Genomic DNA, 228250 nt, shown 5'->3' with positions numbered 1-228250 from the left:
ACCGTCATGCGATACGGAGGGGCGGCGTTCCTGCTATGGTACGGGTGGCGCAGCGCCAGATCGGCCTGGATCGGAGGGCAGGCTCTGGAGGCGGAAGAGGGTACGCAGAAGGCCTTGCTGCCCACCGTGCTGACCTTGCTTGCGCTGACCTGGCTCAATCCGCATGTGTATCTTGATACGGTTGTGCTGATCGGGTCGATCTCGGCGCAATATGATGATCGCCTGTTGTTTGGGGCCGGTGCGGTTCTGGCAAGCCTGAGCTTCTTTTTCGCGCTTGGCTATGGCGCACGGTTGTTGGCGCCACTGTTCGCGCGGCCTGCCAGCTGGCGCATCCTCGATGCGTTGATCGCCCTGACCATGTGGGCCATCGCGCTTGGATTGCTGCTGGTCTGAGAGATCCGACGGGGGGATGAAGCGCCCATCCCCCCATCGAGGGGGGAGCGGGCGCTGCCCGGCGTGCCGCCGGGGGATCCAGTGGTGAGAGTCTGGGCTTTATCGGGTCGACGCCTCTTGCGGTGAGGCGCAAAACACGGTGTCTATGGCGCATGGTCACCCGCACACCCCAACGCCCCGTTGCCGGCATCTTCTGGATGCTTGTCACGGGGCTGTGCTTTATCGCCGTTACGGCCTTGGTGAAGTATCTGGGCACGCGGGTTCCACCTGCGGAATCAGCCTTCCTGCGGTATCTGATGGGGTTGGTGTTTCTTATCCCGGTCATGGGTGTGCTGCGGGGTGCGCGGCTGACGTCACGCCAGTGGAGACTTTTTGGCCTGCGAGGGGCCATGCACGGCATAGGCGTCATCCTGTGGTTCTATGCGATGGCGCGCATTCCAATCGCAGACGTGACGGCGATGAACTACATGGCACCGATCTACGTCACGATTGGCGCCGCCCTCTTTCTGGGCGAGCGGTTGGCACTCCGGCGCATCGCGGCGATCCTTGCGGCGCTTTGTGGTGCGCTCCTGATCCTGCGGCCCGGCTTTCGCGAGATCAGCAGCGGCCATCTGGCCATGATCGGCACGGCGATTGCCTTCGGCGGGTCCTATCTGACCGCCAAGGTGATGGCGGATGAGGTCAAGCCTGCTGTCGTTGTTGGGATGCTCTCGATCTTTGTGACCCTCACACTTGCGCCCTTTGCGTTGGCCAATTGGGTGACCCCAACCTTGGCGGAGCTTGCCGTGCTGTTCCTCGTGGCCTGTGTGGCAACGGCGGGTCACTACTCGATGACGCTGGCCTTCGCGGCAGCGCCTTTGACGGTCACTCAGCCGGTGACCTTTGCCCAGCTTGTCTGGGCGGTGCTGCTGGGTACCCTTGTCTTTGACGAAGCGGTCGACATCTGGGTTGTTTTGGGTGGGCTCGTGATCATGGGGTCGGTGGTCTTCATCACTCTGCGTGAGGCCGCATTGAAACGGGGCGAGACCACGCCGCCGGTCCATGCGACAAAGGGGTAGCTTTTGTTGATTGACTGATCAATAAAAAAACCGCTATCAGATGCGACACCACATACGAGAGGGGAGTCGCATGCCCAAACTTGGAATGGAGCCAATCCGGCGCAGCGCGCTTGTCGAAGCCACGATTGCCGAACTGGCTTCGAAAGGCTCGCTTGATGTGACCGTAGGCCAGATTGCCAAACGTGCGGGCATGTCCACGGCCTTGGCGCACCACTACTTTGGCGGGAAGGATCAGATTTTTCTCGCCGCGATGCGGCAGATCCTGCGCGATTTCGGGGCGGAGGTGCGCCGTGATCTGGCCGCCGCCGACAGCCCGAAGGCCCGTGCGGTTGCCATCATCGAGGCCAGCTTTTCGCCCACCTGCTTCTCGCCCAAGACCGTCAGCGCCTGGATGACCCTCTATGCCCAGGCCCAGACCAACGCCGAGATGCTGCGGCTGCTGCGCCTCTACCAGAGGCGCCTGAAATCCAACCTCTGCCACGCGCTGCGCCCGCTGATCACAGCACCCGAAGCGCAAGCCGAACTGCTCGCCGCCCTGATTGATGGCCTCTACCTGCGCGCGGCCCTCTCGTGCTCGCAAAGTCCTGATGACGCACGGCAAAAGACCCTCGATATGCTGGCCCTCATGCTGGAGCAACGCGCATGAGACGCCCCAACATCCTGATCCTGATGGTCGATCAGCTGAACGGCACGCTTTTCCCGGACGGCCCGGCAGAGTGGCTGCACGCGCCCAACCTCAAGGCGCTCGCCGCACGCTCGACCCGCTTCCGCAACGCCTATACGGCCTCGCCGCTCTGCGCGCCGGGGCGGGCCGCCTTCATGTCCGGCCAACTGCCCTCCGCCACCGGCGTCTATGACAACGCGGCGGAGTTCCCGTCGTCTGTGCCCACCTACGCTCACCACCTGCGCCGCGCAGGCTACCAGACCTGCCTCTCGGGCAAGATGCACTTCGTGGGCCCGGACCAACTGCACGGGTTCGAAGAGCGCCTCACGACCGACATCTACCCGGCTGACTTCGGCTGGACGCCAGACTACCGCAAACCGGGCGAACGCATCGACTGGTGGTATCACAACATGGGGTCCGTGACGGGTGCAGGCGTCGCGGAAATCACCAACCAGATGGAGTATGACGACGAGGTTGCCTTCAACGCCACGCGTAAGCTCTATGACTTGTCGCGCGGGGCGGATGAGCGCCCATGGTGCCTGACCGTCAGCTTCACCCACCCACACGACCCTTATGTCGCGCGCAAGAAATACTGGGATCTCTACGAGGAGTGCACCCACCTGCTGCCCGAGGTGCCCGCCATCCCCTACGCAGACCAAGATCCCCATAGCCAACGCATCTTCGACGCCAACGACTGGCGCAGCTTCGACATCAGTGAAGAGAACATCCGCCGCTCCCGTCGCGCCTATTTTGCAAATATCAGCTACCTGGACGACAAGATCGGAGAGGTTTTGCAAACTCTGGAGGACACCCGGCAAGAAGCGATCATCCTCTTTGTCTCTGATCACGGCGATATGCTGGGCGAGCGCGGGCTGTGGTTCAAAATGTCCTTCTTCGAAGGCTCCTCCCGCGTGCCGCTGATGATCTCAGCACCGCAGATGGACCCAGGTTTGCAAACCACGCCCGTGTCGAACATCGACGTCTGCCCAACGCTATGCGATCTGGCAGGGGTCTCGATGGAGGAGATCGCCCTCTGGACCACTGGCCAATCGCTGGTGCCCATGGGGCAGGGGGGTGAACGCACCGAGCCTGTCGCCATGGAATACGCCGCTGAAGCCTCCTATGCACCCATGGTCTCACTGCGCTACGGCAATTGGAAGTACAACCGCTGCGCGCTGGATCCGGATCAGCTCTTCGACCTCGACGCAGACCCCCATGAGCTGACCAACCTCGCAAAGCACCCGGCTCATCAAGGCACGCTGACCCAGCTCAAAGCCAAATCTGAGACGCGCTGGGATCTCGCCGCCTTCGACGCCGACGTGCGCCACAGCCAGGCCCGCCGCTGGGTCGTCTACGACGCGCTGCGCCAGGGCGGCCACTACCCGTGGGACTACCAGCCCCTGCGCGCCGCCTCCGAGCAATACATGCGCAACCACATGGATCTCAACGTGCTCGAAGACAGCAAACGCTTTCCTCGAGGCGAGTAACCCTTTCATTGTTCTTCAAATATGCCCGCCGGAGGCGATCATGACCTGTCCAACCCAGCCCACCGCCAGCCATTTCATCAATGGCGCCTACATCGAAGACACCGCAGGCGCGCCCATTGAGGTGATCTACCCCGCAACCGGCGAGACCATCGCCACCGTGCATGCGGCGACCCCCGCCCTGATCGAACAGGCCATTGCAGGCGCGCGCGCCGCGCAACCCACCTGGGCCGCGATGACCGGCACTGAGCGGGGCCGCATCCTGCGCCGCGCCGCCGACATCCTGCGGGAAAGGAACCACGAATTGTCGGTGCTGGAGACCTATGACACCGGCAAACCCTATCAGGAAACCAGCGTGGCTGACGCCACCAGCGGAGCCGACGCGCTGGAATACTTCGGGGGCATGGCGGCGACGCTCACCGGCGAACACATCCAACTTGGCGAAGACTGGGTCTACACCCGCCGCGAGCCGCTGGGGCTCTGCGTCGGCATTGGCGCCTGGAACTACCCCATCCAGATCGCCTGCTGGAAAGGCGCCCCGGCGCTGGCCTGCGGCAACACGATGATCTTCAAACCCTCCGAGACCACGCCGCTCTGCGCGCTGAAGGTCGCTGAAATCCTGCACGAAGCAGGCCTGCCCGCTGGCGTCTTTAACGTGCTGCAGGGCCTGGGCGAGGTGGGTGCGGCGCTGGTGACCGATCCGCGCGTCGACAAGGTCTCGCTGACCGGGTCGGTGCCCACAGGGCGCAAAGTCTATGCCGCTGCAGCCCAAGGTATGAAACACGTCACCATGGAGCTGGGCGGCAAATCCCCACTGATCATCTTCGACGATGCTGACATCGAAAACGCCGTCAGCGGCGCGATCCTGGGGAACTTCTACTCCTCCGGGCAGGTCTGCTCGAACGGCACGCGGGTCTTTGTGCACAAGGCCATCAAGGAAGCTTTCCTCGACCGTCTGGGCGCCCGGCTATCGAGCGCGGTGATCGGCGATCCGATGGACCCCAACACAAGCTTTGGCCCAATGGTTTCCGAGCGGCAAATGACTATCGTTCTGGACTATATCGAAAAAGGCAAAGCCGAATGCGCGCGGCTGGTCTGCGGCGGCGCGCGGCTGGACCGGGAGGGGTTCTACATCCCGCCCACCGTCTTTGCCGATGTGACCGATGACATGGTCATCGCCCGCGAAGAGATCTTTGGCCCGGTCATGGCCGTGCTGGATTTCGAGGACGAGGCGGATGTGATGGCCCGCGCAAATGACACCGAGTTTGGCCTGGCCGCCGGGGTCTTCACCCGTGACCTGGCGCGCGCGCACCGCGTCGCTGCCGGGTTCGAGGCGGGCGCATGCTTTATCAACAGCTACAATGACGCGCCGGTCGAGGCGCCCTTTGGCGGGGTCAAAGCCTCCGGCGTGGGGCGCGAAAACTCCAAGGCAGCCGTCGAACACTACAGCCAGGTCAAATCGGTCTATGTGCGCATGGGCGACCTTGAGGCGCCGTTTTGACCAACAGGACCTGATCCAAAGGCGCGCTGACGCGCACGCCATTTATTTGGCGCGTGCCGCGCGGCGCTTTTCCAGTGAGTGAGAGTGAACATGCAAGCGGATTTCGTGATTGTGGGCGCGGGCAGCGCGGGCTGTGCGATGGCCTACCGGCTGAGCGAGGCGGGGGCGTCGGTGATCGTGATCGAGCACGGCGGCACGGATGTGGGGCCGTTCATCCAGATGCCGGCTGCGCTGTCCTACCCGATGAATATGAAGCGCTATGACTGGGGTTTTACCTCCGAGCCTGAGCCGCGTTTGAACAACCGCCGTCTGGCCTGCCCGCGTGGCAAGGTGCTGGGCGGCTCGTCCAGCATCAACGGGATGGTCTATGTGCGCGGCCACGCGATGGATTTCGACCATTGGGCAAAGCAGGGGGCAGATGGCTGGGCCTATGCGGATGTGCTGCCCTACTACAAGCGGATGGAAAATTGGCATGACAATGGGCATGGCGGCGACCCGTCCTGGCGCGGCAGCGATGGCCCGCTGCATGTGAGCCGGGGACCCCGGCAAAACCCGCTCTATCACGCCTTTGTCGAGGCGGGGCGGCAGGCGGGCTATCAGACCACCGATGACTACAACGGCGAACAGCAGGAAGGCTTTGGCCCGATGGAGCAGACCGTCTGGCAAGGGCGCCGCTGGTCCGCTGCCAACGCCTATCTGCGCCCGGCCATGAAGCGTGTCAATTGCACCGTCGTGAACGGGCTGGCGCAGCGTGTGGTGATCGAGGAGGGTCGTGCCACAGGGGTCGAGATACGGCGCGGCGGGACCGTCGAGGTGATCCGTGCCAACCGCGAAGTGGTGCTCGCCGCCTCCTCAATCAACTCACCGAAGCTGCTGATGTTGTCCGGCATTGGTCCGGCAGCGCATTTGGCAGAGCACGGGATTGAGGTGGTCGCGGACCGCCCGGGCGTTGGCCAGAACCTGCAGGACCATCTGGAACTCTACCTGCAGATGGCCGCCAGCCAGCCGATCACGCTCTACAAGCATTGGAACCTGGTCTCCAAGGCGGTGATTGGCGCGCAATGGCTTGTCTTCAAAAAGGGTTTTGGCGCGTCCAACCAATTCGAAAGCGCAGGCTTCATTCGCTCCCAACCCGGAGTGGCTTACCCCGACATCCAGTTCCACTTCCTGCCGCTGGCCGTGCGCTATGACGGCAAGGTCGCGGCAGAGGGCCATGGGTTTCAGGCGCATGTGGGGCCGATGCGGTCACCTTCGCGCGGGGCGGTCACGCTGGCCTCGGCGGATCCGGCGCAGGCGCCCAAGATCTTTTTCAACTACATGTCGACCGAAGAGGATTGGGTTGATTTCCGCCGCTGTATCCGCTTGACGCGCGAGATCTTTGCGCAGGAGGCGTTCAAGTCCTTCGTCAAGCGCGAGATCCAGCCGGGTGCGGCGCTGCAATCCGACGACGACCTCGACGGCTTCATCGCCGAGCATGCCGAGAGCGCCTATCACCCCTGCGGTACCTGTCGCATGGGGCGCCCCGATGATGCGAGGGCCGTAGTCGACCCTGAGGCACGGGTGATCGGTGTCGATGGTTTGCGCGTGGCGGACAGCAGCATCTTCCCACGCATCACCAATGGCAATCTCAACGCCCCCTCGATCATGGTCGGAGAGAAAGTCTCGGACCATCTTTTGGGTCGTGCGCCGCTGGCTCGCGCCAACGATGAAACCTGGGTGCATCCGAACTGGCAGATTGCTCAGCGTTAGGATTTTGTTAACCGAAGTTAACGAAATCACTTGTCACAGGCCTGCCCGCACGTCATGCCCGATGCATGCGTGTATTTATGGTGTGTTTTTTTGTGGCCAGCCTTTGTGGTGCAGCCGCAACCTCTGCCGGTGAGGTGATCTCCGGCAAGCTCCGGGTGATTGACGGGGACAGTCTCGCCATTGGAGACGTGCAGATCCGTCTTTTCGGGATCGACGCGCCGGAGGTGAAACAAACCTGTCGGACGGAACAGGGCGTCACCTGGGAGTGTGGTGTCTGGGTTGGCCAGCAGGTCACCACGCGCTATGCCGGACAAGTGGCGCGGTGTACCACAGTGACCACCGATCGCTATGGGAGGACGGTCGCGCGCTGTGACGTGGATGGTGTCGACATCTCCGAAGAGCTGGTGCTGGATGGGCTGGCTTTTGCCTACCGGTCCTATTCCCACGACTATGTCCTGGCGGAAAAGAGCGCTGCGGTGCGCGACGCCGGATTGCATGCTCACCGGGTGCAGGACCCGTCGCAGTTTCGCCAGACCCGGGCGGCAGGGCGCTTTCCGCCTGATCCCGCCTGCCGGATCAAAGGCAACATCTCAGCCAAAGGCGTCCGGATCTACCACCTGCCGGGGCAGCGCGACTATGACCGCACGGGCATTCGACCGGAAACAGCGGAGCGGTGGTTTTGCACCGCTGCGGAGGCGCGGGCCGCAGGGTGGCGCGCCGCGAAACGCTAGGGCGTCGAACTGCACTGCTGGTGGATGTGGGCAGGGTTACCCAATCTGATAGGGCAGCACATCGCGTTGGTCCGGATCGACTTTCAGCTTGCGCTCCAGCGGAGGAACGGCGCGTTGGTGGCACTGCGCGCGTTCGCAAATCCGGCAGGAGATCCCGATAGGCTCAAACGCGCCATCGCGGCTGAGGTCGAGACCATCGGCATAAACCAGATCTTTCGCGTGGCGCACCTCGCACCCGAGCGCAATGGCATAGCGGCGCACCGGCGCGCCAAACCGACCCGCAGGTTTCGAGACATCGCGCGCCAGATTGATATAGCGCACGCCATCGGGCGTTTCTGCGAGCTGGCGCAGAAATTGGCCGGGCAATTCGAAGGCTCGGTGTACGTTCCAGAGCGGGCAGGCCCCGCCGAACCGCGCGAACTGTAGCCGTGTTGCGGAATGCCGTTTGGTGATGGTGCCCGCCTGATCGACCCGCACAAAGAAAAACGGGATGCCTTTGGCACCTGGACGCTGCAGGGTCGAGAGCCGGTGCGCCACCTGTTCGATGGAGGCCCCGAAATGCCCAGCCAGCGCCTCCACATCATGGCGGCAGGCGCGCGCCTCCTTCTGAAAGGCGGCATAGGGCATCAGGGCGGCCCCGGCGAAGTAGTTTGCCAACCCGATCTTGGCGATAGCCCGCGCTTCGGCGGATTGAAACCGGGCGAGGTCAAGCGTCGCCTCCAGCAGCGCGTTCTGTTTCACGAGCGCCACTTGCAACAGCAGCTGGAAGGTCTGGCTTTCGGGCGGCGCCCGGCGCGACAGGGTCAGCACGCCTTTGTCTGCGTCGAAACTGCGCAGCTTGTCCGTATCCTTGAAACTGACTGTGACGTCGGAGTTCCCCAGCGTCGAGACGGCCGCGACGCGGATGTTGCGATGCCCGCCTTGCTTGGTCGCGAAGTGCTCTGCCGCGCGGTCGACCGCATCTATGTAATTGTCGCAATAGTGAAAGAAATCGCGCACCTCTTCCCAGGGGCTGGGCGTTGTACGCGCATCTTCTCGACCCAGAGCTTCATCAAGCGAAGCTAAACGTTCCTGCATCTGACGGTAGTTGCGGTGCAATTCCAGAAATGCCCGGGCAAAGGCAGGTGCATTGGAGGCCGCAAGTCGCAAATCTGCAAGTGGCGGCAGCGCATCAGCAAAGAGCGGATCGGCCAGCGCCTCGCGCATATCGCTGACCAGGCGCTCCCCGTCGCCAGTGCTGAGCTCGGTCACGTCCAGGCCAAATTCCTGCGCCAGCGCCAGCACCACCGTGGTCGAAACCGGCCGGTTGTTGTTCTCCATCTGGTTCAGATAGGGCAGCGAGACCCCAAGCTTGGCCGCAAAATCCTTTTGCGTATGACCCAGCCGCGTGCGCAGCTCGCGCAGCTTCGCCCCGGCATAGAGTTTCTGTGTGGCCATCCCCGTGTCCTTGCGTGGTTTGCAACTTTGCAGACACGCAGATCGTATCTTTGCAAACTGCCCCCGGCAAGGTGCCCGATTTTTGGTTAACGGGTACCTAACGGGAGGGCGTGGCAGGCTGAAAAAATCACGCGATACGCCGCTCGCGGCGATAGACCAGGAGGATCGAGACCACAGCGGCGCTTGAGGTGGCGAGCATGATGGCCAGCAGGGGCATCGCGCCGGTCTCGGGGCTGAGGGACGCACCGGCCAGAATGCTCAGCGCGGCACCGCCACCAATCATGATGGCACCGCCCAGGCCGGAGGCGGATCCTGCCAGATGCGGCCGCACCGACAGCATGCCCGCCGTGGCATTCGGAATAACCAGCCCGTTGCCCAAGCCAACAAAGGTCATCAGGCCAAAGAAACTGAGGGCGGAGCCTTGCCCGACCAGAAAAATCAGCAGCGACAGCAGCACACCGAACGCGTTGATCAGGCTGCCGGTCAGCACCAACCGGATGATTCCGATGCGGCTGGCCAGCAGGCCTGTCAGGAAATTCCCAAAGAAGTAACCCACCGCAGGCGCACCGAAGTAGACGCCAACCCAGAAGGGCGACATGCCGAAGATTTCGGAGCCCACAAACGGCCCGCCACCCAGATAAGCAAAGAATGCGCCTGAGCAGAAACCCGCAGTCAGCGAATAGCCCCAAAATCGCGGCGACATCAGCAGCTCCGGATATTCTGAAAACTGCCGGTTGAGGGATTTGCCGCTTTGCACCGCCGTCTCTCCCTGATCGGACCAGGCCAGCCAGAGCGTGAAGGCGCCCATCAGAAACAGCGCCCAGAAGCTGCCGCGCCAGCCAAAGGAGGCATCGAGCGCGCCGCCAATCGACGGGCTGATCATCGGGACAACCGCCATGCCCATGGTGACATAGCCGATCATGGATGCGGCCTGATCCTGCTCGTACATGTCACGCACAGCGGCGCGGCTCAGCACCATGGCGACAGCGACAACGGCCTGGATCATGCGGAAGACAAGGAAGATTTCAGCTGTGGGAGCAAAGATGCAGCCAAGGGTCGCGATCAGGAAAATCACCAGCCCCCAGAGCACAACAGGCCTGCGGCCGTAGCGATCCGAGATTGGCCCGATCAGCACTTGCAGACCGGCGCTGATGCCCAGATACAGCCCAACCGACAATTGCATGCGGCTATAGTCCGACTGAAAGTATTCCGTCATGTTGTTCAGGCTGGGCAGGAACATGTTCATGGCCATCGCCGACAGCCCGGCCAGCAGAATCAGCGTGGCGACATGCGGAGGGGTGGAGCGATCGAGAAAGCGAACGACGGGTGGGGAGTTCATGCACAGACCCTAGGAGCGACTTGATTTGTTGTCCACGCATAGCAGCTATGCTTTCATCCGAGATTTTCAGATTTGCAATTTGCAAAAATATACCTGCATAGAGTTTGCAAATTAACGAGAAACCACTTCGATCCGCTGGAAACATTGCTATGGTGCGCCGAACCAATCAGGGGGCGTCATGAAGGACATATTGGACCAGTTGGAAGAGCGCCGGGAGACGGCGCGACTGGGTGGCGGTCAACGGCGGATTGACGCCCAGCATGGCCGTGGCAAGCTGACCGCACGCGAGCGCGTTGATCTGCTGCTGGACGAGGGCAGTTTCGAGGAGTTCGACATGTTTGTCGCCCACCGCTGCACCGACTTCGGCATGGAACAGGAAAAGCCCGCAGGCGATGGCGTTGTAACCGGTTGGGGCACGATCAACGGGCGCCTCGTCTATGTCTTCAGTCAGGATTTCACCGTGCTTGGCGGCTCGGTCTCCGAGACCCATGCAAAGAAGATCTGCAAGATCATGGATTTGGCCGTTCAGAACGGCGCACCGGTTATTGGCATCAACGATTCCGGTGGTGCGCGTATTCAGGAAGGTGTGGATTCGCTGGCCGGCTACGGCGAGGTCTTTCAGCGCAATATCATGGCTTCTGGCGTGGTGCCGCAGATCAGCGTGATCATGGGCCCCTGCGCGGGCGGGGCGGTCTACTCCCCCGCGATGACGGACTTCATCTTCATGGTGAAAGACAGCTCTTACATGTTTGTGACGGGCCCCGATGTGGTCAAAACCGTCACCAACGAACATGTCACCGCAGAAGAACTCGGCGGGGCGGGCACCCATACCAAGAAATCCTCAGTGGCGGATGCCGCGTTTGAAAATGATGTCGAGGCGCTGGCCGAGGTGCGGCGTCTGGTCGACTTCCTGCCCGCCAACAACCGCGAGCGCCCGCCGGTGCGCCCGTTCTTTGACGAGCCGGACCGCATCGAGACATCACTTGATACGCTGGTGCCGGAAAATCCGAACACGCCTTACGACATGAAGGAGTTGATCCTGAAGCTGGCGGATGAGGGCGACTTCTACGAAATCCAGGAGGATTTCGCGCGCAACATCATCACCGGCTTCATCAGGCTTGAAGGGCGCACAGTCGGCGTGGTGGCGAACCAGCCGATGGTTCTGGCCGGGTGCCTCGACATTGACAGCTCGCGCAAGGCGGCTCGCTTTGTGCGCTTTTGCGATGCGTTTGAGATCCCGATTCTGACGCTGATAGACGTGCCCGGCTTCCTGCCCGGGACCAGCCAGGAATATGGCGGTGTGATCAAACACGGCGCCAAGCTGCTCTTTGCCTATGGCGAGGCGACGGTGCCGACCGTTTCGGTGATCACGCGCAAGGCCTACGGTGGAGCCTATGTGGTGATGTCGTCCAAACACCTGCGGGCGGATTTTAACTATGCCTGGCCCACGGCGGAGATCGCGGTGATGGGCGCCAAGGGCGCGACCGAGATCATCCATCGCGCCGATCTCGGTGATGCGGAGAAGATCGCGCAGCACACCGCGGACTACGAAGACCGGTTCGCAAACCCTTTTGTGGCCTCCGAACGTGGGTTTGTGGACGAAGTGATCATGCCGCGCACCACGCGCAAGCGCATTGCGCGGGCCTTTGCATCGCTGCGCAACAAGCAAGTCCAGATGCCGTGGAAAAAGCACGACAACATTCCGCTGTAGAGGGCGGCGTCATGCGGGGTTTTGAGATGACATCTGCAAGATTGCAGGGCAGGGCGGCATGAGCGTTGCCCCGGCCATTGCCTTTGCGGCGGCGGGTGCGGTGCCGGTGTTTGAGGTGCCCTCCGGCCAGCCTGTCACGCTTTATGAGGTGCTGACCGACAGGGTGGGTGAGGAAAGCTGGCTGCGGTTTCGCTTTCTGGCCCCGGAGATCGCGCGCGACGGCGGCAGTGTCAGCTTTGCCGATGCTGAGCCTGATCTGGAGCATCTCTGCACCGCCGTGGCGCTGCCTTACATGGCGGACTATGGGCTTGCCGCTGATATCGTGGCCGTGACCCTGCTGGATCGCGATGTCCCTTTTGGCAGCACGGACCCGGATGCCACTCAATTCATTGACATTTTTCGCGTCAGTTCTGGCGTCTGCGTCTGGGAGGGGCTTTGATGCTGAGACTTGATCATCGGCAATACGGACCGTTTCGGCGGAAAGCCGCGGTCCAGACGGCGGCGTCTGGCGGATCGGCGCTGTGGGCGTTTCTTTTGCCGGAGCGTTTTCATATGGTGCGATCGAGCAGCCCATCGGGCTGTCTCGCCCCAAAAGGGAAGGGCGTCCCATTCAGGCGCCTGGTCCCTCAATATTGTGACAGGAGATACAGATGTCCAAGAGCATCAAACTGCTGGCAGCGCTGGGTTTTGTTGCCTTCGTCGCCGCATGTGCCAACGAGCAGGAAGAATATGTCGTGGTTGAGCCTGAACCGATCACGACGGAACCGGTGCAAACCGGCAAGTTCTAAATCCTTCACATCGGGGCTGGCGTGGCTCGCCCCGATGTGTCGGCCCCGCGCGCGATGGGGATGGCTATGCTGAAACATCGCGGATTTCCCGGCAGGCTGCCGGGCACGGATTACCATTTCACCCTTCGCAGATTTAATCCGCGCGGTGTCACTCCGCTGACGCGGCGTGAGCGCTTCAAGGATCGCAAGCCAGCCGACCGCCGCGCGGATGCGGCGTTCTTTCAGGCGCTTTGGGCGCATTTCGGAACAGAGCCTTTCGTGCGCGGCAATCTGGATGCGGGCCGCCTGTCGTGGCTCTTCGGGCGGGAGGTGCTGCCCGCCACGGACCCGTTCGACCCGGCGGATTATGACGCGGTGCTGGTGATCAATGAGGCGGTCGCCCGCCAGTCCTTCCCAGAGGCTTTTGAGGGCGGATCGGCATGATTTCGCCGGAATTCCCTCTCAACTGGCAATCTCTGGCTCATGGCCGAGATTCTCGTTCAAAAACACTGGAAAATTCAACCAGTGCGAGTATTGTCGTTGATACAGCCACGCGCGAATATCCCCGCACCGTGTCTGTGTACACTATTCGTACCCCTTCCCCTGGCGGGCAGTGTGACATGTTTTTGTCCTCACTGCCCGCCTTTTTCATGGGGCGCTCACCGGCATGGAATAAACGAGGCGCGCCCTGCGTTTGCAGGGTGTTCGCAGTGACTTTAAGAGGACATGAACCATGCCAGTTAAACAGATCATTCTCACGCTTGCCGCCTGTGCGGGGCTTGCTGCTTGCGGCGAAACACTTGGCGAGCAGGCGGTTGGTGGCGCGGCCATCGGCGCGGGCACCGCAGTTGTCACCGGTGGCGGTGCGTTGCGCGGGGCGGCCATCGGCGCAGGCGCCAATGTGGCCTACTGCCAGATCTACCCCAGCAAGTGCAACTGATCCCGCACTCGTAACACATCCCTCTGACACCATCGCCGCGCGTGCCCGTCACGCGCGGCGTTTTGCGTTCTGCGCACTGACTTCCTTACGCATTTCCAAAAGGACACCCCATGTTCAATAAGATCCTGATCGCCAACCGCGGCGAGATTGCCTGCCGCGTTATCAAGACCGCCCGTAAGATGGGGATCAAGACGGTGGCGATCTATTCGGATGCCGACAAGCAGGCGCTACATGTGCAGATGGCGGATGAGGCGGTGCATATCGGCCCGCCGCCCGCCAACCAGTCTTACATCGTGATTGACAAGGTCATGGAGGCGATCACATCGTCCGGTGCGCAGGCCGTGCACCCGGGCTATGGCTTCCTGTCGGAGAATGCGAAATTCGCCGAAGCGCTGGAGGCCGCAGGCGTGGCCTTCATCGGCCCGCCGAAAGGCGCCATTGAGGCGATGGGCGACAAGATCACCTCCAAGAAGATCGCGCAGGAGGCCGGTGTCTCCACCGTGCCGGGCTACATGGGGCTGATTGAGGACGCCGAAGAGGCTGTGAAGATCTCGGGTGAGGTTGGCTACCCGGTGATGATCAAGGCCTCGGCGGGTGGTGGCGGCAAGGGCATGCGCATCGCCTGGAACGATGACGAGGCGCGCGAGGGCTTCCAGTCGTCCAAGAACGAGGCGGCGAACTCCTTTGGGGATGACCGGATTTTCATTGAGAAATTTGTCACCCAGCCGCGCCATATCGAAATTCAGGTGCTGTGTGACAGCCATGGCAACGGCATCTATCTGGGCGAGCGGGAATGCTCGATCCAGCGCCGCAATCAGAAGGTGGTCGAAGAGGCGCCAAGCCCCTTCCTGGATGAAGCCACGCGCAGGGCGATGGGTGAGCAGGCGGTGGCGCTCGCACAGGCCGTGGGCTATGCCAGCGCGGGCACGGTGGAGTTCATCGTCGACGGCGAAAAGAACTTTTATTTTCTGGAGATGAACACCCGTCTTCAAGTGGAACATCCGGTGACCGAGTTGATCACGGGTGTTGATCTGGTGGAACAGATGATCCGTGTGGCCAACGGTGAAAAGCTCAGCATCACGCAGGACGACGTGACCCTCACCGGCTGGGCGATCGAGAACCGGCTTTATGCTGAAGACCCTTATCGCGGCTTCCTGCCGTCGATTGGCCGCCTGACACGCTACCGCCCGCCGATGGAAGTCGCCGCGGGGCCATTGTTGGAAAATGACAAGTGGCAGGGCGAGGCGCCTTCAGGTCCGGCGGCGGTGCGCAATGACACCGGCGTCTATGAAGGCGGCGAGATCAGCATGTATTACGACCCGATGATCGCCAAGCTTTGCACCTGGGCGCCAACGCGGGGGGAGGCCATTGAGGCGATGCGGGTGGCGCTGGACAGCTTCGAGGTGGAAGGCATCGGGCACAACCTGCCGTTCCTCTCGGCGGTGATGGATCATCCGAAGTTTGTCTCGGGCGATATGACCACCGCCTTCATCGCTGAGGAATACCCCGATGGCTTCGAAGGCGTTGAATTGCCGGAGGCAGAACTGATGCGCATCGCCGCGGCCTGTTCCGCCATGCACCGCGTCGCCGAGATCCGCCGTGCGCGCGTCTCGGGCCGCATGGACAATCACGAACGCAAAGTGGGTGCCGATTGGAACGTGCGCCTGCAGGGGCAGTCTTATGACGTTGTGGTGGATGCGGATCAGGACGGCTCGACGGTTCGGTTCGAAGACGGCACCGATCTGCGCGTGAGCGGCAGTTGGACGCCGGGCGATCAGCTGGCCGAGATGACCGTCAATGATGCGCCTTTGGTGCTGAAAGTCGGCAAGATCAGCGGCGGCTTCCGCATCCGCACGCGGGGCGCCGAGATCAAGGTGCATGTGCGCACGCCGCGGCAGGCGGAACTGGCGCGCAAAATGCCGGAGAAATTGCCGCCCGACACCTCCAAGATGCTGCTCTGCCCGATGCCGGGTCTGGTGGTGAAAATGGACGTGGCCGTGGGCGACGAAGTGCAGGACGGGCAAGCGCTGTGCACCATCGAGGCGATGAAGATGGAGAACATCCTGCGCGCGGAGCGCAAGGGGGTCGTGTCGAAAATCAACGCAGCCGCAGGCGACAGTCTGGCTGTGGATGATATCATCATGGAGTTCGAATAAGACAATGCGCGTGGGCGCGAGGGATAGGTCGGCTTATCGCGTGATGGCGCGATCCTTGCGCTCGCGGATTTCGCGCTGGCGCATGGGCATCTTGTCGATGCTGCGGCTGATCTCACGCACATCCCAGGGGAAGGGCTTGCGCAGTTTGACTGCGCCGTCCTTGCCCATCAGCACCAGCATGAATCCGCGCGGGCGCAGCTTTCTGCGCAACTCGGAGCCTGCATCAGGGTCGGTATCGGTGATCACCACAACATCCCGTTCGATCAATTCGGCAGGTCGTTCTTCCAACAAGCGCATCTGCTCGACAAAGGCGGGGTTGTCCGCGCTGTCGGAAAACACAACCACGGGCCGGTTTTTCCACTTAAATTGGTTCAAATCGGCGTCTTCCATGGTCACGAACAGCTCTGGCTCGGGCAAGGCTTCAGCTGTCTGGGCGGCTGTGCCATTGGCAAAAAAGCACGCCAGAACAAGGGGTAATATCGGTTTCATCGCGCCTCCTGTGTGGTCCAATATAGGCCCGTTGCGCGGATATGCGATGGGCAATGCGCGCTTATTTACCATTAAATCCACAGCAAGGGATTGGGTGTAGTGTTTGACTTATCCCCAACCTTCTGGCCGTGCGGGGCGGCCGCCGCAAAAGCAACGGATCACGTCATGGACGTTCTCCTTCACGTAGGTGCGCATCGCACCGGAACAAAGAGCTTTCAGGATTATATGCGCCGCCACGCAAAGCCGTTGGCGGCCGTTGATGTTGCCTATTGCGGCCCTGCGCGCGGGGCCCGGGCAGCAACGGAGGGGCGTGTTGCGTTGCAGGTGGGCGCGGCCCGTTCGCGTGGGATAAGTACGCTTGTCCTGAGCGATGAAGCGATGATCGGAACAGTGGCGGAGAATATCGCCGCCGCGGCCCTTTATCCGCAGATCAGCGCACATATAGCGGCGGCTGTGAGTGCTCTTGACGAGCAAATCGCTGGAGTCCTGTTCTGCCCGCGCAGCCTTGACTACTATTGGGGATCAGCCTTGGCCGATGCCGTGGCGCAGGGACATGAGGTGCCGGACCGCGCGGTTTTGAAAGCCATCGCGGCATCGGAGCGCAGCTGGCGCGATGTCATTACTGATCTTGCTCAGGCGCTGCCCGGCGTTCCGATCCGTGTGCTGCCGTTTGAGGCCTTTGCCGGGCGACCCGAGGCTTTCTTGCAGGCGGGCACAGGTGTGTCCGCACCGCTGGACAGGGATCGCCGATGGCTGAACCGCGCGCCAAACCTGCCGGAACTGCGGCGCGGACTGGCGCACAGGAGCGCTGATGGCAGCGCTTTGCCCTTTGGCATGGGGCGTTGGAACCCGTTCACGCCGGAGGAAACAGCCGCGCTGAGAGAGCGGTATGCAGATGACATGATGTGGCTGGTGGCGGGCGCTGACGGCCTTGCCACGCTGACAGAGGATGGCGCACCGATAAGAGCAGGACAAACACTGCCGACCGGTGCGCAAACAAAAGGACATGGTGATGAGCACGAAGAGAGACAGATGGCGCGACCTGGCTGAGGCTGAGCTGCGGGGCAAACCGCTCGACGCGCTGACGTGGAAGACCCTCGAAGGTATCGAGGTTCAGCCGCTATACACCGCTGAGGATGTGGAGGGCCTGCCGCATTTGGGCACCATTCCCGGCGAGGCGCCCTACACGCGCGGTGTGAAGGCGACGATGTATGCCGGTCGCCCCTGGACCATCCGCCAATACGCCGGGTTTTCGACCGCCGAAGAAAGCAACGCCTTCTATCGCCGCGCCTTGGCTGCTGGCCAGCAGGGCGTATCCGTCGCCTTCGACCTTGCCACGCACCGCGGCTATGACAGTGATCATCCGCGGGTTGAGGGGGACGTGGGCAAGGCGGGTGTGGCCATCGACAGCGTCGAGGATATGAAAATCCTCTTTGACGGCATCCCGCTCGACAAGGTCTCCGTCTCGATGACGATGAATGGTGCCGTGATCCCGATCCTGGCGAATTTCATTGTGGCGGGGGAAGAGCAGGGGCACGACAAATCGCTGCTCTCCGGCACCATTCAGAACGACATTCTGAAAGAGTTCATGGTGCGGAACACCTATGTGTATCCGCCTGATCCATCCATGCGAATCATCGCAGATATCATTGAGTATACAAGTGATTATATGCCGAAGTTCAACTCGATTTCGATCTCCGGCTATCACATGCAGGAGGCGGGCGCGCACCTTGTGCAAGAGCTGGCCTTTACGCTGGCGGACGGGCGCGAATACGTGCGGGCCGCCATCGCGCGCGGCATGGACGTGGACAGGTTCGCCGGGCGCCTGTCGTTCTTCTTTGCCATCGGCATGAACTTTTTCATGGAGGCGGCGAAATTACGCGCGGCGCGCCTGCTGTGGGCACGGATTATGGAAGAATTCGCGCCGAAGAACCCAAAGTCCTCCATGTTGCGCACCCATTGCCAGACCTCCGGCGTGAGCCTGCAGGAGCACGATCCCTACAACAACGTGATCCGCACCGCCTATGAGGCCATGAGCGCGGTGCTGGGTGGCACACAGTCACTGCACACCAATGCGCTGGACGAGGCGATTGCGCTCCCGACTGAGAATTCCAGTCGAATTGCGCGCAATACGCAATTGATTTTGCAGGAAGAAACCGGCGTGACCAATGTTGTCGATCCGCTGGCGGGCTCTTATTACGTCGAGAAGCTGACCGCTGATCTGGCCGAAGCTGCCTGGGCGTTGATCGAAGAGGTCGAAGAGATGGGCGGCATGACCAAGGCGGTGGCCTCGGGCATGCCGAAACTGCGGATCGAGGAAGCCGCCGCCCAACGGCAGGCGGGGATCGACCGGGGCACCGAGGTGATCGTGGGCGTGAACAAATACCGCCGCGACAGCGAAGATCTGATCGACATCTTGGATATCGACAACGCCGCCGTGCGCAGTAGCCAGATCGCCCGGCTGGAGCGGATCCGCGCGGAGCGGGATGAGGCGGCCTGCGCCGCAGCGCTCGACGAGGTCACCCGGCGGGCGGCGGAGGGTGGCAACCTGCTCGAAGCGGCAGTCGAAGCGGCGCGGGCACGTGCGTCAGTGGGAGAGATCAGCATGGCAATGGAAAAGACCTTTGGCCGCCACCGCGCGGAAGTGAAAACCCTCGCTGGAGTCTACGGCGCGGCTTATGAAGGCGATGAAGGCTTTGCCGCCATCCAGAAATCGGTGGAGGCATTCGCCGAAGCCGAGGGCCGCCGCCCGCGCATGCTCGTGGTCAAGATGGGGCAGGACGGGCATGACCGGGGCGCCAAGGTGATCGCCACCGCCTTTGCCGACATCGGCTTTGACGTGGACGTGGGCCCGCTGTTCCAGACGCCTGTCGAGGCCGCGCAGGACGCGGTCGACAACGACGTGCATGTGATCGGCATCAGCAGCCAGGCGGCGGGGCACAAGACGCTGGCGCCGCAGCTTGTGACAGCGCTGAAAGAGGCCGGAGCCGAAGACATTCTGGTGATCTGCGGTGGTGTGATTCCGCAGCAGGACTACCAGTTCCTCTACGATGCGGGGGTGAAGGCGATTTTTGGGCCGGGCACCAACATCCCCAAGGCCGCGCAGGATATTCTGAGCCTGATCCGCGAGGCGCGGAGCTAACCGGTGGCTCTGCAGCTCGATCATCTCGCCATCGCGGGACAGTCGCTTGCCGCAGCGCAGGCCCATGTGGAAGAGGCGCTTGGCGTGGCGCTGCAGCCCGGCGGCGAACATGCGGTATTTCACACGCACAACGCCCTGCTGGGGCTGGAGGATGGCCTCTATCTGGAGGCCATCGCGATCAACCCCGATGCGCCGCAGCCCACCCGACCCCGGTGGTTCGATCTGGACCGTTTCCACGGCCCCGCGCGGCTCACAAACTGGATCTGCCAAAGCGATGACATCGTCACGGACATCGCCGCTTTACCGGAAGGGCTGGGTGAGCCGGTTGCCTTGCAGCGCGGCGATCTGCGGTGGCGCATGGCGGTGCCTGCCGATGGTCGGCTGCCCTTTGACAGTTGCGCGCCTGCGCTGATCCAATGGGACACGGCGCGACATCCGGCGGGGATGCTGGCGCCGTCCGGCGTTCAACTGCGCCGCCTGACGATCCGTCATCCGGAGGCGGAGGCATTGAAGGCGATACTTGCGGTTCATCTGACGGATGATCGCCTGCGGTATGAGACCGGACCTGCGGCCCTATGGGCGGAATTGGACACACCGTACGGCCCCCGCGAGCTGTCTTCATGATCCGCGCGGCGACACTGGGGGATGCGCCCGCCATCGCCGGGCTGTGGAACGCGATGATCCGCGAGACGCTGTCGACCTTCACCACAATCGAGAAATCGACCGCCGAGCTGGAGGTGCTGATTGCGGAGCGATCAGGATCTGTCTTCGTTGCAACCGAGGGATCAGGTGTGGTGGGCTTTGTCACCTTCGGTCCTTTTCGCGGCGGACCGGGCTATACCGCCACGGTAGAGCATACGGTGATCGTTGCGGCGGACGCGCAGGCCAGCGGGATGGGGCGCGCCTTGATGCACGCGGCCGAGGACGCCGCACGACAACAGGGCAAACACGTGATGGTGGCGGCGATAAGCGAGACCAACACCGCTGCTCAGGCCTTCCACGCAAGGCTTGGCTACACCGAGGTCGCGCGGATGCCGGAGGTGGGGCGCAAGGCCGGGCGGTGGCTGGATCTTGTGCTGATGCAGAAAATCCTCTGACGCGACGCTTCGCCTCCTGACACTGCCGGGGGCAACGGCTAAGCTAGGGCCCATGTCCATCTGGTCCCGTATCTCCGACGCCCTCGCGGCCCTTGCTGCAGGCGAGAGCCTGGCCGCGGTCTTTGACCGGCTGCGCAGCCCGCCGGAACGCTCTGTCGCCTTTACCATTGCGGTGATTGCGCTGGGGGCCAAGATGGCCAAGGCTGACGGGCAGGTGACCCGAGATGAGGTCACCGCCTTCAAGGAGGTCTTTCATATCGCTGCGCAGGATGAGCAGGGCGCGGCGCGGGTTTTCAACCTCGCACGGCAGGATGTGGCGGGCTATGAAGACTACGCCACCCGCATCCGTGATATGTTTTCGGAACAGCCCGGCATTTTGCACGATCTGCTGGAGGGGCTCTTTCATATCGCCATGGCGGACGGGTTCTATCACCCGAATGAAGATGCGTTTCTGGAGCGTGTGGCGGAGATCTTCAGCGTGCCACAAGCGGAATTCAAGCGGTTGCGCATGCGCTTTGCACCTGACGCGCAGCAAGATCCATATACGGTGCTGGGCGTGGCACCCGACGCGCCGCTCGACGAGGTCCGCCGCGTCTGGCGCAGGCTGGTGCGCCAGAACCACCCCGACGCGTTGATGGCGCGCGGGTTGCCGCCCGAAGCCATGCAACTGGCCGAGAAACGCATGGCCGACATCAACCGGGCCTGGGATGAGATTGCCGGTGCCGAGGTCTGATGCGGCTGGCGACCTACAATGTGGCCTGGTTCAACGCGCTTTTTGACGATGACAACAATCTGCTGATGGATGGCGGTTGGTCGGCGCGCCACAACATCACCCGGGCGCAGCAGACAGAGGCGCTTGGTCTTGTTTTTCAGCGGCTTGAGGCCGATGCGGTGCTGGTGGTGGAGGCCCCGGATTCCAGCGGCAGACGGCACACGGTGGCGGCGCTGGAGCAGTTTGCGGAGCGCTTCGGCCTGCGGGCACGGTCCGCCGTCATGGGGTTTGTGAACGAGACGCAGCAGGAGCTGGCGCTGCTCTATGATCCCGACGCGCTGAGCGCCCGCCATGCACCCCGACCCGGCGATGCCACGGTGCCGCGCTTCGATGGCACCTTCGAGATCGATCTGGATGTGGATGCCACCCGTGATCAGGTGCGGTTTTCCAAGCCGCCGCTGGAGCTTGAGCTGGAGACCGCTGCAGGCACAAGATTTCACCTGATTGGCGCGCATCTGAAGTCAAAGGCGCCGCATGGTGCGCGCAACGCCGCCCACGCGATGAAGCTGGCGATTGCCAACCGACGCAAGCAACTGGCGCAGGCGATCTGGCTGCGCGCGCGGATCGACCAGTTGCTGGCGGAGGATCGTTCGCTTGTCGTGCTGGGCGATCTCAATGACGGGCCGGGGCTGGATGAGTTCGAGGGGCTTTTTGGCAGATCCTCCATTGAGATTGTCATGGATGGCGCGGGGGGCGCGCTGTTCGACCCGCATGCGCGACAGGCGCTGACGGCGCGGCTGGGTGCGGCACCCACCTCTGCGCGGTTCTGGATCAAACAGGAGAAGCGGTTCCTGCAGGCGCTGCTCGACTATGTGATGGTCACGCCCGACCTCAAGGACCGTGCCGCGGCCTGGCGCATTTGGCATCCGCTGGATGACCCGGACTGTTGGGCGGACGCGGCCCTGCGCGAGGCGCTGGTGACGGCGTCTGATCATTTTCCGGTGACGCTTGATCTCGATATCTGATCTCGAAAAGCCGCGCGGGGCGACCTATATTTTCCTCATGAGACAGCTTTTGATGGGATTGGTGATCTGTGCTGCTGCGGCAGCACCTCTGTCGGCTGAGGAGGATGCGCCGCCCTCACCGATGGAGCGGGGCATGCAGCAGTTTCTCGAAGGGCTGTTGCAGGACATGGAGCCGGCCTTTGACAGCATGCGCGGGTTTATGCAGCAAATGGGGCCCGCGCTGATGGATCTGATGGATCAGGTCGAGGATTGGTCCGCCTATGAGGCGCCGGAGATCCTGCCCAACGGCGACATCATCATCCGGCGCAAACCTGAGCAGGAGACCCCGCCTGACGAGGACATGCCGCCTCAGATCGATCTCTGAGCAGTGCGGCGCATCTTCTTGATCTGAACCTGCGCGCCAAGAGATCCCGCCAGTGACATCAGCCGCGCTTCGGCCACCTCTCCAAAAAGCGGGACCATATCCGGCGTGAGCATCAGGTGCAGTTCTTTCTTCTTGGGAAACCAGCGCAGCGTGCCACGCTCGGCATCCTGGGTCATCCAGAGCATGGCGCCAAAGCGCATGGCCTTGCCGACGATTTCGGCCTCAAGCTGGTATTTTTCGTCGATAAGGTCATAGAGGCCGTCAAAGCGTGTGCCTTGCCGCTTGTTGGAATAGCGGTGCAGCAGGGCCAGCCCGAGATAGATCCGCTCTGAATGCTTCAGCCCGCCGAGGTTGGCGCGCGTGGCGTTGTCAAAGCAGGTCTCGGCCCGGTAGTCGGGATGCGCGCGCCAGCTCACGTCATGCAAGAGGCACGCCGCCTTGATCAGCCGCCGCCGCGGTGCGGGCACCGCACGAAACAGTGGATGGATAAAGCCGTAAAGCAGTTTGCCAAACCCCGGCATGCGCGCGTCCTTGGCTTCGGCAAAGCGGCAGGCCTCGATCAACGGATCGCGGTCGCGCAGGCGCTGCGGCATCTGTTCATAAAGCATGCCTTCGCGAATGCCGTAGCTGGAGATGGCGATGTCCTTGGGCTTGAACGTCTTCACCAGACGGCTGAGCACTTCGGCTGCCAGCGGCACAAGGCTCATTCGGGCCGAAGAAATGCCGCAGGCGGCGCGCAGCTCTTCCAGGTCCGCCTCGGCGATGAATTTGGCCGTGGCGCTGACGCTGCGCGCGGTCATGCGGTATTCGTGCAGAACATGCAGCGGGTAGTCGCGCCGGTGCATGTCAATGCGCGCAATCGCCCGCCATGAGCCGCCAACGAGGAACAGCCGGTCACGCTGCGCGCCCATCTTCTCCTTCAGGTTCAGCATCGTATCCTTGATGTGGGCCTTGCGGGCACGCTTGCCGCCCTTGATGCCCTGCAGTTTCAGCGGCCCCAGCGACGAGGTGACCCGCCGTCCGACGCGCCCGTCGGAAATCTCCGCCAGTTCCATAGACGAGCCGCCGATGTCGCAGACCAGCCCGTAAGAGCCAGGCCAGCCCAGCAGCACACCCTGCGCGGAGAGCCGCGCTTCCTCTTCGCCATCGATCACCCAGATGCGCAGCCCCGTCTCGCGCAGCACCTCTTCACGGAAGGCTGGCCCATCAGCAGCATCGCGCACAGCAGCGGTGGCCACCACAGTCAGCTCCGGCAGGCCCATACCCTGCGCCAGATGCTGGAACCGGCGCAGCGCGCTCAACGCGCGCACCCGACCTTCGGGGTTCAGCTGCCCGCTCTCAGACAGGCCCGCGCCGAGGGCGCACATGATCTTTTCGTTGTAGAAATAAGCGGGTGAGCGTGCCGCGCCGTCAAACACCACCAGCCGCACGGAGTTGGAGCCCACATCCACAACGCCCACCCGCGCCAGCGCCCGGGCGCTTGGGTCTTGAAACAGCGGACGGCCAAAGAGGCCGGCATCGGGATGATCAGGGGGCAGGCCGTCTGTCACGTCCGGCAGGTCGGTGGCTTGGTTCATTGCGGCGTCCGAAGTATGTTGGCGTCACCCTGTGCAATAATGGGCTATGGGTCAACAGAGCTGTCAGCGCAAGGTGGTCCGATCTGTCAGATCAATCTTCGGTGTGTGTCAGCTTCGGCACATCCGACGCGCCTGCTGAGCCGCGCCCCGAAAGCGACGGGTTTTCCATGAAAAACCGGTGGCAATTGAAGGCAAAAGCGCCTTCCGGCAAGGCTGGGCGCTCGAAACTGCCATCCGGCCCCATGACCCAGCTTTGCGCGACATCTGCCAGATTGGCCGCCATGATCTGGCTGACGATCTGGGCCTTTACGGTGTCGTTCTCGATCTCCACCAGCGTCTCGACCCGGCGGTTGAGGTTCCGGCCCATCCAGTCGGCGGAGGAGATGAACACCCGCGCTTTCTTATGTGGCAGCCCGTGGCCATTACCGAAGCAGACGATGCGCGAATGCTCCAGAAAGCGCCCAACGATGGATTTCACGCGGATGTTCTCGCTCAGCCCCTTGATGCCGGGCCGCAGCCCGCAGATGCCCCGGATCACGAGGCTGATCTTCACCCCCGCCTGGCTCGCGGCATAGAGCGCGTCGATGACCTCGCTGTCGATCAGCGAATTCATCTTGGCCCAGATCTCAGCCGGTTTGCCCGCCTGCGCGTGTTTGGCTTCCGCCGCGATCAGCTCCAGCAGGCGCGGTTTCAGCGTGGTGGGGGAGATGGCAAGGTTGTCGAGCGTGTCAGGCTGCGCATAGCCGGAGAGGTAGTTGAACACCTTGGTGGCATCGCGCCCAAGCCGCGCGTCACATGTAAAGAGCGACAGGTCCGTATAGATGCGCGCGGTGATCGGGTGATAATTGCCCGTGCCATAGTGCGTATAGGTCACCAGTTGGTTGCCTTCGCGGCGCACCACGGTGGAGATCTTGGCGTGGGTCTTGAGGTCGAGAAAGCCGTAGACCACATGCGCGCCTGCCCGTTCCAGCCGCCGCGACTGGCGGATGTTGGCGGCCTCGTCAAAACGCGCTTTCAGCTCCACCAGGGCGGTGACGGACTTGCCATCCTCCGCCGCCTCGCACAGCGCCTCGACAATCGGGCTGTCGCGCGAGGTGCGGTAAAGCGTCTGTTTGATCGCCACGACCTTGGGGTCGCGTGCCGCCTGTTGCAGGAAACGCACCACCATGTCGAATGTCTCGTAGGGGTGGTGCAGCAGCATGTCCTTGGAACGGATGGCCGAGAACATGTCGCCATCGTGGTCCATGACGCGTTCCGGCACACGTGGAGTGAACATCGGCCAAAGCAGATCGGGTCGTGCGTCCAGCACCAGCTCCTTCAAAGCCGCTGCACCGATCATACCGTTGATTTCAATGACTTCTTCCTGCCCGACACCCAGCTCATCCATGATCACGGATTTCAGCGCTTCGGGCGCGCCGGAAGAATGGGTCAGCCGCACCACCTCGCCGCGCCGCCGCCGTTTCAGCGCCACTTCGAACTCGCGCACCAGGTCTTCGGCCTCTTCCTCGACCTCCAGGTCGCTGTCGCGCAACACGCGGAATTCGAAATGCGCCTTGAGCTTGTAGCCCGGGAAAAGCCCGCCGATGTTCAGCACCAAGAGCTCCTCCATCGGCAGGAAACGGTGATGCCCCTCGGGCGCGGGCAGGGCCACAAAGCGGTCGATCTGCGCCGGGATTGGCAGCAGCGCCTGCAACGGGCGTTTGTCCGAAACACGCTCCAGCTGAAGCGCCAGCGCATAGCCGGTGTTCGGGATGAAGGGGAAGGGATGCGCGGGATCGATGGCCAGCGGCGACAGCACCGCGAAAACCTGCGTCAGGAATACCTCCTCCAGATAGGCCAGGTCTTTCTTGCTCAGGTCCGGCGCGCGCAGGACGGAGATGTTCTCCGCCTCCATTTCCTTGAACAGAGTGACCAGCACCCGTTGCTGCGTCTCCAGCAGGTTGCGGGCGTTTTCGTCAATCAGCCGCAGCTGCTCTGCCGGGGTCAACCCGTCAGCGGCCGGTGTGGTGTTGCCTGCATGGGCCAGCTCGCGCAGGCCCGCCACACGCACCGTATAGAACTCATCCAGATTTGCCGAGGAGATCGACAGGAACCGCAGCCGCTCCAGCAAGGGCACGCGCGGGTTCTCCGCCTCCTGCACGACACGCCAGTTGAAGCCCAGCCAGCTCAGCTCCCGGTTAAAGAAGCGGCCCGGGCCGTCGGCTTCGAAGTCAGGCAGATCGGTCGCAGCGGGAAAATCGGCAATGAGGAAGTTGGTTTGTGTCATGACGGGCTTTTGCGGGCTCCTTGTAACTTGTCTGTGACAGTTATCGCGCGCGGGTGTCATCCTTGTCCAGAATCTCACCCGCAAGTGTCCGAGAAACTGGGCGTTTTTGTGCCAGAGAGGCGTCATCGAGGCGCTGGACGATGTCTTGCGCGGCAGCAAAAGACCGATCCATGCGGCGCAGCAGGTAGGGGATCAGGTCGGCCTTAGGCGTCAGTTGTCGGTCGGCAAAGAGCTTGGCCAGAACGGCGGCCAACAGCGTGTCGTCTGGCGGGTCAAGCGGGGCCGCAGGCGCCGCTGCGATCCGGCTGGCGAGATCGGGCAGCACAATGCCCCAGTCGCGCACGGCACTGCGCCCCGTCAGCAGCAGCGCATGGCCATTGGCCAGAACCAGATTGTGCAAATGAAAGAGCGTGTGCTCGGCCGCGCTGTTCCCGGCGACCTGCGGGACATCCTCCACCGCAACAGAGCTTTGCGCCAGGTCCGGCACATCAGCCTCGGCCAGTGCTGTGGCCGCGATAATCCGCGCGCCATGCCGCTTGGCCCAGACATGGGCGAGGTGGGTCTTGCCCGCGCCATCCTGCCCGGTGAGCACGAGTTTGTCGGCCCCGCCGCCCTCAATCAGGGCCACAGCAATGGCGTTGGAGGGGGCGACCAGAAAGTCGGCCCTGTCAAGCGCGGGAACGCTTGGCAGCTCAAAGCCCAGCTGTTCGGCCATGTCAGCCCTCGCCTTGCCCGGACTGCCCGCGATACAGCAGTGACCGTTTGTACTGGTCGACGGCAAACCGTGCGATGACGCCGATGGCCGCCGCCACCGGCACCGCGACCAGCATGCCGACAAAGCCGAAAGCTGCGCCAAAGACCGACAGTGCGAGGATCAGCCAGACCGGGTGCAGCCCAACCGAGTCGCCCACCAGTTTGGGCGTGAGAATGTTGCCCTCAACCACCTGACCCACCACAAAGATGCCCGCCACCAGCCCGATGGAGACCCAATCACCCCAGAACTGGAAAAGTGCGAGACCAATGGCGAGTACCCCGCCAATCAGTGCGCCGAGATAGGGAATGAAAGTGACCAACCCCGCAACGAATCCGACCACCAGACCGAATTGCAGCCCCACGATCATCAGCGCAATCGCGTAGTAGGTCCCGAGGATCAGGCACACGGTGCCCATCCCACGAATGAAGGACGCGAGCGTCGCGTCGATCTCCCGCGCCAGCTGGCGGATGGTGCCCGCGTGGTCGCGGGGCAAAAGCTCATCGATGCGGGCGACCATGTTGTCCCAGTCGAGCAGCAGGTACACCGAGACCACGGGCACGATCACCAGCAGCACCACGACATTGAGCAGCGAGGCCACCGAGGTCAGCGCCGTGTTCAAAAGCTCCGCGCCCCGGCTCTGAATTGTCTCACCCAGCGAGCTGATCGATTGCCGCAGCGCCGAGCCTTCATCGAGCAGCGACGGGAAGCGCTCGGTCAGGAAGGTGGTGATGCTGCGCGCATAGTCGGGCGCCACATTGACGAGCTGCAGCGCTTGTTGTGTCAAAGTCGGGATCACGAGCAGCGCCATCATCACAAAGATCAGGATGCCCACGATGGTGATCAGCCCGGTGGCGGCAATGCGGCTGAGGCCCATGTTCTCCAACCGGTCGGCGACGGGATCCAGGAAATAGGCGATGGCGCCGCCCAGCACGAAAGGCAAAAGCACATGCCCCAGCGCCCAGAGCAGCACGCAGAAGACGACGGCTGCGATGCCCCAATAAAGCAATTGTTTGTGGACAGGCAGGGCCATGCGGGATGCTCCGGTTGCGTGTATCCTTTCACATCGCCCATGCGCGCGGGGCATTCAAGGGGGAAGGCTACGTGGTCACAGTGGTCGCACGGCAGAAGGCCCCGCCGAAGACGGGGCCTCTGTCGGGGTTTGGGCTGCTTAGTGGCAGGCAGGGCGCGTGCCCGGCAGCAACACCTTGTCGACCACGTGTATCACGCCATTGTCCGCTTCGATATTGGCGATGATCACATTGGCGCTTTCACCTGTGCCATCGGCAATCGAGACACCCTCGGCGCCCTTGCTGATGCACAGCCGCTCCGAAGCCAGCACCGGCTTGAAGTAATTGGCGCCAGTGGGGATCATCTCTGCCGTCAGTTTGCGGTCATCCACGTGATAGAGCAGCACGTCTGTGAGCTGGCCTTTGTTTTCAGGCTGCAGCAGCGTCTCGACCGTGCCGTCCGGCAGGGCGGCGAAGGCGTCGTTCACCGGTGCGTAGACGGTGAAGGGGCCGGGGCCTTGCAGCGTCTCGACCAGCCCGGCGGCGGAGACTGCGGCCACGAGGGTAGAGAAGCGCTCATCGCCCGAGGCGATTTCAACGATATCAGCCGCCTGAGCGGCGGAGCCGAGGGTCAGAGCTGTGGCGGCGATGGCTGCGAGTTTGCGGAACTGTGTCATGGATTAAATCTCCTTCAAATGTGGTCACGCCTTGGTGACATGTGGGAGGTACGGCGCGATTTCCCCGGCAGATCAGGCCGCTCGCGCGCTTGTGAGATTTGTGTAATATTTGCACACGTCACCATTGAGCGGCCAAAACCAGCAATCCTGTCCCGGGGTTTCGCGATTGCGAGCCCCCCCGCTTTGGCCTATCAGGGCGAGGCTGAGATGAGAGAGGACACCCCATGCGCCTGACCCGCTATTTCCTGCCTGTGCTGCGTGAAAACCCCGCCGAGGCGCAGATCGTGTCGCACCGGTTGATGCTGCGCGCGGGCATGATCAAGCAGAATGCGGCGGGCATCTACTCCTGGCTACCGCTGGGCTTCAAGGTGCTGCGCAAGCTCGAAAACATCGTGCATGAAGAGCAGGTGCGTGCGGGTCACATCCCGATGCTGATGCCCACGCTGCAATCCGCCGATCTCTGGCGCGAAAGCGGGCGCTATGATGCCTACGGGCCCGAGATGCTGCGCATTCGCGACCGGCAGGACCGCGACATGCTCTACGGCCCCACCAATGAAGAGATGATCACTGACATCTTCCGCAGCCATGTGGGCAGCTACAAGGATTTGCCGCTGACGCTTTACCACATCCAGTGGAAGTTCCGCGACGAGATGCGCCCGCGCTTTGGTGTGATGCGGGGGCGCGAGTTCTTTATGAAGGACGGCTATAACTTTGACCTTACGAAAGAAGACGCGCTGCACGCCTACAACCGTCATCTGGTCAGCTACCTGCGCACCTATGAGCGCATGGGGCTGCAGGCGATCCCGATGCGTGCGGATTCCGGCCCTATCGGTGGTGATGACACGCATGAATTCCTCGTGCTGGCCGAGACAGGCGAGTCGGAGGTTTTCTACGACAGCGCGGTGACCGATTTGACCTTTGGCGACCGTGAGATCGACTATGACAGCGTCGAGCAATGCGCCGCGATCATGGAAGAGTTCACCACCAAATACGCCCGCACCGATGAAACCCACGACCCGGCGCTGTTCGATCAGATCCCGGAGGCGCGCAGGCGCACCGCGCGTGGCATCGAAGTGGGGCAGATTTTCTACTTCGGCACCAAATACTCCGACGCGATGGGCGCGACGGTGCAAGGCCCCGACGGCAAGCCGACGCCTGTGCATATGGGCAGCCACGGCATTGGCGTCAGCCGTCTTGTGGGGGCCATCATCGAGGCCAGCCATGACGACAAGGGCATCATCTGGCCCGAAGGTGTCACGCCCTATCACTGTGGGATCGTGAACCTGAAACAGGGCGATGCGGAGGCGGATGCCGCCTGTGACGCGCTCTATCAGAGCCTCACGGCGCTGGGGCTTGAGCCGCTTTATGACGACCGCGACGAGCGGGCAGGCGGGAAATTCGCCACCATGGATCTGATTGGTCTGCCCTGGCGCATTACCGTGGGGCCACGTGGGCTTAAGAACGGCGTGGTGGAGCTGACCAGCCGCCGCACCGGTGACAGCCAGGAGCTGCCGCCCGAGGAGGCTGTGAAAAAGATCGCCGAGATCTACGGCGATATGCACAGCAGCGAGCACGTGCAGATGATGGGCACCCGGTCGTTCCACACCTATATCTGAGGCTTTGCGCAGGGCTGCCGCTCTGGTAATCTGCATGTGCCGCCGGGGGGCGAGCAGGAGCGAGGCAAATGATCCTTCGTGCCATCACGCTGGCCGCCGGGCTGACCGGAGCCTTTGGCGCCGCGCAATTTCCGGCATTTTCCCAGCAGTATCTGCAACGCCTTGGCGGGGCTGTGGATGCGCTGGAGGAGGTTGTGGCCGATTTCGATGCCTCCGCTGCGGCAGAGGGGCTGAGCCGGGCAGAGGCCCTGCGACAAATGCAAGGCGCGGAGTTTATCGAACGGCGCCGTGCCGACATGCAGCGCACCTTTGAGCGCCACGCGGCATTAACTGCGGATTTGGAGGTCCTGTCCGGGCAGGGGCCCTTCATGCGCGCCTATCACGCCGCGCGTCTGACGGATGTGGATGTGGCCCGGCGCGCCTGGCAGGTCTTTGAGCCGGCTCTGCCGCTGACGCTCTCGGCCGCGATCTTTGCCACTGTGGGCTTCGTCTTGGGCACGCTGATCTGTCGCGGGCTGCTGGCCGCGCTGCGCTGGCCTTTGCGCAGGCGCGCGCTGTCGGCTTGACCCTCCGGGGGCAAAGCCTCAGGTTGCGCGCAACTCAATGAACGGATTTTCGATGGCCGCCTCCCCTCCACCCTTTGCCCCTTTTGAATGGATGATCGCCTGGCGCTATCTGCGCGCCCGCCGCGCTGAGGGTGGCGTCAGTGTCATGACCTGGATCAGCTTTCTCGGGATCACTCTCGCGGTCTTTGCCCTGATCGCCACGCTGGCTGTGCGCTCAGGATTTCGGGCGGAGTTCGTGGATACCATCCTGGGCTCAAACGCGCATGTGACCGTCTATTCCATCGGAACGGTTGCTGAGAACGGGCAGGTGGACCGGTCGATTGCCGAGTATGACGACCTCGCTGCGCGTCTGGCGGAGGTGCCGGGTGTCACGCGTGCAGCCCCGCTTGTGCGCGGTCAGGTGATGGCCGCGTTCCAGGGCAGAAACGCAGGTCTGGAGGTCTACGGCATCGCCCCGGACGATCTGCAAACTCTGCCGCGCATCGCCAATCCCGAGACAGCGCGGGGTGATATCACCAGCTTCCCGCAGGGCATCGCCCTGGGCTCAGGCGTCGCGCGGGAACTTGGCGTGGGCATCGGCGACCGGGTCAAGCTGATCTCGCCAGACGGGGTCAAGACGGCCTTTGGCACCTCGCCCCGGGTGAACGCGTATGAGGTCACCTATATCTTCACCGCCGGGCGCTATGACATTGATCGCACGCGTGCCTATCTTCCTTTTGAGGAGACTCAAATATACTTTAATAGAGAGGGTTTGGCGGACGAAATTGAAGTGATGGTTGAGCGTCCGGAGCAGGTGAATCAGCTGGTGCCTGCGCTCTTTGCCGCCGCCGGAGGCACAGCGCAGGTCTGGACCTGGCAGGACGCCTCAGGCGGGTTCCTGCGGGCGCTGGAAGTGGAGGACAATGTGATGTTCATCATCCTCTCCATCCTCGTTCTGATTGCTGCGATGAACATCGTCTCGGGTCTCATCATGCTGGTCAAAAACAAGGGGCGCGACATTGGCATCCTGCGCACCATCGGTCTGAGCCAAGGCTCGATCCTGCGGGTGTTCTTCATTTGCGGTGCTTTCACCGGGTTTCTGGGCACGCTTTGCGGGGTCATCCTCGGGTCGCTCTTCGCGCTTTATATCGATCCGATTTTCTCCTTCGTGAACCTGGTCATGGGGGGCGGTGTCTGGGATCCGTCGATCCGGGGCATCTATGCGTTGCCAGCGGAGCTGCACCTGAATGACGTGCTCTCGGCGGTGGCGCTGTCGCTGGGGCTCTCCTTCATCGTCACGCTGTTCCCGGCCCGCCGCGCGGCGCGGATGAACCCGGTTGAGGCGCTGCGCTATGAGTGACGCAACCCTAATGCTGTCGGGCATCGAGAAATCCTACAATCGCGGCACGCCTGGGGAGGTCTCGGTTCTGCGCGGCGTTGATCTCAGCGTGCAGCGGGGGGAGGTTGTGGCCCTGGTGGCGCCATCGGGGGCGGGCAAGTCGACGCTGCTGCATATCGCAGGGCTGTTGGACGTGGCGGATACGGGCCGCGTCGAGATTGCGGGTCAGGATCTGACCGATCTGTCCGACACCCGACGCACCGCGACGCGGCGCGCGGATGTCGGGTTCATCTACCAGTTCCACCACCTCTTGCCGGAGTTTTCGGCCCTGGAGAACATCGTGCTGCCGCAGCTCGCACATGGCGTGCCGCGCGCGCAGGCGCAGACCCGGGCGCAGGATCTGCTGGACCGGGTCGGCATCGCCGCCCGTGCAGATCACCGTCCCGCAGCGCTCTCCGGTGGGGAGCAACAGCGTGTTGCCTTCTGTCGCGCGCTGGCCAACGAACCCAAGCTGCTGCTGGCGGATGAGCCGACGGGCAATCTGGATCCGGAAACCTCCGACCAGGTCTTTGCGGCGCTGATGGATCTGGTGCGGGGCACTGGCCTGTCGGCGCTGATCGCCACGCACAACATGGAGCTTGCCGCCCGTATGGATCGGCAAATCCGGCTGGAGGCGGGGCAACTCATCCCTCTGGGGGGAGCACAACGTCCCGCTTGACGCGCGCGGTCCCTTTCGCCCAGTTTGGAGCAAGGCGAAGGTAGGGAGCCGGGATGGGGCATCACCAACTGAATGAGATCGAAGCGCTGACCAAAAAGGCGCTTTTGGCGCATGGAGCGTCGACCTTTGCGGCGGCTGAGGTTGCCCGCGCCGTGCGGCAGGCGGAAGGCCGGGGCAACAAGATTTGCGGTCTCTACTACGTGGAAAGTTACTGCCAGCAATTGCAAAGCGGGCGGGTGAACGGAACGGTGGATCCGGTTGTGTCCAGCCCGCGCCCGGCCAGTATCCGTGTCGATGCAGGATACGGCTTTGCGCAGCCCGCCTTTGCGCTGGGGCTGGTGCCGGCGCTGGATGCGGCGCGTCGGTTTGGTACCGCCACGCTGGCGGTTGCGCATGCCCATACCTGCACATCCCTGGGCTATTTCACCGAACAGATCGCGCGGGCCGGGTTCATTGCCATCGGGTTCACCAACGCCTCGCCCATTGTGGCGGCGCCGGGAGGCAAGACGCGGGTCATTGGCACCAACCCGATCGCCTTTTCCGTGCCGGACGGGCAGGGCGGCATTGCCATGCAGTTCGATCAATCCACGACCACGGTTGCTCTGGGCAAGATCACGATGGCCAAGGCGCTTGGCGAGCAGATCCCGCTGGGCTGGGCCCTGGATGCGGCAGGTGAGCCCACCACCGACCCAAGTGCGGCGCTGAGCGGATCGCTGGTGTCGACGGGAGGCTACAAGGGCTGGGGGTTTGGCCTGATGGCTGAGATTCTGGCGGCAGGCATGACCGGCTCTGTTCTGTCGCGCAATGTGAAACCGCTCAAGGCGCCGGACGGGCCGCATCACGACCTTGGCCAGTTCTACATTGTGATGGACCCGACCACCTCGCCCGAGTTTGCCGCGCGGGTGGCGGCCCTGGCGGAGGCAGTTGCGGCGGACGAGGGCGCACGCATGCCCGGCCAGTCGCTTCAGGATATCGACCCGGTTTCGGTGGCAGAGGACACCTGGGATCGGTTGGTGGAACTGTCCCTGGGGCCTGCGAAACTGGATACAGCGCCGGGGTGATGGCTGGGATTGCGCAACGTCGCGCGTGTCGCGCTAGACCTTCTGGGTGACAAATACGCCTGCCGCCATCAGTCCGATACCGAGGGCGCGGGTTGCGTCAATTGGCGTAACACGTGCGCCAAAGAGGCCGAAGTGGTCGATCAACGCGGTGCTGATCAACTGCCCCAGCAAGACGAAGAACACCGCGTTGCCCACGCCGAAATGGGGGGCCACATAGGTGATGGAGAGCACGTAGAAGGCGATCAGAACACCGGCCAAAAGCAGGTGACGCGGCGCAGCAACCACTTTGCCAAGAGCCTGTGGCCCGGTGACGAACATCACCGTCGCGGCGGTGAGAAACGCCATGACGAAGAGCACCGTGGCCGCCGCCGATGGGGAGCCGATGCGGACCCCAAGGGCCGCATTCAGCGCCGCAAGCACCGGAATTCCAAGTCCTGCCAGCAACATGATCAGGGCGTAATGGGCCATTCATACATCTCCTTTAAGCTGAGGGGACCATGGCTGCGCGCGGGCGCGTGGGCAAGGCCGATTGCGCCCCGGCCAGAAGCGGGCGCCTGGTGAGGCGGGTCTGGATGCGCGTGCCTTTGATCTTTCTGTGTGTCTGCATGATGCTCACCGCTTGCGGCGGGAACGACCGAGCGCCAAGCGGCGCTGAACTCTACGCGCAAAACTGCGCGATCTGCCATGGTGGTGATGCCAGAGGCGGTGGCGGTGGCGGCGTGGAAGGGTTTGGCCGGACGCCGCCTGATCTGACGGGGCTTGCAGCGCGGAATGGCGGGGTTTTCCCGGCTGAGAGGGTAGCGGCCCTGCTTGAGGGATATGCGGTCGGCGGCCAGACGCTGCGGCCGATGGCGGGGTTCAGCGCGCTGCAGAGCGAGGAGCGTCAGCGGGTGCGCGTGGATGGGGTGCGGCTGCGCATGACTCCGCCGCTGGCGAAGTTGCTGGCCTATCTGAACGACCTGCAACAGCGCTAAGGTCAGGCTTGCGCTTCTGTGCTTGGGGCGCAGCGCGGATGCTCTAGCTGCAGATGCCCTCAATCTCGACGCCGTTCCAGGGCAGGCCGACGTCATACTCGCGCGCGGCCGGCAGGGGTTTGACCGGCATCGCCTCAGAAATCAAAGCATGCAGGCGCGCGGTGCGGGAAGCACCGGGGTCCAGTGCGCGACAGCAGACATATTCCTCCATAATGGTGCCTTGCTGCTCAAAGCCGTAGTCCCCAAATCGCGCCTCCGTCTCAAGATCAAAGAGGTAGGGGTCACGCGTGCCCCCGTGTTCAAAGGCCGCGCGCAGCGGGGTGTAGCCTGTCTCCCGCCGGTTCTGCCATTGCCAGACATGCACCATCTCATGCGCAAAGAGCATGGCCGCCACGAGGCTGATCTGGTCGGGATAGTCGGGCAGGTAATCCTCCACATACCAGTCCTTGTCAAAGAGGATGCGGTTCCACAGGGCCACAGCCGCGGGTTTGGAGGTCACGATCTCATCCGTCGCGGGGGGCAGAATGCGCTCCCGGCAGGTGGTCCGGGGCCGGGGCTTGCGGCGGAAGGTGACGGCGCGCGTCGGCGCGCCATCGACCAGACGCACGCGCGAGATATCCAGCGTATCGCCGTGGATGGTTTGGGCAAAGGCCGTCTCATTTGGGGTCAGCGGACGCCCGCAGGCTGAGACAATCATCAAAAGGATCAGAGCAAATCGCATGCCTCAGCAGGGCCTGAAAAACGCTTTTTGATCAAGCCCCTGTTGTGCGGTTGCAACGAAAAGTGACGGCGGGTGAAGCCGCCCGGCGTGTTACAGCGCCGTCCCGGCAGGGTGATCAGACGTGACGGCGACAGGGGTTTTTATGTCAGACTTTGCATCCCACCTGACATTCAGATCGCAGAGGTGATCAGCCTCCGCGGCACACACCGCACCCCCTGCCGGGTGCCAGGAAAGGAGTGCCAGAATGGCCAAAGTTATCATCCCCACCGTCCTCGGATACGCCTCTATGATGGGGGTTTGGGTTGTTGTGCAATCGGTTCATACGGTTGTGATGTAAGGCCCGGTGTAGACCATTGGAGCGGGCGGGCTGCGCCGTCTCAGGGCGGGGCACGCACATGGGGCGTTGTGATCAGCGCCTCGGGCCGGGTTTCGATTATCCGGCCCCGCTCCAGCATCAGCGCCCGATCGGCACGCGCCACCGTGCTGGGCCGACGGGTGATCACGATCATGGTCATCCGAGCGCGCAGCGCCTCCTCCGCCACCGCGTCAAGCGCGGATGCGGTTTCGTTCAGGATCAGCAGGCGTGGCTATTTCGGCAGCGCGTGGGCCGCTAACGCTCGCCTCCTGACACGGCTTTGCCGCGCTCACCCACCATGCTCTCCAGCCCGTCACGGCGCTGAATGTAGAGATGCAGCGTGGTGCGCGGTGCCTCCAGCCGCTGTGCGGCCACGCTGCGCCAGGCTTTTCGGTGCGGGGCTGGACAAAAGCGGTGTTGGGCGTGACGGGCACTTTGCAAAGCTCGGCGAAGCCGCCCTCCGCTGTGGCGGGTTCCAGCCGTGACGTTCCGGCAGAGCAGGGCAGTCGCTGGGATGGATCACAATGACCAGCAGCTTGCGCGCTGGTCGAGATGTGGCGCGATGAACACGCGGCGCGGCTCTCGCACCAACCGCAGATCGGTGTGATAGGGTGTCCGGCCCTTGGGGACAGGGCCGGTAGCACGAAGCGGTCGATCATCAGATCGCGCAGGTCGGACACTCTGGGCCTCGCAGTCTGTGACGGGAGACACAGGCCTCAGCGTTGCCAATGCCTGATGCTTGCGGAGCCAAAGATGAACGTAAGATAAATCCCCGATGAAAGCGTTCTGAATACAGTATTAAAATCAATATCTTGGTTTGAATTTTGGTGCGCGCTCTCCCATCTTTGTGAGCATGTGGTCCCTTGGCTGATCCTCCGGCTCAGGGGCTGTGCACAAGCTGCGGCCCAGATGGGGCCACCCTGCAAGGAGATGAAAATGAAATACTTCAAGCGTATCAAATCAGACATTGATCCGACGCCCTTCCTCGATGAGATCAAGGGTGTCTCTGGCGCGTGGGACCTGGCAACAGGTCGGCAGGACAAGATCGCTGTCCAGCGCGAGGCCAAGGCGATACCGCTGCGGGGCTTGCGCAAGTCGGCGATCAACGGGCGCGCCCGGCGGGATGTGCATGAGAGCCGCTGGACAACCGGATCCAAGACCTTCCCCGTGGCCCGCGCCTTTCTGGAGCAGTTTGCCGAAGAACAGGACAGCATTCTGGGCCGTGCCAAGATCGTCAGTCTGCCTGCGGGCAAGCGGGTCTATCCGCATATCGACCGTGGCGATTACTATCGTGTGCGCAATCGCTATCATCTGGTACTGGCCTCGGCGCTTGGGTCCTGGATGAAGGCCGCTGATGAAGAGGTGCGGATGGGGCAGGGCGAGCTGTGGTGGTTCGACAATGACCAGATGCATGAGGCCAACAACGATGGCGATCAGGATCGTATCCACATGATCTTTGACATGCTGCCCACAGAGCGCGCGCAGGAGGTCTTTGGCCACGCGGCCTGAAACCCGCCAGACAAGGAGATCCCCCATGCGTGCCCATGCTCTCCAGATGGTTCCGAAACGCTTGCCGTACCGACTTGTGTTTTGGCCAGCGACGTCGCGCAGCGTGCTGCCCTGCTGGCTGGCGCTGCCGGAGCATCCGGTGCCGGGCCAGCCACCGCTGGTCGCTGTGCACGGCATCCGGCGCGGCGCCGAACAGCAGGCCGCCCTCTTTGCGGAGCGTGCTGCCGCACAAGGCCGGGTGGTGATTGCGCCGATCTTCGACAAGGCAAGCTGGCTGGGTTATCAGCAGGCGGTCTTGTGCGGGCGGGCCGACCTGGCCCTGCTCGATCTGCTGTTGTCGCTCAGGGTCGCCGGCGTGGTCACGACCGAGCGGTTTGACCTCTTCGGGTTTTCCGGTGGGGCGCAGTTTGCTCATCGCTTTGCGATGCTGCACCCGGATCGGCTGCGCCGTCTCAGCGTGGCGTCACCGGGGTGGTACACCTTTCCGGATACGGCGTGCTACCCCTATGGTCTCTGGCCGCGTCCCGATCACACCGACGGCTGGGGGCATCGGCTGGCGGCCAATCTGCACCGGTTCCTGACGCTGCCCATCACGGTCAGCGTCGGTGCCTGTGATAGCCGGCGCGACCGCAACACCCGCAGCGGGCCGCAGATTGACGCGCAGCAAGGGCCGCACCGTCTGGCCCGCGCCCGGTCGTGGGCGCAGGCCCTGCGCCGCGCGGCGTGCGAGCTGCGTATTCAGCCGGATATCGCGCTGCACGTGCTGCCTGGCTGTGGCCATCACTTTGAGACGTGCATGCGCCTCGGCGGGCTGGACCGCATCGTGTTGCCAAAGGCCGGGTCAGGACAATCGCGCGTTCCGACCCCGCACACTCGGGGGGCAAGGGCATGAGCCCGCTGCCGAAAATCACCGCTGAGGGGCGGGGGCGCAAGATTGTCGTGCTGGTGGCCCTGGCGCTGGGGCAGGCCACGGCCACTGGCATCGCCGCCTTTGCAACCCGCGACATCTTCGCGGCCATTCACGCGCAGGACCCGGCGCTTCCGGTTCTGGCTCTTACAGCCGTTGCACTGGCCGGGTGTGCCATTGCCGCGTTCCGGTTTTTCGAGCGCATGACAGCCGAGAAGGTCGGGCAGGCCTTTGCTGCGGCCCTGCGGATCAAGCTCTTTCGGCATATGGCGCGGGTGTCGGCGCGGGACCTCGCCACCCGGCGTAATGGCGCGTTGGCGCTGCGGTTTGTCGGTGACCTGACGGCGGTGCGCGCCTGGGTCAGCCTGGGGCTTGCGCGGATGATTTCCGCGCTTGTGGTGCTGCCGGTGGCGACGGCTGTGCTGTTTTACATGAACCCCGAGATTGGGTTGGCCGTCGCTGTGCCGATTGTGCTGGGGCTGGCGGTCTCAACCGTGCTGGGCCCGCGCTTGGGCCCCGCACACAGACGGCTACGCGCGCGCCGGGCCCGTCTGGCCGCGGACATGAGTGAGCGAATTCCGCACGCGCCCGAGTTGCGGCTGCTTGGCCGGATGCAGATCGAGACCAACCGTCTGCGGCACCGCACCGAGAAGCTGGTGGATGCAGCCCTCTTGCGGGCACGTGGTGCGGCGTTGCTGCGGGCCATCCCCGATGCGGTCTCCGGGCTGGCGGCGGCGAGCGTCTTTGCAGTGGCTTTGCATCGCGGATTGCCCGGTGCGGAAGCGGCCGGTGCGCTGGCCGCCGTCGGTTTGATGATCCAGCCGATGCGTGATCTCGCAGGCGTCTGGGATCGCCACCGCGCCTGGATCAACGCGCGGGAGAAATGCCTCAAACTGCTCCGCGTGCCCAAACTTGAGATCACCCGCGCTGCAGATACGGCCCTGCCAGAGGCCCCACCAAGCGTCATATTCTCGGACGTCAGCGCCGGGGCGTTGTCGGGCATCAATGTGACCGCGCTGCCAGGGCAGAAGATTGGGATTGTCGGCGCCAATGGGGCGGGCAAATCGACCTTGCTGAGCCTTGCGGCCGGTCTGGAGCTGCCGGAGACAGGTGAGGTCTTGATAGGGGATATGTCGCCCACAGCACTTTCGCCGCGCGAGCGGCGTGAGACCGTTGCCCTCATTGGTGCACGCTCTCCCGTGCTGAAGGGGTCATTGCGGCGCGCTCTGACCATGGGGGTGCAGGGCCGGCCTGAAGACACGGAGATTATCGACATGGCAGAGGCCTTTGGCCTGCAAAAGGTGCTTACGCGCCTCGGTGGGCTGGAGGGAACCGTGGCGGAGGCTGGGCGCAATCTCTCCGCCGGTGAGCTGCGCCGCGTGTTGCTGACCCGTGCGGCCTTGTCCCGGCCGCGTCTTCTGCTGCTGGATGAGCCGGATGATGCGCTTGACCAAGAGGGCGCGCGGCTGGTGCAAAAGCTGGTCACGCTTTGCGATGCGACCACGCTGTTGATCAGCCACAACCCGAGGATTGCTCGGCAGATGGACGTTCTGTGGGTGATCGATGCGGGGCAAATCGTCGACACCGGCAAGCCCGGTGATCTTCTGGTCTCACCTGATCTCAGCCGTTGAGGTCAGGTGGCGGCGCGCTGTCGGGTCCATATCCCCAGCCCGACAGCGCGCCCTTTTCTTGGTTCAAAACATGTGCCTCAGCCGAACCGGTAACCTGCACCACGCACGGTTGTGATCAGGCTGCCGTAAGGGCCAAGCTTCTTGCGCAGGCGCCCGATGTAGACATCGACCACATTGGTCATCGGATCTTCATGGGTGCCCCAGACCGCGCTCAGGATGCGCTCGCGGCTGAGCGCCTTGTTGCGGCTTTTCATCAGCACCGCGATCAGGTCGCGCTCCTTTGCGGAGAGCTCCACCGGAACGCCGTCAACCGTCAGCACCATGGCAGAGCAGTCATAGACCAGCCCTTCACACCGCATCAGGGTCGCGTCCGCATCACTGGCATAGCCCGTGGCGCGCCGGTGCAGCGCCTGCAGCCGCGCGATCAGCTCGTCAAAATCGAAGGGCTTGGGCAGGTAGTCATCCGCGCCGAGGCGCAGGCCAGCCACCCGCTCATCGGCGGAATCGAGCGCTGTCAGCATCAGCACCGGCGTTGTGTTGTTGCGGGCCCGCATGGTCTGGCACACTTGCTGGCCGCTAATCCCCGGTAGCATCAGATCCAGCAGGATCACGTCAAAGTCCCGGTCCTGAAGAATGTCCAGCGCGGTCTCGCCATCGCTTGCGTGCTCTACCGCCCAGCCTTCGGCCTTCAGACCCCGCCGAATGAAATCGGCAACCCGCAGCTCGTCTTCAATCAGCAGGATATTCATGATCAATGCGCCTTTCCAACGTCCCTGGCGGGGGTTTTTCACCCGCACTGATAGGACAAACGGATCGGCCTGTGTCTTATTCCCGAGCGCGTGGTCTGATCGTCAGTTTTTTGCAGAGTTCAGGATTGCGCCACCACGCGCAAGGGGGGCACCATCGGCAGCTCCATGATGCACGAAAGTCCGCCGCCCGGACGGTCTTTCAGCAGCGCACTGCCGCCGTGTGCGCGCGCGATGGACCGGACAACCGGAAGCCCGAGACCGGCGCCATCCTCATAGCGGTCAGCGGCGTTTGAACCGCGGAAGAAGCGTTCAAAGGCCTTCTCTTTCTCCGCGTCGGGCAGCCCGGGGCCGTTGTCTTCCACGCTGATGCGAAAACCGGTGGCGGTGCGCAGCAGGCGCACAACCACATCGGGGCCGCCGTAGCGGCGCGCATTCTGGATCATCGCGGCAATGCACTGGCGAATGCGTGCGGCATCCAGCGACATCTGCGGATCCTCCTCATCTGCAAGAACGGGAATGTCCCGGTCAAAGACTTCGACAGTGGTTTTCAGCAGCTCTGCCAGATCCACGCGTTCCAGCTTCAACCGGCTCTTGCCGGATTCCTCGCGCGAGATGAACAGCAGATCATCCACCAGCAGATTGGTGTGCCGCGCGGTCTCGCGCGTGCGCCGCAGCGCCTCGCGGTATTCTTCGGGCGTCTTATCCTCTCCGCGCAGGGCCACGTCGCTTTCGCCCTGAATGATGGTCAGCGGCGTGCGCAGCTCATGGCTGACATCCGCCAGCATCTGACGGCGCGCGTTCTCGGCCACACGCGACTTTTGCAACAGACTTTCCAGCGCGGCGGTTCGGGTGCGCACGGCCTCTTCAAGCTCGGAGTTCTGGGTGGTCAGCGACTGGGTTCGTGCTTCCACCATGGCTGCCATCGTGTCCATGACGCCGCCGATCTCCGCAATCTCATGGCGGCCGCGCACCTGCATCCGATGATCGAAATGACCTTCTGCCAGCGCGTTGACCCCCTGCATCAGCCGTCCCATGGGCCGGATGATCTGGGTGGTGTAGATCCACAGCGCGCCAGTCACGACTCCAAGCGCCAGGATCACCAGCAGCAGCGTGACAACGTTCGCTGTTTTCAGATGGCGTGCGGCGGCGGCGCGGGTCTCTTCCACCTCCTCCAGTTCTTCGGCCAGGGCTGCGTTGATCATCAGGTGGAATTCGCGGTCAATCTCGTCATCCAGCATGGTCGACATATCCGCCCAATTGCGCCCAAACTGCTCGGCACCGGTCTCCTTCCGGACCGCTTCAAAGCGGGTGATCAGCCCTTCGATCTTGCGCTCAATCCGCGACAGCAGCTGCAGCTCGCTGATCTCCTCCTCGCCTACCAGGTCGATCTCCTGCCCGATCAGAGCGCGGATGTCGCGCACGTTGGCCCGGATCAGCCGGATCAGCTCCGCCTCTCCGGCGCCCTTGTCCCGGTCGCCGATGAGCATCGCGTCGCCGTATTGCTTGAAGAGCTGATAGGTGTTGCCGCTCAGCTGCAGATGCGCCTCGTAGGACTTATGCGCCAGATTGATCCGTGCGTTGAAATAGGCGGCCTGCTGTGCGCTCCAATAGGCGAGGGCTGCGCCGCTGAGCGCGATGATCAGCATCAGGGCGGCAAGGCCACGCAGCAGGTTGGAAATGCGCATAGGGTCAACTCCAGAAGGGTGCACCGCCGGGCGGCTGAGAGATCATGCCGTGGTTCATCGCAGATTCCCGGCGCTGCTGCCACAGGCCTACGGGTCAGCCCGAAACAGCACAACACGGGCCGCATGCTCTATGCGGCCCGTGTTGCAATATTGAGGCAGCTACATTCAAGCGGCGGTCATGCTTTCGAGTGCAGCCGGGGGCCTGGTGGGGGTGCTGCGGGTCTGCCGCAGCACTGGCCCGGCCACAGCCATCACCGCCTCAGGCGTGCAGAGATCTTCGCGCGACAATTGCGGAACGCCGGTCGCCATCCGCGCCTCCATCATCGCCAGCGGCGATTGCGTCAGCTTGCCGGAGATGGCAAACGGCCTCAGCCCGTAGTCCGCCAGCACCCGCATACCCCCGACAGCCCCCAACGCATCCGGCGTGGCAAAGAGGATCGCATCCATACGATCGCGAATGCGCGATCCGGCCAGAATCTCCTGAGTTTCCTGCTGGAAGACGCCGTCGGCAATCTCCACAACGACGATGTCAGCGCCATTGGCCCCGGCAGTGCCCACGAGGGTTTCGAACCCCTGTTCGACACGATCTATCGGCATCCGGTAGGTGGTGGGCATACCGGCGTCGGTGAAGTCCATGGCGCTGACGCCCGCGTCCTCAAAGGCGTTGAAGTCGCCGAAAGCCCCAGTGCCGGTGGCCTTGATACCCGCAACGCTGAAGCCTGCCCGCGACAGACCATGCGCAAGGCTCACCGCAGCCGTGGTCTTGCCCGCGTTCATCGAGGCGCCGAAGACACCGATGACGGTCACATGCTCGGGGATCGCCTTTGCCTGCAGGCTGTAGCGCGCAATGTTGATAACCTCGCCATCGCGGTCGGTCAGCAGCGCGATGGGGCGCAGCCTGGTGGGCTCCAGCATACGGGCATGGGCGTGCTCCATCGTGCCGACAACGCCGCCACCGGCCAGCAGATCTGCCCCTTCGGAGGTGATGCGCGCAGCCCCTTCAAACTGATCCGGCGCATAGCGGTCGCCAATGCACAGCACCACCTTGTCGCCGAGATAGCTGGTGGAGGCCCGGCCACGGGCCAGCTGAATTTTCTGGTGCTGGTTGATCTCGATGATCTCGCATAGAACCAGATCGCCCGCGACCCCATGTTCGACAGCCGGGTTCAGGCCCGCCACATCATCGTGGTCCACCCGCCGGGTGGTGAAGGCCCATTTGGCGTTCAGATGCAGCAGGGTCACGTCGGGTTTTGCAGTGTGCAGGGTCATGTCATTTTCCTTTGTCTTGGTGCGTCTGATCCTCAATCTAGGCAGCTTGGATATCGGTATCCTGTTGATCGGATGAACGATCCCGTAAAGGAAAATGAACTGTAGATGAACGGCGTAAGTCGTTTTCAAAAAAAGAAAAATCCCGCCCAAACTGGCGGGATTTTCAGATGCGTCAGATCTGTTGAAAAGGATCAGCGCAGCGATTGCAGCGCCTCTGCCTCAGCCTGCAGATCCAGCGGTGGGCCCGCCTCATTCGCTGCCAGATAGGCGTCGAGAATTTCAAGTGAGGAGGCGGGTGCGTAGCCAGTTTCGGTCGCGGCGGCGCTCGCAACCGCCATCTGCACATCCCACCCACCGCTGCGGTGACAGGCCACCGAGACGACGGTTAGCCCATCCGTGCGGTCCAGCTCAAACTCACGGCACAGGGCCTGGCTGCCGTCCATGAAGGTGGCCACGGGTGCAATCCGGCTGCCATCCTGCAAAAGCAGGTCATCGCCAGACGCAACCGTATGCAGCGCGTCGATAATCTGCGGGTCCGTCAGCGTTGCGATCTGCAGACCGACGCCTCCGGTCTCTCCGGTCGGAGCGAGGCTGAGCCCCGCCCCCAGACCAACAGCCAGCGCCAGCGTTGCGGCAAGAGGCAGCTTCCACAGCGGCGGTGCGGCAGGCGCGGCGCGCTTGTCTGGAAAGGCGACAACCGTCTCGCCGGTTGGCGCGTCTGGCGTCTGGCCGGCTGCAGCCAAGGCCTGCACCTGAGCGACCAGATGCTCCGGCACAGGCTCGGCCAGCATTGGTTCCAGCGCTTCTTTCGACAACATGCGCGTGTCGACAAAAAGCGCCAATCGCTCCGCCAGATCGGACTCCGCCGCGAGCGCCAGATCCAGATCGGTGGCGCGGTCTTCGGCCAGTTCGCCGTCGGCATAAGCCATCAGCTCTTCATCAGTGAATTCAGGATGTTGCATCTCAGCTGTCTCCTTGACTGCCTGAAGAACGGGCCGGTTTGGGGTTTATTCCCAGTTTTTTTGCAATGGCCAGTCGGGCGCGCGACAGCCGGCTCATCACCGTCCCGATGGGGGTGCCCAACACCTCGGAGGCTTCCTTGTAGCTCAGCTCTTCCGCACAGATAAGGAGAATGACATCGCGTTGCTCTTCGGGCAGCGTATCAATCGCCTGTTTTGCGGCGGTCAGCATCAGACTGGTCTCCGTCACCTGGGTGCCGTCAACGGTCTTGGCCTCGGGGGCGTCGTCAATGTCAATCTGCGTCCCTCGGGTCTTGGTGCGGCGGGTCATGTCGATCCAGGCGTTGCGCAGTATGCGAAACAGCCAGGCATCGAGCCGCGTGTCCGGAGTGAACTGGTGCCGCGCTGCAAAGGCCCGCTCCACCGTGATCTGCACCAAGTCATCCGCCGTATCCGGCGACCGGCAAAGCGAGATCGCGAACCGCCTCAGGTTGGGCAGGAAGGCGATGATGTCGTCTGCAAACTGGTCTGACATCTCTGTGTGAGCACTTTCGCAAAACGGGGTGGAATAGACGGCGGGCTGCCTGCGTTACCAATATGGCAATCCCCCGCCGAGGCGCAACAACACGTCGCAATCTGGCCAGGGATCGTGCAAAATGTAGCTGAACTGGAGGGTCACCTGTGCAAGGTCTGCCGTTTCATATCATTCTGTCCCTGATGATGGTTCTGGCGGTGCCAGCCGCCTGGCCGGAAGGCCCGTTTGTCACCGCTGCCTGGGCCGACGACGACGATGGGGACAGTGACAGCGATAGCGACAGTGATAGTGACCGCGATGACGATGATGATGATGATGACGACGATGATGATGGCCGGGGCAACGGGCGCGGGCCCCGATCAGGCGGCGAGGGCAGCTTTCTGGATCGGCTCTTTGGCCGCCCGTCACCGGCCCCTGCCGCGCCCGCACCGCAGCCGCAACCCCTTGCCACACGGGCAGCGAATGAGATCGTGGTCCTCGATCTTTCGGCTGCGGATCTGGCGGCACTGACGGCAGCGGGATACGAGGTTCTGGGCGAAGTGCAGATTGCCGCAGCGGGCAGCACCCTGCGTCGTTTGCGGGTCCCGACGGGCACGACGCTGGAAACGGCCTTGGCCAATATTCGGCAGTTGCCCTCGGGACAGGCGGCGGATTTCAATCATTTCTATCGCAGCAATCAGGGGATCGTACCGGCCTGCACCGGCCTGCATTGCGCCTTCTTCGACCAGGTCGGCTGGGTCCCGCCAGTGGCGGAGCAGGGTGCCTGCCACCAGATCACCGCCCGCATCGGGCTGATCGATACCGGGATCAACCCGGAGCACGAAGCGTTCGACGGCGGGCGCCTGACGGTTCTTGAGATCGACGGGCAGGAGCGCACACCATCCGGCGCGCAGCATGGCACGGCCGTGGCCGCCATCCTGATCGGGTCGCGGACAGGGCGGGCGCATGGGCTGCTGCCACAGGCGGATCTGCTGGCCGTGGATGCCTTTCACCGCGCGGGCCGGGATGAGCGCAGCGATGTGTTCAGCCTGGTGCAGGCGATGGACCGGCTGGCCGAGGCCGAGGTCAATATCATCAACATGAGCCTGGCGGGTCCGCATAACGTGCTGCTGGAGCAGATGGTGGAGCGGTTGACCGAGGAACGGATCCTGATCGTGGCTGCGGCTGGCAATGACGGGCCGCGCGCGGCGCCAGTCTTTCCGGGCGGCTACGCGCCGGTGCTGACGGTCACGGCGGTGGATGGCTCAGGGCGGATCTACCGGCGGGCGGGGCGCGGGCCGCATGTGGATCTGGCAGCCCCCGGCGTCGAGGTCTGGACCGCTGCCTCCATTCGCGGGGTGCGGACCAAGACCGGGACGTCCTTTGCCGCCCCCTTCGTGACAGCGGCGGCGGCCATGCTGATGTCGGCGCGGCCCGAGCTGGCAGCAGCTGAGGTCAAAGCTTTCCTGCAAGACACTGCGCTCGATCTGGGCGAGGCCGGGCCAGATGACGTCTTTGGGGCCGGGCTGGTGCAGTTTGCACCCATCTGTGCGGCACCGGCCAACAGCGCGCCCGCGCTTCTGGACTGACCTTTTCGCCACATCATCACCACGCGGTTTTGTGCCCATATGTCAGTTTTGTGACATCATGGGCGGAATAACCACGGCGCGCCCACGTTCTCCTTCCCATGCGCCCCACAGTTGGAAGGACACGCCATGATCAGCCCCTCATTGCCCCTAAAGTGTTTCCCCGCCAACGTCTTCCATAGATCTGAGTTGCTGGCCGGGCCGATTGCGCTGGCTGTGGCGTCGTGCCTGCTTTGGCTACCGGAGTCCCTTGACGCGCAGGAGCGCCACGCGCTGACCGTGACCGCGCTGGCCGTCATCGGCTGGACCATGACGCGGCTGCCGGATGCGCTCGTCGCCTTGGCCGCAGCGCTTGCCCTTGTGCTGACCGGCACGCTGCACGAGCAGCAGCTCTTTGCTGCGCTGGGGCGCGAGTTGGTGTGGTTGCTGATGGCGGCCTTCGTGATTGCATCGGTGCTGAAATCCAGCGGGCTGATGGAGCATCTGGTGGCCCGTGCCCTGACCCGCGTGCGCAGCTTTGCGGCGCTCAGCTACGTATTGACTGTCCTGATTGCGGCCACAGCATTTTTCATCCCTTCTACCTCCGGGCGCGCAGCCCTTCTGCTGCCAGTGTTTCTGGCCCTGGCGGCACAGCTGCCCGACCCACGTCTGCGGCGCCCTCTCGCTCTGCTGTTCCCCACGGTGATCTTGCTGTCCGCCGGAGGCTCCTTGCTGGGCGCAGGCGCGCATCTGATCGCGGTTGACGCCATTGCCAGCGCAGGTGGACCCAGGATCGGCTATCTGGAGTGGCTGATGCTGGGGCTGCCGGTGTCGCTGGTGTGTTGCCTGCTGGCCACGGCGCTGATCTTGTGGCTCTTCGTGCCTGCGGACCTGCACAACATGCCGATGGTGCTGCGCCAACCCGGGGCCCCGCTTACCACCCGCCAGAGACGCCTCGCGCTGATGCTCGTGGCGCTTTTGGCGTTGTGGACGACGACCAGCCTGCACGGGATGTCCATCGTCGTGATCACCCTGGCAGGGGCGTTACTGTTGCTGTCGCGCCCCTTCACCGACCGCAAGACCAAGGAGGTTTTCCGCGACGTCGATGTGGAACTGATCCTCTATCTCACGGCCACAATTGTGATTGCCGAGGCGATGATCACAAGCGGCGCGGATCGGTGGCTCGCAGAGGGCATGCTCGCCGTGCTGCCGGAAGACTTGGCGCGCAGCCAGGCGGTGGCTGTTGGTTTTATGGCTGGCGTCGCGGTCCTCTCACATCTGGTGATCACTTCGCGCAGCGCCCGGGCGGCGGTGTTGATCCCCGCCGTGGCCTTGCCGATTGCTGCCTTCGGGCACGATCCGGCGCTGATTGTGCTGGTTGCGGTCATGGGCACCGGCTTCTGCCAGACAATGATGGCCAGCGCCAAACCGGTCGCGATCTATGGCGCTCTCGATATGCCGACCTTCTCGCAGCGCGATCTCGTCCGTCTCGCTGTACCGCTGATGCCTGCGGTTGTGGTGCCGCTTTTCTGCGTTGCGATCACGCTTTGGCCCATGCAACTGCAACGCCCGACCGACCCCGCGTTTGCCGTCATACAGAAGGTTGAACTCTCGGAGCCGGTGCCTCGTGCCGTTCTGCGCCCGGTCGCACGCCCGGCCCTAACCGGGCAACGTGGTGCTGCACTTTCCCAGTCGTCGGACCGCGATCAGCCACGCGTGATCCGCTGGCTGGGGGCGGAAATTGACGCGGCTGGACAAGATGCGCAACGCGGGTTGCACAGGCTGACCGACGTGCTCGGCCTGCGCTGAAAAGTGCTCCGGAAGCAGGAGAAATAACCTGTCGCGCGGAATAAAAATATCTCCCCGCCGTTCTTCTTTTAGACGCAAATTCAAGGAGATAGAGAAATGACTTTCACCATTCTGATAGCACCCTCCGGCTTCAAGGAGTCCCTGTCCGTCGATGACGTGACCCAAGCCATCAGCGCGGGCGTGCGCGCGGCACTGCCCTCGGCAGAGGTGCTGGAGGCACCGATGGTCGATGGCGGCGAAGGCTTCACTCAAGCGCTTGTGAACGCCACCGGCGGGCACCTGCACGAGGCGACGGTGACGGGGCCAGTAGGCCAGCCGGTGTCGTCCTTTTTTGGCATCATGGGCGGGTCCTGGCGCCGAACCGCGGTGTTGGAGATGGCCGCCGCTGCGGGCCTGAGCCTTGTGCCAAAATCCATGCGCGATCCGGGACGCACGACAAGCTATGGCGTGGGCGAGTTGATCTTGCGCGCTCTCGATCATGGCGCAGACCGGATCCTTGTGGGCTGCGGTGACAGCGGTATCAACGATGGCGGCGCGGGCATGGCGCAGGCGCTTGGCGCGCGCCTGCTGGACGCCGAGGGCCAGGAGATCGGCTTCGGCGGATACGAACTGAAACGTCTTGCAGATATCGACACCAGCGAGCTGGATCCGCGGTTGGCCCATGTCTCGATTGACGTGGCCGTAAACTGGCACAACGTTCTGCTCGGCCCCAAAGGGGTTGCCCGTGTTTTTGGCCCGCAGAAAGGCGCGAGCCCGGAGCAGGTCGCGGAGCTGGAGGCGGGCCTTGAACGCTATGCCGCCCTGATCCACCGGCAGATGGGCTTGCGGCTGGGTAAGGCGAACGGCTCCGGTGCCTCGGGAGGGTTGGGCACCGGGCTGGTTGCCTTTGCCGGGGCCACGCTGCACCCGCGCTTTGACATCGTGATGCAATATCTGAACTTTGATCAGATGCTCGAGCAGGCCGATCTGGTGATCACCGCCGAAGGGTCGCTCGACGGGCAGTCACCCTATGGCAAGGTGCCCTGCGAAGTGGCCCGTCGCGCGCAGGAGCGCGGCATCCAGACCATTGCGCTGGCTGGAACCATCGGCAAAGGCGTGCGCGAGACACTGGACAACGGGATCGATGCCTTCGCCTCCATCATCAAGCGGCCCTGTTCGCTGGATGAGGCCATCGACAAGGGCGAAAAGCTGCTGCGCCGTGCAGCTGAGGACGCCATGCGCATGATGATTGTGGGCTGGCGGCTGGCAGATCGCCCGGCGGTGGCTCAGGGCGCGCGCAGGTGATCCTGCAGGGCCGCAGCAAAGCGGGTGATCTCCGGCCCTGACCGGCTTGGATCGCGGTAGAGCGACAGGCCAATGCTTTTCAGCGCTGGCAGCCCCAGACGCGGCCCCAGATTGCAGAGCGGCGGGCCGACCGCCACAGCGGGCATCACCGTCACGGCCAGACCGGCCAGTACAAAGGCCCGCACCCCAATCGGGTGCGGGCTGAGATGTGCAAGATAACCTGTGCGGCCCGCGCCATCCAAGGCTTCAAAGGCATAGCTACGCAAGTCGCGACCGTCGGTGAGAAAGACCAGCGGCACATCCTGCGTGTCCGGCAGATCGACCTCCTCAATGCCTGCCCAGACCAGCGCGTTGGATTCGACGAATTCGCGCCCGGGGCGGCGCCCCTGATCCATCATGAAAGCAAGGTCGATCTCGCCCGCATCCAGCAAGGCGAGCAAGGCATCACTGCGCTCACATTGAATATGGATTTGCACGTCCGGCGTCTGCGCGGCAAAGCTGCGCAGCGCCTGCGTGACCACCGACATCGCCAGTGTCACGGTTGTGCCCAGTCTGATCCGGTGCAACGTACGCGCCCCGCGCAGGGCCTTCACCGCCTCATCCGAAAGGCCGAGGATCCGACGGGCATAAACCACAAAGGCCTCACCCTCAGGCGTCAGCGACATGGGCTTGCCGCGTCCGCGATCAAAGAGGGCGCAGCCCAGCTCCTGCTCCAGCTTGCGGATATGGGCGCTGATTGCGGATTGAACGGTGTTCCGCCTGCCTGCCACGGTCGAGAAATTCAGGGTCTCGGCGGCAGCGACAAAGCTTTCGAGGGCGTTGAGATCGCGCATGTATCGTAGAATACGATTTATTTGATCTTTTTAAACCGTTTTCATGATTTATTGCGCCTTGTTATATCGCGCCCATGGATCTGACATCTTCCTTCTACATCGTATCCGCGCTTGCGGTGGTGATCACGGGCATCTCCAAAAGCGGGTTTGGCGGCGGGCTTGGGGTTATGTCGGTGCCCCTGATGAGCCTCTACATCGCGCCACAGGTGGCGGTGGCGATCCTCATGCCGGTGCTGCTGGCCATGGATCTGATCATCGTCTGGCAGTATCGTCACCGTTGGAACCGAGCAGTTGTGCGGATGCTGCTGCCCGGTGCGGGGGCGGGGCTGATCCTGGGTGCGATCTCCTTTCACTGGATGAGCGCCGATCTCATCCGGTTTGCCGTCGGCGTGCTGGCACTGGTCTTTGTGGCGCAATTCCTGTTGGCGCAGACCCGTGGGCGCGGGGTGGGGGCGTCGTCCGGCGCCACCATCCTTGCGCTGGGGGCCTTGTCGGGGTTCGCCAGCTTTGTCGCCCATGCGGGCGGGCCGCCGGTGAAAGGCATCCTGCTGCGGCAGAACATGCAGAAATCGGTCTTTGTCGGGACCAACACCATGTTCTTCTTTGCCATGAACGCCATCAAGACGGTGAGCTATGCCGGGATGGGGCAGTTCTCGACGGAAAGCCTGCAGGTGAGCCTGCTTCTTGCACCGATGCTGGTGGTGGGAATTGGCCTTGGCCTGATCCTGCACCGCGTCATTGCACAGACCATATTCACGCGTCTGGTCTACGGGTTTTTGTTTCTGGCGGGGGTCAAACTGCTCTACGACAGCGGCGGTGCAATCCTGACGTTCGGGAGGCTGTCCTGAGCGTCTAGCGGCGTCCAAAGGGGCGGGAGTGACGTTTCTCGGCCACACCCACGCCAGACTGCGGCTGCGGCATGGGGTATCCATTCTTCCGCTCGTAAGTCTCTGTTTTGATTGATTTCACAGCTGATGTCGCTTGCGCTGATCTGCCCTAAGAACCCCAGAGGGTTTCTTGTCGACTGCAGAGTGCGGGCACCGAATGATCTGCTCGCTTGACGCGAAAAGGGAGGCTGTGTCACCCTTTGCTTATTATTTGAGCTATTTCAGGCAGGTCGGCATGTCTATTTTGCGTCGATGTATTCTATGGGGCGTTTGCCTGTTTCTGGCAGGTTGTACGGTGCCGGGGTCAGCGGCGTTTCAGGACTACAAACAATCCTATGACGCGGCACGCGCGGCGTCGGAGCAGGTTGTGGATGCCTACAATCAGTACGACAAGATGGACCGCAAGCGGCGTACGGATGCCGCCAGTTTCGACCCTGACTTTGCCGATGTCTACTCGCCCACTGCGCTCTCACCGCTGAGCCTGACCATCATGGAAGGGTTTGCCGCAGCCACAACCTTCAACGAAGTCCTGGCGCGCTATGCGGACAACAATACCCTCAGTCTGCAACAGGACGAGATCGACCGTCTGAACGCCGCCTCCGCCAACACCGCGACGCTGGTTGCAGGGCCGGGCGCGGGCGGCAAGGTTAGCGCGGTGATCGGCGCCACGCAGGTTCTGGCCAATCTGTCGCTTGCCCGGGCCGACCGGGATGAGTTCGTGCGCAACGTGCGGGACAACACCGCGACGGTCGACACTTTCCTGGCGATCATTCGCGACGACACCGCCGATATGTACCAGACCGCCCGGCTGGCGACTGCACTTTCGGGCGGCAGCGTCGACAAACTGGAGACATTCCGGAGCATGCTGGCCGACTGGGTGCTGTTGATTGACCAGACTCGCAAGGATCTGGCGCTGTTGCAAACGCGGGTCGAGGCCGGGGCGGCGGGTCAGTCGGGGCTGAGCTTGCTGGCCGAGTCGGCTGAGCGGATCGACCGGCATGTCACGGACATCAACGCGGCCTATCGGGCCTTGGTGGGAGTTTTCTAGACCATTTTATCAAGCTATTTTGGGGGACTGAGCCATGTCAGACAATCCGTACCGGGCTGAAATTACGCAGCTGACAACGGCGATCATTGATCTGCAGATGGAGTTGGCGACCGCGAGCGGCGCTGCGCGGGATCAGCTGCAACAGGAGTTGAACGCCAAGATCACCGTGGCTGACAAGTTGCAAGGCATGTCGGAGGCTTGGCGGCTGGGGCGACTGGCGCAGGCGGTCAGCGCGTTGCAGGCGCTTGCAGCGTCGGAATTGGCCAAACAGGCCCGTGTTGCAGCTCGGCTGAACCGGATGATGGAGGCGCAGGGCGTCGCGCAGGCAGCCACGTCGGCGTCGGATCCGGATGGATCGGCGTCCCCACCTCCCGCTTCAACACCAACCGGACCAACGCCTGCCGTTGCGGCGGCGCCACCGGCGGGTGTGATCCGGATTGAGATCACGCCGCAGGATCTCGACGCGCTGGCGCGGGTGGCGCAAAGCGAGGTGGGGCATTTTGGCCAATATGGTGCCGCGCAGTTGACCGGTGGGGTGCAGGCCGTTGTTGAGACCATATTGAACCGGGTTGCCCACGGCCGGTTCCCAGGCAGCCTTCAGGCGGTTATGGACCAGCCGTCTCAGTTCTCCGCCATCAATGCGACAGGCAGCTGGGCCGGTCTGAGTGCGGCAACATCGCAGATCCAGACCATCGTGACCGACTATCTCAACGCACGGGTTGCGGGGCAAAGCGGTGTGCTGGGCGGCGCCACGCATTTCCTCAACCCGTTCCTGTCGTCCTCCACGGCGCTGTCGCAATGGGGCAATCATGTGGTGGCCAACGCGGTTGCCGTCTTTGGCAATGAAGCCGCTGAAGATGTGCATTTTCACGGCTTTGCGCCAGGCACATCGTTGCCGCAGGCGCATGCGATCCACTTCGGCGGTTGGTCCCCGGTTTTTGATGGCGCTGGCAGGGCTGCGTCATCGGTTACATCAAGCGGTCTGCGCGTGCGGCTTTTGTCGACTCTGAAGGGCGAACTGACACATTTTGAAAACGGCAAGCATAAAGAGAATGCGGATAGCCACTTCAGCCGGGTGGGGGACTACTGGAGGGCGCTGGGGTTGCCCTATCACGGCCAATCGGTGGTTACATTCGCGGACGGAAGTACGGGCAACCCCGCTTGGTCCGCGGCTTTCATCAGTTGGGCCATCGCCGAGCAGGGCGTTGGTGCGGACCGATTCAAGGGCGCGCAGGCTCATTGGAAATATGTGCAGGACCTGGTGGAGGAGCGGTTGGCGACCCCGCTCTTCGATCTGATGGATCCGGAGCAATATGCGCCCCGGCCCGGTGATATCGTGCACTACGGGCGCGCCACCGCTGCGCGGTTCCATCTGGCTGCTGCCCTGGATCACCTCAAGATCGACGGCTACTACCCCTCGCATTCCGACTTCGTAATTGAGGTGGATCAGACCGATGGCTCCCTGACCACAGTGGGCGGGAACGTGGACAACTCAGTGAAGTCAAAACGGGTGGGGATTGACAGCGACGGCCTGCTCAAACCGCGCAGGCAACGGGGCGAAGACTTCCCCTGGATCGCGGTGCTGCGGCTGCGTGACGGCTGAAGATCAGGAGATAATCTCTTTCGGCACTTTTCGTGGTGTCAGGGTGCCTATCTCACCAAAGCGCGAAGGCGCCTGGGGATTGCTTGTTCTATGCCGGATCTCATTTGCCGGGTCGAGAAAATACCGCGTTGAAGCGATCACGAGATGGGATGAGAGGCGCCCCGGTCTTCGGACTTGTTCAACACCTCTGGAGCCAGCCGAGGCGTAGCTTTTAGGCACTGTTTTTGGCCTTGAGTGGCGGCAGATGCAATACCTCCTGGGGCTGGCTGGCACGGGCGAAAACGCGGAAATCCTCATAGTCCATCGGGCGGGCAAAGTAGAACCCTTGCAGCGTGTCACAGCCAAGCTCGGTCATGATGGCAGCATGCTCGGCGGTCTCAACACCTTCAGCGGTGACAGAAATGCCCAGAGCCTTTCCCATCTCGATCATATTGCGGACAAGTTCGCGCGCCGTCGGGTCTTTATCGACCGGCTGCACAAGCATGCGGTCCAGTTTCATGACATGCGGGTGCAGGTGTTTGAGACCGATCACCGAGGCATGACCCGAGCCGAAATCATCGACCTCGATCTGAAAGCCCTGCGCGCGCAGGCCGTCGATCCGGTCGACGAAGTTGTGGTCCTGCTCTTCGACCAGGACGCTTTCAAGAACTTCTACCGCGATCCGGGTCTGCCCAAGGTCGAAATCGGCCACGATGTCCTCAATCCGATTGCTCACAATCTGATGGACATCCATGTTAAAGGCGATTTTCGGCACGAGGAGACCCTCGGCGTTCAATTCGCAGACCCGCGCAAGCCCGGCGCGGAAAATCTGTCGATCAATTTCTGGCGTAAGCCGAAGCTGATTGGCGATCCGCAGGAATTGCGCGGGCGAGAGCAGCCCGCGTGTTGGGTGATCCCACCTCGCCAGCGCCTCGATCCCGACCAGCTCCTCGCTTTGCGCGTCGAACTGCGGCTGAAAGAACGGTTCAAACTCACCGATGCTGAGCGCCCGCTGAATTTCGGCGGAGAGCAACCGCTTTTCGTTCACAATACTATGCAGTTGCGGTGTGTAGACGGTGGTGGTGTTTCGCCCGAGTTCCTTGGCTGTATAGAGCGCAGAATCCGCGCTTTTGAGCAGATCGCAGTTCTGGATCAACCCGCCGATCGCCGAGGCCACGCCAAAACTGGCCCCGACGCGGCACATCTTGCCTTCAAAATCCATTTCCTTGCGGATTTCGCCCAGCAGGCGTTCTGACAGCAGCGTGGCTTGCTCCGACGTGCTGCCGCGCCCCAGCAGGATCACAAATTCGTCTCCGCCGACCCGCACTGCCACATCCCCCGGCCGGATGCCCGACCGCAGGATGCGCCCAACCTCCTGCAAAACGAAATCTCCGGCGTTGTGACCCAGCGTATCATTCACATTCTTGAAGTGGTCGAGGTCGATCCGGATCAGCGTCCGGGGGCCATTGGCATTGGTGACCTCGTCCTCAAGCAGATTGTCGAGGAACCGCCGGTTGGGCAACCCGGTGAGCGCGTCATGCAGCGATTGCCGTTCGGTCTCGGCTTGGGCTTCGGCCAGTTTTGCCTGAGCCTCCTTCGCGCTGCTGATGTCCGTTGCGATGGCTGCGAACCGGCGGCCCTTCGTCGGGGAGGCTTTCAGCGGAGAGATGCCAAGATTGATCCAGTAGGGGCGGCCATCCTTGCGGTAGTTCAGAATCTCGACCTGAACCGCACGCCCGGCCTTGATGGCATTGCGCAGCATCTGCCGTGTGGTCGGGTCTGTGTTGGGGCCCTGAAGCAGCGCGCCCGGGCGCTGTCCAACCGCTTCTTCTTGCGTATAGCCGGTCAAATCCGTGAAGGCGCTGTTGACCCATTGAATCGTCTCGTGCTCATCGGTGACTGTGATGCTCTCGCTGGCCAGTTGCGCGATCTGGGCCAACTCCGCGAGTTCACTCTGCTTGACTGCGAGCACGCGGCGCGACCGTTCCAGCTCTTCATGCGGGCGCACAATCGCGCGCATGCCTGAGACCGCCATCAGACTGAACGGCAGGATCAATGCCAGAAGAGCCACCCCGATCCCGGTCAGCACCAGTGCTCGTCCGACGGTCTGGACCATCGCCGAATCCGTGTCGACAATCAGATAGAAATCCGCGCCCGGCATCGGTGTCGACAGGGTTGGCCCGGCGTCGCTGTGCCACGTTTCCCAGTGTTCGTTTTGGAATTGCGTGGCGATGATGGTCTTGGGTGCCGATTGTCCCGCGCTCAGCACATGCGTCAGATCCATCTGGCGCTCGAAGGCCAGCAGACCCTCCACCAGACCTGTGGAGACGATGGGTATCGTGACCAGAAAATGGGCACGATAGGTCTCGCCCGCGGGTCTGTAGGATATGCGTGGTGCAACTTCGGAGCGCCCTCCGATCATATTGTCCAGCCCCTCGATGGCTTCGACCGGCAGGAAGGGAGAGTTGGCGTCTTTCTCACCAACAGAGAGGATCACTTGACCATCCGGTCTGATCAGGCGGACGTTCTGTGCGTTCTGTGCGTTCTGTGCGTTCTGTGCGTTCTGTGCGTTCTGTAACCTCAGCAGTGCGCTCTGCGCCGGGGACGACCGGCCTTCAAACCCCATCACGTAGTTGATGATCTCGGGCGAGCGGGCCACAAATTCCGCTTCGTCCAGGATGTCATCCAGCAGGTTGGCGATCACATTCGCCTTGGTTTCCAGATGCGCTCGTTTGGCGTCCTCTTGCATTTGATGCAGAGCGGGTGCGGAAGCGAACCAGATCGCAGCCGCCACGCTCATGACCGAAAAGACGTAGCCGAGCAGGGTCAGCTTGAGAAACCGGGTCGTAAAGCTGACCTGTTTCATGGGTGCGCGCGTCCTGACGCCATCGATCCGAGCGGGCGGAGCGTCCGCAACCGTTGCCTTAGATCAGCCTCGCACCCTCTTGGATGTGACCAATAGCACGCGCGGGTGCCGATGCTGTCAAAACCCTCGCTACGCAACATGTGCCAACAGAGCATTGCGCACGCGCGATGTGGGCCAATCCCGGCGCATGTCACCCTCCTACCACTTGTTAAAACACGCGTGTAAAACCAAACGCCTAGCTAGCATTCGGCGGTTAATGCCTGATGAAGGCATTCATAATTGGGCCGTGAAGAAACGATCTCGTCGCGCTTCAGGTGGGCCCGAAGAATAAGTCCAAAAGTCGCAGTCCCATTGATAGTCTGGCGCCTCCAACAAGGTCCAAAAGGTAAATATTTTTAATAGGTTGTGCGTCTCTCATGTGATCCCGGGCCGAACAGACTTAGGATGCGCTTTGCGAGTTCAGCACTGTTGAAGCAAGTTTGATTTGCAGCCATTTAGTCAATTTGCCGGTATTTGATTGAGGTCTGGCGGGGCGTTTCGCCAGTAATCAGCCAGCGCGGACAAGCTTGTCTGAGGGGCCGGTTGCAAGTGCAAGGCCATCCACAACAGCGGTGAATACGTCGGAGCAGGCGATATTTGCGGCTGGACATATCTGCCGGACCTCCCGATCAATCATTGACATCAGGCTTGAGCCTCCCACGAGCACCACTTGCGCTACGTCATCGGGGCGCACCGCCGCCCGCGCCAGCGTGTCCCGGACCGCTTGGTTGATCTGCGCCTGATGATCTGACAGAGCTGTTTCGATCCCGCTCGCGGTCACTGGCAGCGCAAGCCCGTCAGCAAGGCAAGACAGGTCAATGACAGGCCTGTCCGACCCTGTGGTGGCGCTGATCTTGCCAGCTTCCACGGCGAAGGCGATGTCGTGACCCAGCTCCAGGTCCAGCACCTGCGCAAAGCGCCCCAATTGCTCTGGCGCGCAAGACAACCGCAGCATGTCCGCGGCCATGCGCCGGGTTGCGGGTGTGTAAAGGAAGGGGATCTTGGCCCAGGTGGCCAGATCAATGAAAGGGGCGGTGGGCACGCTCAGCAGGCCGTCCCCCATCTCGCGCCGCAGCTGACTGCCCAGGCCGAGATGGGGCATCACCTCCTTGACTGAAATCACGCGGTCAAAGTCTGTCCCCCCAAGGCGCAGCCCGTGGCTGGCAAGAACTGCGGTGCGCGCGGCATCCTGTCGGACAACCGTGAAATCAGAGGTGCCGCCACCGATGTCGACGATCAGCCGGATGTGGCCCTTCGCATCAGGGGTGGCAGCGGCGAGGGCGGCGGCTTCCGGCTCGGCCAGGAAAGACACCTCTTCGAACCCGGCGGCGTGATAGCAGTGGCGCAGATCCACTTCGGCCTGCGCATCCTTGGCGGGGTCGGCGGAGTGGAACTGCACCGGGCGCCCGGAGAGCGCGCGCCGGAACGGCTGGCCGGTCTGCCGCTCTGCGGATTGGCGAATGTGCTGCAGAAATGCGGTGATGATCTCCGCCACGCTGCGCCGCCGGCCCGAGATCAGGCGGCGTTCGTGCAGCAGCGGATCGCCCAGCACCGATTTCAGCGCCCGCATGAAGCGCCCTTCTTCTCCGTCGATCAAGGCCGTGATCGCAGCGGAGCCGATTTTCATCGGGCCTTCGTCTGCCGGAAAGAACACCGCCGTGGGCAACGTGGGCTGGCCATCTTCCACAGCGAGCCTGTGGATCGCGCCGTCCTGCAGCAGGGCAGCGGCGGTGTTGGAGGTGCCAAAGTCGATGGCGAGGGCCTGGTCCTGCAGCATGGGACGACTTTCCTGAAAATGCTCCGCTGGAGTGGGGAGGATACGGCCCGGCGTTTCCGCCGGAACGCCACGTGCACGGTGGCAAGGTGGTGTTGAGGCGACCCTATGTACAGATTTGTCATGCCAAGGGAAGGGCCTCTTTTGCATCGGTCAGCGGGATAAGACTGGCAAAATCTCGCCGAATCGAATAAGAACATAAAGTGAACATTGGCGAAGGTTGTTCAGTGGCGCATGTCGACCCCTCTTTCCATAAAGCGCCTTCAGGGCATGACCGGGCCGGGCCAGGTGCGGCCTGTTGCCCTTTCGGAAGTCTTTGCCACAACGGTGACCGATGCGGCGGCCATGGGCTTTGTGCTGGCGCGTCTGCCCAAATCCGCAGCACCTGTGCTCTGGGTGCAGGATCGGCTTTCTGCCAAGGAGGCGGGGCAGCCTTACCCGCCGGGGATGGGCGCGGAGCGGCAGCTGATCTGGGTGCATGTGAGCCATTCCTCCGATGCGCTCTGGGCGATGGAGGAAGGGCTGCGCTGTCACGCGCTCGGTGCTGTGGTGGGCGAGATCTGGGGCGCGCCAAAGGCGCTCAGTTTCACAGCGACCAAGCGGCTTGCGATGCGGGCCGAGGCGGCGGGGGTCTCCTGCTGGCTGATCCGCCGCGCAGCCCCGCCCGAAGTCAGCGCCGCGCGCGACCGCTGGCGTATCACGTCGCTCCCGTCGGCTCCTCATCCGCACGATGCACAGTCGCCTGGTGTGGCGCGCTGGCAGGCGGAGCTGTTCAAATCCCGCACCAAGAAACCCGGCACCTGGAGGGTTGGCCATGACCGGGCGGCGGATCGTATCCATATCCTTGCCCCAGGTCGCGATGGAGCGGTGGCAGCGGCAGATGGAGCGCACCGGAAACGCGCCCTCTGAGGATCTGCCCACGGCTCTTGTGGCCGATGGCCCACATGGGCAGGTGATCCACGCCACCAACCGCGCGGCGCGTCTGGCGGGCATCGCCACGGGCGCGCGGGTGGTCGATATGCGCGCGGTCTGCCCGGAGTTACGCGTGGAATATGCCGATCTCGCGGGCGATGCGCAGGCGCTCAAACGCCTGTCGCTTTGGGCGCGCCGCTGGTGCCCCTGGACGGTTGTGGATGGCGCAGATGGGCTGATCCTGGAGACGACCGGCAGCGATCATCTGATGGGCGGCGAGGCGGCGATGCTGACCGAGATGGAGGCGCGTTTGTCTACGCTCGGCTTGAGCGCCCGGCTGGCGGTGGCGCCCACATGGGGTGCGGCCTGGGCGCTGGCGCGGTTTGGCCCGGTGCGGGCGATCTGCACGGAAGAGAGCTGCGCGGCTGATCTGCACGCCTTGCCGGTGGCGGCCCTGCGGCTGGAGGCGGAGACGGTGCTGTTGCTCAGGCGGCTGGGCTTGAAGACCATCGGGCAGTTGGCCGAGGTGCCGCGCCTGTCGCTGACCCGCCGCTTTGCCCGCAGCGCGCTGGAGATGAACCCGCCGATGCGGCTGGATCAGGCCATGGGGCGGCTGGCCGAGCCTGTGGCCAGTGTCGAGGCCCGCGCGCCGATCTTGGCGCAGGCGCGGTTGCCTGAGCCGATCCAGGACCCGACGGCCTATGTGCCGCAGCTCTGCGAAGAGGTCTGCGCGCAGCTGGAGCATCAAGGCCTGGGCTGCCGCCAGCTGCACCTTGTGGTCTACCGCACCGATGGCGAGGTGCGGCGGCTGGAGGTCGCCACGGCTGCCCCCAGCCGTGAACCTGTGCACCTGTGTCGTCTGTTTCAGGACCGGTTGGAGCGGCTCGACCCCGGGTTTGGCTTCGATCTGATCACGCTGGAGGCGCGGCGGGTTGAGCCCATCGCGACGGTGCAGACCCAGTTGGGCGGAGGTGGTGAAGGCGGTGTGCCGCTCTCGCATCTGATCGACCGGCTGACCGCGCGGCTTGGCCCGCGCGCGGTGAAACGCCCGCAGTTGCGCGAAAGCCACCTGCCGGAACGCGCGGCGGTGTGGGCGGCGGAGCAGGGCGCGGGGGCCACCGCTGTGCAGGCGCGCCCCATACGCCTGTTGCACCCGCCCGAGGAGGTGCGCGTACTTTACGCGGTGCCGGAAGGCCCGCCGGCGCAGTTTGTCTGGCGGCGCCAGACCCACCGGGTGGTGCGCTATGCCGGGCCGGAACGCATCGCACCAGAGTGGTGGCGCGACCGGCCCGGCACACGGCTGCGTGACTATTTCCGCATCGAAGATCAGGCGGGTGGCCGCTATTGGCTCTACCGCGAAGGTCTGCATGAGGATGGGCGTGGCGGTGATCCGCGTTGGTTCGTGCACGGGTGTTTTGCGTGAGCGGGTGGGTAGGGATCCAAGGGCAGCGACCGACCCTGGGGCGGAGGCCGTCTTGCAAAAGGTCCAGTGGACCTTTTGAGGCCGGAGCGTGCGAGAGCACGAGGAAGCACGTAGTGCGCCCTCCCCGGGGGGAGGGTCGGGCGCTGCCCGGCCTTGGCGGCCGGGCTAGATGGCTCATAGGCTTGCACCATGCCTGAAATGGACAACCAGCGCCCCCGGCGCACGCTGGAAGAGGCGTTCCACTCCAACCCGCGCAGCCCCTTTGTCGAGCTGGGGATCACCACCTGCTTCTCCTTCCTGCGCGGCGCGTCTGATGCTGTGGATCTGGCGCGCACGGCAAATCACCTGGGCTATGACGCGCTTGGCTGCGCCGATCTCAACACCATGGCCGGGGTCGTGCGCCTGCACGCCGAGGCGCTGAAAGCCAAGATCAAACCGGTGATCGGCTGCCGCCTACAGCTGATCACGGGCGAAGAATTCCTCGCCTATCCGCGCGACCGCACGGCTTATGGGCACCTCTGCGAGCTGCTCTCCAAAGGCAAAATGCAGGACGCAAGCGGTGCCTGGCAGGGCAAGGGGCAGTGCGATATCACCCTCGATGATCTGGCGACCTATTCGGAGGGCGTGCAGCTCATCGCTCTGCCGCCGCCTGATCTCGACCGCTTTGCCGCCGGGCTGCCGCGTTTGACCCGCCGCCTGCCGGGCCTGCGTCATATCGCGGCCAGCTATCTCTATCGTGGCGACGACCGGGCGCGGATCAACCAGCTGGACCAGATGGCGCAGGCGCAGGGGCTGTGCATTCTGGCCACCAACGACGTGCACTACCATGCCGCAGATCGCCGCCCGCTGCAGGATGTGATGACCTGCATCCTGCATAAGACGACCATCACTCAGGCGGGCTTTCTGTTGCACGCCAATGCGGAGCGGCACTTGAAATCCCCTGCCGAGATGATCCGGCTCTTTGCCGACTGGCCCCATGCCATCGCCGCTACGCGCGAAGTGGCCGATGCCTGCACCTTCGATCTGCGCGATCTGAGCTATGAATACCCGCGCGAAACCGTACCCGAAGGCCGCAGCCCGCAGGCGTATCTGGAAGAGCTGACATGGCAGGGTGCCGCACAGCGCTATCCCGAAGGCGTGCCGCAGAAGACGCAAGAGGTGCTGCGCAAGGAACTGGCTCTGATTGGCAAGCTGGAGATCGCCAAATATTTCCTGACCATCCAGCAGATTGTGAACTACGCCCGGTACGAGTGCAAACCACCCATTCTCTGCCAGGGCCGGGGGTCTGCAGCCAATTCCGCCGTCTGCTATGTGCTGGGGATCACCGCCGTCGACCCCGCCACCAATGATCTGCTCTTCGAACGTTTCATCAGCGAAGAGCGCAAGGAGCCGCCCGACATCGACGTGGATTTCGAACATGAGCGTCGCGAAGAGGTCATCCAGCATATCTATGAAACATACGGGCGCGACCGCGCCGGGCTTTGCGCGACCGTGATCCACTATCGCCCGCGCATGGCGGTGCGTGAGGTGGGCAAGGTCATGGGGCTGTCGGAGGACATCACTTCGGCCCTGGCCAAGACCATCTGGGGCAGTTTCGGGCGCGAGGTGGGTGTGCGCGAGGCCGAAGAGGCGGGGCTGGACCTGAACGACCCGCTGATGGCGCGCACGATCAAGCTGGCCGATCAGATGATCGGCATGCCGCGCCACCTCTCCCAGCATGTGGGTGGGTTCATCCTCACCGAAACACCGCTGACGCGCACGGTGCCCATCGGCAATGGCGCCATGGCAGACCGCAGTTTCATCGAATGGGACAAGGACGACATCGAAGAGCTGCGCATCCTCAAGGTCGATGTGCTGGCGCTGGGGATGCTGACCTGCATCCGCAAGTGCTTCGACATGATCGAAGCGCATTACGGCGAGACCCATACCCTCGCCAGCCTTGAACACGATGATGCGGTTTACGGCATGCTCAGCAAGGGCGACAGCATCGGGGTCTTCCAGGTGGAAAGCCGGGCGCAGATGAACATGCTGCCGCGTCTCAAGCCCAAGACATTCTACGATCTGGTGATCCAGGTCGCCATTGTGCGGCCCGGGCCTATTCAAGGCGACATGGTGCATCCCTATTTGCGTCGGCGGAATGGCCAGGAAACCGTGGAGTATCCGTCACCCGGCCCCGACCACGAACCGGATGAGTTGGAGAAAATTCTCAGCCGCACCTTGGGCGTTCCGATCTTTCAGGAGCAGGCGATGAAGATCGCCATGGTCGCCGCCGAATTCTCGCCCGACGAGGCCAATCAGCTGCGCAAGGCGATGGCCACCTTCCGCTCCAAGGGCACCATCGGGGAGCTGGAAGACAAGATGGTGGGCCGCATGATCAAACGCGGCTATGACGCGGAGTTTGCCGCGCGGTGTTTCAATCAGATCAAGGGCTTCGGCGACTATGGCTTTCCCGAAAGCCATGCGGCGAGCTTTGCGCATCTGGTCTATGTGTCGAGCTGGATCAAGCATTACTATCCGGATGTCTTCTGCGCAGCACTTCTGAATTCGCAGCCCATGGGGTTTTATGCGCCCGCGCAGATCGTGCGCGATGCGCGGGAACACGGGGTCGAGGTGCGCGCGCCGGATGTGAACTTCAGCGACTGGGACAATACGCTGGAACCGCTGGGCGAACGGCGCTTCGCCGTGCGTCTGGGGCTGCGACAGGTCGATGGCATGGCGCAGGCGGTGGCCGAGCGGATCATGGCCGCGCGTGAGACCGCCTTCGCGGATTTCGAAGACCTCAAGCGCCGCGCCCGTGTCGATGCAGGTTCGTTGCGCAAACTGGCGGCGGCGGATGCGGTCCGCTCCATGGGGCTCGACCGGCGGCAGGCGCTGTGGGAGACGCGGGCGCTGCGCGACGCGCCGGATCTGCCGCTCTTTGCCAAGACTCGCGATGAGGGGTCTGAGGCGCGGTTCACCCTGCCGCAGATGCCCCGCTGTGAGCATGTGGTGGCGGATTATCAGACCCTGCGCCTGTCGCTGAAGGCGCACCCCATGTCCTTCCTGCGCCGCAGCATGGCGCGGCAACGCTACACGCCTGCGGGTGATTTGGCGCGTATGCACAACGGCCAGTCTGTCTCGATGGCTGGGATTGTTCTGATCCGTCAGCGTCCGGGCAGTGCGAAGGGGGTCTGTTTCATCACGCTGGAGGATGAGACGGGTGTGGCCAATCTGGTGGTCTGGCCCAAGGTCATGGTGGCCTTTCGCAAGGTGATCATGCAGGCGCGGCTGATCGATGTGCGCGGTGTGGTGCAGTGTGATGGCAATGTGATCCATGTGGTGGCGCATCAGCTGATTGACCGGACGGACGCGTTGGTGTGTCTTTCGAATGATCCGATGGAGGTGCCGCTGGCCCGGGCGGATGAAGTCCGCCGCCCCGTTGTGGGCCGCACGCAGCGTCACCCGCGCGACGTGCGGATCATTCCCAAATCGCGGGACTTTCACTGACAGGCAGGTCGCAGGTCTTAAATCCAAGTCGTGTGTCAACTGCGTCTGCATGGGGCCCTTTGCGACAGATGCCGCACACCCGACCCTGTGCGGTGGAGCGCCAAGCCCCCGCGCCGGAGACCGGGACACCGGTCTGCGGCGCGGGGGCCTACGCCTGCTCGGGTATCCTGCCGTGTTGCCGGTAGGTGTCGAGGGTCGCTTCACAGCCCTCGGACCACAGCGCCCCCAGCCACCGCTCAAAGGCGTCCGCAAAGGGTGCTGCCTGCACAAGATCGCCATAGAACTGGCCTTGTTCCAGCCAGGCGGCGGGGCGGCTGCGCGCCGCGCGTGCGGCTGTGTTGAGCTGCGGCCAGAACGGGTCGTTGGGTGCGATCAGAGAGCCGTCTTCCCGCGTGCCCTCACACATCCGCGCCCAAAGCGCCTCGACCAGGGCCAGCCCTTCGACGCTGGTGCCCGCCGCCAGCCCCTCGCGCAGCGTGGGCAGGATAAAGCCGGTGTGCCGGGAGGAGCCGTCAAAGGTCACACGCCGCGTCGTGTCGACAATGGCGGGGTTGGCAAAGCGGGTCTCGATCAGCGCTACATAAGCCGCAGGGGTCATGCCGGGTACCGCCGTCACATGCGGCGCGATCTCTTCGGTCTGGACCTTGCGGAAGAGCGCGCTGATCAGTGGATCACCCATGCAATCGGCGATGGTCTCCAACCCGAGGATCTCGCCCGCGTTGGCCAGCACCTGATGACCGGCATTGAGAATGCGGATCTTCATCGCCTCGTAGCTGTGCACATCATTGGTAAAGGTGGCGCCCACACTGTCCCAGTCCGGTCGGCCCGCGCAAAAGTCATCTTCGATCACCCATTGACGGAAGGTCTCATGCGTGACCGGCGCACGGTCGTCAATGCCAAAGCTCTGCGCCAGCGCAATCTCCTTGGGGCCGGTGGCGGGCACGATGCAATCCACCATGGAGTTTGGGAAACTGCAGGCCTCATTGATCCAAGCCGCCAGATCCGGATCCGAAAGTGCCGCCAGCGAGACCAGCGTGCGCCGCAGGATATCCCCGTTGCCCTGCAGGTTGTCGCAGGACAGGCCGGTGAAGGGCCCATGGCCCGCAGCCCGGCGGTGTTTGAGTGCTGCGATCATCGCGCCAAATGCCGTGCGCGGGGTGTCGGGCCGGACCGCGTCATGCTGGATATCGGGGTGCCCCTGATCAAAGCCGCCGCTGGCCGGATCGGTGTAATAACCGCCCTCGGTCACCGTGAGGGCAACAATCCGGATCGCCGGATCGGCCATCTGCGCGATCAGCGCGGCATGTCCTTCCTGTACCGGCGCATAGCCGATCATCGAGCCGGTGACCTCAGCGGCGCTGCCGCTGGGGTCTAGCTCCACCAGGGTGGTTAGCCAGTCCTGGGCCGCCAGCTTGTCGCGCTGCGCCGCATCCTGCGGGCGCACGCCTGCACCGATGATCGCCCAGTCTTGGCAGAGGCCGGCGTCAAACAACCGGTGCAGATACCAGGCCTGATGCGCCCGGTGAAAATTGCCTAAACCGATATGCACGATGCCGGGCGTCAGCGCGGCACGGTCATAGCGGGGCACGCGGACGTGTTCCGGCAGCTGCCCAAGGGTGGCATTTGACAGGCGGATCAGCTCATCCATTGGCCGCCATCCACATTGTAGGTCTGCGCCACGATATAGTCGGCCTCGTCACTGGCCAGAAATACGGCCATGCCGGTGAGGTCTTCGGCGGTGCCCATGCGCCCGTAGGGCACCGCCGCGCCCACTTCCTGTTTCTTCTGCCCGGGTGCCTTGTCCTCGTATTTGGCAAAGAAGGCATCGACGCCGTCCCAATGCTCCCCATCGACCACGCCGGGAGAGATCGCATTCACATTGATGCCATGTTCGATCAGGTTCAGCCCCGCCGATTGGGTGAGGCTGATGACAGCGGCCTTTGTCGCGCAATAGACGGCCACCAGCGGCTCGCCGCGCCGCCCCGCCTGGCTGGCCATATTGATGATCTTGCCGCCACCACCCCGCGCGATCATATGTTTGGCCACGGCTTGCAGCGTGAAGAGGGTGCCGCCCACGTTGATATCGAACACCCGAGCATAGTCTGCGCGCGTGATCTCGGTGATGGGTGCTGCGGTGAAGAGCGCGGCGTTGTTGATCAGAATGTCGATCTGGCCAAGCTGCGCCACCGTCTCGGCCACGGCGGCGTCAATGCTGGTCTGATCGGTGATGTCCATCTCCACCGCGATGGCATTGGGCCCGAGAGACGCGGCGGCTTCCGTCGCGCGGGCCATGTCGATGTCACCAATGGCCACGCGCGCGCCTTCCCGCACATAGGCCTGCGCAAAAGCAAGGCCGATGCCACGCGCGGCGCCCGTGATCAGCGCGGTCTTTCCCTCCAGCCGCGTCATGCCATGCGAAGTCCGTCGGCACCAAAGCGGTGCAACTGCTCGCTGCGCGGCGTCATGTAGATCGTGTCGCCGTGGCGGAAGTTGACCTCGCCGGGGGCACGTACCGTGATGGTCTCGGCCAGCCCGGTCTCGTGAATGTGGAAGAACGTGTCGGAGCCCAGATGCTCGGCGACCCCGACCTTGCCCTGCCAGTGGCCATCGGTGGCCGAGACGTCGATGTGTTCGGGCCGGATGCCAAGGGTATGCGCACCGTTGCGCCCGGCTTCCTCGCCCTCGATCAGGTTCATCTTCGGCGAGCCAATAAAGCCCGCCACGAAGGTGTTGCGCGGGTTGCGGTAAAGCTCCAGCGGGCTGCCCACCTGCTCGATATGACCGGCGCGCAGGACTACGATCTTGTCGGCCATGGTCATCGCTTCGACCTGATCGTGGGTCACATAGATCATCGTGGTGGCGAGACGCTTGTGCAGCTCGCTGATCTCCAACCGCATGCCAACGCGCAGGGCGGCATCGAGGTTCGACAGCGGTTCGTCAAAGAGAAACGCCGCCGGTTCGCGCACAATCGCACGGCCAATCGCAACCCGCTGGCGTTGACCCCCGGACAACTGACCGGGACGCCGGTCAAGATAGTCCGTGAGGTTCAACGCGGCGGCGGCCTGCTCGATACGCCGGTCCTGTTCTGCCTGATCCATTTTGGCCATCCGCATCGGGAAGGCGATGTTCTTGCGCACCGACATATGCGGATAAAGCGCGTAGGATTGGAACACCATCGCGAGGCCGCGCTTGGCCGGTGGAATATCGGTGGCGTCATTGCCATCAATGCTGATGTGGCCGCTGGTGATGTCCTCCAACCCGGCGATCAGGCGCAAGAGGGTGGATTTGCCGCAGCCCGACGGCCCGACGAAGACCGTGAACTCTCCGTCCTGAATGTCGAGATCCAGCGGCGGGATCACCTCGACATCACCGAAACTCTTTGTCACGTTCTGAAGCGTAATCTGTCCCATAGTCGTGTTCCTTATTTGACCGCGCCGAACGTCAGGCCGCGCACAAGTTGTTTCTGGCTGAACCATCCGAGGATGAGGATGGGGGCAATTGCCATGGTCGAGGCGGCGGAAAGCTTGGCGTAAAACAGGCCCTCGGGGCTCGAATAGCTGGCGATGAAGGCCGTCAGAGGTGCCGCCTTGGCCGCTGTGAGGTTCAGCGTCCAGAACGCCTCATTCCACGCCAGGATAAAGTTCAGCAGCAAGGTCGAGGCAATGCCCGGGATCGCCATGGGCGTGAGCACATAGAGGATCTCGGATTTCAGTGTCGCCCCATCCATCCGTGCCGCTTCCAGGATCTCGCCCGGGATCTCGCGGAAGTAGGTGTAGAGCATCCACACGATGATCGGCAGGTTGATCAGCATCAGCACGAAGGTCAGCCCATAGACGTTGTCGAGCAGTCCGAACTGGATGAAGAGCAGATAAATCGGGTAGAGCACACCCACGGCGGGCAGCATTTTCGTTGACAGCATCCACAGCAGGATGTCCTTGGTGCGCTTGGACGGCACGAAGGCCATGCTCCAGGCGGCAGGCACCGCAATGATGATCCCGAGGATGGTCGAGCCGCCTGCGATGAAGATCGAGTTCCACAGGAACCGCCCATAGTTCGACCGTTCCATGACCGTGGAGTAATTCTCGGTCGTCCAGTCGAAGAACAGGAAGATCGGCGGGTCGGCGATGGCCTGGGCTTCGCTTTTGAAGCTGGTGAGGATCGTCCAGAGGATCGGGAAGAAGATCAGCAGACCAACCGTCCACGCCGCAGCGGTGTTGATCATCTTGCGTTGGTTTGTGACAGCACGTGCCATGAATTCGTCCTCCCGGGTTCAGTCGAGGTTCTTGCCAACGATGCGCATCAGGAAGATGGCAACGATATTGGCCAGGATGATCGCATAGACGCCGCCTGCAGAGCCGAGCCCGACGTTCTGACTTTCCAGCACGCGCTGGAAGATCAGGTAGGACAGTGTCCGGGTGCCGAAGGCGCCGCCGGTGGTCACGAAGATTTCGGCGAAGATCGCCAGCAGGAAAATCGTCTGGATCAGGATCACGATGGTTATCGCGCGGCTGAGGTGGGGCAAGGCGATGTAGAAGAAGCGCGAGAGTACCGAGGCGCCGTCCATCTCCGCCGCTTCCATCTGCTCGCCATCAAGCGATTGGATCGCGGTCAGCAGGATCAGCGTGGCAAAGGGCAACCACTGCCAGCTGACGATCATGATCAGCGACAGCATCGGCACATCTGACAGCCAACTGACCGATTCCGCGCCGAAAAAGCGCCAGAGGTGTGCCAACAGGCCATTGGTCGGGTCCATGAAGATGTTCTTCCACACCAGCGCGGAGACGGTGGGCATCACGAAGAAGGGGGCAATCACGAGGATACGGACGACACCCTGGCCCCACATCGGCTGATCCAGCAGGATCGCAAGAAGCACGCCGAGGATGATGGTGATGGCCAGAACGCCGATCAGAAGGATCAGCGTGGTCGAGATCGCAGGCCAGAAAGAGCTGGAGGTCACGAAGCGGACGTAATTGTCAAACCCGGTCCAACCCTGATCTCCGCCGCGCAGCGGCAGATAGGTGCGGAAGGAAAACCACAAGGTCATGATCAGGGGCACCAGCATCCAGCCCAGCAAGAGCACCACTGCGGGGGCCATCATCACGCGGGCGGCTGATCGGGAAGCCTTGGTCGCCATTTGACACATCTCCTCTGTGCGCAGCGGCCCTTGTGGGCGGCGCTGCAGAACTGTGATCTTACGAATTCAAGGTACGTGAGGGATAGAGGGCGGCTCAACCGCCGCCCTCTCAGGGCGGCTTATCTGTAGCCTGCCGCTTCCATGGCTTCGTTGGTGATCGCCTGCGCTTTCTCAAGCGCTTCTTCCACCGTCTGCTGGCCTGCGTAGGCGGCGGAGAACTCCTGGCTCACCTCGGTTGCAATACCGGCAAACTCCGGGATCGCGGCGAACTGGATGCCCACATAGGGGCTCTCCTCAACGGTGGAGTTGGTCGGATCCGCCGAGAGGATCGAGTCCAGCGTTTTCTGAGCAAAGGGCACCTTCTGGTACTCGGGGTTCTCATAAAGCGAGGTGCGGGCACCCGGCGGCACGTTGGCCCAACCTTCGTTCTCAGCCACCAGTTCGATGTAGTCCTTTGAGGTGGCCCACTCGATGAACTGCTTGGCTTCGGCTTCCTGCTGGGTGCCTGCTGGCACCGCCAGAGCCCAGGCCCAGAGCCAGTTGGAGCGTTTGCCGAGGCCCGTATCAGGGGCCAGCGCAAAGCCAACCGAGTCTGCAACGGTCGAGTCGCCGCCCGTCACGAAGGAGGCTGCAACCGTGGCGTCGATCCACATGCCGCATTTGCCCTGGTTGAAGAGGCTCAGGTTCTCGTTGAAGCCGTTGGTGGCGTAACCCGCCGGGCCGGATTCGTCCATCATGCCCTTGAAGAAGGTCAGGGTGTTGGCCCAGGCCTCGGTGTCGAACTGCGCGTTCCAGTCCATATCGAACCAGCGTGCGCCAAAGGAGTTGGACATCGCGGTGATGAAGGCGCCGCCTTCACCCCAACCGGCCTTGCCACGCAGGCAGATGCCGTTGATGTCGGCGTCGCGGTCGGTCATGGCCGCCGCAGCTTCACGGACGAACTCCCATGTGGGCGCGTCGGGCATTTCCATCCCGGCCTTTTCCATGAGGTCCGTGCGGTACATGATCATGGAGCTTTCGCCGTAGAAGGGCGCAGCATAGAGCGTACCATCATGGCTCAAACCACCCGCCATCGCGGGCAGAATGTCCGCCGCGTCATATTCATCTGACAGATCATCCAGCGGCACCAGCCAGCCATTGGCACCCCAGATCGGGGTTTCGTACATGCCGATTGTCATGATGTCGAACTGACCACCCTTGGTGGTGATGTCCGTGGTCACACGCGAACGCAGCACGTTCTCCTCCAGTGTGACCCACTCCACCGCGATGCCCGTTTCCTCGGTGAACTTGTCCGTATAGCCCTGCATACGGATCATATCGCCATTGTTTACGGTTGCGATGGTGAGGGTGGACTGCGCCAATGCAGCCCCGGCGGTCAGCGCAAGCGCGCCCACCGCACTGAGTGCGGTTCTCTGGTACATCCGATTCCTCCCTTAGTTCTTTGGATTTCCCACCTCCAAAGATTAAAAAAATATTTGCGCGCGTCAAGTTTTTATTTTTCGCGCGTCAACTCATGGGTTTAGCTATGCCGATGTCCGTAAAATCAGACGGGCGGGGAACAGACGTTCTGTCCGGTCGTTGTCATCGTGCCCTTTGTCAATCAGATTGAAGAGGGTCTCGACGCTGTGATTCGACACCGCCTCATAGTCATGCGCCACCGTGGTCAGCGAGGGGCAGGTGAAGCGCGAAAAGGGGTGATCGTCATGGGCGGCCACGCGCATGTGGCAGCCAGGCTCGCGGCCCACGCGCAGCCCGGTCTCATAAGCCGCTGCCAGAAACCCGATGGCGAGCCGGTCGTTGCTGCACAGCACGGTGTCATGTTTGAGCTTCCCCTTAGACAGCACCCGCATGGCGCCCGCGTAGCCGATTTCCTCAAAGGCCCAGCCTTCGCCATCGACCTTGATGACCTCTGGCGTCAGCCCCATGCTCTCCATGATGCTGATATAGGCAATGCGGCGTTTATTGGCATTGGGGTTGGCGGGTGTGCGCATCTCGAAAAAGCACGGCGGGCTGCCGGAGCGCACCAGATACTCCACGCTTTGCGTCACGAAACTGTGGTTGTCCGACCCGACAAAGGCCGCCCCCACGCCTTCGAGATCACTGTCAAACAGCACGGTGGGCACATCGCGGCAAAACTTCTCGATGGCGGCCCGATCAGAGGCACGCCCCAGCGGGGCCAGCAGCACACCTGCCGGTTTGAGGGAGCGCAGATTGTCCAGAATGCTGTTTTCCAGCTCTTGCGACCCGTGCGCGCTGAACAGCGTCGGTGAAAAGCCCGCGTCAATGCAGCGCCGCTCGATCTTGCGGGCAATCTCGGTAAAGAACGGGTCCGCAAGAAAAGGCACGACGATGCCAATGGTCTTGGTCAGCCGCCGGTTCTGGTTCATCGCGTAGATATTCGGGCGATAGTCGTACTCTTCCAGCGCCGCTTCGATGCGGATGCGGGTGCTGTCGCGGACGCTCCCGGGGTTGTTGAAATACTTGGAAATCGTCGGGCGCGAGATACCGCTCACGCTTGCGAATTCCGCCATATTCTTGATCTTGCTCTGGCTCATGCCTCAACTCTGGCCTGCGGCGCGGTCCTAACGGGCGCATCGGTCCCAAACAATAGGACCAAATTGCACGAGACAAATTTATCGCGCGTTAACTTTCTGTTTGACCATAGAAAGAAAGTCTTTTTGTGGTCAAGATGGCAAGGCCAGTGCGACCAGCGCTCAGTGCCGATGCGCGTAGGGTGTAGCTTCAAACGTCCGTTCAATGCCTCGGCGACTATGTGCTCAACGGAGCCATTGGGTGCGGCAGAACCGCAGGAGATACAGATGTTTGCAGGCGGCAACTTCATCCGACCAGGCCAACTTTTTACGGGCTGTCCCATTGGCGTCAACGTCAGACAGATATCCGTGTGTCACTGACCTGCTGCAACGTAGAGAGTTTGCCGCATTTTTGAAAAAAATCACTTATCCCCTAGATAAACATCAAAGATTTTTTTCAGCGTTAACAAACTGTTAACCATTTTTGAAAAAATTCCAAAAAAACAATCATGAGGTTTTGAATGAACGTCCACAACGCTCCAGCCTTGTTTGATGAGAAGAGCGAAAATACCCCCGTCCCCCAACCCACACTGAAAGAGGTCAGTTTCGACAGCGTCATGGCGCATCACAGGCGCCACCGTCCGATTGTATCGGATGAAGAAGCGCAGATATTTGACATCGCCAAACGGATGAAAACGCCGATTTCGATCTCAAACCCGGATCTCGTCGATCACCCGATCGTGTTTGTGAACAGAGCCTTGGAATACCTGACAGGATACTCCGCAGAGACGATGATCGGGGCGAACTGCAGGTTCTTGCAGGGCAAGGACACAGACAGAGCGGAAGTCGCCAAGGTCCGGGACGCGGTCGAGCGGCGTCAGCCGACAGAAGTTGTCCTGTTGAACTACACGGCGCAGGGCGACCCGTTCCACAACCTGCTGGTGATCAGGCCGCTGTGGGTGTCTGTTGATCATTGCCTATTGATCGGTTGCCAGCACGAATTTAACTTTGGCGTCCGGCGCCGCGAAATCGAACGCCGGACGTTCAGCCGGTTCGACAACGCGCGAGAGCTCTCCCTGAAAGCCAGAGATCAAGAGGCGAAGACACGGCAGGCGTTGATCATGCGTTCAGAGGCCATGGTTTCCCGCATTCAGACCCATCTGTACCGCCGCGCCGCGATGCTGTAGAGCCGCCGGACCTGGAAGCTGCCGAATTGGTGGGCGCAGATGAGAACGGTGTCCGATTTCGCAGGGATCGTCAGCGGTGCAGGGACTGTTAGCCTGCCGACCCGGCAACCCGGATCTCAAATCTGCAAACCCCGCCGGGGGGTTGCGCCCCGCACATGATCTCTCGACAGCTGCACTCGGTCGAGACCAGTGCCTGATACAATCTGGCAAATACGGCGGCATGCCAGTGGCATAGGCAAGCGGAACTGGTCTCTGCCCGGATCAAGGGGTTGTTGTGTATGTCGAATGTCCAGGGATCCAGCGCCGCAAATTGCCCGGATCCCACGAATGTCCAGGCGTGTCTGGTTATCGCGTGCGAGAGACATTTTGCAGATAGGGTGGCGGGCAGGCAGCGCAAAAGGATCTGCGCAGGCTTGGGAATTCGATAAGCTAGAATGTAGTTCGCGGTCGCTGTCCCTGCCAGCGTAGACACCCGTGCGGCCTGCGCGGGCGCGATCAGACGGATGTGGCGGTGCAGTCCGGCGGCCAGGGTTTCGGGGATCATCTGTGTGCCATCGGGAACAGCCGACAGCTCGACGCGGCTCAACACGTCATCCCGACGCTCCCGCCCCAGCAGCCCGTCGAGCACAGGGATCGTCTGCAGGACAGCGTTAGGGCCGATCAGGCCGGATGAGGAGGACGCGGGCCTAGGCATCTTCCATTTGCTGATCACCGCCGCCGCAGGCCTTCACGTCCGCACCATTTGGCATCTTGAAGGATTGCTTGCGCTCAAGCGTCTGCGCCTTGACCGCTTCTCGCCGCTCACGTGCGCGGGCGGCCTTGTCTGCACTGGCCTCCCAATCTGACATTTGCGCCTCAGCCAACTGGCGCGTTTCATCGAAGTGAAAGTCGACCGTTGTCTTGGTTTGCGGGCCCCAGTAGCCCGCCTTGCCAAGATCATAGAAGGTGCGTTGGAAGCCGGCCTTCAGGAAGGCATAGAGGCAGCCCAAAAGATAGCGGCGCCGGAACCCCGTGCCGCGCCACGGGTAGTGAAAGAGGGCCTTCTTTGAATAGAAGCGCCGGTAGTTGTTCATGACGCCGTCCAGCAATTCTCCGCGCTCCATCTGCGCGGGCTTCATGATGGGCGTGACGAAGTTGTACTTCGAGAAATCGTAGATCTCGACCTGATCCTTCAACTCCTGAAACAGCGGGGTGAAGGGCCAGGGCGTATACATGGACCAGTTTGCCAGATCCGGCTGCCAATCCCAGGCCATGCGGTAGGTCTCTTCCAGCGTCTCGGGCGTTTCATTGTCCAGGCCCACGATGAATTGCGCTTCGACTAGAATGTCAGCCTCGCGCAGCAGGCGGATGGCGGTCTTGTTTTCTTCGACCTTGGTTTCCTTGTTGAACACATCCAGCTTCATCTGTGCGGCGGCTTCCGTGCCCAGCGAGACATGGACCAGCCCGGCCTTGCGGTAGAATTTCAACAAGTCCTTGTCACGGTAGATATCCGTGACCCGCGTGTTGATGCCCCATTTCACCCGTCTTGGCAGGTCACGGTCGATCAACTCCTGGCAGAAGGCCACGAATTTCTTCTTGTTGATGGTGGGCTCTTCGTCGGCGAGAATGAAAAATCCGACGCCGTGGTTCTCAACCAGGTCCTCGATTTCATCGACGACATCTTTGGGATCGCGGACGCGATAGTCGCGCCAGAACTTCCATTGGGAGCAGAAGGAACAGGTGAACGGACAGCCGCGTGCCAGATTGGGAATCGCAACCCGTGTGCCGAGCGGAATGTAGATATACTTTGACCATTCTAAAGCGGACCAATCCGGTTTGATCTTGGAGAGGTCTTTGACGGTCGAGGCTGCCTGTGTGGCGACAATTGTATCCCCGTCCTGAAAGGCGAGGCCCTTGATTTTCCGGCGATCCGCCGGAAACCGGCCTGTCTGGATGGCCAGCATCAGCTCGGTGCAAATCTCTTCGCCCTCGCCGCGTACAATCACATCGACCCAAGGCGCTTCGGACAGGACCTGTTTGTACATGAAGGTTGCATGCACCCCACCCATGACACGTACCGCATCCGGCACGGTGTTTTTTGCGATCTTCAAGACGTCTTCGGCGCGATAGATCGATGGTGTGATCGCAGTGACACCAACCACATCCGGTGCAAGGGCCTGCATCCGCTTGGCAAGCTCTGCGTCGGTTAGCCCATCGGTCATCGCATCTATGAAATGAATATCGTCAAAGCCGTTCTGTCTCAGATGGCCCGCCAGATAAGCGACTCAAGCGGGAGGCCAGGTGCCCGCAATCTCTGCGCCGCCGGATCTGTAGTTTGGGTGTACGAAAAGAATGCGCATTGGGGGCCTCGCAATATGTAAATTAGAACTGACATAAAATCTGTCAGTAAAAATTGACATGGATCAAGCCCAACCTGATCCGCCCTCATTGTCTGGTCCGGCTTGGCTGTTGGAGTGCATCTGCGACGATGATCTTTGTGTGGAGGCGTCTCCCATGGATGTCAAATGGGCGCATCTCACGCGATCAGCGAACTGGCCATCCGCGACGGTGTTGTCAGATCGGCTTGCTCAAAGGGTTTGGCTTGCGGCCCAGTCCCAATACATTTCGCGCAACCGGCGTGCGACGGGACCTGATTGATAGGTCTTGTTCTCAAAGCCCGTCACAGGTGTGAGTTTCGACATATTGCCCGTCATGAAGATCTCATCGGCGGTGTGAAAATCTTCAAAGGTCAACACCGTTTCGTGCACGGCAATTCCACCGGCTTTCATGTTGGAAATGTGGCGCGCCCGGGTGATGCCCGCCAGAAAGGTGCCATTTGGTACTGGCGTGAAGACCTCGCCATCCCGTGTCATGAAGATATTGGCCGTGGCGGTCTCGGCCACATTGCCCATGGCATCGGCGACCAAAGCGTTGCTGAACCCGCGTGCGCGTACCTCGGCCAGCATGCGCGCGTTGTTGGGATATAGACAGCCGGCTTTGGCATTGACCACCGCATCTTCCATCACGGGTCGGCGGAACCGCGTGCGCCCCAACGTGGCCGTCGCATCGGCAGGGGCCATGGGGATCTGCTCAAGGCTGATCGCAAACCCCGTGGCATCCCCTTTTGGCACGATGGCCGTGGCGTCCCCGTGGATGGCCCAATACATCGGTCGTATATAGACTGCATCCTCTGGTCCGTACTTCGCCAGCCCCTCGCGGATGATGGTCACCATATCGTCGACTGAGACAGTGGGGGTGATCATCAGCGCCTCCGCCGAGCGGTTCACCCGGGCGCAATGAGGCACCAGATCCGGAGCGCAGCCATTGAAGAAGCGGGCGCCGTCAAAAACGGTTGTCCCAAGCCAGGCGCCGTGATCGGCGGCGGCCATGACGGGCAAATCGCCCCTGTGCCAGCGACCTTCAAAATAGGTGTGTATATTCGTGCCGACACTCATCTGCAGCCCTCCGCTGGTTCGGGTCAGGTCGCCCGGTAGACGCCTTCCGGCAGATCCAGCGCGGCCGTCAGATCGCGCCACTGTTCTGGCGACAACCGAATGGAGACCGTGCGATCCGATCGCGCATCATACTGGTTCAGCAGAATAGCGCTTTCCGTCACATGCACGGTGACGTCCTCTTCAAGGGGGGCGGTGCCGTCATCCACCAGGGTCACTACGGTGGCATCGAATTCGTGCTCGATCGTAAACATGTGCTCACCTTACGAGGTCCATCTTGCGATGCAAGGGCGGACACCGCGGCTTGATCGGGCTGGTCGCTGGCCGGGAAGCTGCTAAGATGTCATCCAGTTTTAGTGCGGAGGCCTTTTATGCCCTGGAAGCCCCTTCTTGCGGTGATAGCCGCAGTCACCCTTGCCGGATGTGATGTGACGACCACATCCGGGCCGTTGGTGGTCGAGCCGATTGGCGATGTGCCCCGCGCGTCCGCCACAAATTTTTCGCAGGTCATCCGCGTGATGGAGCCCGTGGCCGAGCGGGAGTGCCGCGCCCGCACGTCCGGTGTGAATTGCGACTTCGACATCCGTGTGGATGACCGGCCGGGCCAGCCGTCGAACGCCTTTCAGACGCTTGACCGTTCTGGTCGGCCGATTATCGTCTTTACTCAAGGCCTGATCAACGATGCGCGCAACGTGGACGAACTGGCCTTTGTGCTGGGTCATGAAGCCGCCCACCACATCGCCGGCCACATACCACGGCAGCAGCAGAACGCCGTGGCGGGTGCGGTGATTGCGGGCAGCCTCGCGGTTTTGCTGGGAGGGGGCGCCGATGCGGTTCAGTCTGCACAGCAGACCGGCGCGCGCGTTGGTGCGCGCACTTATTCAAAAGACTTTGAGCTGGAGGCCGACGCACTGGGCACTGTGATCACGGCACGGTCAGGGTTCGATCCTTTGCGTGGGGCCAAATTCTTCACTCGGATTCCCGATCCAGGCGACCGTTTCCTCGGGACGCACCCGCCCAACGCGCAACGCATTGAGATTGTGCGTCGCACGGCGGCGGGGCTCTAGAGCGTCTGACGAAATACTTGAAACATCGCATATCACGTAACGCGTTGAAATCTATGATTTCAGGCAGCGTTATGTGAGTTAGGTTTTTCGCATGACGCTTTAGGCTGTTTTTCGCCGCCGACGAAGATGGCTGCGGTAAAGCAGCGGGGCCAGCACACCGTCGTAGGTCCAGCAGGCAAGTCGGTAGACACCCGGTAGGCTGACCAGCCGTGCCAGCCAACGATAGCGCGGCAGGCTTTGCCAAAGCACGATAAAGGCGGGCAACCCGATGTAGATCTGCCCATTCTGCCGCACATGCAGGCGCTGCGCGGCCTGATCTGCGGTGACGCCCCAGTCATCCAGGTTTTTTGCATCGTTCAGATCGTCATAGCGCAACGGCAGTGCCTGTGCCGCGCTGAGCCGGGCGTAGTGATCAATCTCGCGGCTGCAGACCGGGCATTCAGCATTATAAAGCACATCTGTATCTGGCATAAGCAAAAGATAGGTGTCAGTTTCGCCCCGCCCAGCAGCCAGAGTGTCGCAGATCAGCGTGGCTTGTTGCTGTCGATCCACCGCGCCATCAGGTGCTTGTCGCGAAAGCACTCCTGCGGGATTTCGCGCCGTTTGATCCGCGCGATCCGTTCGGCAAAGGCCACCTGTTTGGACGATGGATAATGCGCAAACCGGTTGGAGACCACTTGCCTGCGGTGCGCATCAATCCAGGCGGAGAGGGCAAAGCGGCTGCGCGCCCTCTCATGCGAGATCACCTTACCCGTCTTCGCGGCCAGAGCGCGGGCATACTGCAATTGCTGTTCGCTGGGGGCTTGCGGCGGGGTGAGTGGCAGTGTGCCTTGCGCAGGCGCATCGAGACCTTGAAACTGCGGTTCAACAGACATGACATGCTCCCTCCACTGTTCCATCAATATAGAACATAAAGAGAACATGCGCAAGATCGGCGGGTCAGAGGCTGTTGTGGCTGCCGTCGCAGAGCGGAGGTTTTGACGTCGCCTTGCAGCCGCAGAAAAACAGCGTCTTGTCTGCTGCAGCCTCGTATTTCATCGGCGTGAAGGTCGTGTCCTTGTGTGATCCGTCGCAGAAGGGCTGCTTTGAGGACTGGCCGCAGGTGCACCAGAAATAGGTTTTCCCGGCGGTGACCTCGACGGGATAGGGGGCTTTCTGGGCGATCTTGGGGGGTGTGGTCATGGTGTCTGGCTTTCTCTGACAGAGTGGCGATGCGCATGGCTGGTCGTCAGCGACCCCGTGCGAAGCTAGGCAAGGACCTAGGCCAGATTGCCCCGCTGACCACCGCGACGCCCCGCTCGGACCGGACGCATCTAGCCGCGCAGACGGCCCCAAAGGTCGTATTCGCCTGCTTCGTCCACCTCAACAGTGACGACATCGCCAATCGTCAGATCGTCTGTGCCCTCGTCGATGAAGAGGTTGCCGTCGATCTCCGGCGCATCCGCCTTGGTGCGGCAAGTTGCTATTCCGTCGGCGTCGATGTCGTCGATGATCACCTCTTGCAGTGAGCCGACTTTTTTGGCGAGCTTCGCTTCGGAAATCGACTGCGCCTTGGTCATGAAGCGATCCCAGCGGTCCTGCTTCACCTCATCCGGCACATGATCCGGCAGCGCATTCGACCGCGCGCCTGCCACGTTTTCATATTGGAAGCAGCCAACCCGGTCGAGCTGAGCCTCATCCATCCAGTCGAGCAGCGTCTGGAATTCGGCCTCCGTCTCCCCCGGATAGCCCACGATAAACGTCGAGCGCAGGGTGAGACCCGGGCAAATGTCCCGCCACGCCGCTATCTCGTCCAGCGTCTTGGCCGCAGCAGCGGGCCGCGCCATGCGCTTCAAGACATCCGGGTGGGCATGCTGGAAGGGGATGTCGAGATAGGGCAGCACCAGCCCCTCCGCCATCAGCGGGATCAACTGGCGCACATGCGGATAGGGATAGACATAGTGCAGCCGCACCCAGGCGCCCAATGCCCCCAGATCGCGCGCAAGATCGGTGATATGCGCGCGGTGGCCCCGGTCTTCTGCGTGTTTGATATCAACTCCATAGGCAGAGGTGTCCTGGCTGATCACCAGCAGCTCTTTCACCCCGCTCTCGACCAATTTTTCCGCTTCCCGCAGCACTGCATGGGCCGGACGGGATTGCAGGCGTCCGCGCATGTCCGGGATGATGCAGAACTTGCACTTGTGGTTGCAACCTTCTGAAATCTTGAGATAACTGAAATGTCTCGGAGTAAGGCTGACGCCGGAGGCTGGCAGCAGATCGACAAAAGGATCGGGGTCGGGGGGCACGGCGGCATGCACCGCGTCGAGCACTTGTTCATATTGATGCGGGCCGGTCACGGCAAGCACGGACGGATGCGCGCCGGTGATGTATTCGGGTTCAGCCCCAAGGCACCCCGTCACGATCACGCGCCCGTTCTCCTCAAGCGCCTCGCCGATGGCCGTGAGGCTCTCGGCCTTGGCGCTGTCCAGAAAGCCGCAGGTGTTCACGATCACCGCTTGCGCGCCCGCGTAGTCAGATGAGATGCCATAGCCTTCGGCGCGCAGCCGGGTCAGGATACGCTCGCTGTCCACCAGCGCCTTGGGGCAGCCGAGGCTGACCATGCCGATGGTGGGCTGGCCCGAGCGGGTCGCGTCACGCAGGGTCGCCTGCGGTGCAAGATCCGGGCGCAGATTGGGTGGGTTTGTGCTCATGATCTGCGCTATAGTGGAAGTGAGGGGCCCGGAAAAGGGGCTGTGAGCAAGGGTGAGGTGCGCGGATGAAATGGGTTATGCGACTGCTGGGCGTTGTGGTGCTGCTGATCGTGGTGGCAGTGGTTTCGATGTTGTTCCTGCCCGCCGAGCGGGTTGCGAAGATTGCGGCAGAGCAGCTGCGCGGGGTCACAGGCCGGGATGTGCAGATCACCGGAGATGTGGCGCTGACCGTCTGGCCGGTGCTGGGCGCGCGGGTCGGCGGGCTGGAGGTCGGCAATGCAGACTGGGCCGAGCAGGGGCCAATGCTGCAGGCGGCCAATGCGGCGATTGGGGTCGACGCGATGGCGCTGTTGCAGGGCGATATCCGCATCACCAACATCGAGGCTGAAAGCCCCACGATCCGGCTGGAGCAAAAGGCAGACGGGCGCGCGAGCTGGCAGTTTACCGATGCCAGCGGCACCGCGCAGATCGAGACGGAGACAGCGCCGGACAGGCCCGCGCGTTCGATCAGCATCGAGCGGCTGCAGGTGACAGACGCCACGCTGATCTATGACGCGGAAGGCAGTGATCTGGTCTCTTACTCCGGTGTCGATCTGAGCCTCGATTGGCCGGAACGGCTGGGTCCCGCCGAGATAGCGGCCACACTACGCCCAACGGCCAACCCGGTGGGTGTGGCGGCCACCATCGACGGGTTTGCAGGCTTCATAACCGGTGAGACGCAGACTTTGCGTGCCACGATTGACACAGAGGCCGGGGCGATTGGGTTTGATGGGCGGGCGAGCACCGCTGGCGCCGTGGCCGGTACGCTGACGGTGAAGACCGCCAACACTGCAGCGTTTCTGCAGGCGCTGGGTCTGCCGGGCGCGGATCTGCCCCCCGATCTGGGCCGCAGCATTGATCTGAGCACCACCCTGACGCTGACGCCGGACCGGCAGCTCGCTTTGCGTGATCTGATCGTGGGACTGGGTGCCAACCGGATCACCGGGGCTGCGGACATCGGGCTCAATGGGGTGCCGCAGGTCAACGCGCAGCTCAATGTGGGTGATCTGGACCTGTCGGGGGGAGAGGCGGCATCCACCGCAGGTTCTGGTGGCGGCAGCGGAGGCCCAGCGAACAGCGGTTGGCCCAGCGATCCGATCGATGCTGGCGGTCTGGCGGCGTTCAACGGCGAAATTGCGCTGACGGCCAGCAGCATCGATCTTGGGCAGTTTGACCTCGGGGCCACACGCGCGCTTTTGCGCAATGAGAATTCGCGGATGGTCTTCGAGCTGCGCGAGGTCGCGGCCTATGGCGGGGGGCTCACGGGCGAGTTTGTGATCAACAACCGCGCGGGCCTTTCGGTCGGCGGGCAGCTAGCGGCGAATGCGATCCAGATGCAGCCCCTGCTGAACGACGCAGCGGAGCTTGATCGGCTGACCGGGCAAGGCGATGCGCGGCTGTCGTTTCTGGGCTCAGGGAGTTCGATTGATGCGATCATGAAGTCGCTCTCGGGTGACGGATCTCTGCAGATCGGGCAGGGGACGATCCTTGGGATTGACCTCGACCGTTTGATGCGTTCGGGCGATACCTCGCCCGGCACCACGGTGTTCGACAGCCTCGGCGGCACCTGGACTGTTGCGGGCGGTGTGTTGAACAACCGCGATCTGTTGCTGCAGTTGTCAAACTATCGTGCGAGCGGCGAAGGCGTTGTGGGCCTCGGCACTCGGACGCTGGATTACACCGTGACACCTATCGCGCTGCGTGCAAACAGCGGGCAGGGTGTGTCGATTCCCGTGCGCTTTGTAGGGCCGTGGTCGAATATTTCGATCCGGCCTGATGTAGAGGCTGCGCTGAAGGCCGAGGCGGATGCAAAGGTGGATGAGTTGGAGAATAGGGCCAAGGAGAAGATTGGCGAGCGTTTGGGGATCTCCGAAGAGAACGGTCAATCGGTTGAAGATGCGGTGAAGGACCGGCTGTTGCGCAAGCTCTTCGACTGAAGGGGGGTGCTGAGACCAAGGGTGGCCTGAAAGCCCACCCCACCTGCCAGACGGAAGGTCTGCGAGCAGCAGGTGAGGTGGGCTTTCAGGCCACCTCTCGCGACCGTTCAGAAGGTGAGCGGGCGCTCTTTGGCGAGCCGATCAAAGGCCATCAGCGTGTCGATGAGCTGGGGCATCTGATCAAGATAGATCATATTGGGCCCGTCGCAGGGGGCGTTGTCCGGATCCTGGTGGGTTTCCATGAAGATGGCCCCTACACCGACCGCCGCCGCAGCCCGTGCCATCACCGGGGCAAATTCGCGCTGGCCGCCAGAGGAGCCGCCGCGCCCGCCTGGTTGCTGCACCGAATGCGTGGCATCCATCACGACCGGGTAGCCGGTCTGCGCCATCTGTGGCAGGGAGCGCATATCCACCACGAGGGTGTTGTAGCCAAATGTCGTGCCGCGCTCGGTCAGCAGGATGCGGCGGTTACCGGTGGATTCGATCTTGGTGACGATGTTGTCCATCTCCCAAGGCGCCAGGAACTGGCCCTTTTTCACGTTGATCGCGGCCCCTGTGTTCCCGGCAGCCAGCAGCATGTCGGTCTGGCGGCACAGAAAAGCGGGGATCTGGATGATGTCGACGGCCTCGGCGGCCAGGGCGCATTGCGCCTCGGAGTGCACATCGGTAATGACCGGCACGCCGTTCGCCTTACTCACCGATTGCAGCACCTTCAGCCCTTGGTCGATGCCCAGCCCGCGTGCGCCATCAAGCGAGGTGCGGTTGGCCTTGTCGTAGGAGGCCTTGAAGACATATTGCGCGCCCGCGGACGCACAGGCCTCTTTCATCTTGCCTGCGATCATCTGCGCGTGATCTTCGCTTTCGAGTTGGCAGGGGCCCGCGATAATGGTCAACGGGCGGTCATTGCCAATCGTCAGATCAGCGACGGACACATGGGTCATATCAGGAGGTTACCTGTTCTCGGAGGATAGACGCAGTCAAAGACACCATCAGATATATACCGGCGAACACCAGAAACGCCACCAGCGTATTCTCAAATTTGCGCGGATAGCTCGGTTCTTGCGAGGGGACAGGTTCAACGCTCACGGTCAGATAGCGGACCTGGCGATTGGCCTCCATCCGGGTCTGTTCCATTTGCTGAAGCGCTGATTGCAGCAGCATGTCACGGGTGGCCAGATCGGCCTGCGCCATCTGAATGCGCACGCTAAGCTGGGCCAGGGAGTTCTCTCCCTGACTGGCGTCCGTCATCCGCGCATTTAACTCATCCAACTGATCATTCAGCCGCCGCACATCGCCGCGCGCCCCGTCCACCCGGCTCTGGTTCGGACGCGCGTTGTCCAGCAGAGCGGCCAGTTCCAGCTCCTTTTCGAGCAGAAGCAACTCCACCTGATTGATCTGGGACCGCAGACCGGCGATCACCGCCTCGGGGTCCAGCGTGTCGCCCTGCAGTTGTAGCGTCACAAGCGCCTCCTGCGCCTGTCGCCGCTCGTCCACCGCATTGTCAAAGCTGGCACGCGCTTCGGCCATCTGATCGTCGCGTTTCTGCGCGCTGAGGCCATTCACATTTTCTTCGGCATAGCTGATCAGCGCACGGCTGAACCGGGCACTGATCTCGGGATCAGCCGCGATGACCTCCATGCGGATCATACCCTCGGTTGGATCATACCCCACCTTGATGTTTTTCTGATACCGCCGGTATGCCTCCTCATTGGTGGCCCCTTCGGACAGGCGCTGGATCGGGTCAATCCCGGCTTGCGCGAAATGCGACTTGAAGCCCACTTCGTCATCAAGGCGCAGCATGGCGGGTTTTGAGGTCAGAAAAGCCTGCACAGCGATACTGTCTGACGAGGTGGCAAACTGCGTGCCCGAAAGCAGGCCGCCGACCCCGCTGCCGCCTGCGCTATCGGCCTGCAGGATCAGGAACTCGGATTTGGTGGCATACATGGGCGTGGCGACGGCGTAAAAGTACCACGCCGCGAGAAGCGTCGGCAGAAACACAAAGAAGCTCAAACGCCCCAGCAACGCCAGCGACTTGCGGCGGCGACGGCGTGCGATATCCTTCTGGATCTCGGAGATCTGCCTGTCCCGCAGCTCGGCCGGGCTCAGCGTTTCCGTTGACGGCAGTCTTGGGTCATCCGCCGGGGTGGTTTGAGGCAATTGTATGTGCCCCTTGCGTGCTGCGTCTTCGGGGGTATTCGGCACGACCAGTTCCAGCATGGTCGAGCGCTGAAATGGCTCAATGCCTTGCTGGCGCAGCAACCGGACCGCATCGAGATCCGATTTGGGTGACAGCCCGTGTTTGTGCGCAACCCGGCGCGCCATGCGCAACTGTCGACCCGTCAGCCCTTCGCTTCGGATGTCGTCGAGTGCTGCGGCCTCTGAGGTGGAAGGTTTCTGCTCCGGCTTTGGCTTGGGCGAGGGGGTCTCGGCTGTCGTCTCCGGCGATTCCTTGTTGCGCGCCTGAGGCGTATCTGCGGCAGGTTTGGCCGCGTCAGCCGCAGGGGTCGCATCGGAGGGCGGCGTGCTGCGCCTGATCCGAAACTTCCTAGCTGTCGGTTTCGTAGTCATAGAGCCGTTTCGCTTCTTCCAGTGTCTCAAACATATGAAGCTTTCCGTTGAGCAAAACGGCTGCCGATCGCGCGAATTTCTCCAGTGTTCGGGCCTGATGGGACACGATGATGATGGTTGTCGTGCGCAGGCGTTCCTGCAGGATTTCGCCCGCCTTGCGGTTGAATTCCACATCTGTTGTGCCGGGCATGCCTTCATCAATCAGATACATGTCAAAATCGAGCGCCAGCATCAGCGCAAAGGAAAACCGCGCGCGCATGCCGGAGGAATAGGTGCCGATGGGCTGGTCGAAATACTCCCCCAACCCGCAGAGCCAGCGGCAGAAGCTCTCCACATAGTCGGGGTCCAGCCCGTAGAGCCGCGCGATATAGCGCGCGTTTTCCATGGCGGAGACCTTGGTGACAACGCCGCCCATAAACCCAAGCGGGAAGGAGATATTACAGCCGCGGCGGATCTCGCCTTCGTCAGGTTTTTCAAGCCCTGCGATCATGTTGATCAAGGTTGTCTTGCCGGTTCCGTTGGGGGCCAGCACGCCCAGCGAATTGCCCAGCTCGACCTTGAACGAGACGCGGTCGAGGATCACTTTGTGCTGTGATCCTGTCCAAAAAGACTTCGACACGTTCTCGAAAGACAGCATCTGTACTCCGGCGTTTTGCGGTCTGGCGGCGCAACCAGGCCCTTTGTTGAGCTTCCACTCCGAAACAGTTTTAGACTGTTTTGCATAATTATGTCTTAATTGACAACAAAAGCACAGCGGGACGACCCCTGCCAAAGCGCTGGAATTGGCGAGGAATTGCCGTTCTGGACCTGCGAGGTGGGGAATGTGATCAGGCGATCACCTGCCAGATCAGCCCGGCCAGAACAGCGCCGACCAGAGCGAAGGCGAGATAGGCGCCAAAGATCTTGGGTTTGACCAGCGCCCAGACCGCAATGGCTGCGGGAATGCTGCTGACCCCGCCTGCGATCACAAACGACATGGCAGCCCCCGGCGCCATACCCTGTGCCAGCAGCGCATCCACCAGAGGGACAGCTGCGTATCCGTTCAGGTAGGCAGGAGCGCCGACCAGAGCACCCAGGAAGATCGGCCACAGGCCGGTGCCGCCGAGCAGGTTGGCAATCAGCTCGGCCGGGATATAGCGCAGCATCATCGCTTCGATCACATAGGCAAGCGTTAGCCATTTCAGCAGGAAAAGGGCGTTCTCAAGCGCGGTGGTCTGGAACATCTGGCGGCGGTCGTCCTGCTGCCAGAAACGCCAGACCGGGGTGCCACTGAAGGGCGCTTTGGCGCCACAACACCCACCCACTGCGGGCCGCTTGCGCAGAGGGTCAGAGAAGACGGGCGTTTTTGCAAAGAGCAGCGCACCGAACCCGCCCAATATGCCCAGGCCAATCGCCGAGAGGGTTTTGGCGATGGCAAATTCCCATCCGAGAGTACCGGAGGTGATGGCAAACATGGCCGGATCCATCAGAGGAGAGGCGAGCCAGAAGGCCATCACCGCGCCAAGAGGGGCGCCGACCGCGAGCAGCGCGGCGATAAAGGGGATGACTTCGCAGCTGCAAAAGGGCGAGAGGCCGCCGAGAAGAGCCGCCATCACGATCATTCGGGCCGGGTTGCCGGAAAACGCCTTGGCCAAAAGGGTCTCAGCCCCGGAGGCTTTGAGATACGCGACCGCGAGCACGGCGAAGAGAATGAAGGGGGCCGTATGCAGCAGCGCCTTTGCCGCAAAGAGAACTGTGGTGCCAAAGGCGCCTGGGTCCAGCACGCCGACGAGCGCCAGCAGGATGACTGTGGCACCCCAAGCGCCCGAGTTGGGCAATCTGCGGGGGCGCGGCGGGCGCTGGGTGGTCTCAGTCATGGCGGCGGTCTTCCAATGTGTGGTGCAGGCTGTCAGCGCAGCATTCTTTGATCAGGAACTGTGACAAGGCCTGGACATCGTCATATGCCACGGCCGCGCAGATGATGCTGCGCCCCTGTTTGACCTGGGTGACGAGCCCTGCGGATGCGAGAATTTTCATGTGATGGGTCAGCGTCGAGCCGGTCACGCCCGTACGAGCGCCGAGATCTCCTATGCTCAGCCCGTCTGGCCCGGCTCGGACCAATATGCGCAGCACGCTCAGCCGTTGCTCGGAACCGAGGGCGGCGAATTGCGTGGCGGCGACGGTGAGATCGGAGATATCGGGTTTCATAATTTTCATGGATCTAGAAATATAGAAGTGTTGGCTGCTTGGCAATCTTTCATTTCGAGAATCGTGAAAATATCTCGCAGCGCACGGTAAGACAGGTGATGCTGTCATCTGGCGGCTGCCACGGTCCGGGATAAATTCTTTCGCAAGTGGAGCCGAATTTGCGGATTTTGGCTCAAAGTTAATACTTCGTTCACAGATTTGAGAGAGCATCTGGTCAGGCACCATTGCGTGCTTATCTGTAACTCATATCGAAGGGCTCGGAACGCTCTTTGATGTTACGACTGTCCCTCGTTCCGTACCTTTTTGCGCCCTTTGCTTTTTGCATCGGGCGCTTTTTTTTGACGCTCTGCTCCGGTAGGACGGTCTCATGATCTATTCGGATGAGATGTTGCGCGCAATCCTGCGCCGGACCCGGCGTGTTGCCGTGGTTGGGGTGTCAATGAACCCCGTGCGCCCAAGCTATTATGTGGCGCGATATCTGAGTTTGAAGGGGTACGATGTTGTGCCGGTCAATCCGCGCCATGCGGGTGAAGCTCTTTTCGGGCAGACGGTTCGCGGGTCGCTTGGCGATGTTGATCAGGAGGTGGATATGGTCGATATCTTCCGCCGGTCCGAAGCGGTACCGCCGATTGTGGAGGAGGCTCTGGTGTGTTTTCCGGTGCTGCAGACCATTTGGATGCAGATCGGCGTGCAGCACGCGGAGGCGGCTGCCAAGGCTGAGGCGCGCGGGGTGACGGTGGTGCAGAACCGCTGTCCAAAGATCGAGTATCAGCGGCTGCATGGGGAACTGCGTATGGGTGGTTTTGCAACAGGTGTTATTTCGAGCAAGCTGTGAGGGTCTCGGGCGGCTCTGTTTGGCCTGCGGCCAAAGGCGCCCGCCCGCCGACCCTCAGGACCTGCGCCCTGCTTTTTCAGCGAGGCCCGATTGGGCCTGACGGGATTGCAGTTCGGCCAGGACGTCATCGAGATGGATGTCGGACGCCGCGAGCATCACAAGAAGATGGTAGAGCACATCAGCGGCTTCGGCGGTCAGCCGGGCCGTGTCACCTTTTATGGCTTCGATGATGGCTTCGATCGCCTCTTCGCCAAATTTCTCGGCGCATTTTTCGGGCCCTTTGGCCAGCAATTGCGCAGTCCAGCTGGTGGTCGGGTCGGCTGTCTTGCGGGCTTCGATGGTCTGGAACAGGTCGTGCAGGGTCATGTGAGCCTCATCGGTATGCCGGCTGCGGCCATATGCGCCTTGGCCTCGGCGATGGTGTGATCCCCGAAGTGGAAGATCGAGGCGGCCAGAACGGCGGATGCCCCCCCTTGCGTGACCCCTTCGACCAGGTGGTCGAGCGTGCCGACGCCGCCCGAGGCGATCACGGGCACGGGGACCGCATCGGAGATTGCGCGGGTGAGGGGCAGATTGAAGCCTGCACGGGTGCCGTCGCGGTCCATGGAGGTGAGCAGGATCTCTCCAGCACCTTTTGCGGTGACCGTCCGGGCGAAGTCTACCGCGTCAATACCGGTGGGTTTGCGCCCGCCGTGCGTGAAGATTTCCCATTTGCCGGGGCTGACGGTCTTGGCGTCGATGGCCACAACGATGCACTGGCTGCCGAACTGATCAGCGGCCTGGGCCACCACATCCGGATTGGCCACAGCCGCAGAATTGAAAGATACTTTATCGGCGCCCGCGAGCAGCAGGGCGCGTACATCTGCGGTGGTGCGCACGCCGCCTCCGACCGTGAGCGGGATATAGCAGTGTTCCGCTGTGCGGGTGACCACATCGAACATGGTGTTGCGGTTCTCATGGGTCGCCGTGATATCTAGAAAGCAGAGTTCGTCAGCACCCGCTGCGTCATAGGCGATGGCCGCATCAACCGGATCGCCCGCGTCTTTCAGATTGACAAAGTTCACGCCTTTGACGACGCGCCCCTCGGCCACGTCGAGGCAGGGGATGATACGGGTTTTCAGCATGCTCAGGCTGCTCCGACGGTGGGTGAGGGGGCTGCCGCGACCCGGCCAAGCGCGTTGCGGGCAATCAGGATGTGGAAGGGCATGATGGCGGCCAGATACCCTCGGCCACCGATGTTGTGAGGTCGCACCCAGGTGGCCAGTGAGACCTGATCTGCCGCACTGAATACGCTGACGCGAAAGTCGAGGTGTTTGTCGTTGAAGCCAGCGACGACTTCGGTATCGCTGCTGTGCTCAACCGGAAAGGGACCCAGCTTGGAGTTGCTATCACCCGGCCCGTCGTTGAGCAGACCAAACGGGGCGGTCAATATGCCGCGCAGGGCCACAAGTGCTTTGGCCCAGGGTGGGAAATCGACAATGATGCGCGCAGCGACCAGTGCGGGCAGGGTACTTTGGACACGGTAACAATCGAGGAAATCACCGGGCTTTACATAGCCGTGCAGGCGGCTCTCCGCGGGCAGTTTGGCCTTCATGACAGCAGCGAACACGGATCAGGCGCCCATGGCTGCGACCGCTTCGGTCAGGTTGATGGCACCGTCATAGAGCGCGCGCCCGCAGATTGCGCCGTTCAGATCTGCTCCGCAGTCGCGCAACCTGATCAGATCCTCCAGCGAGGACACGCCGCCCGAGGCGATCACAGGGATGGAGACTGCGCGTGCCAGTGCGGCGGTCGCCTCGATGTTGGGGCCGCCCATGGCGCCATCGCGCAGGATGTCGGTGTAGACAATCGCGGCCACGCCCGCATCCTCGAAGGATTTGGCGAGGTCGGTGACTTGCACGTCGGTTTCCTCGGCCCAGCCTTTGGTGGCGACAAACCCGTTGCGCGCGTCAATACCCACGGCCACATGGCTGGGGAAGGTCCTTGCGGCCTCTCGGACCAGATCCGGGTTTTCGACGGCAACAGTACCGAGAATGACCCGGCTCACCCCTTTTTCCAGCCACATCTCGATTGTGGCCATATCCCGGATGCCGCCTCCCAATTGAACAGGCACGGTGCAGCTGCGCAGAATGCTTTTGACCGCGTCTTCGTTGACCGGGCGCCCGGCGAAGGCGCCGTTCAGATCGACCAGATGCAGCCATGTGCAGCCAGCATCGATAAAGGCTTTTGACTGTGCGGCAGGATCGTCGCTAAAGACTGTGGCCTGGTCCATGTCACCGTGCAGCAGCCGGACGGCCTGGCCGTCTTTGAGATCAATGGCGGGGTAGAGGATCATAAAGGTCATCCCTGTTAGGAGCGGGTTGATGTGGTGCCGGGCGGCGACCCATCTGTGTGATGCACCTTTTGTCGGCTCTTTGCAACGCGACGCGAGGTCATACTTGCGGCCCGGGTCGCGGGTAAAGGAGGGTGATCGGAACAGGGAGAATGATTATGATCAAACACATTACCACAGCGTTGACGTTTGTGCTGGCTTGCGGGGTGGCGCAGGCGGATCCCATCGAGGGCCTGTGGCAGACTGAGCCGGATGAGGGTGCCTATGCGCTTGTCCGGATGGCACCCTGCGGTGCGAACTATTGCGGCACCATTGATCAGACCTTCAATGCGGATGGGGCATACCCGTCGAAAAACATCGGCAAGACACTGGTCATTGACATGGCAGCCGAGGGCGAGGGCAAGTACCGCGGCAAAGTCTGGCGACCGTCCAATGATAAGATCTATCTTGGCAAGATTGCCCTCAATGGGGACAGCATGCGCCTGTCAGGATGTGTCGCTGGTGGACTGATCTGTTCGAAACAGACATGGCAGCGGGTTCGGTAGTTTTTTGCGCGGCAGAATGGTTTGGCTCAACGCTTCATTAAGGGTCATGGCTTAGCGTCTTACATGTCTTGTGTGGTCTCATCAGCCTGCGGGGCACCCACCATGTGACCAGTCGTAGAGCCGCCAGATGTCGTATCGCCGTAAGCCAGCCTCAGAAGTGACGCCGGAGTATGAGGACTCCGGTCTCTTTAAGAACAAGGTTGGTCAGCTCCAGGTCGAGCTGGTGCCGCAAATGATGATCAATGGCCGGAATGACCTGGTGGTGCGGGGGTTCGTGAACCGCAATATCAACATCGAGGTGGCTTTTGCCGGGCGCCGGGTCAAAGAGGCCGGCCCGCTGGAGGCGCGGCTGAAACAGGTGCGCGCCAAGGCCATCAAAGAGGCTGCGGCCCAAGGTAAACCACCGCCGGAGATTGATCATTTGCGCCTGCCGGTTCTGATCGAGGGCGCCTGGCGCCCCCGGTTCAAGCGCGATCAGGCCGGGTGGGAGACGCGCAGCTATTATCTGTTTGCCGCGCGTTGGTCGATTCTTGGCGATGATGGCAGCACCGTCTCCTTCGGCTCCAAACCCCTTGTCGTTGCCCAGCAGGTGCAGGGTTAGAGCGGCATGCGGAAAATCTGATCTACAGATCCGCGCCTGAAAGCCTTCTATTTCGACGCACCCGACGCCCTGGCGCACGCCTCCGCCGCGCAAGGATGCTATGTCGCACACTCGAAACGGTGCCGTATATCAACGCGCCCCGCCGTAGTCGTGGATGGGTCCGACCGGGTTCAGCTCGATAGCGCTGAGCGGTGATCAGCATGAGCCGTGCGCCGGATGACCGGCCAGGTCAATGTCGGGAGGGCTTTGAACCGGGCTGCATTTTGCGGTTGTGAAGATTCTACTGACGCGGGCCCTGCATGTTCCGCAGCTCTGAGGCCGCTCGGTCAGAGCACAGGGCTGCGGCGCATATTGCTCCGCAGGCGCCTAAGGGGTCCAGCGCAGAAAGTTCCCGATCATCCGCAGCCCGGTCGTTTGGCTCTTCTCGGGGTGGAACTGCAGCCCGATCATCGTGCCTGCGCCAATCACGGCCGTGACATCGCCGCCATAGTCCACGTGGGCCAGCCGCTGGCGTGGGTCGGTGACCTGCATGTGGTAGCTGTGCACGAAATAAGCGTGATCGCCGGTCTGAATGCCATCAAACACCGGGTGTGCACCCTCCAGAACGAGATCATTCCACCCCATATGTGGCACCTTCAGGTCGCGGTCCGCGGGTTCGATCTTGCACACCTCTCCGGCCACCCAGTCCAGCCCCGCAGTATCAGTATACTCGCGCCCCCAACTGGCCATCAGCTGCATGCCGACGCAGATGCCCATAAAGGGCCGCCCCTTGACCTCCACCGCCTCGACCATGGCCGTATAGAGACCCGAGTGCCCCTTGAGCGCCGCCATGCAGGCCGGAAACGCCCCATCGCCCGGCAGTACAATGCGGTCCGCGCGGGCCACGACATCGGCATCGCCGGTCACCACAACCGCGCCGCCGTCCGTCTCCTGGGCCATCCGCTCAAAGGCTTTCTGGGCCGAGTGCAGATTGCCGCTTTCGTAGTCGATGATCGCCGTCAGCACGTCAGAGCGCGCCTTTGGTGGAGGGGATGTCATCGGCCTTGCGCGGATCGACCTCAATGGCGTCACGCAGGGCGCGGGCGACGGATTTGAAGGTGGCCTCGGCGATGTGGTGGCTGTTCAGCCCGTGCAGCATGTCGATGTGCAACGTAATGCCGCCATGGGTGCTGAGCGCCTGAAAGAATTCCCGCACCAGCTCCGAATCGAAGCTGCCGATGGTGGGCGAGGGCAGATCCACATTCCAGATCAGGAACGGCCGGGCGGACAGGTCGAGCGCGCAGCGCACAAGCGCGTCGTCCATCGGCAGCAGGCAGGACCCGTAACGGCGGATGCCGCGCTTGTCGCCCAGGGCCGCAGCCAGAGCCTGACCGATGGCAATGCCCGTATCCTCGACGGTGTGGTGATCATCAATGTGCAGATCGCCCGTGGCGCGCACGGTCAGGTCAATCAGCGCATGGCGGGCCAGCTGATCCAGCATGTGGTCGAAAAACCCGACCCCGGTCTTGTTGTCATAGGCGCCTGTCCCGTCCAGATCGAGGGTCACGGTGATCTCGGTTTCGGCGGTGGCGCGGGTCAATGAGTGGCTGCGCATGGGTTCTCCGGGGCGGGGGACAGTGCGCGCCCTTATAACAGCCTGCGACGGCGCGCCAAGAGATCACATTCGGGATTGCGGCGCCTGTGCCGGATATGCCAGCTTGGCCGTACGCCCCCTGTCCAAAAGGAGCCGCCATGGCCACCTGCGTTTTTATCCAGATCCGCTGTACGCCAGGCACAACGTATCAGGTGGCCGAGGAGATTGCCCTGCGCGAGATCCATTCGGAGCTCTACTCCACCAGCGGCGACTACGATTTGCTGATGAAGCTCTACATCCCCGACGGTGCGGACGTCGGCAAATACATCAATGAAAACCTTCTGGACATCAAAGGGATTGAGCGGTCGCTGACGACGATGACGTTCAAGGTCTTTTGATTGCGCGCTGCGTCCTTGCGGCACTGATCTGCGTGGCCGGAGCCCTGCCTGGCTCGGCCGGGCAAAAGATCTATTCCGGTGAGGAGGCAGCCGCCCTGCGCTGTGCCAACGCCCTGGCCTTCACCGCCGTGGCCCTGGAATCGACAGGCCGTATCTCGCAGCTGGAAAAAGACGTCATGCTGGATATCACCGCGCGTATTCTGGTGGAGCACGTGAGCGGCAACTGGCAACAAAAAAAGGCGGCGCTGCGCGTGGTGCGTGATCGGCGTGACGGTGTGCAGACGCTGGATGACTTCCGCCGCTTTGCCACGCAGTGTCTGGTGCAATTTCCGACCAACTGAATGCCAACCTCAGGCAAAATGAGCTTCCGCCCCGGTTGCGCTGGCGGGACATCTGCCGCTAGTTGTACCCGCCAGCCGGTATCATGAGCCCCATTGCCAACAAGGCAAGCGCGACACCAACCCCCTCTCGAAAGCCGAAAGGTTCATGAAAAACGATTGCACTCAGGCCGCAAACCGCCACCAGTGTAATGGACGCATATGCGACACCTGCCTGAGCAAGTGTGATGTTTTTCAGCGACAAGAACCAAACGGCGGTGGAGGCGACATAAAGTGCCGCCCCCAGCGAAAAATCCACAGACAGGATAGAATGCCCGAAATCTGCCGCGCGCTTGAGGAAGTAGTCGCCCAAAATGGCAAAGGCCACAGTCAGCAAGACCCATGCGTAGCCCCACAGAATTGGCAAGGCGTCACGCATGGCTCTGCCGCGATCTCGCGCGGGTCACCAAGCCGGCGAGCGCTGAAATCAACAAGATCCCGCCTGCTGGCAAAGGCACTGGCGCCAAATCCGTATCGGGCGCGGTGAGCAACACTTCCTCGGCCTCGCTAGAGAATTGCAACCCACCTGCGCCAGACAAGGGGTCAAAGAACGAGGCGCGGACAGGTCCCGAAAACCCGCCAAATTCGCTTTCCACCTTGACCGTCCAGTTGAAGCTGACGCCAAGGAGATCATCGACGTCCACGCCGGCAGCGCCCAAGTCGAACGTGTCCGCGACAATACCCAGATCCCAAGACACCGCCGATCCATTGCCCATGACGAAATCAGGTTCCGGAATCGGGCGATCAAAACCAGACTGGTTGATCGTCAGCGAAGGTGTCGGATTGGCAATATCGCCTCCGAACAGGACGGCTGTGTATTGCGCCTCCAGCACCGTTGGTCCCAGCAACAAATCATCATAGTCGCCGATTGCGTCAAAGTCTGGGACTTCATGCAGGAAAATACTGAAATTCAAGCTGGCCGTCGAGCCCCGGATCGCGTTCAGTCGCGTGCCCGATATTCTGAATCCGCCCCCATCCAACGCGTCTGGTGAGTCCGGTTGAACTGCATAGATGAGTTGCCCTCCGGCTGTGATGCTTCGAGGTTCAGCACCCGCATCGCCCACAAAAATCTCGGCGACGCTTCCGAATTCGTCATTGCGAAAGCGTCCCCCTTCATTTTTGAGAACGTTTTTGGCTGAACCGGTCACACAGCATGGGCTGCGGGATGTGAATTCTTGGTCGTGGCGCGCAAATTCAGCGTCGTAAGAGTAGTTTTTCTCCGTGATTGACGTGACCCCGGCGGGTTCAGAGAATTCTGAAACGCGATGATCATAAAAAAGCGAAATCTGGGATGCACCCGCCGGGTTAGACATGGCCAAGATCGCTGACATGCCGATTATGAGAGTTCTACAGCATTCTGCGGAACTGGTGTAACAATATGATTTTATGAACATTATTTAAGTCCTTGTTGTCAAATGATGAGGCTGTTGTCTCAGACGAGCCACCAGCCACGCGGAAATCTAGGCGCAAGAGGTCGGCGCTGTCCCGCTCAGGCACAGATCAGAATGTCTGAACAATTTGATTTCTCCTGATCAATTCCTGTAAAAAGTGATCAGTATCGGAGGGTGACGAGTGGGATCAGACAATGGGCAGTCCGTCCGCGTGCGCGGAGATGTGTTGCGGCGCATCCGCAAACGGAGCTTCCGCTCAGCCGAGGCTTTTTCCGCCGCTTGCGGTAGTGTTTCCCTGCCAACCGTGTACCGGGCAGAGCGCGGTGGCCCTATCCTGCTCAGCTATCTTTCGCGGATTGCCCGCGAATTGGACGTTGACGTGGAACAGTTGCGCGTATCCGCCGCTGAAAGTAGCGCCAATCTGACCGGCCGCTGGATGGGGCTGGTTCTGGTGACAGACAAGTTCGGGCACCCGTCGGTCATTCTGGAAGACATTCATATGGAACAGAATGGCACCAAAGTGTTTGGCAGAACCGTTCAGAAGGTCAATGGAGACACGATGGTGGATGTGTTCCGGGATTGCAGCTTTCAGGACAATGTTCTTTGCGGGCAATCCAGATCCGAAACCTGGACGTTTCCGTTGGAAACCGCCTTTTTTATCCTGTCCGGCTCGCGCGACATGACGTGGCTGGATGGGTATGTCACCTGGCTCGATATAGACAGCCAGATCCCTCAGTCTTCGAAATATATCATGGTCCGCCACGGGACCGACGGCTTTGAAATGCACGTGAAGCACGCACATCGCATCATGGATGACGAGGCCAAATTGCTGCGCACGCGACGCCTGCTCGAGAATGGATACAGTTTCAGCACGTCCCTGGCGCTGGTTGCTGCTGTTCAAGAAGATGCGGAGCCAGCGTCGCAAGAGCCAAGTCACAAGATGGTCGAGGCGACGCCAGCCAAAGTTGCGGTGATCGCCATGGCGCAGTGGAACATGTCTCCCGGCACCCAATCCCAGGCCCATTGGGCGTCGGGTCTTCTGGATGAAATCGCAACCGATCTGGCGCGTGTTCCGGGGATTCGAACGGTGCCGCGCTCAGCCTTTGGTCAGAATGCCAGCATTTCCTGCAAACACGCCGGCGCTTTGGGCGCGACACATCTTTTGAAAGGGGATCTGGACAGCACGCATGATCGTATTCGTGCCGTTCTGCAACTTGTGCATTTGGAGAGTGGCCAGGTCGTCTGGGCCGAGCAGTACGATCACGCGGCTGAAGTGTCGTTCACCCTGCACGACTCGATTGCCCGGGACCTGACGCGAACGGTTTTGGATGGCCCCAAGCCGATTTCCGAACCCTCAAAAGATACCTCTAACGCGGTTGCCTATGAGCTCTTTGTCAAAGCGCGCCTGTTGTATTTGCGCGGCATGTACGCGCCAACCCTGCGCGCGGCGGAAGCCTTGCTGGTCCGGGCGATTGATCTGGAGCCGGACTTCGCCCGTGCTTATGCACAGCTGTCAATCTGCCGATCCTATCTGGCGCAAAGCATCGAACGGAGCCAAGGCGCACAGACCGCACAAGAAGGCTTCGAAGATGCCGAAAGAGCGCTGGAACTGGACCCTGAATTGCCATTGGGGCAAGCGGCCTTGGGCTTGGCGCTGTATGCGACAGGTGACTATGCGGGGGCTGCTATTTGGCTTGAGCGCGCGATCGATATGGACGAGACGCTGTTTGAAGCGCATTTCTTTCAGGGGCGGAACAAGCGTCTCCAAGGTGACCGTGCCGGTGCTGTCGAGAGCTTTGCGAAAGCTGCCCAGATCAGGCCGGATGATTTTCGTGCCTTCGGACTTCTGGCTGAAGAGATGCTTGCCCTTGGGCAAAGGCGTGAAGCGCGGGACGCTCAGGAAACAGCGATGCACCTGATTGAGGCGGAACTTGAGGTCAACCCCGACAATGCCGGTGCGATGGCCTTTGGTGCGGGTCTATTGGCCGATTTGAACCGCTTTGAGCAGGGGGCGGCTTGGGCTGAATGGGCTGTTGCGATCGCTCCGACCGATTGCCTGGTTCAGTATAATGTAGCGCGGTTCCATGCTCTCCGAAATGCAGGGACACGCCCCGTGCTCGACCACCTGGAAGCTGCATTCTCCGTGCCCGAAGTTGTGCAAAGCCGGTTGGCGAACTGGCTCAAGCTTGACCAGGCGTTCGACGGCGTTCGAAATGCGCGTCGATATCAGCGTTTGTTGGATCAAACAAACTCCCACATCGCCCGGACATAAGCGGCCGGTTGGAGTATGAGCCCGGGCCGGCATGACAGCATATTGCCTGCCCATGGCGCACCAGGGCAATATGCGGAGATTTTTGAGTTGAAGCCGCTGCCGCAACTCGAACATCAATGGAAAATATCGGCGATTTGGCTTCTTTGCCTGTCCGGGGCCCGCGTAGATGTAGCTTCATAGCGCCGATGTATCCGCCAGCGGGGTGGGCCTGCACCGACACATGCGTATCAGCCAAACAGGCAAGGCGCCGTGCCTGTCATGCCCGGTTTGATGGCAAAGACACCGCCCTCTTCGGGGTGACGTTTGAGATGGTCTACCTCCATCGTGAAACGGGCCGAGGTGACATATAAAATGTCCAGGTTTTCTCCGCCGAATGTGCAACTGGTGGGCCATGAGCAGGGCAGGTCCACCACTCGATGAATGTGACCTTCGGGATCAAAGCGGAGCAAACAGCCGCCCCCGACGACGCGGCAGTTCCAGATATAGCCCTCGGCGTCCAGGGTTGATCCGTCGGGCAAACCTCGTTCAAATCCTGAGACAATGCTGCGCCGGTCCGAGAGCCGCCGGGTGTCTTGGTCGTAGGTGTAGCGGTAGATTTCATTCGCTCCGGTGTCCGCCGTGATTAACCCGCCGCCCGTCGTCCAGACCAACGTATTGGTCAGCCCAAATAAGTCATCGCAGAGCGGTGTGACCTGCCCATCTGGTGTGCAGCGATAGAGACGACCGGTATCAGCGGTCATCTCTTTGGGGCTGCCGTCAGGTGCGATGTTGTTTTGCATCGTCCCGACCCAAAAGGCGCCGTCCGGGCCGACGACGCCTTCGTTGAGGCGGTTGTCCGGTTGGTCCGGTTCGACCCTCGCGAGCGTCTGAAACTGATCGCCGAAGTCCCACAAACAGACGTCGCGGGTCAGGCCAACAATTGCGCCACCGTCTTTGCGCAAGCCAATCGAAGTGACGAAATCCGGGGTTGGCCAGCTTTGATATTCGCCGGTCGCCGGGGTAAGTGCGTGGATCTTTTTTTCAACGATATCAACCCACAAGAGGCGCTGCCGGGCCGCGTCCCACAGGATGCTTTCGCCAACGATGTTTTTTGCCGGATAAACAAGTTCGACGGTCATCTGTCCCCTCCCGAAACAATTATTGACTCGCAGTTAAAACAAACTTAGCAATCAATATCAACAAACCTGTCAGACAGGTTTAGGGGGATGCATCGTGAGTGACGAAGCCGATAACGGGACAAACCGGGTCAGCGAGACCATAGGCGTCATCACGCAGCACATTCGCGTCAATGCGCTTGGACCGGGTGACCGTTTGCCAAGCGAGAATAACCTCTCGCGAGAGTTGAACGTGTCGCGCAGTGTTGTGCGCGAAGCCTTCCGATCCTTGGCGGCCATGCGCCTTATCAACCTGAGCCCTGGCAAGCGTGCCACGGTCGCGCAGCTGGATCACGGTGCCATGTCTTTGATGATGGAGCACGGTGTTCTCACCGAGCAGATCAGCATTCAGCAAATCTATGATGTGCGCCGAACAATCGAGACGCGCACAGTGACGCTGGCAAGTCTGCGTCGTACGGATGCAGAAGCGCAGCGCATCCGTCAGCACGCTTTGGCGATGAAAGAGCATCTCGACGATCCGGACAGCGTTATGGAAAGCGATCTGGCATTTCACATGGCCATTGCGCAGGCGTCGCGGAACCCGGTCTTTGCCATGATCGTCGGTGCGTTTCAGGGGGTGGCGCGCCAGAGCTGGCCGATTGGTTGGCGCTCGCGCACGGAGCCAGAGCAGCGGATGCAGGTCGTTCAGACGCATATCGATATCGCCGACGCAGTTGCGATTGGAGATCCGCAAACTGCGGCCACGCTGATGAAGCGTCACTTTGATGACAGCACCAAGGTTCTGCTTGATGCCGGGCTGACGTGAGGCTGCAAGAATGAAGATCACAAAGCTGGAAACCATTCGGATTGACGAGCGCCCAAACCTGCTGTGGGTGCACGTTCATACGGACGAAGGGCTTGTCGGGCTGGGCGAGACCTTCTTCGGCGCACAGGCGGTCGAGGCGTATATCCACGAAACCGTCGCCCCCAAAGTTATTGGCCGCAATCCTTTGGAGATCGATAAGCTTTCGGCCGATCTGGTGGGATACCTTGGGTTTCGGTCAACCGGTGTCGAGGTGCGCGGAAACTCCGCCTTCGATATCGCGCTCTGGGATCTGTTTGGCAAGGCGACGGGCGTGCCGATCGCGCAGCTGCTTGGAGGGTTCACGCGCCAGAATATCCGCACCTACAACACCTGTGCTGGCACCGAGTACATCAAGAAAGCAACGGGACAGAACACTGACAACTATGCGATGCGGTCAGAGACGGCGGATGGATACGACGACCTGAACGCCTTTCTGAACTGCGCCGACGAATTGGCCGCATCCCTGCTCGAAGAAAATATCTCGGCCATGAAAATCTGGCCATTTGATGTGGCTGCGGAAAAGACACGCGGTCAGTATATCTCCCCCTCCGACCTGAAGTCCTGTCTTGAGCCTTTCGACAAGATTCGCAGGGCCGTCGGCAACAAGATGGACATCATGGTCGAGTTTCACCTGATGTGGCAGCTTCTTCCTGCCATCGAGATCGCGCGCGCGCTGGAGCCTTATGGCACGTTTTGGCACGAAGATCCGATCAAGATGGACAGCCTTTCAAGTCTCAAGCGCTATGGTGCGGCCAGCAAGGCGCCGATTGCTGCGTCGGAAACGCTGGGCAGTCGCTGGGCGTTTCGCGATCTGATCGAAACCGGGGTCGCGGGGATTTTCAATCTCGACATCAGCTGGTGTGGCGGACTGAGCGAGGCGCGCAAAATCGCAACCATGGCCGAGACCTGGCACCTGCCGATTGCCCCACATGATTGCACCGGCCCGGTGGTGCTTTGCGCGTCAACGCACCTTTCACTGAACGCGCCCAACGCGCTGGTGCAGGAAAGCGTCCGAGCCTTCTATCGCACCTGGTATCGCGACCTCGTCACCGCGTTGCCGCCGGTTGAAGACGGCTTCATCACCGTTCCCCCGGGCCCGGGGCTTGGGATGGAACTTAACCCGGAGCTGGACCGGGCATTCACGACTTACCGGAGAACGTCGGACTCAACAGATATCTGACGATTGCATACTCAAGGGAGGAGACCTGAGATGAAAAGACTACTGACCTCAGCCGCGATGGCGACTGTTTTGCTGGGCAGTGCGGCCCATGCCGAAAACATGAATATCGTGTTCACCCATCACTCATCGGCGTCGAACACTTTCTGGCAAGCCGTCAAGAAGGGATTTGACGATGCCTGTGGCAAGATCCAGGCCAACTGCCAGATGATCTTCACCCAGACCGAAGGCTCAATCGAGCAGCAAGCCGCGAATATGGAAGCGGCTCTCGCGCGCGGTCCGGATGCATTGCTGACCTCCATTGTCGACGACCGGGCACTTGATGACATCGTCCAGCGCGCGGTCGACGCCAATGTCATCACCATTGCCGTGAATGTGGATGACAGCGAAGGTGCGGCCGGAAACGCCCGTGCGGCTTTTGTCGGTCAGGGGTTCCGTCCCGCCGGGTATTCTCTGGGCGAGGCGATGTCGAAGCATTTCCCGGAGGAGGGACCCATTAAGGTGCTGGTCGGAATTTCAGCGCCGGGCCAGAACTGGTCGGAAGCGCGGGGTGGGGGCGTCCTGGACTTTATGGAAGACTTCAAGGCGGCCAACTCCGATCGGGATATCAGCTTTGAGCGTATCGATTCAGGAACTGACCTGGCCGTGACAGCGGACCGCGTGGGCGCCTATCTGAACGCCAACCCAGACACCACTGCTTACTTCGACACGGGCTTCTGGCATGCAGCGGTGGCCCGCGTCCTTAAGGACCGGGGCGTTGGGCCGGGCGAAGTTTTGCTTGGTGGTTTTGACCTCGTTCCCGAAGCCGTGCAGCAAATGCAGGCAGGATACATCCAGGTTCAGGTGGACCAACAACCATATATGCAGGGGTTTATCCCGGTCATGCAGGCCTATCTCGCGCACACCGTCGATCTTGCCCCGGCAGATGTCGATACAGGCCAGGGTATCGTGACGCCGGCTGAGGCTGACGCGATCATGGAATTGTCGGCTCAGGGTTTGCGCTAAACACCGCACCCACCAAAGTTGGTCTGAACGCGCTCTTTCAGCGCGTTTGGGCAGCCTCATCGGAATAAGGACCTATGACGGATGAAGCGCCTGCTCAAAATCTACATGGAAAAACCGGAATTGGCGGCGCTCGTGCTTCTGGTGTTGCTCGTCATCCTGTTCCAGGTGCAATCCGGTGGCGTATTTCTAAGCGCCAATAATCTGCGCGGTATATTGGGTATCTTGCCAGAGATCGGATTGATGGTGATCGGCGTCACAATCCTCATGATCTGCGGTGAATTCGACCTGTCGGTCGGATCGGTCTTTGCGTTGATGCCCATGGTCATGGCCGTTCTGATGGCGGATGGCACGCCGTTCATTCTTGCCTTTGGCGCAGGCATCGCGGCCTGCGCAGCCATCGGCTTTGTCAACGGGTTCCTGACCATCAACTACAATATCCCAAGCTTCATCACGACGCTTGGCATGCTCTTTATCGCCCGCTCGCTGACCATCGTGATTTCGGGCGGGTTTCCCCCGCTCCTGCCCAACGACCTGCCAAACTGGCTGTTCACTGTCTTTGTCGGCCCGGGCGACTTGTTCCGCATGTCCTTCGTCTGGTTTGTCGTGATCGCGGTGCTGGCATCACTGATGATGAGCCGCACGAATTTCGGCAACTGGATCCGCGCAACGGGCGGGTTTCTCCCGGCGGCTCAGGCGATGGGCATTCCGACCGCACGGGTCAAGATCGCCTGTTTCATGCTGTGTTCGATGCTGGCGGGATTTGCCGGAATGATCCAGGTGCTACGCCTCGGCTCCCCCTTGCCGTCCATCGGCGAAGGGTGGGAGCTTCAGGCCGTCGCCGCGGCGGTCATCGGGGGCACCGCGCTCTCCGGTGGAATCGGTGCCGTTCTTGGTGGTGTCATAGGTGCTATCCTGATCCGCGTCATCGACAACGGTCTGGTGCTCTCTCAGGTCGACGCGAACTGGTTCAAATTCGCAATCGGGTTTTTGACCATCTTCGCCGTGGTTGTGAACAGCTGGCTCGCCAAGCGCGCCAAGGCCATCAAGGTGGAGACCTGAGATGTCGCACCCCATCATCTCGGTCCGCAACCTGCACAAATGGTACTCGGGCGTGCATGCCTTGAAAGGCGTCTCTCTCGACATCTATCCAAATGAGACCGTTGGCTTGATCGGAGACAACGGCGCAGGCAAGTCGACATTGATCAACATCCTATCCGGTGTGCAACTGGCCAGCGAAGGCGAGATTCACCTCGATGGAAAGCCGGTCCGGATACGCAGCCCGCGTGACGCCATGGATCTGGGGATCGAGACGATCTACCAATATAACTCGATGGTTCCGACAATGAGCATTGCGCGCAATATGTTCATCGGGCGCGAACCCCTCAAATTCCGGCTGTTCGGTCTCGGCGTCATGGATCACAAGCAAATGGCCGCGGAGAGCACTGACGCCATCGCAGGCGCCGGGCTTCATCTGCGGTCGCCTGATGCCTTGGTGGGTGAATTGTCAGGCGGCCAACGCCAGGGGGTCGCCATCGCGCGCGCCATGCATTTCAAGTCCAGGGTCATGATCCTAGACGAGCCGACCAACCATCTGGCCGTGAAAGAAACCAAGAAAGTCATCGATTTTGTTCGAAGTCTGAAGGATTTGAACATCACCGGCATCTTTATCAGCCACAACATTCATCATGTGTTTGAGTGCTGCGACAGGATTGTTGCCATGGCGCGTGGTGAAGTCGTGTTGGACAAACGGGCTGAGGATACGAGCATGGACGAGATACTCGACGTTTTGTGAGGAGAGTGGAATGGCAAGTCTTTCAGGGAAGACGGTGCTGCTGACCGGTGGCTTGGGAACGCTGGGGCGCGCGCAGGCGACGAAGCTGGCGGGGGAGGGGGCGCGGGTCATCGTGCTGGATCGCCCCGAGAGCGACGACGCCGACAGCCGTGCCGCGGCGCTTGGCGATGGTGTTACCTTTTTCGGATGCGATTTGAATGACTTGGCCGGTGCCGAGACGGCGGTTGAGGGACTAGCCCGTGACGTTGGGGGTGTCGACATCCTGATCAACAATGCGGCGCTTATCATCAACAAGCCGCACCAAGACTTCACACTCACGGAATACGAAGATCAGATCCGGGTAAACTCCTCGGCTGCCTTTGCTTTGACGCGCGTCTGCGCGGCAGAGATGAAAGCGCGGGGATACGGGAAAGTGGTGAACTTCACGTCCGTTACCCTGACCGGGCAATGGGACGGCTATGTTCCTTATGTCACCTCCAAAGGGGCGATGCTGGGTCTGACAAAATCCATGGCGCGCGAATTGGGGCCGCACGGGATCAACGTCAATGCCGTCTCTCCCGGTGCGATTGTCTCCGAGGCGGAAGAGCGCGTGTTTGGCGACCGCCTGCTGGAGTACAATGACTGGGTGCTGAACCGACAATGTCTGAAGTCCCGGATCATGCCGGAGAACGTGGCTGACCTTGTGCATTTCCTAGTCTCGCCCGCGTCCGACATGATTACCGGTCAGAACTATCTCATCGACGGCGGATGGTAGCTATGGTGCGCCTGAGGTCGGGCGCCGCCCGGCTGGAGCTTGCGCCCGCCTTCGGGGGCGGCATCGCGCGGCTGGATGTGGACGGGCGGCCTGTGCTCCGTCCGTGGCAGGGGGACGCCGATAACCCGTTCTCGCTGGCCAGCAACATTCTTGTCCCTTTCTCCAACCGCATATCGCAAGGCGGTTTTGAGTGGGGTGCAAGCCGCTATGCTCTGGAGCCAAACCTGCCAGGCGAAGCCTGCCCCATCCACGGTGATGGCTTTCAACGCAGGTGGATGTCGGAGCACTCCGACACCACCGCCCGAATGACGCTGCCCGACGGGTCCATCGGCCCTTGGCGCTACAAGGCGGTGCAAGACTTCAGCCTCACCGATACGCATCTGACGATCCAACTGCGCGTGACCAACACAGGGGCCGACGCGCTGCCCTTCGGCTGCGGTTTCCACCCATGGTTCCCCCGCGATGGCGCGACGCGTCTGCGATTTGAGGCCGAGACAGTATGGATGGAGGACATGTCTTATCTGCCGACCGAGGAACGGGATCTCTCAGACGCCCCCGAGTGGAGTTTTCGCAAAGCCCGCCCCTTGCCGACAACGTGGATCAACAACGGCTACACCGGCTGGAAAGGTCGGGCCGTGATCGAACAAGGCGAGCGCGCAGTATCCTGCACTGTTTCGGCCTCCGAAGACCTTACAACAGCGCTCGTTTTCTCGCCGGATGCGCAGTCGGATTTCTTCTGCTTCGAACCTGTTTCCCACCCCGTGGACGCGTTTCACTTGCCCGGAATGCCGGGCCTGCAAACCCTCGAAAACGGCGAGGCGCTGCATGCGTCCATGACCGTCGACTGGACTGCCGCATAGTCCCGTTGCCAAACTGCGAAGGCCCTCAGGGCCTCATATGGGCTCCCGAGGTCAACAGCTGATCCGTGGTCACGATCCGAGACGGGGCGGTGTCAACAGCGTGTGATGTCTGCGAGACGAATGACCCGGTCGGATACGGGGCCGTGGCCGACGGCAAAGATCTTGGCCCTGCATAAGCAATCACAGCCAGGCGACGACGGTACGATCGGCGGCGCGGGCGTGGCCTGAGCAGTCTTACGTGCAGCGTGCCTTCAAAACTTCCACGGCCCGGTCAAATACGGCGGTGTCCTCTTCGGCACGGGCGGCCAGATGCGCCCCTTCCAGGAGCGCCAAGGTAGACCGCGCTTCGTGTTCGGGCTGCGTGACACCGGCAATTGACTGATCGTTCTGTCCAAGCTCAAACACGGCGGTGATCCACTTGATCATCATAACGCGGAAGTCGTTGATCTTGCCGGTCACATCGTCGGACAGGCTTTCCCGGCTGGCCGTCAGGGACACGCACAGGCAGAGCGTCTTTCCACCCCCAAGGGCGTCACGATAGAGGTTGATCAACCCGAGTATACGCCCACCTGCGGTGTCATGCTCTGCGGCAATCGCCTGGCAAAGCTCTTCGATAGTGCTGTGGTAGCGGTCCATCAATGCGGCCGACAAAATGGCCTTGGTCGGGAAGTGATAATGGATAGAGGCTTTGCGGATACCGACGGCCTCAGCCAGATCCGCATAGCTGAAGCCATCGAACCCGCGTGCGCGCGCCGCGTGTTCGGCAAAGTCCAGCAGGGCCGTTTTGGTATCCACAGTCATCGTCGCTCATACCCTTTCCATCGTCAGCGTGGCATGCACCTCTTCGGCGGCTTCAAGTGCGCCTTCGAGGTAACCTCCGAACTGAGCCGCTGTTTCTGTGCCTCCGAAGATCAGGCGATTGTCCCAGATGTTTCGAAGCGCCTGCGGGCGACCGTATTGCGGATGGGTGTATAAGGGCTGTTGATCCAATTCGATAGAGGTGAACGGGTCAAAGGCCCAGTCTTTGACAAAAAGATGTCGCGGTGTGGCCGCCTGTGCACCAAAGAGGCGGATGAGTTGCGCGATGATGGCCTGCTTGAGAGCCTGCTCATCCCGGCGCGCCGCAGGTGGAACACCGATAAAGCCAAAAAGCGCGGCAGGGCCAGTTGCGACCGGAGAGGCATCGTGGATCTCGACCATGGGGCCATGGCGGCTCATCGCGTCGCCTGACAGGCCCGCTTCGCGCCAGAAAGCGGTGTTGTAGACCGCGACAGCCTTGGCCTGTCCGGCCATCCATGTGGCGGTGCTTTGCAGGGTGGTTGTCGCGCTCTCTGGAAGCGCGGGAGCAAAGACCAACTCAGAGGCGACACGCGGCGGCAGGGCCAGCACCGCTTTATGGGCGCGGAACGTCTGACCAGATCGGCAGGCAACCTCAACGCCACTGTCGACTTTCCTGATCTCCGTGACAGGATGCGAAAGCCGCAGCCTGTCCTTGGGAAGCATCGCGGCCAGAGCGTCCACCAGCGCGCCCAGGCCGCCGACCATGCGATAGGACCCTTGCATGGATGCAAAGCCGCGTCCGCGTTCCACGCGTCCGTTCTCATCTTCAAAACTCAGGATGCCCTCTGCATATTGATCAAATCGGGACAGGCCCAGCCATGCCGTCAGCGCCTCAATCCGGGGTTGGCCGGGCCAGAACCAGGCCGGACCCAGGTCATATCGACCCGTGCCCACAGTCTCCGTCAGGATCCGCCCGCCGAAACGGTCGCGCCCCTCCAGCAGGATAAAGTCCCGCCCATGCTCCGCCAGCAGAGAGGCCAGGCGCAGCCCGGATAAACCGCCGCCGATGATGAGACTGTCGGTGTCCATGTTCAGAACCCCTCCGATGCCGGGCGCAGGTCAATCTCATGGCACCAGGCTGAGGGCGGCTGATGAGCGATCTGCCAATAGGCCTCCGCGATGTCCTCGGGTTTCATCATCTTGGCCGGGTCAAGCGTGTGCACATCGCGGGAGCGCGCCGTGTCGATGATCCCGTCAAGGATAACGTGGGCGACATGAACGCCCGCAGGCTGGTACTCCCGCGCCAGCGACTGGGTTAAACCGCGCAATGCGAACTTGGCGGAGGCAAAAGCGGAAAAGCGGGCACCGCCGCGCAGGGATGCGGTGGCACCGGAGACGATCAGCGCACCACCGCCGCCTCGCACCATGGGCTGCATCACGGATTGCGCCAGGATGATCAGCGTCTGCACCATGGAGGTCCAGGTGCGCTGATAATCGGCCAATGTGGTTTCCGTGAAGGGGGCAATGACAAGCTCGGCGGTGTTGTGCACCACGATCTTTGGCGGCCCATGTGCGGCAATCAGATCGGCAATTGTGCCTGATGTCGCGTCAGCGTCCGAGAGGTCGAGCGTGTGAAACGCGCCGACGGTGTGATCCGGCTTGGTCCGTCCAAGGCCCACCGCCGTCATCCCGCCCGCCTGCAGGCGCGCCAAAAGGGACTGGCCAAGGCCAGCCCCCGCGCCGGCGACAAGCGCCAAAGGTTTCTTTGCGGTCATGGGTTACACCGCAGGCGCTTTGGCGAAGGGCAGATGACCCGCCTTCATCCAGACCTTGGCGCCACTCTTGCCCGCAACAGCCGCCAGGTTTTCCCCATCGGGCAGGCGCAGCCAGGCGTTTTTCTCCAGCACATCCGACCCTGCGGTGACCTCACCATCAATGATCAGGATTTCGATGCCACCTTTTGCATCGGAAGTCAGCGTCGCGCCAGCATCGACGTGGCTGTAAGTCACGGTTTCGCGGTCATCTTCATGCAGAGTCGCTGTTGCCACGCCATCGACGGGCGATGCCAGCTCGTCCGCCATGGTCTTGCGGAATTGGTTGCGGTCGTCCATGTCGAACTGCCAAAGCTTCACAAAGATCGTACAGCCTTCATCCGAGCCGGGGGTGTGCTCGCTCGTCGGGGGGTTGCGGACATAGGTTCCGGCTGGGAAGTCGCCATGTTCGTCCTGAAACACACCGTCCAGCACGATGAACTCCTCACCACCTGTGTGCGTGTGCGCGGAGAACTTGCTGCCGGGGGCGTAGCGCACGATGGTTGTGGCCCGGGCCACTTCGCCGCCGATCCGGTCGAGCATGCGCCGGTCGACGCCTTTGATGGGTGAGGCCTGCCACTCAAGCTGTTCTGAGTGAACGACGACGCGGGAAGAAAAGTCTGAATTGAGTTCCATGAGTTTGGTCCTGTTCCACTTGAGTGGCAGTTGAGGGGTTAGGCTGCGATGGACGGGCGGGCCGCCACTTTGGCGCGCCAGGCCTGGAGGTTTTCGAGGGTCGCGGGGATCTCGACCTTGGCAAAATCCGCAAAGGCGAGACCTGCGAAAGCTGTAATGTCGGCGACCGAGAATTCATCGCCTGCTAGATAAGCAGTATCGGCCAGCACAGCATCAAGATACGCCATAGTGCGCGCAGCAACGTGCTTTTGCTTATGGCCCCATTCGGCACATTGGTCGGTTTCCAGGTCGGGGCCGAGGCCGGGTGTCGCGTGATGAAAGTAGGCACTCACCGCGTTCAACAGGCCGTTTTCTGCGCGCAGGTTCATCATCGCGATGCGGGCGCGGTCCTTGGCGGTTTTACCTGTCAGCGAGGGGCCATCGAATTCCGCATCGATGTACTCCGTGATGGCGTTGCATTGCGCGATGTAGGAGCCATCCTCCAGTTCAAGGCAGGGCACCACGGCATCGGGGTTTTTGGCTTTGAATTCGGCGGAGCGGTGTTCGCCGTTCATCACGTCAACCGGTACAAATTCGACCCAGTCGGTTGCACCCTTTTCAGCGAGCGCAATGCGTACGCGAGCCGGGTTCGGAAAGCCTTCGACGTCATAGATTTTCATGTGAGTATCGTCCCAGATAATTTTGATTGATGATGACTACCTATCAGTAGGTCGATATCCCGTCAAGTATCACTTTGGGTCAATTTGAGATGGATCACCTCCTGGTGAGTGCAGGAGCGGTGCGTGCAGTGTTGAAGGGCACCGTTGCCGTGCTCTTGCTCGTGATCGGCATGACCTCTGAAGTGCAGCGTGCCCGTGGATATGCTTATTCCAAAAACACTCAGCATCCGTTTCAGCAACCATTCAGCACTCGTTACAGCAAGCCCGACGTTGCGGTATGGGCCGTCCCTGCTGGTGCAAATCTGTCTAACAAGCGCATATGCTGCGACCGATCTAACGGCGGTAGTGAGCCCTCACCGTAAATTCGATTTTCTCGCCGCGCGCGCTCGCAGCATCGATTTTGCCGCGTGCGCATCGTCTCAAGCTCGGCAATGCGGCGTAAAGAGCGGCCGTTCGTGTCTGACGCAGCGAGATTTCGTCAGGTAATGATGGTCACGCGGGACCTATGTCAGTGCCCGAATTTCAGCGGGTAGCTCAAAGCGACGGAAGCGGCGGCCTCGATCACTCTGAGGATACTTGAATTTCCAATGCTGCTGATGCCACAGGTGGCACTAAAACGGGGGATGCAAAAGTGAGTTCTGAAACTCCTAGCATGTGCATCCGCGCTTGCAACCAGGCCTGAACCTCGACGGTGTCAACGCGCAGAACATTGCGAGGATGTTGGCTGGACAAGAGTATATTGCCTGTCTCGAAACACACCCGGCTTGCCGTTGTTCCGGAAACGACGCCCATTAGAACCCAGCGGCCATAGCCTGCCGGCGACTCTTCGGCCCACTTGAAAATGCCGGCACCACTATCGCCGGCACAAAGACCTTTGTCATCGTCCTGCAAATTTGCGTATTGGGTTCCAAGGCATATTCCGTCTTGAATTCGTCCGGCACACGCATCCAGCGAGCGGAGCGAATAGGCCATCAGCGCTGTCTTTAGCCCATAGCCACCAAAGATGTTTCGCCCAAAACTATAAACTACAAAGCCGTTCGTCCCTATGTCGGGCACTCGCCACATGCGCTCTGCGGTGCCTGCCTTTGCGAGAGGGGCAAAGGCCTGATCGAGGTCCTTTGGCGCTCTCCCTTTCTGTTTGAGAGCCTCCTTGGCGCTCGTCACCGCCCCCTCCGCCAGCGTAATCAGAGCAAGGTCCGGCCCCTCTCGCAGCTGGCCGGGGGCCGCGCAGGTCCCATTTGCAAAAATGCAGACGCCATCGGGCGCAACGGGCAGTGCCGCCCAGTCAGTGTTGATCCCGATGGACAGCGTGACCCGTGCATTACGCGCATCACGGTCCAGGAACTTCTCCAGACAATGCGCAGCAGTCAGCACATGTCGCTGCGATATCAACGTACCGGTACACAAGACCCCATAGCCTTCAGCACGCAGAAGAACCGCGAAAAAGGCACAATGAGTGCGCGCGTCCCAAGTGTCAGCACCGCAGCGCCGCGATGTTGAATCGTTTTCTACTAACCCGCCCTCATCTAGGAGATAAACAGCTTTTGGCTTGATGCCGGACGGCGGGGCAATCAGCGGGGCGAGCGCCTCTTGCATCTTTATGACCCGATCGGGTGGCTCAACGATGCCACCCCCAGGCGTTACCGCATCGCCATTCCCAGCACCCCGCCAGTAATAGATCTGCCCGTCAACGGTTTGAACCCGGATCAGGTCGCCATCGCTGAAACTCTTGGACACCTGCTTGAACTCGTCGATCACTCTTGGAGGCAGGGGCGCGAGGTCGTCGGCGGGCTTGAAGGGTTCATCACCACGGATAGTCCCAAGCGCGTGTTTCTCGATCACTCTTGCCTGGTCTGGGACCGGGGCAAGCGCTTCCTCGGTTAAGGTCGGATTCGGTAGATCCGCGCTTTGCGCCAAAGCTCCACCGGCCAGGCACAGAAGCACGCCCGCCATAGCATTTTTCATCTGCTGCACCGGATCATGCTCCCATTTTCGACAGATCAACCATCCCGTACCCGTGCTCGCGCTTACGCTTGGGGTCGTCCTCAATTGCCTCAAGGTCTATCCCGGGCTCGGCGAGCGCGATCAGCGCAGTGCGAAGGTCGGGCCCGGAAAGCAGCTCGTCCGATTGAGCGGCCAGAAGCGCCAGAACACCGGCTACCTGAGCTGCCGCAGCAGATGTACCGCCAAAGCCAACCTGCTGCCCAGCGTGGGTCATCCCCGTGTTGCTACCAGAAAACCCACCCGGTCCGGGCAAATCACTGGTAGTCACAGGCACGGTATGTGCCCCCAGCGCGTTTTCGAGACCCGTAAAACCATAGCGGTGACAACGGGTTGCCGGTTGTCCATCGCGATCTGACGGTGCCAGAACACATAAACCGGGGCCATACTGACTATACTCGGAACGCCGGTAGCCGGAATGTGTCACCTCTGCAGCCTTCTGTGCCGGGGCATCCTGCGTGATGTCTTTGTGATAGCTGGCCCCGACCACAACGATGCCGGTACCGGCAAACGCATCCAGCGCGTCAGCATCCACCGTCTGCGCCTCTTGCCCGTCGCGAAAGGCCCTGCGCGCGTTTCGTCCCTGTACGCGAAGTTCCTGCCCCGAACTGTCGAACTGCTGCAAAAAGCTTTCGAATGGCTGCTCTAACACGGAGGAAGAGGTACCTCGGTTGAATTGTTTCATCATTTCAACCAGTTGCTGCAGCACCAGCGAACGGCCATCTTCATCTCCCAAAAGACCGAGCAAGGGTTCGTAGTCCTCGAACGCGCCAGGATAGGCAAGGCCCTCTCCCCCTCGATTGCCCGCGGGGATCACGACAGGTACTGCGTTCTGAACCAGAAGGATTGCCAAAGCGAAAGGGTCACATATTTGGCGCGCACCGCGACGCGCTTGGTCGAGCAGTGCTTCGATCCTGCCCTCATTGCGCGCTTTTTGAAGCTCGTTTGCTGTTATGTACTGATTGCGCGCCACATCCGGGCGCGGGAAGTCGAGCGAAAGCACAACTGCGGCCATCCTCTGCGCCAGCGAGCCCGAGTCACAGACTGCCGCAAAAGCAGGGCGATGGCCATTCAATCCCAAAGCAAGCAGCGCAACACCAAGATCGAAGCGATCATCATGGCTGTCTCGCGCCAGATTGGCGCAGCGCACGGGTGTCAACTTGGCTTTGGGCGCAACACCCAGCCGTCGACCTTGCTCTGTTTCTCCGACAATCAGACCCGCCATCGCCGTCCCATGGCCAATCCCCTTGGATCCCATGCACCAGGGGTCATTCAAGGGAAGCGGATAGTCGAGATTGACAAACTCACCGCTAATCGCCTCAGCAATCGCGCTATGATCCACCTTGACTGCCGTATCAAAGAGCGCAACGACAGTACCGGCACCGCTATGTTCTTCACTGAGGTGATCCACCCCCAACGACACAAGATTCCACGGCAGCCCCTCGCCGTCGGGATCGCGGTCTTCTGGCGGCTCTAGCGCAGAGCCCGGGACGCGCCCTGTTGCGGCGCAGATTGTGTCTAGGGCAGGGTTCATTTCGGCAACCGCTTCTACGAAGGGCTCATCCATGACCAACCTCAAGATCGGAAACGCAGCCTGCGCTATCAGTTTGCCCGCCTCGCTGTCCGACGAATAGTGCACCCCGGCGTACTCCCGGTTGACGCTGATCCGCTCTGCCACGTCAAACAAGCGACCAACCAGGGACGAGTCCTCATACACCTCTGCCAGAGCATGCGCGATCAAATGGGTCTGCACAGCGTGCGCGCTTGGATATGACGAATGTGTGGGCACGTCGATAATAGGATCGACCCGTGGATCGAAAGCGCTGGGTCGAGGACGCCCAAAGAGATGTTTGAAATGATACCCGATCACATATCCTGCGGCACTCATGAGAGACACAAGTTTCAGCACAGAACCCGGTGGCCCCGCATAGTCGCTGATCTGGTCTAGGAACGGACCTGCAATATCATCCACTTCAGCGAGTATTTCCGCGCGCCGCGCCGCGCGTTCTTTCGAGTTCTGCTTACGTAGAAGCTCTTCGACTTCAGCTTTGGAAAGTTCGCCATGCTCATCCGGCGTTTCCAAAAAATATGGTGCCTCGACCTTGGCGCACCTCAGCAGATCATGAATTGTCGGCAATACGTCAACGACCCGTTGCCGAAAGAACTCAATATCTTCTTCGAACATCAGATCGAGCTGGTCCTGCATGATGCCGCCAGCCTGGGCGCGTCCACGACCCCTGCCTCGCCCTCTGCCCCGTCCGCGTCCTCTGCCGCGTCCACGTCCACGCCCGCGTCCGCGCCCGGTTCCCGTGGTGACATTCGCAACAAATAGGTTTTCCGGGAAGCCGCCTGAAGGTCCGAAACACTCGGCCAGAGGCCCGGCGACATGCCGATCATCTTGTTCAGCAGGATATGTTTCCGCCGCGAAGGTGAACTTGGCGGTTTGTTCTCCGGTAGTTCTCATCAGGTGCCTTGACGTTGGCCAGAAGTACAAATCTGCCAGGGCCAGCTGCCCGTGCTCGACCGTGTTGGTACAGTTCACGAGTTCGGGCATGGCAACGTCCACGGCATTTTCGATGATGGCGCGAAGCGTCTGGATTAGCGGGTCACCGCCGGGTGGCGGCATACACTCGGCCGCATGGGCAACCCCGCTCAGTGATGCCACAGGCACAAAAGCGGCTGTTGTACTCAAGAAACGACGACGTGACATGGACCAAGATGTAGACATAGCTATTCCCTTCCCTGGAATTGATTTATTTTAATAAAATTAGTGGGTTGAACGAAAACCGCGCAGGGCCTCACCGATAAGCTCCCGGCTTGCTTCGCTTGGGACCGGATATCGCGGGTTGCGAATTTCTTCTCCGCAGAAGCGCGGGTCAAGCGCTCTGATTTGGGCGATCATCTCGTGCGCATCGCGTTCTCGGTCCAATGCGCACAAACTTACGACGCTATGGCGCATCACGCCCAGAAAACCCGGCAAGCGCGATAATACAGACTGAGAAAGATCGACGGCCGCTTTGTGATTCCCAGCCAAAGTCGCTGAGATCGCCATCGAAGACAGATACAAAGGACGATAGGCGCTAAAATAGCCCAGTTTCGCGGCCCGCTGACTGAACTCGCAAGCCTTTTCAACCTGACCCCGGTAAATTGCATTCATCGCAGCGAAATCCCATGCCTGTGGCAAGGATGGCGCGAGCCTGCATGCGAGACCCGTCAGTTCCTCTCCGGTCTCGAATTCTCGCAGGGCAAAGCCGAACACATGCCCGGTCATCGCCAGAACCAGAGCGTTTTGCGGATCAAGTGTTACCGCGATCCGCGCCCTTTCACGTGCTGCACGCAGATCAGCGGTCCGGTGACCGTCTTCTCCTAGAGTATTGGCGATCGAAAGTGCATAACAGGCGTTCGCCAGTGCCGAATGCGACAGCCCCTCATGAGACGACAGGTAAGATCGTACTGAGCGTTGTCCATCCCGGGACATGCTGAAGAGTTGGTGCAAGACACCGATCATGCTTTGCGGCGCGGAGGCTCCGTTCGGGATTGCGCCTTCCTTGCGGCGGAGCACCGCCATGAGTGCGGCATCGACAACCTGATTTGCCAATTCCGTTAACTTCGTAAGAGATGGCAAGGCACCTTCACGACAGTCAACGGTTTCGGCGTGGCTCCAATAGAGGCGCCGCCGGGCAACTTCGACAAGCTTTGCGGTCAGCAGCGCATCGCGGCCTGCCTTGGTAAGGGTCACTTCGATCATCAGCCATGGGTGCGCTGCTGCCTCGTTTTCACGCTCAGCAAAAAGGTCGCGGCTGACATCCCGCAGATCAATAAGCTCGACCACCTCATAGGCGCTCAGATGCGCGATAATGTCATTCAACGCGCGTTCTGCCAGAAGATGCGAATGTGGATCATCTGCAAAAACTTTGGGCGGCGCGATCGCTATGCCGGTGCGCTGCGGTACCGGCAAGCGGCCAGCAGCAACAGCCTGTGCGGGATGTATCGCAGCCCTCTGCCTTTGGACATCTAGCCAGCAGTCAAATTCGGTCCCGATCTTGCCCGGCGCGTCATCAAAAAATGCGGTTCCGCCTGCGGGGTCGCGCAGCTCAATACTGCGGGCAAACCAAAGGAAGCTGCGGTTAGAGCCTATGATCCCCGCATCTGGTCCCAGATCCCGCCGCAGTGCGCTCAGGGCGGTGCGCAGGCTGCCCGCTCCTTGCAAGGGGGGCGAGCGCGGCCAGAACATCTGACGCAAGCGATCCCGGCTGCATTTCTGTTGTGGTGCGGTGGCCAGAACGGCCAGTATTGCACTGTTCCGACTGCTTCCAATTGCAATCTCTCGTCCAGCCACTGTCAGCTTGAAACTGCCGTTCAGCGACAAAATCACATCTTCATCTGAACTCATTTCTCCCCCCGGAGTGAAAGCGCATGTCTGGAAAAGGGAAACTAAAAATTCATACAACTTTAACGCAAGCCAGCCTATCCGCAAAGGTTTACGACGCGCTGAGACGCCGAACATCGTGTTTCAGAACTGCAAGCCCATCATTGTCGCCATGCGGGCAGACCATGTGGCCGTTGAAAAACCCAGTACCGCAAATTGAGCCTTGGTCAGGGCCTCTGCCGTCCGGGGCCCCAGGGACAAGTCTTGCGCGACGCCGAGTTGGCCTTGAAGGCGGCGCACTCTTTCCCCGTAAGAGCCTTGTCGAAGACAGATCAGACCATCAGCGGGCGTGGTTGCGCTGATTGCCGCAAGCTCATGCGCCGTCGTTAACAGGAGCTGGTAACTTCGACCCCGCGTCGCCCCGGATAGCTGTGCGGCACCACGGAACTGCTTCCATTCATCACTTCCCTCCGCAGAGCTGTCATCGAACGCCTGAGACCCGCGCACCGTCAGACACCCCAAAGACGAAAAGCTGTCTTTGATGAAAGCCGGATGGATGTTGTCGCGAGGATCTGTCAGATCCCAGATGTCCTGCGTGCCATAGGCAAGATCGTTCCGTGTGCGCAGTACAAGCGCATCTGATGCATCGGCAGGCTCTGGCCCGCGCCCCAGCCGCAAAACGTGGTGCAGGACCAAGACCTGCCCTTTTCGCTTTGAGTAGTGGTTGCCCACACAATAGCCGTAAAGCCCCGTCGGCAGCATGTTGCATCGTCGCCCTCCGTTGGCGTAGGCAGCCATGCCTGTACGCCTGGGTACCGTCGATCCCTCATAGACAGACAGACGATCACGGGAGATGTCGAAAACGCCGACCAGACAGCGATACGTCTCGTGATCCGGACGCACAGCCGTAAGCGAAACAGAGGTCTGATCCTCAGCCGAACGCGCACCATCGGCAAGAGCGGCGCCGCGCAGCGCCAGAATGAGCAACCCGTGATCAAAACTGTTCAGCGGGTAGTCACCAAGCTCTGCATGACGGCGGATCAGATCCCCTGTAAGCTCAAATGAACCGGTGGCATATGCGGGCGGCAGATGCCAGGTGTCCGGCACATTGGCCGGATCTTTTGGCCAGTAGGCATCCGAGGGAGAGAAACGCAAGCTGTGCCCTTTTGGCAGAACCACCTCAGGTGGTTCTCCAGTTTCCGGCTCTGCGAGCATTGCGTCGAACTGCGCATCTCTTATCTCTTCATCGGTGGTAGCCACGGTTGAATTTACCTTACTCATCGTTAATCCCTTTCCTTTGCGGCCTCGCCACTCAATTCTACTGCCCAAGCACGACCTCTTCGATCCACGTCATCTCCTTGCTGACACTAGTGTAAACACCCGGCGCTCCGGCGCGCGCGCAGCCGAAACCCCAGCTGACCACACCTGACAAGATCGGTGCATCTGAGGTCGCAACCGGGTTCGTGCGGTCGTCGAAGAAGATCGGCCCCCCGCTATCGCCGCTGCACGCATCTACAGCGCCGGTCGAATAGCCCGCGCAGAACTGGCTGGGCGCAACGCTCCCGCCGACCTGACTATAAGCTTCCTGACAAGCGGCGCGTGGATACAAAGGCACGTCCGCAACCATCAGATTCTCAGACACACGGCCCCCTTCGGACGTGCGGCCCCAGCCGGTGACCCGTTGGCGGGACAGGTCGCGGTTGACAATCGGCATCATGTGACGTGCAGGCAGCTGGATTGAACGCGGAATGAAATCGCTTTGTTCGTCCGGAGCCTTAATGCCTTCGATCTTAAGGAGCGCGATATCATGCGCCATCGTATTGGGGTCGTAGTCAGGATGGACGATCACCTGCCCGATTGTCACGATATGACGGTTAATCGCCGCAACATCAAAGGTACCGGCGATGAGCGTCAATTGCTCGGGCCCGGTCGTGTTGGTCTTGGTGTCCTTGTTGTTTTTATCGCGCAGGCAATGGGCAGCGGTGATCACCCAGTCTGGTTCATCGTTCCCGGCGTCCCACCCTTGCACAACATCGCCGCTGTTCCGCGTGCCGATCCGGGGCTTAATGAATGATCCAGCGCAAAGACCGCCTCTGGGCGCTCCGTTACCCGGCTCAATCCGCATCGAGGCAACAAAGTTGCTGCTGGCCACATCAAGGTTCAACCCACCCCCGATAACGCGGGGATCAGAGCGGGCGGCCGCCCCCGGATCAAGCGAGGTTGCGCCCTCCTGTCTGATGGAACGTTCAACTGATCTGGACTGGGTCAGCGTGTCCACTGCGGCCCTCAGGTCTGTGGCTTGCGCAAATGTTGGCGTGACGAGCAGCGCACTCGCGCAGAGCGTTGATGCCAGGTATGCCTTTGATAATACGTTATGAAACATGGTTTTTCCTATATCTTTCTGGTCTATTAATCAGTTGAAATTTCAGCCGCTGAGGTGACGAACTGCGCAGCGAGCTTATCTGCGGGATCAGCCAAGCGGGGGCTCCCCGCCACCTTTGTAATCCAGTTGATGACCTCTGCGTCTGCGACGCGCACGTTGATGCCGCCTTGACCGCATCCAGCGATGCCCCCCGCCCCGCGCGATACGATTGACACAAGCAGATCGGCAGTTTCTCCTTCTGCTCGAACGTAGGCGCCGGCACCGGAATCTGCGTAGCAACTGTCGCGTCCATCCGGTCCGTAGAGCACCATTTCCGTGTCGGGGTCACATTTCGCAGCAGCATCGCATTGCGCGACATTCAGAGCAGCTACGCGTTTTTGACCGCCGGTGGCATTGAACTCATTGGCTCCGAACCCCGCCTGGGCGACGCTCGCAATCGGCGACAAGGCCGTTGGCGTCACGATCTTCGCGGCCGGGATACCTGCCATTTCCGTACCAATCGCGACGGACAAGGGTTTTTTAAGCCGGATCAGAGCCAGATCACGCCGGCGCTGCGGATTTGCTTTGAAATCCGAGCAAAAGCCATCTGCATCCTGCCCGTCAAAGAACTGCGGAACTCCCGAGAGTTGCGCCGAGGCCGTGAAGGGAGGTGGAAACGGCAAGCCCACTGTCGGTGTCTGCGGGCCGAAGGATGCCGTCAGAGGCGGCACCCGGCAAAAACAATGCCCGGCCGTCAGAACCCAATCCTCTGCGATCAGATTGCCGGTACAGATTGTGCGGCCAAACCTGTGCAGCGATAGCACCTGCAGGAAGCACCCGCGCAGGCCCTCGTCACAAGCCATCATTGGCCTCAGATCCAGGGGCGGCACCGCTTTCTTCTGCGCCTTCAGCTTGTCGTCTTCGAGCTCCGGCAACTTGTAAAGGGTTTCGGCTCCGGGGGGCGACGGAGGCGGCACTCGTATCACAATGATAGGGCCCGGCGGATCGCCATGCCGGATTTCATTGGTACCGGGCGCGCGGCTCTGAGCAGTTGCGCTTTTGATGCCCAGTTCACGCAACTGCAACTCTTCAACACCGAGGTCGTGAAGCTGCAGCTGATTTTCCAACGAAGGATCACTGTCGCGTGGGTCTATCCTGATCGGAGGCACAGAGAGTTCTGAGCCCCAGCCGGGCGTCAAAGAGCCGAGCGCGGAAGAACCGTTGCCGAAGCCACCATTCCCGAAAGATCCGCTACCGAATGACCCGCTGCCAAAAGACCCGCCAGGGAATGTCTGCGCCGCCAAAGGCAGCGCAGAAGCCAGAAGAAGGGCAACCCAGGGCCGCATCACTCTTCTCCCTTTAGCTTGGTCAAGAGAGCTTCGCGCAGGTCGCTCTGGTTCTTCTCGAAGGCCTTGGTCAGGGCGGTAAGCGCCACAGACGGGTCCTCGGCCTCTGTGATCAGCGCCACCATGTTACTGCCCCGTGCCGCGTTCGTGCTGCTGGAAAGCCGGGTAACAGCGCCGCCGTCGTAGTAATGACCGATCTTGAGCCGTCCCAGATCGAAGCGGTACAGTTCCGCCTTTTCCTGGTCCGGGGTTGGCGTGCCATCATCGCCCGCGGAAGCACCGAGCGACAGCGCAACCGTGACCGATTTCATGCCGGAGCCGGCCCGTATCGCGGAAGTTTCCGCATAGCTGATGTGGTTTAGTGTTAGAATCCGCCGGTTCGGCACGCTGCTCGCATCCATCAAGAACTCAGCGTAGAACGCAGGGAAATCCGCCAGCCCCAACGCTTTGGCCGCCGACCTGGTCAGTTTCTTTGTCGGTTGGCTGCCCTTGGGGGTGACCTCTGTTGTTTCGGCGAGGGTGTCGACCGCTTCGCCCAGCGCACCGCGATAGATGACCAGACAGCCGTCGCCATTTGTCGAGAACGTGCCGTCACCCGAAATGACCTGTTCCGGCCCGATAAATACGCCCGATGCCACCGACTGGCCGGTGCGCGCGGTTTTCTCACGCTCAAGCGCCTCGCCAACGATCTCGATGGCGAAGTCTGCCGCTGTCGCAGCGACGACCCCCCCAATTGTCCTGGGCTCGAATTTCTCTTCCGTGGTTTGCCGCGGTGAAGCCGGGTCAATGCGCTTCAGGTCACCTACGTCGCTTGGACAGGCACTGAGATGTCTGATCACACCAGCGACCCGGTGCCCGGCTGTGTCAGACGTCGTCAGACCCAGCGAATCCCGGCTGTCAGTCGGAGCACAGGCTCCGAGAACCGCCAAACTTGCAGCCATACTTATTAAATTTTTTGCAAACACTTTGTTTCCTCCGTGCGAATGTGCCCGAAGGTCTGCCAGACCAATCACTTTCGAGGCACCAGTGCGACGTTGAGGCGTTTCATTTTTGACGATGGATTCACGGTAGACGCGTTGTTCGAATTGTTCGAAACGTAAACCAAGGCATTTGCGCGTTTAGGCAATAGGATATGGTAAGCTGCAATTTCGCCTTTAGCTGTGAACTCACAACCAAGCTTGAGAAACCCGCGCAAGCCATCTTCGCTTTTCTCCAGTTTCTTTTAGCCCCGCAACAATCCGACAAGCGGTCATGACAAACTTAAGCAGATTTGTGGCGCTAGAGCGGACAACACCCACTATCGCAAACCAGGACACGCAGAGCGTCATCACCGTCCTGATCAAGCAAGCCCGCAAACGGTCCAAGGAGCTCTACCGCTCGCTGACGTGGGATCGTGGCTCAGAAAGGACGCACCATCTGACCTTCTCCATGGCCACCAGGATCGGCGCCCATTTCTGCGATCCTCACTCGCCGTGGCAACGCGGCCGCAACAAAAACACCAATCGCCTCCTGCACCAGTGCTTTCCAAGAGGCCTCGACATATCAACTGACAGCCAAGCTCAGCGCCGTTGCGAGGCAACTCAACGAGCGGTCACGAGAGACCTTGCAATGGGAAACACCGGCAGGAAAGTTTGCCCAGTGTGGTGACGCCATCCGTCGAAGCCACAGAGACAAAGCAGACGTGAGCACTTTCATCATCGCTAACGCAGCATACCTTTGCCCTTGCGGCACCAATACTTCGATTGTGCAGCATATGTCGCCACAGCGGTCGTTCAAATCGCGATCAACGACGCTGACCCAACCCGCACTTTCGCAGCGTGACTCGTCGATACGAAAAGCGTGGGACCTTCTTGCTGTTCAAAAAACACGGGTGAATGTCCGCTGACGCGCGATACCTTTCAGGACAGAACCTTCATTCCATTCGGCGTCTCGATCTGAGCCAATATCGATTTTGGCCCTTTGCTGATCGTAATGCAGGTTCGATCAATTCTGTTTCCGATCAAGACTTCAATGGTCTCCGCGTCCGGATGGCTGATGGAAAGTGACTGTATGCGGCAACCCAGGTCCGGCATTCGGGACGCCGGATGTGGTCCAGAAGGCCATTCGATCAGCGCCGGAAATGCCCCGTCCACAGGCATGGAGCCATCTTTCGGCACAGAGATGAGCCAACTCAGATCGCCACGCGTAATCGGTGTTGCTTCACCACTATCCGGATGTGCCGTGGAAAGCGCGGCCGGGATATCATCTGTCCCAAGCACCCAGGTCGCGAGCACAGGAGGGCCGTCAAACCGATCAAGGTCAAACCATCGTGGGCGATCCGGCGCAGCCGCCTGCTGATCGACGGCGATAAGTTCGAGAAATGTCGACTCTCCCAGTGACAGAAGCCGGTTGTGGGTTCCCATGGCAGGATGTGCACCGCCCTGAGGCATGTCGATCCCCAGCATTTGCCGAATGTGATCGGCTCCTTCATCTAGTGTGCGCGCAACAACCGTGATGTGATCGAGCTTGAGGTCGAGCTTCATGATCATGGGCACCCCTATCGGAGAGTTTCAAAGTTGCCGCAGACGCCGACCGACTGGCCTGAAACCGAACGGGCCGCCGGGGAGGCAAGGAACCATGCAAGTTCAGCGATCCCCTGCGGGTCGATCACACGCTGCATCGAAACATTGGCGACCTCAGCCGCGCGGGCCCTTTCGAGGGAGATATCCATGACCTTCGCTTTTGCTGTCAAAACCGCATACATGCGCGGACCGGTCACCGAACCTGGAAGGGTCGCATTCACAGATATGCCATGCGGTCCCAGGTCCATCGCAAGAGTTTCCTTGAGGCCGATGACGCCCAACTTCGCTGCCGTGTAGGGACTTCGCATCGGCAAACCGAGGCGACCGGTGGCGGATGACATCAAGATCACGGCCCCCCTGCCTTGCGCCTTCAAATGAGGGATGGTGGATTTTAGCCGCGTGTATTGCCCCGTCAGGTTCACTGCGTTGGCGCGAGACCGGTCGTCTGGGTTGATATCCTCAAGGTTCGCCGTCGGGCCAGCGGTTCCCGCGTTGGCAAAAACAGCAGTAGTCCACTTTAGACGCGAAGCGGCATCCTTCACAAAGCCGTCCATTGCCTCTGCGTCAGGAGAATCACAGACCGTGGCGAGATCGAATTCGGCAGAGACAACCACGACGGCTTCCTCAATTGCGTCACAGATCGCGACCGCCGCGCCGTTGGCAGCAAAATGGCGGGCGATGGAAAGGCGGTTCCCACTTGCGCCTGCCGATATGATCAATCGCTGTTTCAAGACCGTTCGAATCCAAGAAGGTCGCGCGTTTCTTCCGGAGACATGACTGCGCCGCCGAGCGTGTCGATGATGTCGGCAGCCTGTGTGACCAGTTGTTCGTTTTGCGTAAGGACACCGCATTTGAGATAGAGGTTGTCTTCTAGACCGACACGGACATGCCCCGCCAAGCAAGACAGCCTGCGCTACCATCCGTAGCTGGTCGCGTCCGACACTGAAGGCTGACCAGATGACATCGCGGTCGCGCACCATAAAGATCTTCGACATCACAGATCTAGCAGTGGTTCAGCGGTAAGGAACCCGTTCAGCGCCGCAAGCGACTCGTTCGGAGCTTCTTCGGGGATAAAGTGCCCAGACGGCATTGCCGCGAACTGTGGCTGTTCACACCAGTCGCGCCAGATACGCTCCACATCAAAGTGTTTTCCGACGACACCGCGCTCTCCCCACATCACGAGGGTCGGACAAGTGATCTTCTTTCCGGCATCCCGGTCTATTTGATCGTGCCGACGATCAATGTGGAACCCTGCGCGAAAGCATTCGCACATAGCAGTGATGGCTTCCGGTGTCATGTTTGCCGTCAGGTATGCCTGCAAGGCGAGCGTGTCGTAGTGTACGGCCTTGTCGGACAACCCCATCAGGATCAGTTTCAGAAAGGCTTCAGGGTTTCCCGCAATAAGAGTTTCCGGCACCGGATAGTCCTGCGTCAGGAATGAGAAGTAGAAATACTCTTGAGCGATCTGGGCGTTCGAGTGTTCGTAGAAATCCAATGCCGGGATGATGTCCATCACGACGAGCTGTGTAACCGCATCCGGGTGATCGAGCACAAGACGTCGCGCCACCCGCGCGCCTCGGTCATGGGCAACAAGGGCAAACCTGTCGTGGCCGAGGTGTCGCATGACCTCCAACTGCTCGGCCGCCATATCGCGTTTTGTGTAGGCGTTCTGTTCAGGATCGTGACCGGGCTTATGCGTTTCACCGCGCCCCCGGATATCCGTCAGGACCACCGTAAATCGGTCGGTCAGCTTGGGTGCGATGTGGTGCCAGCACAGATGTGTCTGCGGATCACCATGCAGCATCAGCAGTGCAGGTCCCGTTCCCCCGACCAAGGCAAGCACCTTGCCGTGAGGCGCACTTATCCAGCGCCGTTCAAAACCTGGCAGCAGTCTTGCATCAGCCTCTTCAAAGATTGTCATTGATCCACGCCTTGAAATCTATGACGGCAGCTTCGTCGCGCTGGAAAAACGACCAACGCCCGATTTTGTTAACGGTCAGAAACCCGGCCCGGCGCAGCAGCTCCAGATGACGGCTCACGGTCGGCTGTGCCATGTCGAGCTTTTCCGTTAGAAGCGTGACGCAGACCCCGATCTCAGATGGCTTGCCCGTCACCTGATATGAAAAATGGGCATCAGGTTCTGCCAGCCAGCCCAGAATGGAGAGCCGCACATCGCTTGCGAGGGCTTTGGATTGTTCGAGCCGATCAGTCATACTTTCAGATACATAGTTATAAAGCTATGAGTCAATGCAAATGTTCGAAACGGACATTGATGCACAGTGCAGCATCGGTCGAAATGGGCTCACGTGAGATTTCGCCACCTGTCGCCCGAACTTCGGTTCAATGATACCCAAGGACAGCTGCTTCGCTTGTCCTCAGAGAATCCATACGGTTGGCATCAATCACTGGGCCGGTCTAGGTCGGCGTGCGGCAACGGCACTGCTGCGGGGGCACAAGTCGGCTCTGAGGCCAACTCGACCTATGCCGCAGTCTGTATGGACGCCTACTACCGCCCAAAGTGACATTTGGATGTTGCACCGCACGGCTGGAGTATTCGCGTTTGGTGTGCCACAGGGTAGCACATTGAGAACATTATGGAATAAAATCGAGAGCGGTGCGCAGCTTAACTTGATGCGCACCGATGCGTTCCACCGCAGTCTAAGCCTCTACCACAACCTTCCCGGTGGCATTCCCGTTCGTCAAATGCGCGTGGGCCGCACCGATATCAGCGAATTTGAAAACCGTCTCATCCACAATCGGTTTCAGCGCGCCTGCATCTGCCAGGTCCGCCAACGTCTTCAGGATATCGCCATGCGCCTGTCGCCCGACATCGTGTATCATCGGGATCAGCATGAAAACGACATGCAGCGACAAGCCTCTGAAATGCACAGGCGTCAGGTCCATCTCGACCATAGCGACGGTTGACGCGACATGTCCATTCAGCTTGGCCGCAGCAAAGGAGTTTGTCATGTTCGCCCCGCCGACACTGTCGAACACGATGTCAAAGCCCGCACCGCCGGTGTGTTTGGCCACATAGTCCTCGACCTTTTGCGTTGTGACGTCGATGGCGTTTGCGCCCAGGTCTCTGATCAAAGCCATTTGATCCGCACCGCGCCCCGTGGCCGACACGGTTGCGCCCATGTTCCGGGCGATTTGTACGGCAACATGGCCGACGCCACCTGCGCCCCCCTGAACCAGCACGGTTTGCCCTTTGGCGACATCAGCGCGGGTTAGTCCCTCGTAGGCGGTGATACCCACCAGCGGCAAGGCTGTGGCCTGGCGCATGCTGAGCGATTTAGGCTTGTGGGCGATCAGGCGGGCATCGGCCAACATGAGGTCGGCCAAGGCGCCTTGCAGCTCCAACAGACCGCCCGCGCAGCCATACACCTTGTCACCCACTGCAAAGTTTGTCACGCTGTCGCCAACTGCGGTCACCGTGCCTGCAAAATCCATGCCCAGAACCGCAGGCAGCGCCGGGGACAAGGGCAGGTCGGCCCCCATGTTTCGGATCATGGTGTCGACCGTGTTGACGCTGCTTGCAGCGACCTTGACCACAACATGACCTGGTGTCGCCACCGGGTCCGGGATCTCTGCTACCTCAAACTCTGCGTCGGGGCCGTAGCTGTTCAGAACCATTGCTTTCATTTTGGTATTCCTTTTGCACATTACGTCCAAGCGTCCGTCCTGACGGCGGACGCTTGGACGTGATCAGTTGGCTGGGGTGGGATTAGTTGATGTCTTGCACGTGCATGACCAGATCGCCCCAGTTGCGCTGGTTTTCGATGTCGTGCTCGAGCCCCTGTTCATCCGCGATGGCAAAGCGTTTGACCGCGGGCGTTTTGCTGGTCGCCTGATAGAGCCAATAGGCCTCAGCCTTGAGCGCCGCATCAATCGGTTTGTCGATGGATTCGTAGACCATCTGCTTGCAGGCGTTGATCGCATCCGCCGGGAATTGCGCGATCCGTGCGGCCAAAGCATCCACATAGGGGCCGATTTCGTCAGGCTCCAGTGCCTTGTTGATCGTGCCCAACCGCTCTGCGTCATCGGCATCGTAGTCCTGCGCGCTGAGGATGATCTCCAGCGCTTTGCCCAAACCGGTCTGGCGCGCCATCCGCGAGGCACCGCCGCCGCAGGGCAGAATGCCCATGCCGACCTCCATCTGCATGAACTTGTACTTGCTGCGGGCGGCGAACCGCATATCGAGCGCAAGCGCCAGCTCATGCCCACCCCCGCGCGCAAACCCTTCGAGCTTGGCAATGGTGGCTTGCGGCACCTTGCTGATGCGCTCGCAGACCGCCTGCAAGTCGAGCAGTTGGGCGTCTTCGCGCGACACAGCCTCGGTTGACATGTCCTTGAGCAGGTCTGTGTCGTAATGGCAGACCCAGATTTCCGGGTTGGCGGATTGAAAGATCACAACCTTGGTCTCGCGGTCGCGTTTGAGCCGCATTGCAAGGCTGTTGAGGTCGGCCAGCATCTCCTGGCCTTGCACGTTCACAGAGCCAAAGTTGAAGGTGACGGTTGCGATGCCGTTTGCGACAGCAACATCGAAGGTTTGGAAGTTTTCATATTTCATTGAGCAGTCCTTTCTTGGGCCTTGGCGTGGCACACGCGAGGGGAGGGAGGGGTGAGCGTGAAATTGGATGGCGCAGTTGCGCCCTGAGGGTCAGCCGGCCTGGCTGAGCAGATCTTTGATTGTGGCCATGACGTCATCAGCGTGCGCCGTGTCCAGCGCGGCGGCATTTGGATTGGCAAAACGACCGCTGTCATTGTCGAAATAGGCGCCAGAGGCCTCTGCGAACCGCGCGCCGAGGGCGGCATCGATCAGGATGTCCGCGCCGATGCTCAAGTCATTGCCCGCAACGCCAAAGCCCTCTTTGACCATTTTCGAGGCCAGTAGCGATCCGGGGTTCACTGCGATCATAGCGGGCCCATCGGGCAGGGTTTTGGCCCATTCACGGGTCCAGATGGTGATGGCGAGCTTGCTTTGCGCATAGGCGTCCATGTCCGCGAGCGGCACATTGCCCCGCATCGCCCGCAGATTCACCGGGGCCTGCGCGGCCGAGGACAGGTTCACCACGCGCCCCGCCCCGGGGATGATCGGCAACAGCCGGTCTGTCAGCAGATAGGGCGCAAGCGTGTTCACCACAAACCGGATATCCTGCCCGTTCTCAAGCACCGCTTCGGGCGCTTTCAGCACGCCTGCGTTGTTGATCAGCACATCGAGTTGGTTGTAATCGGCCCGCACGTCCTCGGCCAGTTGCTGCACGGCGGTCAGATCGCTGAGGTCAGCGGCATAGGTTTCAACGCAGCCTCCGACCTCGGCGGCGGCGGCCTCCAGCTTGGCGGCGCTGCGTCCGTGCAAGAGGATTTTGTGCCCGGCAGCGGCCAGCTTTTTGGCCGTGAGCAGGCCAATGCCGTCGGTTGAGCCGGTGATGAGAATGGTCTTGGTCATGGGGTCAGTCCTTTAGGAAAACGCGGGCAGCACAATGTCCGCCAGTTGTTCGAGCGTTGTGTCGATGGGGGCCTGATTGAAGCGCAGGTTCAAGGCGACGTGGTTGACGCCGAGGGTTTCGATCTCGCGCAGGTAGCTGCATAGGAAGTCCGTCCCTGCCTGAAACCCGAGGTGAATGGGGCGTGGCTCTGCCTTGGGATCGGAAACCAGATCGAGATAGAGCGATTGCATGACGGGTTTGTCTGGCTGGCCAGATGCGGCAACGCGCTCCCGGTAGTCGGCGATAACTTGGCCCTGTGCTGCGGCATTGCGGGGATAGGTGATCCAGCCATCCCCGTTTTGGGCCACCCAGTCGGGCGACTGCTGGCTACCGCCGGTGATCAGCATTGGCAGCCGCGTGCCATGCGGCTTGGGCAAGAGGTCAATGTGTCCAGACAGGGTGCCGTGCGGGCCGTCGTGGATGGAGCGGTCGGACCCGACCGCCCGGATGTAGTCGAAACTGTCGCGGAAGCGCGCGCCACGATCCTCGAAGCTGTGGTTCATGGCCGGGTACTCCTCGGGCCGGTCCCCTGATGCCACACCCAATAGAATCCGGCCGTCCGACAGCACGTCAGCTGTTGCCGCTGCCTTGGCCACATGGGCGGGATGGCGCAGCGGCAGGATCACGCTTGCTGTGCCAAGGGCAATCCGCTCGGTGGCCGTGGCAAGAGCACCCAGATAGACAAAGGGGTCAAAGAGCTGCCCCGCATCTCCAAAGCTTGGCACGTTGAACGGCACATCGCGCAGCCAAAGGGCGGCAAATCCCAGCTCTTCCGCTTTCTGCGCCGCTTCCAGATGTCGCTGCATCGTGGGGTCTGCCCCAACTGCATAGGCTTCGAGCGGCAACACGAGGCCAACGCTGAGCCGTCCCGGGCGAAACACCCGGTTGTAGGCGGAATTGATCTGGGGAAATGTCATTTGCTGCGTCTTGTCCAACATGTCCTTCGGCCCTTCAGTAACGCACCAGGGTGCGGCTCTCGATGCTTTGGCGGATGGTGGTGACGGTCGGATCCTCGACTATATCGAGCGCGCTGTGCGCAATCGAAGGCAGCCCCTGATTGTCGTAGATGTTGAAGATCGCGATGTCGTCCGGCGTCATCCGCGAGCGATACACCCAGTCGTGCGCCGGGTTCTGGGCAAGGCCCATGATCTGCCCCTTGCGGTCCGGGTAGATCAGGTCAAGCAGGATCCAGTCCGACGGATGAACCGATGCGGGGCGCACAAACCCCAAAGGCGCCAAGTTGATCGGATGCGCCACGGGGCGCCAGATGTTGACAAACGCATAGTGTCCCTGTGCCCAAGCGGCGGCCGTGTTGGCGCCGAGAAGATCGACGAGCCGCTGTTCGGCGCCTTCTTGACTGTAGTCGCTATGGACATTGCGCGCTGGCTTGCGTGTCGCCTCTGGGTCATCCACACGGATGGTGTGGTCAAAGATCACGACCTCACACGCCCCCAGCTCTTCCGTGAGCACTGTGGTTAGTTCGGCATCGTAGGGTGCCTTCCAGGCATCACCGGAAAATGCGGTCACGGCTGTTGGTCGGCGCAAGAATTCGACGGCGTCGGATGCAAATGTGACTGTGTCGGGAGCCGCACGCGTATCCGTCAGCGCCACCGGGGTCGGCGCGAGTTCCGGCGAAATGAGGTTTCCCGCAACACCCCCGGCATCAAGCTCGAACGCCTGCCGAACGGGCTTGTGGACGTGATAGTTTACCGTCGCCATACGTGTCATGTCAGCCTCCCGAAAGAGCTGTATTGCTTCTGTGCTACAGATTTAGAGGCTGGAAATCAGATGATAAACTGCGCATTATCGTATTTATAATTCGGGTTTGGAATATAATGGGCATAGACACAGACGGGCTGAGGTTGTTTGTACGCGCCGCCGACATGCTGAACATCAGCGCCGCAGGGCGCGGCCTCGGCCTCGCCCCCGCCGTGTCCAGCACAAGGCTGGCCAAACTGGAACAGAGCCTTGGTGCGGAACTGCTGCATCGCACGACACGCAAGGTTTCCCTGTCCGTTGAAGGCGCCGAATTCCTGCCCTTTGCCCGCGAGATGATCGCGCAGGAAGAGGCTGCCCTGGCAGCCCTTGGCAGGGGGACCGCAACGGTCAGTGGCACCTTGCGCTTTGCGGCACCCAGTACCTTTGCGCAGCTCTACATCGCGCCGATCCTGCCAAAGTTCCTTGAGCAGCACTCCGACCTCACGCTCGATCTGCACCTGTCGGATGTGCAGTTTGACCTGATCGAAGGCAGCTTTGATCTGGCCTTGCGCAATGCGCCGCTTGTCGACACCAGCCTGAAGGGGCGAAAGCTCGCCGATGACCGGCGGGTCCTTTGCGCAGCACCCGAATACCTTGCAGCACATGGCGTACCGCACACGCCCGCAGATCTGGCCAAACACCAGCTGATCGCCTTTCGGGACCGCCAACCTCGCCGCCTCAGGGGGCCGCACGGAGAAGAGGCAGCCTTTGACCCCATTGCAACAAAAAGCCAACTGATTATGGACGACGGTCAAAGCCAGATCCGCGCAACCCGTGCCGGAGCTGGCATCTCACTCAATGCGCTTTGGAGTGTCCATGGTGAGCTGACGTCCGGCACGTTGATCCGCGTCCTGCCTGATTTCGAAGCAGCCGAGGCCAATGTCCTTTGGTTGATCTACCCGAAATCCAATGTCCTTTCACCAAAGGTGCGGGTGTTCATGGATTTTCTCATCACAGAGATCGGCAAAACACCCCCTTGGGAGTCGAGCGTAAGGCCTGCAACCGGCTAAACGGTGAAGTGCACCGTTTTGAATGTCCGCAAGGCGCGCCAAGCGGGCGCACTTTCCAACGGTCGTAACGACGACTTTGTCCACATCTTTCGGGTCGGACCAGTTCGCGGCGAAGGGGCGGTTTGGTTGACCGCATAGAATTGACCCGGCAATGGACGCTGTGGCCAAACCTGCGGCATCACAGCGGAGTTGATGCCGCATATGCGAGCAGATGCTGCGCCAGCGAGGGCCCAAAATCGAAGGTCATCTGTGTATGTATATGGACCCCGCCTTATTGCAACGGTCTGTTTGGTCTGGTTCAGGATCACGATTGCTGACGTCTATCCGGCTTGTGTGAACGGCCGGATTTATCGTCACCGCGAGCCCCGATAGATTCCCGCTTGCTTCCTCCTTATTGGCTCCAAGGCATCAGCATTGCTGCACCGACCCACACACCAGGTTCAACATGCAACGGTTCGTGTCTTTGTTGTCATCCCATGCCAAGTTGCTGCACTATTCAGGTAGTCCCTTTGATTTCCAGGCGTCCCCATAACCGGTGAACGCCGGTTGATACCCAGTGCGATCTGACAAGACTACCCAGACGATCCTCACGTTCTTGTTGGCGAGCGCGACAGCAACCACATTGGGGTGCCGCCGATCGGGCATCCGTTCGATCCACAAGCTTCTCGCGTCTGTTTTGCCACCTGCTTTCCGAAGAGCTGCACGAGCGCCATGGATCAATAGGGTGCATAAGTATCGGTCCCCGTGTTTGCTGATCCCAAAGAGACGGGACTTACCACCGCTGGATCGCTGTTTGGGAACAAATCCAAGCCGGGCCGCAAATTGCCGCCCGTTCTTGAAGCATGTCCGGCCACCAACAAGGGCTACCAGCGCCGTGGCCGTTATCGGTCCGGTCCCCTCAATCTTGCCAATACGCTGGCATATGTCGTCGGACTGAAAGAGGTCTCGAATGCGCTTCGTGTAAGCTGCAATACGCTGATCCAACTCATTGAGCTCTTCGCGCACGTCGCGGACCAGTTCTACGAACAGCACCGCGGACGACGCTGCCGTTGGTGATTTCAGTACGAATGACGGCTTGTGCGCTTTGCGATGACGGCGGAAAACAAGTATGGCGGCGACCGCCAAGTCTCGGTTGTTACCGACGTTGATAAGTCGCGACCTTGAGAGGCCTGGATGTGCGGTGGCACCAGCCGAGTTGAGCCGTTGTTTGTAACCTTGAAGTGGCCTGCCGCGCGAGACTGTCCTTTCCGGTGGTGGTCATATGCCCTATTCCGTCGATCATCACGGCGCCAGCGGAAGGCGCACAACTGCGCGCAGGCCGCCTCCCTGCATATTGTCGAGCGTTACCGTCCCGCCTTGAGCCGCGACTATATCGCGGACGATGGCAAGCCCGAGACCAGCGCCCCCAGTGGTGGTATTGCGACTGTCCTCGCCACGTACAAAAGGATTGAAGATGTCGGCCAGCTTATCTTCGCTGATACCCGGGCCCTTGTCGACAATCGCCACAATCGCGGTATCTGCATCACGGGTCATCGTCGCACGGGCCGCCACCCCGTACTTCAGCGCGTTGTCGAGCAGGTTGCCAAAGGCGCGGCCAAGCGCAACAGGGCGGCCCCGAACCATCGCAGGCGCATCGCAGTCAAAAGGCACGCCTCGTTCGGTGCAGGCCCTTTGCATCAGTGCTGCGATATCCACCTCTTGCAGGGCTTCACTGTCACCGACTCCGCGCGCATAGGCCACAAGACCATCAGCCATCACAGTCATCTCTTCGAGGGTGCAAATCATCGGGTCGCCTTCCTCGGGTTCCAGCATCTCGGCTCGAATACGCAAACTGGTGATTGGTGTGCGCAAATCATGACCGACCGCGGCAAGCATGCGCATCCGCTCTGCGTCGAAACGCGCGATACGCGCTTGCATATCGTTAAACGCCCTTGCGGCGTCCTGTATTTCGCGCGGTCCATCTGTCTGCACAAGCGCTGTTCGATCTCCGCGGCCCGCAGCACGGGCGGCCGTTGCCAACTCGGTCAGCGGGTCAGTTAAACGCCGCACAAACACCAACGCGACCGCGAGTATAGCGACCAGTGACAACCCAAGGATCAACAGGAATGCGCCTTCTTCGATCCAAGGAGGTGAGGGCCGCCGACCCCGGGATCGAATGTTTAACCACTGCGTTCTCTCGCCTTCGGATACGAGCAGGCGCACTGAAGCGGTGACAGCCACTCTTTTGCCGCCCTTTGCATCATCCTGTCGGATACGGATTGCAGTCCTTACGTCCCGACCGTCAAGCGCTTCGGTCAAGGCGTCGGCAAGGGCAAGTGCACTGGGGATGTCATGCTGGGTGCTTACTAGCGGTGTCGCACCAATTGCCACTTCAGAGGACCGGGTCGAAGCGGATTTGGCGAGGGCCGGGCGGTCCTGAGGCACAGACGCTTCCAAAGCAGGAACCAGCGAGACGATACGTTCTTGTTCGCGCGCTATCAGCGCCGCGCGATCCAGACGCACCCGTTCATAGGACAAGACCGCAAGCGCAAGGAAGTTCGCACTGACAAGTGAAAGGGTCAGCAGAAGGGCGAAGCGCCCGGCAATACCCCTAGGCAAAAGTCTTTTCAAGGCGATCAAGCGGATTCCACATCTGCGGCAAGCCGATAGCCCCCGCCCCATTCCGTAACGATCAAGCGCGGTAGGGATGGATCTACTTCGATCTTTCTACGCAACCGGCTCACACTGTTGTCGATAGCACGATCATAGGCTTTTGCATCGCGGCCCAGTGTCAGATCCAGCAAGCTGCTGCGTGACATAACCGTTTGCGGGTGATCTAGAAGGACGCCCAGTAACCGACTTTCCCCGGATGTCAGCGTCACCGCACGGCCTTCTGCGTGCCGCACTTCCTGCGCATCGGGGTCGTGCGTCCAGGGGCCAAACCGTCGCAAGCCCTTGGCCACCTGCGGCGCCGTCGGTGGTTTGCGCCGCAAAACAGCGCGTATGCGCGCCACAAGTTCCCGTGGATTGAACGGTTTGACGACATAGTCATCAGCGCCAAGTTCCAGGCCCACAATGCGATCCGTTTCGTCCGCCATAGCGGTCAACAGGATGACAGGTGGGCCGCCGCGCCCTACCAGCCATCGACACAAGCTCAGCCCATCCTCGCCAGGCATCATCACGTCCAGCACGATCAGAGCTGGATCGCTTTCTTCAAGCAGTGCACGTGCCTCCATTGCATTGGCAGCAAGCAGCGTGCGCAGGCCCTGCTTACGCAGGTACTTGTCAAGCGGTTCACGGATGTCACGTGCGTCGTCCACGATCATCACCTGGGCAGCCGTCTGCTCCATTTTCTCTCCTGCACCGGACTGGTTCATGCCTGTTCTAGCGGCATGTGGCCCATGCTCCGAGTCCAAGCATTGCTTCATTTGTCGCAGTTTGTGTCAGCGCGGGCCATTGCGACATGTCGCGACAAACAAGATCTCCGCCTGACACGCCTTTCTGGCACGACTTGTCCATATGGAAATCAGACGGCGCGAAACGGCGCCGCAATTTCCAGAGGAAGGACAAACAATGAACCGAATGAAAATACTGGCTGCGACCGCAGTTGCCCTGAGTGTTTCCGGTGTTGGCGCCGTCATCGCCAATGCTCAGAACAGTGCCGACCCAAAGCCGCGCCCGGCAGCCGAGGCCAAGGTGACGAAGGCCGACATGCGCGACGACCGAGATGGAAAGGACAAGCGCAGCCGCGGCGGTGGTATGCGCGGCAGCGAAATGCTGCGCGACGTCTTTGACGCCGCTGACGCAAACAGCGATGGCGCTGTCACGGCAGATGAGATCGAAACCTACCGTAACGCGCTTGTAACAGAGGTGGATGCATCGGGTGATGGCGCGCTATCCATCGAGGAGTTTGACACGCTCTACCGCAGCTTCACCCGCTCACGCATGGTCGACGCGTTCCAAAGGCTTGATGCCGACGGCGATGGTCAGATCGCGCCGGAAGAGATGGAGCGTCGGGTCGCACGCCTGGTTGAGCGGCTGGATCGAGATGGTGACGGAACGCTGACGCTGCAGCGGCGTGGCCAAGTTGCTCCGCAAGAGTGATTTGTCTGGGGCGGCCCTATGTCGCCCCAACTTTCTTTTGACGACGGCGGCGCGGTCCTTGCGACCGGTCGGCACCGCTTCGAACAAGGAGGACGTTAAATGCAAGCAGGCTCCTCGCGCAGGTCCAGACTTCTGACACTCGCCGCTCTGGCTACGTCTTTCGGCACGATGTCGGGAGCGGCACGTGCACACAGTGCAGAACGCCATTGCGCCGCTGTCATCGCATCCGTTGAAGAGGCGGGGTTCGTCGACACGGTGACAGTGACCTGCGAAAATGGCGCAGCCGTGATGTCCTCAGACACCTATCCCGACCACGAGATGATGACAGGAATTGTCGGGACCAATGAACAGGTGCCGGTGCCTGCGCCCGGCTATGACGCGCCCATCCCTTTGACACCCGTGCTGGGCACCAGGCCACAGACGCGCGATGCAGCACTTGGCGTGGCGGTGAACGGTGTGCCGATCTTCGACTACACCGGCGGTGGCGAAATGACGGAAGAGGATCTTTACCACCACCAAACCCAACATGACACGCTGCAAACCCAGCAACTCGATGTATGCGGCGGCCATGCAGGGCGCGGGGATGACTACCATTACCACGTCAAACCCGTTTGCATGATCGCCCAAATGGAGAATGCCGGAGAAAACGCGATCATCGGCTGGGCATTCGACGGCTTCCCGATCTACGGTGACAACAACCCTGACGGGACGGCCATTCCCAATGGGGTGCTTGACGTTTGCAACGGCCAGCCGGATGCCACATTCGGCTATCGTTACCACACGTCCCAAGGCGCACCCTACATCGTGCAATGTCTGATGGGTGAGGTTGCGGACATCCGCGAACTGCCCCGCGTGTCCCCGTTGGTTGATTCTCAAACCGGCCGCGACACCGATCCGGGCCGCCCTCCGCGCGGAGGCGTCGAAAACCTGGTCTTCACCGAAGTTCCCGCCGGCACACGCAGTATGGATTACAGTTACCAGGATCAGGCCTACTACATCCGCTACATCCGATCCGACACGCCTGATTGCTATCTGTTCGAAACCCGTACCGTGACCAACGGCGGCGACGTTGTTACCGGCGAATACTGCCGATGAGTGGCCTACCCAACCTCTTTTACAATAGCGTGCGGGGGCCTTTCATCCGGGCGTTTTACGTTTCTAACCTGACCCAAAGACGGAAAAGTGCCTAATGCGCGCCCCCCTCGCAGCCCCCCTGATCCTGACCGTTGCACCGGCCTTGGCCGAGCCTGTGACACTGACTGCAGACATCTGGGCCGACAACTGGTTCGAGATGTCGGTGAATGGCATCAAGGTGGTCGAAGACAGCGTTCCCATCACGACCGAGCGATCTTTCAACGCGGAAACTGTGACATTCACGGTTGAGCCGCCCATGACCATTGCGATCAAGGCGATGGATTTCAAAGAGAACGACAGTGGCTTGGAGTACATCGGTTCACGTCGCCAGCAGATGGGAGACGGTGGCCTGATCGCCCAGTTCGTGGATGCCGAGACAGGGGAAATTATGGCTGTGACGGATGACACGATGCGCTGCCTTGTCGTGCACCACGCACCCATCGACCGATCCTGTGCGGCGTCCAGCGATCCGGTGGCAGGCGCAGGCGCCTGTGGCTTCGAAATGACTGCGGAGCCGGTAGACTGGACCGCCCCAGCTTTCGATGCATCGGACTGGCCGCAGGCAACCGTCCATTCCTCCAGCGCGGTTGATCCAAAGGATGGCTATGACGCCATCAGCTGGTCACCACGGGCTCAGTTCATCTGGGGTCCCGACCTGGAGCGGGACAATACCATCCTGTGCCGAGCCACGATCGAATGACCACTATCCACCCATATTCAACAGTGGAGGCTGATGTGAAAACCAGAGTACGGAACCGGGAAACAGGACGCGCTGTGCCTCGGCGAACGCGCTCAGTCTGTGGAACATCCGGGGTGGGACCATGCAGCCTAAGCAAGCCCACAGTCTGGACCGGGCTGTCACGACCAGAAAGGAGGCAGCGATGAACCTTGCAAAGCAATTGCTTGTGACGCTCTGCCTTGTGTCGTGTTCGACATTTGTTGCAGCCTGCTATTCTGCTGATGTCCAAAACGTCTTGAGCAATTTGGGTGTCCCAGCGCCCCTGCTTGCCGTGGTGGCCGGATCTGATGATCAGGTGGCAAATGAAAGAGAGGTCAGAGGCCCCAGAGGTCAAGGTGGCAGACCAGCCGCCATCGTGACCACAGCAGAAGTCGCCACACAGACGATGAGCGAAACGGCGCAAGCGGTTGGTTCTGCCGAGGCACTGCGGTCGGTTTCGGTGGTTCCGTTCGAAAGCGGCGTCGTGATGGATGTTGCGGTGGCGTCTGGCGACATGGTCTCCGCCGGTGACCTGCTTGCACGGCTTGATGCGGATGCTGAAGAAATCGCGCGCGCCCGGGCGGCTGTCACGCTTCGTTTGGCCGAGGCGGAACATGCACGTTACGCGCGTCTGGCCGCATCCAATGTCGCGTCACAGACCGAACTCGACACACTCAGGGCAGAGCGGGACGACGCGGAGCTCGCCCTGCGCGAAGCGGACGTGGCCTTGCAACATCGTTCCATCTTTTCGCCCATCAGCGGTGTCGTCGGGATCGTACCGATCGAGACTGGCGATTATGTTTCCACCACCACCGAAATCGCGATGGTCGATGATAGATCGCAGGTCGTCGTCGACTTCTGGCTGCCTGAAAGATACGTCAGCATGCTCGCACTTGGACAAGAGGTTACGGCCAGAGCGCAGGCCTTGGCGGATCTGGACTTCACCGGACAGGTCAGCGCGATTGGCAGCCGGGTGCAGGTCGACAGCCGAACCATTCAGGTGCGCGCGCTGATCGACAATCCGGATGATCTGATCCGCCCCGGCATGTCGTTCAGCGTGACAATCGCGTTCGGCGGAGAAGCCTACCTCGCTGTCGAACCGCTGGCCGTGAACTGGGACGCCGAAGGGTCCTATGTCTGGGCCGTGGACGACGGCATTGCCACACGCATCAGTGCCACGATCGTTCAGCGCAACGTGGATACTGTCTTGATCAGCTCGGATATCGCTGTCGGGACACAGGTCGTCACCGAGGGCGTGTTGAATGTACGCGACGGCGCATCTGTTGATGTGCAGGGCGCTTTCGTGCCGGAGGGCAGGGCACCACAAGAAGAAAACAACCGGACCGACCTGTCTCCACCCGTCGTCATCGAAGCCGAAGGGTAAGCAGATGACCCAAAAGTCATCCACGACACGCCAAGCAGACACGTCTGACATGACGGCGCTGTTCGTGCGGCGACCGGTTCTGGCCATTGTCGTCAACATGCTGATCCTTGTGGGTGGGCTCGCCGCGCTGTCTGGGGTTGCGGTGCGTGAACTGCCGGAAGTGGATAGCCCGACCATTACGATCAGGACGTCCTATTCAGGCGCATCGGCCGAGACCATGGACCAGGAAGTCACCGGCATTGTGGAATCTGCTGCAGCCCAGGTGTCGGGCGTCAAGTCAATGTCTTCGTCCTCGTCCTACGAAGAAAGCCGGGTCACGGTCGAGTTCACAACCAGCACGGATCTGAATGTCGCAGCGTCGGACATGCGGGACGAGGTTGCCCGGATCACCAACAGTTTGCCTGACGACCTCGACGATGACCCGACGATTGTAAAGGCAGACTCGGATTCAGAGCCAATCATGCGCCTGGCCGTGACATCCGAAACCATGGCAATCGACGCACTGACTGACCTTGTCGATGACGAGGTGGTGGATCGCTTTTCTGCTGTCGAAGGTGTGGCCGAGGTGACTGTGTTCGGCGAGCGCGAGCAGACCTTCCTGATCGACATCGATCAGGCACAGCTTGCCACACGCGGTCTGACGGTTGCCAGTTTGATAGATGCCTTGGGTGATGTCGCGCTGGACGTACCTGCCGGATCCTTGGAAAGCAGCGCACAGGATTTCACGGTCCGCGCGACGGCGTCCTTGCGCACGCCGGACGATTTTGACCGCCTGATTATCGCCGACAATGTGCGACTGGCCGATGTTGCGGTTGTCGCGCTTGGACCGGACGCGGAATCCTCGGTTCTGCTGGTCAACGGCCGCCCGGGGCTTGGACTGAACATCGTCAGGCAGGCCGGTTCGAATACGCTCAGTATTTCGAACGCGGTTCATGATGTCGTCGCCAGCCTGCAGGATACATTGCCCGATGGCGTTGACATCGCAGTCACCAGCGACGACGCGACATTCATCAATAGCGCGATTGTCGAGGTGTTGAAGTCGCTTGGCTTTGCCATCGCGATTGTGGTCGGAGTGATCTATGTATTCCTGCGGAATGTGCGGGCGACGCTGATCCCCGCGCTGACCTTGCCCGTGGCCCTGATCGGGACGATTGGCGGCATCTGGCTGGCCAGCTTCTCGATCAATATAATCACGCTGTTGGCTCTGGTTCTTGCGACGGGCATGGTCGTCGATGACGCGATTGTCGTTTTGGAAAACATCGTCAAAAAGCGTGACGCAGGCATGCCTGCCCGCGCGGCTGCGGTGCGGGGCACGCGCGAGGTGTTCTTTGCCGTCATTACGACAACGGCCACCCTGGCAGCGGTGTTTATCCCATTGTCCTTCTTGCCCGGCACTTCCGGTGGTCTGTTTCGAGAGTTTGGCTTCGTCCTGGCCATCGCCGTTACCATCTCATCTTTCGTCGCACTGTCGCTGTGCCCGATGCTTGCGTCACGCCTGCTGTCCGATCGCACAGCCCGAGATAATGATACCCCGGCGGGTCTTGTCGGGCGCATCGGATCATGGGGCAGCCGTAGATACGCCTTCCTGCTGCGCCACTGCCTCTCGGCCCCGTTTGTCGTGTTGACGGCTGCCGCCATTTGCTCGGGCGCGGCCTGGATCACATACGGCACGTTGGAAGAGGAGCTGACCCCGTCCGAGGACCGCGCCGTCGTATTGTTGCGGATCAGCGCGCCCGAGGGCGTCAGCCTGGACTACACCGAAAGCCAGCAACGCCAGATCGAGGCCTTGCTCCAACCATTTCGGGACAGCGGTGAGGTCGAATACATCTTTTCCATCGTAGGACGCGGCAGCAGCAACGAAGGGCGCATGGTCATGACTTTGGCCCCTTGGGACGAACGGGAGCGCAGCCAAAGCGAGATCGTCGCGGACATGAAAGATGCCATCGCGTCCGTCAACGGCGTGCGCGCCTTTGTCATCCAGCCCAATTCGCTGGGTATCAGGGGCGGTGGCCAGGGGCTGCGCATGGCCATCACGGGCAGTGACTACGACGTGCTTGCAACTGCCGCCGATGACCTGATGGCCGTCTTGGAGCAGGACCCGGACATGGGCCGCATTCAGCTTTCCTACGAGACAACGCAGCCGCAGATACTGATCGATGTGGACCGTGAACGGGCGGATGATCTGGGCATTGATATCGGCGGTCTTTCCGATGCCATGCGCGCTCTGCTTGATGGGCACGAGGTGGGCGAAGTGTTTGTCGACGGCGATGCGATCCCGGTCAAACTGATCTCGACCAGCCACCCGGTCGATGATCCCACCGATCTCGCGAACATCTTTTTGATGTCGTCCGATGACCGGATTGTCCCGATGTCGTCCATCGTGTCGGTTCAGGAAATGGCGGTGTCCCCATCGCTCGACCGCGAAGAGCAGCTGCGCGCGATCACCATTTCAGCAGAACTTTCGGACGATGTGGCGCTGCGCGACGGGATCGAGCGGATCGAGGCGGCAGCAGAACAAACTCTGCCACCCGACGTCGGACTGATCCCCTTGTCCGAAGCCGCGACGCTGGACGAGACATCCAGCGGCCTTGGCCTGGTGTTCGGATTTGCCATCGTAATTGTCATTTTGGTGTTGGCGGCCCAATTCGAAAGCTTTCTGTCCAGCCTGATCATCGTGGGCACCGTACCGCTTGGACTGGCCTGCGCCGTGTTCGCACTTGCGTTCACCGGTACCAGTCTGAATGTCTACAGCCAGATCGGTCTGGTGCTGCTGGTGGGCATCATGGCCAAGAACGGCATCCTCATCGTGGAATTTGCAAACCAGTTACGGGACGCAGGCTTGAGCGTCCGGGACGCGATAGAAGGCGCGGCCCTGCAACGACTGCGGCCGGTCATGATGACCATGATCTCGACGGTTCTGGGCGGTGTGCCTCTGGTGGTATCGACAAGCGCCGGGGCCGAGGCGCGTGTGTCTCTCGGCTGGGTGATTGTCGGTGGTCTGGGGCTGGCGACCCTGGCCACTCTGTTTATCACACCGGTGGTCTACCGGCTCATGGCCGGTTTCTCAGAACCACAGGCGGAAAAGAGGAGGCGGCTCGAAGCCGACCTTGCCGCGTGACCGGTATGACCCGCCTTGTCCCAAATTTCCGCATCCGCATCATGTTCGAGGCTTTCAGATATGGAGTATAATTTCATCTCGCGTCTGAACCATTGGGTCGCAGCCATCGCGATGATCGGGATGCTGCTCTTTGGCCTGTACCTTGAATATGGCGACTTGGCGCGTGAGGCACGCCGCCCGTTGATCGGCATCCACCGCTCAATCGGTGTCGTAGTACTGATCTTTGGCATCTGGCGTGTGTCCTGGCGCATTATGCAAGGTTTCCCCACTCCGGTGGCCGACATGCCTCGCTGGCAGTTCCGGCTGTCGAAAGGGGTGCACTGGAGCCTTTTGGCGGGCATCCTGATCATGCCGCTGTCCGGCATAGGCTTTACTGTCTTTCGTGGGCGCGATGTAGACGTCTTCGGCTGGTTCTCGATCCCCGGTGCGGCGGAGATACCCTGGATCGTCTCCCTGTCATCCGTGCTTCATCAATATGTCGGTCTGGGATTGTGCGCGATTGTGGTCCTGCACATTGCGGCGGCCTTGAAACATCACCTGGTGGATCGGGATCCGACGCTGCGGCGCATGATTTCTGGTCGCGCATTGAAAACCGGCACTGCGCCGTCAGACACGCCCTAGACCAACTTCCAAACCAAAACCCACGTTCACATCAAAGGAGACTTTAAAATGAACCGCATGACCGCAAAGGACTTTGATCAAGAGCTTCTCGATCTCTACGATTTCTATGCACACGGCAAGATTACGAAACGCGACTTTTTGGATCGCGCGGGGAAATTCGCCGTTGGCGGCGTCACGGCCATGACGCTGCTTGAACTGCTGAGCCCCAACTATGCCATGGCGCAGCAAGTTTCGTTCAACGATCCCGACATCGTCGCGGACTACATTATGTATCCGTCGCCGAACGGCACTGGCGATGTCCGCGGATATCTCGTACGCCCTGCCACCGGGGAGGGGCCTTTGCCATCCGTTCTGGTCATCCATGAAAACCGCGGGCTCAACCCGTATATCGAAGACGTCGCGCGCCGTCTGGCCAAAGCGGGGTTCATAGCGTTGGCCCCGGATGGCCTTACCTCTGTTGGTGGCTACCCCGGAAATGATGCCGACGGTCGTGAACTTCAAAGGACCGTCGACGGGGTCAAGTTGATGAATGACTTCTTTGCTGGCTTCGAACACCTGTTGTCGCGCGATGACAGCACGGACAGAGTCGGCGCTGTCGGCTTTTGCTATGGCGGCGGTGTTGTCGGCGCGATCGCAGTCGCATACCCGGAACTGGCCGCCGGGGTCCCGTTTTATGGACGGCAGCCAGCATCCGAAGATGTCCCGAACATCGAAGCCCCCTTGCTGATCCAGATGGGTGAGCTGGACGAGCGCATCAACGCCGGTTGGCCTGATTTCGAGGCCGCCCTGCAAGCGAATGAAAAAATGTACGAAGCCTATATTTACGAGGGTGCAAACCACGGTTTCCACAACGACAGCACACCCCGCTATGACGAGGCGATGGCAGAAATCGCGTGGGACCGGACAATCGGGTGGTTCAACACCTATCTTGCTTGACCTCAGTGATCGGCGGACGGCTCGGTTGGCCAGCCGTCCTCCCGTTGCTCTGCTCTGCTCAGTCTTCCAATCAGCGAGTTGATAGGGAAGGTTACTCTCAGGCCACTCAGCAATCCTTGGCTTCTGCAAACCATCGGAAAGTACTCAAGGTATCGGCTGGGACCGGCGTAACAAAGCGGAGAACTTCCCGGCCCGTGTGGGACACTGTCGGGCGCGCGCTGATATTGACCTGATACTGCTCTTGCGGTGCTGCTATCATGAAATAGCATGCCTTTGCGCACAGCTCAGCATATGAAGATTTGAGCTCGGAGCTGCCGAATGTTCCTGCGGCATGGCGCAGATCTAGGGCGGATCGTGACCTGCCGTTGGCGAGTCTACCTAGCCCTCCAACCTGACTGCTTATCTGAGAACTCACTGCCGTTTGCCTTCAAACAGGCTCCCGTCAAAGATCATGAAGCTCTGGCGCGGGCGCTCGGTTTGCTGGGCAATCTCCGTCTGGCGAATAATCTCAACCAGCTTGCTAAAGCGGCGAACATGGGCGCTCTTACAATGTCACCGGAAGTCGAGAAAGAGCTGATGACAACCTGCGCCGCTGTAATGGCAATCCGCATGGATTTGATGAAAGCGCTTGGCTACCAGGTCGAGGATGGAGAATGATCCTCAACGGCAACCAGCGCGGCGGCGGTCTCAAGCTGGCAGCCCACCTGATGAATGTACACGACAATGATCACGTTGAAGTGCATGAGCTGCGAGGCTTCACTGCTGAAACCCTCCATGGTGCGTTCCAAGAAGCTGATGCGATTTCCAAAGGGACAAAGTGTCAGCAATATCTGTTTTCTCTGAGCATCAACCCGCCAGAGACAGAACGGGTCTCGACGACTGACATCCTGGATGCCGTCGAGTGCGCGGAACGGAAACTCGGCCTTGAGACGATGCAACCCACCCTGTCACGTTAGCAAGAAGAACTGGAAGCCAGAAATCAAAAACTAAAAACGTAGCAGGAACAGCAGCGGCGGAAGCTACCCGAATTCGCAACTGGGGCGAGTAGCGCTGCAAGCTAACTTTGGAGGAAAGACATGTTAGGTTTTGATCAACCCCGTGGTCGTCCGCCACGCAGAACGCAAGGCAGGCGTGGTGCAAGCTCCGTCAGAAACAGAACTTCTTGAAGAGTTTGGAAATGACCTTGCTGAGCTGTCTATAGATGCAGAGATACAGCGGGACTACCTTGTGACACTTTGGAACATCATGGTGATATTTGCCGATCTCGGGTTCGGGCTTGGACCTGTTTGCCCAAAAGACGGGGAAAACCAGACACGAAAACTACCGGATCTGCGCGTCGATGTGCTATCCTTATTAGATCTTAAAGAGACGCCGCATGAAACAGTTGCACCCCGTTCAACCCACAATGATGAGGTGTAATCATGATCAATCCGACGGCCATAGCGCCGAAAATTAATTTTCAAAAACAGGCGGTTCTCTATACGCGCGTGAGTTCCAAGCGCCAGGTTGAAGAGGGCCATGGCCTCGAGTCGCAGGCGACGCGCTGCCAGGAATATGCGGATCGCAAAGGGTATCAGGTCATCAAGACATTCAAAGAGCGAGCGGTATCAGGCGGAACGCTTGATCGTCCCTCTTTCAATGCACTGCTGTCGTTCATTCGTGACCACGGATCAGATGGCATGATCGTTGTGATTGACGATATCAGCCGCTTTGCCCGCGATATTGAAAGCCACTGGGCGTTGCGCCGCACCCTGAAAGAGACAGGTGGGACGCTCGAAAGCCCGACGGTCAACTTCGGCGAAGACCCGGACTCGATTCTTATCGAGAATCTGCTTGCGTCGGTCTCGCAACATCAGCGTCAGAAGAACGCTGAGCAGACCAGAAACCGCATGTGGGCACGGACCATGAACGGGTATTGGTGCTTTCATGCTCCTGCCGGATTCAAATATGAAACTGTGCGCGGGCATGGAAAAATGCTGGTCCGCGATGAGCCCGCAGCCTCAATCATTGCAGAGGCCTTGGAAGGTTTTGCGTCTGGTCGGTTTGACACGCAGGCGGAAGTAAAACGCTTCCTTGAGAGCAAGCCTGATTTTATCAAAAAATATGCAACCCGGACCATTCGCTATGAAGAAGTGCGGCGTCTGATGGACCGGCCTCATTATGCAGGGCATATCGAGGTGCCGGAGTGGAATATCCGGCTGCGCAAAGCACAACATCAAGGCCTGATCTCCTTTGAGACCTACGAGCAGATACAGGCGCGTCTCAAGGAAGGGGCGCGTGTGCCGTTTCGCAAAGATGTCAGTCATGACTTCCCGCTGCGCGGCTTTGTGGTCTGCGCAGACTGCCATCACCCGATGACGTCCTGTTGGTCGAAAAGCAAAACCGGCAAGAAGCACCCCTATTATATGTGCTTCCAGAAAGGCTGTGAGAGTTACAGGAAGTCGATCAGACGCGATGTTCTGGAGCGCGACTTTGAAGCGCTACTGGGAGATCTAACGCCAGCGCCTGCCGTTCTCACCGTCGCGCGCAAGATGCTCGTGAAACTCTGGAACCAGAGAAAAACCTCAGCAGCGGTAGTGCGGACGGAGATATCCAGAGAAATCAAAGCGCTGGAGAAAAAGATAGAAGACGGTCTGGAAAAGATCTTGGAGATCGAAAGCACGACGGTACTCCGTGCCTATGAAAAGAAGATTGATCGTATGGAGCGCGAAAAACTTGTGCTCATCGAAAAACTTGAAAATGCGGGCCGCCCGCAGCACTCCTTTGACAAAATGTTCGAACTCGCCGCTGGGTTTCTCTCAAGCCCTTGTAAACTATGGGCTTCCGGACAGATCACCTTGCAGAAACTGGTGCTGAAACTGGCGTTTTCGGAGCGCTTGGCCTACTGCCGTAAGGAGGGGTTTCGAACCCCAAATTATACCTTACCGTTCAAGGCTTTAGCGGATATTTCGGGTGAGAAATGTTTGATGGCGGAGAGACAGGGATTCGAACCCTGGGTAGGCTTGCACCCACAACGGTTTTCGAGACCGCCCCGTTCGACCACTCCGGCACCTCTCCATAGTTGATTTCACTACGCTTTTCCTTTTTGGCCCGCAAGGCCCTTTGTCGGTTTTAAAACTGGTTTTGAGGTTTCCCGTTCTGGTCTGTTTTTGTTCCGTTCGCGTTGAGCGCGTTTTGCTTCAGCCTTTCGCATCTCCGCACCGGCGTATTTTTGGAGCCTGGCTTCAATCAAATGGCCGGTGACTGACATCCTCAAGCTGCCCACCGCCGCGCTTAGCTCGCCCGAACCGGTGTAGCGCAAGCCGTGAAGCTTGTATTTGTCGGCAATCAGCCGTGCGGGATGCAGGTCGAACCTGGCCTTCCAGCATTATGGCCCGTTGGCCAGTGTGGCGCCCGAAACGAACATCACAAAGATCCGAGTTCTGCGCGGTGCCCAAGCTGCCGAGCGAACCAATGAACAAGAGCTGGAGCCCGAGATATCCACGCTCATTCTGCGCGAGCCGTGCCCCTGCTGTGGTAGCCAAATGCGCATCATCGTGATCTTCCGTCGCGGCCAAAAGCCAATGTCGCGCGCGCCGCCACGGGAGCAGGCCGCATGATCCAATGTTTGACCCAACACGTCGATATACTTCGGATGTCTTCGGATGATCGGCCCAAACCGCTTGCGGCCCTGACCCAGAATGACAATCTGAATGGCCTTCGCAGCGTCCAAGCAACCGAATGCTTGCGATCAATGTGGCGAAAAGTGACTGCAGCAACCGTACCCAACACGGTCGACGCCGGGCTCGCGACAGTGTCAGCCCCAACCGACAAAGCGCTTTACCCCATAGTCCGAGTCCAGTCCCCGTGTCTTCCGCCGTCCGAGGCTTGTCAATGTGGGCTACCGACGGTGCACAACGGCAAAGCTGCACCTCGGCCTGCATCGAAAAGCCTTCAGGGGAGGTGAAAATCCTAGGCTGGCGACCTATGTCTACATATAGAGGCCGAAGGAGACACCAAGATGACCGCCCTGATCCGACGTTCCGCACCAATTCTGCTTGCAGGCCTGGTTTTCATGGCAGCTCTTCTTCCCGCCCGCGCGGCCGATCTCGACCGGCTGGAGGCCTTTCTCGAAGTCACCGGGTTTGACGTTGCACTGGAAAGTATCAAGCTCACGGCGGAAACCGCGCCCAGCATGATCGGCCTGGAGGCGAATGATTTTGGCGCGCAGTGGACAATGCTTGTCGAGGACGTCTTTGAAGTTGAGCAAATGCACGGGATGGCCCTCGATATCCTGTCGCAAACGCTGGAAGACGACCTGCTGACCCATGCGGTGGATTTCTATGCGTCCGATCTGGGGCAGCGGCTTGTTGTGGCGGAAAACGCGTCACATATGACCGAGGATGATGCGCTGAAATCAGAAGCTGGCGAGGCCATCGTCGCCGGGCTCGTGCAGCTTGGCTCACCACGGCTGGAAGAGCTGAAGCGGTTGAATGCGGCCACGGGGTCAGAGGATGCCGCCATTCGTGCGGTGCAGGAAGTGCAGGTGCGGTTTTTGATGGCGGCTGCGGGCGCGGGTGTGATTGAGCTGCAAATGGACGAGACGGACCTGCGTGAGACGCTCAAGACCCAGGAAGGTGAGATGCGGCGGAATATGCAGGTCTCGGCCTTATCCGGCTCGGCTTATACATATCAGGCGTTTTCCGACGACGATATCACGGCCTATGCGGATGCGCTGGAGGATCCGAAGATGCGCCAGGTGTATGAGTTGATGAATGCGGTTCAGTTCGAGATCATGGCGAACCGGTATGAGGCGGTGGCGGCGCGCATGAGCCAGCTGCGCCCCAGCCAAGATCTGTAGCCATGCGCGCGGTTCTGCTGGCGGCAGCCTTATGCGTTACGGCTTTGCCTGCCTGGGCGGATGCGCGGGTCACGGTGCTGATGGATGCGCTGCGCCTGCCGCAATTGATCGAAACGCTGCGCGAGGAAGGCCTGGCCGACGCGCAGGAGCTCAATGCCGATATGCTGGGCGGGCAGGGCGGTGCCTTCTGGGATCAACAGATTGCGCGTCTCTACGATCCGGTGGCCATTCGTGAGGCGTTTTTCACAGCGTTGGATGGGGGGCTCGACGACGCGGCGCTGGAGCGCGCGCTGGCCTTTTTTGACAGCGAGCGCGGTCAGCGGGTGACCGAGTTTGAGATCGCCGCGCGCCGGGCCATGATGGACCCGGACATTGAAGAGGCTGCCGCCGCCGCGTTTGCCGCACTGCCGGCAGACGATGCGCAGGTCGCGCAGGTGGTGGATTTCATCACCACAAACGATCTGTTGGAACTCAACGTGGCGCTGACCATGAGCACCAGCTACCAGTTTTCGCGCGGGCTCGCGGATGGTGATTTGCTGGAAATGAGTGACGAGCAAATCCTGGCGCAGGTCTGGGCCTCAGAAGACGCGCTGCGCGCCGATGCAGAGACTTGGCTGAACGGCTATGTCCTGCTCTCGCAACAGCCGCTTGGCACCGATGATATTGACGCCTATCTCGCTTTTGCAAAGAGCCCGGCGGGCCGCGCGCTCAACGCGGCACTCTTTGCGGGGTATGAAGCCACCTTCACCAGCATCGCGTATGGCCTCGGACGGGCGGTTGCGATGAACGCGGTGGTTGACGATATCTAGCCTGATCAGGCTTGACATCGCGCCGCTGCTGGTGCAATTGGCGGCTCTGTAGATGAGGTCCGGTTCGCCGGGCCTTGTTGTTTTTCAAAAATCACTCTGATCAGAGTGCGCAGTTCGAGGTGGCGGGAACGCCAAAACACCCGCAAGGCGGGGACCACAGGACGCGGGTAAGAGCAAAGGAAATGCTATGTTTGCGGTCCTGAAGACCGGTGGCAAGCAGTACAAGGTTCAATCGGGCGATATGCTCCGGGTTGAAAAACTGGCTGCCGACGCGGGTGAAACCGTTCAATTCAATGAAATTCTGATGCTGGGCGGCGACAAGGTTGTTGTCGGCGCCCCCTTCGTCAAGGATGCAGGCGTTCAGGCCGAGGTCGTTGACCAGGTCAAGGGCGAGAAGGTCATCAACTTCGTCAAGCGCCGCCGGAAGCATTCGTCCAAGCGCACCAAGGGCCACCGCCAGAAGCTGACGCTGGTCAAAGTGACGGACATCCTCGCCTCAGGCGCGGAGAAGTCGGGCGTGAAGGCGGCGATGGGCGCGGGCTCCGTGTCGGCCAAGGCCGTCGAGGCCGCGGCACCGGCTAAGAAGGCCGCACCTAAGAAAGCCGAAGCCAAGGCCGAGGCTCCGAAGGCCAAAGCCGCACCGAAGGCGGATGCTGCTGCGGACGATCTGAAAAAGCTCAGCGGTGTGGGCCCCGCGCTCGAGAAGAAGCTTCTCGAGGCTGGTGTGACCACCTTCGCTCAAATCGCAGCATGGACCGAAGAGGACGTTGCTGCTATGGACGAGAAACTGTCGTTCAAAGGCCGGATCGAGCGGGAAGGCTGGATCGAACAGGCCAAAGAATTCAGCAAAGGCTAAGGAGAGACCAGATGGCACATAAAAAAGCAGGTGGTTCATCCCGCAACGGTCGCGATTCCGCGGGCCGCCGCCTTGGCGTGAAACTCTACGGTGGTCAGCAAGCGATCCCCGGCAATATCATCGTGCGTCAGCGCGGCACCAAGTTCTGGCCGGGTGAGGGCGTTGGCATGGGCAAAGACCATACGATCTTTGCAACCGTCGATGGCGCCGTGACCTTCCACAAGGGTCTCAAGAACCGTACGTTTATTTCGGTCCTGCCGGTGGCGGAGGCCGCTGAATAAGCCCTTTCCCAAGGACATGACACATTCAGGGGGATCGGCGACACCGCCGGTCCCCTTTCTCATTTTTGCCACACCCATGTGTTAGGCTACACCGATGTCAGAATGCATCCAGACCGACCGCCTTGTGCTGCGCCCCTTCAGGGACGCGGATGTGTCGCGTGTGGCGGAGCTGATCGGCACCTTGGCGGTGTCGCGTTGGTTGACACGTGTGCCGCATCCCTATTCGCACGACGACGCGCGCGGCTTTTTTGCCCGCAACGCTCAAGACGACTTGGTTCGGGCAGTGACGCGCGCAGATGACGCGGCAGATGAAGTCATCGGGTGCTGTTCGATCCAGACCGAGCTTGGGTATTGGTTGGGGCAGCCATTTTGGGGTCTCGGCTACGCCTCGGAAGCAGCGAAAGCGCTGGTGGATCGCTACTTCAGCAGATGTCAGGCTGATCTGCAGTCGGGATACATGCTGGGCAACGCCGCGTCGGCGCGGGTTCTATCGAAGCTTGGGTTTGCGCCCACAAGGATTGATCCCGCAGAGTGTCAGGCCACGCGGACACCGGTGAACCTACAAAAAGTGACGCTGTCGCGCGAGACATGGGAGGCGCGCGCATGAGTGTGGCCGTTGCCTCTTTTGCGGTTTTTGCCGCGTCTCAGGTCGGCACACCGGGACCTGCGAATATGGCGCTGATGGCCACGGGTGCACGCTATGGCTTTCGCGCAGCGCTGCCCTTTGTGGCCGGTGTGGCCCTGGGCAAGCAGCTGGTGATCTGGCCCGTGGGCTTTGGCCTGATGGAACTGGCAGAGCAGGCGCCTTGGGTTTTTGAAGCGCTGAAGTACGCCTCCGCTGCCTACATCATCTGGCTGGCCTGGCGCGTCGCCAACATGCGCCTCGGTGCTCCCGCGCAGGCGGGAGCCGCCCCGGGCTTCGCGGCTGGTCTGATCGTGCACCCACTCAACCCTAAGGCCTGGGCGATGATTGTGGGCGGATTCACCGCTTTTGTGGCCCCGGGCACGCCCGCCATTGAGGCAACAGCAACCATTGCCGCTGTATTGCTCGCCTGTCAGGTGCTGCTGCATCCGCTCTGGACACTTGCCGGTGAGGCCATCGCCCGTACCGTGGCGGGAACGGCGGCGGAACCTTATCTTATGTGGAGCCTTGCGGCCCTAACGGTCGCATCGGTGTTGTTCGTACTGTTCGGAGGAGGGACATGACGATGGAAATGGAGAAAATCACGCTTCAGCCCGCGGTTGAGACGGAGCGCTTTGTGCTGCGCCCCCTGCGCAAATCCGATATGGGGCCAATTGAGCTTTACGGCGGAGACAAGCGCGTGGCGCGCATGACCACCTCCATTCCGCATCCCGTGCCGCCGGGCATGACCGAAGCCTTTGTGACCCGCGCCATGGCGGATGAGCGGGACGAACATGTCTGGGCCATGGATGGCACCATCGCCGGCGGCTCCGAGTTGATGGGCGTGATCTCTCTCAAGGCGATGGACCGGGAGCAATCCGAGGTCGGCTACTGGGTGGCACCACCCTATTGGAACACCGGGCTCGCCTCCGACGCGGTGCAGGCCCTGGTCGAGGCCAACCCGATGGGGAACACCACGATGTTTGCCAGCGTGTTTCAGGACAACCCGGCCTCGGCGCGGGTGCTGACACATTGCGGGTTCGAATACCTTGGTGACGCGGAAAGTTTCAGCTTGGCGCGTGACACAACCGTGCCAACCTGGACGTATTTGCGAAAACTCTGATTGAGGGCGCGCGCGCGCCGGGCTAGGACACTGTCCATGAAGTTTCTGGATCTCTGCAAGGTGTACATCCGCTCTGGCGCGGGCGGCGGCGGCTGTGTCAGCTTCCGGCGCGAAAAATACATTGAATACGGCGGCCCGGATGGCGGCGATGGCGGTACGGGCGGCTCGGTCTGGGCCGAGGCGGTCGACGGGCTGAATACGCTGATCGACTTCCGCTATCAGCAGCATTTCTTTGCCAAGAATGGCCAGCCAGGCATGGGCCGCCAGCGCACCGGTAAGGACGGTGATGATATCGTGTTGCGCGTGCCGGTCGGCACCGAGATCCTCGATGAGGATCAGGAGACGGTGATCACCGATCTCACCGAGGTCGGCCAGCGTGTGCAGCTGGCGCGCGGTGGCAATGGTGGCTTTGGCAACCTGCACTTCAAATCCTCGACCAATCAGGCACCGCGCCGCGCCAACCCGGGGCAGGACGGTGTGGAGCGCACGCTGTGGCTGCGCCTCAAGCTGATCGCCGATGTCGGGCTGCTGGGGCTGCCGAATGCGGGCAAATCCACCTTCCTCGCGGCCACATCGAATGCGCGGCCCAAGATTGCGGACTACCCTTTCACCACGCTGCACCCGAACCTGGGCGTCGTAGGTGTCGACAATGCCGAATTTGTGGTGGCCGATATTCCCGGTCTGATCGAGGGAGCCTCCGAAGGGCGGGGCCTGGGCGATTTGTTCCTCGGCCATGTGGAGCGCTGTGCGGTCCTGCTGCATCTGGTGGATGGCACCTCCGAGACGCTGGCAGACGACTATCGCACCATCATCACCGAGCTGGAGGCGTACGGTGGAGACCTGGCCGCAAAGCCCCGCATTACAGTGCTGAACAAAATTGACGCGCTGGACGACGAAGAGCGCGCGGATGCGGCCGCCCGGCTGGCCGAGGCGGTTGGCGGGTCGGTGATGCAGATGTCGGGCGTCGCCAAGGAGGGCGTGACGGAGGTGCTGCGCGCCCTGCGGGCGGAGATCGACGAGGACCGCCTGCGCCAGAAGCCCGTGGCGGAGGACGCCCCGTGGCATCCCTGACCGCCGCCGGGCGGATCGTCGTCAAGATCGGGTCGGCCATTCTGGTGGACCGGGAGACCGGGGCACTGCGGGCGGGTTGGCTGACGTCACTGGCTGAGGATATCGCCTGGTTGAAAGCGCGGCAGGTGGATGTGGTGTTGGTCTCCTCCGGCTCCATCGCGCTGGGGCGTGGGGTGCTGGGGTTGGGCGCACAGGATCTGCCGCTGGAGCAATCGCAGGCTGCGGCCGCCGTGGGGCAAATCCGCCTCGCGCGCGCTTATGAGGAAGTGCTGGCCCCCCATGGCATCACCACCGCGCAGGTGCTTGTGACGCTGGAGGACAGCACCGACCGCCGCCGCTATCTCAACAGCCGCGCCACGCTGGAGCAGTTGCTGTCGCTGGGTGTCGTGGCCATCGTGAACGAAAACGACACCATCGCCACCGATGAGATCCGCTTTGGTGACAATGACCGTCTCGCCGCCCAGATCGCCGTGACCGTCGGCGCGGATCAGCTGATCCTGCTGTCTGACGTGGACGGGTTCTACTCCGCCAACCCCGCCGATGACCCCACAGCGACACGGTTCGACACCATCGACCGGATCACCGGCGAGATTGAGCAGATGGCGGGCGATGCGGGCTCGGGCCTCTCCAAGGGCGGCATGAAGACCAAGCTGATGGCGGCCAAGACGGCGACGGCAGCGGGCTGTGACATGGCGATCACCGAAGGCTCGCCGCTGAACCCGCTGCGGCGCCTGCACGACGGTGCGGCGGCCACATGGTTCACCGCGCAGACCGATCCGCAGGCGGCGCGCAAACGTTGGATCGCGGCGATGAAGCCACGCGGCACGATCACGCTGGATGCCGGGGCCGTCACCGCGTTGCGTTCCGGCAAGAGCCTGCTGCCCGCGGGCGTCGCAGCTGTCTCAGGCGGGTTTCAGCGCGGCGACGCGGTGGCCATCGCCGATGGCGCAGGCCATGTGCTGGGCCACGGGCTCTGCCGCTATACCGCCGAGGAAGCGCAGATCATCAAGGGCCGCAAGTCGCAGGAGATCGAGGGCTTGCTCGGCTACCCGGGACGCGCCGCTTTGATTCACCGCGATGATATGGCACTCTAGCCGCCAGCGCGCATCGAATTTCAACCATACCGTGCAGAACGGGGAGGGGTCGCCATGAAAGACTTTGACAACATCCACATGCTGATGGCCGATATCGGACGCCGGGCGAAGGAGGCCGCAACGGCGCTTGCCCATGCGGATGCGGAGCAAAAGCGCGCGGCCCTGGTCTCGGCCGCCAATCATGTCTGGACCAATCGCGCGGAGATCCTGGCGGCGAATGAAAAGGATCTGGCCTTTGGCCGAGAGAAGGGGCTGACGGATGCGATGATGGACCGTCTGGCGCTGGATGAGGACCGTCTGGCGGGCGTGGTTGACGGGCTGCGCGCCATCGCCGAGCAGCAAGACCCTGTGGGAGAGGTCATCGCTGACTGGACGCAACCGACGGGCCTGCATATTCAGCGGGTGCGGACCCCGCTTGGTGTCGTTGGTGTGATTTACGAGAGCCGCCCCAATGTCACAGCAGATGCGGGCGCGCTGTGCCTCAAGGCGGGCAACGCGGTGATCCTGCGCGGCGGCTCTGAAAGCTTCCATTCTTCGACGGCGCTGCATGATTGTCTTGTGCAGGGGCTGCGTGATGCGGGCCTGCCCGAAGACGCCATTCAACTGGTGCCCACGCGCGACCGTGCCGCAGTCAGCGAGATGTTGACCATGACCGACACCATCGACGTGATTGTACCTCGGGGCGGCAAGGGCCTTGTGGGGCTGGTCCAACGCGAGGCCCGTGTCCCTGTCTTTGCGCATCTGGAAGGCATCGTTCACATCTATATCGACAAAGCCGCTGATCCGGAAACCGTGCTGAAAGTGGTGTTGAACGCCAAGACCCGGCGCACGGGGATCTGTGGCGCGGTGGAATGCCTTCTGATCCATGAAGATGTGGCCAAGACGATGGGCCGTGGTCTGATCCTTGCCCTCATCAACGCAGGTGTTGAGGTGCGCGCGGATGAGGCGCTTGCGGTGATCGAAGGCACCATCGCCGCCACAGAAGACGACTGGGGCCAGGAATACCTTGATATGATTGTTGCGGCCCGCACCGTGCCCGACCTGGATGCGGCCATGACGCATATTCGCCGCTACGGCTCAAACCATACCGATTGCGTGCTGACCGAAGATGCTGAGGTGGCAAAGCGCTTCATGACAGAGCTGGACTCAGCCATTCTCATGCACAACGCCTCCACGCAATTTGCCGATGGCGGCGAATTTGGCATGGGGGCGGAGATTGGCATCGCCACAGGCAAGATGCACGCGCGCGGCCCGGTTGGGGCGGCGCAGCTGACCAGCTTCAAGTACCTTGTGACCGGTCAGGGCGCTATTCGCAGCTAGGATGTCTGCCTTTGCAGAGGGCGCGCGCTGCGCGTGTGCTGGCCAGATGCTTTAGAAGCGCAGCTTAATGCGCGTCTCAGATATCTCTGTGGTCACACGCCGCCCGTCGTCGTCCGCGACAAGCGGCAGCAGGGCAAACTGGACCTGAGCCGGGCGCAGGCCCTCCGGCGTATCTTTTGTGGCAAGAATGGACCATAGCGGCTCGTCCACGTTGAGCTTGTCCGCCTGACCGTGCAGCATCCACACCTTGTCTTCCTGACTGACCTCGACACGTCCGCCATAGGGCATTGCGTTCTCAAGGCAGAGCAGCGCCAGAAACGCCATGCGAACCTCGCGTCGCGGCTGCGGATCGAGCGGGCCCCAGGCGACGGTCAGGCGACCGCCCTCCATCAGGTCATCGAGGATGGACATCACCTCCGCCCGGCCCATCATCTGCTCGCCTGCCGCGCCAAAAGCGATGCGGAAAAACCGGATCCGGGCGCTGGCGTTGCCGACGCTCTCCTGTATGAGATCGATCTCCGGCCCGGGGGTGCCGCCCGCCATGCCCAAAAGCTCCAGCCCGTTGTTGATCGCGCCAATGGGCGATATCAGGTCATGGCAGATGCGACTGCCAATCAGCGCGGCAAGGTTAATATTGCTGTGACCCATCTACTGTCTCCTGCGCGAAAGAGGTGTTGTGGAAGATTTGAACGCGATCCTGTCCCCCGGCATGCTGGTGCAGCATCCCGACCGTCCCGAGTGGGGCACCGGGCAGGTGCAAAGCAACGTAAATGCCCGGGTCACAATAAATTTTCCTGACGAAGGGAAGATTGTCATTGATAGCACTCGCGTCGCTCTTATCCCGGTATTTGATGGATGAAGAACCTTGCCAAAAGGTTAACGGCCATATCCCGATTGTAAACCACGCAGGCCGAGTTGCGTTGCGCGCGGGCTCAAAATTAACTATGAGCAGCGAAGATTTCCCGGCCACAGAAAGACCCCATACGCATGGACGCCCAGCCCAAGCCCGCCTTTCAGGTCCGGCTTGCTGAAACCGAAGAGGACCTGAGGGCGGCGCAGCGGCTGCGCTACGCTGTCTTTGTGGAAGAGCTTGGCGGCAGCGGCGGTCTGGTCGACCATGAGAACCGGCTGGAGAAAGACCGGTTCGACCCGTTTTTTGACCATATGTTGCTGTGGGACACCGCGCGCGGCGCGGTTGTCGGGGCTTACCGCGTCATGCGAGACGATCAGGCGGAGGCTGCGGGGCAGTTCTATTCGGCGGACGAATATGACTTGTCGGTGCTGCAAGGCTCGGGTCGGCGCCTGTTGGAGCTTGGGCGATCGTGCCTGCACCCGGACTACCGCGGCAGCAGTGCGCTTTTTCATCTGTGGACGGGGCTGGCCGACTACATCAGGGTTCATGAGATCGAGATTCTTTTTGGCGTGGCGAGTTTTCACGGCACGGATGTCGCGGCTTTGGCGGAGCCGCTGTCACTGCTGCACCACCGTCACCTGGCGCCAGCAGACCTGCGGGTCCGGGCGCAGGCCGAAGCATTCCAGCCCATGGACCTGATTGATACATCTGTTCTGGATACGAAGCGAGCGATGCTGGCCGTTCCGGCGCTAATCAAAGCCTATCTGCGCTTGGGCGGTTTTGTGGGCGAGGGGGCCTATGTGGACCGCGCCTTCAACACCACGGATGTGTGCCTTGTCCTCGATACCGAACGGATGAACGCGCGACAGGCGCGGCTGTATCAGGGAGGTGCGGCATGAGCACCACCTGGTTTGGGGATGCCGAGCCGCCCAAACCGCGCCTGACCCTCTGGGGCGGCGTGCTGGTCGTGCTGCGCGGGCTGCCGCTGGCGGTTGTGGTGTTCGGGGGGCTGGCGCTTCTACTTCTGCTGCGGTTGTTTGAACGGCCACTCTACGGGGCGCACAGACCGCTGACGCCCGCCATCACCGTCTTTGTCTGTCGCGCGGCGCTGCGGATCATCGGGCTAAGGCTGCAGGTGACGGGTCGCCCCGCAAACGGGCAGGGGGCGGCGGTGGCCAATCATTCCAGCTGGCTGGATATCTTTGTGCTCAACGCCTCCAAGCGGATCTACTTTGTGTCCAAGTCCGAGGTGGCAGGCTGGCCGGGGATCGGCTGGCTGGCGCGTGCGACGGGCACAGTGTTCATCGCGCGCAATCGGGCGCAGGCCAGCGCGCAGGCAGAGCTGTTCAAACAGCGACTGAGTGCCGGACACCGCCTGCTGTTCTTTCCCGAAGGCACCAGCAGCGATGGCCAGCGCGTTCTCCCCTTCAAGACCAGCCTCTTTGCCGCTTTCTTTGCGCCGGAACTGCGCGAGACGTTGCAGGTGCAGCCGATCTCGGTCACCTATACGGCACCGGATGGCGCTGATCCGCGGTTTTACGGCTGGTGGGGCGGCATGGATTTTGGCAGCCACCTTCTCACCATGCTGGCCTGGCCCAAGCACGGCAGGGTGCATGTGATCTACCATGACCTGCTTAAGATCGCGGACCATACTGATCGCAAAACTCTTGCCGCAGCCTGCGAAGTGCAGGTGCGCGCCGGGTTCGACACGCACCGACCCACCGTCGTCGGATCAGTGGAAAAAGGCTGAATCCGGCACCAGATCAAGCCCGTCGCTGTCGGGGCCCCATTCCATCATCAGACAGGCCGTGCCCTTGCGCTGGAAATACGTCGCCTGAAGCGGGTAATATCCCGCCTCGGGCACCGCGACCTTGATCTCTCCGGCATAGCCGCAGGCGTGCACCTCATCATAAAATCCGACGATCTGACCGCCGATGCTGATCTCAAGCCCGTCGTTGTTCAGAAAGTCCAAAACATAGGTGCCCGGTGCGTCGAACTTGATATAGCCCGAAATGTCGGCTGCGACCTTCGTTGCCTTGCCGGAGGTCAGCGTGTCATCGCCGTCCGTATTGTCGTCATAGGACAGACCGGCCAGCGGCGCACCATGCACACTCTTGCGGCTCAGCGCTTCGCGGGCATCCGCGACGGTGCGCACGTCACTTGGGAAGGCATAAGCAACAGCGAGCCCGGGGCTCAGGCTATCCGCTGCGGGCTGCGGATCAGCAGGGCTAAGTTCAACAGCCTCTGCGACAGCCAACCCAGGGACAAGAAAAAAGACCGCCGTGGCGGTTGTGCGAAGAAAAGTCATGGTCACTCCCGGTTTTGATCGTTGATCATCCGGACCTCTGCGGGTCCGGTTACGGAGATCCTAGTGTCAGTTCCTTGTTGGAGGCAAGTGTGCCGCGCTTCGGTTCGGTCACTTCTTGGCTTGCAATGGCATTTGACGTCTTGCGGTCAGCGCCAGCCTGACCTATACGGCGTGCACTGAAACCCGCAGGCGGGGTTTGGGCCTTTTGGGGGAGACATCCTCAAAGGTCCGCCGGTTGGCAGAAATCTGTCATGCCCCCGCCGAGGATAAAACCGGAAAGGTAGACACGACATGGCTCTTCCAGAGTTCACCATGCGCCAATTGCTTGAGGCAGGCGTACACTTCGGCCACCAGACGCAGCGTTGGAACCCCCGCATGGGTCCGTTCATCTATGGCGCGCGCAATGGCATCCACATCATGGACCTCACGCAGACCGTTCCCATGCTGGACGCGGCGCTGAACGTGATCCGCGAGACGGTCGCCAAGGGCGGCAGCATCCTCTTCGTTGGCACCAAGCGTCAGGCGCAGCAGCCGATTGCCGAAGCCGCAGAGAAATGCGCGCAGTACTATATGAACCACCGCTGGCTCGGTGGCACGCTGACCAACTGGCAGACCGTATCCCAGTCGATCAACCGCCTGAAAGCGATTGATGAGCAGGCGGAGCAGGGCTTTGCCGGTTTGACCAAGAAAGAGCGTCTGGGCATGGAGCGTGACCAGGGCAAACTGCAGGCCTCGCTTGGCGGTATCCGCGAAATGGGCGGTCGTCCGGACCTGATCTTTGTCATCGACGTCAAGAAAGAAGCGCTGGCCGTGGCTGAGGCCAACAAACTGGGCATTCCGGTTGTGGCAGTGGTCGACACCAACTGCCCGCCCGATGGCATCGACTATATCATCCCCGGCAACGACGACGCGGCACGGGCCATCTCGCTCTACTGCGATCTGGCCTCCCGCGCAGCGCTTGACGGTATGTCCGCGCAGCTGGGTGCGGCTGGCGTTGACCTGGGTGCGATGGAAGAGGCCCCCGTCGAAGAAGCGGTCGCCGAAGCCCCCGCTGCCGAAGAGGCCCCGGCGGAAGAAGCACAGGCCTAAGGCCTGTCACACGCATGACATATGGGGCAGGGATGACCTGCCCCGTGAACGAGCTGGCACAGACCGGGCATCCGGCCCGGCTTTATTAAAAGGAGCACCTCAGATGGCGATCACAGCATCTATGGTCAAGGAACTGCGCGACACCACCGGCGCAGGCATGATGGACGCAAAAAAAGCGTTGACCGAAACCGACGGCGACATGGAAGCGGCGCTCGACTGGCTGCGGACCAAGGGTCTGGCCAAGGCAGCCAAGAAATCCGGCCGCACGGCGGCGGAAGGTCTTGTGGCGGTGAAGGTCAATGGCGGGCACGGTGTGGCCGTGGAAGTCAACGCCGAGACTGACTTCGTTGCGAAGAACGCTGAATTCCAGGAAATGGTTGCAGGTATTGCTGATGTGGCCCTGTCTGTTGCGGATGTGGATGCGCTGCAAGAGGCGGATCTGGGCGGCAAGAGCGTTGCCACTGTGGTGACCGACAAGATCGCCACCATCGGCGAGAACATGTCCGTGCGCCGCATGTCGGCCATCGATGCAGAGAGCGTCGTGTCCTACGTGCACAACGCGGCCGCCCCAGGTATGGGCAAGATCGGCGTGCTGGTCGGCCTGACTGGTGGTGATGAGGCGTTTGGCAAGCAGGTGGCGATGCACATCGCGGCTGTGAACCCGGCGTCTCTGTCCGAGGATGATCTCGACCCGGCGGTGGTTGAGAAGGAAAAGCAGGTTCAGATGGACATCGCGCGCGAAAGCGGCAAGCCGGAAGCGGTGATTGAGAAGATGATCGTGGGCCGGATGAAGAAGTACATGTCCGAAGTGACGCTGCTGAACCAGTCCTTCGTGGTGAACCCCGATCTGACCGTGGGCGAGGCCGCAAAGGAAGCGGGCGCGACGATTACGGGCTTTGTGCGTCTGGAAGTGGGCGAAGGCATCGAAGTGGTGAAGGAAGACTTCGCCGCTGAAGTGGCCAAGGCCGCCAAGGGCTAAGTCGCTCTGGATATCAGACGAAGAGGCGATGGGTTTCCATCGCCTTTTTTTTGTTGCGCTATGGAGATGATCCGCTGTGCTCTTTGACGGGCGAAGCGCCCTTCCCCCCATCGAAGGGGGGCGGGCGCTGCCCGGCGCTGCCCGCCGGGGGCGCGGGGTGTCGGCTGTCGGAGATAAGACGCGGGCGGTCAGCGGCTGAGATGCGCTTTCATGGCTTCGAGCGCCAGAACATAGCCATGGGCGCCGAAGCCGCAGATCAGGCCGATGGCGACCTTGGCAATGTAGGAGTTGTGCCGGAACTCCTCACGGGCGTGCACATTGCTGAGGTGCAGCTCGATTGCGGGGAGCTCGACGGAGGCAATCGCATCCATCAACGCGATGGAGGTGTGGGTATAGGCGCCCGCGTTCAGGATGATCCCGTCCTGTTGTCCCTTTGCGGCGTGGATCGCGTCGACCAGCGCGCCTTCGTGGTTGGATTGCGCAAAGCTGACCGTGCAGCCAGCGGTCTCGGCCCAGTCCTGACACATGGTTTCGATGTCGGCGAGGGTTGTGTAGCCGTAGACCTCGGGCTGCCGGGTGCCCAGCAGGTTGAGGTTCGGGCCGTTCAGAACAAGGATCGCGGTCATGGGGCACTCGCAAGGAAAGGTCTGATGTTCCATAGACCTATGCGCTGCGGCCTGTCCAGCCACAGCGCATGCCTGAGGGGTCTTACTTGCGCCTTGCGCGCCAGGCGCGCCAGAAGCCGACGCCAGCGCCAAGGGCCGCGACGACCCAGATGGTGAGCGGTGGCAAGATCGAGACGGCCACCGTTTCATGATGCGCCAGCGCGGGGCCGGCAAGGAGCATCAGGGGAAGCGCATATCTCATGGTTGACCCTCCACATGGGCGTGTTTGGCGTGCAGGAAGCTGCGCAGATCCAGCACATTCTTGGCGTCAAGCGAGACGTAGACAAAGCCCATGTTGGTGCGCTCGGTCACCATCTCCCCCGGATAGGGCAGGTAGCTGAGCTCGCGTGAGCCAAAGGAGGGCGAGGCGGTGCCCACCTGCCATTCGGTACTGAGCGAGACATCAACCAGTTTCATGCTCGGGCCGCCATCCGGGGCAGGGCGTTCCTGCGGGACGCCAGCCAGTTTCAGATAGGCGGTCTTGTCCTTCGCGGCGATAAAGCCATCGATGAACTGTTCTGCCAGCACCTGCAGATCTGCCGCTTCATCCTCGGGCTTGAGGTGGCTGTGCAGGTGGTCGTGGGCATGGTTGTGGCCGATGTGGCCGTTAACGATATCATGTGGCATTGGACCACCGCTTTCCTTCGAACTCGCCATGGGGGATGGTGACGGGCTTGTCGATATGGGCCTTGTGCTTGCCCAGATTGCCGGAGGCCACGAGGCTGCCCAGCACATCGACGATCACCCGTGTGCCCATCAGAGCGGTGATGTCAGAGGTGTCATAGGGCGGCGAGACCTCAACCAGCTCCATGCCGCAGATGCCTTCGGCCGCCACCTTGGACGCCAGCGCCAGCGCCTCGCGCGGCAGGAAGCCGCCCGGTTCGGGCCAGCCGGTGCCGGGGACAAAGCCGCAGTCGATGCTGTCGATGTCGAAGGACATATAGACCATGTCCACCCCGTCCCAGGCCATCTCCAGCGCCATCTCGGCGGTCTTGTCGATGCCCATCTTCTCCATGTCGCCCATGGTGATGATGTTGGTTTCGCGCTCGCGGGCGACCTTGACCGCCTCGCGCGGGACCTGCCAACCGCCGATGCCCACTTGGACGAGGTTCTTGGCAGGCACATTTGGGAGCAATGTGGAGTGAAACCAGGGAGTTGTATGCATACGTTCATCCAGATCTTTCTCCTGAATGTCCGCATGGCGGTCGAAATGCACGATCCCGATTTTCTTCGACGTGCATTCGGCGATGCCACGCACGCAGGGAAAGCCGATGGAATGGTCGCCGCCGATCATGATTGGCAGGCTGCCGGAGGAAAACACGTGGGAGACCGCGCGGCTGATCTGGTCGAAAGACTTCTCCAGATTGGCCGGAATGGTGAAAACATCACCTGCATCACAAAGCGTCATCTGCTCGCGCAGATCGACGCCCATTTCGTAATTATAGGGCGTGTAGAGCGCAGAGATCTTGCGCACACCCTGCGGCCCAAAGCGTGTGCCGGGGCGGTAGGTTGTGCCACCGTCAAAGGGGATGCCCAGAACCGTGGCATCGTAGTCCTTCACTTCGGTGACATCTTCGGTATAGGGCGCCTTGAGGAAGGTGTTGATGCCCGCGTAATGCGGCAGCTCGCCGCGCGCGAAGGTGGGGATGGATTTGTCTTCGATGCTGTCGGCGCCTGTCAGCCCCATGCGCAGGGCCCAGCGGCGCTCTTCATCCCAGCGACCTTCGGGCAGATCGGCTTCGGCCTTCATCGAGCGCCAGCCCTGCAGCCTTGTCAGATCCGGGTGGTGGTGACGGCGCTCATCATGGGCCAGGCGCCGGTGGGAGCGGCTGCGCTCAGGTGGGGCGTAGAACATGTGTGTCTTCCTTTATGCGTTGAAATGGGATGCCGCCGTCGCGGGCATCAAAGTCGTAGGTGATCGTCGCGCCGTTGAGATTGGGGTCTTGCGGGTCCCAGCGGGGTTTGTCGAAGACAAGCACGCGGTCGCCGAGCTTGAAGCCTTCCTCAAGGTCGTGGGTGACCATGAAGACGGTCATGCCGGTCTCCGCGCGCAGCTCCTGCAGAAAGTCGTGCATGGAGAGGCGCGTGCCGGGGTCCAGCGCGCCAAAGGGTTCATCGAGCAACAGGATGCGCGGCTTGGCGGCAAGCGCCTGGCCGATGGCGAGGCGCTGCTGCATGCCGCCCGAGAGCGTGGCGGGGAATTGATCTGCCACATGGTCGAGGCCGATGCGTGCCAATGTCTCATCCGCCCGGGCTCGGGCGGCCCGCGCTTCGGTGCCAAAGAACCGGCCCCAGCGGGACCGCAGGCTCTCGCCCGCGACGATATTCTCGCGCACGGTCATATGCGGAAAGACGGAGTAGCGCTGAAAGACCACACCGCGGGCCAACCCCGGCTCGCGCGCAGGTGGGGCGCCCGCCACGCGGATCTCGCCCTTCGTGGGCGTCTCTTGCGCCAGCAGCAGACGCAGGAAGGTCGATTTCCCACAGCCCGAGGCCCCGACGATGGAGACGAATTCGCCTTCCTCCGCCGTGAGGTTCACTCGCTCCAGGATCGGGCGGGACCCGTAGGAGAGAAAGATATTCTCAGCCGTGACAAAGCTCATAGCGTTGCCTGCGTCCAGGGGAAGAGGCGCTGCGAGAGCTTGCGCAGGGTCAGGTCCATCAGGAAGGCCAGCAAGGTGATCCAGATGACATAGGTCAGGATCACATCCATCGCTAGGAAGCGGCGCACGAGGAAGATGCGGTAGCCCAAACCCTGTTCGGCGGCGATGGCCTCCGCCGCGATCAGGAACAGCCAGGCTGGGCCCAGCGACAGGCGCACGGCTTGGATGAGCCGGGGCAAAAGCTGGGGCAGGGCGACGCGCAAGGCGATGACGAAGGTTGAGGCCCCAAGGGTTTCGGCCTTCACGATCATCTCGCGCGGGATTTCAAGCACACGGGCCGAAAGATCGCGGATCAGAAAGGGCAGGATACCCACGACAATCAGCACCACTTTCGACAATTCGCCCAAGCCAAAGACAATGAAAAGGATCGGCAGCACGGCCAGCGGTGGGATCATGGAGATCACGGCCACGAACCCCGCAAGCGTCGCGCGGACGTAGGGCAAAAGGCCAATCAGCAGCCCGAGGATCGTGGCAAGGGCCGCCGAAATCCCGACCCCAAGCAGCAGGCGGATCAGGCTCGCGCCGGTGTCATGCCAGAACAGGATGCGCTCGGACCGTCGATCAGGTTCCGTCAACAGCCGCTGCGCCGTCTCACCGATCTTGCTCAGCGAGGGCATCAGCTTGTCCGACGGGTTCTCCGCCAGCCGCGCCTCCGATCCCAGCGCATAGGCCAGCAGCAACAGCGCAAAGGGCAAGGCCACGAGGACCGTGCGCAGCACGATGTCCGGATTCCGGTTGATCAGCCGCATGGCCTTGCCCCTGCCGTCCGCTTACAGCGCGCCGTCGGCGGCCATCTGCATATAGGTGGTGTCAAAGCGGAACTGCACGTTGCCCGCATCCCCGGTGGTGGACCCATCGGGGTATTCAATGCCCACAAAATCCGCCGAGGGCGCGCCTTCGCCCAAGATCCCTTTGTCAAAGAGGAACTCGGCCACGTTCACCATCGTGTCCGGCAACGCGCTGCTTTGCGTGAATTCGACCGCGTCGGCGGGGGTGTAGAACATCTCGGTGCTGTCCAGCTGCGCCTTGTAGCCCGCCAGATCGGTGCCGGAGGCTTCGGCCATCGCGGTCAGCACCTCTTCGTCGCCAGCAGCCATCAGCCCCATGACCTCATACCAGGCTCCCGCCATGGCCTTGCCGAAGTTGGGGTTGGCCTCCAGCACCTCGGTGTTCACCACCATGAGGTCGATGATCTCGCCGGGGATGTCGGAGCTGTCAAAGAGCTTGGTGGCCGACGGGTCTTCGAGAATGCTGGAGACCAGCGGGTTCCAGGTGACCACGGCTTCCACATCCGGCGTGGCGAAGGCGGCAATCATATCGGCATCGGAGGTGTTGATGACCGAGGCCAGATCGGATTCCTTGAGACCCACGCTGTCGAGGCCCCGCGCCAGCAGGTAGTGTGAGACCGACAGCTCCACCAGACTGACGGGCTTGCCTGCCAGCGACGCCAGATCGCCGTCGCCTTTCACGATCACCGCGTCATTGCCGTTGGAGAAGTCTCCGACAATCAGCGCCGTGGTGTCGACACCACCGCCCGCGGGAATGGACAGCGTGTCCATATTGGTGGCTGAGACACCGTCGAACGCACCTGCCGTATACTGGTTGATCGATTCCACATAGTCGTTGATCTGCACGATCTCGACGTCGATGTCGTATTTCTCGGCCCATTTGTCCATGATGCCGCTGTCTTCGAGATAACCCCAGGGCATCCAGCCCACGTAGATCGACCAGGCAATTCGGAAGTCGGTTTTTTCTTGAGCCACCGCAAGAGGGGCGGTGGAAATCATCAGAGCTGCGGCCCCGATCAGGGCGTGGCGAAGAATGGGCATAGAACGACCTCGTTGCAACGTTCCGCCGAGGACGAGGGTGCGAGGGGGTCGTGGCGGAACAGGAGAAATCGACCGGGTCTCATGCGCAGTGCTCTCCCGGGTTTTTATCCCGCCGTGTACCGGGGCGGAGTTTGCCGCCCCAGCGTCATCTCTCGGACCGGACCCTATGCCATGATGGCGCAGCGGAACCCTAGATGACCTGCGCTGTCAGGCTCCGGGCAAAGCGGTCTGGTGTTCAACCCGGACAGGTTGACGTAGCGAGAAAATACTAAAAATTGCCCAACTTGAAGCCGGAAATGCGGCGGAAAGCCTGATTTTTAATCGAAATCGGTGTGGCCTTGGCTATCTAACCCAACAATTTCCGGTTGAGGGATCCACAGCAACGCCTGAGACAACGTCAGTGATCCGCCAGCGCAATACTGGATGTGGACGCCATAGGTGGCACGGGTGTTATGGGGCTCGATGTGATCGAGAACCAGATTGAGACCCAGGTGCTGATCTCCATCGAGACTGTCATCGGCTCAAACGATGGTGACGTGATCGTGGGCGGCGAGGCGCGGGTGCCTCCCGTCGAAATCGACGAGCTGCGGATCGGGCAGGAAACACGGATGCGCCTGTCGGCTTTCGCGCGGGCGGATGTGCCGGAAGCGATGGGTCAGCTTTTCGACATCTGGGCGGATGCGCTTGAGGATGACCGGACGGGTAATCCCTACTATCTGGCACAGGTCCGTCTGGATGCTGAACAGCCGCATGAGGTCGCTGCACTTGATCTTGTGCCGGGCATGCCTGCGGATCTGTTTGTCCGCACCGGCGAGCGGACGGTGTTTTCTTATCCGGCACAACGCATTCGGGACCGCCTTGCAAGACCGTTTATCGAGTGAGCTCGCAGGGGTTTTCGACCCAGCCAGGTGGGTAAGGGGTGCCATCCGTATGTGGTGAAGTTGGTACGTGGTAAGGCTGTGGGTCAGGGCTCTCTCTCTGGCCCACAGACTGTTCTTGAGTGCGTTTAGCCGTCCACTCGGATGCGCGCATTCGTCGGATCATAAGGGCTGTCCTCGACGATCTCGGCTGGCCAAAGCTGGTCAAACATCTTCACCTGCAGCTTGGTGCCCGGCACCGCCAGATCGGGCGTCACGTACCCCATGCCAATGCTCTTGCCGAAGGCCACCGAATAGCCGCCCGAGGTCAGACGTCCGACACGGGTGTCCCCATTATACAATGCCTCTCGCCCCCATGGGTCCGCATCCTCCGGCCCGTCGATCAGCAGCGTGACGCATTTAGAGCGCACACCCGTCGCCTGCATCCGCGCCTTGCCATGGAAATCCTTGCCGAGGTCGACAAAGCGCGGCAGATCCGCTTCCAGCGGTGTGGCATCGCGGCCCAGCTCCGTCCCGAAGGCGCGATAGCTCTTCTCCTGCCGCAGCCAGTTCTGCGCCCGCGCACCTACGAGCTTCATTCCATGCCTGTCTCCAGCCTTTTCCAGCAAATCGAAGAGATAGTTCTGCATTTCCATCGGGTGGTGCAGCTCCCAGCCAAGCTCACCGGTATAGGCCACCCGGATGGCGTTGACCGGGCACATGCCCAACTCGATCTGACGGGCGCTAAGCCACGGAAAGCGTTTGTTGCTCAGAGCAGTCTCAGGATCGGCATCCTTGATCACTTCTTTGAGCACGTCACGCGATTTCGGCCCGGCGATGGCAAAGACACCCCATTGGGTGGTCACGTCCTGAATGCCCACCCATTGGCCCTCACTTGTCGGGTTCCAATCGTCAATCGCCTTGAGCAGGTAATCCTGATCATATTCCGTCCAGGCACCGGCGGAGACAAGGTAGTACTCATTCTCCGCCCAGCGTATGATCGTGTATTCGGTGCGCGTGGTGCCATGCGACGTCAGCGCATAGGTCAGATTGATCCGACCAATGCGAGGCAGCTTATTGCAGGTGAAATGATCGAGGAATTCCGTCGCGCCGGGCCCGAAGAGCTTGTGCTTGGTGAAGGCGGTGGCATCGATCAGCCCCACACCCTCGCGGATCGCCTTGGCCTCTTCGACCGCATATTGCCACCAGCCACCGCGCCGGAAGGAGCGCGCGGCATGGTCGCTAAACCCTTCTGGGGCATAGTAATTTGGGCGTTCCCAGCCGTTGACCCAGCCAAACTGCGCGCCGCGGGCCTTTTGCCGGTCATAAGCCGGAGCCGTCCGCAACGGGCGGCAGGCGGGGCGCTCTTCATCAGGGTGGTGCAGGATGTAGACGTGATCGTAACATTCTTCGTTCTTGCGCGCGGCGAATTCAGTGGTCATCCAGTTCTGGCTGTAGCGTTTGGGGTCGAGCGAGGCCATGTCGATCTCAGCCTCTCCCTCAACCATCATCTGGGCAAGGTAGTAGCCGGTGCCGCCCGCTGCGGTGATCCCGAAAGAGAAGCCCTCGGCCAGCCACATGTTGCGCAGACCAGGAGCCGGGCCAACCAATGGGTTACCGTCCGGCGTGTAGCAGATGGGTCCGTTGAAATCATCCTTTAGCCCGCAGTTCTCGCAGGAAGGGATGCGGTGGTTCATGGCCATATACTGGCCTTCGATGCGCTCCAGATCGAGCTGGAACAGATCGGCGCGGAAGCTGTCGGGCACGCCGTATTCAAACCGCGCAGGCGCGTGTTTTTCATAGACCCCCAGGATCCAGCCGCCGCGTTCCTCGCGCACATAGGATTGCGCGTCGGCATCACGGATCACCGGGTGCTCGACGTTGCCTTCGCCGCGGAACTTCACAAGCTCCGGATCCTGATCCATGACAATGAACTGGTGCTCCACCGGGATCGCGGGGATCTTGATGCCCAGCATCTGCGCGGTGCGCTGCGCGTGGTTGCCGGAAGCGGTCACGACATGCTCTGCCGTGATGACGACCTGCTCATCGGTTGGCACCAGATTGCCGCCCTTTTCGGTCATCTTGGTGGCCGTTACTTCCCAGTGCGTGCCAGTCCAGTGGAAGGCATCGGCTTGCCATTTCCGCTCGATCATCACGCCCCGTTGCCGCGCCCCCTTGGCCATCGCCATGGTGACATCGGCGGGGTTAATGTAGCCGTCCGTGTGATGATAGAGGGCGCCTTTCAGGTCTTGGGTGCGAATGAGCGGCCATTTCGCTTTGATCTCATCGGGCGTCATCCACTGATAGGGCACACCGCAGGTCTCAGCGGTAGAGGCGTAGAGCATGTACTCATCCATGCGCTCCTGCGTCTGCGCCATGCGCAGGTTGCCGACGACCGCGAACCCTGCATTGAGCCCGGTTTCCTCCTCCAGCGTCTTGTAGAAGCGAATGGAGTAGTCGTGGATATGCGTGGTCGCATAGGACATGTTGAAATAGGGCAAGAGGCCCGCCGCATGCCAGGTGGAGCCGGAGGTCAGCTCGTCCCGTTCCAGCAGCATCACATCGTCCCAGCCCGCGCGTGCGAGGTGATAGGCAATCGAGGTACCAACGGCGCCGCCGCCGACAACAAGGGCTTTGACTTGGGTTTTCATGGCTCAGGCTCCGTCACGGGGATGTTGCGCAAGCTTTAGCGTGTGGGGGACAAAGAGCAAAACTGCGCCCGACCGGTCATAGCGGGAAAGCGACATGGCGCAAGCGGTGGCCTGAAAGCCCACCGAACCTGCTTGTCGCAACCGGATGTGCTGGCAGGTGGGGTGGGCTTTCAGGCCACCCTTTGCAGCAGATCAAAGAACCTTGCCGGGATTAAGGATATCTTGGGGGTCCAATGCGGCCTTGATGGTGCGCATGACATCCGTGGCACCGCCCAGTTCCTTGTCGAGATAGGGCCTCTTGCCCTGGCCGATCCCGTGCTCGCCGGTGCAGGTGCCACCCATCGAGATCGCAAGCTCGTTGAGCCAGATGACAAACTCGGCCGCCTTTGTGACCTCCTCGGCATTCGACATATCGACCAGCGGGGAGACATGGAAATTGCCGTCGCCTGCATGCCCGACAATGGGGGCGATCAGGCCGAGTTCCGCCACGCGGGCCTGGGCTGCGGTCACACACTCCGCCAGTTTCGAGATCGGCACGCAGGCGTCCGTGGCGATGCCTTGGGCGCCGGGTCGGTATTGCAGCATGGCGGGGTAGGCGTCGTGGCGGGCTTTCCACAATCGATTGCGCTCTTCCACCGTGGTGGTGGCGCAGTAGCCATGGCCACCCTGATCTTCGGCCAACGCGCCGAAGATCTCCGCCTGTTCGACCACGCCCGCCTCGGTGCCGTGGAACTCCAGCAGCAGCAGCGGGGTTTCGGGCAGATCGAGCTTGGAGTGCGCGTTCAGGGCCTTGACCATCACGTCGTCCAGAAGCTCGATCCGCGCCACCGGCAACCCATACTGAATGACCGAAATCACGGTCTGACAGGCGGCATCCACGCTCGGAAAAGAGCAATGCGCCGAATTTATCGCCTCCGGAATGCCCTGCAGCTGCAGCGTAATCTCGGTGATCAGGCAGAGCGTGCCTTCGGAGCCCACCAGCAGGCGCGTAAGGTCATAGCCTGCGGAGGATTTGCGCGCGCGGGTCCCGGTGCGGATCACGCGCCCGTCGGCCATGACGGCCTCGACCGCCAGCACATTGTCCTTCATTGTGCCGTAGCGCACCGCGTTGGTGCCCGACGCATTGGTGGCCGTCATCCCGCCCAGCGAGGCGTTGGCGCCGGGATCAATGGGGAAAAACAGTCCCTGATCGCGCAGATGCGTGTTCAGCGCCTCGCGCGTCACACCGGGCTGCACGCGGCAATCGAGATCGCCCGGGTTCACCTCCACCACCTGATCCATCTGGCTGAGATCGACGCAAACACCGCCCGCGGGGGCATTGACATGCCCCTCCAGCGAGGTGCCGGTGCCATAGGCGATCACGGGCACCCCATGCTGCGCGCAGATGCGCACAATGTCGGACACCTCCTGTGTGCTATGTGCAAAGACCACCGCATCGGGCGGCTGGTTCTCGATCCAGGTGGTGGTATGCCCATGCTGTTCGCGGATCGCGCGGCCCGTCTGAAATCGTTCGCCGAACTGCTGTTTCAGCACGCCAAGCGCGGTTTCGATCCCGGGCTCGTTGCGCGGCAGGCTTGCGTGTTTGACCATCTGTCCCTCCCAGGCCGGGGCTATTGCCCCAGCGCAATCCCTTCGCGGCGGGGGTCAGCCCCGCCTTGCAACCCGTCGCCGATGGCGATGGCGTGCAGGCCGGAGGTCAGCGGGCGGCTGCCCACCTCATACCCCATGGCCGTCAACGCCTCGGACAAGTCTTCCGCTGCGGTGCTTTCTTCCACGTCATAGGTGCCAAAGCGGTTCACCGCATGTGGAACCGACAGGGCCTGTTGCACATCCATGCCCCAGTCGAGATGCGCGATGATGCTCTGCGCCACATAGCCGATGATGCGGCTGCCACCGGGGCTGCCGATGGCCAGCACCGGGGTGCCGTCCTTCATCACGATGGTCGGCGCCATGGACGAGCGGGGGCGCTTGCCCGGCTCCACCCGGTTGGCAATCGGCACGCCATCCGCATGGCTCTTGAATGAGAAATCCGTGAGTTCGTTGTTCAACAGGAACCCACGCACCATCAGGCGGCTGCCGAAGCCGTTTTCGATGGTTGTGGTCATCGAGGCCACATTGCCTGCGCCATCCACGATCACGAAATGCGAGGTCGAAGGCAGCTCGATGGAGGCATCGTCGGCCCAGTTCAGCGCATGGTCAAAAGCCGGGGCGCCCGGAGCCACCTCTGACAGCGCGTCGTCACCCGCAAGCAGCTCAGCCCGCTCCGCAAGGTAGCCCGCGTCCACAAGCCCCTCGGTCGGGACGGGGACATAGTCGCTGTCGGCCATATAGCGGCCCCGGTCGGCAAAGGCCAAACGCGAGGCGTCGCCGATCAACCGGCGCACCTCGGCGTCCATGGGTCCGGCGGAGAGGTCATAGCTCTCCAACATGCCGAGGATCTGCCCGACCGTGAGCGCGCCGGAGGAAGGTGGCCCCATTCCGCAGACATCATGCGCGCGATAGCTCACGCAGACCGGCGCGCGCTCCTTCACCTGATAGATGCTGAGATCGACGGTTGAGAGCACGCCGGGGTTGCCCTCGGCCCCGCGCACGGTGTCGACGATGTCCTGCGCAATCTCGCCGGTATAGAAGGCGCGCGTGCCGCCCTCCGCCATGGCGCGCAGCGTGGCCGCATAATCGGGGTTTGTCAGCAGTTCTCCCGCTTCCAGTGGCGTGCCACCGGGCATGAAATACTCCGCTGTGGCCGGGAAGCGGCCCAGACGCTCCTGATCGCCCTCGATCAGACCGGCAAGGCGGGGTGAGACGGCAAAGCCTTCTTCCGCGCGCGTGATGGCCGGGGCCAAAAGCTCCGCCCAATCCAACGCGCCCCAGCGCAGATGCACCTCTTCCATCAGAGCCGGGGTGCCGGGGGTTCCAACCGACAGCCCGCCCACCACCGCGTCAAAGAACTTCAAAGGTTCGCCATTGCCGTCCTGAAAAAGACGCGGTGTCGCGGCCAAGGGGGCCGTTTCGCGCCCGTCGAGCGTGGTCAGCGTGCCGCTTTCCGCATCATAGTAGACAAGGAAAGCACCACCCCCGAGACCTGAGGATTGCGGCTCCACCAGCCCCAGCATCGCCTGCAAGGCCACCAGCGCATCCGCCGCCGTGCCGCCCTTGGCCAGCACATCGGCGCCCGCCTTCACGGCCCATGGGTTGGCCGCCGCCACCATCCAAGTCTCAGCCTCGACCGGCGTGCCTGCGAATTTCGCCTCCAGAGCGGCGGCCACCTCAGGCGAGATCGCCTCGAAGGCACCTTGTGTGGCGGCTTCGGGTTGCACGGCATCGGCAGCCTGTTGCGCCGCCGCAGCCGTTGCGAGGAACAGGGCCGCGCCCGTTGTCAGTAGATGTCGCATGGTCTCTCCACTCCTTTGGCTGGTGTCTAAAGCATCGCGGGCACAACCTGATCGGGTGGTCTGTGCCCATCGTCGAAGGTCTTGATATTGATGATGACTTTCTCGCCCATCTCGATGCGCCCCTCGCGCGTGGCGGAGCCCATATGCGGCAAGAGCACGACATTGGGCAGCTCGCGCAGGCGCGGGTTCACATGGGTGCCGCGCTCGTAGACGTCGAGGCCCGCGCCCGCGATCTCGCCTGCGCGCAGCATCCGGGTCAGCGCGGCCTCGTCAAGAACTTCGCCGCGCGAGGTGTTCACGATCACCGCTTCGGGCTTCATCAGTTTCAGCCGCCGCGCGTTCATCAGATGGAAGGTCGAGGGTGTGGCCGGGCAGTTGATGGAAATCACATCCATGCGCGCGACCATCTGGTCGAGGCTCTCCCAATAGGTGGCTTCCAGCGCCTGTTCGATCTCGGGGCGCAACCGCCGCCGGTTGTGATAATGCACTTGCATGCCAAAGGCGCTTGCCCGTCGCGCCACGGCTTGACCGATGCGCCCCATGCCGAGAATGCCCAGACGCCGCCCGGCGACGCGCCCCCCCAGGTACGCCGTGGGCGCCCAACCATCCCATGCATCCGACTGCATCACATGCAGACCTTCCGGAATCCGGCGCAGTACGGCGAGCAGCAGGGCCATCGTCATATCGGCGGTATCATCTGTCAGCACGCCGGGCGTGTTCGAGACCAGCACACCACGCTGCCGAGCTGTTGCCACATCGATGTGATCGACACCCGCGCCATAGTTCGCAATGAGCTTCAGCCGGTCACCCGCCTGGCTGATGAGGGCAGAATCAATCTCATCCGTGACCGTGGGCACCAGCACATCCGCCGTTTTCAACGCCTCCGCCAGATCAGACCGATCCATCGGGGTGTCATCGTCGCGCAGCCTGACATCGAAGAGCTCCGACAGCCGGGTTTCAACCTCCTCGGGTAACCGTCGCGTGACGACAACACTCAACCTCTGCTTCGCCATTTTGCACCTCCCCGGACTTGGCGCGGCGCGCCCTTTCGTGGCATGGTGGCCGAGATGCGGGCGAGGCACAAGAACCTCGCGGCGTCTATCGGGCAATTTGCGAAGAACAGGCACTGTCATGACGAAATTCCTATCCGGGTTGCTCGCTGCGGCGATGGCCCTGGGCTTGAGCGGAGCCCCGGGCTTTGCGCGTGAGACCGGCAAGGTCACGAATCTGCCATTGCCGCGGTTTGTGTCGATGAAAGCTTCGGAAGGGAATGCACGTCGGGGGCCATCTCTCACGCACCGGATCGACTGGGTCTTCAAACACCGCGACATGCCACTGCAGATCATTGCGGAGCATGGTCATTGGCGCCGTGTGCAGGATCGGGACGGGCAGGGGGGCTGGGTCCACTACTCCCTGCTGTCGGGCGTGCGCACGGTGATTGTGCAAGAAGACATGCTGCCCTTGCGGATGCGGCCTGACCCGGACGCGCCGGTGAATGCGGCCCTCGAAAGCGGCGTGATCGCCCGGCTTGGCAAATGTGGCCCCGAGTGGTGTCGGTTGCGCTCTGGCGGGTATCGCGGTTGGGCTCCGAAGGCGCGGCTCTGGGGCGTTGCCCCGGACGAGATCCGCGACTGACGCCGCCGGGCTGTTGCAAGGGCACTGGATGCGGGGCAGGATTGGCCTCGCGCAATAGCACCCGGAGATGCAGGGGAGTATAATGCAAGCCATTGGCTATTCCCGATTTGGCCCCGCGTCGGAGGTTCTCTCGGTTGTCGAGTTGGAGACACCCGCACCATCCGCCGGTGAGGTTTGCGTGGAGTTGGCCTTCTCGGGCGTAAACCCCTCCGACGTCAAGGCGCGCGCGGGGGCACGGCCCGGAGCGACGACCCCTGCCTTCCCACTTATTGTCCCTCACAGCGATGGGTCGGGCGTGATCGTAGCCGTGGGGCCGGGTGTCGACCCTGCGCTCATCGGGGCGCGCGTGTGGATCTGGAACGGTCAGTGGCAACGCGCCTTTGGCACCGCGGCCAGCCATATCACGCTTCCGGTCGCGCAGGCCATTGCCTTGCCGTCGGAGGTGTCGCTTGAGACAGGGGCCAGCCTCGGCATCCCGGGTTTGACTGCGGCCCATGTGGTGTTTGGTGGTGGAGATGTTGCGGGACAAACCCTGTTGATCCACGGCGGTGCGGGAACGGTCGGACATCTGGCTGTGCAACTCGCCGCATGGGCCGGGGCCCGGGTGATCGCAACGGCGCGCGGTGCGGGTCTTGCCCGCTGCGCGGCTGCGGGCGCAGATGTTGTGCTCGACTACACAGCCCCGGATCTCGCCGAGCAGATTTTGGCTGCCACTGCTGGTGCGCCGATTTCCCGCATCATCGAGGTCGAATTTGGCATGAACATCGAGACCAACGCTGCTGTGATTGCCCCCAATGGCACCATCGCAGCCTATGGATCCGCGCTCAACATGACACCAAGCCTGCCGTTCTACCCGCTGCTCTTCAAAGCTGTGACCATCGATATTGCGCTCATCTATCTGCTGGACAACACGGCGCGGCAGGTCGCGACTGCCAAACTGCACGCCGCATTGCGCGCGGGCGCTGTGTCGTGCCCGGTTCAGTCGGTTTTTCCGCTTGCCGACACAGCGCTGGCGCATGAGGCTGTCGAACGGGGGCAGCGATCTGGCGCTGTTCTGATCGATGTGGCGCGATAGCGAGGTGCGGCAGGCCTGCGCGCACTGTGGGTCGGTGATCTTGTGGTTGAAAACCTCCTCAGTGCGATCTATTTTCCGTACAGAGCGCGTGAGTGCTGTGATGAGGGTTTTTTGAAATCAGGACTTGCACACAGGTCTTCAGACGCTTATTCAGCGCGCGTTGTTGGGATGTAGCCAAGTGGTAAGGCAACTGTTTTTGGTACAGTGTACCGTAGGTTCGAATCCTACCATCCCAGCCATTTTTACTTTTTGTGTGTCGTCCGGCATGAATCCCAACTTGTCCGGTAAGAAAGCCAACTTTTGTCGGGCAAGAACGCGACTTTCAGCAGGTTTGGTGGATCTGACCTAAGGCCGTTGGCCCAGTTGACGGTTTTCCTCTTTTACAGGAACAGCTGTTAGAAATTCGGTCAGGTTGCCTTGGATCCGGCACCCAGGGCGGATTCCGGACTTTCGCTGCAGGCGCTGTATGGTCTCAACAGCCTTGCCAAAGCGGACCTTATCTCTGGGAAAGCGCGTAAGTGTTTCTCCTGAGACTCAAACGTTAGCCAGCGTTCCAATTATCATCAGCTTCTTTATAGCCGTCGAAATACACGTTCCTGCGATCCGCCAGCGCAATTGAGCCATTCGTATTGCGGTCCGTCCAATAGTGGCCAATGAGCTGGGTTGGCGGCCTGCCAATGACCTTGTATCTAAAACTCCCGTAGTGAATTTCACTAATTCCGGATCGTAGGTGGATACTTGGGTCACTTTGATATGCGCCGTAGACGAAGGTTGTACCGTCAGTTTGGATGTCAAAGCTTGACGCAACGAGGAACGACTCGGCTTGCTCAGTCATCAACCTGATCGACATTGAGCTAAATGTCTGTCGAATGACTGCAAAACCGTCGACAGCAGCAACAGGCTCCTCCGAACCCGGAGCTTTGTAAGACGATTGGAGAGAAACCCGCCAAGTTCCGTTCAGGTCCGGACGCTTAACGAATTTATGTACTGGCCAGATCTTCCAGATGTATTTATCAAACAGCCATAAACATGAAGTGATTGCAGCCAGAGTTAGGGAATAGGGTTGCGCGTGTTCCCACGTGAGCTCGATACCAAGCACCCAAAGGAACCCTCCCCAAACCACAATGGCGATGATAAGAAGTACTGAGACTGTCGTCCTATTGAGCAATGCGTAACCCATGTTTGAGCATCTGAAACAAACCTTGCTCCAAATACATCAAAGCGGCGAACCGTTCCACCCGGCGATCTTAGTATTCGCATCTGGCTCAATTTCCGAGGTAGATTGTATTCCGATGCCAAGAGATCCAGTGCCAGAAGTAGGACAGCGATTTGGCGTGACTTTCATCAAAGACCTTGAAACTGCCCTCCATATCAACCCAAGTATCCATGATGGCGCTATCGTATTCCAACGAAACCAGCAGGATGAAGAATACTACCTGTCAGCATGGTCCATGCGTATCGTAAGCCGGCACACACCGTCATCGTCCATGCCAAATCTAGGTTCGGCTCACAACAGTACACTTTCGCTTTCGATGGCAATGGCCATAGATGCGTGCTGCATACTTTCAACAACAAAAGCTGTCTTCTACGTCGAAGGTCGCGCTACAACACTGGTGGCAAATTAGGAGAGCCAAACCTAGCGACCTGCACTGTTCCAATACCGGCGCATGGATGTGAGAGTGTTCCTAAAGTCACTCCCGTTCCAACAGACGTCGGAACCGTCACGCACAAGATAATACCGCTCGTTCGCGCACAGCAAATCTGGGACATTGCAACGCTCAAGCCAATAAAGCGCGTTCTCTATCGTTTGCTGGTGCGTTGCAACGAAGTGTTCGTTTGGCACGTTGTAAAGCATACCTTCTAAAAAGTACGATGGAGCCACCCCATCATCAATATACCCGTCACTGACCATCGATCTACGCATGTTCTTCAGAACGCGGACATTTGGTTTGAACCGATTACTTGTCGCTTGGTGCATTGATGTACAGTTGCTCATGTGCTGATGAGGGTAGTTGATGATCTTGTCACCGTCCGAGGTCCAAAAGCAGATTCCTTCGTGGAATTTGGGACCGCCCATCGCGGGGTAGGAAAAGTATCGACGGTGTTCAGCACATGCGAGAACATCGGCGTCGCGACGGCTGTTACTCCCAGGGACCGCAATGGCCTTATTGCCTGGCGTGACTCCACTTCCGAAATTCTGACGCAGCCAAGAGGTTACCTCATCCTTAAACTGATTTATTGAGTATTCAGCAGGAATTCGGTTCTGTTCGTAGCGCTGTTTCTCATCTGTGCTTAGCTCATCGATATCGCTATAGAAGACCGAAGTTAGGCAGATAGCGATGTCGACATCACTTTCAGCCCAGACATTTGTGTTGTTTCCGTATGAACCCTGAAGAAAGATGTTAAAGCTCCGATTGGCGTATGGCGCCTGAGCACTCTCTAGAACAGTTTTGATTGTTTGATAGGTCGCCGCTGACTGTTGCACCGAACCCTGATGTGACCATGTCTCAAGTTGGTCTTCTGAAATTGCCATTATTATACCTTCTCCAAAAGCAGTTTGCGTACCTCAACTTCACGTCGCGCAAACGATTCCGCGCCCTGCTGGCGCAGGAGGTTCAATTTCTTGGGGTCATGCTCAAACATATCCGTCGCCATTTCTGGCTTGTCAAAGGTGTCGCTGATCCGAACTGTTGGCACGTTTGAGTAGAGCAAGCGCCTGAGTTGGTCCATTGATGCGGTGTTCACCTCGAGTGTCTTCTGAAGTAATTGGACCGGAAGGAAGGTGTTGATCCGGCGAGCAATAAATCCACGCTTCGGCTCTGGATACTGGCCACATCCCAAAGGTAGTAGACGACAATTCTCAGGAGCATACCCGAGCGCAACTGTCGCATCGGCAAGCGCATAGAGTGATGGGTTGTTGGCACAATAGCCGCCGTCGAACAGTTCAACGACGTCACCAGAAGCCGTTTCTAAGGTTTTGATCTCAAAGAACGGGTATGCCGAGCATGAGGCCTCAATAGCATCCGCCAAACTGCATCCGAAACCTGGAACAAAAGTGGCTCTTCGACCGTGGGCTTGCGTTTCCATACTCTTGAAGATCATCGGCGTCTCAAGTTGCCACCTAGTCGATACGATGCCGAGACCGGTCAGGACTGTATCGAAACCTATGGATGTGACCCAGTCGCGAACGACCCGTGCATACTGGCGTGTCGAGATATGCAGACGCTCGTGGAAGCGACCGGGCCAGAGGTATTCGGAGCCGACCATGAGCTCGTCTTCCATCCACTTCTCGACCGAGGCCCGGGTGCCTTCAGAAATCTCAAAGCGCGCCGGTTTCTGCGTTTTGCTTTGCAAGACAGAAGCGCGTTCTTTGATTTGGCCTGATGCCATTACATCGACGACTTTCATCTTCACCAGATCACAGCCGCGGAGCTTGCTGTCGATCGCCATGTTGAACAGGGCGAGGTCGCGATGGTTTTCGGCCAGTTCAAGTCGAACCCGGATCGTCCAGACGTGTTTTGGTTTCAGCGGCCGCTTCTGACCCACAATGCGCCCCTTGTTCCATGCAGGGCGAAGCGCGCGAATGGCTGGCAGGTTTGGTGTTTCCATGACTGATCCTCCGATCCGCCATGCCCTCCCACAACGACAACCCGACGTTGACCGGGTCTATGTATCACATGATGCTGCGCTGCCTCGGAGATCGACAGAGATCCCAAACTCACCGATGCTGCGCCTAGCGCGAACTGGAGCGATGCGTCCAACGCCGACATTGGCTCGAGTACAGGCCGCCAGTATATCTACGGCAAGACCTAGAAACACCTTAGTCGAGGCAATTGATAAATTCCCGAACCAGCTTCAAACGTACACGGTCTTTGGTTGCAATCAGGTAAGTCTCGTGATGCCGGTCGAGCTCTGCGATAGGGATCTCGACCGCTGCGTTTTTGATTAAGCTGCTGTCCCGAAGAAAAACGGCGACGCCAACGCCTTGCAGAACCGCCTCATACATCAGTGGAAAGGTCGTCATTGTCACAATCCGCTGCAATGCGATCCGATGCGTGCGGCACGCGTCCTCAAGAACGCGTCTTGTGAGCGATCCTTTCTCTGGAACAATGACCGTTTCCACCTCCAAGTCTTTCAGCGAAACGCTGTCTCTTCGCGAAAGCGGATGTGCTAGAGGGCAATAAAGGACGTAATCTACACTTTCGATTGGGATCCGTTCCCAAATCTCCGACGCGGGCGGGTCTGTAATCAGCGCAATATCAGCGAGCCGATTTCGGGTCATCTGGGTTGCGGTCGACCAGTCATACAAACTGAAACTCACCTCAATATCCGGGAACCGGCGCAAAAAAGCAGCGATCAGGCGGAGTGCCGGCTGGGGCGCATTGCCGATTACATTCAAACGGCCGCTTCTCATGGCGTTAAAGCCTTCCAGGCGTTCGGAGACTTCTGCCTCTAACGCGGCCATGCGATCGGCAAGATCGTAGAACTCTTGCCCCGCTGGCGTAAGCTCTACCCCATCGCGTCCACGGCGCAAAAGGAGAGTGCCTGCGGCCTTTTCAAGGTTACCGATGTGCTGCGTCACTGTGGACTGGGTGACGCCCATTCGCGCCGCCGCCGCAGAAAAGCTGCCTTCGCGGACGACATAGGCAAACGCCACAAACTGATGGTGGTTTGGCCGCATGCGGTCCCCTTTCACGTAACCCATAGAACCCATCGGTTTCACTAATATGACGTCACAAAAATGTGGTGCAGCGCTCATACCCCTAAGGCGGACCTCGGGGGGAATCGCATGGCTGGCTTATCGATCAATTCGATCACCAAACGCTTCGGAGAAACCGAGGTGCTCAGGGATGTCACACTGGACATTGCGGATGCGGAGTTTGTCTCGCTTGTTGGTCCCTCAGGCTGTGGCAAGTCGACATTGCTGCGGATCATCGCGGGGCTTGAGGATCCGACTGGCGGCGAAATTGCCATTGATGGCGAGGCCGTCACGGGCATGCGGGCAGCGGATCGAAATCTGTCGATGGTGTTTCAATCCTATGCGCTTTACCCGCATCTGACCGTGGCCGAAAACATCGCCGTACCGCTTCGGATGCGGTCGCTTTCGGCAGGTCAACGGCTCCCCGTAATCGGGCCATTCCTACCCGGTTCGAAAGACAAGCGCGCCGAGATCACGGCAGCAGTGAAGGACGCAGCTGAGATGCTGGAGATCGGCGCGCTGCTGGATCGCAAGCCTGGGCAACTGTCGGGCGGGCAACGGCAACGCGTGGCATTGGGGCGCGCGTTGGTGCGCAGCCCGGCGGCCTTCCTGTTGGATGAGCCGCTGTCCAACCTGGACGCCAAACTCCGCGTGCAAACCCGCGCTGAGATCGCGCAATTACATCGCCGGCTGAATGCAACCTTCATCTATGTCACCCATGATCAGGTCGAAGCGATGACCATGTCTGATCGGATCGCGGTGATGATGGATGGGGAGATCCTGCAATGCGATTCCCCGAGCATCATCTACGAAGATCCAAACGACATTCGCGTGGCCGAATTCATCGGTTCGCCCAAGATCAACATCCTGCCCGTTGAGCTGCACGAGCGCACGCTGTCGCTGTTTGACAAGCCGGTCGGCCGCACGGCCATTGGGGCGAAGGCGGGTGTGTACCAGCTCGGGTTGCGGCCCGAGGCGATACATCTGGCGAAGTCTGACCCTCTTCTCACCGGCACTGTTGCACATGTCGAAAACCTGGGGGCGGAGGTCTTTGCGCAGGTCGAACTGGCAGGTCAAACCGCGCGCGTGACGTGTCGCGCAGCGCCCGCCGCGCGCGACCAATTGCGCCTTGGTGCCGAAATTGGGCTGAGCTTCGATCTGGCAGATGCGCTGATCTTTGATGCGGATGGCAAACGGCAGCGCGGCGTGGAAGTGACGCTCGATCAACCGGTCGAGGCGGCGTAAGATGGCAGTGATAGACAGCACCGCGATCCCGCGCAAACCGACCCAAGTCAATCGGCAGGCGCGGACGGCATGGGGCCTGGCGACGCCCGCGCTTGCCTTGATGTTTCTCATCCTTCTGGTGCCTGTAGTGGTCGCTGCAGTCCTCTCATTCACCAACTATTCGCTCGGCAACAGCGGGTTTGATTGGGTGGGATTCAAGAATTACGGCCGGCTCTTCACCCGCTCCACCTACGAGAAGATGTTTATCGCGACGTTCAGCTATGTCGTGGTGGTGGTGCCTGTCTCTGTGGCCTTGGGGCTTGGGGCGGCGCTTTTGGTCAATTCGCTGGGCCGGTTCGGGGACGTCTACAAGACGATCTACTTCCTGCCCGTCATGGCGACGCTGCTGGCCATGGCGATCGTATGGGAGTTCATGCTGCACCCCACAATTGGCGTGATCAACCAGACGTTAGAGATGGCCTGTGGAACGGTCCTTGAGGTGATCCCCTTCGTCGCCAAGGGCTGCGCGGATGGGTTTCCGCTGTGGCTTGGGGACAAGGACTACGCGATCTGGGTGCTGTGTTTCATCGGCATCTGGCAGGGCTTCGGCTTCAACATGGTGCTCTACCTCGCCGGCCTGACCGCGGTGCACCGCGAACTCTACCATGCCGCCGAAATGGATGGCGCGAAAAGCGCGTGGGAGTGGTTTCGGCTGGTCACATGGCCCGCGCTTGGGCCCACTACGGTATTCGTCGTCACAATCTCCTGCATCCGCGCTTTTCAGGTCTTCGACACGGTCGAGGCGTTCTGGCCGCAAGGCGGGGGGCCGAACAAATCTACCTACGTGATGATGTTCGCTATCTTTGAAAAGGGCGTGCAACAAAACCTGATCGGCATCGGCTCGGCGATCACCATGCTGTTTTTGGTCTTCGTGATGTTCCTCACCCTGATCCAGCGCTGGCTAGTCGAACGCAAGGTGCATTACTGATGACGCGCGATATATGGAAACACCTCATCCTGATCCTCGGCGTGATCATCGTGCTGGCCCCGTTCTACATGATGCTCAGCTATTCGTTCAAAAGCCCGGGCGAGATCGACCGGGGCGTGGGCGGCTTTTTCGGACGCCAAGCGATGATGGTCGACGAGCGCTGTGTGAAGCTGCGCGACCCAAACCGGGACGAGATTGCCGCCGCCGCCCCGCAATATCCCGGCAAGACCGACAGCGAAATCCGAGAGGCGATCATGGCCCAGGCTGAAGTCGACTGTTCCATGCGCCCTGTGGTGTTCAACTATTCGAAGGCCTTCATTGAGGCACCCCTACTGCGTTACTTGTTGAACGGTGTGATCGTCACCGCGTCGATCTTCTTCATTCAAGTGCTTGTTGCCCTGCCCGCTGCTTATGCGCTTGCTAAACTGAAATTTTGGGGACGAGAAGCAGTGTTCGGGCTGGTGTTGTTCTGCCTATTGATCCCGGTGCACGCGATTGCCCTGCCCCTCTACATCATGCTTGCTAAAGTCGGGCTGACCAACACCTACGCCGCGCTGGTGGTGCCCTGGACGATCTCGGTTTTTGGGATATTCCTCATGCGTCAGTTCTTCATGACCGTACCAGATGATCTGATCGATGCTGCGCGCATGGACGGGATGACCGAGTTCGCCATCGTCTGGCGCGTGATGCTGCCGACGGCCGTGCCTGCCCTTCTAGCCTTTGCCATCTTCTCCATCGTCGCCCATTGGAACGATTATTTCTGGCCCCGCATCGTCGTCACCGGCAGCCGGGATCTGTTCACCCCGCCGCTTGGCCTGCGAGAGTTCAAAGGGGACGCGGATGGGTCCTTCTTCGGGCCGATGATGGCCACCGCCACCATCATTGTCACACCGCTTATCGTTGCATTTCTGGTCGCACAACGCCGCTTTATCGAGGGGATCACGCTGTCTGGAATGAAATAGGGTGGGATCGCTCCCACCCTACTCGTCGCCCTTTCGGGCTTATCACCGGGGTCTGCCAATCGCCAAACCGTCAGCCCCAACAACTGGAGTAGATGCAATGAAATACACGCTGACTGCAATGGCTGTGGCCCTTTCTGCCACCGCTGCTTATGCCGAAGACAAGGTGACAATCGAGTTCGCCTATCCCTACAGCCACCTCTTTGACGTGACCTATGGGGCAATGATGCCCGCCTTCAAAGAGGCGCATCCGAACATCGAGGTGAAGTTCCGCGCGACCTACGAGTCCTATGAGGACGGCACCAACACCGTGCTGCGCGAAGCAGTTTCAGGCAATCTGCCCGACGTGACTATGCAGGGCCTGAACCGCCAGGCGCCTCTGGTCGAAAAGGGCATCGCGCAATCGCTGGAGCCGTTCATCTCTGCCGAAGCTGATTTCGAAAAAGACGGATATCATCAGGCGATGCTGTCGCTGTCGACGTTCGATGACGCGGTCTACGGCCTGCCCTTCTCGATCTCGCTGCCGGTTGGCTACTACAACATGGACATTCTGCGCGAAGGCGGGATCGAAGAGTTACCGCAGACATGGGACGATGTGATCGCGGCTTGCAAAACCATGAAGGCCAACGGCATCGACAACCCGATCTTCTGGGGTTGGAACATTACCGGCAACTGGTTCATGCAAGCTCTGCTGTGGTCGCAGGACAGCGCGATTGTCGACAATGGCAAAGTCACAATGGACAGCCCCGAAGCGCTTGTCGCTTTGGAGCAGATGCAAGAGATCTTCACCGAATGTGAAATGCAGAACCTTGAATGGAAAGCGGCCCTCGCGTCCTTCTCTGCTGGTGAAATCGGCATGATGTTCTGGTCTACGTCGGCTCTTGGCGCAGTTGAGCGCAGCCAGGGCGACTTTGAATTGGTTACCGGCCCTTTCCCGGGGTTGGAAGGCGCGCCGAAAGGCCTGCCCGCAGGCGGCAATGCAGCGATGCTGACATCTACCTCCGACGATCCGAAAGTGCGCGAAGCCGCCTGGACCTGGCTCAAGTACATCACCTCGGGTGACGGTGCGGCCGAAGTGGCCAAGACCACCGGCTATATGCCACCGAACAAGGCCGCGAACGAGATCATTCTTGCGGATTTCTACGAGCAGAACCCGAACAAACAAACCGCTGTGGACCAACTCCCGCTGCTGCGTGACTGGCTGGCCTATCCGGGTGACAACGGCCTGGCGATCACGCAGGTGATATATGACGGGATTGAACGGATTGTCACCGGCGACGCCACCGACATGAAAGAGCTGCAAGAAGAGCTGGTCGAAGAAATCGCCGACCTGCTACCGAACGGCTAAACCCAAAGGCTGGTCGCCCTTTGCAGGGCGGCCAGCTCTCTTTCGAAAGGCACCGCGATGAAACTCGTCCATATCTCCGACATTCACCTGACCGTTCCGGGCGAACGGATGGGCGGTCTTGATCCCCATCGCCGTTTTGCGCAGGCCTTGGACGAGGTGCGCAGCAAACATCAGGATGCCGACAGGATCGTCATCACCGGTGATCTCACCCATTGGGGCGAACCGCTGGCCTATGCCGCGCTCAAAGACGCGCTTTTTGATCTCCCCTGCCCGGTTCGATTACTGATGGGCAACCACGATGACTGCGCGAATTTTCTGGCGGCCTTTCCAGATCAACCGTGCGATGCCAACGGCTATGTGAACTATGCCGAAGACCTGCACGGCACGCAGCTCATCTATCTCGATACCACCGCGCCGCGCACGCATGCGGGGCATTTCGGCGCGGACAGGCTCGAATGGCTTGAGGCGCAGTTGCAAGGGTGCAGCCGCGCGCGACTGTTCATGCATCACAACGTCATGGCACTCGGCCAGCCCGCCGAAGACAAAATCGCGCTGGTCTCGGAGGACCGGCCTGCCTTTGCCGACTTACTCAAACGCTTTGCCAACAAAGTCGACTATCTGCATTTCGGCCACATCCATGCGATTTGCACGGGCACCTATTGCGGCATTCCCTTCGCCTCCGTGCGATCAACCGGCAATCAGTCTCTGCCCAACTTCACTGAGACTGAATTGCTGCACGGCGGGCCCATGGCCCCGTCATTCGCGATCATCGACGCGGGCGAGGACAGGACCGTCATCCATGACATCCCGTTCACGTGGGACGGGCCGATCTTTTCTGCGGGAACGGGCTGGGACGACTGGGCCAAGCCACTGGCCGCGGAATGAAGTTCATCCACCTCACGGACACCCATGTGATTGGTGATGGTCTGCTTTACGGCGAGGACCCCGGCGAACGGCTGAGGCTGGCTGTCCAATCCATCAATACCGAGCATGGCGATGCGGAGTTCGTCATCCTGACAGGTGACATGACGCATTGGGGCGATGCCTCAGCCTATGTACGATTCGCCGTCGAAATCGCAAAGCTGAAGATGCCCGTGCATCTTATGGTCGGCAATCACGACGACACATCGTCGCTGATGCAGACCTTTCCTGATGTCCCGCGCGATGAGAATGGTTTTGTCCAAAACGCGTTCGAGACGCCTTTTGGCCGCTTCCTGCTCCTCGACACTGTGGCGGAAGGCACCCACGCGGGCGCCTATTGCGAGGCCCGCGGCACATGGCTCAAGCGTCAACTAGAAGCGCCCGGACCGGTCTTTCTGTTCATGCACCACCCGCCTTTTGCGGTCGGGATCAAGGCTATGGACGCAATCATGATGCATGACGCCGAGCCTTTCTATGATGTGATCGCGCCTCACAAAGCGCGCATCCGCCACCTGTTTTTTGGCCATGTTCACCGCGCCATTTGGGGCAACTGGCGCGGCATAAGCTATTCTTGTATGCGGGCGTTGAACCATCAGGTGGCGCTTGATCTCGACGCGCCAGCCGAGCGGATCAACGGTAATTTCGAGTCCCCTGCGTATGGGGTGGTTCTGCTGGATCAACACCAGCTGACCGTTCACATGCACGACTTCGCTGATCAAAGCACACGTTTCCAGCTGTAACAGCCGCGATCCGGAAACGAGTTTGCCATCGACGCGGTTTTCGTCGTTGCTCATCCGCGGGACCGTCAGCCCGTATGAGATGTTGGAAAAGCTGCAGGACCACACCGTTAGGCGGGGACTGGAGTAGCGGCTCGGGCGTTTGCCGCGCCCAAGGCTGGAGATCGCTGACATCTTTCGGAACTATGGTCCCGCATATCGCCGGGCCAATGCGGGTCATATCAGTCTCGGCCAACTCAAGTTGATGTCGGCTATAGAGGCCTGCCGGACCGAGGTGCTCGGCGGGCATGTGGCGGGGTGTGCCAAATGCGGCCACCATCACATCGCCTATAACTCTTGCAAGAACCGGCACTGCCCCAAATGCCAAGGCCCTGCCGCACGCGACTGGATGGAGGCGCGGGCCGAAGATTTGCTGCCGGTCGAGTACTTCCACGTCGTCTTCACAATGCCCGCAGAGATCGCCCGCATCGCGTTTTGGAACCCAAGGGCGGTCTACGGCCTGTTGTTCCGCGCATCTGCGCAAACCGTGATGAACATCGCGGCCGACCCCAAGCGTCTCGGGGCGAAGATCGGCATGACCAGCGTGCTCCACACTTGGGGATCCGCACCCACTCACCATCCGCACGTCCACATGATCGTGCCGGGCGGCGGCCTTTCACCGGATGGCACCAATGGGTCGCCTGTAAGCCGGGGTTCTTCCTGCATGTGCGTGTGCTGGCGCGGCTCTTCAGACGCCTGTTCCGGGAAGGGCTCATGGAATTGTATCGCTCAGGCCAACTCAGCTTCTTTGCCGATCTTGCTCACTTGGCGCGGGCGGATGCCTTTGCGAAGTGGCTTTCCCCGTTCCGCAAAACCGACTGGATCGTTTACGCCAAGCCTCCGTTTGGCGGGCCAGAGGCGGTGCTGGCATATCTGAGCCGCTATACCCACCGGGTTGCGATCTCGAACCATCGACTGGTCAGTGCGGATGCCAATACCGTGGCTTTCCGCTGGAAGGACTACCGTATCAAACGAGGTGACCGCCAAAAGGTCATGCGCTTGGCTACCCCCGAGTTCATTCGCCGCTTCCTGATCCATGTTCTTCCCAATGGGTTCCATCGCATTCGCCACTATGGCCTGTTGGCCAGCTCAGCACGCAAAACAAACATCACGAAGATCCGAACTTTGCTTGGTGCTCAACGCACGGAAGAACCCACAGAGCCCGAGTTGGAGCCAGTGGTAACCCCGCTCACCTTGCGAGAGCCATGCCCCTGCTGCGGCGGCCCAATGAGCATCATAGAGATTTTCCGGCGCGGTCAAATGCCGATGTCGCGTGCGCCACCACGGGAGCAAGACGCATGATCCGATGCTGGATCCCACACTTTGATATGCTCCGGTCGTCATTGGGTGATCGGCCAAGACCGTTTGCGACTATCATCCAAAATGGCGGTCGGTGTCCCATTCTCAGCGGCCAATCTCCGCAACTTCCGCGAAGAAGGTGGCGGAAACTGCTTGCAAATGCCGCGACCCAAAAAGAAGGCGTCGCGCCCGTGGCATTGTCAGCCTCACCCGTCAGCGCTATTTCCCCATAGACAGCAACCAGCCCCCGCGGCTTCCTCCTTCCGAGGTTTGTCAACGCGGGCCGCACGTCTCGCAGGAAGGAAATGTTGCACCCCGGCCCGCATCGAAAAACCTTCAGGAAAGCGGACGTTCGCCGCAGGTGCAACGCGATCGGATAGAATTGCAAAAGCGGACCTTTGGCGCTTTCGAACACATCGACGTTACGCAGTAAAAGTGCGCGACTGCTGTATCGACTGCGCAAGCTCGCGGCAATCTTTCAACTCGCGCCCTAATTGGCCGATTTGCGCGTTTCCAAGAACTGCCGCGGTACGCTAAATCTGACGGCTCTGGATTCGACGCCCAGGGCGTATTTTGTTGAAAAACTCGAACTTGAGCCCAGAAATCGTTAGAAGCGACGCATGGATATACTGTTGGGTCCGCTTCTCTTGCGGTGCCGCAGAATAAATAAGGTCCGTGAGTGCCGCTGTGACGGCCGTGTGCGTGCCGAGCCGGTCATGAGCACGAGGTTTGCGCCAGTTGACGAAAATACATCATTCTCCTCGCCAGTTCGGTGCGCTCAATCTATGTTGAAGCGCAGGTCGTGATCGCAAAACATGCCTGTGTTGCAGGGGTATTCTTGTGACGGGGTTTTCTTTGCGACATGTTTGCGCTAACAGCGACGGCAACGTGATCGCTCAGCATCAGAAAGACATCTTATGGTTTCGCGCGTTATCCCCGTTGCTTCTTTCGACCTTGTGATTTTTGGCGGCACGGGGGACCTTGCACGCCGCAAGATCCTGCCGGGGCTTTTCCGACGTTATTGCGCAGGCCAGATGCCGCCCGAGGCGCGGATCATCGGTGCGGCGCGGGCAGACATCGATGTCACCACCTATCGCGACATGATCGGTGAGGCCATTGCCGAGTTTGGCGGCAGCACATCCGTCGACCCTGAGGACCTCAACGCATTTTTGCAGACCCTCTCTTATGTCGCCATCGACGCACGGGGTGAGACCGGCTGGCGCGAGTTGGCCAAGCAGATGCGGCGAAAGGTGGTGCGGGCCTTCTACTTTTCCGTGGCGCCCGGGCTTTTCGGGGATCTGGCCGAACGCCTGAACAACCACGGTCTGACCGATGACGACAGCCGCATCGTTGTCGAAAAACCCTTTGGTCGCGATCTGGAGAGCGCGCACCAACTGAACCAGGATCTCGCGGCTTTCTTTGACGAGGGGCAGATCTACCGGATTGACCATTACCTCGGCAAGGAAACGGTGCAAAACCTGATGGCTGTGCGCTTTGGCAATATGCTGTTTGAGCCGCTGTGGAACAGCCAGTTTGTCGATCACATCCAGATCACCGTGGCGGAAACCGTGGGCGTCGGCGGGCGCGGCGAGTACTACGATAAGTCCGGTGCCATGCGGGACATGGTGCAGAACCACCTGATGCAGCTGTTGTGCCTGATCGCGATGGAGCCGCCCGCGCGCTTTGACCCGGACGCGGTGCGCGACGAAAAGCTCAAGGTGATCCGCGCGCTGGAACCGGTAGAGCCGCATCACATTGTGCGCGGCCAGTATGAGGCCGACCAAGATAACCCAGAGGAGCACCCCGACTACCGCACCGCTGTCGAAAACCCCAAGTCCCGCACCGAGAGCTTCATCGCCATGAAGACCCATATCGCCAATTGGCGGTGGGCCGGCACACCGTTCTACCTGCGCACTGGCAAGCGCATGGTCGCCCGCTCTTCCGAGATTTCGATTGTCTTCAAAGACACGCCGCATTCGATCTTTGGCGAAGAGGCGGGGCGGCACCGCAATGTGCTCTCGATCCGGCTGCAGCCCAATGAGGGGATCAAATTGGGCGTGACCATCAAGGAACCGGGGCCTGGCGGAATGCGGCTCATTGATGTGCCGCTCGATATGACTTTCGCGGATGCGCTTGGGCCGGATGGTGCGGAAAATGTCGATGCCTATGAGCGGCTTATCATGGACGTGATCCGGGGCAATCAGACGCTGTTCATGCGCGGCGACGAGGTGGAAGCGGCCTGGGCCTGGACCGATCCGATCATTGAAGGCTGGACAAATCGCGGCGATGTGCCCAAGCCTTACGCCAGCCATAGCGCGGGGCCGGACGCCTCGGCTCAGCTGATGCGTCGCGACGATCGGGACTGGCGAGAGGTGACCCCATGAGCTTCATTGAGAATGCGGACCGCGATATGGCGATCATGAATGTCGCCCATGCGATCACGAGCGATCTGCGCAAGTGCCTGCTGCAGCATGAGACGGCCAGCTTTGCTGTGCCGGGTGGCACCACGCCGGGGCCGATTTTCGATGCGATGAGCTCGGTCGAGATTGACTGGGACCGCGTGCATGTGATGCTGACGGATGAGCGCTGGGTGCCCGAGGATCACGCGCGCTCCAACGCGGGCTTGGTCAAGGCACGGTTGCTGACGGGCCGGGCGGCGGCGGCCAAGTTCATCTCCTTCTATCGTGACGGCATGAGCGCCGAAGAGGCCACCCCAACGCTCTCCGAGGCCCTTGCGGGTGAGGTGCCGATTTCGGTGCTGCTGCTGGGTATGGGGGTTGATATGCATACGGCCTCGCTCTTTCCTGGCGCGCCGGGTGTCGCGGCCGCCATGGCCAGGGGCGCGCCGCTGGTCTGCGCGGTCAACCCCGCCGATCAGCCCGAGGCCCGCATTACGCTGAGCGCGCCAGCGCTGGACGGCGCCATGGACAAACATCTGGTGATCTTCGGCGACGACAAGCGCGCGGCCTTTGAGCGCGCGCAATCCTTGCCGCCAACCGAGGCACCTATTTCAGCCGTGATTTCCGGAGGAACGACACATTGGGCGGCCTGACTTCTCACTGGGACGCGCTTGCCGCGCGATTTGGCGCAACAGCGGATCGATCCATCCTGTCGCTCTTTGACGAGGCAGGGCGGGCAGAAGCGTTTTCGGCGCAGACCGGCGATATGCTCTTTGACTATTCCAAGACGAATATCGACGCTGAGACGCGCGCGGCCCTGATCGCGCTGCTGGACGCGGCGGATGTCGCAGGCAAACGGGCGCAGATGTTTGCGGGCGCGCCAATCAATGACACCGAGGGGCGGGCGGTGCTGCATACGGCGCTGCGCAACCTCGACGGCGGGCCGGTTCTTGTGGATGGCGTCGATGTGATGCCGGGCGTGCTGGACACACTGACCCGTATGCGGAGCTTTGCGCAGGACATCCGCGAGAGTGAGATCACCGATGTGGTGAACATCGGCATCGGCGGCTCTGATCTGGGCCCCGCCATGGCCGTTGACGCGCTGGCGCCCTATCACGACGGTCCGCGCTGTCATTTTGTCTCGAACGTGGATGGGGCACATATCGCTGATACGCTGCGGGGCTTGGATGCGCGCAGAACGCTGGTGATCGTGGCCTCAAAGACCTTCACCACAATCGAAACGATGACCAATGCCCGCACGGCCAAGGCCTGGATGCAGGCGCATGGTGGCGAGCCGCAAGCGCAGTTCGCGGCACTCAGCACTTCGGAGGAGAAGACCCGGGCCTTCGGCATTCCGGCCGAGCGGGTTTTCGGGTTTGAGGATTGGGTCGGCGGGCGCTATTCGGTCTGGGGGCCCATTGGGCTGTCGTTGATGATTGCCATTGGCCCCAAGGGGTTCGATGCTTTCCTGCGGGGCGGACAGGCCATGGACCGGCACTTTCAGGCGGCTGACTGGTCCGAGAATGTGCCTGCCATGCTTGCACTGGTGGGGATTTGGCACGCGCAGGTCTGCGGCCATGCCAGCCGTGCAGTGTTGCCCTACGATCAGCGGCTGGCGCGCCTGCCGGACTACCTGCAGCAATTGGAGATGGAATCGAACGGTAAGGGCGTCCAGATGGACGGCAGCCCGGTCGCTGTGTCCAGTGGGCCAATTGTCTGGGGGGCGGCAGGTACCAACGGGCAACACGCGTTCTATCAACTGATCCACCAGGGCACGCGGGTGGTGCCGTGCGAGTTCATGGTGGCTGCAGAGGGTCACGAGGCCGAGTTGGCGCATCACCACCGGTTGCTGATTGCGAATTGCCTGGCGCAATCCGAAGCGCTGATGCGGGGGCGGTCACTGGACGAGGCGCGTGGCAAGATGGCCGATGCAGGCTTCACCGGTGATGAGCTGGAGCGCCAAGCGCAGCATCGGGTGTTCGAGGGCAACCGTCCGTCCACCACCCTGGTCTACCCCAAGCTTGATCCGTTCACGCTTGGCCAGATCGTGGCGCTTTATGAACACCGGGTCTTTGTCGAGGGGGTGGTGCTGGGCATCAACTCCTACGATCAATGGGGCGTGGAGTTGGGCAAGGAGCTGGCCACATCCTTGCAGCCGGTCATCGAAGGCAGCGCACCTGCGAGCACCAAGGATGAGTCGACAGCTGCGCTGGTCGGTTTCATTCGGCGACATAGCGCCTGATGTGCACAGCGGCGGCCTGAAAGCCCACCGCACCTGCCAGAACAAACGGTTGAGACCAGCAGGTTGGGTGGGCTTTCAGGCCACCCTTGGTCACATGTTTTCATCGCGCGCGCCGTCTATTTCGACAAACCGCCGGTGCAGGTCGTCCGGGATCGGATACCGGGCAGAGCCGTCGCTGGTCAGCAGGACCAGCACACAGTCGAATGTGGCCCGCAGGGTGCCGCCTGCCCAGAGGGTCTGGGCCAGTGAAAACGATGTGGTGCGGAACCCGGTGCATCCGCATGTCACCACATAGTCTTCGTCCATCAGCATTTCCTGCCTGTAGTGGATCTGCCCAGACCGGATCACGATCCGCGGCCCCTTGTCTGCGCCGGTAGAGCGCGACAGCCCCCACTCTTGCGTGTAGCGGACCCGCAGCCGCTCGAACCATTGCATGTAAACCGCATTGTTCACGTGATTGAGCACATCCAGCTCGGAAAACCGCACCTGATCGGCCATCGCCAGAGGGGCCGTGGGCGCAATGCCCAAATGCGATTGCATCTCAGGTGACAGCGGGGTGTGATAACGCAGATCCATAAGCTTCGCATAAGGCCAGGCTTTGGGTTTGCCAAGGCTTGCCAGTCCCGCCCTCAGACGGCACGGTGTCTCACCGCCCGCGCAAGGCGGCATAGGACACATCGGAGACCGCCATGCTTGGACAAATGATGACTGCCCCTTTGCTCATTTCCGGCCTCATGGACCACGCCGCGCGCTATCACCACGACACGGAGATTGTCTCCGTCAATACCGGGGGCGGCGAGGAGCGCACCACTTGGCACGCGGTCGCAAATGGCGCAAAGCGCCTGGCTTCCGCGCTCACGCGACGCGGCTTTGCACCTCAGACCCGTTGTGCCACCATTGCCTGGAACAACCGCCGCCATCTGGAGATCTACTTTGGCGTTTCCGGCGGCGGCTTTGTCTGCCACACGATTAATCCACGGCTCTTTGCCGAACAGCTGATTTACATCATCAACCACGCTGAGGATGGGGTGCTGTTCATCGACCGCAGCTTTCTACCGCTCGTGGCCGCCATCCGCGACAAGCTGACGACGGTCAAGCTGATCGTTCTGCTGGAAGCGGAGGTGGGTGATGCGGCGGCAACCTTGCCGGGGCTCATAGCCTATGATGATCTTCTGGCCGAGGGCGATGCGGGTTTCGATTGGCCCCTGCTGAATGAACAGACGGCATCGAGCCTGTGCTATACATCGGGCACCACGGCCAACCCCAAAGGCGTTCTATTTTCACATCGCTCGACCGTCCTGCACAGCCTGTCGTGCAATCTCGCGGATAGCCTTGGGTTTTCCGCGCGGGATATCGTGCTGCCAGTGGTGCCAATGTTTCACGTCAACGCCTGGGGCACACCTTATGCCTGCGCTATGGTCGGGGCGCGTATGGTCCTGCCTGGGCCGGGGCTGGACGGAGCCTCACTGGTTGATCTGATCAGCCGCCACGCGGTTTCGGTTGCGCTGGGCGTGCCAACAATCTGGCAGGGGTTGCTGGCCGCGGCCGAGGCGCAGGACAGCGCGCTCACATCCCTCAAGAAAACCGTTGTTGGTGGCTCCGCCTGTCCACCGTCGATGATCGCCGCCTTCCGGGATCAGCACCAGGTCGAGACCCTGCACGCCTGGGGCATGACCGAGATGTCCCCCATAGGGTCAGTGAACCAGCCGTTGGCCAAGCATGCAGCACTGGCACCGGACGCGCTGGACCGGCTGCGGGAAAACCAGGGGCGCCCGCCCTGGGGGGTGGAGTTGCGAATTGTAGACGACACAGGCGCGCCTCTGCCGCCGGATGGCAAAACTCAAGGTCAACTGCTGGTGCGTGGCCACTTTGTGCTGGATGCCTATTTCCACATGTCGCAGGCCGAGACGCTGCAGGACGGCTGGTTCAACACCGGCGACATCGCGACGCTGGATGAGAACGGTTATCTCACCATCTGTGATCGCGCCAAGGACATCATCAAATCCGGTGGTGAGTGGATCAGCTCAGTCGAGCTGGAGAATATCGCGATTGCGCATCCGCAGCTCGCCGATGCGGCGGTGATCGGCGCACCGCATCCGAAATGGGATGAGCGGCCCGTGCTGGTGGCGGTAAAGGCGGAGGGGCACGACCCGGACCCGACCGACATCCTGTCGATTTTCGAGGGCAAGATCGCGAAATGGCAGATCCCGGACACGGTGGTCTTTGTGGAGCGCTTGCCGCGAAATGCCACGGGCAAGGTCCTGAAACGTGACTTGCGGGCCACTTTTACCAATATCCTGACGGGGTAAGGCGGTTTTAACCCACATCCGGTGAAAAACCCTTAGAAGAGGATTCAACCTCAGATCGACTTGTCACGCCGGAGACACCTTATGCGACTTTCAGCCCTGATCCTCGCCGCAGCACTTCCGACCACGGCTCTGGCCGGGCCGGATCGTGTGTCGATCCTGCTTGGCTCCGAACACTTCAACGCCACCGAGGATTTTCGCGAGTTCAACCCCGGCGTATTCCTGACATGGGAAGGGCAGACGTTCGACTATTCGGTGGGGGTGTTCCAGAACAGCTACTCAAATGTCTCGCCACTGGTGTCGATCTCTTATGATATTGAGGTTGCGCCCGAATTCGAAGTGGGCGCGTTCGCAGGTCTTGCTGTCTACCCCGGCGAGGGGGATCGGTTTGATCATTCAATCGGTAACGTCATCCCGCTGATCGGCCTGCAGGCCCGCTACCGGAACGTCTTTGCGCAGCTCCTACCGGCGGCGGGGCAGTCGACCGATGGGGTGCTGGCCTTCGGCCTGACCTTCGATCTGGACTGAGATATCTTGGCTGGCTGGAGCGGGTAACGGGAATTGAACCCGTAACTTAAGCTTGGGAAGCTCGCGTGATACCTTTTCACCATACCCGCGCTCAGCGCTGACGTAGTTGTTTCACAGAATAGGGTCAAGGGCCATCACCGGTCCGGGCGCCGTGCCTGGAAGAAATTGATCTGGGCGGGCACACGCACGCCTTTTGGTGTTTCGAAGTCCCGCAAGGCCTCGTCAACCCGCGCGGTGATGGCGGCACTGTCGGATGCGCTGCCCTGGAAGTAGTCCACCGTCCGGGCGACCGGGCCGATGCTTGTTGCCATTGCGGCAACCTGCGCGCGTGTCCCGGGCGGTGTCAGGGCTATCTGTGCTGCATCCGCTTCGAACCGGTCGAACCCCGCAGTCTTCAGAATGCCCTGAACGCGGTCGATATCGCGGAAGGCGAACGGTCCGGGTTCGTCCGGATCCACGCTGGGCGGCGCACCGAGCACGTCTTTGGCCGCCTGAACCGCCATGCTGAACCAGGGGTTGTTCACGAACGGGCCCCAGCACGCGAAAGTGACATGAGCGCCAGGTTTCAAACCCTTCAAAATATTCGCGAATGCAGCCGCTGGATCGGCAAAAAACATCACGCCAAAGCGGGAGATCATGTGGTCAAACCGCTGCGTGTCGAAAGCATATTGTGCCGCATCGGCTTCGGCAAAGGAGATGGCGCTGCGCCCCGCAGCCCGTGTCTCCGCCAAGGCCAGCATGGTCGGGGAGATATCGGCACCCAGAACAGACCCGTTGTTTCCAACCAAATCTGCCGCCTGAAGGGTGCTGGCGCCGGTGCCGCAGCCGATGTCCAACACGCTGTGCCCCGCTGCCAGGGGTGCACGCGCAAAGACCCCATCGAGCACCGGTTGCATCAGCGCATCCAGCAATGCCTGCTGCTCCACCCATTTCTGACCGGCCTGTGCCGTCCAGAAGCTGGCCTGTTCGCTGTTGTCCTGGCTCACGCGCGGCGTCTCCTGCGGCGGCCGCCGCAGGAGGTGTCGGTTGTGCCGGTGTTGAACGTCTCCTCAGGCAGGGTCACGAGAGACCTTAGGATGGGGAAAGGCTCCACCGCGTTGGGGATGGCCGAGGCGTTCACGAAATGCTCCTGAAAGCGCGGCTCGATGGCGGTTTCGATCTTGTGGATCGCCTGCACGGTCGCCTCGATCTCGGCCCGGGCCGCGGTGTTCAACAGCGCGATGCGCGCGCCGGTGCCAGCCGCGTTGCCGGCGGAGGTGACCTTGTCGAGCGGTGCATCAGGTATCATGCCCAGCACCATGGCGTGTTTGGTCGAGATATGCGCGCCAAAGGCCCCGGCCAGCACCACGCGGTCCACGCTGTCGACGCCAAACTTGTCCATCAACAGCCGCGCCCCGGAATAGAGCGCCGCCTTGGCCATCTGGATTTCGCGGATGTCGCGGTTGGTGATGGTGATCTTGGGGCCGCCGTCTGCGCTGCCGTCATAGAGCAGATAGGAATAGGTGCGCCCGTCTTGAAAGCAGTGGTTTGAGCCCGTCTGCTCAGGCGAGCCGATCAGCCCCGGCGCGTCCACAATGCCGTGGATGCGCATCTCGGCCACCATCTCGATGATGCCCGAGCCGCAGATGCCGGTCACGCCGGTGGTGGCAATCATCTCGGCAAAGCCGTCTTCATCGGACCAGAGGTCAGACCCGATCACTTTGAAGCGCGGCTCTTTCGTCGCGGGGTCAATCTCGACCCGTTCAATGGCGCCGGGGGCCGCGCGTTGGCCTGAGCTGATCTGCGCGCCTTCAAAGGCCGGGCCAGTGGGCGAGGAGCAGGCGAGCACCTTCTCGCGATTGCCCAACAGGATCTCGGCGTTGGTGCCTACATCGACGACCAGCACAAGCTCGTTGGATTTGTCCGGGGCCTCAGACAGCGCGACGGCGGCAGCATCCGCGCCCACATGGCCCGCGATGCAGGGCAGCAGGTAGATGCGCGCGGAGGGGTGGATGTTCAGGTCCAGATCATCCCCGCGCAGCCGCAGCGCCCCATTTGTGGCGAGCGCAAAGGGCGCTTGGCCCAGCTCAAAAGGGTCAATCCCCAGCAGCAAATGGTGCATGACCGGGTTGCAGACAAAGACCGCATCCACAATCAGCGCCTTGTCGATCTCCGCCTCTGTTGCGATCTGGGTGAAGAGCCCGCACATGCCTTCGCGAACGGCGCGGGTCATCTCTTCCGCGCCCTTGGCGTTCATCATCGAATAGGACACGCGGCTCATGAGGTCTTCGCCAAAGCGGATCTGCGGATTCATGACGCCGGAGGAGGCCAGCACCTCGCCGGTTTGCAGATCACACAGATGCGCCGCGATGGTGGTGGAGCCGAGATCGACCGCCAGCCCATAGACCGTACCTTCGTAGTACCCCGGCCAGATGTTCATAATGCGCGGGCGGTTTTCCCGATCGCCCAGATGCACCGCAACCGTGACCTTCCAATCGCCCTTGCGCAGGATGGGCTGCATCGTCTGCAAGATGTGCAGATCAGCAGTGACGTCGGTGAGGTCCCACTGGCTTTCAAGTGCGGACCGCAGCCGTTCCAGATCTCCCGAAGGGTCGTGCATGTCAGGCTCGTTCACCTCGACGTAGAAAAGCTTGGTCGAGGGGTCGAGCACGATCTCGCGGGCCTCCGCGCGTTTGCGCACAACCTGCTTGTGCACCTGGCTTTCGGGGGGGACGTCGATGACAACATCACCCTGCACCGTCGCCTGACAGCCCAGACGGCGCCCTTTGGCCAGCCCGCGTTTCTCGTCATAGCGTTGCTCGACGCTGTTCCACTCCGACAGCGCGTCCTCGCGCACGGTCACGCCGTGTTTGGAGAACTCGCCATAGCTCGGTGTGATCTGGCATTTCGAACAGATCCCGCGCCCGCCGCAGACGGAATCGAGGTCGACACCCAGCTGTCGCGCGGCCGTCAGTATCGGTGTTCCGACCGGGAACCGGCCCCGCTTGCCCGAAGGCGTGAACACCACGAGGGGATCATTGCTCATCTTATCGTCACACTCTTCCTGCTCTGGCCCGGACCTTACTGTGCACTGCGCGTCGCACATGCTGATCTGCGTCACATAATGGGTCGGGCGCGGCATTGCCCGCTCGAATTTGTCATAACGATTATGAACAACCGGTGAGCGAGCGCGCTGCGCGTGTCGCGGTTTTGACCCTTTTCATTCGGGGCAACGCGTGACATAGGAAACTGCCAAATGAGACACTCCGCGCGCGAGGTATGCTATGGAGATTCGTGAGGCCCTGACCTTTGATGATGTGCTGCTGGTGCCCGGGGCGTCCTCTGTCCTGCCTTCTACGGCTGACACCCGGACACGGGTGACGCGGGCGATCTCCATGAACATCCCGCTGCTCAGCTCCGCCATGGATACGGTGACCGAAGGCCGCATGGCGATTGCCATGGCGCAGGCGGGCGGCATCGGGGTGGTGCACCGAAACCTCAGCATTGAAGAGCAGGCCCGCGAGATCCGGCGCGTGAAACGGTTTGAGAGCGGGATTGTTTACAACCCGATCACCCTGCGCGCCGATCAGACCCTGGCTGATGCCAAGGCGCTGCAAGACCGTTACCGCGTGACCGGCTTCCCGGTGGTGGACGGGCAGGGGCGGGTCGTGGGCATCGTGACCAACCGCGACATGCGCTTTGCCTCCGATGACGCAACACCGGTGTCGGTGATGATGAGCTCTGAGAACCTTGCCATTCTGCATGAACCTGCGGATCGCGAGGAAGCCATCAGTCTGATGAAGGCGCGGCGGATCGAAAAGCTGCTGATCACCGACAAGGACGGCAAGCTCACCGGGCTTCTGACGCTGAAAGACACCGAGCAGGCCGTGCTGAACCCCACCGCCTGCAAGGATGGGCTGGGCCGCCTGCGCGTGGCGGCGGCGACCACGGTGGGCGATGCAGGCTTCGAACGCTCCGAGGCGCTGGTGGATGCGGGCGCCGATATGATCGTGATCGACACCGCCCATGGGCATTCCGAAGGGGTGGCCGCTGCCGTGCGTCGGGCCAAGGCGCTGTCGAACGAAGTGCAGATCGTTGCGGGTAACGTGGCGACCGGAGAAGCCACGCGCGCCCTCATTGATGCGGGCGCTGATGCGGTCAAGGTCGGCATCGGCCCGGGCTCCATCTGCACCACGAGGATGGTCGCGGGGGTGGGCGTGCCTCAGCTCACCGCGATCATGGATTGCGCCAAGGCGGCAGGCGACACGCCCGTGATTGCCGACGGCGGCATCAAGTTCTCGGGTGATTTCGCCAAGGCCATCGCGGCAGGCGCCTCTTGTGCCATGGTGGGCAGCATGATTGCGGGCACGGACGAGTCTCCCGGCGAGGTCATCCTCTATCAGGGCCGCAGCTTCAAAAGCTATCGCGGCATGGGCAGCCTTGGTGCGATGGCCAGCGGATCAGCGGATCGGTATTTCCAGAAGGATGCGGCCTCCGACAAGCTGGTGCCCGAAGGCATCGAAGGGCAGGTGGCCTATAAGGGCAGCGCGGGCGCCGTGATCCACCAGCTTGTGGGGGGGCTGCGTGCCGCTATGGGCTATACCGGCTGCGCCACCGTTGATGAGATGCGGAGCAACTGCAAATTCGTGAAGATCACCGGGGCTGGCCTGAAAGAAAGCCATGTGCATGACGTGCAGATCACCCGGGAGAGTCCGAACTATCGGGTTGGTTGAGTGTTGGTGTCAGCCGCCTTTCCCCTCTCTTCAAACGGACGAGACCGGTGGACCTCCCTCTGACCACAGCGAAGAGGTATTGGGCCAACCCATGCTGTCTCATGATCGAAATTGGCCAACTCCCCAGCTTGATCGCGGATGCGAGGCAGGCGCCCAAATGGCTTGACTGGGGTTTGCGCTGTGCTTGAGCAAAACAGAGGACGCCACCACGTCATAGATCATGATTTTTGGATCAGAAAGTGATGTTGGAAGGGAGAACTGCATGACCCCGGCAGCACGCATAAGCGCCGCCATCGACTTGATGGACCGTATCCAAGCTGGCGAAGTGGCGGACCGTGCTCTGGCCGACTGGGGCCGCAAGAACCGATACGCCGGTTCAAAGGACAGAGCGGCCATCGGCGATATCGTGTATGATGTCCTGCGGCAGAAGCAAAGCCTGGCATCACTCGGCGGCGGGGAAACCGGACGCGCCCTTTTGCTGGGTTACATTCGGGCAAGCGGGACAGATCCAAGATCTGTTTTCGGCGCGGATCGATACGCGCCCCCTCAGTTGACCGAAGACGAGTTAGCCGCAGATCCGCCTGCTCAAGATCTATTGAGAGAGGGGTCGGATTTTCCTGAGTGGCTGTGGCCCGATCTGCTCCGCTCTCACGGCGACCAAGCACTGCCGATCGCGCGTGCTCTGCGACATAGGGCGCCCGTGCACCTTCGCGTTAATCTTCAGAGGCTTAGTCGCAGCGACGCCATCACATCGCTTGCCGAAGAGGGGATCGACAGTGAGCCGCTCAGCCTGTCCCCCTCTGCGCTGACCGTCGTGGGTGGGGCGCGAAAGATCAGAACCGCGACGGCCTATCTGAGCGGAGCAGTCGAATTGCAGGACGCATCATCGCAGGCGGTTGCGGATTTGGTGCCGCTAAAACAGGGCGAGAGCATGCTCGACTATTGTGCCGGAGCTGGTGGAAAGGTCTTGGCCGTTGCTGGGCGAACGGCGGGCACATTCTTTGCGCATGACGTCGACCCGCGCCGGATGAAAGACTTGCCGGACCGGGCCAGGCGGGCGGGCGTACGCGTGCGCCAGGTGACGCTTGAGGACATTGAGCAGGGCCAACGGCGATTTGACACCGTTCTCATCGACGCCCCCTGTTCAGGCAGCGGCTCTTGGCGGCGTGATCCACAGGGGAAATGGTTGCTGACACCAGACAAGCTTGGCCACATTCTCAACTTGCAGAAAGAGATCCTTGATCGCGCAATCAAACTTGTCAAACGGCGGGGGCATCTTGTTTATGCGACCTGCTCGTTGCTGGACCGCGAAAACGACGTCCAGATCAAAGAGTTTCTGACCCGGACACCCGATGTCTCGATAATCGTTGAGAGGCGCTTTACACCTGTATCAGAAAGCGATGGCTTTTATTGTTCGGTGCTTCGAAGGGATTGAAGATCAAGGGTCATGTTGACCGCTCAGCTTTGCAGGACAATGAGAAAGCGACCTGTCATCGCCGTCTCTTTCGCCATACGTTGACCACGTCCCATCAGCGCCTCAGGCGCAAATTGCAATGTGAAACGCTTTCGTTGCCCGTTGAACAGATGCGCTCAGTAGAAGCGATCACCGTCGTCCGCTACATCTCACGCGCTGTGATGTGACCTGCTCACGCCGTGGTGCTTGGCGCAGGTCCCCGAATGGTACGATCTGTTTTCCGCATCGGCTGGATCTTTCGCAACACGACAACGGTTTTTTCACAGCACACTTGACGCGCGTTAAAAAGTAAGGGTACTCAACTTCTACGAGTGCGCCAATCGTGTTTAAGTCAAGTTTAAGACATCAGGCGTGTAAATGCAGAAGAGATTCGAAATTGCTCGGAGCCTGATTTTGTCCAGCGGTGCGCGCACCCCGTCCAAGCTGATCCTGTTCGCCTTGACCGCGCAACACCGCCTCGGAACGCTGGTGTTGGTCGCCGTACTTTTTGGCGTATTGGCCATTGCGTCTGCAGACCTGACCCTGCAGCGCGCCCTGTTTGCAGCGTGTCTCTCACTTCTTGTACTCTCATGCGCGCTGATGGCCATCGCACAACAGCACGGTAAACGCCGGTCGAAGGCGATTACGAGTTTGGACGGCTTCATCCAGGACGATGCGTCAGCAACCTTTCTTGTGGATGCACAGGGGGAGGTGCTGTCCTCCAACACGGCAGCTAGAAAGCGATTTGAGCCGGATCTCGACGCGTCGCTCAGCCGCACGTTGCGCAACACGCTTGCAAACCCAAGCGGCATCATCTTCCGGTTGCAGACGCGGGCAGATCAGGATGGGGCGGCGCGCGAGGATCTGATCACGCGGCGAGGGCACATTCGGCTCGCGGTGCATGGCGTCGGCCCCGAGATCTATCTGTGGCGTCTCGAAGATGTGCCGACGGCAGCACAGGCCACGGATGGTCCGGCCTTGCCGATGATCCTGGTCGGCCGGACAAATGCAGTTCTTTACATGAACGAAGCAGCTCGCAAGCTGGCAGGCGGGCGGGTCAAGACGCTGGATCGGCTCTTTCACCAGCTCCCGGTCATTTCAGGCACCGTATGCGATCTGGCGAGCAGCGAAAAGCCAACCCGTGTCCGGATCTGCGAGATGGACGCCGGCGCGGGACGGCGCGCGCTCTATCTCTTGCCACCGGGGCCAGAGACACTCTCAAGTGAGGGTTGGGATGTGTTTCAAGACCTGCCCGTGCCGCTCATCAAGGTCGGCCAGGATGGCGACATCCGTGCCTATAATCGTCTGGCTGCGGCGCTGATTGGTGTGTCGCTCACCGACAAGGTACCGCTCTCCGACCTGATGGAGGGGCTGGGCCGCTCAATCTCCGACTGGCTCGCCGAAACACTCGCGGGGCGCGCGCAGCAGCAGTCCGAATTCCTGCGGCTGAAGCGCACCGACAAGGAGGTCTTTGTGCAGGTGACCCTCAATCGGGTCACCGATGATGGTGAGCCTGCGCTGATTGCTGTCTTGAACGATGCCACCGAGCTGAAATCGCTTGAGGCGCAGTTCGTGCAAAGCCAGAAGATGCAGGCGATTGGCCAGCTTGCAGGGGGTGTCGCACATGACTTCAACAATCTGCTCACCGCGATTTCAGGGCATTGCGATCTGCTTTTGCTTCGCCATGATCAGGGGGATCCAGATTTCAGCGATCTGGTGCAGATCAATCAGAACGCAAATCGCGCGGCGGCGCTGGTCGGCCAATTGCTGGCCTTCTCGCGCAAACAGACCCTGCGCCCAGAGACGCTGGACATGCGCGACACGCTGTCAGACCTGACACATCTGCTCAACCGACTGGTGGGCGAAAAGATCACCCTGACCCTGAGCCATGATCCCGTGCTCGAACCGATCCGTGCTGACAAACGGCAGTTGGAGCAGGTCCTGATGAACCTTGTGGTGAATGCGCGTGATGCCATGCCGCAGGGGGGGCAAATCCGAATTGTGACCGAATGCACCGATCTCGACGAACCGTTGGAGCGTGACCGCGTGCGGGTGCCGCCCGGGCGCTATGTGACGGTTCAGGTGTCGGACGATGGTGTCGGCATCCCGCCCGACAAGCTGCAAAAGGTGTTTGAGCCCTTCTTCACGACCAAACGCACGGGCGAGGGCACAGGTCTTGGACTGTCGACCGCTTACGGAATCATCAAGCAGACCGGTGGGTACATCTTTGTCGACAGCACCGTCGGCTCCGGTACGTGCTTCACGCTCTACTTCCCGGTGCTCGCTTCTACTGAGGTTGTAACCCCCGCTCCACGCGAGGAAAAACCTGCACCTGTCGCCAAACACGGTGATGGGGTGATCCTTCTGGTCGAGGACGAAGCACCCGTGCGCGCCTTTGCGAGCCGCGCGTTGCGGCTGCGCGGATATACGGTGCTGGAGGCGGATTCGGCCGAAGCCGCCCTGAAAACGCTCGAAGATTCGAGCCTCAACGTTGATGTGTTTGTCACCGATGTGGTGATGCCGGGCATGGACGGCCCCAGTTGGGTGCGCAAAGCCTTGAAAGATCGCCCCGGCGTGCGCGTGGTGTTTGTTTCCGGTTATGCCGAGGACAGTTTTGGGGAAACCCAGATCAAGATTCCAAACTCGGTCTTTCTACCCAAGCCGTTTTCACTGAACGATTTGACGGACACGGTGCACCAGCAGTTGCACTAGCCGCTGTCCGACACCCCGGCTCCGCGGAACCCAAGGCAGCCGCGTGTGGAGACTGGTGTTTGTCTGCCTAACGTCTCCGAAATGCCCAGGCTTAAACCTCTCCTTAACCCGATTCGGGAAAAGATCATTTTGTAAAAATTTAATTGAAATGTTCTCTTTTTGATCTCATAAGGAACGTAATGAGAACATATCCCTGGGGAACGCTGGCACTCATTGCCGTGTTTCGCGAAATGTGACACTAAGAGGAGGCGAAGATGGCAATGGCAGATTTATTGAGCATGGACAGCAAGAAGACAGCAGACAAACAGAAGGCGCTGGATTCAGCGCTGGCACAGATCGAGCGTCAATTCGGCAAAGGCTCAATCATGAAGCTTGGCACCGAAGGCGCAGTGCAGGACATCAAAGCCAGTTCGACCGGGTCGCTTGGTCTCGATATCGCGCTTGGTATCGGTGGCTTGCCGATGGGTCGGATCGTTGAGATTTATGGCCCCGAAAGTTCGGGCAAGACCACACTGACATTGCATTGCGTGGCGGAGCAGCAAAAGGCCGGTGGCGTGTGCGCCTTTGTTGACGCGGAACACGCGCTCGACCCGACTTACGCGAAGAAGTTGGGCGTTGACCTCGACGAGCTTCTGATCAGCCAGCCCGACACGGGTGAGCAGGCGCTTGAGATCACCGATACGCTGGTGCGCTCCGGTGCGGTGAACATGGTTATTGTGGACTCGGTGGCGGCGCTCACACCGAAATCGGAGTTGGAAGGCGATATGGGCGACAGCTCCGTCGGCGTACAGGCCCGCCTGATGAGCCAGGCTATGCGCAAACTCACCGGATCCATCAGCCGCTCCAACTGCATGGTGATCTTCATCAATCAGATCCGCATGAAGATCGGCGTGATGTTTGGCTCGCCCGAAACCACAACAGGCGGCAATGCGTTGAAATTCTATTCGTCGGTTCGCCTGGATATCCGGCGCATCGGTGCGCTGAAGGATCGTGACGAGGTGGTGGGCAACCACACCCGTGTGAAGGTCGTGAAGAACAAGGTCGCAGCCCCCTTCAAACAAGTGGAATTCGACATCATGTATGGCGAAGGCATCTCCAAGATGGGCGAATTGCTCGATCTGGGCGTCGCGGCCGGTGTCGTTGACAAATCCGGTTCCTGGTTCAGCTACGGAGACGAACGCATCGGCCAGGGACGTGAGAACGCCAAGGGGTTCCTGCGTGAGAACGTGCAGATGGCGCTTGAGATCGAAGACAAGATCCGTGCTGCACACGGGTTGGATTTCGATATGCCTGCGCATGAGCGCAAGGAAGATGACGACATTCTCGAAGCTTAGGACGCGCGTCATCTGACAGGGGCCTCGACGCCCAAACGACTTTAGACGCAGGGCGGCCCGACGGGTTGCCCTGTTTTCATGTGCAATCGCCGTGGACAGCCGCGAACCACCGGGGTATCTCAGCCAGACCAGCCTCACGTCTAAGGGTCCGCCATGCAAACGCTGAACGATATCCGCTCCTCCTTCCTGTCCTATTTCGACAAGCAGGGTCACGCGGTTGTGCCGTCGAGCCCACTGGTGCCGCGCAACGACCCAACGCTGATGTTTGCGAACTCCGGCATGGTGCAGTTCAAGAACCTCTTCACCGGGGTGGAAACGCGTGACTACACACGCGCCACGACGGCACAGAAATGCGTGCGCGCTGGCGGCAAGCACAACGATCTGGACAATGTGGGCTATACCGCGCGCCACCATACCTTCTTCGAAATGCTGGGAAATTTCAGCTTCGGGGACTATTTCAAGGATGAGGCGATTGCATTTGCCTGGGGGCTTGTCACCGGCGATCTGGGCATCGACAAATCGCGGCTTTACGTCACGGTCTACCACACCGATGACGAGGCAGCGGAGATCTGGAAGAAGGTTGGCGTGCCCGACGAGCGGATCATCCGCATCGCCACAAATGACAACTTCTGGATGATGGGGCCGACAGGGCCTTGCGGCCCCTGTACCGAGATTTTCTATGACCATGGCGATCACATCTGGGGTGGCCCTCCTGGCAGCCCGGAAGAAGACGGCGACCGCTTTGTTGAGATCTGGAACCTCGTCTTCATGCAGTACGAGCAGTTCGAGGATGGGACGCGGCGGGATCTCGCGGCACAGTCCATCGACACCGGCATGGGGATCGAACGGGTGGCCGCGCTGCTGCAAGGCACCAATGACAACTATGCCACGGATCTGATGCGCTCGCTTATCGAAGCCTCGGCAGATGTGACCAGCACCGATCCCGATGGCCCGGGCAAGACGCACCACCGCGTGATCGCGGATCATCTGCGGTCCACATCCTTCCTGATGGCTGATGGGGTGATGCCGTCCAACGATGGGCGCGGCTATGTGCTGCGCCGGATCATGCGGCGCGCGATGCGGCACGCGCATCAGCTGGGGGCCAAGGATCCGGTCATGCACCGCCTTGTGCCATCGCTGGTGCAGAAGATGGGCGCGGCCTACCCGGAGCTTGGCCAGGCGCAGAGTATGATCGAGCAGACGCTTCTTCAGGAAGAGACCCGCTTCCGCCAGACGCTGGATCGCGGTCTGAAATTGCTGGATGACAAGTTGTCCAACCTCCCCAAAAACGCTGATCTTCCGGGTGAGGCGGCTTTCAAACTCTATGACACCTACGGCTTCCCGCTCGACCTGACTCAGGACGCGCTGCGCGAAAAGGGCCGTGCTGTGGATACCGAGGGCTTCGACGCCGCCATGGCCGAGCAGAAGGCCAAGGCCCGCGCAGCCTGGTCGGGCTCGGGCGAGGCGGCGGATTCTACAATCTGGTTCGACGTGGCCGACAAACATGGCACAACCGACTTCCTCGGTTATGACACCGAGACAGCCGAAGGGCAGATCGTCGCTCTGGTGCAGGACGGCAAAGAGGTGTCGGAGGCGAAATCCGGCGATGCGGTGCAGATTGCCTTGAACCAGACACCGTTTTACGCGGAAAGCGGCGGGCAGGTGGGGGACAGCGGCCTCATCCGGACCCCTGAAGGCATCGCTAAGATCACCGACACACGCAAGACAGCGGATGTCTTCATCCACATCGCGACGGTCACGGAAGGCACGGTGAAGGCTGGTGAGGCCGCCGTGTTGGAGGTGGATCACGCACGCCGCACGGCCATCCGCGCCAACCACTCTGCCACGCACCTGTTGCACGAGGCGCTGCGCGAAGCTCTGGGTGATCACGTGGCACAGCGCGGCTCTCTCAACGCCGAGGGCCGCCTGCGGTTTGACTTCAGTCACACACAAGCGCTCAGCCCGGACGAGCTGGCGCAGGTCGAGGCCGATGTGAACAGCTACATTCGCCAGAATGCACCCGTTGAGACGCGCATCATGACGCCGGATGACGCGCGCGCGCTTGGGGCCCAGGCGCTCTTTGGCGAGAAATACGGTGATGAGGTGCGCGTGGTCTCCATGGGGCGGCAGCCCGGTTCCGGCAAGGGCCGCGGTGGGGACACCTACTCGCTGGAGCTGTGCGGCGGCACCCATGTGCGCCAAACCGGCGATATCGGCGCCTTCGTCACGCTGGGGGACAGCGCCAGCAGCGCTGGTGTGCGCCGAATTGAAGCGCTGACCGGTGCGGCGGCACTGCTACATTTGCGCGCCCAGGATCACCGCCTCGCGGAAGTCGCATCCGACCTCAAGGCGCAAGCTATAGATGTGCCGGACCGTGTCCGCGCGCTGTTGGACGAGCGCCGGGCGTTGAGCAATGAGGTTGCACAACTCCGCCGCGAGTTGGCCATGGCCGGGGGTGGCACATCGGGCAACCCCGAGACGCGTGAGATCGCAGGCATCCCCTTCATGGCACAGGTGCTCTCCGGCGTGACGGGCAAGGATCTGCCCGCGCTGGTAGATCAATTCAAGGACAAGCTTGGCCGGGGTGCGGTGCTGCTTATCGCAGATGCCGACGGCAAAGCCGCCGTGGCCGCTGGCGTCACGTCCGACCTCACTGATACTGTCTCGGCCGTCGATGTGGTGAAAGCCGCCGTGGCAGAACTTGGTGGCAAGGGCGGCGGCGGCCGGCCTGATCTGGCTCAGGGTGGCGCAAAGGATGCCGCCAACGCCGATGCCGCCATTGCCGCGGCTGAAAAAGTCTTGGGAGGATAATCCGATGGGCGCGCTCTGGATCGCACATGTCACCGTCACCGATGAAGAGGCTTACGGCAAATACGCAGCCCTCGCGACCGAGGCGATTGCAGCGCATGGTGGGCAGTTCATTGCCCGGGGCGGGCGCTTTGTACAGCTGGAAGGCCAGGCGCGCCCCCGCAATGTGGTTGCGCGCTTTCCCGATGTCGAAACCGCAGAAAAATGCTATAATTCAGATGTCTACCAGCGTGCCCTGAACCACGCCCGCGATGCATCCGAACGCGAATTGATGATTATTGAGACCAGCGAATAGACGCTGGCCCTTCATTCTTCTGAAAATACTCAAAATCCCGGCGTCAGCTGGCCTTTGCCATCCGTTTACGTTCATGCGGGTCCAGATAGCGCTTGCGCAGTCGGATCGCATTTGGCGTGACTTCAACCAGCTCATCATCATCGATGTAGGCAATCGCCTCTTCCAGCGACAAAGTCATCGGCGTGGTCAGCCGCACCGCCTCATCCGTGCCGGATGCGCGCACATTGGTCAGCTTCTTGCCTTTGAGCGGGTTCACCTCCAGATCATTCTCGCGGCTGTGCTCCCCGATGATCATGCCCGTGTACACGTCCGCCTGCGCGCCGATCATCATCTTGCCGCGCTCTTCGAGGTTCCACAGCGCATAAGCCACAGAGGTGCCGTTCTCCATGGAGATCAGCACACCGGCCCGGCGGCCAGGGATCGGCCCTTTATGCGGCGCCCACTCATGGAACACGCGGTTCAATACGCCAGTGCCGCGTGTATCTGTCAGAAACTCACCATGATAGCCAATGAGGCCCCGTGAGGGCACATGCGCGACGATCCGGGTCTTGCCTGCGCCCGCGGGTTTCATCTCGACCAATTCACCGCGCCGCACGCCGGTGAGCTTCTCGATCACGGCGCCGGAGTATTCATCATCCACGTCGATGGTCGCTTCTTCAATAGGCTCATGACGCACGCCGTCGATTTCGCGAAACAGCACCTGCGGACGCGAAATGCTCAGCTCAAAGCCTTCGCGGCGCATGTTCTCGATCAGCACGCCCATCTGCAGTTCGCCACGGCCCGCGACCTCGAAAGCCTCGCCACCGGGCGTGTCGCTGATCTTGATGGCCACATTGCTCTCGGCCTCTTTCATCAACCGTTCGCGGATGACGCGGGACTGCACCTTCTTGCCATCCCGGCCGGCCAGCGGGCTGTCGTTGATGCCGAAGGTCACGGTGATGGTGGGCGGGTCGATGGGCTGCGCAGGCAACGCCTCCGTCACCTGCGGGGCCACGATGCTGTCCGCGACGGTGGCCTTCGCCATCCCGGCAAGGCTCACGATGTCACCGGCCTCAGCCAGGTCAATCGGCTGCTGTGTCAGCCCGCGGAAGGCCAGGATTTTTGTCACACGGAAATTCTCGATCAGGCTCCCGTCGCGCGACAGTGCCTTCACGGTTTCCCCGGCCTTCAAGGTGCCGGATTCGACGCGACCGGTGAGAATGCGCCCAATAAACGGATCAGCGCCAAGTGTTGTCGCCAACATCCGGAAGGGCTCGTCGCGCTGCGCGACCTGAGACGGTCCCGGCACGTGATCTACGATCAGATCGAAGAGGGCGGACAAATCCTCGCGCGGGCCATCCAGTTCCATATCGGCCCAGCCATTGCGGCCCGAGGCATACATCGCCGGAAAGTCGAGCTGGTTGTCATCAGCCCCCAGATTGGCAAAGAGGTCAAAGCATTCATCGAGCGCGCGGTCCGGTTCGGCATCCGGCTTGTCGACCTTGTTCAGCACCACAATTGGACGCAGGCCCAGGGCCAGGGCCTTGGAGGTCACGAATTTGGTCTGCGGCATCGGGCCTTCGGCCGCGTCCACCAGGAGAACCACACCGTCGACCATGGACAGAATGCGCTCCACCTCGCCGCCAAAATCGGCGTGGCCGGGCGTATCCACGATATTGATCCGCGTGCCCTTCCACTCAACGCTGGTCGCCTTCGCGAGGATCGTGATGCCCCGCTCGCGCTCCAGGTCGTTGCTGTCCATGGCGCGCTCCGCCGTCGCCTGATTTTCCCGGAAGGTGCCGGATTGCTTGAGCAACTCGTCCACCAGCGTGGTCTTGCCGTGGTCAACGTGAGCGATGATTGCGATGTTACGCAGGTCCATAAGATGCGCCTCTGAACTGGGGAAAAACGCGCCGCGGCACGTCTGTTGTCGCGCGCATACCGCGCTGCGCCGCAGAATGCTAGGGGAAATCGCGGCTGGTTAATGGGTGGTCGTCGCGGAAAAGAGGTGGATCACCGCAATGCCACCAATGATCATCGCGAGCCCCAAAACCGCAGGCAGATCCAGCTTTTGCCCAAAGAGGATGAACCCGATGCAGGCGATCAGGACGATGCCCAGGCCCGACCAAATGGCATAGACCACACCGACTGGCATCGCCTTGAGCGCAAAAGACAACAGGTAGAACGAGATGGCATAGGCCAGCACCACAAGCAGCGAGGGCCAGAGCCGAGTGAACTGTGCGCTGGCCTGCAGCGCTGTGGTGCCGATGGTTTCTGCCACGACGGCGGCGATGAGAAACAGATAGTGAGGTGGCATCCTCAAGCTCCTGTGGTGGTCTGATACGCGTCGCGCCCGCACTGCATGACGGGCGCGGGAGGAGGTGTCAGGCCCTGCGCCGCCCCAGGAGGGCCAGGCAGCCAAATGCGGCAAGCATGAGTGGCAGCCCCGCAGGCAGCGGTATGGGGGCGATATCCGGCAGGCCGCCAACAGGGCCGAGTGTGATGCGCGAAATGGAGAGCGGCCCCTCGAAAAAGTCAAAGCTGTCAATTACCTGATTTGTGCTTGGATCGATCTGGTGAAATGTCCGGACGGGCAGAGGGCCTGCCAGATAAACGGACAGCAGCACTTCAAACTCCGGAGCATCCACGCCGATGCGGTCCGGGTAGATGTCGAAGTCTCCACCGTAGGTAAAATCGAACAGTGTCGGATCAGCCGCGTTGGGTGTATCCGTGAACGGGGGCACGATGAACATGGGAAAGTTCAGATCCCCGGGTCCGGCGGTAAAAGGATCAAAATCGCCCAACGGGTCGTTCGATAGGATATCCGCACTCAAAAGCGTTGTGCTGCCCAGCGTCAATTCGGCTTGTCGGAAGAGCTGGCCACCAATTTCCACTGTATCGGTCTTGAACGCCAGTGTCTTGCCCACGGTGCCCGGCGCGTTCGTCGCTGCGCTCACGGTGCTGGAGAGGGTGATTTCGGTCAGCGTGGACGGGATGCCGCCGAGAAAGAAATTCAGGAGGCTCCCGCTCAGGTCCTGCTCGGCCTCCAGAAAGGGCTGAGGCGCGGCGGTTGCCGCGATGGGCGCTGCAAGCAGGGCGCCCAAAATCAGATTCCTAAAACTTGCAAAGTATTTCATAATCAACTCCTTGAAGGAAATGGTAAGCTGGTCAATGCACGTAGAATGAGCGCGCCAGCCGGTGCCGCGCAAGCAGTATTTTCGCCTCATACGGGCGCCTACGACGATTGTCTTGGTCTTGTGCCGGATCGCTGAGCGCGTCTGGTCATTGGTGTGTCAAAGGGGCAGCTCAGTTGTGTCCTTGATTTCTTCCATGACAAAGCTGGCTGACACATCAGACAACGGAACGCGGTGGATCAGCCGTTGATAAAGCCGGTCATAATCGCCCATATCCGCGACCCGCGCACGGATCAGATAGTCGAGATCACCGCTCATGCGGTATACGCCCAGCACTTCGGGGATGGTGCGGGTCGCGTTTCGGAACTGCTCCAACCAGTCCGGCGCATGCGCGTTGGTGCGGATCATGATGAAGACCATGAGGCCGAGGCCAACGCTTTGCGGGTCGAGCACAGCCACACGTTTGGAGATCACCCCGGCCGCCTCCAGCGCCTTGATCCGCCGCCAACAAGCGTTGCGGCTGAGGTTTACAGCCTGACCAAGCCCATCAAAAGCCATGCTGGCATCACGTTGCAAATGAGTGAGGATTCGCCGGTCTGTCTCATCAAGTGTCATCATGATTTTCACATTGGTGGGATAGCATCCCATCGTCAACGCTGATCCTGTGGAACTTTGGGACAGCGTCACGCCGGTGTTGCAGTAAAAGTGGTGTAATATCACAGGAGGTCGCCCCATGTTCCAACGCATCTTTCTCGATCACCCCGCTACAGTCGACGAGAGTTTCTTTCAGCATATGCGCTTTGCGCTCAGCTTCGCCGTGCTCTTGCTGGCTGCGGGCGGTGCGGCGCTGGTGCATGCGGTGATCCCCTGTCTCTTTGAAAAGACGGTGGGCAACATCGTGCGCAAGCTGCACCACCGGATCGAAAACCGGCACTGACCGGGCTCAGATGGCGATGTAACGGTCGCGCCGGTGATTGAAGGTGATCACCAGGTTCAGCACCACGGCACCCAGCAGGGAATAAAGCACCACGGGCGTCGGAAAGAGCCAGAACGCGGTGCCGAAAATCATGGCATCTGCAATGAGCTGCACCCATCCGGCCTTGAACCCGGTGCTGTCCTGCACCAGCAGCGCGACCACGCCCAAGCCCCCCATGGAGCCGTTGTGGCGAAACATGGCCAGCAGACCGATACCGACCATGGCTCCAAAGCTCACCGCACCGAGCGCAGGGTCCAGCGTCTCGAACTGCATGCCAAGCGGCAAGGTTTCGGTGAGCACGGACAGCAGCGTCACAGAGATCAGCGATTTCACCGTGAACTCAAGCCCCAGACGCCGGTAGGCCAGCACGTAAAAAGGCAGGTTGATCAGGAAAAACATGACCCCAAAGGAATAGCCCGTCAGATAGGAAGCGATGACCGCAAGCCCCGCCGTCTGCCCGGTGAGCAGCCCCACCGAAGTCAGGATATGCAGGCCGAGGCTGCACAAAAAGACACCGAGCCCAAGGCCTTGGATATCTTCCCAGAGCGTATGTTTCTTTGGATCTTTTGAGGAAACCTGCATAGGCCGCGCTTAGCTTGCGCGCCGCACGGCTGTCTACGGCCCGTCATCAGGAAGGACGGGCAGGGCGCGCCATATGTGCGCCGCTGCCAAAATCTTGAGCACTCAAGGCGCGGCTTAGCCCGCCAGCGCCTTGTTCAGGTTCTCGTCGACCTTCTCAAGGAAGCCCATGGTGGTCAGCCATTTCTGATCCGGGCCCACCAGCAGGGCAAGGTCCTTGGTCATGGAACCGCTTTCCACCGTGTCGACGATGACCTTTTCCAGCGTTTCCGCAAAGTTCATCAGCGGGGCGTTTTCGTCCAGCTTGGCGCGGTGCTTGAGGCCACCGGTCCAGGCAAAGATCGACGCGATAGAGTTGGTCGAGGTCTCTTCGCCTTTCTGGTGCTGGCGATAGTGACGCGTCACTGTGCCGTGCGCGGCCTCCGCCTCGACGATCTTGCCATCGGGCGTCATCAGCTGCGAGGTCATCAGACCCAGCGAGCCAAAGCCCTGCGCCACAGTGTCGGACTGCACGTCGCCATCGTAGTTCTTGCAGGCCCAGACAAAGCCGCCGTTCCACTTCATCGCACAGGCGACCATGTCGTCGATCAGGCGGTGCTCGTAGATGATGCCCTTGGCTTTGAACTTCTCTTCGAACTCTTCCTCATAGACCTTCTGGAACAGCTCCAGGAAGCGGCCGTCGTATTGCTTGAGGATGGTGTTCTTGGTCGACAGATACACCGGCCAGCCAAGGTTCAGACCATAGTTCATCGAGGCGCGGGCAAAGTCGATGATCGAGGCATCGAGGTTGTACATGCCCATGTAGATCCCGGCGGAGGGTGCGTTGAACACTTCGCGTTCGTCCACGGTGCCGTCCTCGCCTTCGAATTTCAGGGTCAGCTTGCCCGGCCCGGGGAATTTCATGTCTGTGGCGCGGTATTGATCCCCAAAGGCGTGACGGCCGATTACAATCGGCTGGGTCCAGCCCGGCACAAGGCGCGGCACGTTGTTGCAGATGATCGGCTGGCGGAAAACCACACCGCCGAGGATGTTGCGGATCGTCCCGTTGGGCGAGCGCCACATCTGTTTCAGGCCAAACTCTTCGACGCGCGCTTCATCCGGTGTGATGGTCGCGCATTTCACGCCAACACCGTATTCCTTGATCGCGTTGGCCGCGTCCACGGTGATCTGGTCGTCGGTCTCGTCCCGCGCCTCGATGCCGAGGTCGTAGTATTTCAGATCCACGTCGAGATAAGGCAGAATGAGTTTCTTCTTGATGAAATCCCAGATGATCCGGGTCATTTCATCGCCGTCGAGTTCGACGACGGGGTTGTCCACCTTGATCTTGGTCATGGGCGTCTCCTGTTCGGGGTTCGAGTCAATTCGCGCGCGGTGTAGCGCAGTTCCTATGAATTTGAAAGCCTGTATACAGATGTATACCGGCTAAACTTTGAAGAGAAAGTGTCTAAGCTGGCGTGCCATGCCAGCGAGGTGCGGATCGGCGCTGCGTCAGCTTGGCCGCCCGTCGAACCAGGCCGCCAGCCTAGGCCGTAGCCAAGCCCAGATTGCCGGGGCACCGCGCTGCATGGGCGTGCCGACGCGGGCATCGAGATGATCAAGCGTGACATTGTAGTCCGTCCACGAGCCACCGCCGTTTTCCATATTGGCAAGCGGCGTCGTCAGCCGGTCGATGGCCTTGGCATATTTGGCATCCGCGCTCTCTGCCGCCTCAAATTCATCCCAGAGCGCGCGATAGGCTGCGCATTGGTCGGCGGGCAGCAGGCCGAAAAGCCGGTCTGCGGCTAGCTGTTCCGCGGCCTCTTGTGCTGCGGCATCGACATCGCCGTGGATCGGCGTATCGCCTGCGTCAATTTCTACGATATCGTGCAAAAGCAGCATCTGCAGCACGCGGGTCGCTGATACCCCCTCTGGCGCATGCTCCGCCAGAACAAAGGCGTGCAGCATGACATGCCAAGAGTGCTCCGCAGAGTTCTCAAAGCGGCTGTTGTCATGCAGCCGTGAGGCCCGAATGATCGATTTCAGCTTGTCGGCCTCGTTCAGAAAGGCGACTTGCGCGACGAGCCGATCCGCAGTCATGTTGGGCCACTCGGTCTGTGCGGCCCGGTCATGCGTGCGGGCGCTGTCTTCGGCACGGGCATCCGCTTTACCGCGTGGTTTCGGTCAGCCGCCGCTTGACGTAAGAGGTCGTTGTGTCGATCAGCGTGTCGAGATGCGGTTCTTCGAAGAAATGGCCCGCACCTTCCACCTGCTCGTGCGTGATGGTGATGCCCTTCTGCTCGTGCAGTTTGGACACCAGCGATTCCGTATCAGCAGGCGGTGCCACACGGTCTGCAGTGCCGTTGATGATCAGCCCCGAGGAGGGGCAGGGGGCCAGGAACGAGAAGTCATACATATTGGCCGGGGGCGCCACGGAGATGAAGCCGGTGATCTCGGGCCGCCGCATCAGCAGCTGCATCCCGATCCAGGCGCCAAAGGAAAAACCCGCTACCCAACAGTGTTTCGAGTTGTTATTCATCGACTGCAAGTAATCCAGCGCCGATGCCGCGTCAGACAGCTCGCCAATCCCCTGATCATATTCCCCTTGGCTGCGGCCGACCCCGCGGAAGTTAAACCGCAGCACGGTGAAGCCCATGTTGTAGAAGGCGTAATGCATGCGGTGCACAATCACATGATTCATGGTCCCGCCAAATTGTGGGTGCGGATGCAAGATGATGGCAATCGGTGCGTCGCGTTCTTTTTGGGGGTGGTAGCGGCCTTCGAGGCGGCCTTCGGGTCCGGGAAAAATGACCTCGGGCATGAGCGTCCCTGTAACAGTGTTCCGCGCCCCGAGTGTGAAATCTTGACGGCTTCGCTCGGGTTCTTTAGAACGGTTCTAAATCGTGCGCACTGCGCGTGCCGGAGTGCGAAATTTGGACTTAGGCTTTTAAAGCGCTCGCGTCAATCATTGTGGGCCGTCGCCGCGTCTGGAGGGCTGTTGAGATGAAACTTTCGACCAAAGGGCGTTATGCGATGGTGGCATTGGCCGATATCGCGCTGCAGCCTGAAGGTAGCCTGATTACGCTGAGCGAGATTGCCGAGCGGCAGTCGATTTCTCTGCCCTATCTGGAACAGCTTTTTGTCAAGCTGCGGCGGGCCGAGTTGGTGACTTCGGTGCGGGGGCCTGGCGGCGGGTATCGTCTGGCACGCGCGTCCTCCGATATTCGGGTGGCGGATGTGCTGGCGGCAGTCGATGAAACGGTGGATGCGATGCACAAGGGGGCAGGAGCTTCGGGCGGCGCCTCGGGCAGCCGCGCGCAGTCGCTGACCAACCGGCTTTGGGAAGGGCTCTCGGCGCATGTCTACGTGTTTTTGCATCAGACGCGGCTGTCGGATGTGGTGGCGAATGAGTTGGCGCCCTGTCCGGCGGTGCCGAGCCTCTTCGCGGTTGTGGACGAATGAGGGGGCGCTGCCCCCGGCGCTGCGCGCCTCCCCCGGAGTATTTGGAGAAGGGTGAAGGGCATGGCCCGCGTTTATCTTGATCATAATGCGACAGCGCCATTGAGGCCGGAGGTGCGCGCTGCGATGGCTGCGGCGATGGATGTGGTGGGCAACCCCTCGTCGGTGCATGGCGAGGGCCGGGCGGCCAAGGCGCTGGTGGAGCGGGCGCGGGCGCAGGTGGCGGAGTTGGTGGAATGTAGCCCGGGCGAAGTTGTTTTTACCTCTGGGGCGACTGAGGCGGCGAGCCTCGCAGTCCCTCAAGGTACGGTGCTGTGGAGCGCGGGAATCGAGCATGACGCAGTTCTATCCTGGGCGCAGCCCAATGGTGTGGAGATGCTGGATGTCGATGAGAATGGTGTGCTGACTGGCACTGTGCGAGGCGGCAGCTTTGCTGAAAATATCCAAGATGGCGTCGTAGCCATGCAAGCGGCGAACAGCGAGACAGGTGTCTTGCAGGACACCCTGCCAAAGGCGCAAACGCTCTGGGCGCTGAATCGCGATGTGCTGGTACTTGTCGACGCGGCGCAGGCCCTGGGCAAGGTGCCGTTTTCCTTTGCGCGGTCCGGCGCGGATCTTGTCATGGTTTCTGCGCATAAATTCGGCGGGCCAAAAGGTGTAGGGGCCTTGATCGTGAAGCACGGGCTTGATGTGAAGGCCGGCATTCGGGGCGGCGGGCAGGAGATGGGCCGCCGTTCCGGCACCGAGAACGTGATTGGCATTGCCGGATTTGGGGCTGCCGCCGAGGCGGCAGCAAGAGATGTCGCGAATGGCTGCTGGGATCAGGTCAAAAAACTTAGAAAGATTCTAGAAAGTGCTCTTGCAGGGGCTGCGAAGGAGACTATTTTTGTCGGGAAAGGTGCAAACCGCCTGCCCAACACCTCTTGCTTCGCCACGCCCGGCTGGAAGGGTGAGACCCAGGTGATGCAGATGGATCTGGCGGGGTTTGCCATCAGCGCAGGCTCGGCCTGCTCCAGTGGCAAGGTGCGCGCTAGCACGGTTCTTCGTGCGATGGGATATGACGACGAGACCGCGAGCAGCGCCATCCGGGTGTCGCTGGGGCTCGAGACAACAGAGCAGGACGTGCTGCGGTTCGCCGACGCCTGGCTTGCACAAGAACGTAAATTTCGCGCCCGCGCGGCGTGAGTTTTGGAGGGAAAGATGGCAGCTTTTGATCAGTCGACCGCCGAGGATGTCCGTGTCAAAGAGGGCGTGGATCAGGAGACCGTGGATGCGGTGCGCGAGGTTGGCGGCAAGTATAAATACGGCTGGTCGACGGATATCGAGATGGAATATGCGCCGAAGGGCCTCTCTCCCGATATCGTGCGCCTGATTTCCGAGAAGAACGACGAGCCCGAGTGGATGACCGAGTGGCGGCTGGCGGCCTACGAGCGCTGGCTGCAGAAGAAAGAGCCCAAGTGGGCGATGGTCGATTACCCGGAGATCGACTTTCAGGATCAGTATTATTACGCCCGTCCGAAGTCGATGGAAGTGAAGCCGAAGTCGCTGGATGAGGTCGACCCGAAGCTGCTGGCGACCTATGACAAGCTGGGCATTCCGCTGAAGGAGCAGATGATCCTCGCTGGTGTCGAAGGGGCCGAGGAGCTGGGCGATGCGCCGCGCAAGGTCGCTGTCGATGCAGTGTTTGACTCCGTCTCTGTGGGTACGACCTTTCAGGATGAGCTGAAGAAAGCGGGGGTGATCTTCTGTTCGATCTCCGAGGCGATCAAGGAGCACCCGGAGCTGTTGAAGAAGTACCTCGGCTCTGTTGTGCCGGTATCCGACAACTATTATGCGACACTGAACTCCGCCGTCTTCTCCGATGGATCCTTTGTCTATGTGCCGCCGGGCGTGCGCTGCCCGATGGAGCTGTCGACCTATTTCCGCATCAATGCGGAGAACACGGGCCAGTTCGAGCGCACACTGATCATCGCCGACAAGGGCTCCTATGTGAGCTATCTGGAAGGCTGCACGGCGCCGCAGCGCGACATTGCCCAGCTGCACGCTGCGGTGGTCGAAATCATCGTCGAGGAAGACGCGGAGGTGAAGTATTCCACCGTGCAGAACTGGTTCCCCGGCGATGAGAACGGCAAGGGCGGCATCTACAACTTCGTGACCAAGCGCGCGGATTGCCGGGGTGACCGGGCCAAGGTTATGTGGACGCAGGTGGAGACCGGCTCTGCGGTGACATGGAAATATCCGAGCTGCATTCTGCGTGGGGATGACACGCAGGGTGAGTTCTACTCCATTGCCATCGCCAACAACTATCAGCAGGCGGATACCGGCACCAAGATGGTGCATCTGGGCAAGCGCACGAAGTCGCGGATCGTGTCCAAAGGCATTTCGGCGGGCAAGGCGCAGAACACCTACCGCGGGCTGGTGTCGATGCACCCGAAGGCGAAGGACTCGCGCAACTACACCCAATGCGACAGCCTGCTGATCGGCGGCGACTGTGGTGCCCATACGGTGCCGTACATCGAGGTGAAGAACAATTCGTCTCGGGTCGAGCATGAGGCGACGACCTCCAAGGTGGACGACGACCAGCTCTTCTACTGCCGCTCGCGCGGGATGGATGAGGAGGAAGCCGTGGCGCTCGTGGTCAACGGCTTCTGCAAGGACGTGCTGCAAGCGCTGCCGATGGAGTTCGCCATGGAAGCGCAGCAGTTGGTGGCGATTTCACTTGAGGGTTCGGTGGGGTGAACGACCGGATTATGTAGGATGGAAGAGCCTGTTTACACGATTGAGCAACAAGCACGGTTGGCCAAAACAGCAAGGCGGCGAGTTGGCAGCGAAGCGACGCTGGTGTTTGCAGCGGGTGGTTCGTTACTGTTCGTTCTATTGTTTGTTTTGGGTCCATTCGTATTGGTTCCGGCGGCTGGCCTAACGGGGATTGGTCTAACGACTATTGGCCTCCTAATTGCTTTCGGTACCAGCGCGTTTCTGGCGCTAATCCATGTCAGACGATTGGGTCCGAAGGTCAGGCGCGCGCAAGAACTCGACTCTGAGATAAAATACTCGTTTGCGCGTCGTCAAAAAACTGAGCGCGATGCAAAGATCGCCGAATTGAGAGCAAAGAAAGATCAATGATCCTGACCAGCACCAATTTTGCCAAAGGCTACCCGATCAGCGCTGACAAGGGTATCGCCTTGGGCGAGGCCCTCATTGATATGGACGTTGAGTGGGATGTTTTGATTGGCACTCCGGCAATGAAGGAGATCGACTAATGGCCCTCGACGCGCCACATAACGATCACAGTCTCCGCGTGCGACTTGGCAACCCGGGGCGGCTGCTGCCGGAGACGCGGGAACTCACTTTGCTCATTCTTGGGCATCTCTTCGTGTTCCTGCTCTCCATGGGCCATGACGAGATCGTCGCCGAGATGGTCGAGGACGGCTGGTTCATCGCGCAATATGCGGAGCGGTTCGAAATCCTGCTGGGGTTTGGCCTCTTCCTGTGCTGGAGCGCGCTGACCTTGCGGCTGGTGAGCGTTTTGCAGCGGGCGAAGCCTCGCGATGAGGTCTGCGCCAAATGCGGCCACGATGGGCACTGAGGAACAGCCAAGATGATCCTGACCACCACCAACACCGTCGAAGGCCGTCCCATCAGCGCCTACAAGGGCATCGTCGTGGGCGAGGCGATCATGGGTGCCAACATCGTGCGGGATTTCTTTGCCTCCGTGACGGATGTGATCGGCGGGCGCTCCGGCGCCTATGAGAGCAAGTTGAAAGATGCCCGCGACGAGGCGATGGCCGAACTGGAAGACCGCGCGCGAGCCATGGGGGCCAATGCGGTTGTGGGGATCGATCTGGACTATGAGGTGATCGGGGACAGCATGCTGATGGTCTCCGCCTCCGGTACGGCTGTTGTGATCGCCTGAAGACATGTGCGTAACACACTGAAATAGAAACATTCCGCTTGGAGCGGAGCTGAGGAAAAGGACGAACGATATGCTGAGCATCAAGAACCTGCACGTGAAGCTGGAAGAAGAGGACAAGCAGATCCTCAAAGGCGTCGATCTGGAGATCGAGGCGGGCAAGGTGCATGCGATCATGGGGCCAAACGGCTCGGGCAAATCGACGCTCTCCTATGTGCTTTCGGGCAAGGACGGCTATGAGGTGACCGACGGCGAGGCGCTGCTCGAAGGCGAAGACATCCTTGAGATGGAGCCGGAAGAGCGCGCGGCGGCGGGCCTGTTCCTCGCGTTCCAATACCCCGTCGAAATCCCCGGTGTGGGCAATATGACCTTCCTGCGCACGGCAGTGAATGCGCAGCGCAAGGCGCGCGGCGAGGAGGAGGTCTCGGCGGCGGATTTCCTCAAGCTCATCCGGGCGCGCGCCAAGGAATTGAAGATCGACGCGGAGATGCTCAAGCGCCCGGTCAACGTCGGCTTCTCCGGCGGTGAGAAAAAACGCAATGAAATCCTGCAGATGGCGATGCTGGAGCCGAAGATGTGCATTCTGGACGAGACCGACTCCGGCCTTGACGTGGATGCAATGAAGCTGGTTGCTGAAGGTGTGAACGCGCTGCGGTCCGAAGGCCGCGGGTTCCTTGTGATCACGCATTACCAGCGATTGCTCGACCACATCAAGCCGGACGTGGTGCACATCATGGCGGATGGTCGCATCGTGAAATCCGGTGGGCCGGAGCTGGCGCTTGAGGTCGAAAACAACGGCTACAGCGATATTCTGGCAGAGGTGGCGTAATGGGTGACGTAGCGGAAAACCTGTCTCTGACAGACGCCCGGCTGGCCGAGATGAGCCTGCCGACAGGCGGCTGGTCGGAAGCGGCGCGCAGCGACGCGCTGTCGCGTGTCCGCCAGATGGACCTGCCGGAGCGGCGGGATGAATATTGGAAATACACGCGCCCCGACACGCTGACGCAGCCCGGCGCGGTGCCAGCAGCGCTTTTCAACAATGACGAGGCGCCGATCTTTGGCGAGATGGACCGGCTGAACATCGTCTTTGTCGATGGGGTCTTTGATGCCGAGGCCTCGGATGATCTGAGCCTCGAAGGGATCAGGATCGACCGTTTGGCCGAGGCCAGCGCCGACATCCACTGGGCGCGCGATCTCTATGGCGCGCTGGAGGCCAAGGGACAGGACCCGGTGCAACGCCCGCTGGCCGCGCTCAACACCGCCTTTGCGACAGATGGCGTGCTGATCCATGTGACGGGCAAACCGTCGAAGCCGATCAACCTCACGTACCACCACCGCTCCGAGACCTCGGATGCAATCCTGCATCATGTGATCAAGCTGGATGCGGGCGCCGAGGTCACTGTGCTGGAGAACGGGCCTGCTGCTGCGCGGTTTAATAAGTGCATGGAAGTGGATGTCGCCCATGACGCCACCTTCCACCACGTGCGCGCGCAGGGGCGCGATCACGAGCGTCGCGCGGCCACACATATCTTTGCGCGGCTTGGGACAGAGTCGGTGTTCAAATCCTTCACGCTCACAGCAAACGGTGTGCTGACGCGCAATGAATGCGTGATCGAGCTGACCGGTGACGATGCCGTGGCTCATGTGGCGGGCGCGTGTGTCGGCGATGGTGATTTCCACCACGACGACACGGTGTTCATCACTCATGACGCGGTGGGCTGCGAGAGCCGCCAGGTCTTCAAGAAGGTGCTGCGCAATGGCGCCACGGGCGTTTTCCAGGGGAAAATCCTTGTGAAGAAAGACGCCCAGAAAACCGATGGCTATCAGATCAGCCAGTCGCTGTTGCTGGATGAGGACAGCCAGTTCCTGGCCAAGCCAGAGCTGGAGATCTATGCCGATGATGTGGCCTGTTCGCACGGCTCCACTTCGGGGGCCATTGATGAGGATGCGTTGTTCTACCTGCGTTCGCGCGGTGTGCCGGAAGGCCCCGCGACGGATCTACTGACGCTCGCCTTCCTCGCAGAAGCGGTTGAAGAGATCGAAAACGAGGACCTGCGTGAAGAGATCAACGCGCGGCTCTCCGCCTGGCTGGAACGACACCGCAGCTGATGGCGGTCACGCGCAATATCAGGGCAACCTATCGCAACCCGGGCAAAACGCTGCGCGGGTTGCTGGCTCTTGGGCAACGGGAAGATCGGGCGCTGGCCTACCTCATGGCGGGCTGCGTTGTTGTGTTCATTGCGCAGATGCCCCGGCTGGCGCGTGAGGCGCATCTGCGGGATCAAGACCTGAACATGCTGCTGGGTGGATCTTTGATGGCCTGGGTCTTCATTGCGCCACTGTTGCTCTACTGCGTTGCCGCGCTGAGCCATTTGGCGGCAAAGCTCCTTAGAGGGCAGGGCAGTTACTATGGCGCGCGGCTGGCGCTCTTCTGGGCGCTGCTGGCGTCCTCACCCGTGATGCTGCTCAATGGGCTTATCGCCGGGTTCATCGGGCCCGGATTGGAGTTGCAAGTGATCGGACTTGTGTGGTTTTTGCTCTTCATGTGGTTCTGGGTCAGCGGGCTGATCGCAGCAGAGAGGCCCATCTGATGATCCCCGAAACGGTGAACTGGCCGCAGCTGGCTTTGCAAACCCTGCGTGATCCCCAATCAGCAGCGGCGGAGATCATGGCCTGGCAAATTCCAAGACCCGTACTGTGGATGGCGGCAGCGCTGATCGCCATTATTAGCACCTTCATGTCAACCCTCTCCAATATGGTCATGCCGGTGCCGGAGCAGTTGCAGGCCCTCATATCCAGCCCGTTCACAATGCTGATGATTGTCGCAGGTGGTTTCTTTCTGACCGTTCATGCTCTGTTTTGGTCGGGTCGGGCGTTCGGCGGATCCGAAGACATGAGCGATCTGCTGGCCTTGCTGGTCTGGATGCAGACTTTGCGGGTCGGCGCGCAGGCTGTGATCGTAGTTACGATGTTGCTGGTGCCTGTGCTGGCAAGTTTTCTTGTGCTCTTCGTCGGCGTGGCGACGATTTGGGTATTTGTCAATTTCATAAGTGTTGGACTAAACCTCAACTCGCTCCTCCGCGCGGTTTTGGTCCTCGTGATGGGCGGGCTGGCGATGTCTGTTGGTCTTGCGCTGATCTTGTCCATGCTTGGCCTCAACGGCCTGGGAGTGCCATCAAATGTATGATGTCGAAAAAATCCGCGGGGATTTCCCGATACTGCACCGCGAGGTGAACGGCAAACCGCTGATCTATCTCGACAACGGCGCCTCGGCGCAGAAACCGCAGGTGGTGATCGACGCCATCACCAATGCCTATGCGCATGAATATGCGAATGTTCACAGAGGCTTGCATTACCTTTCCAATGTTGCGACCGAGAAGTATGAGAGCGTGCGCGGGGTCATCGCGCGGTTTCTCAATGCGGCGTCGGAGGATGAGATCGTGCTGAACTCCGGCACCACCGAAGGCATCAATATGGTCGCCTACGGCTGGGCGATGCCGCGGATGCAGGCCGGCGATGAGATCATCCTCAGCGTGATGGAGCATCACGCCAATATCGTCCCCTGGCACTTCCTGCGCGAACGGCAGGGCGTGGTGCTGAAGTGGGTCGATGTGGACAGCACCGGCGCGCTCGACCCGCAGGCGGTGATTGACGCGATCACGCCGAAGACGAAGCTGATTGCGGTCACGCATCTGTCCAACGTGCTGGGCACGCGGGTGGATGTGAAGACGATCTGCACCGAGGCGCATGCGCGGGGTGTCCCGGTTCTGATCGACGGCAGCCAGGCCGCGGTGCATCAGCCCGTGGATCTGCGGGACATTGACCCGGATTTCTACGCCATCACTGGCCACAAGCTTTATGGGCCTTCGGGGTCGGGCGCCATCTATTGCAAACCCGAGCGCATGGCCGAGATGCAGCCCTTCATCGGCGGCGGCGATATGATCAAGGAGGTCAGCAAGGACGGCGTCATCTACAACGATCCACCGATGAAGTTTGAGGCCGGCACGCCGGGCATCGTGCAGACCATCGGGCTTGGGGTGGCACTGGAGTACATGATGGGCCTGGGGATGCAGAACATCGCCGCCCATGAGGATACCTTGCGCGATTACACGGTGGAACGGTTGGCGGGGCTCAACTGGCTGCAGGTGCAAGGTACGACACCGGACAAGAGTGCGATCTTCAGCTTTACTATGGACGGCGCGGGTCATGCCCATGACATCTCGACGATCCTCGACAAGAAGGGGGTGGCGGTGCGCGCGGGCCAACATTGCGTCGGCCCGCTGATGGAGCATATGGGCATTCCGGCGAGCTGCCGCGCGTCTTTCGGGCTCTATAACACCAAGGCCGAGGTCGATGTGCTGGTCGAAGCGCTGGAGCTGGCGCATGATCTCTTCGCCTGACTTGCGCGCCGGGGTCTTTTGCCGTTGCGGTGCGACAGTCGTCCCGCTATACCGCCCGCAGATGGGCCCTTGGCTCGGCTGGACAGAGCGCTGCCATCCGAAGGCGGATGTCAGGTCGAGTAGCGGTTGAGGGTGCCGGAAGAAAGAAAAGGCGGAACAAAGACTTGAGCGGATGTCGGATTCGCTGTTCAAACGGGTCAAAGTTTCGCGTAAGCACTGCTTAAGCAATTGGATGAAATAGAGCACCCGTAGCTCAGCTGGATAGAGCGTCGGCCTCCGAAGCCGAAGGTCACAGGTTCGAATCCTGTCGGGTGCGCCATTTCATTTCTCCTCAAACTGGCGACACAGCTTCATTTGCATGACTGCAAGCTCTGCATGCCGTTTCTACTGACGCATTCAATGTGATTTGGCCTGCCTAGAAAATTGACGACGTCAACTTGACTGATAGATTGCGCCCAATGGCACAAACTATCATCGCGTGAGCAACCAGTAGTTATGAAAAGTAGCTCTAAAGCATGGCCACCGCTCGTTCTTGCATACCTTCTCTTCGCGTGCAGAGAGGACAGTCCAGAAAACCTGCTGGCCGTACCCGTGGAGGGAACGCAGAATGGATCCATGACGCGGTTCTGCTTCCAGACACACCGGCTGCAGGAGCTCAGCAGAACGACGATCTTTGGAAAGCAATATGGGCATTGATGCCGGATGGCACGGTAAGAGAGGCGCTAGTGTCCCTAGCCGCCGCTCTCGGGGCGGTCGTTCATGATTTCGATTGCTGTCATGGCTGTTCTCCATGACGGGCGGTCCGAGAGCCTCTCTCTCGACCTCCAAACCCGTCACGGCGACGGCCGACGACCTCTTACTCTAAAGGAGGTGTTGCGGGGTCTCCCCGCAGAAGGGGTCGGGCGAGACTACAGGCTCGACCGCAGGGGAAGGCCTTCCCCACAAAACCTGAATGCATCCAATCGCCCTTCATGACAGCTGGACGTGTGAAATTCTCTCATTGTTTGAGGCGCACCCCGGCACCTGACGCAATTTTGTAAGCGACATCGCCAGCAAGGACACCAAGCAGGTTCTCTTTCATGGCGTCGCCGAGCGTGATGTTGAAGTTTGTCTGAGCTTTAGTGAGGCGCTGAATATCAAAGAGCATCCAGATGCCGTGGTGCTTCCAGGCGATGAGCAGGGGCATCTTGACGAGTTCCGCGTATGCGCGGAGCCGGTCAAGATATTGCGGGGTAAAAGAAAGCGTCTGCTTCGTCTTTGACTTCACTTCGATGAGGACGGGGCCAGAACGTTCAAACTCGGCCAACAAGTCGGGAACTTGATAGAGGTCGCGGGAACTTGGAGGCGCCTGATGCTGATCGAGTTTATGAAGGAGACGCGCTTTGCCGAGCCAGCTGCAGATGGCCGTAAACTCGTCTTCGGTGGGCAGACCTTGGTCCAGCCGCTTGACCTTGTCGGCGACTTTCTTCGGGTCGTCATCACAACCAAACTCTGAGAGAACCTCTTGAATCAGCCGGTCGCTATCGTCTGTCTTCGTCATTTGCGTACCTAGAATCATATTCATAAATCCGCTTCGGATGCGGAGTTAGCCATATTGAGCTTGCCGAAATTGTAATGTCATAATAGAAAGTCGGCGGATAGAGCGGATTTTTAAGTATGATACCTCAGCGCACCTCCAGTTTGGCGACCTATGTTGAAGAGCTCGCATCCAGCGGCCGAACCTGCTTCACTCGCGAGGAGGCGGCAGAGGCGTTGGGCGTCAGCCATGGGGCGCTTCTCGACGCGGCCGCGCGCCTCAAAAAGCGGGGGCATCTCTTTGCGCCGCGCCGAGGCTTCTACGTCATTACGCCCACACGGTATCTGAAGTGGGGTGCACCACCACCAACCTGGTACGTCGATGCTATGATGAAGGATGCGGGGCGACCTTACTATGTGGCGCTTTTGAAAGCCGCAGAGCTCCATGGGGCTTCTCATCAAGCGGTCATGGAGTTCCAGGTCGTCACTGATCGGCAGTGGAAACCCATCAGGGCTGGACGTTCAAAGCTTGCTTTTTATTTCCGCAAGGACATTGAACGCGTAGGGCAAGGCATTAAGCAACGAAAGACCGACACCGGCTCGATGCGGGTGTCTTCGCCAGCGCTCACCGCATTGGATTTGATACGCTATCCGCATGCGAGCGGTGGCGTCGATCATGCAGCGAGCGTTCTCAATGAGCTTGCCGTCCATATTGATCCGATCGAGTTTGATGTCCTCGCGCTGAGTTTTGAGCGATCTGTCGTCCAACGCCTCGGCTACATTCTCGACTATTTGGGACATGTTGAGATTGCGTCCGGTTTGGAGAGGCATATCCGAAACGGCAATGTACCGTGGGTCGAGCTTGATCCTGGAGAAGCAAGCGCAGTCACCTCCTACGATGAGCGAGAGCGAAACGCACGTTGGCACATCATTGTCCGCCGCCCAATTGAAGTCGATGAACAATGATCTCCGAAACCAACATCACAGCTTGGAGCTTGATCGCGCCGTGGGCCGAGCCAAGGCAAGTCGAGCAGGACTTGATTATCTCTCGCGCGCTCGTCGAGATATTCAATCACGATTTTCTGGGCGACGAACTAAGGTTTCGAGGGGGCACAGCCCTCAACAAGGTCATCTTCCCCGAGCCGTTGCGTTATTCGGAGGACATTGATCTCGTCCGCACAACGGCCGGACCGATTGGCCCCATCCTTGATGCAATGCGAGACGTGCTTGAGCCTTGGTTGGGACAAGCGAACTTTGCATCGAGCCAGGTCGCACCGAAGCTGCGTTTTCGCGTTCCGGCAGAGGACGATCCTGAAGCGCAGATCCGGTTGAAGGTAGAAATCAACATCGCTGAGATCGGGGCTTTCGACCCGCCGGTTTCGGTCCCATACGCTGTCGAGAACCCGTGGTTCACAGGAAATACGACCATCGCATCCTATTCCGCGGAAGAACTGCTGGCGACGAAACTGCGGGCTTTGTTGCAGCGCGACAAAGGGCGCGACCTTTTTGATCTTGACCATGCGCTCGATGCGCTTCCCGATCTCAATCTCGATCGGGTTGTGGAACTGTTTGTCCGGTATCTTGGCCAGCAAGATCAGACCATCTCCCGCGCAGAAGCTGAGCAGCGGATGCTGGCAAAGTTCGCACGGCCAGACTTGCTGGGTGACATGCGCGCGCTGCTGACACCTGATCGTGCCGATGCGCTGGATGCTGCCGCCGGGCGAGCGGCCTTCATCAGGGTATTCATCAAAGTGATCGAACGTCTGCCCGGTCAGCGATGGGCGCGAACCGGGGAAGTTGCTGAGCAGCTAGGCCTCTCAGAACTTCTCGGGCGGCCTTCATGATTAGGTCTTTAGCAGCCCAATCATCGTGTGCGATGCGTCCAAGGCGACTGGTCGTGCAGTCAGCCACGAGGCTTTACCCACATAAAATAATGTGGTTAAGTACATTAAAATATGTGTTATTGGGTCAAATGCAGTATACGGAGTTCCTAGCAGAAATTGGGAAGGCTGGACTGAGTGTCCGTGGTTTCGCGGAACTGGTCGGCATGAATCCCAATTCGATCTCCAACTATGCCCGAACGGGAGAGCTTCCGACGCATCTGGGGCTCATTGCCGTGCTTGTAGCGGGTGTAAATGATCTTGGCGGCGACTATCGCCAGGTGATGTCAAAGGTGCCGCTAGCTCCAAAGAAGGTGCGAGGCGGAGCCCGCAAAGGTCGTTTTGGGGGAGATCGCCAGGCCACCTTGGAGCTTGGCTCATGAACCGGCCTTTTGAGAAGTCCCTTGAAGTGGGCCATGCGGACGTCAGGTGCTGCTATGGTTGACCTCAAAGCTAGTGCAAGTGCGTTCGGGGCCGACCTTAGGTCGCTGCACTTATTCGATGAAGATAGTCCCGATCTATTGCCTTAGGCTACGAGAATTATTCACCGGGCCAATGGTGATTGTTCATCAATCACCACCTGCGGACACCGGACGCATTGACCTGCTGCCCTTGAAGTCCGCGTTTATTAGTTAGCTCTGTTCAGGGTTTGGTCCTCTCTTGACCGTCTGTGATACTCCCGTGGGGCGAGCCCGTCGAGGCTCGAGTGTGGGGGGTGATGATTGTAGTCGTTTCGCCATGCCGCAATTAAGCGGCAGGCAGGGCGGAGCGACGGGAACAGGTGTTCGTTGAGGCCTTCCTCGCGCATCCGCCCGTTGAAGCTCTCGACTAGACCGTTTTGCATGGGTTTGCCTGGTGCGATGTAGTGCCAATCGACTTTGCGCTCCTCTTGCCACCTGAGCA

Annotated in this window: 219 protein-coding genes, 4 tRNA genes, 6 pseudogenes and 1 riboswitch (1 of these 230 cut by a window edge); of the genes and pseudogenes, 123 read left to right on the top strand and 106 right to left on the bottom strand. The window is 60.9% G+C overall.

Features of this window, described 5'->3' with window-relative positions; genetic code table 11:
• The 7 genes from So717_RS01130 to So717_RS01100 form a co-directional block, all read left to right on the top strand.
• Positions 1-393: the 3' portion of a LysE/ArgO family amino acid transporter gene (locus So717_RS01130; protein ID WP_159974376.1), read on the top strand. The gene continues 207 nt to the left of window position 1, outside the view; only the last 393 of its 600 coding nucleotides appear in the window; its start codon lies off the left edge, out of view; its stop codon occupies positions 391-393.
• A gap of 152 nt (positions 394-545) precedes the next feature.
• Positions 546-1451: a DMT family transporter gene (locus So717_RS01125; RefSeq protein WP_159974375.1), complete on the top strand. Its 906-nt coding sequence runs from the start codon at positions 546-548 to the stop codon at positions 1449-1451.
• Between the two features lie 70 nt (positions 1452-1521).
• Positions 1522-2097 (top strand): choline-binding transcriptional repressor BetI, encoded by a 576-nt coding sequence (betI, locus tag So717_RS01120; RefSeq protein WP_159974374.1) that lies wholly within the window; start codon positions 1522-1524, stop codon positions 2095-2097.
• Complete coding sequence (betC, locus tag So717_RS01115; RefSeq protein WP_159974373.1) at positions 2094-3602, top strand: choline-sulfatase; 1509 nt, start codon at positions 2094-2096, stop codon at positions 3600-3602. The genes betI and betC overlap by 4 nt, the downstream gene beginning before the upstream one ends.
• Positions 3603-3642: 40 nt before the next feature.
• Complete coding sequence (betB, locus tag So717_RS01110) at positions 3643-5100, top strand: betaine-aldehyde dehydrogenase (protein WP_159974372.1); 1458 nt, start codon at positions 3643-3645, stop codon at positions 5098-5100.
• Between the two features lie 90 nt (positions 5101-5190).
• Positions 5191-6849 (top strand): choline dehydrogenase, encoded by a 1659-nt coding sequence (gene betA, locus So717_RS01105; RefSeq protein ID WP_159974371.1) that lies wholly within the window; start codon positions 5191-5193, stop codon positions 6847-6849.
• A 65-nt stretch (positions 6850-6914) separates the two neighbouring features.
• The gene (locus So717_RS01100) at positions 6915-7580 is read left to right on the top strand and encodes a thermonuclease family protein (protein WP_159974370.1); all 666 of its coding nucleotides are present in this window, start codon (positions 6915-6917) and stop codon (positions 7578-7580) included.
• Positions 7581-7616: 36 nt separating this feature from the next.
• Here the strand turns inward: So717_RS01100 and So717_RS01095 are convergent, their stop codons facing one another.
• Together So717_RS01095 and So717_RS01090 are read right to left on the bottom strand one after the other, a co-directional pair.
• A complete protein-coding gene (locus So717_RS01095) occupies positions 7617-9017 on the bottom strand; it encodes a helix-turn-helix domain-containing protein (protein ID WP_159974369.1) in 1401 nt (466 codons plus the stop codon).
• 127 nt (positions 9018-9144) lie between these two features.
• Complete coding sequence (locus tag So717_RS01090) at positions 9145-10356, bottom strand: multidrug effflux MFS transporter (protein WP_159974368.1); 1212 nt, start codon at positions 10354-10356, stop codon at positions 9145-9147.
• A gap of 178 nt (positions 10357-10534) precedes the next feature.
• Here So717_RS01090 and So717_RS01085 point away from each other — a divergent pair, with 178 nt between their 5' ends.
• The 6 genes from So717_RS01085 to So717_RS01065 all read left to right on the top strand — a co-directional run bounded on the left by So717_RS01085 (position 10535) and on the right by So717_RS01065 (position 15930).
• A complete protein-coding gene (locus So717_RS01085; RefSeq protein ID WP_159974367.1) occupies positions 10535-12067 on the top strand; it encodes an acyl-CoA carboxylase subunit beta in 1533 nt (510 codons plus the stop codon).
• Between the two features lie 58 nt (positions 12068-12125).
• Complete coding sequence (locus So717_RS01080) at positions 12126-12506, top strand: DUF6497 family protein (RefSeq protein WP_159974366.1); 381 nt, start codon at positions 12126-12128, stop codon at positions 12504-12506.
• 211 nt (positions 12507-12717) lie between these two features.
• Entirely contained in the window at positions 12718-12855 is a 138-nt protein-coding gene (locus So717_RS22005; RefSeq protein WP_174238972.1) for a hypothetical protein, read from the top strand.
• A gap of 66 nt (positions 12856-12921) precedes the next feature.
• The gene (locus So717_RS01075; protein ID WP_159974365.1) at positions 12922-13278 is read left to right on the top strand and encodes a hypothetical protein; all 357 of its coding nucleotides are present in this window, start codon (positions 12922-12924) and stop codon (positions 13276-13278) included.
• Between the two features lie 289 nt (positions 13279-13567).
• Positions 13568-13774 carry a hypothetical protein gene (locus So717_RS01070; protein ID WP_159974364.1) on the top strand — a complete coding sequence of 69 codons (207 nt, stop codon included), beginning with the start codon at positions 13568-13570 and terminating at the stop codon, positions 13772-13774.
• A gap of 110 nt (positions 13775-13884) precedes the next feature.
• The gene (locus So717_RS01065; protein WP_159974363.1) at positions 13885-15930 is read left to right on the top strand and encodes an acetyl-CoA carboxylase biotin carboxylase subunit; all 2046 of its coding nucleotides are present in this window, start codon (positions 13885-13887) and stop codon (positions 15928-15930) included.
• Positions 15931-15963: 33 nt separating this feature from the next.
• On the opposite strand, the gene So717_RS01060 is transcribed toward So717_RS01065, so the two are convergent.
• Entirely contained in the window at positions 15964-16419 is a 456-nt protein-coding gene (locus So717_RS01060) for a DUF4174 domain-containing protein (protein WP_159974362.1), read from the bottom strand.
• Positions 16420-16584: 165 nt separating this feature from the next.
• Between So717_RS01060 and So717_RS01055 the strand changes: the two genes are divergently transcribed.
• Genes So717_RS01055 through So717_RS01025 form a run of 7 tightly spaced genes read left to right on the top strand, consistent with a single transcriptional unit; the run spans position 16585 to position 22759 of the window.
• Positions 16585-17469 (top strand): hypothetical protein, encoded by an 885-nt coding sequence (locus So717_RS01055; RefSeq protein WP_159974361.1) that lies wholly within the window; start codon positions 16585-16587, stop codon positions 17467-17469.
• Positions 17432-19561 (top strand): methylmalonyl-CoA mutase, encoded by a 2130-nt coding sequence (gene scpA / locus So717_RS01050; protein ID WP_159974360.1) that lies wholly within the window; start codon positions 17432-17434, stop codon positions 19559-19561. Before So717_RS01055 ends, scpA begins: the two co-directional genes overlap by 38 nt.
• A gap of 9 nt (positions 19562-19570) precedes the next feature.
• Positions 19571-20185: a VOC family protein gene (locus So717_RS01045; RefSeq protein ID WP_159974869.1), complete on the top strand. Its 615-nt coding sequence runs from the start codon at positions 19571-19573 to the stop codon at positions 20183-20185.
• On the top strand, positions 20182-20658 hold the full coding sequence (locus tag So717_RS01040) for a GNAT family N-acetyltransferase (protein WP_159974359.1): 477 nt from the start codon (positions 20182-20184) through the stop codon (positions 20656-20658). The genes So717_RS01045 and So717_RS01040 overlap by 4 nt, the downstream gene beginning before the upstream one ends.
• 52 nt (positions 20659-20710) lie before the next feature.
• Entirely contained in the window at positions 20711-21391 is a 681-nt protein-coding gene (locus tag So717_RS01035) for a tellurite resistance TerB family protein (RefSeq protein ID WP_159974358.1), read from the top strand.
• Positions 21391-22395: an endonuclease/exonuclease/phosphatase family protein gene (locus tag So717_RS01030; RefSeq protein WP_159974357.1), complete on the top strand. Its 1005-nt coding sequence runs from the start codon at positions 21391-21393 to the stop codon at positions 22393-22395. The genes So717_RS01035 and So717_RS01030 overlap by 1 nt, the downstream gene beginning before the upstream one ends.
• A gap of 37 nt (positions 22396-22432) precedes the next feature.
• Entirely contained in the window at positions 22433-22759 is a 327-nt protein-coding gene (locus tag So717_RS01025; RefSeq protein WP_159974356.1) for a hypothetical protein, read from the top strand.
• Here So717_RS01025 and So717_RS01020 read toward each other — a convergent pair.
• From So717_RS01020 to So717_RS01000, 5 genes are all read right to left on the bottom strand, one after another.
• Positions 22744-24336 carry a Ppx/GppA family phosphatase gene (locus So717_RS01020; RefSeq protein WP_159974355.1) on the bottom strand — a complete coding sequence of 531 codons (1593 nt, stop codon included), beginning with the start codon at positions 24334-24336 and terminating at the stop codon, positions 22744-22746. The genes So717_RS01025 and So717_RS01020 overlap by 16 nt on opposite strands.
• Positions 24337-24427: 91 nt before the next feature.
• Positions 24428-26602 (bottom strand): RNA degradosome polyphosphate kinase, encoded by a 2175-nt coding sequence (locus So717_RS01015; RefSeq protein ID WP_159974354.1) that lies wholly within the window; start codon positions 26600-26602, stop codon positions 24428-24430.
• A 40-nt stretch (positions 26603-26642) separates the two neighbouring features.
• Positions 26643-27317: an HdaA/DnaA family protein gene (locus So717_RS01010; RefSeq protein WP_159974353.1), complete on the bottom strand. Its 675-nt coding sequence runs from the start codon at positions 27315-27317 to the stop codon at positions 26643-26645.
• A gap of 1 nt (position 27318) precedes the next feature.
• Positions 27319-28386 (bottom strand): AI-2E family transporter, encoded by a 1068-nt coding sequence (locus tag So717_RS01005; protein WP_159974352.1) that lies wholly within the window; start codon positions 28384-28386, stop codon positions 27319-27321.
• A 138-nt stretch (positions 28387-28524) separates the two neighbouring features.
• Positions 28525-29040, bottom strand: a complete 516-nt coding sequence (locus So717_RS01000) for a fasciclin domain-containing protein (protein ID WP_159974351.1) — start codon at positions 29038-29040, stop codon at positions 28525-28527.
• A 224-nt stretch (positions 29041-29264) separates the two neighbouring features.
• Here So717_RS01000 and proS point away from each other — a divergent pair, with 224 nt between their 5' ends.
• The 5 genes from proS (at position 29265) to So717_RS00975 (ending at position 34319) form a co-directional block, all read left to right on the top strand.
• Entirely contained in the window at positions 29265-30656 is a 1392-nt protein-coding gene (gene proS, locus So717_RS00995; RefSeq protein ID WP_159974350.1) for a proline--tRNA ligase, read from the top strand.
• A gap of 68 nt (positions 30657-30724) precedes the next feature.
• Positions 30725-31222 (top strand): DUF2937 family protein, encoded by a 498-nt coding sequence (locus tag So717_RS00990; protein ID WP_159974349.1) that lies wholly within the window; start codon positions 30725-30727, stop codon positions 31220-31222.
• A 52-nt stretch (positions 31223-31274) separates the two neighbouring features.
• Entirely contained in the window at positions 31275-32561 is a 1287-nt protein-coding gene (locus So717_RS00985; RefSeq protein ID WP_159974348.1) for a lipoprotein-releasing ABC transporter permease subunit, read from the top strand.
• On the top strand, positions 32554-33258 hold the full coding sequence (locus So717_RS00980; protein ID WP_159974347.1) for an ABC transporter ATP-binding protein: 705 nt from the start codon (positions 32554-32556) through the stop codon (positions 33256-33258). Before So717_RS00985 ends, So717_RS00980 begins: the two co-directional genes overlap by 8 nt.
• A gap of 53 nt (positions 33259-33311) precedes the next feature.
• Positions 33312-34319, top strand: coding sequence for an Ldh family oxidoreductase (locus So717_RS00975; protein WP_159974346.1), 1008 nt, complete (start codon positions 33312-33314; stop codon positions 34317-34319).
• Between the two features lie 33 nt (positions 34320-34352).
• Here the strand turns inward: So717_RS00975 and So717_RS00970 are convergent, their stop codons facing one another.
• Entirely contained in the window at positions 34353-34787 is a 435-nt protein-coding gene (locus So717_RS00970; protein WP_159974345.1) for a DMT family transporter, read from the bottom strand.
• A gap of 104 nt (positions 34788-34891) precedes the next feature.
• On the opposite strand from So717_RS00970, the gene So717_RS00965 reads away from it, so the two are divergent.
• Positions 34892-35293, top strand: a complete 402-nt coding sequence (locus tag So717_RS00965; protein WP_159974344.1) for a c-type cytochrome — start codon at positions 34892-34894, stop codon at positions 35291-35293.
• Positions 35294-35336: 43 nt separating this feature from the next.
• Here So717_RS00965 and So717_RS00960 read toward each other — a convergent pair whose 3' ends face one another.
• Positions 35337-36014, bottom strand: coding sequence for a hypothetical protein (locus tag So717_RS00960; protein WP_159974343.1), 678 nt, complete (start codon positions 36012-36014; stop codon positions 35337-35339).
• Positions 36015-36391: 377 nt separating this feature from the next.
• Complete coding sequence (locus So717_RS00955) at positions 36392-36529, bottom strand: hypothetical protein (RefSeq protein WP_159974342.1); 138 nt, start codon at positions 36527-36529, stop codon at positions 36392-36394.
• Positions 36530-37305: 776 nt separating this feature from the next.
• Here So717_RS00955 and So717_RS00950 point away from each other — a divergent pair.
• The 3 genes from So717_RS00950 to So717_RS00940 are packed head-to-tail and all read left to right on the top strand — an operon-like array spanning position 37306 to position 40416.
• Positions 37306-37878 (top strand): aspartyl/asparaginyl beta-hydroxylase domain-containing protein, encoded by a 573-nt coding sequence (locus So717_RS00950; RefSeq protein WP_159974341.1) that lies wholly within the window; start codon positions 37306-37308, stop codon positions 37876-37878.
• Positions 37879-37903: 25 nt separating this feature from the next.
• Positions 37904-38770, top strand: coding sequence for an alpha/beta fold hydrolase (locus So717_RS00945; protein ID WP_159974340.1), 867 nt, complete (start codon positions 37904-37906; stop codon positions 38768-38770).
• Positions 38767-40416: an ATP-binding cassette domain-containing protein gene (locus So717_RS00940; RefSeq protein WP_159974339.1), complete on the top strand. Its 1650-nt coding sequence runs from the start codon at positions 38767-38769 to the stop codon at positions 40414-40416. Before So717_RS00945 ends, So717_RS00940 begins: the two co-directional genes overlap by 4 nt.
• Positions 40417-40493: 77 nt before the next feature.
• On the opposite strand, the gene So717_RS00935 is transcribed toward So717_RS00940, so the two are convergent.
• The 5 genes from So717_RS00935 to So717_RS00915 all read right to left on the bottom strand — a co-directional run bounded on the left by So717_RS00935 (position 40494) and on the right by So717_RS00915 (position 45613).
• Positions 40494-41165: a response regulator transcription factor gene (locus tag So717_RS00935; RefSeq protein WP_159974338.1), complete on the bottom strand. Its 672-nt coding sequence runs from the start codon at positions 41163-41165 to the stop codon at positions 40494-40496.
• Between the two features lie 119 nt (positions 41166-41284).
• The gene (locus So717_RS00930) at positions 41285-42850 is read right to left on the bottom strand and encodes a sensor histidine kinase (protein WP_159974337.1); all 1566 of its coding nucleotides are present in this window, start codon (positions 42848-42850) and stop codon (positions 41285-41287) included.
• Between the two features lie 165 nt (positions 42851-43015).
• A complete protein-coding gene (locus So717_RS00925) occupies positions 43016-44119 on the bottom strand; it encodes a P-loop NTPase family protein (RefSeq protein ID WP_159974336.1) in 1104 nt (367 codons plus the stop codon).
• A gap of 191 nt (positions 44120-44310) precedes the next feature.
• Positions 44311-45081, bottom strand: coding sequence for an anti-sigma factor (locus tag So717_RS00920; RefSeq protein WP_159974335.1), 771 nt, complete (start codon positions 45079-45081; stop codon positions 44311-44313).
• 1 nt (position 45082) lies between these two features.
• The gene (locus So717_RS00915; protein ID WP_159974334.1) at positions 45083-45613 is read right to left on the bottom strand and encodes an RNA polymerase sigma factor; all 531 of its coding nucleotides are present in this window, start codon (positions 45611-45613) and stop codon (positions 45083-45085) included.
• Positions 45614-45795: 182 nt separating this feature from the next.
• On the opposite strand from So717_RS00915, the gene So717_RS00910 reads away from it, so the two are divergent.
• The 3 genes from So717_RS00910 to So717_RS00900 all read left to right on the top strand — a co-directional run bounded on the left by So717_RS00910 (position 45796) and on the right by So717_RS00900 (position 50250).
• Positions 45796-47181, top strand: coding sequence for a S8 family serine peptidase (locus So717_RS00910; protein ID WP_159974333.1), 1386 nt, complete (start codon positions 45796-45798; stop codon positions 47179-47181).
• Between the two features lie 126 nt (positions 47182-47307).
• Entirely contained in the window at positions 47308-48966 is a 1659-nt protein-coding gene (locus tag So717_RS00905) for an SLC13 family permease (protein WP_159974332.1), read from the top strand.
• A 96-nt stretch (positions 48967-49062) separates the two neighbouring features.
• On the top strand, positions 49063-50250 hold the full coding sequence (locus tag So717_RS00900; RefSeq protein WP_159974331.1) for a glycerate kinase: 1188 nt from the start codon (positions 49063-49065) through the stop codon (positions 50248-50250).
• Here So717_RS00900 and So717_RS00895 read toward each other — a convergent pair.
• Positions 50232-51083, bottom strand: coding sequence for a LysR family transcriptional regulator (locus So717_RS00895; RefSeq protein WP_159974330.1), 852 nt, complete (start codon positions 51081-51083; stop codon positions 50232-50234). The two genes, So717_RS00900 and So717_RS00895, sit on opposite strands and share 19 nt — an antisense overlap.
• 74 nt (positions 51084-51157) lie before the next feature.
• Between So717_RS00895 and So717_RS00890 the strand changes: the two genes are divergently transcribed.
• The 3 genes from So717_RS00890 to So717_RS00880 all read left to right on the top strand — a co-directional run bounded on the left by So717_RS00890 (position 51158) and on the right by So717_RS00880 (position 54621).
• The gene (locus So717_RS00890) at positions 51158-51931 is read left to right on the top strand and encodes a sulfite exporter TauE/SafE family protein (protein WP_159974329.1); all 774 of its coding nucleotides are present in this window, start codon (positions 51158-51160) and stop codon (positions 51929-51931) included.
• 274 nt (positions 51932-52205) lie between these two features.
• On the top strand, positions 52206-53018 hold the full coding sequence (locus So717_RS00885) for a hypothetical protein (protein ID WP_159974328.1): 813 nt from the start codon (positions 52206-52208) through the stop codon (positions 53016-53018).
• 34 nt (positions 53019-53052) lie between these two features.
• A complete protein-coding gene (locus So717_RS00880; RefSeq protein ID WP_159974327.1) occupies positions 53053-54621 on the top strand; it encodes a DUF2272 domain-containing protein in 1569 nt (522 codons plus the stop codon).
• A gap of 211 nt (positions 54622-54832) precedes the next feature.
• Here the strand turns inward: So717_RS00880 and So717_RS00875 are convergent, their stop codons facing one another.
• Together So717_RS00875 and So717_RS00870 are read right to left on the bottom strand one after the other, a co-directional pair.
• On the bottom strand, positions 54833-57466 hold the full coding sequence (locus So717_RS00875) for a putative bifunctional diguanylate cyclase/phosphodiesterase (protein ID WP_159974326.1): 2634 nt from the start codon (positions 57464-57466) through the stop codon (positions 54833-54835).
• A 547-nt stretch (positions 57467-58013) separates the two neighbouring features.
• Positions 58014-59279, bottom strand: coding sequence for an Hsp70 family protein (locus So717_RS00870; RefSeq protein ID WP_174238987.1), 1266 nt, complete (start codon positions 59277-59279; stop codon positions 58014-58016).
• Between the two features lie 234 nt (positions 59280-59513).
• Here So717_RS00870 and So717_RS00865 point away from each other — a divergent pair, with 234 nt between their 5' ends.
• From So717_RS00865 to So717_RS00855, 3 genes are all read left to right on the top strand, one after another.
• Positions 59514-60188 (top strand): ImuA family protein, encoded by a 675-nt coding sequence (locus So717_RS00865; protein ID WP_238840585.1) that lies wholly within the window; start codon positions 59514-59516, stop codon positions 60186-60188.
• A 4-nt stretch (positions 60189-60192) separates the two neighbouring features.
• Entirely contained in the window at positions 60193-61614 is a 1422-nt protein-coding gene (locus tag So717_RS00860) for a Y-family DNA polymerase (protein WP_438810633.1), read from the top strand.
• A gap of 189 nt (positions 61615-61803) precedes the next feature.
• A complete protein-coding gene (locus So717_RS00855) occupies positions 61804-65100 on the top strand; it encodes an error-prone DNA polymerase (RefSeq protein WP_159974323.1) in 3297 nt (1098 codons plus the stop codon).
• A 148-nt stretch (positions 65101-65248) separates the two neighbouring features.
• On the opposite strand, the gene So717_RS00850 is transcribed toward So717_RS00855, so the two are convergent.
• From So717_RS00850 to So717_RS00820, 7 genes are all read right to left on the bottom strand, one after another.
• Positions 65249-66748, bottom strand: a complete 1500-nt coding sequence (locus So717_RS00850) for a mannitol dehydrogenase family protein (RefSeq protein ID WP_159974322.1) — start codon at positions 66746-66748, stop codon at positions 65249-65251.
• Positions 66736-67509 carry an L-iditol 2-dehydrogenase gene (locus tag So717_RS00845; RefSeq protein WP_159974321.1) on the bottom strand — a complete coding sequence of 258 codons (774 nt, stop codon included), beginning with the start codon at positions 67507-67509 and terminating at the stop codon, positions 66736-66738. The genes So717_RS00850 and So717_RS00845 overlap by 13 nt, the downstream gene beginning before the upstream one ends.
• On the bottom strand, positions 67506-68510 hold the full coding sequence (locus So717_RS00840; RefSeq protein WP_159974320.1) for an ABC transporter ATP-binding protein: 1005 nt from the start codon (positions 68508-68510) through the stop codon (positions 67506-67508). The genes So717_RS00845 and So717_RS00840 overlap by 4 nt, the downstream gene beginning before the upstream one ends.
• An 11-nt stretch (positions 68511-68521) precedes the next feature.
• Positions 68522-69352 carry a carbohydrate ABC transporter permease gene (locus tag So717_RS00835; RefSeq protein ID WP_159974319.1) on the bottom strand — a complete coding sequence of 277 codons (831 nt, stop codon included), beginning with the start codon at positions 69350-69352 and terminating at the stop codon, positions 68522-68524.
• Positions 69353-69370: 18 nt separating this feature from the next.
• Positions 69371-70234, bottom strand: coding sequence for a carbohydrate ABC transporter permease (locus So717_RS00830; RefSeq protein WP_159974318.1), 864 nt, complete (start codon positions 70232-70234; stop codon positions 69371-69373).
• 119 nt (positions 70235-70353) lie between these two features.
• Positions 70354-71655 (bottom strand): ABC transporter substrate-binding protein, encoded by a 1302-nt coding sequence (locus tag So717_RS00825; protein WP_159974317.1) that lies wholly within the window; start codon positions 71653-71655, stop codon positions 70354-70356.
• Positions 71656-71757: 102 nt separating this feature from the next.
• Complete coding sequence (locus So717_RS00820) at positions 71758-72789, bottom strand: LacI family DNA-binding transcriptional regulator (protein ID WP_159974316.1); 1032 nt, start codon at positions 72787-72789, stop codon at positions 71758-71760.
• A gap of 497 nt (positions 72790-73286) precedes the next feature.
• Here So717_RS00820 and So717_RS00815 point away from each other — a divergent pair, with 497 nt between their 5' ends.
• Positions 73287-73952 (top strand): PAS domain-containing protein, encoded by a 666-nt coding sequence (locus So717_RS00815; RefSeq protein WP_159974315.1) that lies wholly within the window; start codon positions 73287-73289, stop codon positions 73950-73952.
• Positions 73953-74040: 88 nt separating this feature from the next.
• Here So717_RS00815 and bchJ read toward each other — a convergent pair whose 3' ends face one another.
• The 4 genes and pseudogenes from bchJ to So717_RS00795 all read right to left on the bottom strand — a co-directional run bounded on the left by bchJ (position 74041) and on the right by So717_RS00795 (position 77637).
• Positions 74041-74646 carry a bacteriochlorophyll 4-vinyl reductase gene (gene bchJ, locus So717_RS00810; RefSeq protein ID WP_159974314.1) on the bottom strand — a complete coding sequence of 202 codons (606 nt, stop codon included), beginning with the start codon at positions 74644-74646 and terminating at the stop codon, positions 74041-74043.
• A pseudogene (bchE, locus tag So717_RS00805) lies at positions 74639-76291 on the bottom strand (magnesium-protoporphyrin IX monomethyl ester anaerobic oxidative cyclase). The gene bchJ and the pseudogene bchE overlap by 8 nt, the downstream one beginning before the upstream one ends.
• A gap of 228 nt (positions 76292-76519) precedes the next feature.
• Entirely contained in the window at positions 76520-77386 is an 867-nt protein-coding gene (locus So717_RS00800) for a branched-chain amino acid aminotransferase (RefSeq protein WP_159974313.1), read from the bottom strand.
• 23 nt (positions 77387-77409) lie between these two features.
• Positions 77410-77637 (bottom strand): DUF8831 family protein, encoded by a 228-nt coding sequence (locus So717_RS00795; protein WP_159974312.1) that lies wholly within the window; start codon positions 77635-77637, stop codon positions 77410-77412.
• A 117-nt stretch (positions 77638-77754) separates the two neighbouring features.
• Between So717_RS00795 and So717_RS00790 the strand changes: the two genes are divergently transcribed.
• Positions 77755-78450 (top strand): M48 family metallopeptidase, encoded by a 696-nt coding sequence (locus So717_RS00790; RefSeq protein ID WP_159974311.1) that lies wholly within the window; start codon positions 77755-77757, stop codon positions 78448-78450.
• Between the two features lie 99 nt (positions 78451-78549).
• On the opposite strand, the gene So717_RS00785 is transcribed toward So717_RS00790, so the two are convergent.
• The 4 genes from So717_RS00785 to rimO form a co-directional block, all read right to left on the bottom strand.
• Complete coding sequence (locus tag So717_RS00785; protein WP_159974310.1) at positions 78550-78921, bottom strand: thiol-disulfide oxidoreductase DCC family protein; 372 nt, start codon at positions 78919-78921, stop codon at positions 78550-78552.
• Positions 78922-78974: 53 nt separating this feature from the next.
• Positions 78975-79325 carry a hypothetical protein gene (locus So717_RS00780; RefSeq protein WP_238840581.1) on the bottom strand — a complete coding sequence of 117 codons (351 nt, stop codon included), beginning with the start codon at positions 79323-79325 and terminating at the stop codon, positions 78975-78977.
• Between the two features lie 64 nt (positions 79326-79389).
• Positions 79390-79632 carry a CDGSH iron-sulfur domain-containing protein gene (locus So717_RS00775; RefSeq protein WP_159974309.1) on the bottom strand — a complete coding sequence of 81 codons (243 nt, stop codon included), beginning with the start codon at positions 79630-79632 and terminating at the stop codon, positions 79390-79392.
• Positions 79633-79763: 131 nt separating this feature from the next.
• Entirely contained in the window at positions 79764-81140 is a 1377-nt protein-coding gene (gene rimO, locus So717_RS00770; protein ID WP_159974308.1) for a 30S ribosomal protein S12 methylthiotransferase RimO, read from the bottom strand.
• Positions 81141-81205: 65 nt separating this feature from the next.
• On the opposite strand from rimO, the gene So717_RS00765 reads away from it, so the two are divergent.
• Positions 81206-83116 (top strand): AsmA family protein, encoded by a 1911-nt coding sequence (locus tag So717_RS00765; RefSeq protein ID WP_159974307.1) that lies wholly within the window; start codon positions 81206-81208, stop codon positions 83114-83116.
• Positions 83117-83223: 107 nt separating this feature from the next.
• On the opposite strand, the gene kdsA is transcribed toward So717_RS00765, so the two are convergent.
• From kdsA to So717_RS00740, 5 genes are all read right to left on the bottom strand, one after another.
• Positions 83224-84057, bottom strand: coding sequence for a 3-deoxy-8-phosphooctulonate synthase (kdsA, locus tag So717_RS00760; RefSeq protein WP_159974306.1), 834 nt, complete (start codon positions 84055-84057; stop codon positions 83224-83226).
• A gap of 1 nt (position 84058) precedes the next feature.
• The gene (locus tag So717_RS00755) at positions 84059-85684 is read right to left on the bottom strand and encodes a KpsE/RkpR family capsule polysaccharide export protein (protein WP_159974305.1); all 1626 of its coding nucleotides are present in this window, start codon (positions 85682-85684) and stop codon (positions 84059-84061) included.
• Entirely contained in the window at positions 85662-86321 is a 660-nt protein-coding gene (locus So717_RS00750) for an ABC transporter ATP-binding protein (protein ID WP_159974304.1), read from the bottom strand. The genes So717_RS00755 and So717_RS00750 overlap by 23 nt, the downstream gene beginning before the upstream one ends.
• 190 nt (positions 86322-86511) lie before the next feature.
• Positions 86512-87540 carry a permease gene (locus tag So717_RS00745; protein ID WP_159974303.1) on the bottom strand — a complete coding sequence of 343 codons (1029 nt, stop codon included), beginning with the start codon at positions 87538-87540 and terminating at the stop codon, positions 86512-86514.
• Positions 87533-87880: an ArsR/SmtB family transcription factor gene (locus So717_RS00740; RefSeq protein WP_438810626.1), complete on the bottom strand. Its 348-nt coding sequence runs from the start codon at positions 87878-87880 to the stop codon at positions 87533-87535. Before So717_RS00740 ends, So717_RS00745 begins: the two co-directional genes overlap by 8 nt.
• Before the next feature lie 358 nt (positions 87881-88238).
• On the opposite strand from So717_RS00740, the gene So717_RS00735 reads away from it, so the two are divergent.
• On the top strand, positions 88239-88706 hold the full coding sequence (locus tag So717_RS00735; protein WP_159974302.1) for a CoA-binding protein: 468 nt from the start codon (positions 88239-88241) through the stop codon (positions 88704-88706).
• A gap of 54 nt (positions 88707-88760) precedes the next feature.
• On the opposite strand, the gene So717_RS00730 is transcribed toward So717_RS00735, so the two are convergent.
• Genes So717_RS00730 through hisA form a run of 4 tightly spaced genes read right to left on the bottom strand, consistent with a single transcriptional unit; the run spans position 88761 to position 91041 of the window.
• Positions 88761-89072, bottom strand: a complete 312-nt coding sequence (locus So717_RS00730; protein WP_159974301.1) for a phosphoribosyl-ATP diphosphatase — start codon at positions 89070-89072, stop codon at positions 88761-88763.
• On the bottom strand, positions 89069-89830 hold the full coding sequence (hisF, locus tag So717_RS00725) for an imidazole glycerol phosphate synthase subunit HisF (RefSeq protein WP_159974300.1): 762 nt from the start codon (positions 89828-89830) through the stop codon (positions 89069-89071). The genes So717_RS00730 and hisF overlap by 4 nt, the downstream gene beginning before the upstream one ends.
• Before the next feature lie 2 nt (positions 89831-89832).
• Positions 89833-90315 (bottom strand): DUF2867 domain-containing protein, encoded by a 483-nt coding sequence (locus tag So717_RS00720; protein WP_238840579.1) that lies wholly within the window; start codon positions 90313-90315, stop codon positions 89833-89835.
• A gap of 3 nt (positions 90316-90318) precedes the next feature.
• Entirely contained in the window at positions 90319-91041 is a 723-nt protein-coding gene (gene hisA / locus So717_RS00715) for a 1-(5-phosphoribosyl)-5-[(5-phosphoribosylamino)methylideneamino]imidazole-4-carboxamide isomerase (RefSeq protein ID WP_159974299.1), read from the bottom strand.
• 155 nt (positions 91042-91196) lie between these two features.
• Between hisA and So717_RS00710 the strand changes: the two genes are divergently transcribed.
• The gene (locus tag So717_RS00710; RefSeq protein ID WP_159974298.1) at positions 91197-91583 is read left to right on the top strand and encodes a DUF2147 domain-containing protein; all 387 of its coding nucleotides are present in this window, start codon (positions 91197-91199) and stop codon (positions 91581-91583) included.
• A gap of 127 nt (positions 91584-91710) precedes the next feature.
• Complete coding sequence (locus So717_RS00705) at positions 91711-92184, top strand: hypothetical protein (RefSeq protein ID WP_159974297.1); 474 nt, start codon at positions 91711-91713, stop codon at positions 92182-92184.
• A gap of 366 nt (positions 92185-92550) precedes the next feature.
• Here So717_RS00705 and hisH read toward each other — a convergent pair whose 3' ends face one another.
• Together hisH and hisB are read right to left on the bottom strand one after the other, a co-directional pair.
• Positions 92551-93189: an imidazole glycerol phosphate synthase subunit HisH gene (hisH, locus tag So717_RS00700; protein ID WP_159974864.1), complete on the bottom strand. Its 639-nt coding sequence runs from the start codon at positions 93187-93189 to the stop codon at positions 92551-92553.
• 1 nt (position 93190) lies between these two features.
• A complete protein-coding gene (hisB, locus tag So717_RS00695; protein WP_159974296.1) occupies positions 93191-93778 on the bottom strand; it encodes an imidazoleglycerol-phosphate dehydratase HisB in 588 nt (195 codons plus the stop codon).
• Positions 93779-93915: 137 nt separating this feature from the next.
• On the opposite strand from hisB, the gene So717_RS00690 reads away from it, so the two are divergent.
• Both So717_RS00690 and So717_RS00685 read left to right on the top strand, forming a co-directional pair.
• The gene (locus So717_RS00690; RefSeq protein ID WP_159974295.1) at positions 93916-94155 is read left to right on the top strand and encodes an Lrp/AsnC family transcriptional regulator; all 240 of its coding nucleotides are present in this window, start codon (positions 93916-93918) and stop codon (positions 94153-94155) included.
• Between the two features lie 32 nt (positions 94156-94187).
• The gene (locus So717_RS00685; RefSeq protein WP_238840577.1) at positions 94188-94496 is read left to right on the top strand and encodes a hypothetical protein; all 309 of its coding nucleotides are present in this window, start codon (positions 94188-94190) and stop codon (positions 94494-94496) included.
• A gap of 58 nt (positions 94497-94554) precedes the next feature.
• On the opposite strand, the gene So717_RS00680 is transcribed toward So717_RS00685, so the two are convergent.
• Positions 94555-94911, bottom strand: a complete 357-nt coding sequence (locus So717_RS00680; RefSeq protein WP_159974294.1) for a hypothetical protein — start codon at positions 94909-94911, stop codon at positions 94555-94557.
• Positions 94904-95863 (bottom strand): VPLPA-CTERM sorting domain-containing protein, encoded by a 960-nt coding sequence (locus tag So717_RS00675; protein ID WP_159974293.1) that lies wholly within the window; start codon positions 95861-95863, stop codon positions 94904-94906. The genes So717_RS00680 and So717_RS00675 overlap by 8 nt, the downstream gene beginning before the upstream one ends.
• A gap of 241 nt (positions 95864-96104) precedes the next feature.
• Between So717_RS00675 and So717_RS00670 the strand changes: the two genes are divergently transcribed.
• Positions 96105-98195: a hypothetical protein gene (locus So717_RS00670; RefSeq protein WP_159974292.1), complete on the top strand. Its 2091-nt coding sequence runs from the start codon at positions 96105-96107 to the stop codon at positions 98193-98195.
• 227 nt (positions 98196-98422) lie between these two features.
• On the opposite strand, the gene So717_RS00665 is transcribed toward So717_RS00670, so the two are convergent.
• Positions 98423-99313, bottom strand: a complete 891-nt coding sequence (locus So717_RS00665; RefSeq protein WP_159974291.1) for an SMP-30/gluconolactonase/LRE family protein — start codon at positions 99311-99313, stop codon at positions 98423-98425.
• 94 nt (positions 99314-99407) lie between these two features.
• Between So717_RS00665 and So717_RS00660 the strand changes: the two genes are divergently transcribed.
• From So717_RS00660 to So717_RS00630, 7 genes are all read left to right on the top strand, one after another.
• Positions 99408-100115, top strand: coding sequence for a FadR/GntR family transcriptional regulator (locus So717_RS00660; protein WP_159974290.1), 708 nt, complete (start codon positions 99408-99410; stop codon positions 100113-100115).
• A 10-nt stretch (positions 100116-100125) separates the two neighbouring features.
• Positions 100126-101334: a mandelate racemase/muconate lactonizing enzyme family protein gene (locus So717_RS00655; RefSeq protein WP_159974289.1), complete on the top strand. Its 1209-nt coding sequence runs from the start codon at positions 100126-100128 to the stop codon at positions 101332-101334.
• A 30-nt stretch (positions 101335-101364) separates the two neighbouring features.
• The gene (locus So717_RS00650; protein WP_159974288.1) at positions 101365-102336 is read left to right on the top strand and encodes a sugar ABC transporter substrate-binding protein; all 972 of its coding nucleotides are present in this window, start codon (positions 101365-101367) and stop codon (positions 102334-102336) included.
• Positions 102337-102417: 81 nt separating this feature from the next.
• Positions 102418-103395 (top strand): ABC transporter permease, encoded by a 978-nt coding sequence (locus So717_RS00645; RefSeq protein ID WP_159974287.1) that lies wholly within the window; start codon positions 102418-102420, stop codon positions 103393-103395.
• A 1-nt stretch (position 103396) separates the two neighbouring features.
• Positions 103397-104128 (top strand): ATP-binding cassette domain-containing protein, encoded by a 732-nt coding sequence (locus So717_RS00640; RefSeq protein WP_159974286.1) that lies wholly within the window; start codon positions 103397-103399, stop codon positions 104126-104128.
• A 10-nt stretch (positions 104129-104138) separates the two neighbouring features.
• On the top strand, positions 104139-104882 hold the full coding sequence (locus So717_RS00635; RefSeq protein ID WP_159974285.1) for an SDR family oxidoreductase: 744 nt from the start codon (positions 104139-104141) through the stop codon (positions 104880-104882).
• Between the two features lie 2 nt (positions 104883-104884).
• A complete protein-coding gene (locus tag So717_RS00630; protein ID WP_159974284.1) occupies positions 104885-105742 on the top strand; it encodes an aldose 1-epimerase in 858 nt (285 codons plus the stop codon).
• A gap of 234 nt (positions 105743-105976) precedes the next feature.
• Here the strand turns inward: So717_RS00630 and So717_RS00625 are convergent, their stop codons facing one another.
• The 12 genes from So717_RS00625 to So717_RS00570 all read right to left on the bottom strand — a co-directional run bounded on the left by So717_RS00625 (position 105977) and on the right by So717_RS00570 (position 120647).
• Positions 105977-106543 (bottom strand): TetR/AcrR family transcriptional regulator, encoded by a 567-nt coding sequence (locus tag So717_RS00625; protein WP_159974283.1) that lies wholly within the window; start codon positions 106541-106543, stop codon positions 105977-105979.
• Positions 106544-106549: 6 nt separating this feature from the next.
• Positions 106550-107611 carry a flavin monoamine oxidase family protein gene (locus So717_RS00620; RefSeq protein WP_159974282.1) on the bottom strand — a complete coding sequence of 354 codons (1062 nt, stop codon included), beginning with the start codon at positions 107609-107611 and terminating at the stop codon, positions 106550-106552.
• A 2-nt stretch (positions 107612-107613) separates the two neighbouring features.
• The gene (locus So717_RS00615; protein WP_159974281.1) at positions 107614-108297 is read right to left on the bottom strand and encodes an SDR family NAD(P)-dependent oxidoreductase; all 684 of its coding nucleotides are present in this window, start codon (positions 108295-108297) and stop codon (positions 107614-107616) included.
• A 3-nt stretch (positions 108298-108300) separates the two neighbouring features.
• Entirely contained in the window at positions 108301-108969 is a 669-nt protein-coding gene (locus So717_RS00610) for a cupin domain-containing protein (RefSeq protein WP_159974280.1), read from the bottom strand.
• 38 nt (positions 108970-109007) lie between these two features.
• Positions 109008-109628: a glutathione S-transferase family protein gene (locus So717_RS00605; RefSeq protein WP_159974279.1), complete on the bottom strand. Its 621-nt coding sequence runs from the start codon at positions 109626-109628 to the stop codon at positions 109008-109010.
• Positions 109629-110189: 561 nt separating this feature from the next.
• Positions 110190-111593 carry a trypsin-like serine protease gene (locus tag So717_RS00600; RefSeq protein ID WP_238840644.1) on the bottom strand — a complete coding sequence of 468 codons (1404 nt, stop codon included), beginning with the start codon at positions 111591-111593 and terminating at the stop codon, positions 110190-110192.
• Positions 111594-111606: 13 nt separating this feature from the next.
• Positions 111607-113835: a S8 family serine peptidase gene (locus So717_RS00595; protein ID WP_159974277.1), complete on the bottom strand. Its 2229-nt coding sequence runs from the start codon at positions 113833-113835 to the stop codon at positions 111607-111609.
• Positions 113836-114396: 561 nt separating this feature from the next.
• Positions 114397-116136, bottom strand: a complete 1740-nt coding sequence (locus So717_RS00590) for an AfsR/SARP family transcriptional regulator (RefSeq protein WP_159974276.1) — start codon at positions 116134-116136, stop codon at positions 114397-114399.
• 6 nt (positions 116137-116142) lie between these two features.
• Positions 116143-117279, bottom strand: coding sequence for a hypothetical protein (locus So717_RS00585; protein ID WP_159974275.1), 1137 nt, complete (start codon positions 117277-117279; stop codon positions 116143-116145).
• Positions 117280-117316: 37 nt separating this feature from the next.
• A complete protein-coding gene (locus tag So717_RS00580; protein ID WP_238840575.1) occupies positions 117317-118276 on the bottom strand; it encodes a serine protease in 960 nt (319 codons plus the stop codon).
• 131 nt (positions 118277-118407) lie between these two features.
• The gene (locus So717_RS00575; protein ID WP_159974273.1) at positions 118408-119664 is read right to left on the bottom strand and encodes a trypsin-like serine protease; all 1257 of its coding nucleotides are present in this window, start codon (positions 119662-119664) and stop codon (positions 118408-118410) included.
• 41 nt (positions 119665-119705) lie between these two features.
• The gene (locus So717_RS00570) at positions 119706-120647 is read right to left on the bottom strand and encodes a hypothetical protein (protein WP_159974272.1); all 942 of its coding nucleotides are present in this window, start codon (positions 120645-120647) and stop codon (positions 119706-119708) included.
• A gap of 322 nt (positions 120648-120969) precedes the next feature.
• Here So717_RS00570 and So717_RS22145 point away from each other — a divergent pair.
• Positions 120970-121345 (top strand): annotated as a pseudogene (locus tag So717_RS22145) (IS30 family transposase); the annotation flags it as partial.
• Positions 121346-121604: 259 nt separating this feature from the next.
• On the opposite strand, the gene So717_RS00565 reads toward So717_RS22145, so the two are convergent.
• The 10 genes from So717_RS00565 to So717_RS00520 form a co-directional block, all read right to left on the bottom strand.
• A complete protein-coding gene (locus So717_RS00565) occupies positions 121605-122234 on the bottom strand; it encodes a VOC family protein (RefSeq protein ID WP_159974271.1) in 630 nt (209 codons plus the stop codon).
• Between the two features lie 8 nt (positions 122235-122242).
• A complete protein-coding gene (locus So717_RS00560; RefSeq protein ID WP_159974270.1) occupies positions 122243-122998 on the bottom strand; it encodes an SDR family oxidoreductase in 756 nt (251 codons plus the stop codon).
• The gene (locus So717_RS00555) at positions 122995-123165 is read right to left on the bottom strand and encodes a 3-keto-5-aminohexanoate cleavage protein (RefSeq protein WP_438810625.1); all 171 of its coding nucleotides are present in this window, start codon (positions 123163-123165) and stop codon (positions 122995-122997) included. The genes So717_RS00560 and So717_RS00555 overlap by 4 nt, the downstream gene beginning before the upstream one ends.
• A gap of 96 nt (positions 123166-123261) precedes the next feature.
• Positions 123262-124188, bottom strand: coding sequence for an alpha/beta fold hydrolase (locus So717_RS00550; RefSeq protein WP_159974269.1), 927 nt, complete (start codon positions 124186-124188; stop codon positions 123262-123264).
• Positions 124175-124480, bottom strand: a complete 306-nt coding sequence (locus tag So717_RS00545; protein WP_159974268.1) for an ArsR/SmtB family transcription factor — start codon at positions 124478-124480, stop codon at positions 124175-124177. Before So717_RS00545 ends, So717_RS00550 begins: the two co-directional genes overlap by 14 nt.
• Positions 124481-124925: 445 nt before the next feature.
• A complete protein-coding gene (locus So717_RS00540; RefSeq protein WP_159974267.1) occupies positions 124926-125912 on the bottom strand; it encodes a zinc-binding dehydrogenase in 987 nt (328 codons plus the stop codon).
• Between the two features lie 82 nt (positions 125913-125994).
• Positions 125995-126840 carry an enoyl-CoA hydratase/isomerase family protein gene (locus So717_RS00535; RefSeq protein ID WP_159974266.1) on the bottom strand — a complete coding sequence of 282 codons (846 nt, stop codon included), beginning with the start codon at positions 126838-126840 and terminating at the stop codon, positions 125995-125997.
• Between the two features lie 90 nt (positions 126841-126930).
• The gene (locus So717_RS00530) at positions 126931-127719 is read right to left on the bottom strand and encodes an SDR family NAD(P)-dependent oxidoreductase (protein ID WP_159974265.1); all 789 of its coding nucleotides are present in this window, start codon (positions 127717-127719) and stop codon (positions 126931-126933) included.
• A gap of 12 nt (positions 127720-127731) precedes the next feature.
• Positions 127732-128676: an LLM class oxidoreductase gene (locus So717_RS00525; protein ID WP_238840573.1), complete on the bottom strand. Its 945-nt coding sequence runs from the start codon at positions 128674-128676 to the stop codon at positions 127732-127734.
• 34 nt (positions 128677-128710) lie between these two features.
• A complete protein-coding gene (locus So717_RS00520; protein WP_159974263.1) occupies positions 128711-129487 on the bottom strand; it encodes a CmcJ/NvfI family oxidoreductase in 777 nt (258 codons plus the stop codon).
• 113 nt (positions 129488-129600) lie between these two features.
• Here So717_RS00520 and So717_RS00515 point away from each other — a divergent pair, with 113 nt between their 5' ends.
• Positions 129601-130527, top strand: coding sequence for a LysR family transcriptional regulator (locus So717_RS00515; RefSeq protein WP_159974862.1), 927 nt, complete (start codon positions 129601-129603; stop codon positions 130525-130527).
• A gap of 492 nt (positions 130528-131019) precedes the next feature.
• On the opposite strand, the gene So717_RS00510 is transcribed toward So717_RS00515, so the two are convergent.
• From So717_RS00510 to So717_RS00500, 3 genes are all read right to left on the bottom strand, one after another.
• Positions 131020-131652, bottom strand: a complete 633-nt coding sequence (locus tag So717_RS00510; protein WP_159974262.1) for an IS110 family RNA-guided transposase — start codon at positions 131650-131652, stop codon at positions 131020-131022.
• A 156-nt stretch (positions 131653-131808) separates the two neighbouring features.
• Positions 131809-133125, bottom strand: coding sequence for an ATP-binding protein (locus So717_RS00505; protein ID WP_159974261.1), 1317 nt, complete (start codon positions 133123-133125; stop codon positions 131809-131811).
• Between the two features lie 17 nt (positions 133126-133142).
• On the bottom strand, positions 133143-133856 hold the full coding sequence (locus So717_RS00500; RefSeq protein ID WP_159974260.1) for a response regulator: 714 nt from the start codon (positions 133854-133856) through the stop codon (positions 133143-133145).
• Positions 133857-134079: 223 nt separating this feature from the next.
• Here So717_RS00500 and So717_RS00495 point away from each other — a divergent pair, with 223 nt between their 5' ends.
• The 11 genes and pseudogenes from So717_RS00495 to So717_RS00445 all read left to right on the top strand — a co-directional run.
• Complete coding sequence (locus tag So717_RS00495) at positions 134080-134610, top strand: EF-hand domain-containing protein (RefSeq protein ID WP_159974259.1); 531 nt, start codon at positions 134080-134082, stop codon at positions 134608-134610.
• 99 nt (positions 134611-134709) lie between these two features.
• On the top strand, positions 134710-135705 hold the full coding sequence (locus tag So717_RS00490; RefSeq protein WP_159974258.1) for a YHYH protein: 996 nt from the start codon (positions 134710-134712) through the stop codon (positions 135703-135705).
• A 94-nt stretch (positions 135706-135799) separates the two neighbouring features.
• A complete protein-coding gene (locus So717_RS00485) occupies positions 135800-136444 on the top strand; it encodes a PEBP family protein (RefSeq protein ID WP_159974257.1) in 645 nt (214 codons plus the stop codon).
• A gap of 394 nt (positions 136445-136838) precedes the next feature.
• Complete coding sequence (locus So717_RS00480; protein ID WP_159974256.1) at positions 136839-137846, top strand: efflux RND transporter periplasmic adaptor subunit; 1008 nt, start codon at positions 136839-136841, stop codon at positions 137844-137846.
• A gap of 4 nt (positions 137847-137850) precedes the next feature.
• The gene (locus tag So717_RS00475) at positions 137851-140964 is read left to right on the top strand and encodes an efflux RND transporter permease subunit (protein WP_159974255.1); all 3114 of its coding nucleotides are present in this window, start codon (positions 137851-137853) and stop codon (positions 140962-140964) included.
• Positions 140965-141024: 60 nt separating this feature from the next.
• Positions 141025-141585 (top strand): cytochrome b, encoded by a 561-nt coding sequence (locus So717_RS00470; protein WP_159974254.1) that lies wholly within the window; start codon positions 141025-141027, stop codon positions 141583-141585.
• A 48-nt stretch (positions 141586-141633) separates the two neighbouring features.
• Complete coding sequence (gene yghX / locus So717_RS00465) at positions 141634-142521, top strand: YghX family hydrolase (RefSeq protein ID WP_159974253.1); 888 nt, start codon at positions 141634-141636, stop codon at positions 142519-142521.
• A 318-nt stretch (positions 142522-142839) separates the two neighbouring features.
• Positions 142840-143178: a plasmid mobilization relaxosome protein MobC gene (mobC, locus tag So717_RS00460; RefSeq protein WP_159974252.1), complete on the top strand. Its 339-nt coding sequence runs from the start codon at positions 142840-142842 to the stop codon at positions 143176-143178.
• Positions 143175-143477: a hypothetical protein gene (locus So717_RS00455; protein ID WP_202981882.1), complete on the top strand. Its 303-nt coding sequence runs from the start codon at positions 143175-143177 to the stop codon at positions 143475-143477. Before mobC ends, So717_RS00455 begins: the two co-directional genes overlap by 4 nt.
• Before the next feature lie 130 nt (positions 143478-143607).
• The gene (locus tag So717_RS00450) at positions 143608-143940 is read left to right on the top strand and encodes a hypothetical protein (RefSeq protein WP_159974251.1); all 333 of its coding nucleotides are present in this window, start codon (positions 143608-143610) and stop codon (positions 143938-143940) included.
• Between the two features lie 2 nt (positions 143941-143942).
• A pseudogene (locus tag So717_RS00445) lies at positions 143943-144941 on the top strand (recombinase family protein); the annotation flags it as partial.
• 547 nt (positions 144942-145488) lie between these two features.
• On the opposite strand, the gene So717_RS00440 reads toward So717_RS00445, so the two are convergent.
• Positions 145489-145578: transfer RNA gene (locus So717_RS00440), tRNA-Ser, on the bottom strand.
• 13 nt (positions 145579-145591) lie between these two features.
• On the bottom strand, positions 145592-145822 hold the full coding sequence (locus So717_RS00435; protein WP_159974250.1) for a hypothetical protein: 231 nt from the start codon (positions 145820-145822) through the stop codon (positions 145592-145594).
• A gap of 61 nt (positions 145823-145883) precedes the next feature.
• On the opposite strand from So717_RS00435, the pseudogene So717_RS22710 reads away from it, so the two are divergent.
• The 11 genes and pseudogenes from So717_RS22710 to So717_RS00385 all read left to right on the top strand — a co-directional run.
• Positions 145884-146120: pseudogene (locus So717_RS22710) on the top strand (IS91 family transposase); the annotation flags it as partial.
• A 401-nt stretch (positions 146121-146521) separates the two neighbouring features.
• Positions 146522-147361 carry a DUF2059 domain-containing protein gene (locus tag So717_RS00430; protein WP_159974249.1) on the top strand — a complete coding sequence of 280 codons (840 nt, stop codon included), beginning with the start codon at positions 146522-146524 and terminating at the stop codon, positions 147359-147361.
• A 2-nt stretch (positions 147362-147363) separates the two neighbouring features.
• On the top strand, positions 147364-148170 hold the full coding sequence (locus So717_RS00425) for a DUF2059 domain-containing protein (protein WP_159974248.1): 807 nt from the start codon (positions 147364-147366) through the stop codon (positions 148168-148170).
• Between the two features lie 187 nt (positions 148171-148357).
• Positions 148358-149026 (top strand): 50S ribosomal protein L21, encoded by a 669-nt coding sequence (locus So717_RS00420; RefSeq protein WP_159974247.1) that lies wholly within the window; start codon positions 148358-148360, stop codon positions 149024-149026.
• Between the two features lie 11 nt (positions 149027-149037).
• The gene (gene rpmA, locus So717_RS00415; protein WP_159974246.1) at positions 149038-149307 is read left to right on the top strand and encodes a 50S ribosomal protein L27; all 270 of its coding nucleotides are present in this window, start codon (positions 149038-149040) and stop codon (positions 149305-149307) included.
• Positions 149308-149401: 94 nt separating this feature from the next.
• Positions 149402-149914 (top strand): GNAT family N-acetyltransferase, encoded by a 513-nt coding sequence (locus tag So717_RS00410; RefSeq protein WP_159974245.1) that lies wholly within the window; start codon positions 149402-149404, stop codon positions 149912-149914.
• The gene (locus So717_RS00405) at positions 149911-150513 is read left to right on the top strand and encodes a LysE family translocator (RefSeq protein WP_159974244.1); all 603 of its coding nucleotides are present in this window, start codon (positions 149911-149913) and stop codon (positions 150511-150513) included. Before So717_RS00410 ends, So717_RS00405 begins: the two co-directional genes overlap by 4 nt.
• 2 nt (positions 150514-150515) lie before the next feature.
• Complete coding sequence (locus tag So717_RS00400; RefSeq protein ID WP_159974861.1) at positions 150516-151052, top strand: GNAT family N-acetyltransferase; 537 nt, start codon at positions 150516-150518, stop codon at positions 151050-151052.
• 36 nt (positions 151053-151088) lie between these two features.
• Entirely contained in the window at positions 151089-152123 is a 1035-nt protein-coding gene (gene obgE / locus So717_RS00395; RefSeq protein ID WP_159974243.1) for a GTPase ObgE, read from the top strand.
• Positions 152111-153217 (top strand): glutamate 5-kinase, encoded by a 1107-nt coding sequence (proB, locus tag So717_RS00390; RefSeq protein WP_159974242.1) that lies wholly within the window; start codon positions 152111-152113, stop codon positions 153215-153217. Before obgE ends, proB begins: the two co-directional genes overlap by 13 nt.
• Positions 153218-153271: 54 nt before the next feature.
• Complete coding sequence (locus tag So717_RS00385) at positions 153272-154537, top strand: glutamate-5-semialdehyde dehydrogenase (protein WP_159974241.1); 1266 nt, start codon at positions 153272-153274, stop codon at positions 154535-154537.
• 51 nt (positions 154538-154588) lie between these two features.
• Here So717_RS00385 and So717_RS00380 read toward each other — a convergent pair whose 3' ends face one another.
• A complete protein-coding gene (locus tag So717_RS00380) occupies positions 154589-155185 on the bottom strand; it encodes a histidine phosphotransferase family protein (protein WP_159974240.1) in 597 nt (198 codons plus the stop codon).
• 28 nt (positions 155186-155213) lie between these two features.
• On the opposite strand from So717_RS00380, the gene So717_RS00375 reads away from it, so the two are divergent.
• The 3 genes from So717_RS00375 (at position 155214) to olsA (ending at position 157140) form a co-directional block, all read left to right on the top strand.
• The gene (locus tag So717_RS00375) at positions 155214-155396 is read left to right on the top strand and encodes a DUF3553 domain-containing protein (protein WP_159974239.1); all 183 of its coding nucleotides are present in this window, start codon (positions 155214-155216) and stop codon (positions 155394-155396) included.
• Positions 155397-155524: 128 nt separating this feature from the next.
• Positions 155525-156289, top strand: a complete 765-nt coding sequence (gene olsB / locus So717_RS00370) for an L-ornithine N(alpha)-acyltransferase (protein ID WP_159974238.1) — start codon at positions 155525-155527, stop codon at positions 156287-156289.
• Complete coding sequence (olsA, locus tag So717_RS00365) at positions 156286-157140, top strand: lyso-ornithine lipid O-acyltransferase (protein ID WP_159974237.1); 855 nt, start codon at positions 156286-156288, stop codon at positions 157138-157140. Before olsB ends, olsA begins: the two co-directional genes overlap by 4 nt.
• Here the strand turns inward: olsA and So717_RS00360 are convergent.
• Entirely contained in the window at positions 157123-157698 is a 576-nt protein-coding gene (locus tag So717_RS00360; protein WP_159974236.1) for a PA14 domain-containing protein, read from the bottom strand. The genes olsA and So717_RS00360 overlap by 18 nt on opposite strands.
• 291 nt (positions 157699-157989) lie before the next feature.
• Between So717_RS00360 and rpsB the strand changes: the two genes are divergently transcribed.
• Together rpsB and tsf are read left to right on the top strand one after the other, a co-directional pair.
• Positions 157990-158787, top strand: coding sequence for a 30S ribosomal protein S2 (rpsB, locus tag So717_RS00355; RefSeq protein WP_159974235.1), 798 nt, complete (start codon positions 157990-157992; stop codon positions 158785-158787).
• Positions 158788-158890: 103 nt separating this feature from the next.
• Positions 158891-159766 carry a translation elongation factor Ts gene (tsf, locus tag So717_RS00350; RefSeq protein ID WP_159974234.1) on the top strand — a complete coding sequence of 292 codons (876 nt, stop codon included), beginning with the start codon at positions 158891-158893 and terminating at the stop codon, positions 159764-159766.
• Positions 159767-159954: 188 nt separating this feature from the next.
• Here tsf and aroQ read toward each other — a convergent pair whose 3' ends face one another.
• From aroQ to So717_RS00315, 7 genes are all read right to left on the bottom strand, one after another.
• Positions 159955-160392 (bottom strand): type II 3-dehydroquinate dehydratase, encoded by a 438-nt coding sequence (gene aroQ, locus So717_RS00345; RefSeq protein ID WP_159974233.1) that lies wholly within the window; start codon positions 160390-160392, stop codon positions 159955-159957.
• 82 nt (positions 160393-160474) lie between these two features.
• On the bottom strand, positions 160475-160633 hold the full coding sequence (locus So717_RS00340) for a hypothetical protein (RefSeq protein ID WP_159974232.1): 159 nt from the start codon (positions 160631-160633) through the stop codon (positions 160475-160477).
• The gene (locus tag So717_RS00335) at positions 160630-161058 is read right to left on the bottom strand and encodes a hypothetical protein (protein ID WP_159974231.1); all 429 of its coding nucleotides are present in this window, start codon (positions 161056-161058) and stop codon (positions 160630-160632) included. Before So717_RS00335 ends, So717_RS00340 begins: the two co-directional genes overlap by 4 nt.
• The gene (locus So717_RS00330) at positions 161048-162286 is read right to left on the bottom strand and encodes an agmatinase family protein (protein ID WP_159974230.1); all 1239 of its coding nucleotides are present in this window, start codon (positions 162284-162286) and stop codon (positions 161048-161050) included. The genes So717_RS00335 and So717_RS00330 overlap by 11 nt, the downstream gene beginning before the upstream one ends.
• On the bottom strand, positions 162267-163034 hold the full coding sequence (locus So717_RS00325; protein ID WP_159974229.1) for an ABC transporter ATP-binding protein: 768 nt from the start codon (positions 163032-163034) through the stop codon (positions 162267-162269). Before So717_RS00325 ends, So717_RS00330 begins: the two co-directional genes overlap by 20 nt.
• The gene (locus So717_RS00320; protein ID WP_159974228.1) at positions 163031-163843 is read right to left on the bottom strand and encodes an ABC transporter permease; all 813 of its coding nucleotides are present in this window, start codon (positions 163841-163843) and stop codon (positions 163031-163033) included. The genes So717_RS00325 and So717_RS00320 overlap by 4 nt, the downstream gene beginning before the upstream one ends.
• Positions 163844-163864: 21 nt before the next feature.
• Positions 163865-164923 (bottom strand): putative urea ABC transporter substrate-binding protein, encoded by a 1059-nt coding sequence (locus So717_RS00315; protein ID WP_159974227.1) that lies wholly within the window; start codon positions 164921-164923, stop codon positions 163865-163867.
• Positions 164924-165014: 91 nt separating this feature from the next.
• Positions 165015-165128: riboswitch (guanidine-I (ykkC/yxkD leader) on the bottom strand.
• Between the two features lie 220 nt (positions 165129-165348).
• Between So717_RS00315 and So717_RS00310 the strand changes: the two genes are divergently transcribed.
• Positions 165349-165804 (top strand): beta-barrel domain-containing protein, encoded by a 456-nt coding sequence (locus tag So717_RS00310; RefSeq protein WP_159974226.1) that lies wholly within the window; start codon positions 165349-165351, stop codon positions 165802-165804.
• Positions 165805-165929: 125 nt separating this feature from the next.
• Here So717_RS00310 and So717_RS00305 read toward each other — a convergent pair whose 3' ends face one another.
• The 4 genes from So717_RS00305 to So717_RS00290 form a co-directional block, all read right to left on the bottom strand.
• Complete coding sequence (locus tag So717_RS00305; RefSeq protein ID WP_159974225.1) at positions 165930-168431, bottom strand: GcvT family protein; 2502 nt, start codon at positions 168429-168431, stop codon at positions 165930-165932.
• Between the two features lie 192 nt (positions 168432-168623).
• Entirely contained in the window at positions 168624-170021 is a 1398-nt protein-coding gene (locus So717_RS00300; protein WP_159974224.1) for an FAD-binding oxidoreductase, read from the bottom strand.
• 20 nt (positions 170022-170041) lie between these two features.
• Positions 170042-171823 carry a gamma-glutamyltransferase gene (gene ggt / locus So717_RS00295; protein ID WP_159974223.1) on the bottom strand — a complete coding sequence of 594 codons (1782 nt, stop codon included), beginning with the start codon at positions 171821-171823 and terminating at the stop codon, positions 170042-170044.
• A gap of 26 nt (positions 171824-171849) precedes the next feature.
• On the bottom strand, positions 171850-172836 hold the full coding sequence (locus tag So717_RS00290; protein WP_159974222.1) for a 2-hydroxyacid dehydrogenase: 987 nt from the start codon (positions 172834-172836) through the stop codon (positions 171850-171852).
• A gap of 118 nt (positions 172837-172954) precedes the next feature.
• Between So717_RS00290 and So717_RS00285 the strand changes: the two genes are divergently transcribed.
• From So717_RS00285 to So717_RS00275, 3 genes are all read left to right on the top strand, one after another.
• Positions 172955-173458: an SH3 domain-containing protein gene (locus So717_RS00285; protein ID WP_159974221.1), complete on the top strand. Its 504-nt coding sequence runs from the start codon at positions 172955-172957 to the stop codon at positions 173456-173458.
• Positions 173459-173540: 82 nt separating this feature from the next.
• Complete coding sequence (locus So717_RS00280; protein WP_159974220.1) at positions 173541-174533, top strand: NADPH:quinone reductase; 993 nt, start codon at positions 173541-173543, stop codon at positions 174531-174533.
• 164 nt (positions 174534-174697) lie between these two features.
• A tRNA-Gln gene (locus So717_RS00275) sits at positions 174698-174772 on the top strand.
• A gap of 302 nt (positions 174773-175074) precedes the next feature.
• On the opposite strand, the gene So717_RS00270 is transcribed toward So717_RS00275, so the two are convergent.
• A complete protein-coding gene (locus So717_RS00270; protein ID WP_159974219.1) occupies positions 175075-175713 on the bottom strand; it encodes a Cap15 family cyclic dinucleotide receptor domain-containing protein in 639 nt (212 codons plus the stop codon).
• On the opposite strand from So717_RS00270, the gene So717_RS00265 reads away from it, so the two are divergent.
• A complete protein-coding gene (locus So717_RS00265; RefSeq protein ID WP_159974218.1) occupies positions 175712-176158 on the top strand; it encodes a hypothetical protein in 447 nt (148 codons plus the stop codon). The genes So717_RS00270 and So717_RS00265 overlap by 2 nt on opposite strands.
• Positions 176159-176169: 11 nt before the next feature.
• Here the strand turns inward: So717_RS00265 and So717_RS00260 are convergent, their stop codons facing one another.
• The 3 genes and pseudogenes from So717_RS00260 to So717_RS00250 form a co-directional block, all read right to left on the bottom strand.
• A complete protein-coding gene (locus So717_RS00260) occupies positions 176170-177066 on the bottom strand; it encodes an anti-phage nucleotidyltransferase (RefSeq protein WP_159974217.1) in 897 nt (298 codons plus the stop codon).
• 625 nt (positions 177067-177691) lie between these two features.
• A pseudogene (locus So717_RS00255) lies at positions 177692-178142 on the bottom strand (site-specific integrase); the annotation flags it as partial.
• A 211-nt stretch (positions 178143-178353) separates the two neighbouring features.
• Positions 178354-179238, bottom strand: a complete 885-nt coding sequence (locus tag So717_RS00250) for a LysR substrate-binding domain-containing protein (RefSeq protein ID WP_238840571.1) — start codon at positions 179236-179238, stop codon at positions 178354-178356.
• An 84-nt stretch (positions 179239-179322) separates the two neighbouring features.
• On the opposite strand from So717_RS00250, the gene So717_RS00245 reads away from it, so the two are divergent.
• The 10 genes and pseudogenes from So717_RS00245 (at position 179323) to pgi (ending at position 191388) form a co-directional block, all read left to right on the top strand.
• Positions 179323-180477 carry an ABC transporter ATP-binding protein gene (locus So717_RS00245; RefSeq protein WP_159974216.1) on the top strand — a complete coding sequence of 385 codons (1155 nt, stop codon included), beginning with the start codon at positions 179323-179325 and terminating at the stop codon, positions 180475-180477.
• Between the two features lies 1 nt (position 180478).
• Positions 180479-181444, top strand: a complete 966-nt coding sequence (locus tag So717_RS00240) for a carbohydrate ABC transporter permease (RefSeq protein WP_159974215.1) — start codon at positions 180479-180481, stop codon at positions 181442-181444.
• Entirely contained in the window at positions 181444-182406 is a 963-nt protein-coding gene (locus So717_RS00235; RefSeq protein WP_159974214.1) for a carbohydrate ABC transporter permease, read from the top strand. Before So717_RS00240 ends, So717_RS00235 begins: the two co-directional genes overlap by 1 nt.
• A 97-nt stretch (positions 182407-182503) precedes the next feature.
• Positions 182504-183751 (top strand): ABC transporter substrate-binding protein, encoded by a 1248-nt coding sequence (locus So717_RS00230; protein ID WP_159974213.1) that lies wholly within the window; start codon positions 182504-182506, stop codon positions 183749-183751.
• A gap of 57 nt (positions 183752-183808) precedes the next feature.
• On the top strand, positions 183809-184636 hold the full coding sequence (locus tag So717_RS00225) for a phosphodiesterase (protein WP_159974212.1): 828 nt from the start codon (positions 183809-183811) through the stop codon (positions 184634-184636).
• Positions 184633-185412, top strand: coding sequence for a phosphodiesterase (locus So717_RS00220; RefSeq protein WP_159974211.1), 780 nt, complete (start codon positions 184633-184635; stop codon positions 185410-185412). Before So717_RS00225 ends, So717_RS00220 begins: the two co-directional genes overlap by 4 nt.
• Positions 185413-185551: 139 nt before the next feature.
• Positions 185552-186750 (top strand): annotated as a pseudogene (locus So717_RS00215) (IS91 family transposase).
• A gap of 914 nt (positions 186751-187664) precedes the next feature.
• Positions 187665-189131, top strand: a complete 1467-nt coding sequence (gene zwf / locus So717_RS00210) for a glucose-6-phosphate dehydrogenase (RefSeq protein WP_159974210.1) — start codon at positions 187665-187667, stop codon at positions 189129-189131.
• Complete coding sequence (pgl, locus tag So717_RS00205; RefSeq protein WP_159974209.1) at positions 189128-189799, top strand: 6-phosphogluconolactonase; 672 nt, start codon at positions 189128-189130, stop codon at positions 189797-189799. Before zwf ends, pgl begins: the two co-directional genes overlap by 4 nt.
• Positions 189796-191388 carry a glucose-6-phosphate isomerase gene (pgi, locus tag So717_RS00200; protein ID WP_159974859.1) on the top strand — a complete coding sequence of 531 codons (1593 nt, stop codon included), beginning with the start codon at positions 189796-189798 and terminating at the stop codon, positions 191386-191388. Before pgl ends, pgi begins: the two co-directional genes overlap by 4 nt.
• Before the next feature lie 90 nt (positions 191389-191478).
• Here the strand turns inward: pgi and So717_RS00195 are convergent, their stop codons facing one another.
• Positions 191479-191964: an acyl-CoA thioesterase gene (locus tag So717_RS00195; protein ID WP_159974208.1), complete on the bottom strand. Its 486-nt coding sequence runs from the start codon at positions 191962-191964 to the stop codon at positions 191479-191481.
• A gap of 113 nt (positions 191965-192077) precedes the next feature.
• Between So717_RS00195 and So717_RS00190 the strand changes: the two genes are divergently transcribed.
• Both So717_RS00190 and So717_RS00185 read left to right on the top strand, forming a co-directional pair.
• The gene (locus So717_RS00190) at positions 192078-193697 is read left to right on the top strand and encodes a long-chain fatty acid--CoA ligase (protein ID WP_159974207.1); all 1620 of its coding nucleotides are present in this window, start codon (positions 192078-192080) and stop codon (positions 193695-193697) included.
• Positions 193698-193778: 81 nt separating this feature from the next.
• Complete coding sequence (locus So717_RS00185; protein WP_159974206.1) at positions 193779-194222, top strand: hypothetical protein; 444 nt, start codon at positions 193779-193781, stop codon at positions 194220-194222.
• Between the two features lie 15 nt (positions 194223-194237).
• Here the strand turns inward: So717_RS00185 and So717_RS00180 are convergent.
• The 3 genes from So717_RS00180 to So717_RS00170 all read right to left on the bottom strand — a co-directional run bounded on the left by So717_RS00180 (position 194238) and on the right by So717_RS00170 (position 197247).
• Positions 194238-194311, bottom strand: a tRNA-Gly gene (locus tag So717_RS00180).
• A 45-nt stretch (positions 194312-194356) separates the two neighbouring features.
• Positions 194357-195208, bottom strand: coding sequence for a class I SAM-dependent methyltransferase (locus So717_RS00175; protein ID WP_159974205.1), 852 nt, complete (start codon positions 195206-195208; stop codon positions 194357-194359).
• Positions 195205-197247 (bottom strand): ASKHA domain-containing protein, encoded by a 2043-nt coding sequence (locus So717_RS00170; RefSeq protein WP_159974204.1) that lies wholly within the window; start codon positions 197245-197247, stop codon positions 195205-195207. The genes So717_RS00175 and So717_RS00170 overlap by 4 nt, the downstream gene beginning before the upstream one ends.
• A 238-nt stretch (positions 197248-197485) precedes the next feature.
• Here So717_RS00170 and guaB point away from each other — a divergent pair, with 238 nt between their 5' ends.
• The 6 genes from guaB to So717_RS00140 all read left to right on the top strand — a co-directional run bounded on the left by guaB (position 197486) and on the right by So717_RS00140 (position 207536).
• Positions 197486-198934 carry an IMP dehydrogenase gene (guaB, locus tag So717_RS00165; RefSeq protein ID WP_159974203.1) on the top strand — a complete coding sequence of 483 codons (1449 nt, stop codon included), beginning with the start codon at positions 197486-197488 and terminating at the stop codon, positions 198932-198934.
• Between the two features lie 262 nt (positions 198935-199196).
• On the top strand, positions 199197-200369 hold the full coding sequence (locus tag So717_RS00160; protein ID WP_159974202.1) for an RsmB/NOP family class I SAM-dependent RNA methyltransferase: 1173 nt from the start codon (positions 199197-199199) through the stop codon (positions 200367-200369).
• Between the two features lie 396 nt (positions 200370-200765).
• The gene (locus tag So717_RS00155) at positions 200766-203099 is read left to right on the top strand and encodes a hybrid sensor histidine kinase/response regulator (RefSeq protein ID WP_159974201.1); all 2334 of its coding nucleotides are present in this window, start codon (positions 200766-200768) and stop codon (positions 203097-203099) included.
• Positions 203100-203353: 254 nt separating this feature from the next.
• Entirely contained in the window at positions 203354-204433 is a 1080-nt protein-coding gene (gene recA / locus So717_RS00150; protein WP_159974200.1) for a recombinase RecA, read from the top strand.
• Positions 204434-204586: 153 nt separating this feature from the next.
• Positions 204587-207244, top strand: coding sequence for an alanine--tRNA ligase (alaS, locus tag So717_RS00145; protein WP_159974199.1), 2658 nt, complete (start codon positions 204587-204589; stop codon positions 207242-207244).
• Between the two features lie 4 nt (positions 207245-207248).
• The gene (locus tag So717_RS00140; protein ID WP_159974198.1) at positions 207249-207536 is read left to right on the top strand and encodes a DUF1330 domain-containing protein; all 288 of its coding nucleotides are present in this window, start codon (positions 207249-207251) and stop codon (positions 207534-207536) included.
• Positions 207537-207579: 43 nt separating this feature from the next.
• Here So717_RS00140 and typA read toward each other — a convergent pair whose 3' ends face one another.
• The 4 genes from typA to So717_RS00120 form a co-directional block, all read right to left on the bottom strand.
• Complete coding sequence (gene typA, locus So717_RS00135; protein ID WP_159974197.1) at positions 207580-209397, bottom strand: translational GTPase TypA; 1818 nt, start codon at positions 209395-209397, stop codon at positions 207580-207582.
• A gap of 99 nt (positions 209398-209496) precedes the next feature.
• A complete protein-coding gene (locus So717_RS00130; protein ID WP_159974196.1) occupies positions 209497-209832 on the bottom strand; it encodes a DMT family transporter in 336 nt (111 codons plus the stop codon).
• A 67-nt stretch (positions 209833-209899) separates the two neighbouring features.
• Complete coding sequence (locus So717_RS00125; RefSeq protein ID WP_159974195.1) at positions 209900-210652, bottom strand: VPLPA-CTERM sorting domain-containing protein; 753 nt, start codon at positions 210650-210652, stop codon at positions 209900-209902.
• Between the two features lie 156 nt (positions 210653-210808).
• Positions 210809-211267 (bottom strand): Lrp/AsnC family transcriptional regulator, encoded by a 459-nt coding sequence (locus So717_RS00120; protein WP_159974194.1) that lies wholly within the window; start codon positions 211265-211267, stop codon positions 210809-210811.
• 115 nt (positions 211268-211382) lie between these two features.
• Here So717_RS00120 and So717_RS00115 point away from each other — a divergent pair, with 115 nt between their 5' ends.
• Positions 211383-211586, top strand: coding sequence for a DUF6356 family protein (locus tag So717_RS00115; RefSeq protein ID WP_159974193.1), 204 nt, complete (start codon positions 211383-211385; stop codon positions 211584-211586).
• Between the two features lie 6 nt (positions 211587-211592).
• Here the strand turns inward: So717_RS00115 and So717_RS00110 are convergent, their stop codons facing one another.
• From So717_RS00110 to So717_RS00095, 4 genes are all read right to left on the bottom strand, one after another.
• Positions 211593-212207 carry a YitT family protein gene (locus So717_RS00110; RefSeq protein ID WP_159974192.1) on the bottom strand — a complete coding sequence of 205 codons (615 nt, stop codon included), beginning with the start codon at positions 212205-212207 and terminating at the stop codon, positions 211593-211595.
• 114 nt (positions 212208-212321) lie between these two features.
• The gene (locus So717_RS00105; protein WP_159974191.1) at positions 212322-213536 is read right to left on the bottom strand and encodes an NADP-dependent isocitrate dehydrogenase; all 1215 of its coding nucleotides are present in this window, start codon (positions 213534-213536) and stop codon (positions 212322-212324) included.
• Between the two features lie 156 nt (positions 213537-213692).
• A complete protein-coding gene (locus So717_RS00100; RefSeq protein ID WP_159974190.1) occupies positions 213693-214280 on the bottom strand; it encodes an HD domain-containing protein in 588 nt (195 codons plus the stop codon).
• A gap of 67 nt (positions 214281-214347) precedes the next feature.
• Positions 214348-215001 carry an alpha/beta hydrolase gene (locus So717_RS00095; RefSeq protein WP_159974189.1) on the bottom strand — a complete coding sequence of 218 codons (654 nt, stop codon included), beginning with the start codon at positions 214999-215001 and terminating at the stop codon, positions 214348-214350.
• A 182-nt stretch (positions 215002-215183) separates the two neighbouring features.
• Between So717_RS00095 and iscR the strand changes: the two genes are divergently transcribed.
• The 13 genes from iscR to So717_RS00030 all read left to right on the top strand — a co-directional run bounded on the left by iscR (position 215184) and on the right by So717_RS00030 (position 224271).
• A complete protein-coding gene (iscR, locus tag So717_RS00090; protein ID WP_159974188.1) occupies positions 215184-215642 on the top strand; it encodes a Fe-S cluster assembly transcriptional regulator IscR in 459 nt (152 codons plus the stop codon).
• 60 nt (positions 215643-215702) lie between these two features.
• Positions 215703-216824 carry a cysteine desulfurase family protein gene (locus tag So717_RS00085; protein ID WP_159974187.1) on the top strand — a complete coding sequence of 374 codons (1122 nt, stop codon included), beginning with the start codon at positions 215703-215705 and terminating at the stop codon, positions 216822-216824.
• A 15-nt stretch (positions 216825-216839) separates the two neighbouring features.
• A complete protein-coding gene (sufB, locus tag So717_RS00080; RefSeq protein WP_159974186.1) occupies positions 216840-218378 on the top strand; it encodes a Fe-S cluster assembly protein SufB in 1539 nt (512 codons plus the stop codon).
• Between the two features lie 18 nt (positions 218379-218396).
• Positions 218397-218765 carry a hypothetical protein gene (locus tag So717_RS00075; RefSeq protein ID WP_159974185.1) on the top strand — a complete coding sequence of 123 codons (369 nt, stop codon included), beginning with the start codon at positions 218397-218399 and terminating at the stop codon, positions 218763-218765.
• Complete coding sequence (locus tag So717_RS00070; protein ID WP_159974184.1) at positions 218762-218902, top strand: hypothetical protein; 141 nt, start codon at positions 218762-218764, stop codon at positions 218900-218902. Before So717_RS00075 ends, So717_RS00070 begins: the two co-directional genes overlap by 4 nt.
• Positions 218902-219228 carry a hypothetical protein gene (locus So717_RS00065; protein ID WP_159974183.1) on the top strand — a complete coding sequence of 109 codons (327 nt, stop codon included), beginning with the start codon at positions 218902-218904 and terminating at the stop codon, positions 219226-219228. The genes So717_RS00070 and So717_RS00065 overlap by 1 nt, the downstream gene beginning before the upstream one ends.
• A gap of 12 nt (positions 219229-219240) precedes the next feature.
• Positions 219241-219555, top strand: a complete 315-nt coding sequence (locus So717_RS00060) for a YbjQ family protein (protein ID WP_159974182.1) — start codon at positions 219241-219243, stop codon at positions 219553-219555.
• Between the two features lie 70 nt (positions 219556-219625).
• Positions 219626-220381, top strand: a complete 756-nt coding sequence (gene sufC / locus So717_RS00055; protein WP_159974181.1) for a Fe-S cluster assembly ATPase SufC — start codon at positions 219626-219628, stop codon at positions 220379-220381.
• Positions 220381-221661: a SufB/SufD family protein gene (locus So717_RS00050; protein ID WP_159974180.1), complete on the top strand. Its 1281-nt coding sequence runs from the start codon at positions 220381-220383 to the stop codon at positions 221659-221661. The genes sufC and So717_RS00050 overlap by 1 nt, the downstream gene beginning before the upstream one ends.
• Complete coding sequence (locus So717_RS00045) at positions 221661-222143, top strand: YIP1 family protein (RefSeq protein ID WP_159974179.1); 483 nt, start codon at positions 221661-221663, stop codon at positions 222141-222143. The genes So717_RS00050 and So717_RS00045 overlap by 1 nt, the downstream gene beginning before the upstream one ends.
• Entirely contained in the window at positions 222143-222739 is a 597-nt protein-coding gene (locus So717_RS00040) for a YIP1 family protein (RefSeq protein WP_159974178.1), read from the top strand. Before So717_RS00045 ends, So717_RS00040 begins: the two co-directional genes overlap by 1 nt.
• The gene (locus So717_RS00035; protein WP_159974177.1) at positions 222732-223952 is read left to right on the top strand and encodes a cysteine desulfurase; all 1221 of its coding nucleotides are present in this window, start codon (positions 222732-222734) and stop codon (positions 223950-223952) included. The genes So717_RS00040 and So717_RS00035 overlap by 8 nt, the downstream gene beginning before the upstream one ends.
• A gap of 242 nt (positions 223953-224194) precedes the next feature.
• Positions 224195-224271 (top strand) — tRNA-Arg (locus tag So717_RS00030).
• A 678-nt stretch (positions 224272-224949) separates the two neighbouring features.
• On the opposite strand, the gene So717_RS00025 is transcribed toward So717_RS00030, so the two are convergent.
• Positions 224950-225492 (bottom strand): PDDEXK family nuclease, encoded by a 543-nt coding sequence (locus So717_RS00025; protein ID WP_238840566.1) that lies wholly within the window; start codon positions 225490-225492, stop codon positions 224950-224952.
• Positions 225493-225608: 116 nt separating this feature from the next.
• Between So717_RS00025 and So717_RS00020 the strand changes: the two genes are divergently transcribed.
• From So717_RS00020 to So717_RS00010, 3 genes are all read left to right on the top strand, one after another.
• A complete protein-coding gene (locus So717_RS00020) occupies positions 225609-226433 on the top strand; it encodes a type IV toxin-antitoxin system AbiEi family antitoxin domain-containing protein (protein ID WP_159974176.1) in 825 nt (274 codons plus the stop codon).
• A complete protein-coding gene (locus So717_RS00015) occupies positions 226430-227311 on the top strand; it encodes a nucleotidyl transferase AbiEii/AbiGii toxin family protein (protein ID WP_159974175.1) in 882 nt (293 codons plus the stop codon). The genes So717_RS00020 and So717_RS00015 overlap by 4 nt, the downstream gene beginning before the upstream one ends.
• 89 nt (positions 227312-227400) lie before the next feature.
• On the top strand, positions 227401-227730 hold the full coding sequence (locus So717_RS00010; RefSeq protein WP_238840564.1) for a hypothetical protein: 330 nt from the start codon (positions 227401-227403) through the stop codon (positions 227728-227730).
• A 245-nt stretch (positions 227731-227975) separates the two neighbouring features.
• Here So717_RS00010 and So717_RS00005 read toward each other — a convergent pair.
• The coding region (locus tag So717_RS00005; RefSeq protein ID WP_159974174.1) for an integrase core domain-containing protein at positions 227976-228250 on the bottom strand (275 nt) is incomplete at its 5' end.

Source organism: Roseobacter cerasinus (assembly GCF_009811755.1).
GTDB classification, from domain to species: Bacteria; Pseudomonadota; Alphaproteobacteria; order Rhodobacterales; family Rhodobacteraceae; genus Roseobacter; species Roseobacter cerasinus.
The sequence above is the reverse complement of the archived record's forward strand: the minus strand, read 5'-3'. Positions and strand labels throughout refer to the sequence as shown.

Coding starts and splice junctions, on each gene's coding strand:
- So717_RS01125 (WP_159974375.1), top strand. CDS start 546: ATGGTCACCCGCACACCCCAACGCCCCGTTGCCGGCATCTTCTGGATG.
- betI (WP_159974374.1), top strand. CDS start 1,522: ATGCCCAAACTTGGAATGGAGCCAATCCGGCGCAGCGCGCTTGTCGAA.
- betC (WP_159974373.1), top strand. CDS start 2,094: ATGAGACGCCCCAACATCCTGATCCTGATGGTCGATCAGCTGAACGGC.
- betB (WP_159974372.1), top strand. CDS start 3,643: ATGACCTGTCCAACCCAGCCCACCGCCAGCCATTTCATCAATGGCGCC.
- betA (WP_159974371.1), top strand. CDS start 5,191: ATGCAAGCGGATTTCGTGATTGTGGGCGCGGGCAGCGCGGGCTGTGCG.
- So717_RS01100 (WP_159974370.1), top strand. CDS start 6,915: ATGCGTGTATTTATGGTGTGTTTTTTTGTGGCCAGCCTTTGTGGTGCA.
- So717_RS01095 (WP_159974369.1), bottom strand. CDS start 9,017: ATGGCCACACAGAAACTCTATGCCGGGGCGAAGCTGCGCGAGCTGCGC.
- So717_RS01090 (WP_159974368.1), bottom strand. CDS start 10,356: ATGAACTCCCCACCCGTCGTTCGCTTTCTCGATCGCTCCACCCCTCCG.
- So717_RS01085 (WP_159974367.1), top strand. CDS start 10,535: ATGAAGGACATATTGGACCAGTTGGAAGAGCGCCGGGAGACGGCGCGA.
- So717_RS01080 (WP_159974366.1), top strand. CDS start 12,126: ATGAGCGTTGCCCCGGCCATTGCCTTTGCGGCGGCGGGTGCGGTGCCG.
- So717_RS22005 (WP_174238972.1), top strand. CDS start 12,718: ATGTCCAAGAGCATCAAACTGCTGGCAGCGCTGGGTTTTGTTGCCTTC.
- So717_RS01075 (WP_159974365.1), top strand. CDS start 12,922: ATGCTGAAACATCGCGGATTTCCCGGCAGGCTGCCGGGCACGGATTAC.
- So717_RS01070 (WP_159974364.1), top strand. CDS start 13,568: ATGCCAGTTAAACAGATCATTCTCACGCTTGCCGCCTGTGCGGGGCTT.
- So717_RS01065 (WP_159974363.1), top strand. CDS start 13,885: ATGTTCAATAAGATCCTGATCGCCAACCGCGGCGAGATTGCCTGCCGC.
- So717_RS01060 (WP_159974362.1), bottom strand. CDS start 16,419: ATGAAACCGATATTACCCCTTGTTCTGGCGTGCTTTTTTGCCAATGGC.
- So717_RS01055 (WP_159974361.1), top strand. CDS start 16,585: ATGGACGTTCTCCTTCACGTAGGTGCGCATCGCACCGGAACAAAGAGC.
- scpA (WP_159974360.1), top strand. CDS start 17,432: ATGAGCACGAAGAGAGACAGATGGCGCGACCTGGCTGAGGCTGAGCTG.
- So717_RS01040 (WP_159974359.1), top strand. CDS start 20,182: ATGATCCGCGCGGCGACACTGGGGGATGCGCCCGCCATCGCCGGGCTG.
- So717_RS01035 (WP_159974358.1), top strand. CDS start 20,711: ATGTCCATCTGGTCCCGTATCTCCGACGCCCTCGCGGCCCTTGCTGCA.
- So717_RS01030 (WP_159974357.1), top strand. CDS start 21,391: ATGCGGCTGGCGACCTACAATGTGGCCTGGTTCAACGCGCTTTTTGAC.
- So717_RS01025 (WP_159974356.1), top strand. CDS start 22,433: ATGAGACAGCTTTTGATGGGATTGGTGATCTGTGCTGCTGCGGCAGCA.
- So717_RS01020 (WP_159974355.1), bottom strand. CDS start 24,336: ATGAACCAAGCCACCGACCTGCCGGACGTGACAGACGGCCTGCCCCCT.
- So717_RS01015 (WP_159974354.1), bottom strand. CDS start 26,602: ATGACACAAACCAACTTCCTCATTGCCGATTTTCCCGCTGCGACCGAT.
- So717_RS01010 (WP_159974353.1), bottom strand. CDS start 27,317: ATGGCCGAACAGCTGGGCTTTGAGCTGCCAAGCGTTCCCGCGCTTGAC.
- So717_RS01005 (WP_159974352.1), bottom strand. CDS start 28,386: ATGGCCCTGCCTGTCCACAAACAATTGCTTTATTGGGGCATCGCAGCC.
- So717_RS01000 (WP_159974351.1), bottom strand. CDS start 29,040: ATGACACAGTTCCGCAAACTCGCAGCCATCGCCGCCACAGCTCTGACC.
- proS (WP_159974350.1), top strand. CDS start 29,265: ATGCGCCTGACCCGCTATTTCCTGCCTGTGCTGCGTGAAAACCCCGCC.
- So717_RS00990 (WP_159974349.1), top strand. CDS start 30,725: ATGATCCTTCGTGCCATCACGCTGGCCGCCGGGCTGACCGGAGCCTTT.
- So717_RS00985 (WP_159974348.1), top strand. CDS start 31,275: ATGGCCGCCTCCCCTCCACCCTTTGCCCCTTTTGAATGGATGATCGCC.
- So717_RS00980 (WP_159974347.1), top strand. CDS start 32,554: ATGAGTGACGCAACCCTAATGCTGTCGGGCATCGAGAAATCCTACAAT.
- So717_RS00975 (WP_159974346.1), top strand. CDS start 33,312: ATGGGGCATCACCAACTGAATGAGATCGAAGCGCTGACCAAAAAGGCG.
- So717_RS00970 (WP_159974345.1), bottom strand. CDS start 34,787: ATGGCCCATTACGCCCTGATCATGTTGCTGGCAGGACTTGGAATTCCG.
- So717_RS00965 (WP_159974344.1), top strand. CDS start 34,892: ATGCGCGTGCCTTTGATCTTTCTGTGTGTCTGCATGATGCTCACCGCT.
- So717_RS00960 (WP_159974343.1), bottom strand. CDS start 36,014: ATGCGATTTGCTCTGATCCTTTTGATGATTGTCTCAGCCTGCGGGCGT.
- So717_RS00955 (WP_159974342.1), bottom strand. CDS start 36,529: ATGACCATGATCGTGATCACCCGTCGGCCCAGCACGGTGGCGCGTGCC.
- So717_RS00950 (WP_159974341.1), top strand. CDS start 37,306: ATGAAATACTTCAAGCGTATCAAATCAGACATTGATCCGACGCCCTTC.
- So717_RS00945 (WP_159974340.1), top strand. CDS start 37,904: ATGCGTGCCCATGCTCTCCAGATGGTTCCGAAACGCTTGCCGTACCGA.
- So717_RS00940 (WP_159974339.1), top strand. CDS start 38,767: ATGAGCCCGCTGCCGAAAATCACCGCTGAGGGGCGGGGGCGCAAGATT.
- So717_RS00935 (WP_159974338.1), bottom strand. CDS start 41,165: ATGAATATCCTGCTGATTGAAGACGAGCTGCGGGTTGCCGATTTCATT.
- So717_RS00930 (WP_159974337.1), bottom strand. CDS start 42,850: ATGCGCATTTCCAACCTGCTGCGTGGCCTTGCCGCCCTGATGCTGATC.
- So717_RS00925 (WP_159974336.1), bottom strand. CDS start 44,119: ATGACCCTGCACACTGCAAAACCCGACGTGACCCTGCTGCATCTGAAC.
- So717_RS00920 (WP_159974335.1), bottom strand. CDS start 45,081: ATGCAACATCCTGAATTCACTGATGAAGAGCTGATGGCTTATGCCGAC.
- So717_RS00915 (WP_159974334.1), bottom strand. CDS start 45,613: ATGTCAGACCAGTTTGCAGACGACATCATCGCCTTCCTGCCCAACCTG.
- So717_RS00910 (WP_159974333.1), top strand. CDS start 45,796: ATGATGGTTCTGGCGGTGCCAGCCGCCTGGCCGGAAGGCCCGTTTGTC.
- So717_RS00905 (WP_159974332.1), top strand. CDS start 47,308: ATGATCAGCCCCTCATTGCCCCTAAAGTGTTTCCCCGCCAACGTCTTC.
- So717_RS00900 (WP_159974331.1), top strand. CDS start 49,063: ATGACTTTCACCATTCTGATAGCACCCTCCGGCTTCAAGGAGTCCCTG.
- So717_RS00895 (WP_159974330.1), bottom strand. CDS start 51,083: ATGCGCGATCTCAACGCCCTCGAAAGCTTTGTCGCTGCCGCCGAGACC.
- So717_RS00890 (WP_159974329.1), top strand. CDS start 51,158: ATGGATCTGACATCTTCCTTCTACATCGTATCCGCGCTTGCGGTGGTG.
- So717_RS00885 (WP_159974328.1), top strand. CDS start 52,206: ATGTCTATTTTGCGTCGATGTATTCTATGGGGCGTTTGCCTGTTTCTG.
- So717_RS00880 (WP_159974327.1), top strand. CDS start 53,053: ATGTCAGACAATCCGTACCGGGCTGAAATTACGCAGCTGACAACGGCG.
- So717_RS00875 (WP_159974326.1), bottom strand. CDS start 57,466: ATGAAACAGGTCAGCTTTACGACCCGGTTTCTCAAGCTGACCCTGCTC.
- So717_RS00865 (WP_238840585.1), top strand. CDS start 59,514: ATGTCGACCCCTCTTTCCATAAAGCGCCTTCAGGGCATGACCGGGCCG.
- So717_RS00855 (WP_159974323.1), top strand. CDS start 61,804: ATGCCTGAAATGGACAACCAGCGCCCCCGGCGCACGCTGGAAGAGGCG.
- So717_RS00850 (WP_159974322.1), bottom strand. CDS start 66,748: ATGGATGAGCTGATCCGCCTGTCAAATGCCACCCTTGGGCAGCTGCCG.
- So717_RS00845 (WP_159974321.1), bottom strand. CDS start 67,509: ATGACGCGGCTGGAGGGAAAGACCGCGCTGATCACGGGCGCCGCGCGT.
- So717_RS00840 (WP_159974320.1), bottom strand. CDS start 68,510: ATGGGACAGATTACGCTTCAGAACGTGACAAAGAGTTTCGGTGATGTC.
- So717_RS00835 (WP_159974319.1), bottom strand. CDS start 69,352: ATGGCACGTGCTGTCACAAACCAACGCAAGATGATCAACACCGCTGCG.
- So717_RS00830 (WP_159974318.1), bottom strand. CDS start 70,234: ATGGCGACCAAGGCTTCCCGATCAGCCGCCCGCGTGATGATGGCCCCC.
- So717_RS00825 (WP_159974317.1), bottom strand. CDS start 71,655: ATGTACCAGAGAACCGCACTCAGTGCGGTGGGCGCGCTTGCGCTGACC.
- So717_RS00820 (WP_159974316.1), bottom strand. CDS start 72,789: ATGAGCCAGAGCAAGATCAAGAATATGGCGGAATTCGCAAGCGTGAGC.
- So717_RS00815 (WP_159974315.1), top strand. CDS start 73,287: ATGAACGTCCACAACGCTCCAGCCTTGTTTGATGAGAAGAGCGAAAAT.
- bchJ (WP_159974314.1), bottom strand. CDS start 74,646: ATGCCTAGGCCCGCGTCCTCCTCATCCGGCCTGATCGGCCCTAACGCT.
- So717_RS00800 (WP_159974313.1), bottom strand. CDS start 77,386: ATGAGTGTCGGCACGAATATACACACCTATTTTGAAGGTCGCTGGCAC.
- So717_RS00795 (WP_159974312.1), bottom strand. CDS start 77,637: ATGTTTACGATCGAGCACGAATTCGATGCCACCGTAGTGACCCTGGTG.
- So717_RS00790 (WP_159974311.1), top strand. CDS start 77,755: ATGCCCTGGAAGCCCCTTCTTGCGGTGATAGCCGCAGTCACCCTTGCC.
- So717_RS00785 (WP_159974310.1), bottom strand. CDS start 78,921: ATGCCAGATACAGATGTGCTTTATAATGCTGAATGCCCGGTCTGCAGC.
- So717_RS00780 (WP_238840581.1), bottom strand. CDS start 79,325: ATGTCTGTTGAACCGCAGTTTCAAGGTCTCGATGCGCCTGCGCAAGGC.
- So717_RS00775 (WP_159974309.1), bottom strand. CDS start 79,632: ATGACCACACCCCCCAAGATCGCCCAGAAAGCCCCCTATCCCGTCGAG.
- rimO (WP_159974308.1), bottom strand. CDS start 81,140: ATGAGCACAAACCCACCCAATCTGCGCCCGGATCTTGCACCGCAGGCG.
- So717_RS00765 (WP_159974307.1), top strand. CDS start 81,206: ATGAAATGGGTTATGCGACTGCTGGGCGTTGTGGTGCTGCTGATCGTG.
- kdsA (WP_159974306.1), bottom strand. CDS start 84,057: ATGACCCATGTGTCCGTCGCTGATCTGACGATTGGCAATGACCGCCCG.
- So717_RS00755 (WP_159974305.1), bottom strand. CDS start 85,684: ATGACTACGAAACCGACAGCTAGGAAGTTTCGGATCAGGCGCAGCACG.
- So717_RS00750 (WP_159974304.1), bottom strand. CDS start 86,321: ATGCTGTCTTTCGAGAACGTGTCGAAGTCTTTTTGGACAGGATCACAG.
- So717_RS00745 (WP_159974303.1), bottom strand. CDS start 87,540: ATGACTGAGACCACCCAGCGCCCGCCGCGCCCCCGCAGATTGCCCAAC.
- So717_RS00740 (WP_438810626.1), bottom strand. CDS start 87,880: ATGAAAATTATGAAACCCGATATCTCCGATCTCACCGTCGCCGCCACG.
- So717_RS00735 (WP_159974302.1), top strand. CDS start 88,239: ATGATCTATTCGGATGAGATGTTGCGCGCAATCCTGCGCCGGACCCGG.
- So717_RS00730 (WP_159974301.1), bottom strand. CDS start 89,072: ATGACCCTGCACGACCTGTTCCAGACCATCGAAGCCCGCAAGACAGCC.
- hisF (WP_159974300.1), bottom strand. CDS start 89,830: ATGCTGAAAACCCGTATCATCCCCTGCCTCGACGTGGCCGAGGGGCGC.
- hisA (WP_159974299.1), bottom strand. CDS start 91,041: ATGATCCTCTACCCCGCCATTGATCTCAAAGACGGCCAGGCCGTCCGG.
- So717_RS00710 (WP_159974298.1), top strand. CDS start 91,197: ATGATCAAACACATTACCACAGCGTTGACGTTTGTGCTGGCTTGCGGG.
- So717_RS00705 (WP_159974297.1), top strand. CDS start 91,711: ATGTCGTATCGCCGTAAGCCAGCCTCAGAAGTGACGCCGGAGTATGAG.
- hisB (WP_159974296.1), bottom strand. CDS start 93,778: ATGCGCAGCCACTCATTGACCCGCGCCACCGCCGAAACCGAGATCACC.
- So717_RS00690 (WP_159974295.1), top strand. CDS start 93,916: ATGGCCACCTGCGTTTTTATCCAGATCCGCTGTACGCCAGGCACAACG.
- So717_RS00680 (WP_159974294.1), bottom strand. CDS start 94,911: ATGCGTGACGCCTTGCCAATTCTGTGGGGCTACGCATGGGTCTTGCTG.
- So717_RS00675 (WP_159974293.1), bottom strand. CDS start 95,863: ATGTCAGCGATCTTGGCCATGTCTAACCCGGCGGGTGCATCCCAGATT.
- So717_RS00665 (WP_159974291.1), bottom strand. CDS start 99,313: ATGACCGTCGAACTTGTTTATCCGGCAAAAAACATCGTTGGCGAAAGC.
- So717_RS00655 (WP_159974289.1), top strand. CDS start 100,126: ATGAAGATCACAAAGCTGGAAACCATTCGGATTGACGAGCGCCCAAAC.
- So717_RS00650 (WP_159974288.1), top strand. CDS start 101,365: ATGAAAAGACTACTGACCTCAGCCGCGATGGCGACTGTTTTGCTGGGC.
- So717_RS00645 (WP_159974287.1), top strand. CDS start 102,418: ATGAAGCGCCTGCTCAAAATCTACATGGAAAAACCGGAATTGGCGGCG.
- So717_RS00640 (WP_159974286.1), top strand. CDS start 103,397: ATGTCGCACCCCATCATCTCGGTCCGCAACCTGCACAAATGGTACTCG.
- So717_RS00635 (WP_159974285.1), top strand. CDS start 104,139: ATGGCAAGTCTTTCAGGGAAGACGGTGCTGCTGACCGGTGGCTTGGGA.
- So717_RS00630 (WP_159974284.1), top strand. CDS start 104,885: ATGGTGCGCCTGAGGTCGGGCGCCGCCCGGCTGGAGCTTGCGCCCGCC.
- So717_RS00625 (WP_159974283.1), bottom strand. CDS start 106,543: ATGACTGTGGATACCAAAACGGCCCTGCTGGACTTTGCCGAACACGCG.
- So717_RS00620 (WP_159974282.1), bottom strand. CDS start 107,611: ATGGACACCGACAGTCTCATCATCGGCGGCGGTTTATCCGGGCTGCGC.
- So717_RS00615 (WP_159974281.1), bottom strand. CDS start 108,297: ATGACCGCAAAGAAACCTTTGGCGCTTGTCGCCGGCGCGGGGGCTGGC.
- So717_RS00610 (WP_159974280.1), bottom strand. CDS start 108,969: ATGGAACTCAATTCAGACTTTTCTTCCCGCGTCGTCGTTCACTCAGAA.
- So717_RS00605 (WP_159974279.1), bottom strand. CDS start 109,628: ATGAAAATCTATGACGTCGAAGGCTTTCCGAACCCGGCTCGCGTACGC.
- So717_RS00600 (WP_238840644.1), bottom strand. CDS start 111,593: ATGAAAAATGCTATGGCGGGCGTGCTTCTGTGCCTGGCCGGTGGAGCT.
- So717_RS00595 (WP_159974277.1), bottom strand. CDS start 113,835: ATGCAGGACCAGCTCGATCTGATGTTCGAAGAAGATATTGAGTTCTTT.
- So717_RS00590 (WP_159974276.1), bottom strand. CDS start 116,136: ATGTTCGGCGTCTCAGCGCGTCGTAAACCTTTGCGGATAGGCTGGCTT.
- So717_RS00585 (WP_159974275.1), bottom strand. CDS start 117,279: ATGAGTAAGGTAAATTCAACCGTGGCTACCACCGATGAAGAGATAAGA.
- So717_RS00570 (WP_159974272.1), bottom strand. CDS start 120,647: ATGGCTGCAAGTTTGGCGGTTCTCGGAGCCTGTGCTCCGACTGACAGC.
- So717_RS00565 (WP_159974271.1), bottom strand. CDS start 122,234: ATGATCATGAAGCTCGACCTCAAGCTCGATCACATCACGGTTGTTGCG.
- So717_RS00550 (WP_159974269.1), bottom strand. CDS start 124,188: ATGACAATCTTTGAAGAGGCTGATGCAAGACTGCTGCCAGGTTTTGAA.
- So717_RS00545 (WP_159974268.1), bottom strand. CDS start 124,480: ATGACTGATCGGCTCGAACAATCCAAAGCCCTCGCAAGCGATGTGCGG.
- So717_RS00540 (WP_159974267.1), bottom strand. CDS start 125,912: ATGAAAGCAATGGTTCTGAACAGCTACGGCCCCGACGCAGAGTTTGAG.
- So717_RS00535 (WP_159974266.1), bottom strand. CDS start 126,840: ATGAAATATGAAAACTTCCAAACCTTCGATGTTGCTGTCGCAAACGGC.
- So717_RS00530 (WP_159974265.1), bottom strand. CDS start 127,719: ATGACCAAGACCATTCTCATCACCGGCTCAACCGACGGCATTGGCCTG.
- So717_RS00525 (WP_238840573.1), bottom strand. CDS start 128,676: ATGACATTTCCCCAGATCAATTCCGCCTACAACCGGGTGTTTCGCCCG.
- So717_RS00520 (WP_159974263.1), bottom strand. CDS start 129,487: ATGACACGTATGGCGACGGTAAACTATCACGTCCACAAGCCCGTTCGG.
- So717_RS00500 (WP_159974260.1), bottom strand. CDS start 133,856: ATGGAGCAGACGGCTGCCCAGGTGATGATCGTGGACGACGCACGTGAC.
- So717_RS00495 (WP_159974259.1), top strand. CDS start 134,080: ATGAACCGAATGAAAATACTGGCTGCGACCGCAGTTGCCCTGAGTGTT.
- So717_RS00490 (WP_159974258.1), top strand. CDS start 134,710: ATGCAAGCAGGCTCCTCGCGCAGGTCCAGACTTCTGACACTCGCCGCT.
- So717_RS00485 (WP_159974257.1), top strand. CDS start 135,800: ATGCGCGCCCCCCTCGCAGCCCCCCTGATCCTGACCGTTGCACCGGCC.
- So717_RS00475 (WP_159974255.1), top strand. CDS start 137,851: ATGACCCAAAAGTCATCCACGACACGCCAAGCAGACACGTCTGACATG.
- So717_RS00470 (WP_159974254.1), top strand. CDS start 141,025: ATGGAGTATAATTTCATCTCGCGTCTGAACCATTGGGTCGCAGCCATC.
- yghX (WP_159974253.1), top strand. CDS start 141,634: ATGAACCGCATGACCGCAAAGGACTTTGATCAAGAGCTTCTCGATCTC.
- mobC (WP_159974252.1), top strand. CDS start 142,840: ATGTTCCTGCGGCATGGCGCAGATCTAGGGCGGATCGTGACCTGCCGT.
- So717_RS00455 (WP_202981882.1), top strand. CDS start 143,175: ATGATCCTCAACGGCAACCAGCGCGGCGGCGGTCTCAAGCTGGCAGCC.
- So717_RS00430 (WP_159974249.1), top strand. CDS start 146,522: ATGACCGCCCTGATCCGACGTTCCGCACCAATTCTGCTTGCAGGCCTG.
- So717_RS00425 (WP_159974248.1), top strand. CDS start 147,364: ATGCGCGCGGTTCTGCTGGCGGCAGCCTTATGCGTTACGGCTTTGCCT.
- So717_RS00420 (WP_159974247.1), top strand. CDS start 148,358: ATGTTTGCGGTCCTGAAGACCGGTGGCAAGCAGTACAAGGTTCAATCG.
- rpmA (WP_159974246.1), top strand. CDS start 149,038: ATGGCACATAAAAAAGCAGGTGGTTCATCCCGCAACGGTCGCGATTCC.
- So717_RS00410 (WP_159974245.1), top strand. CDS start 149,402: ATGTCAGAATGCATCCAGACCGACCGCCTTGTGCTGCGCCCCTTCAGG.
- So717_RS00405 (WP_159974244.1), top strand. CDS start 149,911: ATGAGTGTGGCCGTTGCCTCTTTTGCGGTTTTTGCCGCGTCTCAGGTC.
- So717_RS00400 (WP_159974861.1), top strand. CDS start 150,516: ATGGAAATGGAGAAAATCACGCTTCAGCCCGCGGTTGAGACGGAGCGC.
- obgE (WP_159974243.1), top strand. CDS start 151,089: ATGAAGTTTCTGGATCTCTGCAAGGTGTACATCCGCTCTGGCGCGGGC.
- So717_RS00385 (WP_159974241.1), top strand. CDS start 153,272: ATGAAAGACTTTGACAACATCCACATGCTGATGGCCGATATCGGACGC.
- So717_RS00380 (WP_159974240.1), bottom strand. CDS start 155,185: ATGGGTCACAGCAATATTAACCTTGCCGCGCTGATTGGCAGTCGCATC.
- olsB (WP_159974238.1), top strand. CDS start 155,525: ATGGACGCCCAGCCCAAGCCCGCCTTTCAGGTCCGGCTTGCTGAAACC.
- olsA (WP_159974237.1), top strand. CDS start 156,286: ATGAGCACCACCTGGTTTGGGGATGCCGAGCCGCCCAAACCGCGCCTG.
- So717_RS00360 (WP_159974236.1), bottom strand. CDS start 157,698: ATGACTTTTCTTCGCACAACCGCCACGGCGGTCTTTTTTCTTGTCCCT.
- rpsB (WP_159974235.1), top strand. CDS start 157,990: ATGGCTCTTCCAGAGTTCACCATGCGCCAATTGCTTGAGGCAGGCGTA.
- tsf (WP_159974234.1), top strand. CDS start 158,891: ATGGCGATCACAGCATCTATGGTCAAGGAACTGCGCGACACCACCGGC.
- aroQ (WP_159974233.1), bottom strand. CDS start 160,392: ATGACCGCGATCCTTGTTCTGAACGGCCCGAACCTCAACCTGCTGGGC.
- So717_RS00340 (WP_159974232.1), bottom strand. CDS start 160,633: ATGAGATATGCGCTTCCCCTGATGCTCCTTGCCGGCCCCGCGCTGGCG.
- So717_RS00335 (WP_159974231.1), bottom strand. CDS start 161,058: ATGCCACATGATATCGTTAACGGCCACATCGGCCACAACCATGCCCAC.
- So717_RS00330 (WP_159974230.1), bottom strand. CDS start 162,286: ATGTTCTACGCCCCACCTGAGCGCAGCCGCTCCCACCGGCGCCTGGCC.
- So717_RS00325 (WP_159974229.1), bottom strand. CDS start 163,034: ATGAGCTTTGTCACGGCTGAGAATATCTTTCTCTCCTACGGGTCCCGC.
- So717_RS00320 (WP_159974228.1), bottom strand. CDS start 163,843: ATGCGGCTGATCAACCGGAATCCGGACATCGTGCTGCGCACGGTCCTC.
- So717_RS00315 (WP_159974227.1), bottom strand. CDS start 164,923: ATGCCCATTCTTCGCCACGCCCTGATCGGGGCCGCAGCTCTGATGATT.
- So717_RS00305 (WP_159974225.1), bottom strand. CDS start 168,431: ATGAAAACCCAAGTCAAAGCCCTTGTTGTCGGCGGCGGCGCCGTTGGT.
- So717_RS00300 (WP_159974224.1), bottom strand. CDS start 170,021: ATGGTCAAACACGCAAGCCTGCCGCGCAACGAGCCCGGGATCGAAACC.
- ggt (WP_159974223.1), bottom strand. CDS start 171,823: ATGCGACATCTACTGACAACGGGCGCGGCCCTGTTCCTCGCAACGGCT.
- So717_RS00290 (WP_159974222.1), bottom strand. CDS start 172,836: ATGGCGAAGCAGAGGTTGAGTGTTGTCGTCACGCGACGGTTACCCGAG.
- So717_RS00285 (WP_159974221.1), top strand. CDS start 172,955: ATGACGAAATTCCTATCCGGGTTGCTCGCTGCGGCGATGGCCCTGGGC.
- So717_RS00280 (WP_159974220.1), top strand. CDS start 173,541: ATGCAAGCCATTGGCTATTCCCGATTTGGCCCCGCGTCGGAGGTTCTC.
- So717_RS00265 (WP_159974218.1), top strand. CDS start 175,712: ATGTTTGAGCATCTGAAACAAACCTTGCTCCAAATACATCAAAGCGGC.
- So717_RS00270 (WP_159974219.1), bottom strand. CDS start 175,713: ATGGGTTACGCATTGCTCAATAGGACGACAGTCTCAGTACTTCTTATC.
- So717_RS00260 (WP_159974217.1), bottom strand. CDS start 177,066: ATGGCAATTTCAGAAGACCAACTTGAGACATGGTCACATCAGGGTTCG.
- So717_RS00250 (WP_238840571.1), bottom strand. CDS start 179,238: ATGGGTTACGTGAAAGGGGACCGCATGCGGCCAAACCACCATCAGTTT.
- So717_RS00245 (WP_159974216.1), top strand. CDS start 179,323: ATGGCTGGCTTATCGATCAATTCGATCACCAAACGCTTCGGAGAAACC.
- So717_RS00240 (WP_159974215.1), top strand. CDS start 180,479: ATGGCAGTGATAGACAGCACCGCGATCCCGCGCAAACCGACCCAAGTC.
- So717_RS00235 (WP_159974214.1), top strand. CDS start 181,444: ATGACGCGCGATATATGGAAACACCTCATCCTGATCCTCGGCGTGATC.
- So717_RS00230 (WP_159974213.1), top strand. CDS start 182,504: ATGAAATACACGCTGACTGCAATGGCTGTGGCCCTTTCTGCCACCGCT.
- So717_RS00225 (WP_159974212.1), top strand. CDS start 183,809: ATGAAACTCGTCCATATCTCCGACATTCACCTGACCGTTCCGGGCGAA.
- So717_RS00220 (WP_159974211.1), top strand. CDS start 184,633: ATGAAGTTCATCCACCTCACGGACACCCATGTGATTGGTGATGGTCTG.
- zwf (WP_159974210.1), top strand. CDS start 187,665: ATGGTTTCGCGCGTTATCCCCGTTGCTTCTTTCGACCTTGTGATTTTT.
- pgl (WP_159974209.1), top strand. CDS start 189,128: ATGAGCTTCATTGAGAATGCGGACCGCGATATGGCGATCATGAATGTC.
- So717_RS00195 (WP_159974208.1), bottom strand. CDS start 191,964: ATGGATCTGCGTTATCACACCCCGCTGTCACCTGAGATGCAATCGCAT.
- So717_RS00190 (WP_159974207.1), top strand. CDS start 192,078: ATGCTTGGACAAATGATGACTGCCCCTTTGCTCATTTCCGGCCTCATG.
- So717_RS00185 (WP_159974206.1), top strand. CDS start 193,779: ATGCGACTTTCAGCCCTGATCCTCGCCGCAGCACTTCCGACCACGGCT.
- So717_RS00170 (WP_159974204.1), bottom strand. CDS start 197,247: ATGAGCAATGATCCCCTCGTGGTGTTCACGCCTTCGGGCAAGCGGGGC.
- guaB (WP_159974203.1), top strand. CDS start 197,486: ATGGAGATTCGTGAGGCCCTGACCTTTGATGATGTGCTGCTGGTGCCC.
- So717_RS00160 (WP_159974202.1), top strand. CDS start 199,197: ATGACCCCGGCAGCACGCATAAGCGCCGCCATCGACTTGATGGACCGT.
- So717_RS00155 (WP_159974201.1), top strand. CDS start 200,766: ATGCAGAAGAGATTCGAAATTGCTCGGAGCCTGATTTTGTCCAGCGGT.
- recA (WP_159974200.1), top strand. CDS start 203,354: ATGGCAATGGCAGATTTATTGAGCATGGACAGCAAGAAGACAGCAGAC.
- alaS (WP_159974199.1), top strand. CDS start 204,587: ATGCAAACGCTGAACGATATCCGCTCCTCCTTCCTGTCCTATTTCGAC.
- So717_RS00140 (WP_159974198.1), top strand. CDS start 207,249: ATGGGCGCGCTCTGGATCGCACATGTCACCGTCACCGATGAAGAGGCT.
- typA (WP_159974197.1), bottom strand. CDS start 209,397: ATGGACCTGCGTAACATCGCAATCATCGCTCACGTTGACCACGGCAAG.
- So717_RS00130 (WP_159974196.1), bottom strand. CDS start 209,832: ATGCCACCTCACTATCTGTTTCTCATCGCCGCCGTCGTGGCAGAAACC.
- So717_RS00125 (WP_159974195.1), bottom strand. CDS start 210,652: ATGAAATACTTTGCAAGTTTTAGGAATCTGATTTTGGGCGCCCTGCTT.
- So717_RS00120 (WP_159974194.1), bottom strand. CDS start 211,267: ATGATGACACTTGATGAGACAGACCGGCGAATCCTCACTCATTTGCAA.
- So717_RS00115 (WP_159974193.1), top strand. CDS start 211,383: ATGTTCCAACGCATCTTTCTCGATCACCCCGCTACAGTCGACGAGAGT.
- So717_RS00110 (WP_159974192.1), bottom strand. CDS start 212,207: ATGCAGGTTTCCTCAAAAGATCCAAAGAAACATACGCTCTGGGAAGAT.
- So717_RS00105 (WP_159974191.1), bottom strand. CDS start 213,536: ATGACCAAGATCAAGGTGGACAACCCCGTCGTCGAACTCGACGGCGAT.
- So717_RS00100 (WP_159974190.1), bottom strand. CDS start 214,280: ATGACTGCGGATCGGCTCGTCGCGCAAGTCGCCTTTCTGAACGAGGCC.
- So717_RS00095 (WP_159974189.1), bottom strand. CDS start 215,001: ATGCCCGAGGTCATTTTTCCCGGACCCGAAGGCCGCCTCGAAGGCCGC.
- iscR (WP_159974188.1), top strand. CDS start 215,184: ATGAAACTTTCGACCAAAGGGCGTTATGCGATGGTGGCATTGGCCGAT.
- So717_RS00085 (WP_159974187.1), top strand. CDS start 215,703: ATGGCCCGCGTTTATCTTGATCATAATGCGACAGCGCCATTGAGGCCG.
- sufB (WP_159974186.1), top strand. CDS start 216,840: ATGGCAGCTTTTGATCAGTCGACCGCCGAGGATGTCCGTGTCAAAGAG.
- So717_RS00075 (WP_159974185.1), top strand. CDS start 218,397: ATGGAAGAGCCTGTTTACACGATTGAGCAACAAGCACGGTTGGCCAAA.
- So717_RS00070 (WP_159974184.1), top strand. CDS start 218,762: ATGATCCTGACCAGCACCAATTTTGCCAAAGGCTACCCGATCAGCGCT.
- So717_RS00065 (WP_159974183.1), top strand. CDS start 218,902: ATGGCCCTCGACGCGCCACATAACGATCACAGTCTCCGCGTGCGACTT.
- So717_RS00060 (WP_159974182.1), top strand. CDS start 219,241: ATGATCCTGACCACCACCAACACCGTCGAAGGCCGTCCCATCAGCGCC.
- sufC (WP_159974181.1), top strand. CDS start 219,626: ATGCTGAGCATCAAGAACCTGCACGTGAAGCTGGAAGAAGAGGACAAG.
- So717_RS00050 (WP_159974180.1), top strand. CDS start 220,381: ATGGGTGACGTAGCGGAAAACCTGTCTCTGACAGACGCCCGGCTGGCC.
- So717_RS00045 (WP_159974179.1), top strand. CDS start 221,661: ATGGCGGTCACGCGCAATATCAGGGCAACCTATCGCAACCCGGGCAAA.
- So717_RS00040 (WP_159974178.1), top strand. CDS start 222,143: ATGATCCCCGAAACGGTGAACTGGCCGCAGCTGGCTTTGCAAACCCTG.
- So717_RS00035 (WP_159974177.1), top strand. CDS start 222,732: ATGTATGATGTCGAAAAAATCCGCGGGGATTTCCCGATACTGCACCGC.
- So717_RS00025 (WP_238840566.1), bottom strand. CDS start 225,492: ATGACGAAGACAGACGATAGCGACCGGCTGATTCAAGAGGTTCTCTCA.
- So717_RS00020 (WP_159974176.1), top strand. CDS start 225,609: ATGATACCTCAGCGCACCTCCAGTTTGGCGACCTATGTTGAAGAGCTC.
- So717_RS00015 (WP_159974175.1), top strand. CDS start 226,430: ATGATCTCCGAAACCAACATCACAGCTTGGAGCTTGATCGCGCCGTGG.
- So717_RS00010 (WP_238840564.1), top strand. CDS start 227,401: ATGTGGTTAAGTACATTAAAATATGTGTTATTGGGTCAAATGCAGTAT.